This is a genomic window from Hymenobacter ruber, assembly GCF_054783255.1.
On sequence record NZ_BAAGQX010000003.1, the window covers coordinates 575,424 to 806,109 of the forward strand.

Consider the following 230,686-nt stretch of genomic DNA (forward strand, 5'->3'; position numbering starts at 1 on the left):
AACAAAAAGAACGTCATGCTGAGCGGCACCAAGGCATCTTTACCGCAATAGTAAATAAATTACTGCGGGAGGGATGCTTCGGCTTTGCTCAGCATGACGTTTCTTCTTAATTAGCAGCTTACGCCACACTGGCGCAGCTAATGGCCGCCGCCGTAGGCGGGCTTGTCCAGGTCGGGCTTGTCGTGGTTGCGGTTGGGATGGCGCTGGCCGGCGTCGAGCGCATCCTGCTCGAGCTGGTCTTCGGTCTGCTCATCAGCGGAGTTTACGGGCAGGGCGTCGGCTTTGGCCGTGCCTTCCAGATTGCGCTTGTCGGGATGCTCGCCGGTTTTCTGGTCATTATGGTGCGTAGACATAGCGAAAGAAAATTAAGGTGAAAAGAAAAGGCCGGCCAACGGCCGGATTATTATTGGTCGATGGCCGAATCCGACGCGTTGGGGTCGGTGAGCTCGGCGTTGGTATCGGTGCCGGTAATGGGCTGGATGGGGCGGGGCTCCATCTGGCCCATGCCCACACGGGAGTTGGGGTTCAGCATTTCGTCCACGCCGGGGCGGAAGTCGTGCACGTCGAGCTCATCGACGGGGCGGCCGCTGGGCACGATGGTGTCGGTATAGTCATCGAGGGGCGGCATGTCCTGGTTGGCGCGGCCGGCGCGGCCCTCGTCCTGCGAGCGCATGTTGTCGGCGGGCGGGCTCATGTTGTCGGCGGTTTCGTTCACGCCCACGGCCGTTTCGCCGCCCGAAGTATCGGAGCCGAAGCCTTCTTTGCCGTCGCGGTTGCCGAAACCGCCGCGGGCGGCCTCATTCTTGGGCGGGTCGGCGTTGGGAATGTGATGGCCGGCCTCCATTTCTTCGTTGGTCGTGTCGTCGTTGATGACGCGGATAGGGCGGTTGTTGGGGTCGATGGCCATGGGAAAAGAGAAGTGAAGAATTGATGGTGCGAATAGGGAAAGGTGTACTTTGGTTTAAGCATTTGGGTTGTCTATCGCCCGGCTCGCCTCTTCTTTCCCCAATCCTTAAATATAGTAAAAATCATGTGGAGTAACGTCGACAATAGCCTGTGTCGCAGCTTCCAGTTCAGCGACTTCAAAACGGCCTTCGCCTTCCTCACTGAAGTAGCCGCCGAGGCCGAGCGGCTCGACCACCACCCGTGGCTCAGCAACGAGTATAATGTGGTGGAATTCCGTCTCCGCACCCACGACGCGGGCAACACCGTAACCGCCCGCGACCACCGGCTGGCGGCGGCCATTGATGCTGTAGCGGCGCGCTATGAGGTGAGTTGAACGCCTGTCATCCTGAGCGCAGCGAAGGACCTTATCACAGTAGCTCCGATTGAATTACTGCAAATTGGCCAGCCGTGATAAGGTCCTTCGCTGCGCTCAGGATGACAGATGCCCTACTAATCCCACCTTACCTTTGTCGCTATGCCCAACACGGTTCTGTACCTCGTGCCCACGCCTATTGGCAATCTGGAAGATATTACCCTGCGGGCCATCCGCGTGCTGGGGGAAGTGGGCACCGTGCTCTGCGAGGATACCCGCACCAGCGGCCGCCTTATGCAGCATTTGGGTATCAAAAAGCCGCTTCTCTCCTACCACCTGCACAACGAGCACCAGCAAGTGCCCCGCCTGCTGGAACGGCTGGAAAAAGGCGAAACCATGGCCCTGATTTCGGATGCCGGCACGCCGGGAATCTCCGACCCCGGGTTTCTGTTGGTGCGCGAGTGCCTGGCGCGGGGCCTGGGCGTGGAGTGCCTGCCGGGCGCTACCGCCTTCGTGCCGGCGCTGCTCAAGTCGGGTTTTGGGGCCGAGCGGTTCACGTTCGAAGGATTTTTGCCGGTAAAGAAGGGCCGGCAGACGCGTCTGCAGCAACTGGCTTCGGAAACCAGAACCATGATTTTTTACGAGTCGCCGCACCGCATTGTAAAAACCCTGGGCCAGTTGGCCGAGGTGTTGGGGCCAACGCGGCCGGCCTCGGTCAGCCGCGAATTGACCAAGTTATTTGAAGAAACCGTGACCGGCACGCTGGCCAGCCTTGAGGCTGACTTCGCGGCTCGGACTGCCATTAAAGGAGAAATTGTCGTTGTCGTCGAAGGAAACCTTGCCCCGCCCCCCCGCGAGCCCCGCCCCGGCCGCGAAGACCGTTACCGCCGCGCTGCCGACGACGACGATGACACCGACTACGAGGACTAGTCCGCTGCTCCAAAAGCCGCTGGTGCTGGCCGTGCTCGGCGCGTTGCTGCTGAGCGGCGGCTGGGCCCCGTGGCCCACGGCCTGGCTGGCCCCGCTGCTGTTCATCGGCTGGGTGCCCTACCTGCTGATGGAGCGGCAGCTCACGCTGACCGGGGCCCGCAAAGGCCGCGTATTTGCCAGCACTTACCTGCTGCTGGTGCTCTGGAACGCCCTCACTACCTGGTGGGTAAGCTACGCCGACCTGCCCGCCGGTATCGCCGCCGTGGTACTCAATGCGTTGCTCATGTGCCTGCCGCTCATGGCCTTCCGCCAGACTAAGAAGCGACTGGGCAACCGCTGGGGCTATTTGTCGCTGCCCATTTACTGGATTGCGTTTGAGCAGCTGCACCTGCATTGGGACATCACCTGGCCCTGGCTCACGCTGGGCAATGGCTTCGCGGCCGCCCCGCAGTGGGTGCAGTGGTATGAATACACAGGTTTCCTGGGCGGCTCGGTGTGGGTGTGGGCGGTGAACCTGCTGTTTTTTCAGGCGCTGCTGAAGCATTTGCCTGCACTGGCTTTTCGGCTGGCAGCTGATGCACCTGCTGCAATGCCTCGCTCTGAAACGCGGCAAAAGTCTGCGTTTGAATGGCATGCGTCATTCAACACACCTCTTGCCCTCATCCTGCTGCCCATTGCTTTTTCTTATTTGATAAGCGCCACGTACCAGGAAAAAGGCCCCACGGCCGAAGTGGTAGTGGTCCAGCCCAACTTCGACCCCTACGTGGAGAAGTTTGAGGGCGGTCCCAAGTTCATTCCCTACGACGAGCAGCTCACGCGCCTGATGCAGCTTTCCGAGCAGCACCTCACACCCGCCACACGCCTCGTGCTCTGGCCCGAAACCGCACTGGAAGAACCCTATTGGGAAAACACTTTCGAAAGCAACCCCAAAATCCGCCGCGTGCGCGAGTGGCTGGGGCGGCACCCCGGCGTGGCGCTGCTCACGGGCATCACCACCCTCGGCTCTTACCCAAACAAGGAAGCAGCCAGCGAAACCGCCCGCTACCGTGACGACCTCGGCTACTACGATTTCTTCAACACCGGCGCGTTCTTCGCCGATGCCACCGCGCCGGTGGTGTTCTACCACAAATCGCGCCTCGTGCCCGGCGTGGAGAAGATTCCGCCCGTGCTGGCCTCGCTCATCGCGCACATCGACCTGGGCGGCACCGTGGGCAGCGTGGGCAGCCAGCCCGAGCGCACCGTGTACCCGGCCCCGGCCAACGCGCCGGCCCTGCGCGTGGCCCCGGTCATCTGCTACGAATCCATCTACGGCGACTTCATCGGCGAATACGCCCACAACGGAGCCACCCTGCTGGGTCTCGTCACCAACGATGCTTGGTGGCACGACTCGCCCGGCTACCGCCAGCTGCTGAGCTACGGCCAGCTGCGCTGCATCGAAACCCGCCGCGACCTGGCCCGCTCCGCCAACACTGGCTTCACCGGTTTCATCAACCAGAAAGGCGAAATCACCCAGCGTGAAAAAGCCTGGATTCCGACCGCCAGCCGCGCCACAGTGCATCTCAATAACGAGATGACGTTTTACGTGCGTTTTGGGGAGTTGATTGGGCGTGGCGCGCAGGTGCTGGCGGTGCTGTTGCTACTGGTAGCTATTGTGGTGGGGTGGCGCAAGAAGGGGCAGGATTCAGTAGAAGGCACGATGTAGAGACGCAATATTTTGCGTCTCATCGTTGAACAGCCGGAACCGCGCTGTTTAGACAAATAATTAAACAACATCAGCAACGACGAGACGCAAAATATTGCGTCTCTACATCGTTCTATTCCTCATCCATGCCCCTCGATTTCACCCAACTCTCCCACGACCTTGCCGCCCTGTGCCGCACCACGGCCGAATTCATCCGTGAAGAAGCCGCCGTTTTTGACCGCGCCAAAATCGAGCACAAGGGCGTGCACGACCTCGTGAGCTACGTGGACCAGGAAACCGAGCGCCGCCTCGTGGCGGGCCTGCGCCAGCTGCTGCCCGAAGCCGGCTTCATCACCGAAGAAGGTACCGCCGGCCCCGATGCGCACACTGAGGAATTCGTGTGGATAATCGACCCGCTCGATGGCACCACCAATTTCGTGCACGGCCTACCGGTGTACTGCATCAGCGTGGCGCTGGTGCAGCACCGGGAGCTGGTGGTGGGCGTGGTGCACGAGGTGGGCCGCGACGAAAGCTTCCGGGCCGTACGCGGCGGTGGCGCGTTCTGCAACGACCAGCCCATCCACGTCACCGATGTGGCCGAGTTGAACAGTTCGCTCATCGCCACCGGCTTTCCCTACAAGGACTTCGACAAGATGGAGAACTTCCTGCACATCCTCGGTGAGTTCTTTACCCGCAGCCACGGCGTGCGCCGCCTGGGTTCCGCCGCGGCCGACTTGGCTTATGTGGCGGCTGGCCGCTACGAAGGCTATTTCGAGTTCAACCTGAATTCCTACGACGTGGCGGCGGGCATCCTGCTGGTGCGCGAGGCGGGCGGCCACGTCACCCAATTTCTGATAGATGGCGACCCATTATTCGGCCGCGAGATAGTGGCCAGCAACCAGCTTATTCATGCCGAGATGCAGGCCACCATCGGCGAGTTCTGGCGGTAGCGCAAACTATTCTTTTTCCTGCTTAGTTTACCTATCATGCTCCTGCTTGCCATCACCTCCGTCGAAATCCAATACCTGCTGATTGGCGCGCTGTTCATTGCGGCGGCGTTTTACGTGGGTCGCATTTTCTACCGGGCGTTTTTCAGCAAGACGGCGGCCGGCTGCGCCAAGGGCTGCGGCGGGGCCTGCGGGCAGCTTGATGTAGAGAGTCTGCAGCGCACCATCGAGGCGCGGGCGGCGGCTAAATAGTGCGGCCCGCTAAGGCATAGCACTTCCGCATTTTTTCTATGGCTTTGGTATAACCCGCCCCCGCCCCGGCTGCGTATAGCCGGAGCGAGGGCGGTTGGCATTTGAGCCGGCCCGCCCCGCTTCATCCTTACCCAAACACCCCCACCGCCATGCAAGACAAAGAAGAAGAACGGTCCCTTGTCAACGTTGAGAGCAAACTGACCAAGGACGGCTTCACCCAGGATTTCAACGTCGTGGATGGCCGCCTACATACCATCGGCAGCGACTCCAACAAGACCTACGCGCCTGATGAAGTGACCATCGTAGACTTTTACCGTTTCGAAGGCGAGAGCGACCCCGACGATATGTCCGTCCTCTATGCCATTGAGGCCAATGACGGCACGAAAGGCACCATTTCGAATGCCTACGGTACCTACGCCGACACCGACACCGACGACTTCCTCAAGCAAGTTGAGGACCTCGGCAAGAACCTGACAAAGAAGGATAAGTAGGACGCTCAGTCCGAAACCAGGCCGTCATGCTGAGCGGAGCTGAAGCAGCTCTACCGCGCCACTAATCAGAGTTAGTATTGCGGTAGAGCTGCTTCGGCTCCGCTCAGCACGACGTTCTTTTTTGCCCATTTTGCTTTCTCAGCCCCAAACCTTGGTGCCTTCTGAGCAGTTGCGGCACATCTCAATCTGGTCGCGGCCCTTGAGGAGGCTGCCGCGAAACTGTTGATACTTGGGGCCGCGCCAGAGCTGGCGGAAGGTTTCGGTTTTGAGGTCGCCCTGGCGGTATTCGGCATCTTTGTCGAAGCAGCAGGGCACCACCAGGCCATCCCAGGTGATGACACAGGAGTGCCACATTTTCCAGCAGTGGTCGACCAGCTTGTTTTTCAGGCTCCAGGTGTTGTCGCCATTGTTCTGGTAGCGCGAGTAGTAGTCGATGGTGGGGATAAGCGGTGAGCCCTGCGCGTGGTCGTAAATCTGGGCAGTTTTGAACCATACATCATCTACGCCCAGCGCCTCGGCCAGTTGTTTGGCGTCGTCAATCTGGTGCTCATTCGGCCGCACTACAAGGAACTGGAAGATGATGCGCGGCGTGCTCGATTTCAGCTCTTTGCGCCATTTCACCACGTTGCGGGTGCCTTCTAACACTTTTTCCAGCTTGCCGCCCACGCGGTACTGCTGGTACACATCCTGCGTGGTGCCATCGAGGGAGATGATGAGGCGGTCGAGGCCGCTTTCCACCGTTTTGCGGGCGTTCTGGTCGTTGAGGTAGTGGGCGTTAGTGCTGGTGGCGGTATAGATGCCCTTATCGGCCGCGTACTTCACCAGTTCCAAAAATTGCGGGTGCAGGTAGGGCTCGCCCTGGAAGTAGAAAATCAGGTACCACAGCCGGCTGGCTACTTCGTCAATCGTCTTCTTAAATAAGTCACCCTGTAGCATACCCGTGGGACGCGTGAACGAGCGCAGGCCGCTGGGGCACTCCGGGCAGCGCAGGTTGCAGCTGGTGGTGGGTTCGAAGCTCAGCGCCATGGGCAGGCCGCGCAACCGGGCCTTGCCCGTAATCTTGCTCAGAATGTAGGAGCCGATGATTTGTGTCGCGTTCCAGACCCGCAGTGGGGTGGCTTTCGACAAAACATTGAGGCTATCGGTGAGCACGGACATAGGAAGGGGCTAAAAAGCAGTAGCGCGAACTTGGTAGCTCGCGTCCCAGCGCCGGACGGGGTTTCGGTGGCGCGGAGACGCGAACTACAAAGTTCGCGCTACTTCGGTTGCGTTCAGTCGAACGCTTATTTCTTGGTGGCCGGGAAATCGATGGCGCTGGTGTAAGTACTGGCCTTGCCGAACGACTGGTTGATTTCATCCACGGCGGCGCGGCTGCTCAGGCGTTTAGGCTTGGTGTTGAGGAAGGTACCGTCCTCACCCACCAGCATATACGTCGGCACTTCCTGCAAAGCGTACTCTTTTGCCACCATCGAGCGCAGGCCCCCACCGGGGACGCGCACTTGCACGCCGGGCAATTTTTTCACGGTCACCAGCTGCTTCCAAGCCTGCTCGTTCTCATCCAGCGCAATGTTGATGAAGGTGATGTTCTTGCCTTCAAACTTGCGCATCAGCTCCTGGGCATAGGCTAGGTCACGCAAACACAGGCCGTTGGTGCTTTTCCAGAAGTTCAGGTACACCAGCTTGCCGGCGAAGTCGTGCAGGTGTACGGTATCACCGGTGGCGCTGGGCAGCTTGAAATCGGGAGCCGGCGCACCGATGGCGAAGTCCTTGTGCAGGTTGAAATCGGCTTGCAGCGTGGGGTAGAACTGGTTTTTGGGGTCGTAGTTGCGGAAATCGGCCAGCATGGCGGCCGACTGCTTCACGTGCCCGAACCGGAACGATTCCTGCAATACGCGGCCCAGAATGATGGCCCGCGACGGGCCGGTGAGCTTCTTGCTGGCCAGCGCGTAGCAGGCCGGGTAAAAATCCGGGTCGGAGCGCTGGTGGTGGTCCTGGCTCACGGTGAAGTGCACGTAGTTGAGCAGGAATTCGTGGTAAAGCTCGCTCTGCACGGCGTTGGGCTCGTTGAGCAGGCCGGGCTCACGCAGGAAGTTGTAGTAGTCGGGGGCCATTTTCAGGCGGCCTTCGGTGTTCACCACCTGCTCGCGCAGGTCCTGGAAAGTGAGCTTGTCGTTGGCGTAGGCATACACCACTTCGGCGTGGGCGTAGTTGTAAAACTCCTGCGTGAACGACTGCTTAGCCGCGTGGTCTTCCAGAAACTCGTATTCGTGCTTGCGGCGGTACTCCAGAAAGGACAAGAACGGGGCTTCGTAGAGCTGAATATTATCGGGCAGCACCTGGAAACCATCGTTTTCCACGAACTGCGCATCGGCTTCTACTAGGTAGTTGTTGGCGTTGGCGGCTTGCTGGCGGTGGCGCTGCTCCTCAGTCAGGTTCGAGCGGTTACGTAGCTTGGTGGCAAAGCCGGAGGGCACGTCGTTGGGCTTAAAGCGCAGCGTACCCGACATGTCGCTGCCCTTGAAGCGCACATCCATGTCGGTGCCGGGGTCGAGGAACAGGGGAGCCACGTCGTCGCCGTACACGAGGTCGGCCTTGGTAGCACCGCCCACGGGCACTACTATCTTGAAATCGCCCTTGTCGTTGAGCGGCACCCGAAATAGCTTTTCCTTGGGGTCGAGCGGGTTCTCGCGCAGCGAAATCGCAACAGAATCAGTGGTAGGCCCACTCACCCGGCCGGTGAGGGTGGCCATGCCCGCCGAAGTAGCAGCCGCGACCGGGGCCGCTTTGGCGGCGGCACCCACCACCGTAGTCGTGCGGCCCTGGGCATGGCCCAGCAGCGGAGCCAGGAGCAGAGCCGCTCCAGCCAGCCGACGTGCACAAGTGACAAAAGATAATATCATGACAATAAAAACCAGCTCTGAGTAGTTGGTAACAACCCCAGCAGCTAATTGGACAATGGATAGAACTGACCAGATTTACCAGGCCATTCGCGGTAAAACCCTATCAGCAATCCGAAGATAAGGCTTTTTCGTTTATAAAATCCAAATCAAAATTTCGGTCTTTCGCCGCTTTCCCGGCGAGCTGGTATTTCGTTGCCGTAAAGGTTTGTGGGCACCGGCTGATAATCAAGTGGCTTTTCGCTACCCGAATAAACCGTTCAGCACTTCATCGAGCCGGCTCACGGCGTGCACTTTCAAGCCAAACCGGGCTAAGTCCAATCCCTTGCCGTTGAACTGCGACACGTACATCTGCTGAAAACCGAGTTTTTCGGCTTCAGCAAGGCGCTGGTCGAGGCGGCTCACGGCTCGGATTTCGCCGCTTAGTCCTACCTCGGCCGCCAGGCACACGTTGCCAGGGATGGGAAGGTCGTTGAGCGAAGAAACTACGGCGGCGCACACGGCCATGTCCAGCGCGGGGTCGTCGAGGCGCAGGCCGCCGGCGATGTTTAGGAATACGTCGTGCTGGCCCAGGCGCAGGCCGGCCCGTTTTTCGAGCACGGCCAGCAGCATTTGCAGGCGCTTGGCGTCGAAGCCGGTGCTGCTGCGCTGCGGCGTGCCGTAGGACGTAGGTGAAACCAGCGCTTGCACTTCCACCAGCAGCGGGCGGTTGCCTTCCAGCGTAGCCCCGATGGCCATGCCGCTCAGGCTCTCGCCGCGCTGCGAGAGCAGGATTTCGCTGGGGTTGCTCACCTGACGCAGACCGTCGCCCTGCATTTCGTAAATACCTAACTCTGAAGTGCTGCCGAAGCGGTTTTTGGTGGTGCGCAGGATGCGGTAGCTCATGTGCCGGTCGCCCTCGAACTGCAGCACGGTATCGACCATGTGCTCCAGAATTTTGGGTCCGGCAATGCTGCCATCCTTCGTGATGTGGCCGATGAGCAGGACCGGCGTGCTGGTTTCCTTGGCGAATTTCAGGAACTCGGCGGTGCATTCGCGCACCTGGCTCACGCTGCCCGCGCCGCTCTCCACCAACGTGGAATGCATGGTCTGGATGGAGTCGATGACAAGGATATTGGGCTGCACCTGGTCAACCTGCCGGAAGATGTTCTGGGTGTTCGTTTCCGTAAGGATGTAGCAGCCGGAATGCTGGCCGTCGGCCATGCGCTCGGCCCGCATTTTTATCTGAGCTTCGCTTTCTTCGCCGCTCACATACAGCACTTTCATACTCCGGAGGCTGAGGGCAATCTGGAGCATGAGCGTGCTCTTGCCAATGCCGGGCTCGCCACCAATGAGGATGATGGAGCCCGGCACAATGCCGCCGCCCAGCACGCGGTTCAGCTCGCCGTCGGGGGTGATGATGCGGGGCTCGTCTTCGGCCAGGATGCTGTTGAGCGGGACCGACTTGGCGGCTTTGGCCACGTTGCCGCCGGGCACGGTGCTGGCGGGTTTCCACTGGCCGGTGGTGGTGGCCACGGTTTCTTTCTGGACGACTTCCTCAACGTAGGTATTCCACTCGCCGCAGACGGGGCAGCGGCCTATCCATTTCGCCGATTGGGCGCCGCAGGATTGGCAGAAAAAGACGGTTCTGGCTTTGGCCATAGGGGTAGATTTCGGAGACTAATGGGGTGTAATTACAAGGCCAATCTGCCCGAAAAAGTTGCTTTATAAATGGGTTTGCCCGGCTATTTGCCCCCGGCAAAGTGCGCGTTGTATTCCCGCACCAGCTGCGGCATGTTTTTATAGCCGGCATCGGGAGCCTGTTGCCGGACGCGGGCCGCCAGCTCCGGATAATCGGCAAAGGCGGTAGCCATCAGAGTGGCAAAGGCTTTGTCGGAGCGGGGCACTTCCTGAATAATGCCACCGGCGGGCTGCACGTACCAGAAATATTTATCGTGCGAACCCACCGGGATGATTACGGGCACCACCGGCAGTGGAATGGGAATGTACATATTGGCTTTGGTGATGAAGTAGCCGTAGGTTTTGGTGCCGGCGGCGGGCGTCATGTTTTCGGCCAGCATCCCCAGCGGCTTGCCATTTTTGGTGAGGGCATCCAGGGTATGGCCTTCCACTACCATGGTTTTGATGCGCTCGACGGCCATCTCCTTCATGGGCGGAGGCGGCAGCTGGTTGGGCGGCAGCTCGTAGCATTCCACCTTGTCGTGCATGAAAAGGTCGTAGCTGGTCACGTAGCCGCGTACCTGCTTGCCACTGAGCATTGTGAAGACAACAGGAGAATACGTAATAGGCGCGTTGCGGGCCGCGCGGAGCGAGTCGACCCGGGTGGCTACCCGCGCCGGACGCTGGGCGTGCACAGCCGTCACGCTGCCGGCTGTTAGCAATCCGGCCGCGAGCAGCCGGGAGGTTTTTTGCAGAAATTCTTTCATCAGAACAATTACTATTGAACCCGCTTGCGGCACGGCCTCGACTTAACGAATTGGCGAAAATACACCCGGGCCCGCACTGCTCCGCACCAACTTTCCGCCTGCCCCGGGGTTATTCAAACATGGCTATTTCTACTACGCTCACCACCTCCGACCTCTCCACCATTACCGCCTTTGCCGGCCTGCCCGCCGACACGCTGGCCTGGCTGATAGCGCACGGCGAAGGCCGCACCTATGCCGCCGGCGAAACCATCTTTGAGCCCGGGGCGCCCGCCGAATTTATGACGGCGGTGGTGCAGGGCGGCATTCAATTCTACGCCGTGAAGGGCGCTCAGCACGACCCAATATTCCGGATTGATACCGCCCAGGTATCCGGGGTGCTGCCCTATTCGCGCCTCCGCACCATTGCCGGCCAGGGCGTGGCGGCCGGCGAAACGGTGCTCTATCTGCTGCACCGCGACCATTTCCCGGCCCTGGAGCAAACCAGCCCCGAGCTGGTGCAACGCCTCGTGGGCATCATGAACGACCGCAGCCGCGACCAGGTGCGCGGCCAGGAGCGCGACGACAAGCTGCGCGCCCTGGGCAAGCTCTCGGCCGGCCTGGCCCATGAGCTGAATAACCCTGCCGCCGCCATTGCCCGCGCCGCCCAGGCGCTGGCCAACCGCGTGGGAGCCAAGCCAGCGCTGTTTGTGGAACTGGTGAGCCACTGCCCTTCGCCCGAAGCCATGCTGGCCCTCACCGGCCTGGCGGTGCCTAGCGCCGAAGCTCAGCCCCCGCAAAGCGCCCTGGCCCGCGCCGACCGCGAAGACGAGCTGGCCGACTGGCTCGCATCGCACAACGTGCCCAACGGCTACCACCTGGCCCCGGCCCTGCTCGAAGCCGGCGTGACGCCCGCCGCTCTGGCCAACGTGGCCGACTTGCTGCCGCCTGCCGCCCGCCCGGCGGCATTTGCCTGGCTAGAAGGCCAACTCACCACCATGCAGCTGGTGCATGATGTGCAGGAAGCCGGCAGCCGCATCAGCAAGCTGGTGGCCGATGTGAAAACCTACTCGCATATGGACCGCGCCAGTGGTTTCGAGCCCATTGACGTCACTGCTGGCCTGGAAAGTACGCTCAACATCCTGGGCTTCCAGCTACGACAGAAGAACATTCGGGTGGTCCGCGACTTTGCGCCCGGCCTGCCCCCCATTCGCGGGCAGGTGAGCAGCCTCAACCAGGTGTGGACCAACCTGCTCGACAACGCCATCGATGCGCTGCCCGCGCAGGGCGGCGAAATTACCATCCGCACCCAGCGGGAAGGCGGCTTTGTGCGCGTATTTTTGATTGACAACGGCACCGGCATCCCGGCCGATGTGCTGCCGCACATCTTCGAGCCCTTCTTCACCACCAAGCAGGCCGGCGACGGCTCGGGGTTGGGCCTCGATATTGCCCAGCAGATTATCCGGCAGCACGACGGGCGGCTGGAAGTACATTCCGAACCCGGCCGCACCGAATTCTGCGCCTGGCTGCCGGTCGCTAATTAATTCAGCCTCTTCATCATGCCCGACAAAAAACCCATCATCCTCGCCGTTGATGACGACCCGCAGGTGCTGGCCGCCATTGCCCGCGACCTGCGCCAGGAGTTCAGCGAGGACTACCGCATTCTGCGCGTAAACTCCGGCCCCGAGGCGCTCACGACCGTCAAGGAGCTGCACGAAAAGGAGGAACCGCTGGCCCTCATCGTGGCCGACCAGCGCATGCCCGAGCTGGAAGGCGTGGAGCTGCTCACGGCCTCGCGCGAGTTCTTCCCCGACGCCAAGCGCGTGCTGCTCACCGCCTACGCCGACACCGAGGCCGCAGTACGTGCCATCAATTCGGCCCGGCTCGACCATTACCTGATGAAGCCCTGGGACCCGCCCGAAAACCTGCTTTATCCGATTCTGCACGATTTGCTCACGGCCTGGCAAGTCACGCACAAGCCCAAGTTTGGCGGCATCCGACTCATTGGTTTTCAGTGGTCGCCGCTCTCGCACGAGCTCAAGGATTTCCTGAGCGGTTACATGGTGGGCTACCAGTGGCTCGACTACGAAACCAATCCCGAAGCCAAAGAATTGGTGAAAGCTCGCGGCTTCACCTCCACCGACTTACCGCTGATTATCTGTGCCGACGGCAAGGCCGTGGCAAACCCCACCAAAACCGCCTTGGCCGAACATCTGAACATCGCCAACCAGCCCCTGCAGGCTATGTACGATGTGGTGGTGGTGGGCGCCGGGCCTTCCGGGCTGGCTGCTGCCGTGTACGGGGCCAGCGAAGGCCTCAAAACCCTCATCGTGGAGCGCCAAACGCCCGGCGGACAGGCCGGCACCAGCTCCCGCATCGAAAACTACCTGGGCTTCCCCACCGGCCTGAGCGGGGCCGAGCTGGCTTTCCGCGCCTGGACCCAGGCCGTGCGCCTCGGAGCCGAGTTCCTGGCCCCGCAGGAAGTAGCCGACCTCTGCATTCAGGACGGCTACAAAGTACTGACTTTGAGCGACGGCCGCGAAATCAGCACCAAAGCCGTGGTCCTCACCACCGGCGTGAGCTACCGCACCCTCGATGTGCCCGGCATGGAGCGCCTGAGCGGCGCGGGCGTGTATTATGGCGCGGCCCGCACCGAAGCCCGCAGCTGCGACGAGCAGGACGTGTACATCGTGGGCGGCGGCAACTCGGCCGGGCAGGCGGCCATGTACCTGGCCACCTACGCCCGTAAGGTGTTCATTGTCATTCGCGGAGCCGACCTGGCCGCCAGCATGTCGGCGTATCTCATTGAGCAGATTCGCACTACACCCAACATCGAGCTGCTGCCGCATTCCCAAATCAAGGAAGCCTGCGGCCAGGACCACCTCGAAGCCGTGATGGTGGACGTGAACGGCACCGTCGAAAAACGCCCAGCTCGCGCCCTCTTCGTCTTCATCGGCGCCAAACCCAGTACCGAATGGATTTGCGACCAGGTATTATGCGACGGCAAGGGCTTTCTCCTCACCGGCCGCGACCTCGTAACCGACCCACGCTACGCCGAAGTCTGGAAAAAAGACCGGGAGCCTTATTTACTTGAAACCTGCGTGCCCGGCATTTTCGCGGCCGGCGACAGCCGCGCCGGGGCCATGGCCCGCGTGGCCTCCGCCGTGGGCGAGGGCAGCATGGCCATCAAGTTCGTACACCAGTATCTGGACGAATAACGCCTGTCATTGCGAGGCCGCAGGCTGTGGCAATCCATCTTCTCCATGCAGAAAGCCTGATAATGTGACACGCCCTGTTAGACCCCAAAGCCCCGACTCTACTCCAGAGCCGGGGCTTTTCGCATTTCAAGGGCTTTGTACATCGGGAGGACGAATTGCCACGGCCTGCGGCCTCGCAATGACAGATGACACTCCTCCTTACCGGCCCTACCCTTCCATCAGCAGTTGCTCGGGCAGGTTCATTAGGTAGTCGCCGTAGCCGCTTTTGCGCAGCGGGGCGGCAATGGCGCGCAGTTGGTCGGCGTCAATAAAGCCCTGGCGGTAAGCCGCTTCTTCGATAGAACCTACTTTCAGGCCCTGCCGCTGCTCAATCACCTTCACAAACTCGCCGGCCTGCATCAGGCTTTCGAATGTGCCGGTGTCGAGCCAGGCCGTGCCGCGGCCGAGAATGCCCACTTTCAGCGTGCCCCGGCGTAGGTACTCCTTGTTCACGTCCGTGATTTCGTACTCGCCGCGGGGGCTCATTTCGAGGTTCTTAGCAATTTCCACCACGTCGTTGTCGTAGAAATACAGGCCGGGCACGGCGTAGTTGCTTTTGGGCTTGGCCGGCTTTTCTTCAATGCTAAGGGCATTTTTATCGGCGTCGAACTCCACCACGCCGTAGCGCTCGGGGTCGTGCACGTGGTAGGCGAACACCACGCCGCCTTTGGGGTCGTTGTTCGACTTCAGCAGCTCTTCCAGGCCAGCGCCGTAGAAAATATTGTCGCCGAGCACCAGGGCCACGCTATCGGTACCGATAAAATCAGCGCCCAGCACAAAAGCCTGAGCCAGGCCGTTGGGTACCTCCTGCACCACGTACTGAAAATCACAGCCCAGGCTTTTGCCGTCGCCGAGCAGCTTTTTGAACTGCTCCTGGTCGTGGGGCGTGGTGATAATCAGCACTTCCCGAATACCCGCCGACAGCAGAATCGACAACGGATAGTAAACCATCGGCTTGTCGTACACGGGCATGAGTTGCTTCGATACGGCCAGCGTGAGCGGGTGCAGGCGGGTGCCGGAGCCGCCGGCGAGGATAATTCCTTTCATTAGGTGAGAATTGTAGCCTGGACTCTGCGAGTCCGGGCGTTGGAGAATCTGGACTAACGCCCGGACTCGCAGAGTCCAGGCTACAACTTAATTACGTTCGGCAATAAACGCCTGATTGGCCTTAAACCACTCCAGCGTTTTCTTCAACCCCTCACGAATGCGCACCTGCGGCTGGTAGCCCAGCAGCCGGTTGGCCTTCGAGATATCAGCCAAGGAATCGCGGATATCCCCGGCGCGGTTGGGGCCGAATTTCGGCGCCAAATCCGAGCCGGCTTCTTCGCGCAGGATGTCGTACATCTGCACCAGCGAAGTGCGGTCGCCCACGGCAATGTTATACACCTGGCCCAAGGCCTCCGGGTTTTGCACCAGCGCGGCGCGAATATTGGCTTCCACGCAGTTTTCCACGAAGGTGAAGTCGCGGGTCTGGCCGCCGTCGCCGTTCAGCGTGGGCGGCTCGTTGCGCAGAATGGCATCGATGAACAGCGGAATCACGGCTGCATAGGCTCCGCCCGGGTCCTGGCGCGGGCCGAAGATGTTGAAGTAGCGCAGGCCAACGATTTCCATGCCGTAGGTTTTGGCAAATACGTCGGCGTAGAGCTCATTGGCGTACTTCGTCACGGCATAGGGCGAGAGCGGCTTGCCAATACGGTCTTCTACCTTGGGCAGGCCGGGGTGGTCGCCGTAGGTTGAGCTCGAAGCGGCGTACACAAAACGCTTCACGCCCGCATCCTTGGCAGCCGTCAGCATCTGCACGAAGCCGCCCACGTTCACGTCGTTGGTCAGCACCGGGTCTTTGATGGAGCGCGGCACCGAGCCGAGAGCGGCCTCGTGCAGCACCACATCCACGCCCTCGCAGGCGGCGGCGCAGGTAGCCGCGTCGCGGATATCGCCTTCAACAATTTCCAGGCGCGAATCGCCCGAAAACAGCGCCAGGTTCTTGCGGAAACCGTTGGAATAGTTGTCCAGAGTCCGCACTTTCTTCACGCCGTACTTCAGCAGATACTCCACGATGTTGGAGCCGATGAAGCCCGCGCCGCCAGTCACGAGAAAAGTCAGGTTATCGAGCGGCTGCTCGTGGAAGGGGTTTTCGTACATAAGGTCAGTTAACAGTTATCAGTGAGCAGTGAGCAGTGAACAATTATCAAATGACTAGTGAACGACACTGCTCACTGATAACTGAAGCGTAGGGCTACCGTCCTGCGTACTGCTTCGCGTTATAATCTTGATATGCGCCGCTCGTTACGCTATTGAGCCACTCTTCGTTGGCGAGGTACCAGTCTACAGTCTGGGCCAGGCCCTGCTCGAAGGTTACGGAGGGTTTCCAGCCCAGCTCGTTCATGATTTTGCTGGAGTCGATGGCGTAGCGCATGTCGTGGCCGGCGCGGTCGGTCACGAACTTGATGAGCTTGCGCGAGGTGCCCTGTGCCTGGCCGGTTTTCTCGTCCACCACGTCGCAGAGCAGTTCGATGAGCTTCAGGTTCTGCCACTCGTTCACGCCGCCGATGTTGTAGGTATCGCCGTTTTTGCCCTTGTGGAACACCGCGTCGATGGCCGTGGCGTGGTCTTTCACAAAGAGCCAGTCGCGCACGTTTTCGCCTTTGCCGTACACGGGTACCGGCTGGCCGGTGCGCAGGCGGTGAATGGCCAGCGGAATCAGCTTCTCAGGGAAGTGGTTGGGGCCGTAGTTGTTAGAGCAATTGCTCAGCTTGATTGGCATGCCATACGTGTGGTGCCAGGCGCGCACAAAGTGGTCGGAACTGGCTTTCGAGGCCGAATAGGGCGAGCGGGGGTCGTAAGCCGTTTCCTCCGTGAACATCTCGGGGCCGAAGTCCAGCGAGCCGTACACCTCGTCGGTGCTCACGTGGTAGAACACGTGGTCGTCGTAGCCGCCGGGCTGCCACAGGTGGCGGGCCGCGTTCAGCAGATTCACGGTGCCGATGACGTTGGTTTTCACGAAAGCCATCGGGTCGGTGATGCTGCGGTCCACGTGCGACTCGGCCGCGAGGTGAATCACCGCGTCGGGTTCCTCGTTGGCAAACAGCTGGTCGATGAAGTTCTGGTCGGCAATGTCGCCCTTGATGAACTTGTAGTTCGAGGCATTCTCAATGTCGCGCAGGTTCTCCAGGTTGCCAGCGTAGGTCAGCGCGTCAAGGTTGATAATCTGATAGTTCGGGTATTTCGTTACGAAGAGCCGAACTACGTGAGAGCCAATGAAACCGGCGCCGCCAGTGATGAGGATTTTCATGGTGTTGCTTGTTTTTCGGCCGCGCCATGCGCCGCCGAGTTCTATATAATCTGTTTATTTCTTAGCCAATGCCTGCTGCCATTTCCAGGCGCTGGCCAACGAATCCGCCAGAGAAGTTTCGGTTTTGAAGCCCAGCCCTTCTGCTGCCTTTGTGGCATCGGCGTAGATGGCGGGCACATCGCCGGGGCGGCGCGGGCCGATGCGGTAGTTGAGCTTCTGACCGCTCACCCGTTCGAAGGTTTGCACCACTTCCAGCACCGAGTTGCCCTGGCCGGTGCCTACGTTGAAGGTTTCCACCGTTTCGCTGCCTTTGCGGTCGAGCAGGCGTTGCACGGCCACCACGTGTGCTTTGGCCAGGTCCACGACGTGGATGTAGTCGCGAATATTGGTACCGTCCACGGTATCGTAGTCGCCGCCGTTGATGGTCAGTTGCTCGCGGATGCCGGCCGCCGTCTGGGTAATGAACGGCACGAGGTTGTTGGGCACCCCGAGGGGCAGCTCACCAATCTTGGCCGATTCGTGGGCTCCGATGGGGTTGAAATAACGCAGCAGGATGGTGTGCAGCTCGTTGGTCGGGGCGGCCGAGACGTCGCGCACCACGTCTTCGCACATTTGCTTGGTGCGGCCGTAGGGCGACGAAGCCGGCTTGGTGGGCGTATTTTCCGTCACGGGCAGGGCGTCGGGGATGCCGTATACAGTACACGACGACGAGAACACCAGGTTTTGCACCTTAAATTCGGCCATTACGCCCAGCAGCGTCAGCAGCGAGCCCACGTTGTTTTGGAAATACATCAGTGGCTTCGCTACCGATTCGCCCACGGCCTTGTAAGCCGCAAAGTGAATGACGCCCTGAATATCTTTCTCGGCCTCAAACACGCCGCGCAAGGCGGCCGCGTTAGCGCAGTCGATGCGGTACGTTGGCACTTTTACGCCCAGAATTGACTCGATGCCAGCCAGCGCCGACTCTTCCGAATTACTGAAATTATCGACGATAACCGGCTGGTAACCGGCCTGCTGGAGCGCCACTACCGCGTGGGAGCCAATGTAGCCGGCGCCGCCGGTAACGAGTATCTTACTCATATTCTGCGTTATCAATTACTACAGGCTCCAGTATTGCAGTTCCTTCATCTTGCCGCGGTACAGGCCTTTGATGTCGACCAGCACGGCATTGTCGGAGGTGATGGACTGGAAGTAGGCTTCGTCCTTGGTGGCGTAGGGCTGGTGGCTCACGGCCACAATCACGGCGTCGTAGTCATTGCGCACGTCATCGTTGTGGGTCAGACGGAAGCCGTACTCGTGGTGCAGCTCGTTGGAATCGGCGTGCGGGTCCACGATATCCACGTTCACCGAGAAGTTTTTCAGCTCCTGAATCACGTCGGCCACCTTGGAGTTGCGGATGTCTTCCACGTTCTCCTTAAAGGTAGCGCCCATCACCAGCACGCGGCTTTTGGCCACGTCCTTGCCTTTTTTAATCATCATCTGCACCGTTTTCCGGGCGATGTAGGCGCCCATGTTGTCGTTGGTGGTGCGGCCCGAGAGAATCACCTTCGCATCGTAGCCCAGCTCTTTGGCCTTGTAGGTCAGGTAGTAAGGGTCGACACCGATGCAGTGGCCGCCCACCAGACCGGGCGAGAACTTCAGGAAGTTCCACTTGGTGCCGGCGGCTTCCAGCACTTCGTAGGTGTTGATGCTCATGCGGTCGAAAATCATCGACAGCTCGTTCATCAGGGCGATGTTGACGTCGCGCTGGGTGTTTTCGATGATTTTGGCAGCTTCAGCCACGCGGATGCTGCTGGCGCGGTGCACACCGGCCTTCACCACCAGCTCGTAGACCTTGGCGATGGTATCAAGCGACTCTTCGTCGCAACCACTCACCACTTTCACGATGCGCGTGAGGGTGTGCTCCTTGTCGCCGGGGTTGATGCGCTCGGGCGAGTAGCCTACTTTGAAATCGGTTGGAAATTTCAGGCCCGAGAGGCGCTCCATCACCGGAATGCAGTCTTCCTCGGTGCAGCCGGGGTACACGGTGCTTTCAAACACCACATAGTCGCCCTTTTTCAGCACCTTGCCTACCGAGCCGGACGCGCCAAGCAACGGCTTGAGGTCGGGCTGGGCGTGCTCGTCGATGGGCGTGGGAACGGCCACGATGTAGAATTGCGCCTGGCGCAGCACTTCCAACGAATCGGTGAAGGTGATATCGCAGCCTTCGAATGCTTCTTTATCCAGCTCGCCGCTGGGGTCGATGCCTTCTTTCATCTGGGCCACGCGGCCGGCGTTGATGTCGAAGCCAATCACCTTGAGTTGCTTGGCAAACTCAAGGGCGATGGGAAGGCCCACGTAGCCGAGGCCGATGACGGCCAGGGTGGCCTCTTTGCGCAATAGTTGGTCGTACACGAGCGTAATGTTCAGTTGCTAATTTTCACGGTTAGTTGCTGATTTTCGGCAACTTATTGGCAGTACGTCCCAGTGGCCGAACCGTACGGCCGTCGGGACTCAGTTCATACTTTTCGGCGCTTTCGGGGCAGGTGGCATGGCCGTGCTGGTCGAACGTGAGGCGGTGCCCGTAGGCGCTCATCCAGCCCTGCGGGCGGGCGGGCGTGCCGTATACGAGGGCATAGGCCGGAACGTCGTGCGTGACCACGCTGCCCGCGCCCACAAAGGCGTAGCGGCCCAGCCGCGTGCCGCACACGATGGTGGCGTTGGCCCCAATGGTAACGCCTTGTTCCAGATGCGTGGTCTGGTACTGGCCGGGGCCTTTGCGGGGCACGGCGCTGCGCGGGTTTTTCACGTTGGTGAATACCACCGAAGGGCCCAGGAATACGTCGTCTTCGCACACGACGCCGCCGTAGAGGCTCACGTTGTTCTGTACTTTCACGTTGCGGCCCAGGGTCACGCCGTCGGCCACGAATACGTTCTGGCCCAGGTTGCAGTCTTCGCCGATATCGGCCCCGGCGCACACATGGCAAAAGTGCCAGATGCGGCTACCCCGGCCTATCTGGCACCCCTCGTCGAGGATGGCCGTGGGATGGGCGTAATAATCGGGGGTGGCGTGGGGCATTCGGGGCAATCGAGCGGTTCAGCCCGCAAAGGTAAGGACAAGGGCGGGGTTGGCTTCGTACTTTTGGGTAATTCCCTTATTGTGCTTGCATTATGGCTCAGCCCGCCTTCCAAACCGAACCTGCCAGCTACGTTTCGCCCGAAGAATACCTGCGCCTGGAGCGCGAGGCGGAATTTAAACACGAATATTTTCAGGGCGAAATCCGCGCTATGGCTGGGGCCGGCTATGCGCACAACCTGATTTGCGCGAACCTGACCGGCGAACTTTATAGTCGATTACGCGGCCAAGGCTGCTCGGTGGTGGGCAGCGACCAGCGCCTCCAAATTATGAGCGGCAGCGCCTTCGTGTACCCCGACCTGACGGTGGTGTGCGGCAAGCCGGAATTCAACGAAGAAAAAAAGCCCGATACGCTATTGAATCCCACGCTGCTGGTGGAAGTGCTGTCGCCCACTACCAGCCAGTACGACCGTAGCGAGAAATTCATGCTTTACCGTCAGGTGCCCAGCCTGCGCCAATACTTAACGCTGGATGCCCAGGCCATTCACGCGGAACTGCATACGCTGGACGACCTGGGCCGCTGGGTGCTCACCGAAACCCGTGACCTGAACGCCGTGCTGGATTTGAGCAGCATCGGCTGCCAGGTGCCGCTGGCCGAGGTGTATGCGGGCGTTCAGTTCTAAAGCTTCACGCACACATTCTGCGCTTCGGTGAAAAACCGGAGTGCCTCCAGCCCGCCTTCGCGGCCCACGCCGGAGTTTTTCATGCCGCCGAAGGGCGTGCGCAGGTCGCGGTGCAGCCAGGTGTTTATCCAGACGATGCCGCTGTGTAGCTGGTGGGCTATGCGGTGGGCGCGTTGCAGGTCGCGGGTCCAGAGGGTAGCGGAGAGACCATAGTCGGTGCTGTTGGCCATCATCAGGGCTTCCTCGTCGGTTTCGAAGGGCGTGAGGGTGACCACGGGGCCGAATATTTCTTCCTGGTTGGTGCGGCAGTCGAAGGGCAGGTTCTCGAATACCGTGGGTTCAAGAAAATACCCTTCGGCGCAGCGGCCGGGCACGGTGGCGCGGTGGCCACCAGCCAGGAGTGTGCCGCCTTCTTCGTGCGCCAGCTTGATGTAGGTCAGCACTTTATTCAGGTGAGCTTCGCTAACCAGCGCGCCCTGTTTGGTGTCAGCTTCGATTGGGTCGCCGATTTTCTGGTCCTTGAGCTGCTTCAGAAATTCGGTTTTGAAGGCCTCGTAAATCGGGCGCTCGATGAAGATGCGCGAGCCGCACAGGCAAATCTGACCCTGATTAGCAAAGCTGCTGCGGATGCTGGTGGCCACGGCGGCAGTCAGGTCGCAATCGGCGAAAATGATGTTCGGATTCTTACCGCCTAATTCCAGACTCAGCTTTTTGAACATGGGCGCGGCGGTGGCGGCCAGGTGCCGCCCGGTGGCCGTGCCGCCCGTGAAGCTGATGGCCTTGATGCCCGGATGCTCCACGATGGCCTGCCCGCAATTCGGGCCGTTGCCGTGGATGATGTTGAGCACGCCCGCTGGCAGGCCGGCTTCGATGCACAGTTCGCTCAGCAGAAAAGCCGTCGCGGGCGTGATTTCCGAGGGTTTGGCCACCACGCAGCAGCCCACGGCCAGGGCGGGCGCAATTTTCCAGGTAAAAAGGTAGAGCGGCAGGTTCCAGGGCGAAATGCAGCCCACCACTCCCACGGGGTGGCGCACGGTGTAGTTCACGGCCACCCCGTCCTGCACATGGGCTTCGGTGGCGAAGTGGCCGGCGGCAGTGCCGAAGAAGTGGAAATTGGAGGCTGCTCGGGGGATGTCCATCACGCGGGCCAGGGCTAGGGGCTTGCCGTTGTCCTGGCTTTCGGCGCGGGCCAGGCGGTCAAGGTTGGCGTCGATGAGGTCGGCGATTTTTACCAGGAGGCGGCCTCGTTCCTCGGCCGAGAGGGCGCGCCAGGCGGGCAGGGCGGCTTCGGCGGCGGCCACGGCGGCGGCTACGTCTGCAGAGTCGGAGTCGGGAATCTGGCCGTAAACCTGGCCGGTGGCGGGGTCCACGTTGTCGAGGTAACGGCCGGCCAGCGGCGGCACCAACTGGCCGTTGAGGTAATTCTGAATGCGAAGCATAGGACGAACTTACGACCCGCCCGGCCACCGAATTTGCTTAGCTTCGGGGCGCAGCCTCCGCTAAATCCGGCACAGCCACGGCGGGTAGGTTGGTATCGGCAATAAAATAAAGGGGACGCTGCCGCACGTTGGCCGACATGCGGGCCATGTATTCGCCGATGATGCCGATGGCAATGAGCTGCACGCCACCCAAAAACAGGATGCTCACCATCAGCGAAGCCCAGCCCGGCTCGTAATCGTGGCTGATAAACCGGGAGTAAAGTGTGTAGAGCATCACCAGAAAAGCAATGCCCGACACGGTGAAGCCCATGAGCGTGGCGGCTTTCAGGGGCACGTCGGAGAAGGCGGTGATGCCATCCAGCGCCAGCCGAATCATCTTGCGGTAGGTATAGCCGGTTTCGCCCCCGGCGCGCTCGGCGCGGTCGTATTCTACAAAGGTCTGGCGGTAGCCAATCCAGGAAATCTGACCGCGCAGAAACTTGTTCTGCTCGGGCATCCGCCGCAGGCCTTCCACTACTTTGCGGGAAATGATGCGGAAGTCGCCGGTATCGACCGGTATGGAAACGTTGGTGATGCTGGCCAGAATGCGGTAGAACAGACGGGCGGTAAACTTTTTGGCCACGCTTTCGCCCTGCCGCGAGCGGCGCTTGGCGTACACCACTTCGTAGCCAGTGCGCAGCTTGCGGTAGAGCTCAGGGATGAGTTCGGGCGGGTCCTGCAGGTCGGCGTCGATGATGACGACTGCCTCGCCATTGGCGTTATCGAGGCCGGCCGTGACGGCAATCTGGTGGCCGAAATTGCGGCTTAGGTCAATGTAGCGCACCCGGGCGTCACGGGCGGCCAAGTCCAGGAGCATGGGCAACGACTGGTCGCGGGAGCCGTCGTTGATAAAAATCATCTCGTACCCGCCGGCCAGGGCCATGCCTTCCAGCACGGTGCGCACGCGCGGGTACAGCTCACCCAGGGTGCTTTCCTCGTTGTAGATGGGGATGATGACGGATAGCTCCAAGGGGGTAAACACTTCAGCGCGGTAACAATTTGGTCCCAACCACACCGGCCAGACGGACAAATATACTCGGCTCTTCCTGACCGTTGGGGCAGTGGCGGCACCAAGCAGCAGGGCTTACTACCGTGGCCTTTTGATGGTTTCGGAGGGCGCCAAACGGTGATTGCCAGAAATCAGGTCACCACCGCAGCGGTGTTCTGTTGGGATTTACCGCGTCTTTTCGAAAATTACTGACTGAAACGTGGCTCCGCCCGGATTCGATAAATCCATCGGGATAGCGCCTTTCCACAACTGCTTGAAGCGACTGTCCTTTTGTAGGAGCTCCAACGGCAAGTGGCTCTCTACTGGCGAGAACCATCCGTCCCAGTACACATAAGTCCCCACCGGAACGCCATCCAGATAGGGCGCATAATCTTTGGTAAGCGAGGGCTTTGCATCGGTATCGAAGATGTCGACATTCATGGGCACAGCAAAATAGAGGTGCGAGAATGCGATGGGGTGCCACTTGTAGCCCGCGTCGTGCTGCTTCAGCCAAGCGGCAGCCTGGTCAGCCAGCATCATATCGGTGCTTTCCTGAAAATCGCGGCGCCAGTGCAAGGTGCTCCGCCAGCCAACATTGATTCCGCTTTCGGCGTTGTAGCCGTAGTCGCGAGAAAAGAGCAGGACCACAACGGCCGCTACGCCAGTAGCCGCAATCAGGCCGCGCATGCGACCGGAACGCCCCAGCTGGCTTAGCCAGGCCAGCCCACTAAGCGCCGCCACCACGCACAGGGGCGTAAGCACCGCCAGCACCCGCGTCATGCCAAAGGAACCAAACAATCCAAGGGCCCAAAAGGCCGATTGCATAACCAAAAACGCCACAATGCTGCCGTAAATCAGCAATAGCTCGGCCCTAAACAATGGCTGCAACCATTCCTTTACTTTAGTAGCACGCCACAGCATCCGTAGGCCCCCTACTATTGAAAAAAAAGTCAGCGGCCAGCCCAACAGTGTCGGCATACTCTCTACGAAGCGTCCCCACAAGCCATGGCCGTATTGCGAATGCAGGCCATACGGGTTTTTGGTGAAGACCCACGTGAAGTCGCCAAGCACCAAGCCACCGACAAAACTGTACACCGCGTAGCCAAGAAACAGAAAGGGCAGGGCGCGCCAACTACGGTTCCAGACCAGGTAGACCGTCCAGATGCCCAGAAACATGGACCCTTCTGAGCGAACAAACGGCAAAAAGGAGAGCACCGCCGCCGACCAAACGGGCCGGTTGGTAACCGCCAAAGCGACCGCGGCAATCAGTACCAGCCCAAAAGTAGGCTCCGTCAACCCCGAAAACTGAATTCGAAAATAGTCGGGGGCCGCGTAGCAAAACAGAATGGCCAGGGCCGGCCAGGGCAGCCGCAGCTGCCGCGCAGTGACGTAGGCCAGCCGGGCTGACACCGCCACCACCGCGCATTGGAGTAACTTCATTCCCAAAAATCCGCCTTGCGACGGAAGCGCCGCGAGCAGGGTAAAAACGGGTTTGGCCCAGGGGTCAAGCAGGTTTTCGGGATGTTGCGGTACGGCCTTCGCGTACAGAAAATGCAGGATGCTGTCGCCGCTATCATAGGTGTTTTTTGTCAGGAACGCCACCAGTACCGAAACCCCAAACAACGCGACAGACAGCAGCCGTGCGATGAGCTCATTGTTCAGCAGCACCCGCAACCGCATATCATAAGCCGTCGTTTGGCGCGTTCCCTCCCGTGCAACCACCTGGCTGTTCCAATCCGATATTTTTATCATAAAGTAGAAATTGTGTAGTCCAGCGTTTGGGGCGCGCCTTGAGCAGGAAAGGTTAAAAGCGTCCGTGCGAGGTGGGCCGGCAACAGGCTATCAATAATGGCCTTATTATGCTTTTTTTTGGTGCATAAACAGTTCGCTGCAATTTACGACCTCTTGGCCGATTCAGCCGGTGCTACCGGCCGTAAGCGAGCCCCTTGATAGAGGCTCTTTATGAAAAAAATCAAGGTAACATCGACAGCGAGGGTCACCCAAACCCTCCCGGAGGCAACCGAAATTTAGCAGTTCCTGCGTGTACATTTAAGGCTGGCATCCATACCCACCATCTACCCAAAGCCGCAACCATGAAAAGTCTTTTTTACTGGCTGTTGGTCATCCGGCTGGCTTTAGTGGCAGGCACGGCCCACAGTCAGGCTCCCCCTGATACCCTGCGGCACACCAACTGGCGGCTCTACTGGGCCAACGAGTTCAACACCCCCGGCGATAGCAGCGTGGTGGCTGCGCACTGGCAGTTTGCCTACCCCTGGGGACGCAACCTGGGCGGCTCCGAAGGCCAGTACTATACCGGCGAGCAGGTCACAGTCGATGCGGAGGGGCTGCTGCACCTGCGCGCCCGCCGCCGCGAGACGCTGCGGCCCTACCGGGCACGGCAGCTGCGCTACGACTCCGGCATGCTATTCAGCCGGTCGGGCAAGGATTCGCTGGCCTTGGTGGGCTGCGACAATAGCCGGACGGGGTTCACCTACGGCTTGTTTGAGATTCGCTGCCGGCTGCCCCGGGCCGATGCCCCGTCACCCGCTTTCTGGCTTTATGGTGCCCCCGACGAAGTAGACGTTTTTGAAGCGGGTGCGCCCGAGGCAATCTCGAACAATATCATTCTCTGGAACCACGAGTTCTGGCGTCTCGGGCAGCCGGGCATCGCCAACGAGGCTTCGCAAAGCTTCTTTTACTGGACCGGGCCGGGCCGCCTCACGGATGACCTGCACACCTACGCCGTGAGCTGGCAGGCCCAGGAGCTGGTATATTATTTCGATGGCGTGGCCATTCGGCACGAAACCCGACTGCTCCCGCTGGGCTGCCCGCTCGACGTAATTTCCAACCTGGGCATGAGCTCGTGGGCGCAGACCCCGGCGGCCTCGCTCGACATCGACTACATCCGGGTGTATAAGCAGCCGCGGGGCACCGTGGCCCGCCCGCCGGTGGCCCCGGTGGCACCCGCCCCGGGCATCCTGCAATTTCCGCGCACTACGGCCGGGGTACTGGGCGCTACCGCTCCCGGAATGCGCTGGCGCTGGCTGGAGCGCCCCAACCAGCGCCCCCGGCTCGAACTAGCCTACAACCGCAACCCGCACGACTTTGCCTCGTTGCCGCTGCCGGTGAACGGCCGATGGCTGGCCCCCCTCGTGGCCTTCAACGACACGGACTCGCCGCGCCACTGGGTGGCCTCGCCCGACAACGGCCGCTCATCGCTCAGCTGGACGCTTTATGACCTGTGCGGCCAGCCGGTGCGCAGCGGCCAGCAACTGCCCGCTCCCGCCTGGGAGTTGGCCTGGCCTGCACTGCCGCCGGGCGCTTACTCGTTGCGCCTGCGGGCCGGTGCCCGGCAGGTGCGCCAAATTGTGTATCAGCTGGGCCGCCCCGACGACACCGTGTTTACGCCGGAGTGGCTGGCCATGCCGGTCTCTCCCGACCTTACCCCGGTACACTAACGGGCTCCGCAATGGCAACCGGCACCGGCTGCGCTACCTGCATGCGCTGCTGGCGGAAGGCGTCAAAGTATTTTTTCAGGCGCAGAATGGGCTTTTCCACCAGCTCGTAGGAAGCGGCGGCTACCAGCAGCGTGCCCAGCATCACCCACAAAATGAAAAGCGGGGTGTGAAACATGGGGAAGACCCGCACGAAGGCAAAAATCACGAAGCCGTGAAACATGTAGATGCCGTAGGAAATCTTGCCGAAGTAGTGGAAGATGGTGCGCCCCCGCCACTTCACTGCCGAGTCAGGATTGAAAAGAACGTTGCCGATGAAGAAGGCAATGACGCCCAGAAACACGTATTTCTTAAACGAGAGCAGGAAGACGTTGTCCCAGTTGCCGTAGGAGTCGCTGGCAAAAACCAGCAGTGTGGCGCCGTACAGCATCCAGCGCAGGGCCGCTGGCACGCGCGGCAGCTGGTAGCCGTAGAAATAGGCGTAGGCAAACAAGGCCCCAATGGCCAGCGCATCCCACCGGCACAAGGTATTCAGGTACAAGGCCATGTATGAATCCGGCACGAAGTAGAAGTAGTACAGCCGCGTGAGAAAGCTGAGCAGGATGACGGCCCCGAAAACGGTAGTGAGCTTGTGCCGGGGCACGAAGGCGATGAGCAGCGGCCACACCAGGTAAAAATGCTCCTCGATGCAGATGGACCACAGGTGGTTGACGGCCGTGGAGCCCCAGCCGTGCTTCATCAAATCGAAGTTGCCCAGAAACAGCAGGTGAGCCGGCATGTTGGCCGCCGGCTCGCCGGCGAAGTGCGAAAGCACCGGGGCCATGGCCACGCAGAAGTAGTAGAGCGGCCAGATGCGCAGCACCCGGCGCATGTAGAAGCTTTTGATATCGATGCGGGCGTAGCGCTGCTTTTCGGCCAGCAGCAGGTAGGTAATGAGGAACCCGCTCATCAGGAAGAAAATGTCGACCCCGATGTTGAAGCTGCCCACGAACAGCTTGAGCTTGGTGGCCCACCACGCGGGCTGCCCGCCCCAGTCGACCATGGTGGCCGCTACCTGAGGCACATCGGTCCAGTGCTCGTAGCTGTGTGTGATGAGAATAAGCAGCGCCGCCACGAAACGGACAATATCGAGGGGCTGGAAGTAGGGCACGGCCGCCGCCGGCGCTGCAGTGGTAGGAGCAGTATCTGCGGGAGAGGAAATCGACACGGGAGAGGAAAAAATTAAATTGGCCCCTAAAGTACAATCCAACCATTATTCAGCCGGCCCACTCACTCGGCTATCCCACATTCTACCATACCTTTGCAGTGCTACAAAAGCGTTTGTTTTCAATTTTTTTCTATGAAAAAATATACTTTGCTTCTGCTAACAGCAGCTACTCTGGCTGGTTGCGGCGACAAAAACACTACTACTCATCCGGCAAATTATCTAACCGGTAATGATTTCGACCAATTGGACGGCTGGATTGGTGACATTCCCCAGCCCTCCCTGACCAAAGAGAAGGCTCACTCCGCTCCCTACTCTGCACACGTGGGCCCGGGCATTGAGTTTAGCAATGGATTCATCGGCACTTTGGGCAAGCTCAGCCCTACCCGCCTCACCCAGATTAAGGTGAAAGGCTGGGTGTACGTACCCACCGGCCCCGTGACGGCGAGCATCGTAACCCAACTGGTAGACCCCGCCGCTACCGATGGCAAGCCCGCCATGTGGGAGGCCCTACCCCTGGACAAAGCCGTGAAGAAGCGTAACGAGTGGGTTGAGGTTGAAAAAACCCTGACCCTGCCAGCTAACGCGGGCTCCAACTTCAAGCTTTACATGTACCTGTGGAGCGGCGGCTCGCAGAACGTGGCCTACCTCGACGACGTGCAGATTCTGCGCCCCTAATTCTGCTTCCAACGCAACACCGGGTTCTTGGTAATGAGCTGCGGCCGGCGGGCCGCCTCGTTGCCAGGGGCCCGGTGTTGCGTATTTCGCTTTATCTACTTTCGGGGCACCCCTAGGGCGCATCGCGCCGCTGGCCTTGGGTGCTCCGTGCTTTAGCAGCCATGTCTAATGATTAGCTCTCCCCGCTCCACGAGTTCATCCCGAAACGGCATTCAATACCTGGTGTATGCCTTGTTTGCCGCCGAGCTCGTGCTTTTTAACTGGAAGCGCAATTACTTTGGGCCTTATGTCAGTCCGGTCATCCTGTACCTGCTGGCTATCGGAGTAGTGCTGAGCACGCTGGCTTTTGCGCGGGGCCGTCGGTGGGAGCTTGCCCCGCCGCTGCCCAGCTGGCCAATGGCGGCGTGGGCACCAGCCGCGTGGCACCGTCTGCTGGCGGTGGCCGCCGGGGCGCTGGCAGGCGGCTGGTACAACACCAACCTGGTGAAGCGCGAAATATGGAGCTACCGCCCCATCCTCGAATTTGCCGATATTATTCCGGCCCTCCAGGCCTACGCCCGGCGCTGGCTGAATGGTTCCGAGATTTACACGCCCCTGACGTGGGAGCTGGGCTACTTCGAACTGCCCACCTACCTGCCGGCCATGTGGTTTCCCTTCATCCTGGCCGAGTGGCTAGGTTTCGACTACCGCTTTGTGGCCTGGGGCATCTTCCTGCTGGGCGTGCTGCTCTACGAGTACCTTGTGTGGCGCCTGCACCAGCCCTGGCCTCAGACGCTGGCATTAGCCGCGCTGCCATTCGTGGTTTTCTATGCGCTCGTAACCACGCAGTGGGCCTACGTGGGCATCACCGTCGAATACATGATACTGGGTTACTACACGCTGCTGGTGGTGGGCATTCTGCTTCGCTTCTGGCCGTTGCAGGCGCTGGCGCTGCTGCTGTGCGTGCTTTCGCGGTATTCGCTGATTTTTTGGGCACCGCTGTACCTGGGGCTGATGTTTTTCTATGACTCGAAGAAGAATGCGCTGCTGATTGCCGGTACAGTGCTGCTGGGCGTCATCGGCTTATACATTGTGCCGTACCTGTCGCACAACTGGGGCCTGTTTATGGAAGTGCAGCGCTCGTACACCGACGCCGCCGTTTTTGAGTGGAAGCATCTGGGCGATGATGGCCTGCCGATACACCCCTTCAATGGCCTGGGCTTCGCTTCTTTCTTCTATACATATGCGCCCGGGTCACTCTACGAGAAGATTGGCCTGCTCAAAACCATACATGTGGGCCTGCTGCTGACGGTGGTGGCCGTGGCTGCCGTGGCTTACGTGCGGCAGCGGACGCGCCGCATCGACTACCGGGTTTACCTCGTGACCATCCTAAAGCTGTATCTGGCTACGTTTTATGCCTTTCTGCAAGTGCCCTATCCCTACCTGGCCACGTTGGGCCTGTTCATGTCGGTGTTTCTGGTGCTCATGACGGTGGGCCTGCGGCCAGCGGCGGAACCTGAGGCTGAGCTGGTTACTATCAGTGCATAAGCTTAGCCTACTGCGCGTTTCTACTGGCCCAGCAGGCCGTATTTGAGGATGCAGTAGATGGCGCGGAAGCCATCGCGCCAGCCTATTTTCTTGCCCTCGGCGTAGGTGCGGCCGTAGTAGCTGATGCCGACTTCGTAGATGCGGACGTCCTTGACCCTGGCCACTTTGGCGGTCACTTCGGGCTCGAAACCGAAGCGGTTTTCTTCCAACTTCAAGCCCTGAATGATGTCGCGCCGGAACATCTTGTAGCACGTTTCCATGTCGGTCAGGTTCAGGTCGGTCACCATGTTCGAGAACAAGGTGAGCCAGTAGTTGCCGATGCTGTGCCAGAAGAACAGGATGCGGTGCGGGTTGCCACCCATGAAGCGCGAACCGAACACCACGTCCGCAAAGCCTTTGAGGACGGGCTTAATCAGCAGGTTATACTCCTCGGGGTCATATTCCAGGTCGGCATCCTGAATGATGACGTAGTCGCCGGTGGCCTCGCGGATGCCCGTGTGCAGGGCCGCCCCTTTGCCCTGGTTCACGGTGTGCTCCAGCAGGCGCAGGCCCATTTCGGGGTAGCGCGCGGCGTAGGCCCGAATGGTTTCGGCGGAGGCATCGGTAGAGCAGTCGTTGACGAGAATTATTTCCTTGCCGATGTTATTCACCAGCTTCAGCTCACGCAGCAAATCCAGAATTTGATGAATGGTACGGGCCTCGTTGTAGACCGGAATAACGATAGAAAGCGTGTCGAATTTTACCACAGGAAAGAAGTTGGACGCAGCCGGAAAGAAGCAAAGGTAAACGCTTCGCCTAACGAGGGATTAAGAATGAAACCGTGGAAAGGGGAAAGTGCGCGAAATTCCTCATTGGCTGACGCCTTCCTTCGATTCTTAATCCCTCGTTAAAGCCGAAAGCGTTACAGGCTGCCCGTGCGGCCACCGTCTACGGGCACGCTGGTGCCGTTGATGTAGCCGGCGGCGGGCGAGGCCAAGAAGACCACGGCGGCCGCCACCTCTTCGGCGTGGCCGAAGCGGCGGGCCGGAATGGTTTTCAGCATATCGGCCTCGATGGCTTCGGCCGACTGACCGGTTTGGGACACTTTCTTCTCGATGAGGGAGGTGTGGCGCTGGGTGAGCGTGGCCCCGGGCAGCACGTTGTTGACGGTGATGCCGTCCGGCCCCAGCTCGTTGGCCAGGGTTTTGGCCCAGCTGGCTACTGCTCCGCGAATGGTATTGCTCACGCCCAGGCCCGCCAGCGGAATCTTCACCGAGGTGCTGATGATGTTGATGATGCGCCCGAAACCGGCGGCCCGCATGCCTGGCACCACGGCCTGCGCCAGCAGGTGGTTGCACACAATGTGCTGGTTGAAGGCAATGCGCAGGGCCTCGACCGGAGCATCTAGCAATGGGCCACCGGCTGGGCCGCCGGTGTTGTTCACCAGAATGTGGAAGCCTTCGGGGTGCTGCGCCAGGTAGCCCTGCACTACGGTATCGAGCTGGCTGGGGTCGTCGAAATCGGCCACCAGGTAGTTGTGCCGGGCATCGGTGGGCGTGGGCAGGGCGGCGGCTACTTCGCGCAGCCGCTCTTCGTTGCGGGCCAGCAGCGTCACGGCGCAGCCTTGCTCAGCCAGCAGTTGGGCCACGGCCCGGCCAATGCCCTGGGTGGAGCCGCCCACAAGGGCACGGCGGGAAGCAAAAGGAAGACTCATAAATAATTGATTATTCGATGATTAAACAAGAATCGTCGGCGTTTTTCACTTAGCTGGCGGGGCCAGCAGCACGTAGCCACCTACCAGTTGCTCGCGGTAGCCATAGGGCTGAAGCAGCTGGCGCAGGTAGGCGTGGATGGACTGGTCGCGGTAGGCCGGGCTGATGACGAAAGCGGCGGGGTCGTACTTATGGAAAAATGCCCGGAGTTGGCGGGCGGTGGGCGGCGCCGGCTGCACGGTGTCGGGGTTAGTTTGCAGGCGCAGCAGCGGACGCAGCACCGCATCCTGGTCGAGCAGTGCAAATAACGCAGGACTGACGCGGGATAAGTAGCCGACGGGCAGTTTTTTGCGATGCAGGGTTTGGTAGAACATCTCGCCCGCTTCGAGGTGGCCCACCTGCCGGTTGCCATCCAGAATGCCCAGGGGAATGGGGATGAGCGTGGTGCCCGGCAGCTTCGCCACTTCGACATACACGGCCGGAATGCTGGCGGTGGACTGCCGGGGATAGGGCCGGGGCCAGAATTCAGCCAGGATGATGGCGGCCAGCAAAACGGTTAAACCGACCTGGCCAGCCGGGCGCAGCCGCCCCTGCCACGCCGCCTCCAGCGCGCTGAATGACACGATGGGCAGTAGCAGGCCCACCATCATAATCCAGCGGGTGGGGCAGCGGATGTTGTTGAAGAAGGGCACGAAATGCAGCAGAGCAGTGGGCAGGTTCAGCCGCTCGTGGCCCAGAATGCGGAGCGACGGCACCGTCAGGAGCAGAAATATCACCAGCACCCAGGCCAGCGGGCGGCCCTGCGCATCCTGGGCGCGGGCCGAGGCCGGGCGGCGGCGGGTCAGGCGCATTATGCCCAATACTAACGCCAGCAGCGGCAGGGCGTAGCCGATGAAAAGGGTATTTTCGATAGAGCCCGGCAGGTTGAAGATTTTGGGGCTGTGGGCCAGCCGCGCGGCCCAGTCCCAATACATCAGCCGGCTGGTGGGCGGCGGCAACAGGTACGCCACCAAATCGCCACCCCACCAGATGCCATTATCCTTCAGACCAGCCAAATGCAGCATTCGGATGAGCACGTGGCTGGCCACCAATATGCCCACCAGCCAGGCCCAGGCCGGCCACCGCCGCCACTGAATACGCCCCAACCCAAACCAGAACCACGCGGCATAAGCCAACGAAAAGTAGATGAGGCCGAACAGCACGTAGTAGTCGCTCAGCAGCGTGACGATGCCCAACGCCACGCAGCCCGCCACGGCCCGCCAGCTGCGTACCAGCGGCAGAAACTGTCCCTCCCGAAACGTGAAGGCCCGCAAAAACAGCAGGATATAAAATGGCACCGTGGCCGTGAGCACCAGGTTATAATGCTCGGGCAGGCGCTGCAGTTTGTAGGGAGAGTAGGCGAAAACGAAGCCGCCTAGCAACGCCAGCAGCGGGCTCTTCACCCAGCGGCGTGCCAGCAAGTAAGCGCCGGTGCCCGATAGCGCGTAGCTCAACAGCAGGGCCGTATTGATGGCCAGCATCTCGTTACCGAGCAACAGGCTGAGCACACCAATCAGGGGCGTGTAGGCGTGCATCAGCAGGCTTGAACCTTGGGGGTAGAATAGCCAGTTGGTGAAAAACGGGTTGTGGCCGCTAAGCACGGCTTCGCGAAAATGCCAGGCGTTCCAGAAAAACTGGGAAGTATCCGGGCCGGGCACCGCCACGAAGGAGGTGCTGAAATGCGCCCCCAAGGGCCAGGTGAAAACGACAAAAAACGCCCCGTACACCAGCAGCAGCCACGGCCAGAGCAGCCGGTTTTTCACCTCCATAAGCAATTATTGAACCCTTCGATACCGAATGAGTGACAAAGGTAGCGCCGCCGGTTGGCGCACAGCAGCCCGGGAAACAGTCGCCTGGGCCGCCGCAATATTTGGCAACGCGGGCCAATCCGACCGCTGGGCCAAAGGATTGTTGCGTTGTTTTGTACCGTTGAGCCTTGTGGGCTGCCGGTCGCTTATTATCGGCGGCTCCTTCCCACTCCCTTAGCCAACGCATTTTCTGCTGCTCCCCCCTCCCGATGTCGCAAGTTTTACCCGCTCGTACTTCTTCCAAACGCCTGACCATTATCTGGGTACTGGCCGCGTTTGGCGTGGCCTATGGGCTGCTGGCCCTGGTCAACCACTACTTATTCCGCACCTACGCCTTCGACCTGGGCATTTATAACCAGGCGGTGTGGGACTACAGTCACCTGCGGCTGAACGCCAACTCAGTGATGCGCTACAACAACCTGCTCAGCGACCACCTCACGCTGGTGCAGCCGCTCTACGGGCCATTATTCTGGTTGTTTGGCTCTTACACGCTGTTATTGGTGCAAATCGGGCTCATACTGCTGGGCGGCTACGGGGCCTACCGCCTGCACCAGCTGCGCACCAACGGCACGCAGCCGGGCACCTCGCTGGCCCTCATGGTCATGTTTCTGAGCACCTGGGGCATCTACTCGGCGCTGGCCTTTGATTACCACGACAACGTGCTGGCGGCCATGCTGCTGCCCTGGCTGCTATACTGGCTGGAGGCCAACCGGCGCGGCCGGGCCGCCGTGATGGCCCTGCTCATGGCCCTGAGCAAGGAGAACATGGCCCTGTGGCTGGTTTTCATTGCCCTGGGGCTGGCGTGGCTGCATTGGCGCGAGCCCGCGAAACGGCGCTGGGCGCTGGCCATAGCGGCGTGTGCCGCCCTTTACTTTTTGGTAGTCGTCAAGTTCATCATTCCGGCCCTGGGCTCGGGTGATGCCTATGTGTACCAGCAGCAGTATGCGGCGCTGGGCCGCACCACCGGCGAAATGCTGCACACGCTGCTCACCCGGCCATTCTACGTTATCGGCCTGCTGTTTCGCAACAACTTGCCCTCCGCCGATGGTGACTATGCCAAGCTGGAGCTGCACGCCATGGTGCTGCTGTCGGGTGGCCTCGCCCTGGTGCGCCGGCCCGCCTACCTACTCATGCTGGCCCCCATTTATGGCCAAAAGCTGCTTTCGGCCAACGTGGCCCACTGGGGCATCAACTATCAGTATTCCATTGAGTTTGTGCCGGTGTTGCACGCGGCCGTGAGCCAGTGGCTGGCAAATGTGGAGCCGCAACGGGCCCGGCGGTGGGGCATTGGCGCGGCGGTGCTGGCGCTGGTCGCCACGGTGGTGTCCATGCAAGTGCGGGTGTCACCTTACTACGATAAGAGCGCGACGAAATTCTTCAGCGGCAAGCACTACCACGTCGATTTCGATGCCGGCTCCGTGCATCGTGGCCTGGCCGTGATTCCGGCCGACGCGCGGGTGAGCGCCACCACGGCGCTGGTGCCGCACTTGGCGGCGCGGCGCTCCATCTACCAGTTTCCTTACGTGGCCGATGCCGACTACATCGCGGCCCTGCCGCCGGCCTCCATCTACCCCCTGAGCGCACCCGAGCTGGCCGCCCAGCTGCAAGCCTACCAGGCCAGCGGGCGCTGGCGGGTGGTGTCGGCCCCCGGGGCGCTGCTGGTGTTGCAGCGCGTGCGCCCGCTGCCAGTGCCGGCCGTGCAGCCCTTGTTCGAGCGCCGGGGCCAAGGCGGCACCGACACCGCGCGCGGGCCGGGCGCCCGGCAGTAGATTAGCATTCCCAACCAACCCCCTCCGCCCATGATAGCCCGTCCGTTTAATTTCCAGAAGTGGATTGATGAGCACCGCCATTTGCTGAAGCCCCCGGTGGGCAACCAGCAGGTTTTCAAAGACAATAAGGATTTCATTGTGATGGTAGTGGGTGGCCCCAACGCCCGCAAAGACTACCATGTGGACGCCGGCGAGGAGCTGTTCTGGCAAATCGAGGGCACGATGACCGTTAAAATCATCGAGGATGGTAAGCCGGTTGACATCACCATCGGCCCCGGCGAAATGTTTCTGCTGCCGCCCCACGTGCCGCACTCGCCGCGCCGCCCGGCCGGCACCGTGGGCCTAGTGCTGGAGCGCTACCGCACTACTGATGAACTGGATGGCTTCCAGTGGTACTGCGAAAACTGCGGCCACAAGCTGCACGAGGAGTTTGCGCTCATCACTGACATAGTGTCCCAGCTGCCGCCCATCATGAACAAGTTCTGGGCATCGGAAGACCTCCGCACCTGCAAAAACTGCGGCACTGTGATGCAACCGCCCGCGCCCGTTACCGCCTGATTTTCGTCCCCACCCGCCCGCCCCGCCGTGTTGCCCCATCCCCTCAGCATCGACATCCACACCCACATTCTGCCCGAACGCTGGCCCGACCTGCGCGAACGGTACGGCTACGGGGGCTTCATCCGGCTCGACCACCACAAGCCCTGCTGCGCCCGCATGATGCAGGACGACAAGTTCTTCCGCGAAGTGCAGGACAACTGTTGGGACCCCGCCGTGCGCATGCGCGAGTACGACCAGTTTGGCGTGCAGGTGCAGGTGCTGAGCACGGTGCCCGTGATGTTCAGCTATTGGGCGCAGCCACTCGACTGCCTGGACCTCAGCCAGCTGCTGAACGACCACATTGCCGACGTGGTACGGCGCTACCCCACCCGTTTCGTGGGCCTGGGCACCATCCCGATGCAGGCGCCCGACCTGGCCATCCGGGAGCTGGAGCGCTGCATGAAAATCGGCCTAGCCGGCGTGCAGATTGGCTCCCACGTCAATGACTGGAACCTCGACGCGCCGGAGCTTTTCGAGGTTTTCGCTGCCGCTGAGGAGCTGGGAGCCTGCGTGTTCGTGCATCCCTGGGACATGATGGCACAGGGCAAAATGCCCAAATACTGGCTGCCGTGGCTGGTGGGCATGCCCGCCGAAAGCACGCTGGCTCTCTGCTCATTGATATTTGGTGGCGTGCTGGAGCGCCTGCCCAATCTGCGCGTAGCCGTGGCCCACGGCGGGGGCTCGTTTGCCAGCACCATCGGGCGCATTGAGCACGGCTGGCAGGTGCGGCCGGACTTGTGCGCCATCGACAACCCCCACAACCCGCGCAAATACCTGGGCAAGTTCTGGGTCGACTCGCTGGTGCACGACCCGCTGATGTTGGAGTACCTGGTGAAAACCTTGGGGGCCGACAAAATCACGCTCGGCACCGACTACCCGTTTCCGCTGGGCGAGCTGGAGCCGGGCCAGCTCATCAAGTCCATGCCTTTTTCAGATGACATCAAAGCCCGGATGCTGGGCCAGAACGCCTTAGACTGGCTGGGGCTGGCCGCCGAACAGTTCGGCCACACGGCAATGCCAGCTACCGCCCGCCCCCTGCGGAGGCCATAACCTTTTGTTAGTATCGGCGTGGCCTTTGCCCCGACCTTTGCGCTTATGACTCCCCCATTTTTGTCCACCCCCGCCGCCCACCTCGACGCTACCGACCCGCTAGCTGCTTTCCGCCAGGAGTTTCACCTGCCGCCCGGCCCCGATGGCCGGCCCTGCGCTTACTTCTGCGGCAACTCGCTGGGCCTGATGCCCAAAGCGGCCCGCGCCGCCGCCGAGCAGGAATTTGAAACCTGGGAGCGGCTGGGCGTGGAAGGCCATTTCCACGCGCCCTCGTTCTGGATGCACTTCCACGACACCCTCACCGAGGCCACGGCCCGGCTGGTGGGCGCGCTCCCCATTGAGGTGGTGGTGATGAACAACCTGACCGTGAACCTGCACCTGCTGCTGGTTACGTTTTACCGCCCCACGGGCTCGCGCTACAAGATTTTGATGGAAGGCGGCGCGTTCCCATCGGACCAATACGCCATCGAAAGCCAGGCCCGCCTGCACGGCCTCGACCCCGATGAGGCCATCGTGGAACTGGTGCCCCGCCCCGGCGAACACACGTTGCGCACCGAGGATATTCTGGCCAAAATCGCAGAGCTGGGCGATTCGCTCGCCACCGTGCTCATCGGCGGGGTGAACTACTACACCGGGCAGGCTTTCGACATGGCCGCCATTGCCAAAGCCGGCCACGCGGTGGGCGCCTACGTGGGCTTCGACCTGGCCCATGCCGCCGGCAACCTACACTTAGAACTGCACGACTGGGATGTGGACTTTGCCTGCTGGTGCACCTACAAATACCTCAACTCCGGCCCCGGTGGCACCTCGGGCGTATTTGTGCACGAGCGGTTTGCCAACCGCCCCGACCTCGTGCGCCTGGCCGGCTGGTGGGGCCACGATGCCTCGGAGCGCTTCCAGATGAAAAAAGGTTTCCGGCCCATGCCCGGCGCGGCCGGCTGGCAGCTCTCCAATGCCCAGATTTTCCCGATGGCCATCCATCGCGCCAGCCTTGAAATTGTGGACCGGGCCGGCGGCATGGCTGCGCTGCGCCGCAAGAGCGAGCAACTCACCGCCCGCCTCGAAATCCTCATCCGGGGCTTGGGACTGCCGGCGAATAAACTCGAAATCATCACCCCTGTCGACCCTGCTCAGCGCGGCTGCCAGCTTTCGGTGCTGGTGCACGAGCGGGGGCGCGAGCTGTTCGATTTCCTGGCCGCGCAGGGCATCATCGCCGACTGGCGCGAGCCCAATGTTATCCGCCTGGCACCCGTACCGCTCTATAATTCGTTTGAGGACGTGGAGCGGGTGGGCGAAGCGCTGGCACGCTTCTTCAGTTAAGAGTTAGGAGTTGAGAGTTAAAACTGCTTTGCCGCCGGTAGCTGCCAAGCGCCGTTTTCATTCCGCAACTTCAATTTCCAACTCATAACTTTTAACTCATAATTCTTAACTAGAAAAAATGGAAGATTACGCCGCCAAGATGCTGCTCAAGGCCGACGCGGCCCTGCGCGAGTACGTGACCGGCCATGTCCAGTACCGCGAGGCCGCCGTGCTCGCCGCCCTCGATGAGCTGCGCCGCCGGGGCCAGCCCGCCCCCGAAGAAGCCGCCCTACGCCCCAACCTCGAAGCCGGAGCCGCTGCCCAGCGCATCATCGACGAAGCCGCCGAAGCAGAGCGCCGCAAAGACCAGCCGGCTTCGACGCCTGAAGCTATTGAGGCCGACGAAACCGCGCCCGCGCTGTATTCGCCCGTGACCATTGTGCTGTTTTCCATTCCGTTCACGCTGCTGGCGGGCGGGGTGCTACTGGGCCTCAACCTGTGGCGGCTCGGCCGCAAGCGGGCGCTGCTGAGCCTGGCGGTTTTCATCGTGGCTTACCTGCTGGTTGGCATGCTGGCCCTGAGCTGGGCACTGCCCCGCTACGGCCTGAGCCCGTGGTACGGGCCGCTGTTCAACCTGCCCGCTATTCTGGCTTATGTGCTGTGGTTCTGGCCGCGCTACGTGGGGCAGCCGGTGTACCGCAACCGCAGCTGGCTGCCGCCGCTGCTGGTGTGCTTTGCCCTGGCCTACGGGGCTCAGCGCTTTCAGTCCTATATGCTGCAGCAGCAGCCCAAGGAAGTGCAGCAGGAATTTGAGCGCATGATGCCGAAGCAGTAGGCCCGCTTGCCTACCACTGGTGCAGCACCGACAGAGCCGTAATACCGTAGGGTTTCACCGCATATATTTCGCCGCCCAAGGTCTCCGTATAAGGCTCAGCACGGGTGCGATAAGCTCCGAGAAAATACAGCGTTGGGCCGGCCTCTACCCACTGGCCAGGTTGCCATACGTGGAAGCGCGCCCGGATTTCCGGCTTTATGATGGCTAAGTTGTTCTCGATAACGCCGTCATTCTGGGCCATTACATTGAGCTGGGGGGCGGAGTCGTGCGCCGCTATCCACTCCAAGCCCTGCCGGTATGACAGGCCCCAGTAGTCACGCTCGAACAGCTGTTCTGCTTGATGGGGCGCTAGAAAGGAAAAGTAAACCTGTTCCTGCGGATGCGCCTGCACCATGCGGCCAACGGTATAAGCCATCTCCAGGCCGGCCAATGAGGCGGCGCCTATTGCAACCGGTCGCAGCCAGCGCAACAGTTGGCCCTGCTGCCACAACGCCCATGCTCCACGCAGCGCCACCAGCAGCAAGGCCGGATACACGAAGTACAGGTGCCGCCAGCCATCATATATCACTGAATTCAGGGCAATTACCAAGATAATGGGCAGGGCAAACCAGCCCATAAACATGACATCCAACCGCCCCTCAAAGGTGCGCAGATAGGTCATGGGCCGGCGCAGCAGTGCGTAGCCAATAGTCGCCGCCCCCAGCAAAAAGGCCACGATGTAGGCGATGGGCGTGGTAATAATAATCCAGACCGGGGCGTAGTGCCACGGCAGGGCCAGCGCCGATTCGAACGCGCCCATGTACAGGACCAAGCCGCCCCAACGGAAGCGCTTCATATTGTCGAGCGCGGTCAGGAAGTTGTCTATCGGGGCATCCCACAGGTAGGGCCACCCCACCACCACGACCACCATCGCGACCAAGCCAAAAAGGGGTAGCGCTTTGGCGAATTGTCGGCGGCGTGCCCGGTCGGCGGGTTCAAACAGCAACTCCAGTCCGACCATGCCTACGGTGAGGGCAATGAGTAAAACGCCCAGGATGCGCACATCGATGGCCGCCGCCGTGGCCACGCCGTGCGCAGCAGCACGGGCCAGCGACGGCCGTTGCAGCAGGCGCACCAGGGTATAGGCTCCCAAAATGAAAAACGCCATAAAGACAATGTCCTTGCCGTTGTAGAAAGCCTCGGCAAAGAAGCGGGGAGATAGCACCAAAAGGGTGCTCAGCAGCAGCCCCAATCGCCAGCTATTGAAGCGAATACGCCCAATATTATACAGGGCCCAGGCACCCGCCATAAAGACGGCAAACACCGCAAAGTGCCGCATCAGAAAGGACGTCCGCGAGTCGCCGATGCTAATAATCTGGTCGAGTAAAGCCAGTGGCATCTCAAAGAATACCCCGTGGTCATTGTCGAGGTAGCCATGAATATCAGGCGTGTTGGGAAAGTGCCGGTCGGCCCACCCGGGCGCCACAAATCCGGCCACGTATTTAGCACTCACCATGCCGTTGCTGCGGTCAGCCGGTTCATCCCACGATACGCCAAAATCCTTGTAGCAGCACAGGCCCAGCACCAGCAGCAGGCCAAAGTAAATCCGTACGTAAAACGAGTGCCGACGAGCAGCGAGAAAAGTGCGCAGGTTGAAAGGAGGCATGAGCAGATACCCTGATTGTGGAAGGGAATTGTTGGGAAGACACAAGTCAAAAACTCCTCAAATCTACCCTCACCAGCGCGTAGTTAGCCCCAAATCGGCCAGGCATTTCCTATTTTGGCTCTTCGGGCCACAGCTTTCCGCATTTTGCGAAGCCTCGGCTGGGTCTGTACGCCTGGTTGCTTTCCATTTACCATGACTTTAGCCAAACTGCCCCTCCCCCAAGCCGAGCTGTTGTTCGACCCCACTTTTCTTCCGGCGGCCGAGGCGGAGGCACTGCTCGCGCAGCTCACCGCCAAAGTGGCCTGGGAGCAACGGTCCATTCGCCTTTTCGGGCAGGATATTCCGCAGCCGCGCCTCACGGCCTGGTACGGCGATGCCGAGGCCCGCTACACCTACTCGGGTCTGGCCTGGGAGCCACGCCCCTGGCTGCCCATCCTGCAAGCGCTGCGCCAGCGCCTCGAAACGGCCGCCGGGGCCCATTTCAACAGCGTGCTGCTGAACCTGTACCGCGATGGCCGCGACAGCATGGGCTGGCACGCCGACGATGAGCCCGAGCTGGGACCCACGCCGGTAATTGCCTCGCTCAGCTTGGGGGCCACGCGCCGCTTTCGCCTGCGCCCCCGCGCCGGACTGGGCCATGCCCCGTTCGGCCTCGACCTGCCCAGCGGCAGCCTGCTGCTGATGCGCGGCCCCACACAGCAGCACTGGCAGCACGCGTTGCCCAAAACGGCCCGGCCCATCGGCCCGCGGCTGAACCTCACGTTCCGGTGGGTGGCGGGGGCGGCGGACTAGTAGCGAATTTGTGGGTGGCCAAACAACTGCGGACAAAATCCGCTGCCAACCTCATACTCTCCCACCCGAAAAACCTGGGGCAGACTGACTTTTGCCCCGCCAGCCCGCTCAGCAGTGGGAGGCTCGTTTACGACAATTGGCGAATCGGCTACGGCAGCGGGCGCAAGCCGGCGGGAAGTGGCGGAACGGGGCATAAATAGGGCGAATAATAGCGGTGAGAAGCGCTGGTTACCTCAACCGTATTCAGCTACCTGCAGCTGCGGCATCCGGGCTTTTACAAGGAGCGTACCAGCTTGACTACCAAGCGCCACCGTAGCCGTAACTCATCATTCAAGGCCAATGAAAAAAGCCCCAACCAGAACCTAGTTGGGGCTTTACAGCAATAATGTTCTTTTTTACTTGATGTCGAACAGCAGCCCGAAATAGCCGATGCGACCATAGCTGGGCGCGCCGTACACCTGCAGGTTATTCGTATCGAAAAGGTTGGTGACGCCGGCTTGCAGCGTGGTGTGCAGGCCCTTGAGGGTGTAGCCCAACTGGGCATCCACGGTCTGGGCCGTGGGCACGGTACCGGTGGCGAAGGTGGACTCGTAGAGGAAGCTGTCGACCCAGCGGTAGTTCACGTTGTAGCTCAGGGCGCGGTTCAGCAGCTGGCCGTCGAGGCCGAGATTGAACTTGTTCTTCGGCGTGTTGAAAAACGACTGCGTGCCGGCTTTGAAGTCTTTCGTAATGAGGTCGTTGTAGCTGTAGTTGCCGTTCACGGTGAGGCCCGGGGCAAAGGCGTAGCTCAGCGTGATGCCGGCACCCTGGCTCTGCACGCGCTGGTCCACGTTGGCCGCAATTTGAATCACGCGGGTATTGTTGGCCGTGCCATTGGCAAGCACCGGGCTCTGGAAACGGACGCTGCCACCAGAAGCAATCTGGGTGGCCGTGGGCCGGCTGCCGTCCACGTTGCCGATGAAGTTCTGCGTGGCAATGAAATTGTTGTACACGTTGTAGAAGTAGTCGATGTCGACGTACAGCTTCTTCGCCAGCTGGGCACGGTAGCCCACTTCGTAGCTGTTCACTTCTTCAAGTTTGAGCGCCGGGCCGTTGTATTCGTAAGCGGCCAGTTCCGAAGCCCGGGCGGGCGTGAGGATAGTGGGGTCGGTAGTCACGCGGCTGCCCAAAGCGGGCGTGTAGCCCTGGAAGCCGCCGCGCACGTTGCCCAGCAGGAAGGCGCGGCCCACGTCGAGCCGAATGTACTGGTCGTTCTGGGTAGGTGCCCGGAAGGCGCGGCTGAAGCTGGCGCGGAAATTCTGGAGCTTATCGGCCCCCAGCGAGTACACCACCGAAGCCCGGGGCGAGAAAGCAGTACCGAAATTCTGGAACCGGTCGACACGACCAGCAGCGGCCAGCTTGAGGTGGTTATCGAACAGGGTTTTGGTTGCCTGGGCGTAAGCCCCGTACTCGTAGTTCTGAATACGGTCGCCGCCTTTGGTGTCTTCAAACAAGCTGCCGTCCGAACCCAGCAGGTACTGGCGGTAGGCCGCGCCTACAGTCAGGTCGGCAATGTTGTTGTTGAAGGTGTACTGGCCGCTACCTTCGTTGAGGATGGAGCGGATGAACAGCCGCGCCCCCTGGCCTGGCGTCTGGTCATGGATAATCTTGTTGCGGGCATCGTTAAACGCCTGGGTGCCGGGCTGTAGCAACGGCGCATATTTGTCGGCCTCCTGGCGCGCCGTCTGGGCCGCCAGGTCGGCATTTTGCCCATTGGTGGCATAGGCCGTGTTGTAGCGGGTGGCGTAGGTGCTGATGTAGCGGGCACCGTAGCTCACGGGGCGGCCGTTGGCATCGACTTGCAAGATGGGTGCGCCGCTGGCATCGTACCGGGCGTTGCCGTTGGCATCCACCGCAATGGCTTGCTGCGCTTGCAGAAAAGCCCCCAGAAAGCCCAGGTTATAGGAGCCATCCTGTTGCGGGTCGCTCTTGCCCGAGAAATCGTGCGTGGTGAAACCGCGCACAAACCAGTTGCGCCCTTCCAGCTGCACACGGCCCTGGTGCGCCCCGCCGTCCACGAACCGGTAGCGGCTGGCACTCTGGTAAGACGTGGTAGCGTTGGTGTACTTGTAGTCTATCGTAGCTTTTACGCTGTTGGTAAGCAGCACGGCCAGGCTGGGGGCCACTTTGTACGAATGCGTTTTGTTGTCGCCAGCTACCAGGTCGCTTTCGCTGAAGCCGGGCAGAAACACGGTTTTGTTGGCCAGCAGTGGGCCGGCATAAATACCACCGACGGTGGTGGGGCTGCTGGCAAACGTAGTGCCCACGTCGCCGTAGCGGCTCACCGCGTCGTAGCCCAGGTTGGAGCCGGCGGGGTTGTTGGCCGGCTCAATCAGGGCCGAAGTTGCGTCCATATTGGTAGCCAAGAAATCGGTGGCCGTAGTGGCGCCGCCCGATATTTTGAATGCCACCCGCTCGCCGATTTTGGTGGCGTAGCGCAGCTGGCCGTCCAGCAGGTCGCGGTTGCCGCCGCGCAGACGCACCGTCAGGCCGGGGTCTTTGAAGGGGTCTTTTGAGTTAGTGAGCAGCACGCCGTTGAAGGCGTTGGCCCCGTAGAGGGCCGAGGCCGGGCCGTGCACAATCTCCACGCTAGCTACGTCCAGCACCGGCGCGCCCAGCAGGTTGCCGAAGTAGCTGCTCAGGCTGGGCACCTGCGTGTCCATGTAGTCCGAAAGCTGAATCACCCGCTCCGAACGCGACGAATTGAAGCCCCGGGTGCTGAAGCTGGTGGTGAGCATGCTGGAGCTGCTCACATCGATGCCCTTAAAACGGCCCAGGCCGGCCACTAGGTCGGGGGTCGTAATCTGCTCCACCTGGCGCTGGTTGAGCTTTTCCACCGTCACCGGCACCTGGCCAATGCTTTCCTCCACGCGGGAAGCCGCCACCACCACCTGGTCGAGCACGGCGCTGGGCCGGAGCGTTACCACCAGCGCATTGTCGGGCTGAGCGAGGGTGAGTACCTGCGTTTCATAACCCACAAACGAAATAGACAGCACCTGCGGCCCCTTAGAAAAATCCGCTTTTATCTGAAACTGGCCTTCCTCGTTGGTGCTGCCGCCGTTGTAGGTGCCTTTGAAGAAAATAGTGGCCCCGGGCAGGGGCATTCCGGCCTCCGTCTGCACAGTGCCGCTAATGGTTTGGGGAACCTGCGCCCAGCTGTTCAACGCCAGCATCAGGCATAGGATAAGAAAGAAGTATCGTTGTTGCATTATTCGGGAATTTTTAAAAAATAGTATGCAAACCTACTACTTTTTCCCGATACCTTATGCGGCATCCACCTATTTAATTGTCCTAATTGTCGAGTTATTCCAGCTGAATGATAAATAGTTAGTACCTGATATCGGGATGACCGGTCAGTTGCGGGTCGCTTTCTTCGCCCACCAAGTAGCTACCCACCTGCAACATGAGGCCGATGGGTGCCAACGGCGCTACTGGGGGCGGCGTGCGCCGCCACGCCGCCATGCTGGGCGCATACCGGGCATCGGCCGGCAGGGGCAATGGCCGCAACGCAATGCGGGCCCGAACCGCCCGACGACGCCACCGCATATACCCTGCCCGCTTGTACCGAAATCGAAAATGTGTCATAGCCAAAGTTGTTTTAGTTCTAATTCGTCAAAGTTCTGGCAAACGTTGCCTGACCGGCAGATTTTACGACCAATTATAAATTTTAGGCGATGAATACAATTGATAGCTCGTCGGCTTTTTGCGCCTGAATGGCTAAGCGCACGGGCCGTAGTAGCTTCGCCGCTGCTTCCTGCCCCCCCGTATTACAAGCACCACCCTCCTCATGGCCTCCCCTGCCCCATTCTCTCCCACCACCGAACGCCTCACCGTGATGGGCGCCGGGTTGGTGGGCTCCTTGCTGTCGTTGTATCTGGCCCGCCGCGGCCATGCCGTGGAAGTCTTTGAGCGGCGGAACGACCCGCGCCGGGCCGGCTTCCAGGAGGGGCGCTCCATCAACCTGGCGCTGTCGGACCGGGGCTGGAAGGCCCTGGGCGGCGTGGGCGTGGCCGACGACATCCGCCAGGTGGGCATCCCGATGAGCGGCCGCGTGATGCACGACGTGCACGGCAACCTCACCCGCCAGCCCTATGGGCACGACGGGCAGGCCATCTACTCCGTAAACCGGGGCCACCTCAACCGCCGCCTGCTCGACCTGGCCGAGGCCCAGCCCGGCGTGACGCTGCACTTCGGCCAGCAGTGCCTCGGCATCGACCTCAAAGCCAAAGAGCTGCACCTGCGCGACACCGTTACCCAGCAGGAGCACCACGAACCCTACACCCGCCTGTTTGGCACCGACGGGGCCTTTTCGGCCGTGCGCAGCACCTTGCAGCGCACCGACCGCTTCGATTACTCGCAGGACTTTCTCGACTACGGCTACAAGGAACTGACCATTGCCGCCGGACCGGGCGGCGCGTGGCAGCTCGAGAAAAACGCCCTGCACATCTGGCCGCGCGGGCAGTACCTGATGATTGCGCTGCCCAACCTCGACGGCTCCTTCAACGCCACGCTGTTTTTTCCTTTTGAAGGCCCCGAGAGCTTTGCCGCCCTGCAAACCCCGGCCGATGTCACGGCCTTTTTCGACCGCGTGTTTCCCGACGCCGTGCCGCTCATGCCGGCCCTGACGGAGGAGTTTTTTGCGCATCCCACGGGCTCGCTCGTCACCGTGAAGTGCTTTCCGTGGAAATACGGCGACGACGTGCTGCTGCTCGGCGATGCGGCGCATGCCATTGTGCCCTTCTACGGCCAGGGCATGAATGCCGGCTTTGAGGACTGCACCGTGCTCAACGCCTTATTCAACGCGCACGGCGATTCGGCCTGGGACGTCATTTTTGCCGAGTTCCAGGCCCAGCGCAAGCCCAACAACGACGCCATGGCCGACCTGGCCCTCTACAACTTCGTGGAGATGCGCGACCGCGTGGCCGACCCTAACTTCCTGCTGCAAAAGAAAATTGAGGCGAAAATATCGGCCCAGTTTTCCGGCCGGTGGGTGCCGCTATACTCGCAGGTTACGTTCTCCGACACGCCTTATGCCGAGGCTTGGGCCGCTGGGCAGCGCCAGGATGCCATCATGGCCCGCCTTATGCCCCACATCAAGGCCGAGGCCGACTATGACCTGCCGGAAGTGCAGGCGCTGGTGCAACAGGAAATGGCTGCCACGAACCAGCCGGATTCAACACCGGTTGATTAGCGCAGGGCCAGCTCGCTGCTGTCAAGTGGCAGCAGGGTCTCGGTCTGGTGCTGGCACAGCACGGCGTAGGCATCGCGCTGGCTGGGGGCCAATACGCGCCGCACAGCCTGCCGGTATTGCTGTAGAGCTTCGGAGGTGTCGGCGGCGGTCACGGCCAGCGACAGTGCCTGAAATTTGGCGGTGGTATAGGCCTGCACGGCGTGCTGCTGGGCATTGTTGAGCACCAGGGCATCGGCCAGAAAACTGCTGACGCGTCGGGCTTCGTACAGTTGTCCCGAGAAGCTCGGGGTGGCCATTTCATTGCGGGCTTCGGCTTGCGCCGTGGTGAGCGGCTTGGGGTGGTCGGCGGCCCGGGCTCCCGCAGCAGTCATCCATCCCATCAACAACAAGCCAAGCGTACGCGTCCAAATCATAACCAAAAAAGCTGGAGCGGCAGGTCAGATAGCCGCTTTATTTATTGCATTTTATCCTTGTCAAAACTAAACAGTACGTATTTCGGTAGCTTATCCTTACAGGCGATTGGCATGTTTTGCCCCCTGAGTGGTTACTTTATATCGGCGAAGAATTTGACACCTTGCTCCATTAACTGAATCCTGCTCTTTCTTTTTACTATCCTATGATGACTTGCGCCATTATCGACGACGATGAAATCAACCGGCTTACGCTGGAGCATTACGTCGAGCTAACGCCCAACCTGAAGCTGGTGGCCTCGCTGGCCGACGGCATTGCCGGGCTCACGTTTTTCCGCGAAGGCAATAAAGTCGACGTCCTGTTTCTGGATATTGAAATGCCGCACCTCAGCGGCCTGGAGCTGCTGCGCGTGCTATCCGACCCGCCCGAAGTCATTATCACCACCGCCCGGCAGGATTTTGCCGTCGACGCCTTTGAGCTGCGCGTGACCGACTACCTGGTGAAACCGTTTGACTTTGCCCGCTTTACGCAGGCGGTGCAGCGGGTGGCTTCGCGCCGTGCGCCGGCAGCCAGCACCGCCGCTCCCGCCGCCGATAGCCCCACCAGCGCCGACCTGTTTGTGAAGGTAAACAGCCGCATGGTGCGCATCAATTTCGATGATGTGCTGTACGTCGAAGCGTTGTCGGATTACGTCAACATTGTGACGCCCAAGCACAAGTACATTGTGTACACTACGCTCAAGGCGCTGGAAAACCGGCTGGCCTCGTTCCCGAATTTCATGCGGGTACACCGCAGCTACCTGCTCAACACCCAGCACATCGAATCCATTGAGGACAACACGGCCAACCTGAGCGGCGGCCATTTTGTGCCCATTGGCAAGTCGTATCAGGAAGCCTTTTTCAAGGGCTTGCAGCGCATTTAAGCTTCTTCGGGCGCTTCGGGTATTTTGATGGCTGGCACTTGCTTGTACACCGGCAGCTCGTAGAACGGGCGAAGCAGGCGCACTACGTCGAGGGCGTCGGCCAGGGCCTCGTGGGCCACTTCGCGCTCCAGGCCGGCCCGGGCCTTGCAGATGCTCATGCTGGGCAGGCGCGAGTCTTTGCGCCAGTTGAGGTAGAACGCGGCGGGGTCGAGCATGGCGGGCTCGGCGCGCACCAGGGTGCCCCAGCCGGGCAGCTCTTTGAGAAAGCCCAGGTCGAACACGGCAATGTTTTTGCCGGCCATGGTCACGCTCACGCAATCGTGCTTATCAGGCCGGAAGCCGTGGAGCAGCAGGAATTCGCGCAGCTGGGGCAGCAGCTCGGCGGGCGTGCACAGCTCGGGGTTGGGCTCTTTCCGGGCCAATTCCTCAAACAGGCGGGCATTGAGGGCAATGGCCCCGGCAGTGCCCGCGTACTCGGGGTGGCGCACTACGCGCCGGAAGGCTGGCAGCTCGGCTAGCGGCAGCGGGTGGCGGGAGTCTTCCACCACGGCGGCCAGCTCCAGAATCTGGTGACGGGTGGGGTTCGAGCCGGAGGTTTCGAGGTCGAGGGAAACGTAGCGCATAAGGAGCGGGTGTACGGAAGTGGGCAGCTGGCCGACGTGTCGGAGCGGCGATGCCGACCGGGGCCATCTCTGGCTCAGCGCGTGGCTGAGCATTGGCGGTCGTTCGGCCAAGGCATTGCAGGACGGGATTAAAAGGACATTAAAAACAACGAACTGAGTTCAACGGCTAAAAATGCGGTACAGCCCAGCTCGCAATTTTACCGTTTCCCAATTCGTTCTTATTCAGGCAAAACGCAATCGGCGGAATTGGATATCTGCTAATTGGCTTACCGCCAGCGGCCCATAGGCGGCGCAGCCTGCGGGCGCAGGGCGCATTTTCCAAGCTCTCTCACCTGACATTCATTATCTTCGACTCTTAGGTTGATGCCGCAGTCGCTACCCCGATGAGCATTTCAGCCAGTTGCCTTTCCTCCATTGCTTTTTTACGGCATTGCGCACCCTCCTTCAGCTAGCACGGCCGGAGCCATGGCGAGCTATGTTCTTTTGCCTCCTGCGGCCCGGCCCGTAGAGCCACCTCCTCTCTGACCATGAAAACATTCTACATTTCACTGCTGGCACTTCTGTCCATGCTGGGGCGTAGTGCCCCGGCCCTGGGCCAGCAACGGCCGGCATCGGAGCCCCTGGCAGCCGCCGTGGAGGCTGCTACCGCCCGGTACAACAAGTCCTTCGTGGGGTCGCCGCAGCTGTACAACGGCCCGGAATACGTGGACTACTCCCTGCGCTACCACGCCCGCACAGGCCACCAGTTTTTTGCCACGCCGGACAAAATGCCCGGCAGCGTGTACTACAACGACCACTACTTCCCCAACCTGCGGCTGGCTTACGATGTGGTCCTGGAGCAGGTAATAATCACGCAGCCGACCAGCCCGCTGAACTTGCGGCTCATCAACGAGCACGTGCGCAAATTCACCATTGACAACCATCATTTTGTTCGTATTCAGTCAGATAGTAGCACTGGCCGGGTGCTGAACACGGGCTACTACGAACTGCTGGTGGATGACAGCCGCCTGCAGGTACTGGCCAAACGGGCGAAGAACCTGCAGGAGGTACCGGCCCAGGGCTTCCTCAACGCAGAGTTTATAACAGTCGATAGGTTCTACCTAAAAAAGGCGGGGGTTTACTCGCCCATCAATAGCAAGAGCGCCGTTTTGCGCGCGCTTGCCGACCACAAGAAAGAGGTGCAGCAGCACATCCGGGAGAAAAAGCTGCGCTTCGGCAAAGCCGATTTCGGCGCCTCCGTGACGGAGTTGGCGCTATACTACGTGAGCCTGCTGCCGCAGCCGTAACGCGGCAGTTGTGGTCCCGCACCTTATCCAATAGCCTTTCCGTTCCTTTTATCTTCTCGATTCGATGAAGCAAGCTTATACCTTAGTGTTGCTGTTGTTGTTTGGCCTGCTGGCACTGCCCGGCCACGGGCAGCAGCAAGCGCCCAAACTGGTGAGCGGTACGTTCAGCCACATGCCGTTTGGACAGTTTGTGGGCCAAGTGGAGGCTCAGACGGGCCTGAAGTTTTACTTCGACCCGGCGGCTGTCGACAGCCTGTTTGTGACGGTGCAGGCCCAGAGCCAGCCCGTGGCCACGGTGCTGGAACAGGCGCTGCAAAACACGAAATTCCACTTCACCACCGACAACGAGGGCCGCGTATTCGTGTACCAGGGCAAGGCCATTGAGCCGATGGTGATGGCCGACTTTCTCAGCCCGCAGCCGGTGGAAGCTTCGGATGTGGCCGCGCGCCCCGACAATACTGACCTGCCGGCCACGCCCACCGGCCGCTCGCGCTACGTGAGCGCCGCCGAGTACAAGGTGTATGAAATTGGCAGCGGCGGCACGGGGCGGGCCACGCTAGCCGGCCATATCCGCGACCTGAAATCGGGCGAGCCGGTGATTGGCGCGTCCATCTACTCCGAATCGCCCAACGTGGGGGCCAGCACCGACCAGTTCGGGGCCTACTCCCTCACGCTGCCGGTGGGCCGCTACGACCTGAAAGTACGGGGCGTGGGCATCAAGAACACCATGCGCAAGGTGGTGCTGCGCGGCAACGGTAAGCTGGAGATTGAGGTGGAGGAAGACATTGTGACCCTGAAGGAAGTGGTGATTGAGGCCGAGAAGGACAAGAACGTTTCGGGCATGCAGATGGGCCTCGAAAAGATTGACATCAAGACCATGAAGCAGGTGCCCACGGCCTTCGGCGAAACCGACTTGCTGCGGGTGGTGCTCACGCTGCCGGGCGTGAAATCGGTGGGCGAGGGCAGCACCGGCCTGAACGTGCGCGGCGGTGCTACCGACCAGAACCTGATTCTGTTCAACGATGCCACGCTGTATAATCCGTCGCACTTGTTCGGCTTTTTCTCGGCCTTCAACCCCGACATTCTGCAGGGCGTGGAGCTGTATAAAAGCGCCATTCCGGCCAAATACGGCGGGCGGCTGTCGTCGGTGCTGGACATCACCACCCGCGAGGGCAACAAGAAAAAATTTGCCGGCTCGGGCGGGGTTGGGCCGCTCACGAGCCGTCTCACGCTGGAAGGGCCGCTGGTGAAGGACAAAAGTGCCTTCATTGTGAGCGGGCGCGCCAGCTATTCCGACTGGATTTTGAAGCAGCTGAACGACAAGAACTTTGCTAAAAGCTCGGCTGCATTTTATGACCTTACCGCCTACGTCAGCCACGAGTTCAACGACAAAAACTCGATTTATGCCACGGCTTACATGAGCTCGGACCGGTTCCGGCTGGCCAGCGATACCACGTACCGCTACCTCAACCAGACAGCCAGCCTGAAATGGCGGCACACCTTCAACAACAAGCTGTACGGCGTGCTGACCGGGGCCTACAGCCACTATGACTACAACGTGAGCAGCGACGGCAACAAGGTGAATGCTTACGAGTTGAAATACAGCATTGACCAGCCGGCGCTACGGGCCGATTTCAGCTTTTTCCCCAACTCGCGCCACACGGTGGACTTTGGCGTGAGCTCGCAGTTCTACCGCATTGCGCCGGGCAGCTTCACGCCGCTGGGCACCGAGTCGCTGGTAACGCCCAACGTGCTGCCCCGCGAGCAGGGGCTGGAAAGCGCCATCTACGCTTCTGACCGGTTCGACATCACCACGCGCTTTTCGCTGAGCCTAGGGTTGCGCTACTCTCTGTACCAAGCCCTGGGGCCGCGCGATGTGTACCAGTACGCCCCCGGCGAGTCGCGCACCGAAAATACGCTGCTCGACACCCTGCACTATGCTTCGGGCAAAACCGTGGCCACCTACCACGGCCCGGAATACCGCGTGTCGGCGCGCTACTCGCTCAACGACCGGTCGTCGGTGAAGGCGGGCTACACGCGCACCCGCCAGTACATTCACCAGCTCACGAACACGGCCTCCGTGTCGCCCACCGACATCTGGAAGCTGAGCGACGGCAACGTGCGCCCCCAGATTGGCGACCAGTTTTCGGTGGGGTACTACCGCAACTTCAAGTCGAACACCATTGAGGCCTCCATCGAGACCTACTACAAGTCGCTGCGCGATTTTGTGGACTACAAGAGCGGGGCCACGCTGGTCCTCAACCCGCACATCGAAACCGACATCATCAATGCTCAGGGCAAAGCCTACGGTGTGGAAGTATTTGTGAAGAAGCTGACCGGCAAGGTGAACGGCTGGGTGAGCTACACCTATTCGCGCTCGCTGGTGCGGGCCAATGCCGGCACCCCGGCCGATGTGATTAACGGCGGCAACTACTACCCGAGCAATTTCGACAAGCCCCACGATTTTACGATGGTGGGCAACTACCGCTTCAGCCGGCGCTTCAGCTCCTCGCTCAACTTTACGTACAGCACGGGCCGGCCCATCACCCTGCCCCTGGCCGAGTACTACGTGGGCAACTCGCTGCGCGTGTACTACTCGGACCGCAACGCCTACCGCGTGCCCGACTACTACCGCGTGGACCTGGCCCTGAACATCGAGGGCAGCCACAAGGTGAAGAAGCTGGCCCACAGCTCCTGGACGGTGGGCGTGTACAACCTCACCGGCCGCCGCAACCCGTACTCCATCTACTTCAAGGCAACGAACGGGCAGATTAAAGGGTACCAGCTGTCCATCTTCGGCCAGCCCATCCCGACGGTGACATACAACTTCAAATTCTAGCCCGCTATGCGTCCTGCTTTTCCTTTGGTGTGCCGGGGGCTGGCTTGGCTGCTGGTGTTGTTGCTACCGGCCTGCGTCGACCCGTACTCGCCCGAGATTCTGGCCGCCAAGCGCAGCTACTTGGTAGTGGATGGCTTCATCAACAGCCAGGGCGTGACCACCATCAAGCTCTCGCGCACGTTTGCCATCTCCTCGCTGCCCAAGGTGCCTAACGAAACCCGCGCCACGGTGTACATCGAGGACGTGGCCGGGGCCCGCTTTCCCCTGGCCGAGGGCGCAACCGGGACATACACCTCGGCTTACCTGATGCTTACCACAGGCCGCACCTACCGGTTGCGCATTGCCACGGCCGCCGGCGTGCTCTATGCCTCTGATTTCGTGCCGGCCAAAACCACGCCGCCCATCGACGCGGTGGACTGGCGGGCCGAAAGCACCGGCCTGGGCATTTACGTGAGTGCCCACGACGACACCAAAGCCACCCAGTACTACCGCTGGGAATACGAGGAGACCTGGGAGATTATCCCGCCGTTCAGTCCTTCCATTGAATTCGCAAACAATACAATACGGCCCATCCGGGTGCTTTACCCGGCCCAGTGCTGGGGCAATGAGCGGGCCGCCGCCATCCAGCTGGCCAAAACCACGGCCTTGAGCAAGGACATTGTATCCGACCTTTTATTGCGCCGCCTGGCCCGCACCTCCGACCGGCTTTACCGCCGCTACAGCGTGCTGGTGCAGCAGTACGCCCTCACCAAGGAAGAATACACCTATTGGGAGCTGCTGCGCAAAAACACGGAAAGCCTGGGCACGCTCTTCGACCCGCAACCCAGCCAGCTCACCGGCAACGTGCACTGCCTGAGCAACGACACCGAGCTGGCGTTCGGTTTTGTGGGCGCGCACTCGCTGGTCCAAAAACGCATTTTTATTGAACGCGGCCAGCTGCCCTTCGACTGGCCGTTTGTGAATGGCTACGAAGCCTGCGTGCCGCCCGATACGGCCAAAGGGAATTACATCCCGCTGCTGCGCACAGGCTTCGTAGTGCCCGTGAGTGAGGTCAGGGATGGCATCACCGTTTCGTCCCTGGACTGCGTCGACTGCCGGCGACGGGGCTCTTCTAACCGGCCGGCGTTCTGGTGAAGGCGGCCGCACCTGCTACTTCAACGCCCGGCCACGCCTTTGGCAACCTGCCCGCGCCAGCCGAGTGATTTTGCTTCTACTTTCCACTTCAACTTTCCGATGCGTATTATCTCCCCTTACTCCCGACTGCTGGTGTGGCTGCTGGTGCTGCTGCTGCCGGCCTGCGTCGACCCATACTCACCTGATATTCTGGCCGCCAAGCGCAGCTACCTCGTTGTCGATGGCTTCATCAACAGCCAGGGCGTGACCACCATCAAGCTCTCGCGCACGTTTGCCATCTCCTCGCTGCCCAAGGTGCCCACCGAAACCCGCGCCACGGTGTACATCGAGGACATGGTTGGAGCCCGGTACAACCTCACCGAAAGCCTGACCGGCACATACACCTCGGCTTACCTCACGCTTAATCCGGCCCGTACCTACCGGTTGCGCATTGCCACGGCCGCCGGCGTGCTCTATGCCTCTGATTTCGTGCCGGCCAAAACCACGCCGCCCATCGACGCGGTGGACTGGCGGCCCGAAAGCACCAGCATGGGCATCTACGTCAGCGCCCACGATGATGCCCGCGCCACCCAGTACTACCGCTGGGAATACGAGGAGACCTGGGAGATTATTCCTTCCGTTAGGCCTGTACTGGAGTTCTACAACAATGCCATCATTCCCATTCGGGTGCCCTATCCTACGCTGTGCTGGGGCAATGAGCGGGCGGTAGCCATTCAGCTGGCCAAAACCACGGCCCTAAACAAGGATGTCGTGTCGGATTTCCTGCTACGCCGCCTAGCCCGCACTTCCGAGCGGCTGTTTCGCCGCTACAGCATCCTGGTGCAGCAGCACGCCCTCACCAAGGAAGAATACACCTACTGGGAAGCCTTGCAAAAGAATACGGAAAGCCTGGGCACGCTCTTCGACCCGCAGCCCAGCCAGCTCACCGGCAACGTGCACTGCCTGAGCAACGACACCGAGCTGGCGTTCGGTTTTGTGGGCGCGCACTCGCTGGTCCAAAAACGCATTTTTATTGAACGCGGCCAGCTGCCGCTCGACTGGCCGTACAACAACGGCTACGCCGGCTGCTCCCCGCCCGATACGCTGGACCCCAAAGTTCGCCCCATTCCATTTTTTACCGCGGGCTATTCCGTACCGGTTAGTCAGATTCCGGGAACCTACCTCATCTCGTCGCCGGACTGCGTGGACTGCCGCCGCCGGGGCTCGGCTACACGCCCATCGTTCTGGTAATCCATTTGTTTTTGCGACTTTGTTTATGATTAACACTTTCATCGCATCCCGCCAACGGCGCTCTCCGGCTTTTGCCAGCCTGTTTGTGGCGGGCCTGGTCGGCGTGGCTCCGGCCTGGGGCCAGGCCGATACGCTGGCCAGCCTGCCGCGCCAGCTGGCGCGCTATGAAAAGGCCCGGATTCAGGAAAAACTCTTTCTGCACCTGGACCGGCCCGTGTACCTCAGTGGCGAAACCATGTGGTTTAAGGTGTACGCTGTGGACGGCACCTACTCGCGCCCTCTCACGCTGAGCAGCGTGGCTTACGTGGAAGTACTCGATGCCAAAAATCACCCTGTGCTGCAGGGTAAGATTGCGCTGAAGAATGCCGTTGGGCAGGGTTCCTTCGTGGTGCCGGCCTCGGTGGCCTCGGGCAGCTACACTGTGCGGGCCTACACAAGCTGGATGAAAAACTTCGCGCCCGAAGCCTACTTCCACAGCCCGGTAACGGTGCTGAACACCTTTGTGGCGTCGGGGGCGGCAGCCCGCCCGGCCAAGGATTCGGTGGCTTTTGAAGCGCAGTTTTTTCCGGAAGGCGGCAACCTGGTACAGGGCCTGCGCAGCAAAGTGGCCGTGCAGGTAACCGGCCCGGCCGGCCGCGGCGTGGCCGCCACCGGCAAAGTGCTGAACCAGAAAGGGGCCGTGGTGGCTACATTCAGCACCCTGCGGCTGGGCATGGGCAGCTTTCTGTTTACGCCGACTTCGGCCCAGGACACCTACACGGCGGTGCTCACGCTGGGTCCAGGCCAAACCATCAGCCGGCCGCTGCCCCGCGTTTTCGCCCAGGGCTACGTCATGCACCTGGAGCGCAGCGACCCGAACCAGCTCACGCTGACTGTTGATGCCACGCAACGGCCGACCGAAACCCTGTTTCTGCTGGCGCACTCCCGGCAGCAAACGGCGCTGGCCACCCGCATGCAGCTGGTGAACGGCCACGCTATCTATGTTTTCCGCCCCGACCAGCTGCTCGGAGGCGTGTCGCACTTCACCGTGTTCAACGAAGCGCAGCAGCCCGTGGCCGAGCGGCTGTATTTTCAGCGCCCCACGCCGGGCCTGACCCTCACGGCCCAGGCCGACAAGCCCCAGTATGGCCCGCGCGACAAAGTGCAGGTGCAGCTGGCACTGGGCGGGCTGGCCCCCACGGCCAACGCCAGCCTCTCGATGGCCGTGTACCGCCTCGACTCGCTCGCGGCCACGCCGGCCCAGTCCATCGACCGGTATCTGGGCCTGACCTCGGAGCTGAAGGGCACCGTGGAAAACCCGGACTATTATTTCACCGCCAACGACCCCGAAGCCGCCGATAATCTGATGCTGACCCAGGGCTGGAGCCGGTTTCGGTGGGAGGACGTGCTGGCCCAGTCGCTGCCGGCGCCCAAGTTTCTGCCCGAGCCCAACGGCCCCGTGGTGCAGGCCCGGCTCACGCGGGCGGGCACTACCACGCCGCGCCCGGGCGTGATGACCTACTTATCCTCGCCGAGCCGCATCATTCGCCTGACCAATGCTGTGAGCAACGAGGAGGGCCTGGTGCAGTTCGAGATGCACCATTTCGATGGCCCGCAGGACCTGGTGGTGCAAACGGACCCGCAACAGGACAGCACCTGCCAGATTCAGCTGATTGAGCCGTTCTCGACGCGCTACCGCAGTGGGGGGCCGGGTCTGACGTATGGCCTCACGCCCCTCTTCCAGCCCGACTACGAAAAACGCCACCTGCAGGCACAGGTACAGAACCTCTACTTCGGCAAGTACCGCAACCTGTATGCCCGCGAGCGGGTCGACAGTCTGGCATTCTATGGCAAGCCCGACGAAACCTACCTGCTGGATAAGTACACCCGCTTCAAGGTACTGGAAGAAGTGCTGCGCGAGTATGTGCCCGGCGTGGTGGTCCGGATTCGGAAGAACGGCTTCCACTTTCTGGTGGCCGACAAGGTGAATAAAACCCTGCTCGAAGAAAACCCCATGGTACTGCTCGACGGGGTGCCCGTGTTCAACACCAATAAGATGATGGCCATGCCGGCCATCAAGATTCGGAAGCTGGAAGTCGTTGACAGTCGGTATTTTCAGGGACTGGCCGTGTACAACGGCGTGGTTAGCTTCAGCACCTACAAAGGCGACCTGGAAGGCTTCCAGCTCGACCCGCGGGTGCTGGTGGAGCGCTACGAAGGCGTGCAGCGCCAGCGCGAGTTTTACGCCCCGCGCTACGACACGCCCACGGCCGCCCAAAGCCGCCTGCCCGACCTCCGTAACCTCCTCTACTGGAATCCGAATATCACCGCAACCGGCGCTCAGCCCCAGACGCTCAGCTTTTTCACCGGCGACCAGGCCGGCCGCTACCTGGTAGTGATGCAGGGCCTGACTGCTGATGGACAGCCGGCCAGCCAGCAAATGGTGCTGGAAGTGAAGCCGACACTATAGGTTTCCGTTTATCCGCCAAACACCTTCTTCAGCAGCTCAGTGGTGCGGGCCACGGGATTCTGGCGAATGTTGGCCTCCTCCTGCGCAATGAGCGTGAACAGTCCGTCGATGGCCTTGCCGGTGGCGTACTGGTTGAGGTCGGTTTGCACGGGCTGCACCAGCGGCAGTTTGTTGTAGGTGCTGCTCAGACTGGTGTAGTAGCGCGTGGCCCCCACCTTGTCGAGGCTTTGCTGGATGATGGGCTGAAACGCGGTGGTGAGCTGGCCCGTGGTAGTGCGCCTGAGGTACTGCGTGGCCGCGTCTTTCTGGCCGCTCAGAATGTTCCACACATCCGTGAAGGTGAGGCTTTTGATGGCGTTCAAAAAAATGGGCTTGGCGCTTTTGGCCGCGTCTTCGGCGCCCCGGTTCAGGCTTAGCTCGAAGGCATCGACCTGGCTGCCCAGCCCGATGGCCCGCAGCCGGGTGGCCACCTTCTGGGCATCGGGCGGAAACGGGATGCGAATGAGCGAGTTCAGATTGAAGCCGTCCGTCTGCGAGGCCTGGTCGGCCCCCTTGCTGATGCCCTGAATGAGGGCTTCCTTGAGGCCGTTGGCGGCGTCGGTGTTGCTCACGCCACCGGGCGCGGCCGTGGTGCCGACCTTGCCAATGGCCGGTATTTTAACGTTGCCGATTTTGGGCAATGTGAACTGCGCCGAGGCGGAGAGCGAAACGGTTAACAGCGTCAGCAAACTGATAGTGAAAGACTTCATAGTTGACCAGAAATAGCGGGAAGTAGAAATCACCCATTGAGTAGTATCGGCAAACCTAGCCGCTGAGGCCTGGGCTTCGTAACGTTATCGACCATCGGGCCACCTCTCCCGACCGGCGGCCGCCATTCGTCAGCCGGGCCGTGTGGCTCCGCCAAACCCGTTCCGTACCTTCGCCCCTATGTCCGATACCGCTCCCGCCGCCCCCAAGAAGCTCTTCCTGCTCGACGCGTTTGCCCTCATCTACCGCTCGCACTTCGCGTTCAGCAAAAACCCGCGCATCAACTCCAAAGGCATGAACACGGGCGCCGTGCTCGGCTTCACCAACACGCTGGTGGAAGTGCTGCAAAAGGAAAAGCCCACCCACATCGGCGTGTGCTTTGATGGGCCGAAAAAGACCTTCCGGCACGAGCAGTTTGCCGCCTACAAGGCTCAGCGCCAGGCCATGCCCGAAGACATCGGCATCGCGCTGCCCTACATTAAGAAAATCATCCAGGGCTTCCACATTCCCATCCTGATGCTGGACGGCTTTGAGGCCGACGACGTGATTGGCACGCTGGCGCAGAAGGCCGAGAAGGAGGGTTTTGAAGTATTTATGATGACGCCCGACAAGGACTACTGCCAGCTGGTGACGGAGCACATCAAAATCTATCGCCCCGCCTTCATGGGCAACGCGGCCGAAATCCTGGACGTGCCGCACGTGCTGGCCCGCTTCGAGATTGAGCGCGTGGAGCAGGTGATTGACATTCTGGGCCTGCAGGGCGACGCTTCGGATAACATTCCCGGCATCCCCGGCATCGGCGAGAAGACGGCCAAGACCCTGATTCAGAAGTACGGCTCCGTCGAAAACCTGCTGGCCAACGTGGACGAGCTCAAGGGCAAGCAGCAGGAAAACGTGCGCAATTTCGCCGAGCAGGGCCTGCTGAGCAAGGAGTTGGCCACCATCCACGTGAATGTGCCGCTGGAATTCGAGCCTGAAAAGCTGGTGCTCGATGCGCCCGACGAAGCCACCCTGCGCGAGCTGTTCGAGGAGCTGGAATTCCGGCAGCTAGCCGCCCGCATCCTGAGCGGCGGCGGGCCGGAGCGCACGCCGGCCGGCGTGGCCGCGCCCGGCTCCAAGCCCGTGCGGCGGCCCAAGCTGGTGCCCGGCGGCCAGGCCTCGCTCTTTGGCAACCCCGGCGATGAGGCCGTGGCAATTGGCGCGGAGGAAGGCGAAACCGGCCAGTACGGCGCCCCCGCCGGCCCGCGCAAGCGCCTCGAAGACGTGCCCTACAACTACCACCTGATGGACACGCCTGAGTTGCGCAAGTCGCTGCTTTCGTTTCTGTTGCAGCAGGAGGAAGTGAGTTTCGACACCGAAACCACCGGGCTCGATACCATGACGGCGCGGCTGGTGGGTCTGAGCTTCGCCTGGCTGCCGGGCGAGGCGTATTACGTGCCCGTGCCGGCCGACGACCAGGCCGCCACCCAGGCCATTGTGGATGAGTTCTGCCCGTTTTTCGAGTCGAAGACGATTTTGAAAATCGGCCAGAACATTAAGTACGACCTCACCATCCTCAAGCACTACAAGGTCAATATTTCGGGGCCGCTGTTCGACACGATGCTGGCCCACTATCTCATCGAGCCCGACATGCGCCACAACATGGACGTGCTGGCCGAAACCTACCTGCACTACTCGCCGGTGCCCATCACGGACCTCATCGGCCCCAAAGGCAAAAAGCAGATAACCATGGCCGACCTGCCCCCGGCCGCCGTGAAAGACTACGCCTGCGAAGACGCCGACGTGACCCTGCAACTCAAGCACGTCTTCGAGCCTATGCTGAAAGACCTGGGCCTGCTGGGCCTGCTCAACGACGTAGAAAACCCGCTGGTACCTGTGCTGGCCGACATCGAGTACGAGGGCGTGAAGATTGACAGCGTGGCGATGGGCGAATACTCGGCCGAGCTGCAGGGGTACATCGCGGAGCTCGAAACCCAGATTTTCCGCGAGGCCGGGCAGGAGTTCAACATCGGCTCGCCGAAGCAGTTGGGCGAGGTGCTGTTCGATAAAATGGACATCGGCAAGGGCAAAATCAAGAAAACCAAAACCGGCCAGTACGCCACCGGCGAGGAAGTGCTGAGCCTGCTCGCCGCTGAAAACCCCATCGCCGCCCTCATCCTCGAATACCGCCAGCTCACCAAGCTGCGCAGCACCTACGTGGAGGCCCTGCCCCAGCTGGTGAGCGTAGTAGATGGCCGCGTGCACACCAACTTCAACCAGGCCGTGGCCGCCACCGGCCGGCTCAGCAGCACCAACCCCAACCTGCAGAACATCCCCATCCGCACGGAGCGGGGCCGGGAAATCCGCAAAGCCTTTGTGCCGCGCGACGATAAGCACGTGCTGCTGGCGGCCGACTACTCGCAGGTGGAGCTGCGCATTATGGCCGATTTCTCGGGCGATAAAACCATGATTGAGGCCTTCCGCCTGGGCCAAGACGTGCACACCAGCACCGCCAGCAAGGTGTTCCGCGTGCCGCTGGAGGAAGTGGACTCGGAGATGCGTCGCAAGGCCAAAACCGTCAACTTCGGCATCATCTACGGCATTTCGGCCTTCGGGCTGGCCCAGCGCATTGGCATCAGCCGCAAGGAAGCGACGGACATTATCGAAACCTACTTTCAGGAATTCCCGTCGGTGAAGGCGTTTATGGACGACAGCATCAACCGGGCCCGCGAGCTGGAATACGCCGAGACGCTGCTCAAGCGCCGCCGCTACCTGCGCGACATCAATTCGCGCAACGCTACGCTGCGCGGCTACACCGAGCGCAACGCCATCAACGCCCCCATCCAGGGCACGGCCGCCGACATCATCAAAATGGCCATGATTAACATCCACCACTGGCTGCGCGAGGAGAAGCTCGGCACCAAGATGATTCTGCAGGTGCACGACGAACTCGTCTTCGACGCCGTGGCCGAGGAGGTGGAGTACATCACGCCCAAAATCAAGGAGCTGATGACTACGGCCCTGCTCCTGCCCCACGGCGTGCCGCTGGAGGTGGAGGTAGGCTCGGGCAAGAACTGGCTGCAGGCACACTAAACAACAAGCCCCGGGCTTTCTAAAACCCGGGGCCTTTTGCTCTTGATAAATTTCGTATTTACTCTGCTTTAAAAGTAGTGTAGAAGGTGCTCACGGTTGTTCCGTTCACTATCTGGTTGCTCACTTTGAGTGTGTTAGCAGACAGCTCCTCGATTTTAAATGCCCAATAGCCCTGATATCCTGTCAGGTATGAAGCAACGAGGGTTTGGTCTTTCTGGTCGATGTACCACTTGCCGCTACCCGCAGCTGACCCATAATAGGTGCATTGTAGTGCACCTTCATTTCTATCTAGCTGATGATTCGGCAAAAAGGCGATGTAGTCATCGCAATAGCATGAGTTAGGAGTACTGCAACGCGATGGGGAATTGGTAATTACCGGCGTACCGCCTGCAACGACATCCACCCGCTGTTCGGCAGTCACTTTCCAGTGACTAGCTTGTAAGAGTTCTTCTTTTGTGCGCGTGTCTTCCTTCTTGCAGGCGCTTAGCATGCTGACGGCGGCCAGCACAAGGAGTATTGAATTGCGAATCATGGCAGGTAATTGCTGGAAATGGAAAAGAGCAGCCTATAGCGCGCTGAAGGTATATTCGTCCGTAACGCTCACGGGGAAAGAGGACTGACTGTAGTGAGAGCTTATTTTCAGTTTTAGGGTCGAATCAGTCAGGTCCACTAGTTCATATTCCAAAATTGAACCGTAGACATAATTCTGTCCCAACATTGGATACAGACCATCCGTCAGCAGGGTACCCTCGTCTTTTGTCAGGTACCAGTGGTTGTTGAAGCTGGCCGGCTCGGCCGAAGAACAGTGCAAGCTCCCCGTGTTGGAGATGGCCTGATTGTCGTTCTGAAACGTCAAGATATTGTCGCGATAGCAAGCATTGTAACGGGCGTAACTGTCCTCAACAGTAACAAAAGGAGCACCAACAATAACTTCTTGCGCCTCGATATGCTTGTGGGCCGTGGTGCGCCAGGGATGAGCGACCAGCATTTTCGTCTTGTCCGGAGCCGACGCATCCTTTTTGCAGCTGCTCAACGCGCAGGCCATCGTCAATAAACAAAGCAGGGTTGTTTTCATCGTGGTAGAGGCATTCTGGTTTATACGGTGCTCAAGCTACGCTCAAAAAGCCACATTACTTTTTACTGGCAGAAGAGCTTTCGGGCTGCCCCACAGTACGAAAGCCTAATATTCATTATATCAGGCACGTATTCGCACACCTTCTTCTGTGAGGGCATCAGCGTGTGTACCCCAACGGCGCGCCGGCCGTATAGCTTCTGCACTCAACCAGAAAGCCATGCGACAGCACGTTCACACCACTACTCTTCAAAACGTGGCCCGCGGGCTGCTGGGCACTTTTATGGTGGTGGCCGGCACCGGCCACCTCACCTTTGCCCGACAGGATTTTCAGGCCCAGGTGCCCGATTTTGTGCCGCTGGACAAGGACACCGTGGTGCTGCAATCGGGGGTAGTTGAAATTGGCCTGGGACTGGCGCTGCTGTTCTGGAAGCGGCGGCGGGTGGCCATGGGCATCGGGCTGGCGGCATTTTACGCGGCGGTGTTTCCGGGCAATGTGCACCAGTACACCGAGCATATTTCGGCTTTCGGCCTCGACACCGATGCCAAACGGCTGGCCCGGCTGTTCTTCCAGCCCGTGCTGATGGGCGCGGCCCTGTATTCGACCGGGGCTTTGACGGCTTTGCAGCAGCGGAAGACACACCGGAAATAGATTCTGGCCAAGCAATGCGGGCTTCATTCCGTCTGCTTTAGGTTTTCCGCCGACCTTTGAGCCGCGCGCTATTGCGCCGCTTTATCGGTTATGAAATTTCCTTTCCTATTACTGCTGGCGCTACTGGCCGGCACGGTTTCCCGCGCCCAGCCGGCTCCATCAGCGGCCACAATCCGGGCCTTAGTGCACAAGGCCAACGTGCCGGGGATGCAGCTGGTGTACACCCGCGGCGACAAGACGCACGCTTACGCGCTGGGCCAGCGCACCGCCGGCCAGCCCGCCGCCGTAGATGCCACTACCACCTTCGAAGCTGCTTCGCTGGGCAAGGCGGTGCTGGCCTACGTCACGCTGCGCCTGCTCGACCGGGGCGTGCTCAGCCTTGATAAGCCGTTGCTGACGTATGCGCCCTACCCCCGGCTGCAGGGCGCAGCCAATGCCGACAAAATCACGCCCCGCATGGTGCTGGGCCACACCACGGGCCTGCCCAACTGGGCCGCCAACCCGCTCAGCCCAGACTGGTCCACTACGCCGCTGTGCCTGAAATACGCGCCCGACAGCTGCTGGAATTACTCGGGCGAGGGCTACATATGGCTGCAAAAAACCCTGGAGCACCTTGCCGGCAAGCCGTTTGAGACGCTGGCGCAGGAGGAAGTTTTCGGACCGCTGCGCATGATGCACAGCCGCTTTGTGTGGCAGGAGAAAATGGCCGCCAACGCCGCTTCGGGCCACGACGGCCAGGGCCGGCCCACGCCCATCACGCGCTTTCCGGCGGCCTACGGGGCATTTAGCCTCCTCAGCACGGCCGCCGACTACAGCCTTTTTCTACAAGCCCTGATGACGGGCTGGGGCCTGAAACCTGTCACGGCGCAGCTCCTGCTCACGCCTGCCAACGAGGCCCGGCGCTGCGGCCAGCCCACCACGGCCACCGACCCATTTGTGGCCTGGGCCTGCGGCGTGGGGCTGGCCACCACCAGCCACGGCCTGGCCCAGTGGCAGTGGGGCGACAACGGCAACTTCAAAGGCTTCTACATGACGCTGCCCGCCGAAAAGGCCACCCTGGTGTTCCTCACCAACAGCGCCAACGGCCCCAAAATGACCGAGGAGCTGCTGCGGCTATTTTTCGGGCCGGGCGAGTACCGGGCCGCGCAGTGGCTGGCCGAGTAGGCCGGGCCGCGGACAACACTAGCCAAGCAACCGATTTACATCGAAGTTAGTAGAACATTTATGGATAGACCCGACCAAAAAGGCCTGCTGGCCGAACTAACCAGTCTCCTCACGAAGGGCAACGCCCATGCTACCTTGGAGGATGCCTGCGCCGGCCTCACGCCCAAAATCTGGAACCAGCGCGTGCCCGACGTGCCCTATACCATCTGGCAGCTGGTGGAGCACATTCGCATTGCGCAGTGGGACATTGTGGAATTCTGCGTCGAACCTGAGCACAAATCGCCGGAATGGCCCGCTGGTTACTGGCCCACTCCGGACGCCACCGCCGATGAGGAGCAATGGCAGGAAACCCTCGACCATATTCGGCAGGACCGGCAGCGGATGCTCCATCTGCTGCACGCGCCGGGCACCGACCTGCTGGCCCCCATCCCGCACGGCACCGGCCAGACCATCCTGCGCGAGGCCATGCTCATTGCCGACCACAACGCCTACCACACGGGCGAAATCATCTTGGTGCGCCGCCTGCTGAAGGCGTGGAAATAGGCCGTTACGCCTCCACGCCCACCGTGCGCCGAATGCCCAGCTTTTTCATGCGGGCTTCCAGCGTTTTGGGGTTGATGTCGAGCAACAGGGCCGCGCCCTGCGCCCCGCTCACCCGGCCGCCGGTGCGCGTGAGGGCCGCCAAGATGTGGTCGCGCTCCTGTTCCTTCAGCGTTTTGATGGGAGCCGGGGATTGAGTGGTTGGAGCGGCAGCGGCCACCATCAGCGGAGCCCCGGCAAAACCGGCAAACTCCAAAAAAGGCCCCTGGCTCACGATGATGGACTGCTCCAGCACGTGCTCCAGCTCGCGGATATTGCCAGGCCAGCTATAGGCTTGCAGCGCGGCTAAATCAGCGGGGCGCACTTGGCGGATGGGTTTGCCCAGGCGTTTGCTCAGCCGCTGGACGAAGTGGCGCAGCAGCGGCTCAATGTCTTCGCGGCGCTCGCGCAGCGGGGCCAGCTCGATGGGAAAAACGTTGAGGCGGTAGTATAAATCGGCGCGGAAGCGGCCGGCGGCCACTTCGTCGGCCAGCACGCGGTTGGTGGCGGCGATGACGCGGGCATCGGAGTGCAGCACCTTGGTGCCGCCCAGGCGTTCGAACTCCCGTTCCTGCAACACGCGTAGCAGCTTGGCTTGTAAATCAAGCGGCAGCTCGCCGATTTCATCCAGGAAAATACTGCCGCCGTTAGCCAGCTCAAACTTGCCGATGCGGCGCTCTACCGCGCCCGTGAAAGCACCTTTTTCGTGCCCAAACAACTCACTTTCAATAAGCTGTGCCGGCAGCGCGGCACAGTTGAGCTTGATGAGGGCGCGGGCGTGGCGGGGCGAGGCATTGTGCAGCTCGCGGGCCACCAACTCCTTACCAGTGCCGGTTTCTCCCGAAATCAATACCGTGGTATCGGTGGGAGCTACCTGGCTGATGCGGAGCTGCACCCGCTGCAGGGCCGGCCCACTGCCCACAAACGCGCCCGAATCGGCCCCGAAACGGGCGGAGGTGTTAATTTCATCGACCAGATAAGTGCGCTCCTGCTCCACATGGGCCTTGAGCTCCTCAATCTGCTCAAAGGCGAAGAGGTTTTCCAGCGCCAGGGCGATTTGCGGGGCCAACGACACCACCGTGTCCAAGTCTTCGGGGCGGAAAGCCAGTGGGTTAGATGAGGCCAGGATGAGCACGGCCGCGCCATCGGTCCGCTGCCAGATGGGCACGATGAGCATGGCCCGTGTGCCGTATTCCTCGTATATCTGGCGCAGCAACGGGTAGCGCTGGGCCTGGGCCCGAAAATCATCGGCGGTGTACAGGCCGGGGGTTTGCAGCAATTCGTTCAGCTGATGATACATGGCCGAGCGGTCCAGCTGGTTCAGCCCGTTGCTCCGGTTGGGGTCGAGGGCCAGCATCGGGGCCATCAGGTCGCCGGCCGTGCGCGAAAACTCTGCGAAACCCTCGAACGGCTCCTGTCGCCCGGCCCGCTGCACCCGCAGGCCGAAGTAGTCGAACGGCACCACTTTGCTCAGGCCCTCGGCCACGGCCCGGAACAGCGGTTCGCGCTGCTTGATGCTGAGCAGGGCATTGGTGATGCTGAGCTGCAGGGTGCGCTCCTGCTCCCGGCGCGCTACCTCCTCGAATGCCAGCGTGTTAGCCACCGCTACGGCGATGAGGGAGCCGAGTTTGCCCAGCAGTATTTCATCGGCCGCCGTGAGGTTGGGCACCCGCCGCGAAGCCAACGTGAGAAAGCCCGTCAACAGTCCGCCAATGTGCAGCGGCACCGCCGTTATGTGCTTCACGCCCAGCTTATCAAACTTGTTGAACGGCGCGTAGTTCGGGTAGTCGGCCAGGTATTGCTGGGGGGTGAACTGCTGCACGCGCGGCGCGGCCACCAGCTTCTCGATGGGCGAGCCGGCGATGGGCGTGAAGTGGTCGAGGCCGGCGGGTATTACCGGTGCTTCGTCGGTGCCGTAATAGTCGCGCAGAAACAGCCGCTTCATCTGCAACTCCTTATCAAACACGTTGATGCCGATAAAATCGAACGGAAAAATCAGCCGCAGCTTGGTCGTGACTACCTTGAATAGTTGGTCTTTGTCGCGAATGGTCGCAATGGCCTCGTTAAGGTGCAGCAGCAGGTTTTCGTCGTTGGTAGGCACCGGCTTGAAATTAAAATTCCCTTAAATATGAGGAATAAAATTGGGGTAATTCCTGCTATTTGAGGAACAGATAAGATGACGTTTCCCTTTTCAATTTACTTCAGAACTTCACAACTTAATTTTAATTATCTAGTATTCAACGGGTAGATAGGTAAAAACTTTCTCTCATTGGTGCTGGCATGGCTTTCGGTAAGGGCGGTGCACACCCTATGCCACTTGGCCTTATGTTTTCTCATCAACACCTCAAGGGTTTTGCCGGTTTGTCGCTGTTTGGCGGCTTGCTGCTGGCCCAGCCGGCGCTGGCCCAAAACCAGCCCAGCGTGCCGGCCGCCGCTCAGGCCATTGGCCTGGCCAGCGACTCCCTGACCCTCGGCGCGACGCTGCAAGCCGTACTCGACGCCAACCCCAGCATCACCAACCTCACCGAGCTCTCGGCCGCTTCGACCAGCCGCCTGAGCCAGACGCGGGCGGGTTTCCTGCCTCAGGTAACGGGCACGGCCACCTACACCCGCATCGACCCGGTGGTGAAGCTGCCGTTTAATGGCGAAACGCTCCAGTTTGCGCCCAACAACAACTACGACTTTCACCTCACCGCGCAGTACCTGTTGTTCGACTTCGGCAAGAACGACGCGACGGTGAAAGTGGCCGAGTCGCAGGTGCAGACAGCGCAGGACAACATCACCGTGGCCCGCCGCGACCTGGCTTTCAACGCCGCGCAGGTGTACTACAACATCCTGTTCATGCGTGAGAGCATCAAGGTACAGGACCAGCAGATTGCCTCGCTGCAAGCCCACCGCAACGAAATGAACAAGCGCGTGGAGGCCGGCGTGAGCACGAAATTCGACGTGACGACGACTGACGTGCGCATCACCCAGGCCCAGAACACCAAGCTCGACCTGCAAAACCAGCTGCGCAACCAGCAGGTGCAGCTGGCCCGCCTGCTGCACAAGCCCGCCCAGGCCGACATTCCGGTGAAAGGCCGCCTCACCTACGAGCCCCAGGCCGTGAACCTGGAAGCCGAGGTAGCCAAAGCCAGCAACAACCGCCCCGAAGTGAAGCTGGCCCGCGATGCCGAGAACACGGCCGCGCTGCAAGCCCGCCTCATCGAGAAAAGCAACATGCCCAGCCTCGGCGCGGGCGTGCAGGCCGGCGCTAAAAACGGCTACATCCTGCCCGACATCGACCGGTTGCGCTTCAATACGGTAGGCGTGCTGCAGCTGTCGGTGCCGATTTATGACGGCAACAAGAACAAGAAGCAGCGAGTAGAGGCAGCCGCCATCTCCCGCGCCGCCGTGGCCCGCACCGCCGACACGCAGGAGCAAATCCGCGCCGATGTACGGCAGGCCGTCAACAACATGGATTTCAGCCAGGCCCGCCACGAGAATGCCCAGCAGCAAGTGGCGCAAGCCACTGAAGCTCTGAGCAAAGCCCGCGACCGGTATCGCTATGGCGTGGGCCAGAACCTCGACGTGCTGGACGCTGAAACCCAGCTCGCCCAGGCCCGCCTGGCCTTGGTGCAGGCCGAGTACAACTACACGCTGGGCCAGTACCAGCTGCGCCGCGCCACCGGCGAGCAGATTTGGCAATAGGCTGTTAGTGACCACCACAATGAACCTCACCACCATCCTTTGTCCGCTCGATTTCTCGGCCGCGTCGGCTGGGCTGGTGGCCTATGCGGCGGCCCTGGCCGTGGCCACGGGCGCCGAGCTGCGACTGCTGCACGTGTGCGAGCCGCAGGAGGACCCCACCGGCCAGCGGCCCGATGCTACGGTGTTTGCGCCCTGCAAAGGCCGGATGCAGGAGCTACGCAACGCCGCCGAAGCCGCCGGCGTGACGCTGGTGCACACCGGCATGGTGCGCGGCGAAGCCGCCCCGGAAATTGTGGCCGAAGCCGACCGCCAACAGGCTGATTTAATTGTTATTGGGGCACACGGCCAAACGGGCCTCACCCGCTTTCTGATGGGTACCACGGCCGAAATCGTGCTCCGCACCGCCCGGTGTGCCACCCTGCTGGTGCGCGCCCCGCTTCAATCCGAACCCGCAGCGAACCAGGCCTAACGCCGCCGCTGCCCTCCTTTTTTCGTAAAACACCGCCCCCGAATAGTTAACTAAGATGGCCCAGACCGAAACTTCCCCCGCCGTTCAAAACGCCCCTGCTCCTTATCCAAATGCGGCCGCCGAAGGCGAGCACCTGGAGGAGCCCAAAAAGCGTAACCCGCTTGTTCTCATCATCATGCTACTGGTATTGCTGGGCGGCGGCTACTACGGCTTCACGCGCTACCAGTTTGCCAAAGCCCACGAAAGCACCGACGACGCCCAGGTAGAAGGCGACGTGTACCCGGTATTGCCCCGCGTGGGCGGCCCGGTGCTCGAAGTGAAAGTGGACGACAACATGCCCGTGAAAAAGGGCGACGTCCTCGTAACCATCGACCCGGCCGACTACCAGCAGCGCGTGAACGCCGCTGAGGCCGCCCTCTTCGCTGCCCAGGCCCAGGTAACGGCCGCCCGTGCCGGCGTGGCTACCGCCAGCGCCAACGTTCGCACCGCTCAAACCGGCATCGGCGTGAGCCAGGCAAACCAGGAGCGCCTGCAGAAAGACCTCAAGCGCAGCGAGTTGTTGCGCAAGCAGGACATCATCCCGCAGAGTGAGTACGATGCCGTGCAGGCCAACCTGAAAGCCACCGCCGCCCAGCGCGCCACCGCTACCGACCAGGTGAGCGTGGCTCGCCAGCAGGTAGCCGCCGCCTCGCAGCAGATTGCCGTGGCCCAGGCCGTGGTGAAACAGCGCCAGGCCGACCTCGACAACGCCAAGCTGCAGCTCAGCTACACGACCATCACCGCCCCGCAGGATGGCATCATCAGCAAGAAAAATGTGCAGCCCGGCCAGGTGGTAGGGCCCGGCCAGCAGCTGTTCGGCATTGTGGGCAGCGCCCGCACCTGGGTAGTGGCCAACTTCAAGGAAACTCAGCTGGAAGACATGAAAGTGGGCCAGCCCGTGAAACTGGAAGTGGATGCCTACCCCAAAGAGGAGTTCCAGGGCCACATCGAGAGCCTTTCGGCCGCTACCGGCGCCCGCTTCGCCCTGCTGCCCCCCGACAACGCCAGCGGCAACTTCGTGAAAGTGACCCAGCGGATTCCGGTGCGCATCGCTCTGGATAAGGTAGACCCCCAGCACCCGCTCCGCGCCGGCATGAGCGTGAATGCGGTGGTGCAGGTGAAATAGGTAAAAAGGCAGTGGCCAATAAGGCCGTCATGCAGAGCGTAGCGAAGCATCTTGCCCGCAGTAAGTAATCCAATTTATTAGGATTAGTTGAGCAGTAAAGATGCTTCGCTGCGCTCTGCATGACGGCCTTTTTTAACACTTAAACAGCTAGTTAATGGAAACCGGATTTACCAAGTGGATTATCGTTGTGACGGTGGTCCTCTGCGTCTTGCTCGAGCTGATTGATACCAGCATCGTGAACGTGGCCCTGACCCAGATGATGGGCAACCTTTCGGCCACGCAGCAGGAAGTGACCTGGGTGGTGGCCGCCTACGGCATCGCCAACGTGATTGTGATTCCGATGACCGGCTTTCTGGCCGAGCAGTTCGGGCGCAAAAACTACTTTTTCTTCTCCGTAGTGCTCTTTACGCTGGCCTCCATGGCCTGCGGCCAGAGCACCAACCTGTGGGAGCTGGTGGCCTTCCGCTTCGTGCAGGGCATCGGCGGCGGCGCTTTGATGGCCACTTCGCAGGCTATTCTGATTGATACCTTCCCGCCCAAGCAGCTGCCGCTGGGCCAGGCCCTGTTTGGCATGGGCGTGATTATCGGCCCCACCATCGGCCCCACGCTGGGCGGCTACATCGTGGATAACTACGACTGGCCCTGGATTTTCTACGTGAACGTGCCGGTGGGCATCCTGGCCGCCATCTTCACCCTCGCCTTCATCCGCGACCCCGAGCGCATCAAAAACGCCATTCCCCGGCCACTGCGCGAGATTGACTGGGCCGGCATTTTCCTGCTGATTTTGGGTGTGGGCTCGCTGCAGCTGGTACTGGAGCAAGGCGAAACCGAGGACTGGTTCGAAAGCGCCTACATCAACAGCTTCGCGCTGCTGGCGGCCATTGGCCTGCTGGGCTTTATCTGGCGCGAGCTGACGGCGAAGGCCCCGATTGTGGACCTGCGCGTGCTGGGCAAGAGCCGCAACCTGGCCGTGGGCTCGGTGCTGTCGTTTGTGCTGGGCTTTGGCATGTTTGCTTCGGTATTCATTCTGCCCATTTTCACGCAGCGCATTCTGGGCTTCACGGCCGCCCAAACGGGCTACATGCTACTGCCTGGCGCGTTGGCTTCCGGCTTTATGATGCCCGTGATTGGCAAAATGCTGCAGGCCGGCATCCCGCAAAAGGTGATGATTCCGACGGGCTTCCTCATCTTCTTCGGCTTCACATTCTGGATGGCCAACGTCATTTCGCCCACCGCCGGCGAGTCCGACTTCTTCTGGCCCCTGATGGTGCGCGGCCTGGGCATGGGCCTAATTTTCCTGCCTATCACCACCATGAGTCTGGCCGGTCTGAAAGGCAAAGACGCTGGCCAGGCGGCCGGCCTCACCGGCATGATTCGCCAGCTCGGCGGCTCGTTCGGGGTGGCCATTGTGGGCACGTACCTGGAGCGCAGCATTGCCCAGAACCGCATCAGCCCGCTGGCCCACATCTCGCTCTACGACAACGCCACGGTGCAGCGCATCCAGGCCTTCACGCAGAACTTCATGGCCCACGGCTTCACGATGGAACAGGCCCAGAAACAGGCTTATGCCGCGTTGGAAGGCATCCTTATGAAGCAGGTTTCCATCATCACCTATTCGCAGGTGTTTGCCATGATTGGCCTGTTCTTCGTGTGCTGCCTGCCACTGGTGCTGCTCATCAAGCGCGCCAAGAGCACCGAGAAAATCGACCTGAACGCCGCGCACTAAACCGACAAACCACTATGCTATGTGGCTTGATTAGGTGACGATTGAATTATATTTATAAATAACTAAAAAGGGCTTCCTGCATTTAGCAGGAAGCCCTTTTTAGTTGGTCTGGTTTACAACTACTGGTACTGGATGTACAGCGGCTTGGGGTTAAGCTGGCTCAGCACTTCCACGGGGGTCATGATGTGGTGGGGAGCGGGCCGGGCATCGTACTCGTAGAACAGCTTGAAGCCGGTGTATTGCACGGGCTCGGTCTGAATGTAGTCGTGGTACGAATCCTTTTTCAGGGTGGGCTCGCCGTGGCCGTCCATGTGCATCACCACCTGCACGCGGGGGTCGAGCTTGATGTTTTTGTAATTGGTCAGCATCTTCCGGGTGAAGCGGTGCACGGTGAGCACCTTGGGCGGCAGGTGGTTTTCGCTCACGATGCGGGCCAGGAAGTTGATGGTGAAGTTCACGTCCTTGGCGTCGAGGGTGCCGATTTTCTGATTCGGGCGCACGCCGGGCATGGTGGCCAGCGAAAACTCGGGGTCGATGCCGAGGTGGATATCGGGCTGCTTCAAGTATTCCTCCAGCTTGGGCAGTTCGGTCTGCAGGGTGCTGTGGCCGGGCTGCACATCCAGAAACAGGATGCATTTGTGTTCCCGGGCCCAGGAAATCACCTCCTCAATGGTGGCTTTGGAATTCATCAGACGCCATTTGCCGTCTTTGCCGGGGGAGCCCTGGGCCGTGATGGTCACGTTGTGCAGCGCGGCTTGCACCGGAATGCTGGGGTCGGCGGCCTGCCACTCCTTCAGCACGCCGGCAAACTTGCGGAACATCTGTTCTTTGGGCTCGCGGCCCAGAATACCCATGCCCTTCGAGCGAATATTGCCATAGAAAGCCACGATGCGGTGGCCCGGCAGGATGGCGCCCGGCAGCTGGCCGGTTTTTTTGGCAATGCTGTCGGCCTTGAGCGAGTCGCGGCGCATGGCCTGCATCTTCAGCTTGATGGTGTCGACGGGGGCGGGCTGGGCGGCGGCTTCGCCATCAGCAGCAGCGGTGCTGGCAGCACCTTTTTCGCCCTCGGCGGGGCGGGTGGAACAGGCGGGCAGGGCCAGGGCCGCCATCAGGCCCAGAGTAGCGACGAATGCGCTAGAGGTTGCGTTTAAAGACACTGATAATGGGGAACAAAGCGAGCAATAGTTACCTCAAAGGTAAGCGTTTCCGTTGGGCTGTTTCTGGCCTAGCAATTAAAACCAGCTTAAATCCTGCGTCTCGGTTTAGGAGCTAGCGCGAAACCGGCGTCAGCGTCACCTCAAACCAAGTGGCGGGGTCGGCAAGCGGGTCGGGCACCTGCGCGGGCAGCGGCGTGGGCGAATAGAGCGCGCACAGCGAGTTCTCGACTTGCACCAGCTGGCCGGTGGCCGTGGCGGGCAGCCCGTCGAGCAGGCCAGCCAGCACTTCCCAGCGCGGCTCGCCGGGCTGGCGGCTGGCATCGTGCCACACCACGGTAGTGTTGGGGCCTACCAAGTGCTCAAATACCCGCTTCGTGTCGATGCGCACGGCCTCGTAGCGGTGGTCGCCATCGATGAAAATCACGTCGAACGGCCCGCCCAAACTAGCGAAATCGTAGGTGGCCGAGTTGCCGTGCAGGTGGCGCACATTGGGCAATGGTTTCGAGAAAAAACCGTGCAGCTCGATGTAGCGCTCGGGCAGACCGAGGGCGCGGATTTCCGCATCCGACAGGTTCAGAGTGAAAACTTCGGCGGCGACTTCGGCCACGTTGGCGGCGCTTTCGCCGCGCCAGGTGCCAATTTCGAAATAGGCACCGCCCGGCACGCGGCGGGCCAGGGCGCGCAGCAGCAGCAAATCAGTAGGCAGGGAACCGCCCTCGCGGAAGGCAAACGGGCGCACCGTGGTATCGGTCGGGCTCAGGAACGTGGCCAGCGGCACCATGGGCAGGCCTTTGGCCGTGAGTTGGCGACGCCCAGCGTGGGCAAGCGCCCGGCGCTGCCATTCGCCCACATCGCCGGCGATGACGTGGTTGAGCAGCGAGGGAGTGCGGGCCAGGCTGCGCAAAGCCTGAAGGGCAACGGAGAAACGGGACATAGCGGGTGGTCGGGTACTGGTTGTCAGTTGGGCGGCCTTCGACGGTGCGAGCAAAACCCGGCAACTGACAACAAACCCCTAATAACTAAAAAGCAGCCCTAACAGCCACTTCCGGCCCTAAAGTTACTTCGGTGGCTGCGCTTGGCTTTCTCCCAGAGCCTTCAACGCAGAAAGGCCCCGGCGCAGGCTGGAGCTTTTCGAGCGGTTTCTCTCGATTTTTATTGATGCCGGAATATGTCTCCGCTAGCAGCCGGCGCCAGAAGATGGTATTTCCCACCCTCGCCAGTCAAGCCGCATGGCCCCAGAAAAGCCTACCGAATTTTTCCAGGCAAAGCGAACGGGCACGGTGAAGCTCACGGCCACGGGTTTCTTGGGGCCGGTTTCGGCCGGCACACGCTGCATGCCGGGCGTGAAACGGGGCAATTGCAGCACGGCCTGCACCACGGCGGTGTTATAAGGCGCAGACAGACTCTTCACCAAATTCACCGTTTCAGGCTGAACAATGCCCTTTTCGTTCACAATGAACTGCACGAATACGGTGCCATCAACCCGCTCGGCGGCGGACAGATTGGTGGGATATTTCAGGTGGCTCTGAATGAATTCGACAATGGCCCGGTTGCCCCCTCCGCCGACCAATTCGGGCATTTGCTCCACGTAGGTGTATACAACGGGTGGCGGTGGCGGCGGGGTATCCGAGCCGGCATTTGATACCAACTTCGGGGGCGGGGGCGGAGCCACCTGGGCATCGGCCGGCGCGCTGGATAAGGCCGGCTCGGCGGGCGGGGCGGCTTTCTCGCAGGCTACGGCAACGACTAACATGCCTGCCAGCGGCAGGACAAGCCACTGTTTCCAGCGGCGTATAGGATTGGTTTTCTGAATCATGGCAATGCGACTGAGGGTTTGGGAATGGGAGAAGGAGTGCGCAAGCGGAACCGAGAAACCGAGGCGGCTGGCCACTTGCCGGGCCAGCAGTTGGGAGTAGGAAGTGGAAAGGGAAGGAGCAGGCGAGGAGTCATCGTGCAGGGCCGCCTCATCGGCCAGGTACTCGTGGGTGAGGGCCAGGGCCCGCCCGCAGAAGTGCACGAAGGGGTTGAACCACAGCGCCGCACGCAGCATCTCCAGCAGCAGCCGGTCGTAGGTGTGGCCTTGGCGCACGTGGGCCAGCTCGTGGCGTAGCACCTGGCGGGCCTCGGCCGGGCTCAGGGCCAGGGTTTCATCCCAAAACACGACCCGGCCGAAGGAGCTAGTGGGCAGCTGGCCGTGGGTTTCGGCCAGGGTGTAGCCCGCGTGGGCCGTGCGGGGCAGGCGGCGGGCAGTGCGCCACAACCGGCCCAGCCCGTAGGCCAGGCGGGCCAGCATCAGGGTTGCACCAGCCAGGTAAGTCATTAATAGCCAGAAACCCCAATCTGAACCAGTAGCCACGGCAGCCGCGCCGGGCGCACCCACCTCCACAGCTGGCAGCAGCACGGCGGCTACCCCGGCCAAGCCTGCCGGGCCGGTGCCCCACCAGCCGGCCGGCCAGGCCAGCGGCAGCAGTGGCAGGCCGGCGGCCAGCACCGGCCCCAGCACCAAAAAGGCCCGGTTGTAGGCAAAGCTGCGCTCCGGGCGCAGGGCCAGGCGGTAGCACCCCCACCACGCGCCAAGTAGGGCGGTGCTGAGCAGCATCCAGTTAAGCAGGCTGAGTTGGTTCATGGTCGGCGGGGTTTTGGGGGTGGGCGGCGTGGCGGAGTAGTTCGTCGAGCTGGGCGGCGTCGAGGTTTTCTTCCTTGGCAAAAAACGAAACGAGGCGGCTGAACGAGTTGCCGAAGTGCCCGCCCAGCAGTTTGCGCAGCGAGAAGCGGCGGTAGTCGTCCTGGGCCACCAGCACGAAGTAGCGGTGCGTGCGCCCAAAAGCTTCGTGGTCGACAAACCCCTTGGTTTCGAGGATGCGGATGATGGTGGAAACCGTGTTGTAGGCCGGCTGGGGGGCGGGCAGCTCGGCCAGCACGTCCTTCACGAAGGCGGGGCCGAGGCGCCAGAGCACCTGCATCACTTGTTCTTCGGCGCGGGTGAGTTCGGGGAATGCGGAGGGGTCCATGGAGCGGGGTTGGGTCAGGGTAATGCAAACGTATAACTAATATTTTAGTTTACAAACTATTCATTTAGTTTATGCTGCACCCAGAATGTTATTGCATGAAAATAAAGGAATTGAGTAGCTTGCAGCAGCCAGCCCACCTCAGCAGAAAAAAGCTGCACGAAGTGGCGGCAGGCGCTGCGAAGCCAAAGCCGCTACCCACCGTAAACCCACCCTGAACCCGACCCTGATACACTGCCGGGCAGCTTCGCCCTATTCTTTCTTCGCTCTTCGCTCATGCTGAAACCTCTATTCTGCTCGCTACTCGGCCTGCTGGCCGCCCAACCCGTCTGGGCTCAGACCGAAACCGCCGCCACGCCATTAGTAGCTGCGAAGCCCACCGCAGTGCCGCTTTCGCCCCGGCAGCTGTTTCCCGGGCTGTTTGAGGATGTGCAGCTGGGCCGCATTTTCCCCGACAACAAGACCTTCGTGGATGCCGCGCCGAAGCAGCGGCCGGCCACCATTCTGGCGGCGTGGCGACGCGAGAAAGACCGGCCGGGCTTCGACCTGAAAGCCTTTGTGGAAAGCCATTTTACGATGCCGACCAGCACGGCAGTCCCCTTCACGAGCGACCTGAAAGCCGGCCTGCGCCACCACCTCGACACGCTGTGGACGGTGCTGGCCCGCCCCGCCGCTCCGGCCGCCGATGCTCAGGATTCACTGGCCCAGTTCCGCTCGCTGGTGCCGCTGCCCAAGTCCTACATCGTGCCGGGTGGGCGGTTTAGGGAGGTGTATTACTGGGATTCCTACTTCACGATGCTGGGGCTGGCCGAGGCCGGCAAAACGCAGCTGATGAAGGATATTACCGACAATTTTGCCTACCTACTGGGCCGGTTCGGCTTCATTCCCAACGGCAACCGGACGTACTACCTCACCCGCTCCCAGCCGCCTTTCTTCGCCGATATTGTGAAACTGCTGGCCCAGGACCTGGGCAACGGTGAGCTGCTGCGCTACCGCCCCGCCCTCGAAACGGAGTACCGCTACTGGATGCTGGGGGCCGAAACCGTGAAGCCCGGCACCGCCGCCCACCGCGTGGTGCGCCTGCCCAACGGCGACTTGCTGAACCGCTACTGGGACGAGAGCGACCAGCCCCGCGAAGAATCCTATGCCGAGGACGTGGCCGCCGCCAAAAAGAGCAAGCAGCCGGCCGCGCAGTTCTACCACCACATGCGGGCGGGCGCGGCCTCGGGCTGGGATTTCAGCAGCCGCTGGTTCAAGCCCGGCGGGGGCTTGGAGACCATTCAGACCACCGATTTGGTGCCGGTTGATTTGAATTGCCTGCTGTATAACCTGGAAATGACGCTGGCCGAAGCGGCCCGCGTGGCCGGCCAACCCGCGCAGGCCCGCCTGTACGAGGGCAAGGCCGCCGAGCGCAAAACCGCCCTGCTGGCCCTGAGCTGGGACCCCAAAGCCGGCTGGTTCCAGGACTACAATTGGCGCCTGAAGCAGCGCTCCACGGTGCGCAGCCTGGCGGGCACGTACCCGCTGGCATACGGGCTGGCCACGCCGGAGCAGGCCAAGCGCGTAGCCACCGGGCTGCAAACCAACTTCCTGAAACCCGGCGGCCTCGTGACCACGCTATCGGCCACCAAGCAGCAGTGGGACGCGCCCAACGCCTGGGCCCCGCTGCAGCATCTGGCCATTGAGGGCCTGGCGCGCTACGACCAAAAAGCCCTCTCCGACACCGTGGCCCACCGCTGGGTGCGCCTCAATACCCGCGTGTACGGCCAGACCGGCAAGCTGCTGGAGAAGTACGATGTGGAGAATGTGAACCGCCCCGCCGGCGGCGGCGAGTACCCGTTGCAGGACGGTTTCGGGTGGACGAACGGGGTACTGCTGCGGCTGCTGAACCGGGAGCAGCCGCGGTAGGGGCAGTTAAGCGGGGATGGCGCGGGCCTGCGGCCCGTGCCGGCTATTCGCGGGCCTCTGGCCCGCTACGTTAGAACGACGCGATTGCGATGCCATTCGAAAGATTGCAGGCCGGAGGCTTGCGAACAGTCGGCACGGGCCACAGGCCCGCGCCATCGGTCCTGGCAAAAAAAACTTTCGTCCTCCGCAGCAGCCTTTTCGGGCGGTAACTTGTCTGCCGGGCAGCACCCGGCCGGGCTGCGCCGCTTTCCTGACTAAATGCCCCTTTCTACGGAACTGGACGCGCTTCTTGCCGCCTGCCGTCGCCGCGAGCCGGCGGCGCAGCGGGCGCTCTATGCCCGCTATGCCGGACGGATGCTGGGCGTGGCGCGCCGCTACGTGCGCTCGGTGACGGAGGCCGAGGACATTTTGCAGGACGCTTTCGTGAAGGTGTTTACACATTTGGGCGAGTTCCGGGCCGAGGGCTCTTTGGAGGGCTGGGTGCGGCGTATTGTGGTGACCACGGCCCTTAACCACTGGCAAAGCGGGCAGCACCGCCGCCAGCAATTGCTGCTCGACGACGTGCCCGAGCCCTTCGCGCCCGATGCCGATGCCTTCGACCGCCTGGGCGTGGCCGAAGTGCTGGCCCTGATGGAACAGCTGCCCGATGGCTGCCGCATGGTCCTCAACCTCTACGCCGTGGACGGCTACACGCACGGCGAAATCGCGGAGCTGCTGGGCATTCAGGAGAGCACCTCCAAGGCCCAGCTCAGCAAGGCCCGCAAACAACTCACCCTGCTGCACCAGCGGCAGGCCAACTACTTACGACTATGATGCCCGAACCGGAAGAAAACCGCCTTGACGAGTCTTTGCGCAGCAAATTCGAAGACTTCGAGCTCACGCCGGGTGCGCCGGTGTGGGCCGGCATTGAGCAGCGCCTGCCCCCGCCGCCCCGGCTACGCAAGCGTCGCCGGCCGGTGCTGGTGCCGCTGCTTTTCGTGCTCACGGGCCTGCTGGCCGGGCTGGGCGGCTGGCTGCTGCCGCATGGGCCGGCTACTTTGGTGGGGGCAAACCCAACGAACAGTATTGCCTCGAATAATGCGCAGGCGAAGCTCCAGAGCTCCGGAACGACCATTTCCGAGCAGCAAAGCCCGCTCTGGAACTCCGGAGTGACCAATTATGAGCAGCAAAGTTCCCTCCGGACCTCCGGAACAACCATTTTTGAACAGCGAAGCCTGCTCCGGAACTCCGGAGGCACCATTTCCGGACGACAAAGCCCCCTCCGGAGCTCCGGAGTCGTTAAATCGACGCGAACCATCCGGGCCGCACCTTTGCCGGATGATAGCGCCGCTACTATCGCCCCAACAGCAACGGTAGCGGCCCAGGTTTCGCCAAGCATTTCGGCAGGTACTCCTACCCTTCCGCTCGCCGCCGAAGCCCTGCCCCCTGCCCTGCGTCCCCTCGCCGCCTTGGAACGCCGGACGCTGGAGCAGCTGCCCAGCATCGGCACCCTCGCGCCTGGCACACTGCCGGCCGATGGCCGCGCCGCGCTCCTAACCAACCTGCGCACCGAGCGGGCCGAGCTATTCCGCCTCCAGCGCCGCACCGACAGCCTGCTGCTGGCCCTTGGCGACCTGCCCGGCGCGGCTCCGGTTGCTCCCAGCGTGACCGCCTCCGCGCCCGATACTGCCCGGCCGCGCCCACTGGTCCACCGCTGGAGCGTTGTGCTTTCGGCCACGCCCGAGCAAAACACCCTCGCTCTGCAAGGCCCCGAAAACGACTCGCTCACGGCCCTGCGCCGCAACCACGAAACCGGCCGCGCCGGCCTCAGCGCCGCCCTCACGGCCGAGTACAAGCTCACGCCGCGCCTGAGCGTGGGCGGCGGCGTGGGCTACACCGCCTTCGGGGCCGACCTGCGCATCACCAACAAAACCACCGACGTGCTGGTGAGCTACAACACCACGACCACGACCAGCACCAACGTCTTTACCTCCAGCTACCAGACGCATTCCATCCGCGTCATCCAGGTGCCGCAGCTCTCGCCCATCTTCAATGGCAGCGGCCAGGTCATTCGCTACGATACCGTGTATGTGCCGCGCCAGGACACGGTGTTCAGCACCACCGTGCAGCACGACACCACCCATACTACCCGCAGCGTCACCACGCCCACCATCACCAAAAAGGAAACCCTCACCACCAAGCTGTTGCAGCCCAACTACCGCTTCTTCACGGTGCCCGTGCTGCTGCGCTACCGCCTGGCCGCGCCCGGCACCAGCCGCCTCTGGACCGACGTAGCCGTGGGCGCGCAGCTCCAGTTTTTCCTGGGCGGCACGCAGGTGGTGACGAACGATGGCGAGAACTTCCGCACCGAGAAAATAACCGCCGGCACCGGCCCCTTCCGGGCCCTCAATGTGGCCCTGGCCGGCTCGCTGGCCCTCAACTACGCCCTCACGCCCCGCCTGAGCCTGAGCGTGGCCCCGAGCATGCGCTGGCAGGCCCTATCCCTATACAAGCCCGAGACGGGTCTGCGCCAGCAGGCCACCTCCACGGGGCTGATGTTCGGGGTGCGGTTCGGGCTGTGAGTAGCAAACCTGTCCTCCTGAGTGCAGCGAAGACCCTTCTCACGGCTGAGTCATTCAGGATTCTGCGGCCAGCTCAAGTATGAAAAGGGCCTTCGCTGCACTCAGGAGGACAATTACCAAAAGAATTTCTTTCGTATCGGCAGCCTTTTCGGGGGGCGGCTGGTCTGGGCTTTTGAAACGCGGTGCCGCGCTCCGGCCGGGGCGGCACCGACAGGCGTTTCGCGGCGCGAGGCCCCGCTTCCGGCTTTTCACTTTCCATTTTTTGCAGCTGATGAAAATATTACGCCATTGCTACCTGCTGGTGCTTTTTCTGTTCGTGGCCGGCCTGGGGTCAGGGCGGGCACAGTCGTTTGGCTGGGCCCATCTAGTTCGGGGCGCCAATGATACCACTGCCGTCCGGCCACAAGCCAGTGCCACCGATGCGGCCGGCAATACCTACCTGGCCGTGAGCTATAAAGACAGCCTGCGGGCCGGCGGCAGCCTGTTCACCGGCTTCGCCTCGCAGGTTATGCTCAAATACGACGCGACGGGCACCCTGGTGTGGGCAAAGGGCCTCCATTTTATCCAAATAACCAAGATGGCTGCCGACAATAGCACGGGCGGGGTGTTTCTGACAGGCACTGTTTACGCCAACGGCGTGGCCAATTGGGGCGGCGTCAACGTACCCATTACCCCAGGCTCGACCTTTTATGCCAAATGCTCGGCCGTAGGCACGCTGCAGTGGAGCAACCCGTTGCCCACAAATTCTATTTTTGGCAATAGAGCCACATCTGTGGTGGCCGACAACGCCGGCAATGCTTATTTCAGCGGCACGGTGGGTGCCAATAGTACCCTGGGCACTACCCCGGTGAGCTACCCCGATAACTACGTGTTTGCCACCAACGGCGCGGGCACCATGCAATGGGTCCGTGTGCTGCACACCACCTCTATTTTCCCGCTCTACCTGACCCTGGGGCCCAAGCCGGGCGGCGGCTGCCTCCTGAGTGGCACCATCACCAACACGCCGCTTTACCTGGGCGCGGGTACGGGCACGGCCCTGCTCCCGGGCCGCCTGCTGACCGACGGCTTCGTGACCAGTTTCGATGCGACCGGCACCCACCAATGGACGCAACTGCTCGGCACGGCGGGCTCTACCGTGCAGGGCTTTGTCAATCCGTATGCGCAAGCGGCCGATGCCGCCGGCAACTGCTACGTGACCGGCACCAGCTCTGGCTCGGTGCAAATGGGCGGCAACACCTTGGTCAGCGGCATTTTTCTGGCAAAATATAATGCGGCGGGCACGCTGCAATGGGTGCGGGGCGGGCAAACGACTACCAGCTCGGCGGGCTACTATCTGGCAGTAGGCACTACGGGCCCCACGGTGGTTATCAATGCCGCGCCGCCATTAAACGTGGGCGCCCTCACGCTGCAAGCGACATACAACTTCGTTCATTTCAACGACCAGGGCGTGGCGCAGTGGACTTCGGCCGATGCCTGGCCGGTGGCCACGGCCTACAACTTCTCGCCTACCGGGCTGGGCATCGACACCCAAGACAACCTGTACCCCGTTGGCCTGCCCAGCAGCCCGTTCAATAACTTCTCCGTCATCCTGCTCGGGGCCCAAACCACGGTGGGCAAAGGCACCATCCTGAGCCGCCTCAACGCCTACGCCAACACGCTGCGCGGGCAGGTGTACTTCGACCAGAACGGCAACGGCCAGCAGGATGCCACCGAGGGCCTGTTTCCGCGCCAGCTCACGGCCGTGCTTACCCAGGGCAGCACCACCGCCTACACGCCCGTAGACAGCTACGGCGGCGTGCAGGCCTATGCCAACCCCGGCACCTATTCCCTGAGCCTGGCGGCCATCCCCGCGCACTATACCCTCACGCAGCCCACCAGCGGAACGTATGCGGGCACGTTCAGCGGCAATAATCAGCTGATAGCCGGGCAGCATTTTGGCATTGCCCCGGTGGCCAACCAGACTGATTTGCGGGTAGTCCTCACGCCTTACAACACGGCCCGGCCCGGCTTCACTACCCGCTATCACCTCGCGGTGGAAAACGTGGGTACCACTACCGTACCGGCTGGCACGGTCACCCTCGTCCTCGACAGCCACATGACCTACGTCAGCAGCACGCCCAGCGCCAGCCGCACGGGCCAGACCCTGACGTGGAGCTATGGCAGCCTGGCCCAGTTTGGCCGGCAGGATTACGACATCCTGTTCAGCCTGCCCACCAATGTGGTAATTGGCACCGCGCTGGCATCCACGGCTGCCGCCCCCCTCACCGGCGATGTAGCGCCCGCCGACAACACCGCCACCCTGGCCCAAACCGTGGTGGCCTCCTACGACCCCAATAGTATTGAGGTGAACTACGAGCGCCTCACGCCGGCCCAGGTGGCGGCCCGGCAGCCGCTCGACTACATCATTCATTTCCAGAATCTGGGCACGGCGGCCGCGTCCACGGTTATTCTGAGCGACACGCTGGATTCGCAGAAGCTCAACCTGAGCAGCCTGGACTTGATAGCGCAGTCGCACAGCTGCATCTGGAGCCTCACCAGCACCGGGGCCAATACCGGCCTGCTCACGGTGCGCTTCCTGAACATCAACCTGCCCGAGCGCAACGTCGATGTCATTCGCTCGCAGGGCTTCGTGCGGTTCCGGGTGCAGCCGCGCCCCACGCTCACGGTGGGCGAAATCATCCCCAACCACGCCGGCATCGTGTTCGACTACAACGCGCCGGTCATCACCAACACGGCCACCACCACCGTGTTCCTGGCCACCGCCGCCCTGGCCCGCCATGACGACGCGGCCTGGACTGCCTACCCCAACCCCGCCACCGAAGCCATCAGTCTGGATGCCGACCTGGCCACCGCCGGCCCGGTCGCCATCGAGCTGCTCGACGTGCTGGGCCGCCCCCTGCGCCGGCAGACGCTCACGGCCCCCGCCGGCCCGCTGCACCAGCTGGTGAACCTGCACGGCCTGGCGGCCGGCGTGTACCTGCTGCGCCTCACGCCGCCCACCGGCCCGGCCACCAGCCGCCGCGTGGTGCTCCGCTAGCTTCTTCTTCCTTTTTCCACTTTCCACTTTTTCCAGCCCCTAAGCCGGGCCGCTCATTTGGGCGGTCCGGCTTTCTGCGTTTTGAGCAGGGCCGGGATTGGTCGATTTCGTGCGGCTATTAATCCGGGAATTATCGGAGTTGGTCAGCTAAGCCGAAAAAAGGGGCCGGGGCGGCGAGCCTCTGAGCAGCGGTTTGGCACGGTTTTGCAATGTATCCCTGCATCGGCCCAATAGCCGGGCCGGGAGTCCGGCCCCGAACGGCCGGTTTCTTTCACTCGTTTCAACCCTTGCTGGTTATGAAAATTTCACGCCTTTCGGGCGGCCTGGCCGCGGCTTGCCTATTGATTTCGGCCACCTTCACCACCGCCTCGGCCCAAGGTGCCCGCGATGCCTACGGCAACCCCAAAGCCGCGCCCTCGCCCCGCCCCATGGGTTCGTCATCGACGCGCCGCGCCCCTAGCTACTCCAAACCCACCTATTCGACTTCCAATAGCACTTCCACCTCCGGCGTGCGCTTCGGCTTCCGGGCCGGCCTGAACGTGGCCGACCTCCAGGGCGATGCCGTGAACAGCTTCACCAACCTGACCGGCTACCTGCCCGATGGCGCCATCACGAAGCAAATGCGCCCCGGCTTCTACGCCGGCCTGTACGCCACGCTGCCCATCGGCCCCGGCTTTGCAATCGAGCCCGGCATTACTTACGCTGAAAAAGGTGCGGTGCTGAAAGGTACGCTGCCCTTCCCGGCCCTCGATTTCCTGAATGCCGGCGTGACCGGCACGGCCCGCCTGGCCTATGTGGATGTGCCGGTGCTGGCCAAGGTGTATATCACGCCGGGCTTCTACCTCTACGCCGGCCCTCAGGCCTCGTTCCTCGTCAGCGGCAAGGCCCGGGTGGATGCCAGCGTGCTCGGTTTCTCGGCCTACAAGCAGGATTTCGACGTCTCGGACCAGTTGCGCAAGGTTGATTTCGCCGCGGTGGCCGGCCTGGGCTACCAGTTCGACAACGGCTTCGGCCTGAGCGCCGGCTACGACTACGGCCTCACCTCGCTCGACGCCAACAACCGCTTCAGCGCCTACAACCGCGTGGCCAAAGTCGGCCTCAACTACTCCTTCTAAATTCTACGGCTGATTATCGGCCATCTTATTCCTCGATTTTTAGCTTCCAATTTATTCGTCATTATCCGAGATATATTAATAAAAAAGGCCCTTCCGCTGCAACGGAGGGGCCTTTCTGGTTTTGAACAGTAGCAGGATGACAGGGTGAGTCCGCCGCAATTATTCCCGAATTACCTCCAGCCAGCCCTTGTAGCTGGTGTTGGTAGCGGCCTGTCGCAACAGGTAGTAGTACTGGCCGGCGGCGGCATCCTTCCCCCAGTCGTGGTGGTAGGCGTTGGTGTGGTACACCTGGCGGCCCCAGCGGTTGTAGAGCGTCAGGGCCCAGTCGCCGCTGGTGAGGTTCTGAATCACGAACAGGTCGTTTTGCCGGTCGTTGTTGGGTGTAATAACGTTGGGGACCACCAAGCAGCTGGTGTAGGCCACGCGCCGCCGCAGCGTGAGGCTGTCGCAGGGCGTGCGGATTTGCAGGGTGTAGGTGCCGGCCTCGCGCACGGCCAGCGTGGGGCCACGGCTGCCATCGGACCAGCGAAACGACACGCTGGGGCCGGCCACCGCCGGAGCCCGCAGCAGCAGCGGCTGCTCCAGGCACAGCGTGGTATCGGCCCCGAGCGTGAGCGCCGGGATGGCGGGCACCGCCAGTACCTGCAGCGAGTCGCGGCTGGTGCAGCCGCCGGTGTAGCTGAGCACCACGCCGTAGGTGCCGGGCTGCGTCACTACGATGGTGGGCGTGGTGGCCCCCGTGTTCCAGCGGTAGGCAATAGCATCGGGGTTGAGGGCCGTGAGCGTGAAATTGGCCCCCGGGCACAGCAGCGTATCGCCGCTCACGGAGGCCACACTGGCCACGGGCGGGCCCACGGTGTGGGTGGCCGTGCGCTGGCAGCCATCGGCAAAGGTGGCCGTGACCTGGAACGTGCCGGCCTGCCCTACCAGCAGCGTGGGCGTGGTGGCACCCGTGTTCCAGCGGTAGCCCACCACGGCCGCGCCGGTAGCCGCTGCCGTCAGGGTGGTGCTCTGGCCCGGGCACAGCTGCAGGCGGCCATTGATATGCAGCTCGTTGCCCACTACCACCGCCTGCGCCGTAGCGGTACAACCCGAGCTGAAAGTGACCGTCACCAGGTAAGTACCGGGCTGCGTGACGGTGATGCCGGGGGTGATAGCACCCGTGCTCCAGCGCCAGCCCACGGCCCCCGCTGCCACGGCCGTGAGCGGAAGCGGCGTACCGGGGCAGAGGAAGCCTGCATTGCCCGTAATTACGGCGGTAGGCGGCGCAATGCTCCGCACCCGAAATGTCTCCGACAGGCTGTAGCCGTTGGCAAAAGTGGCCGTGGCGGTATAGGTGCCGGGCTGCGTGACGGCGATGCTGGCCGTGGTAGCGCCGGTATTCCAGCGCCAGCTAATGCCCGCACCGAGAGTGCTGGCCGTGAGCCGGGCGGTGCCGCCGCCGCACAGCATGGAGTCGCCGACGATACGCAGCCGGTTGGGTTGCATGCGGGCTACGTGGGTGGAGCCCGCAAATATCGCCTCACCGGGCACGGTAATGGCCCCAAAGCTGAGGGAGGAACTGAAATGCTCGCCCACGGTATAGGGAGTTGCAAAAGGCCCCAGGGCTAGGCTGGTACTCCAATCGTCCTGCTGGCCCCCGGCGGGCACCGCCCACAGCCAGTTGCCAGTGGTATTGAGCTTAGCTACGTAGATATCGTGTGTGTTCAGGCCAGTATTTTGTGAAACCAACGAAGTCCCCCCGAACTGAGTAGCCCCCCGAAACTTTCCGCTGATATAGACCCCACTGCGGTCATCAACCACGATGCCGGTGCAGTACGCTCCCCATGGCCCCCCGGCCGTGCTGGCCCACTGCCAAGTACCAGCAGCATCAAGCTTGGCCACGAATACATCATCGAGGGAAACTGTGGTGCCCATACTGCTGATGGTATAGCCTCCAAAAGTGAGGCTACCGAGGTAGCTGCCGGCGAGGTAACACGCGCCGGCGGCATCAACGGCCAGCCGGGTGATAGATAGCCCACTGGTAAAAACGGTAGCAACACTGGGGGCAATAGGGGTGACCCTCTGGTAGGCTCCGGTCCCGGCATCGAGCTGCGCCACAAACATTGCCTTGGGCAAGGGATACGAACCCAACTGCCCGTCGGCCGTCAGCAGCCCCGTTACGTAGGCATGTCCACCGGCATCCAGGCCCACGTCGGTGGCCACATCATAGGTGCTACTGCCACCGCGCACGGCCCAGCGCCAGGTACTGTTGGCATCCAGGCGGGCCACGAATAAGTCCTCCATTCCTGCACTGGGCAGAGCCGTAGCGCCAAAGGTAGCCGTACCGGTAAATTGGCCGCTGAGGTAGGCGTTGCCACTGCCATCTAGGGCCATACCGGCTAGTCTTTCGCTGCCTGTTCCGCCGGCCCGCACCGCCGACAGCCAGTTGCCATTCGCATCCAGTTTGCCCACAAACAGGTCGCTGCCACCCGCATTGGTGAGCGTGGTATTACCCAGCGTGAGCGTAGCGCCACTAAAACTACCCGCCACATACACATTGCCGCCAGCATCAACGGCCAGGCTGGTTTGATTGTCACCCGTCAGCCCAGCCCCTCCAATATCGGCGTAGGTATCAAGGGTCACAATCCACCGGTAGCTGCCGGTTGCATCTATTTTAGCAACATAGGTACTGCCCCTGTTCACCGATGAGAGGACAACATTATTGAAGCGGGCAGTCCCTGCAAATTGGCCGCTGATGTAGCTGTTGCCTGCGGCATCAACCACCACATCGTGGGAAGTGGGCCGGCTGTTGGTCCCCGGGGCCAGCACGCGCACGGCCATATCGAAGGTGGGCGGCGTTTGAGCGCGGGATAATTGAGGCAGCAGGCAGCTCAGTACGAGCAGCCAGCCAGCGGGCAAAAGCCAGCTGGTGGGTAGAAATTTCAACAAGGCGTAGAAGGGTAAAATGGAAAGGGGACACAGGTGAGGCGGCCTCACCCGGAATCATCAACGCAAAGAAACGCCGGGTATTTTATGGGAATTTCGTTTCCATAAAATACCCGGCGTTTGGGTGTGAATGCTTTCGACCGGCTCGGGGCCCGTGCGGACGGACTCGCAGCGTCCGCGCTAGCTCATCGCACGCCCACGCTGCCGCTGCCGCTCAGGCCGCTGGCCAGCCGCACCAGCCGCACGAACTCGGCGCGGTAGCCGTCGGCGTCTTTGCCGCGGGCCCCGTCGGCCAGCTGCTCGGTGGCGGCCCAGGTGGCGGTGCCGCGCTGCTCGCTCTGGCGCAGCAGCATGCCAAACTGCGCCACGGCGGCGGCAAAGCGGAAATCGGGCGAGGCATTGGCGATGGCGACCGGGGCACCTACCAGCGGCTGGGCTAAGAGCTTGCTGTTGCTGCCCTGCGGCTCTTTGTAGCGCAGCTTCACGGTCAGCACTTCGTTTTGAGTGGCAGCGTGAGGGAGCGACTGGGTGTTATTGGGCTGGTATTTCAGGTTGTCGATGAGGGGCTGGGTGCTGCCCACGGGCACTATTTCGTAGAGGGCCGTGACGGTGTGGCCTGCCCCGAGCTCGCCGGCGTCCTTGCGGTCGTTGTTGAAATCCTCGGCTTCGAGCAGCCGGTTTTCGTAGCCCACCAGGCGGTAGTTGGCCACGCGGGCGGGGTTGAATTCGATTTGCAGCTTCACGTCCTTGGCCACGGTGAAGAGCGTGCCGCCGAACTGCGCCACCAGCACCCGGCCGGCCTCGTCGAGGTTGTCGAGGTAGGCGTAGTTGCCATTTCCCTTGTCGGCCAGGGTTTCCATGCGGCTGTCGCGCAGGTTGCCGCGACCGCAGCCCAGCACCGTCAGAAACACACCGCTTTCGCGCTGGTCCACAATCAATTGCTCCATGGCCGCATCGGAGCTTTCGCCCACGTTGAAATCGCCGTCGGTGGCCAGAATCACGCGGTTGTTGCCCTCTTTCTGAAAGCTTTGCTTGGCCGTGGAATAGGCTAGCCGCAGCCCCGCGCCGCCCGCCGTGGAGCCGCCGGCCCGCAGCCGCTCAATGGCGTCGAGGATGACCTGTGGCTGATTGCCGGGCGTGGGCGGTAGTACCAAGCCGGCCGCACCGGCGTAGGCTACCAGCGCCACGTGGTCCTGAGGCCGCAATTGCTTCACCAGCAGCTTCAGGCCGGCCTGCACCAGGGGCAGCTTGTCGGCCTCGTCCATCGAGCCCGATACATCGACGAGGAATACCAGGTTAGCGGGCGGCAGCTTGGCCGTTTCAATGCGTTTGGCCTGAATGCCGATGCGGGCCAGCTGGTGGGCCGGGTTCCAGGGGCAGGCGGCCAGCTCGGTGCTGATGTGCACGGGGTCGGGCGAGGCGGTGGGCGGCGCGGCGTAGTCGTAGCGGAAGTAGTTCAGCATTTCCTCCACTCGCACGGCATCGCGCGGAGGCAGCTGACCTTCGTTCAGGAAACGGCGCACGTTGGAGTAGGAGGCGTTGTCCACATCGAGCGCGAAGGTGCTGAGCGGGTCTTTCTTCGCCTCGAAAAAGGCATTTTCCTTGATGTGGGCGTAGGTATCGCCGGCGCCGGCTTCCTGTTGGGCGGGGTAAGGTACCCCAACAGGCGCTGACGCGTAGGGGCTGTTGGAATTAACTGCTAAGCCTGCCACGCGCCCTTGCAGGGCCCGGGCTGCTGATTTAGATTTTTTATCAGCCCTCGATTCCGTCATCGTCACGGTCGAAACCGAGCCAGCTATGTCACGATGTGTCGTGGTTCCGTAGCCCGTCACCACCACTTCCTCCAATTGGCGGGTATCTGTTTTCAAACTCACATCCAGGGTATGATGCACCCCTATCCGTTGCTCTACAGGCAAATAGCCAATGTAATTAAAAAGCAGCACGGCCCGCGCCGCGCCCGGCACCATGAGCGAGTAGCGGCCCTGCGCATCGGTGCTGGTACCCAGATTGGTGCCTTTGACGAGGACCGTAACGCCGGGCAGCGGCTGTTGATTGACTTGGTCGGTGACCACGCCGGACACGACCCAGTTTTTGGTGGTGTTCTTCGAGGCTGGATGAGCAACTTTGTGGGGCGTCGATTGAGCGGCGGCGGGCGGCGGGGCCAGCAGCACGGCTAGGAGCGGCAGCAGCAACAGGTTTCTCATGGCATCGGCGTTAGGGGGTGAAGTATGCCCCGTTGATGCCCGTGTTTGGTTGATTGCACAACGGAGCCCAAAAAATAGTTGTAGCCCTATCCCCGGCCGTCGGTCGCCTTCAATGCCGGCGGCGGGCGCTAACTTCCCGGCCCGATGTTCTTCCGCCGCTCCTCGTCGCCCGCTGCCGCTGCGCCACTCTCCGACCAGGAGCTGCTGGCCCGCTACCGCGCGCACGGCAACGTGGCCGACCTCGGCCAGCTCTACGACCGGTACCTGCCCGAGGCCTTTGCCGTGTGCCGCCGCTACCTGGCCCCGCCCGACGAAGATGCCCAGGATGCGGCCATGCAGCTGTTTGAGCATCTGGTGAAAGTGCTGCGCACCCACGCCCCCGAAAATTTCCCGGCCTGGCTGCACACCACCGCCCGCAACCACTGCCTCATGCAGCTGCGCGCCCGCAAGCGGGCCGGCCCCAGCGCCGGGCCGCTCGTGCTTAGTTTTCCGGATGCGGCCGATGTGGAATTGGCCGCCGCCCGGCATCTGCCAGACGAACAGGCCGCCGCCGAGGACGCCGAAACCGCCGAACTACGCCTGCAAAGCATCGAAGCGGCCCTGGCGGAGCTGCCCCCGGCCCAGCGCCGCTGCCTCGAATTATTTTACCTCGAAAAGAAAAGCTACCGCGAAATCGCCACCGAAACCGGCCTCGAACTAAACCTGGTGCGCAGCCATTTGCAAAACGGCAAACGCATGCTGCGCCGCCAACTGGAGCCGCCCACGCCCGCCAAAATCGCCATTCCCCGCCCCTCACCACCCGCCCCCGACGCCAACAACCCCCGCCATGCTGCCCGCTGATTCGCCTTTTGCCCGCTTGCCCGCCCCCGGCCCCCACCCGGCCCCAGCGGAGCTGCGCGCCTACGCGGCCGGCACCCTGCAGCCCGCCGAGGAGCACCGCATTGAGGCCCACACGCTGGACTGCGAACGCTGCGCCGACCTGCTGACGGGCTTTTCGATGAGCGACCCGGCCACCACCGACCAGGCCGTGGCCGAGTTGCGCGCCCGCCTGCAAACCCGCGTCGGGACCGAAGAGCCGGCGCCCGTAGCCGGCGGCTGGGCCTGGCCGCGCATTGCGGCCGCGGCGGCCGTACTGGGCGTAGTAGCCGGCGGCATCTGGACCTGGGAGCAGCACGAAACCGCTCCGCCAGCCGCCACGGCCCGGCTCGAAACCACCGCAACGCCCCCACCGGCCGCACCCGCTGCACGCCCGGCCCCGGTGCCAGAGCCAGCAGAAATGGAAGCTGCCAGTGCGCCAGAAACCGCAGTAGCCGTAGCGCCAGCACCGCCAAAAGCTGCCGCAAAAGCTGCTGATTATGCAGCCGTCAGGCCGGCTCGTTCGCGGCGGGCGGCACCGCTTGGCCGGCCAGGTGGGCAGGCTATGGAGGCCGCCAGCACCGATGCAATGGCAATGGCCGATGCCGCTCCGGCCCCGGAAGCCCAAAAGGAATCCAGAGTTGCCGCCGCTGCCTCGACTATAGCCGCTGTGACCACCGCCACCAGCGCGGTCGATTCTGTGCCCTCCAAACCCTCCGCTCTTACCGAGATGGCCGCACCCGACACGCTGGCCAATGCCAAAGCTGCCCGGGCCAGCCGGTCGTTCGCCTCCAAAGCCAAAACCCCTTCCTCCGGTCAGCTAACCGACAACACTGCCAGTGTGCGCGTGGCCAACACGCCCATGCCGGCCACTCCGGCCATCAATCCCGCCCCGGTGGGCGGCACGCCAGCCTTCCGCAACTACCTGCATCGCGAAGCCGACGCGTTCGAGCCGGGCGAGGGTCAGCTTCACCTTCACGGCACGGTGCGCCTCCGGTTTATGGTGGGAGCCGATGGCAAAATAAGCAGCCTGAAAGTGCTGCGCAGCCTGCGCAAAGACTATGATGACGAGGCCCTGCGCATGGTGTGCGAAGGCCCGGGCTGGCAGCCGGGCATTGCCGGCGGCGGCCGTACCGACCTGCCCATCGAGCTGACTGTGACGTTTTAACGTAGCGCGGGCTTTAAGTCTGCGAGTAGCACACATAACTCGCGGACTAAAAGGCCCTCCGGGTACGACCGCGCTACAGCGCCGCGCCGGGCTGCACGGTGCCGGCATCCACCGCTTTCAGGAACTTGATGAGGCCGGTGAAATAGGTTTGCTGGTCGTCGTACATGCTCATGTGGCTGCCTTGGGGGCAGATGAGAGAGTTACCTTTCTGCACCTTGGTGGCAATCATGCGCATGTGCTCGGGGTCCATGGTGTCGTACTTGCCGCCGATGCTGAGCACGGGCACCGCGAGTTTGGGCAGGTCGGCCACCCGGTCCCAGGTGGTGAGTTTGCCGGAGATACCAAACTCGCTGGGGCCCTGCATGGTGACGTAGAGCGACTGATTAATCTTGCCCATTGAGCGCGTCACGGGCTCGGGGTTGGGCACGATGCGGCACAGGTGCTCGGCGTAGAAATTGGGTTCGAGCAGGCCCATGTAGCGCGGGTTATCGAAGTCTTTTTTGGCTTCGAGCTGCCGGATTTCGGCCAGCACTTCGGGCTTCATCTGCTTGGCCAGCACGTCCTGGGCGTAGCGGCCGTAGTCGGGGCAGCTCATCATCATGTTGGAAATGATGAGGCCCTTGAGGTTTTGCTGGTACTTGAAGGCGTACTCGGCGGCCAGGATGCCGCCCCAGGAGTGGCCCAGCAGGTAGAAATTGGTGTTGTCGAGCTTCAGGGCCTGGCGCACCTGCTCCACTTCCTCCACGTAGCGCGGCAGGCTCCACATGGAGGTGTCTTTGGGGTTGTCGGAATTGCCGCAGCCCAGCTGGTCGTAGTAAATGAATTCGATGCCTTCCTTCGGCAGGAAATTCTCGAAGCACTCGAAATATTCGTGCGTAGCCCCCGGCCCGCCATTCAGCAGCAGCACCTTGATTTTGGGGTTGTTGCCAAAGCGCTTGGTCCAGACTTTAAATTGGCCCTTGGGCGTGCTGATGGGAATAACCTGCACGTTGCCGGTTTGCACGCCGGTATCCGAATCGGCAAAGTAGCTGGTCAGCGTGGCGGCCGGCGCGGCGCTGGTTTCGGGCGCTTTGGGTTGGTTGCAACCCATAAAACCGGCCGTACCAAACAGCAGCGCCACCGCGAGGCGCAAGGGAGTCGAAAGCTTCATTTTACGCAAGGCAAGAGGCACAGAAGTATGCCGACGAAAGATAGGCGCTGCTTAACCTGTTTGGTAATCCCCAAACGTTTGTCATCCTGAGCGCAGCGAAGGACCTTATCGCGCCTGAACGAATTGCTCAAACATGAGAGGGTCCTTCGCTGCGCTCAGGATGACAAACGCTTGCCGTTTTAGTGAAGCTTGTTAAGCCCTACCCGCTGTAGCCGCCGCCGCTGCCGGGTTCGGTGGCGCTGCCGTTTTCGGGTTCGGCGGGGGTGGGCAGGTCGGGCTGGGTGTGCAGGTTGAGGTGGCTGTAGTCGGGCGCGCCGTTGCCGCCCGACACGGGGGCTTCGTCGTAGGTGCGCTCCAGCTCCGAGAGGTCGAATTCCTCCGTGGGCGTGCCGAAGCTCACCTTGGCCGTGATGCGGTACTCCACAATGCGGTTGGCCTGCACTTTGCAGCTCTGGTCTTTGATGTAGATGGAATTGATGTTTGGCACCGAGCTGCTGAGCTGGGCCACGGCGCGTTGCAGGGCGTCTTCAAAGCTTTTTTCGGACGAGGCCAGGATTTCGATGACTTGTTTGATGGAGGACATGCGGGTTGGGGAATTATGGGATTGGTGGGCTGGTGGAGTGGCGCGGCAGGCTTCACCAGCGCCTTTTTGCTGTACGCAGGAAGCCTTTGGGCGGCTATTTCTGTTCGGGTAAAAGCCGCGCTACGGCGGCAACGTACTTTTGCATTCGGGCACGGCGGCGGCAACGCTCCGCCCACCCACTACTCCACTAAATCCACCAACCCACCACCTAATGGCTTTCCGCACCGAAAAGGACACCATGGGCACCGTTCAGGTGCCTGCTACCGCGTACTGGGGCGCTCAGACCCAGCGCAGCATCGAGAATTTCCCCATCGCCCAGGACATCAACCGGATGCCCAAGGAAATCATCGCCGCCTTCGCCTACCTCAAGAAAGCCGCCGCCCTCACCAACCGCGACGCGGGCATCCTCTCGGCCGAGAAAGCTGACCTGATTGGCAAAGTGGCCGACGAGATTCTGGCCGGCAAGCTGGCCGATTCGTTCCCGCTGGTGGTGTGGCAAACCGGCTCGGGCACGCAGAGCAACATGAACGTGAACGAGGTGATTGCCTACCGCGGCCACGTGCTGAACGGCGGCCAGCTCACCGACGAAAAGAAGGCCCTGGCCCCCAACGACGACGTGAACAAGAGCCAGAGCTCGAACGACACGTTCCCGACGGCCATGCACATCGCGGCCTATAAAATTCTGGTCGAGACGACTATTCCCGGCATCGAGAAGCTGCGCGACGCGCTGAAAGCCAAGTCGAAAGACTTCATGCACATCGTCAAAATCGGCCGCACCCACTTCATGGACGCCACGCCGCTCACGCTGGGCCAGGAGTTTTCGGGCTACGTGAGCCAGCTCGACCACGGCCTGAAGGCCATTAAAAACACGCTGGCGCACCTGAGCGAGCTGGCCCTCGGCGGCACGGCCGTGGGCACGGGCATCAACACGCCCAAGGGCTACTCGGTGAACGTAGCCAAGCATATTGCCGAGCTCACCGGCCTACCCTTCATCACGGCCGAAAACAAGTTTGAGGCCCTGGCCGCGCACGACGCCATCGTGGAAGCCCACGGCGCCCTCAAAACCGTGGCCGTGAGTTTGATGAAAATTGCCAACGACATTCGCATGCTCAGCTCCGGCCCCCGCGCCGGCATCGGCGAAATCGACATTCCGGACAACGAGCCCGGCTCCAGCATCATGCCCGGCAAGGTGAACCCCACCCAGTGCGAGGCCATGACGATGGTGGCGGCTCAGGTGATGGGCAACGACGTGGCCATCACCGTGGGCGGCTCCATGGGCCACTTCGAGCTGAACGTGTTCAAGCCGGTGATGATTTACAACTTCCTGCACTCGGCCCGCCTCATCGGCGACGTGTGCGTGAGCTTCACCGACAAGTGCGCCGTCGGCATCGAGCCCATCAAGAAAAACATCCAGAAGCACGTCGATTCGTCGCTGATGCTCGTGACGGCCCTCAACCCGCACATCGGCTACTACAAAGCGGCCGAAATTGCCCAGACGGCCCACAAAAACGGCTCGACGCTGAAGGAAACCGCCATCAAGCTCGGCTACGTGACTGCCGCCGAGTTCGACGAGTGGATGAAGCCGGAGGAAATGGTGGGCGAGATTAAATAATACCGTCTGTCATCCTGAACGCAGTGAAGGACCTTATCACGTTGCCCGGCTCGTTCGGACGTGATAAGGTCCTTCACTGCGTTCAGGATGACAGCGGCTTTTCTTTTTTCCCGGCATCTTTGCAGCCCTATGGATTTTTCCGCCCAAGTAGTCCTTGAAAACAACCGCGTCCGGCTGCGCCCGCTCGAGCTCACCGACTTTGAAGCCCTCAAAGCCGTGGCTTTTGATGCCGATATCTGGAAATACACCCTCACGCGGGGCGACGATGCCGTGAGCCTGGCCGCCTACCTGCGCCAGGCCGTGGAAGCCCGCGAGCAGGGCCTGCGCTACCCCTTCGCTATCGTCGACCGCGAAACCGGCGAGCTGGCCGGCAGCACCAGCTACTACAACGTGGCCGAGGCCGACCAGCGCCTGAGCATCGGCTACACCTGGGTGGGCAGCAAGTTCCAGCGCTCGGGCCTGAACCGGGCCTGCAAGCACCTGCTGCTCTGCCACGCTTTCGGGCAACTCAACTGCGAGCGGGTGGAGCTAGAAACCGACTCGCGCAACCACAAGTCGCGCACGGCCATGGCCCGCATGGGGGCCACCGAAGAAGGCACCCTGCGCAGCCACCGCCTCACGCAGGGCGGTGTGCGGCGCGACACGGTCATTTTCAGCATCATCCGGCCCGAGTGGCCGGCCTTGCGCAATTCCACGTTCAAAGAATTTGAAACCCGTGGCTGAGCCCACCTCACCCGCCCCCGACCGGCTGCGCCCACCCGACGGCCTGTGGCGACGGCGCGTGGCCAGCTTTGGCCACGCCGGACGCGGCGTGTGGTCGGCGCTGCGCTCCGAGGTGCATTTGCGCTTTCACGCCTTGGCTACCGTGGTGGTCATTGGGCTGGGGCTCTACTGCCGCATCACGCGCCTGGAATGGGCGCTGGTGGCTATTGCGGTGGCTTGCGTATGGTCGGCAGAACTGGTGAATACCGCCATCGAAGCCCTTACCGATTTGGCTTCGCCGGCCTGGCACCCGCTGGCCGGCAAGGCCAAAGACGTTGCCGCCGGGGCCGTGCTGCTGGCGGCGCTGGGCGCGCTGGTGGTGGGGGCGCTGGTGTTCGGGCCCTACTTTTTTAACGCCTGATTGCGGCCTTCCCTCAACTATTGGCCGCGCCGGGCGTACCCATAAGCAGCCCCCGCTCGTGGGCGCGCCTTGCTTCTCCCCCATTCCTATGCGTTTGTTCTCTTTCGCTGCTGCTTTGCTCCTCACCACGGCCTGTGCCCACCAACAGGTGAGCGTGACCACGCCTACCTCGCCGCCGCCCAGCGGCCAGGTGAGCGCCACCGACGCGGCCCCCACCAGCGCCAACACCGTGGACCCCGTGTACGCCCGCATTCCCGAATCGGACACCACGGCGCGCCCGCAATGGCTGAAAGCCCGCATCGCGGCCGTGCTGGCCGAGCGCAAGCGCAACCCCATCACCCGCATTCTGCGCTACCAATACGAGGGCCAAACCGTGTACTATCAGTCGGCCCCGTGCTGCGACCAGTTTTCGCAGGTCTTCGATACCCAAGGCCGGCTGATTTGCAACCCCGACGGCGGCATCACGGGCAAGGGCGATGGCAAGTGCCCGGACTTTGAAAAAAACAAAACCAACGAGAAGCTGGTCTGGCAAGACCCCAGGTAGAGTTAAGAGTTAGCAGTTAAAAGTTAGGGGTTGAAAATGGCAGCTTGCCGGCTCAGCATCCGATTCTTCAACTCCTAACTCCTAGCTCTTAATTTTTAACTCCCTATGATTAACACAATTGCCAAGCTCGGCGCTTTCAACGTTTGGGCCAACGAGACTCTGCTGCGCCGCCTCGATTCGTCGGTAGCGGCCGGCCAGGAAATTCCGCAGCCGGTGCTGCGCTTGTTCAGCCACGCCATCAACGCGCAATGCATCTGGATTGCCCGCATCACCGGCACCCAAAGCCCCGTAAAGGTGTGGCAGGAGCACGATTTGGCCGGCATCCACCATTGGCACGAGCAGTCGTCGGAACGCCTGCGCGAACTCTGTGAAATCACCGACGAAGCCGAACTGGGCCGCCACATTCAGTACACCAACTCGCAGGGCGATGCCTACGATTCGCTGGTGAGCGACATCCTGACCCACGCCGTGACGCACGCCACCTACCACCGGGCCCAGACAGCCACCAAAATGCGCGAAGGCGGCCTGGAGCCCGTCAACTCCGACTTCATCACCTACTGCCGCGAAATGAGCGGGCAGGCGCAGCCGCAGCTGTAAGGCAGGTTTCGAACGAACGCAACAGGCAGTCTGGCAATTTGGTCCAGGCTGCCTGTTCTGCGTTTAGCTTGCACCCGTATAGCCGCGCATAACCTTCTGCCTTATGAAAATTCTGCTGGTTGAGGATGAGCCCCCGCTGGCTTCATTCGTCAAAAAAGGCTTTGAGCACGAAGGCTACGACCTGACCGTGGCCTACGACGGCCGCACCGGCTGGTCGCTCTACGAGCAGCAGCCCTACGACCTGGTTATTCTCGATGTTAACCTGCCTTATGTCAACGGGGTGGAGTTGTGCCAGCGCATTCGGGCCAACAGCCGCCTGGTGCCCATCCTGCTGCTCACCGCCCTCGACAGTCTCGACGACAAAGAAGCCGGCTTCGCGGCCGGGGCCGATGATTACCTCGTCAAGCCATTCGAATTCAGGGAATTATTGATGCGCGCCCGTGCGCTCACCCAGCGCTACGCTGCCGCGGCCGGCCAGCGCCAGGAGTTGCGCATGGCCGACCTCGTGCTCGACCTCGACGCCAAAACCGTGACCCGCGCCGGCCAGCGCATCGACCTCACCACCCGCGAGTATTCGCTGCTGGAGCACCTGCTGCGCAACCGCGGCCGGGTCGTTTCGCGGGTCGACATTGCCGAGCGGGTCTGGGATTTGGATTTCGACACTACCACCAATGTTATTGACGTGTACGTGAGTTATTTGCGTAAGAAGCTGGACCGGGGGTTTTCGCCCAAGCTCATCCATACCGTGGTGGGTATGGGCTATGTGATGCGGGAGGAGTAATTTCTTTTAGCGCTTGAGGTTATCTGTCATCCTGAGCGCAGCGAAGGACCTTCTCACGTTGAGAAAGCTAGCAGTAAAAAGTTGCTGTAAACCGTTCAGGCGTGAGAAGGTCCTTCGCTGCGCTCAGGATGACAGACGACACTAAGCACCAAAAATATGCTGATTCGCAATAAGCTGATGCTGCGGTTTACGCTGCTGGTGCTGGGCATCCAGCTCGGCTTTTCGGTGTTTATCTATTACTTCAACGCCAACACGCGGTTTCAGCGCTTTGCGCATCGGCTCGAAACCAGCGCCACGCTGGCGGGCCGGCTGCTAGTGCGCAGCCACAAGCTCGAAGTGGGCACGATGGGCAGCCTGCGGCGGGGCGACCTGCTCACCCTCAGCGGCGAGCAAATCAGCATTTACGGGCCGGATAACGCCCTGCGCTACAGCAGCGCCGACAACATCGACCAGGCCGTGAACCGGGCGCGGCTGGCGGGCTTGCAGCCGGGGCAGCGCATCAGCTACCCGGCCGTGGGCCAGCGCGAAACGGTAGGCATGGCTTTCGAGCACGAGCACGAGGGCCAACGGAGGGTGTACCGCATTTTCGTTTCGGCCGAGGACCGGGTGGGCTGGGCGTGGCTGCAGCAGGTGCGCCTGTTGCTGGCGCTGGGCAACGTGGGAGCCCTGGGTCTCACCATTTTGGCGGGCTGGTATTTTGCGGGCGCGGCCCTGCGGCCGGTGGCGCGCATCAGCCGGCAGGCGGGCCGAATTTCGGCCACCAGCCTGGGCCGGCGGCTGTCGGAAGGCAACGGGCGCGACGAGCTGGCCCAGCTCGCGCACGTCTTCAACACCATGCTGGCCGGGCTGGAGCAGGCTTTTGATGCCCAGAAAAGCTTCCTGGCCCACGCCTCGCACGAGCTGCGCACGCCCCTCACCACCCTCACCGGCACTCTGGAAACGGCCCTGGCCTATGATGCCTCCCTGCCCGAGGCGCGGCAGAGCCTGGCGCAGGCGCTGGAAGCCTCCCGGCATCTGACAGCCCTGACCAGCAGCTTATTGTCATTGGCAAAGGTCGACGGTGCACTGCCGGAATTTGAGCCGGTGCGGCTGGATGAATGCCTGAACCAGGCGCTGAGTTTTGCCCGCGCCAAGTACGCGGGGCGGGAATTTCGGCTGGCGTTCGGCGAATTGCCGGCCGAAGCCGAAACCGACGTTTTCATGGTGCCCGGCAATGCCGAGCTCCTGACCACCGCGCTGCTGAACCTGCTGGACAACGCCGGCAAATATTCGGCCGGTCCGGTACAGGCGGAACTGGCTTACGAAGGGCCAACGACCTTGCGCGTCCGCATTGCCGACGTGGGGCCCGGCCTCACCCCCGAGGAGTTGAGTCGCATCTACGAGCCGCTGTACCGGGCGGCGGGCGCGGTGGGCCGGCCCGGCTACGGCCTGGGGCTGCCGCTCACGCAGCGCATTGTGCAGCGCCACGGCGGCCGGCTGGAGTTGTCCTCGGTGCCTGGGCAAGGCACTACGGCCACGGTGTGGCTGCCAGCCGCCTAGCTTGTGGCGGGCCCGGCGCACGCCCGTTAAGCTCAGCATTTCGTAAAGAAAGGCCGGCAACTGTAGCCACCGCCGGAAGCCTCTAATTGGGCTTTATTTTCAACGTATTACCTTTTTTTTTAAATCAATCAGGCAGGTATGAGTTTCATCGTCATGGGGGTTTCGGGCTGCGGCAAAACAACGGTGGGCGAGTTGCTCGCCCAAAAAATCAACCTGCCATTCTACGACGCCGACGACTTCCACTCACAGGCCAACATCGACAAAATGGCCCACGGCACGCCCCTCACCGACGAGGACCGGAGCGGCTGGCTAGCCACGCTGGCCACCAAGCTGGGCGAATGGGAAAAAGCCGGCGGCGCCGTATTGGCCTGCTCGGCCCTGAAAGAGAAATACCGCGACACCCTGCAAAGCCAGTCGACGGAGCCGCTGCACTGGGTTTTCCTGGACGGCCCCAAGGAGCTGCTGCTGGAGCGTATAGGTGGGCGCAAAGGCCACTACATGCACTCCAATATGCTCGATTCGCAGCTGGCGACACTGGAGCGGCCGGCTTATGCCCTGCGCCTTTCCATCACAAGCACGCCGGAGGAACTGGTGAACCAGACTGTGGACGCGTTGAAAGCGGACGCGGCGGTAGGCACGAAGCGGTAGAGACGCCTAATTGCGTCTCGTCGTTAAACGATGTCGCCCAGACGGCTCGAATAACGAGACGCAATGGTGCGCCTATCCAGCGGCCACGTGCCGTTTTCATGTATTCTAATACGGTTCTCATACCGTTTTAATGTCGGGTTGGGTGCTTTGCGGGCAGTTGCCACCACCGCAAACGACAATGTCCACCCAACTCCGGCCCCTTAATTTTCTGGTTCTGCTCCTGGCCGGGGCCTTGGCGTTGTCGCTGGGGCTCAATGGCTTCCTGCTATACAAAACACCCGCGCCAGCGGGTGACTGCGAAGACCTGCAGGAAACCGAAGCCGACCTGCGCCTAACGCAGCGGCTGCTGGCGCGCTGCCAGGCCGCCCATCAGCAGCAGGACAGCCTGCTGGCCCTCCGCCCCACCATTTCTAATGCTTTGCCTACGGCTACTGCCACGGCCCGCTAGCGGGCGCGTGGCTTTTCCCGTCTATTTCCCCTTCCCATGAGCCCCTTTTTGCGTCGCACTTTCTTTCCCTCTTTTGCGCTGGCGGCGGCAGTTGGCCTATTGGCCGGTGGCCTCAGCGGCTGCTCGGCCAAGGCCGAAAAAGAATCCGTCGAGGTACTGGTCGAAGTGCCGGTGGTCACCCTGAAAACGTCCAGCCAAGCCCTGCACCGCGACTACGTAACCGACATCCAAGCGGTGCGCAATGTGGAAGTGCGGGCCCAGGTGGCGGGCTTCCTCGAACACATTTACGTGGACGAAGGCAAGCCCGTGAAGAAAGGCCAGCCACTGTTCCGCATCAACGCCAGCGCCTACCGCAACAAGCTGAGCCAGGCCCAGGCGGCGGTGGCCAGCGCCCAGGCCCAGGCCGCCGCCGTGCGCGTGGAAAGCGACCGGGTGAAGCTGCTGGTCGATAAAAACGTCATCGCCAAAACCGAATTAAAGCTCACCAACAGCAAGATACGCGAGGCCGACGCCCGCGTAGCCGATGCCCGCGCTGGTGAGGCTGCCGCCCGCCTCAGCCTGAGCTACACGTTGGTACGTGCTCCCTTCGATGGCGTGATTGACCGTATTCCACTCAAAATGGGCAGTGTGGTGGAGGAAGGCACGCTGCTCACCACGGTGTCGGATTTGAGTTCGGTATTTGCCTATTTCGACGTGGCCGAGGGCAGCTACATGAACTACACCAAGGCCCGCCGCGAGCACCCCGAGCTGCACTCCGATTCGGTGCACCTCACGCTGGCCAACGGCGAAGTCTACCCGCTCACGGGCCACATCGAAACGGCCGAGAGCGAGTTCAACCCCAATACCGGCTCCATTGCCTTGCGCGCCCGCTTCCCCAACCCCGACCGGCTGCTGAAGCACGGTGCTTCGGGCAAGGTGCGCCTGACTGACCAGCTGCCTACGGCGCTGCTACTGCCTCAGAAAGCAGTGTTCGAGATTCAGGACCAGAACTTTGTGTACGTGGTGGACCAAGCCGGCGTGACGCACACCCGCAGCTTCAAGCCGCAAACGCGGCTGGGCGATTTCTACGTGGTGAAGGAGGGCCTGAAACCCGGCGAGCGGGTGGTGTACGAAGGTGCGCCCGAGCTGCACGACAAGCAGAAAATCAGCCCCAAAGCCGTGCTGCTGGATACGGCCGCGGTAGCGGCGCAGTAGGGGAGTAGCGCGGACTTTGTAGTCCGCGTTTGCCGCCGCAATCATCAATCGACCCAGTATTATTCCGCCCGGACGCGGACTACAAAGTCCGCGCTACTGTTCTGCTTATGTTCGACATCTTCATCCGCCGGCCGATTCTCTCGCTGGTGATTTCCGTTTTTCTGGTGCTGCTGGGGGCGCTGGCGCTGTTCACGCTGCCCATCACGCAGTTTCCCGACATCGTGCCGCCGTCCGTGACCGTGACGGCCAAGTACACCGGGGCCAACGCCGAGGTGTGCGCCAAGGCCGTGGCCACGCCGCTGGAACGCGCCATCAACGGTGTGCCGGGCATGACCTACATGAACTCGGTGAGCTCGAACAACGGCGTCACGCTCATCACGGTGTTCTTCGAAGTGGGCACCGACCCCGACCTGGCCGCCGTGGGCGTACAGAACCGCGTGACGACGGTGATTGACGAGCTACCGGAGGAAGTTATCAAGGCGGGGGTGACGACGGAAAAGGAGGTAAACTCCATGCTGCTCTACCTCAACATTACGAGTGACGACAAGACGGCGGGGGAGCAATTCATCTACAACTTCGCCGATATCAACGTGTTGCAAGAGCTCAAGCGCATCAACGGCGTGGGCTTTGCCGAGATTATGGGCTCGCGGGAATACTCGATGCGGGTGTGGCTGAAGCCCGACCGCATGGCCGCTTACGAAGTGGGCACCGACGAAATCGTGGACGCCATCCGGGCCCAGAACGTGGAAGCGGCCCCCGGCAAATCGGGCGAAAGCTCGGGCGGCAAGGCCCAGCAATTGCAGTACGTGCTGCGCTACACGGGCAAGTTTTTCGAGCCCGAACAGTACCGCAACATCGTCATTCGCTCGAACCCCGACGGCTCGGTGCTGCGCCTGAAAGCGGTGGCCGACGTGGAATTTGGTACGCTCACCTACGGCATGTCATCGAAGAACGACGGGCAGCCCTCGGCGGCCATCATGCTGAAGCAGCGACCCGGCTCAAATGCCAGCGAGGTTATCGAAAACGTGAAAAACCGCATGGCCGAGCTGCAAAAAACCAGCTTCCCGCCCGGCATGAAATACAGCATTGCTTATGACGTGTCGCGGTTTCTGGACGCCAGTATTCACGAGGTGTTGCGGACGCTGGTGGAAGCTTTCGTACTGGTTTTCATTATTGTGTACTTGCTCTTGCAGGACTGGCGCTCGACCTTGATTCCGGCGCTGGCGGTGCCGGTGGCCCTCATCGGCACGCTGGCCTTCATGCAGATGCTGGGCTTTTCGATTAACCTGCTCACGCTCTTCGCCTTGGTGCTCGCCATCGGTATTGTGGTCGATAACGCCATTGTGGTGGTGGAAGCCGTGCACGCTAAGATGGAGGAGAAGCACATGGACGCCCGCAGCGCCACCTTCGAGGCCATGCACGAAATCAGCAGCTCGCTGATTGCCATTACCTTGGTGATGTCGGCGGTGTTTATTCCGGTGTCGTTTATGGACGGGCCGGTGGGCGTTTTTTACCGGCAGTTTTCGCTCACGCTGGCCATTGCCATCGTCATTTCGGGCGTGAATGCCGTGACGCTCACGCCGGCCTTGTGCGCGCTCATGCTCAAGACGCACGAGGGCGAGCGCACGGGCCTGCTAGGCCGGTTTTTCAAGGGCTTCAACAACAAGTATGAAAAGCTGGCCGGCGGCTACCAGGGCCTGCTGGGCGGCATTGCTGGCCGCCGCGTGGTGACTATCGGGGTGCTGCTGCTGTTTTTCGGAGCCACTTGGGGCATCAGCAAGGTGCTGCCCTCGGGTTTTATCCCGACCGAGGACCAGGGCATGGTGTACATCAACGTGACCACGCCCGCCGGGGCCACCGTGGAGCGCACCGAGGCCGTGCTGGCCCAAGTGCAGCGCATCGCCCAAAAGCTTAAGCCAGTAGAATCGATTTCGACCCTGGCCGGCTACAGCCTCGTGAACGAGGTGGCGGGCTCCAGCTACGGCATGGGCATGATTAACCTCAAGGCCTGGGACGAGCGGGAGCAGTCGGTGGCCGAGTTCATCAAGGAGCTGGAAGACAAGACCAAGGGCATTGCCGATGCCGAGATTCAGTTTCTGCCGCCGCCCACGGTGCCCGGCTTCGGCAACAGCAGCGGCTTTGAGTTCCGCCTGCTGGACAAGACGGGCAGCGGCGACTTGCAGAAGACGGCCCAGGCCTCCAAAACCTTCCTGGCGGCGCTGCAAAAGGAGCCGGCCATCAACGGCGCGTTCACCGGCTTCGACCCCAACTTTCCGCAGTACCTCATCCACGTTGACCAGGACATGGCCGCCAAAAAAGGCGTGACCGTGGACCAGGCCATGAGCACGCTGCAAACGCTGCTGGGCAGCTACTACGCCTCTAACTTCATCCGTTTCGGCCAGATGTACAAGGTGATGGTGCAGGCCGGCCCCGAGTACCGCGGCCGCCCCGACGACCTGCTGGCCCTGCACGTGAAAAACAACCGCGGCGAGATGGTGCCCTTCTCCACCTTCGTGAAGCTGGAGCGCGTGTTCGGCCCCGACCAGCTCACGCGCTATAACATGTACACCTCGGCCATGATTAACGGCGACGCCGCCGCCGGCCACAGCTCCGGCGACGCCATCGCGGCCATCGAAAAAGTGGCGGCCAAGGTGCTGCCCAAAGGCTTTTCCTACGAGTGGAGCGGCATGACCCGCGAGCAAATCCTGAGCGGCGACCAGGCCCTCTACGTCTTCGGCATCGTGCTGATTTTCGTGTATTTGCTCCTCGCCGCGCAGTACGAAAGCCTGCTGCTGCCGCTGCCGGTGCTGCTGAGCTTGCCCACCGGCATATTCGGCGCCTTCGTCAGCCTCAAGCTGTTGGGCCTCGAAAACAACATCTACGCCCAGGTGGCATTGGTAATGCTCATCGGTCTGCTGGGCAAAAACGCCATCCTCGTCATCGAATTTGCGGAGCAGCGCCGCCGCGCCGGGGCCACCGTGCTCGAAGCCGCCGTGCAAGGCGCCGTATCCCGCCTGCGCCCCATCCTGATGACCTCCTTCGCCTTCATCGCCGGCCTGATTCCGCTGGTAGTAGCCAGCGGCGCGGGGGCCCTCGGCAACCGTTCTATCGGTACGGCGGCAGCGGGCGGCATGCTCATCGGCACCGTCTTCGGCATGGTGCTGATTCCGGGTCTGTACGTGCTGTTCGCCAGCTTCGAGAAACCAAAGAATCTGGAAGCAGATGCAGCGGTGGTGGAGGAAAAGGGGTTAGTGGCGCATTAAGTGCGACCAGCCGAATTGTAGCGCGGACTTTTAGTCCGCGAGTTGCCCGAATAGATAATCCACGCGCGGACTAAAAGTCCGCGCTACATCGCCCACGCCACGGCTCACTTCTCCGAAGAAGGGAGTCGCGGGTAATGCGAACCGCCAGAACGACCTATCTCATGCGCTTTCTAACCGCTGCACTTGTCTTACTCCTAGCCGCCGGCTGCCGCGTAGCCGCTCCCAACGGCCCGGCCGCCAGCCCCACCACACCCAAAGCATTCAACCAAACCAGGTCCGCCACCGATACCATCAGCGTGGGCAGCACGCCGTGGCGGCAGTTTTTTCAGGACCCCGCGCTAGCCGGTCTTATCGATACGGCCTTGCAGCAAAACCTGGATTTGAAGGTGGCCGTGCAGCGCGTGGAGGTGTTTCAGGCGCAGTACCTGGCCCGGCGCGGGGCGCTGTTTCCCACGGTTTCGGCCACGGGTACGGGCGCGCTGGACCGCTACGGCAAGTACACCATGACGGGCGTGGGCAACTACGACACCAACCTCTCGCAGAATATTGTCGACAACCAGCGCGTGCCCACCAACCTCACACCCGACCTGTTCGTGGGCCTGCGCAGCTCCTGGGAAATCGACCTCTGGGGCAAGCTACGGAGCCGCCGCAAGGCCGCCTACCTGCGCGTGCTGGCCTCGGAGCAGGGCCGCAACCTGGTGGTGACCAACCTGGTGGCCGACGTGGCCCGCGCGTACTACGAGCTGCTGACGCTGGATAATCAACTAGCTATTCTGCAACGCAACACTCGCTTCCAGCAGGAGGGCCTGCGCCTTATCAAGGTGCAGAAAGAGGCTGGGCGCGTGACGCAGCTGGCCGTGCAGCAGTTTGCCGCCCAGGCCCTGCGCACTGAGAGCCTGGCCTACGAAACCCGCCAGCGCATCACCGAAACCGAAACCCAGCTCAACCAGCTGCTGGGGCGCTACCCGCAGCCCATCCGGCGCGGGCCGGCGCTGCCCAACCAGTCGGGCCTGCCCACCAAGCTCTCGGCCGGCCTGCCCGCCACCGCCCTGCTCCGCCGCCCCGACGTGCGCCAGGCCGAGTTGCAGCTGCAAGCCGGCCGTGCCGAGGTGGATGCCGCCCGCGCTGCCTTTCTGCCCAGTCTCACCCTCACGCCCTACGTGGGTCTCAACGCTTTCCGCGCCGACCTGCTACTCAATCCTAGCTCTATCGTGTACGGGGCTGTAGCGGGCCTCACCGGCCCCATCCTCAACCGCGCCCAGTACCGGGCCGATTTCCGCGAGGCCGTGGCCAACAACTACGAGGGCTACTACCGCTACCAGCAGGCGCTGCAAACTGGCTTCCGCGAAGTGGTGGTGGGCCTGCAAGGGCTCGAAAACTTCCAGTCGGTAGCTAACCTGCGTGCTCGCGAAGTTGAGCAGCTCACCAGCGCCGTCGCCACCTCCAACGACCTGTTCGTGGCCGGCTACGCGTCTTATCTGGAAGTTATCACCGCCCAGCGCAGCGTGCTCGAAGCCGAATTGAGCCTCGCGGAGTCGCGCCAGGCACTGCTGCTGCAGAGCGTGAACCTGTACCGTGCGTTAGGGGGCGGCTGGCAGTAATACGAGCCATTTAGCCCGTCATGCCTTGGCTCGGCGTGACGGTCTGCGATTAAAACACCCCTATTTCTGCACCCCATCCACCGAGCGGGTGCCGGCGTAGTAGTAGAGTTCGGCCCGCGACTTCTCGTAGCTGGCGCGTAGGCTTTCCTGCTTGATGCGCAGGTCGATGAGCTTGGTTTCGCGGGCATTGATGAGAAAGATGGTGCTTTCGCCCAACTCGAACTTTTGCAGCTCGGCCTGAAGCAAAAGTCGCTGGTTGGCAATAGTTTGGGCTTGCAGGGCGAGCTGGCGCTCGTAGGCGCGCAGGGTGTTGTACACGGAGTTCACCCGCGTCACAATCGTGCGCTGGCTTTGCTGGCGTTCCAGGGTGGTTTCTTTTACCTGAATGCGGGTGTATTGCAGCTTGCCGCGCTCGGCCCGCAGGAACAGCGGAAAGGAAAAATCGACGCCCACCTTATAGTTATCCATCCCAAAATTGTAGTATGAGGGCACTTCCGAGCGGTAAAAATCGCCCTGGCTGAGGAGCACGCCGCTCACGTTGAGCTTGGGTTTGAGCATCTCGCGGCGGTACCGTTCCTCAATGCCGAGCTGGCTGATTTTGGCTTCCAGCTTGCGCAGCGTGGGGTGCTGAGCGGCGGCAAAATCGGTGAGGCGCTGCAGCTCCGCGCGGCTGACGGTATCGAGCGCCGGCGATTGGGGCACGGCGTAGACGGGCAGCTCGGCGGGCTGGCCATCCTTGGTCCAGAGGTGGTTGGAGAGCACAAGGCGGGCGTTGAGCAGGTCCACGTCCAATTGCGCGGCCTGCACCTGGCGGTCCTGCACCGTGATTTGCGCCTCTACCGAGTCGATAGGGGCCTGGTCCCCAATCTGGGCGCGGCGGGCAGTGCCCTGGAAGCGGCGGTCGGCCAGCGCCACGCCTTCCTGAATGAGGGCCGCCTGCTGCACCGAATAGTACCAGGTCCAGTAGTCCTTCACGGCTTGCAGCCACACTTCGTTTATCTGCTTCACGCGGTCGGCCTCGGCGGCGCTTTGCATGACTTTGGCCTGGCGCAGGGTGCTGCGGCGGGCGTCAATCAGCAGCCCCGCGCCTATGGGTACCGACAGGCCCACGCCCGCCAGCCCGCCAACCGGCGTGCGGCTTTCCGGGTTCACATAGGTGCCCACGTTGCGGTCATAAACGGCTTTCAAATCGATGCCGCCCAGCCAGATGGGGACTTTCAGCTCGTTGCCCCAGTTGTTGTAATAGTCGGTGCCGCCGAACTGCTTGCGGTAAAAATCGGAGCCGATTTTGGGGTCGAAACCGCCGCGGGCCTGCAGCACCTGGCTGCGGGCCTCGTCGCTGAGCAGGTCGGCCTGCTTCACAATTGGGTGATTGGCAAATAGTATATCGGCCAGGTTTTGCAGCGAGAATATCCTGGCCGTATCACCGGGCTTCACAATGCCCAACTGCGTGGTTTGGAGCGGGGCTTTTTCGAGGCCGGAGCGGCGGGTGGGCAGGTGGTGGTCCTGGGCCAGGGCCGGGTGTGCGAAGGCAGCAAGTAGCAGCAAGAGCAGCAGCCAGCGGCTACGGCATTGGGATTGAAAAAACTTGTTGAATAGGATGGATAACATCTTGCTTGATAGAAGTTGTATTGACGGAACGACGTAGGGGCGGGGCCCCCGCCCACCGTGCGCGCCGTTCGGGGCGTTGTGCAACGATGGGCGGGGACAAGCCCTACCGGGTACGACCCCGCCCCTACGTCGTTCTTACTTTCCCTTCACCGGTGCTTCTTCAGGCTCGGCGGCAAGGGTGGGTGGGAAACCGTTGAGCTGCCGCCAGATTTCGTACCACACCGGCACCGAATCCAGAATGACCCAGCCCTGCACGCCCGAGCCCAGGCGGAGCTGCCGGGGCCAGGGCTGGTCGCCGGCCTGCGGCTGCGCGGGGCGCACCAGCAGGCGGTACTTGCCACCGCCGCTGCTCACCACGTCAATCACCGACACGAAGCCGCCGAACGTGCCCACAGCCGCCGAGGGCCAGCCCGAAAACTGAATGGCCGGCCAGCCATCAAATTGCAGCCGCACCTGCCGCCCGCGCTGAATGAGCGGCACGTCCATGGCCCGCACGTAGATTTCGGCCGCCAGCAACGGCGATTCGGGTTGCAGCATGGCAATGGATTCGCCTTCTTTGATGGTTTCGCCGATGCCGGCCTTGAGGGCCCGCACCACGTAGCCCGTTTGGGGCGCGCGCACCACGTAGAGGCCGCGCCGCACTGCCACGTTGCTGATTTTGTTGCGCGTGGCGGCCACTTCCCCCTGCGAGCTGGCACGGCTCGATACCGCCGTGCTGCGGTCCGATTGTGCCTTTGCCAAGTCCTGGGCGTACTTGGCGCGCAGGTTGCTCAGTTCGATGCGGGCGTTGGCCAGCGCCTGCTCGCTGCTGGCTACTTTGTTGCGGGCCGAGGTTACCTTGGCCAGGTCTTCCTGTAGCTTGAGGCGGCGGGTTTCGATGTCGGTGAGCGAGAACAGGCCGTTTTTGTAGCCTTCCTCGTAGCGCGCCAGCCGGGCGCGGGTCGTTTCGTAGAAGTTGGTGACGGCCACCTGGTCGGCGCGGTCAATGTTGAGGTAGTTGGCGGCCTGCTCTACTTTGTTGCGCGCGGCTTCGAGCTGCACTTGCAGCGTGGTGCCGAGGGCGGCTATCTGGTGGTCGGTGGCTTCGATTTTGGCCCCGTAGGCATCTACGTTGGCGCGTTTGGCGGCCAGTTGCTCGCTCAGGCGCTCGGGCAGGTTGGGGTCGAAGTATTCGTCCTTGATTTCGGAAATGGTCAGCAGCGTGTCGCCCTTGCGCACGAGCTGGCCCTCGCGCACGTTCCAGTGCTCGATGCGGCCCGCAATCTGGTTCTGCACGGTCTGGGGCCGGTCCTGCGGGGTGAGGGCGGTGAGGCTGCCGGTGCCGGAAATCGTCTGTCGCCAGGGCAAAAACAGCGCAATCAAAAACAGCACGCCCACCACCAGCAGGATGCGGCTCAGCCGCCGGCTGGCCTGGATGCGCAGGAGTTGGGGCCGCGAGAGGCGAGGCACTTTCTGCCACACCTCCTCGGCCACGTGTTGGTTCGAGAGGTTAAGCATGAGTGGGGGCGGTGTGGTGAGTGACGAGGGGTAAATCGGTGACGGCGGCCATTTTCTCCACGCCCGTCAGCACGTCGAAAATGGTGCTCACGCCGGTCATCAGCTTCTCAATCGAACCGCTGATTTGCACGATGAGCACCTCCGCGGCCACGAACTGGCCCAACGTCATCTGGCGCGACACCACGAACAGCGTACCCGCAATCAACAGGCTGGCCGTGAGCAGCGTGCGCAGGGCCGTAGCGTAGCTGTAGTAGCTTTTCAGTACCCGAAAGTGGCCGTTGCGGGCGTTCAGGTAGGCGGCGGTTAGCTCGTCGGTGCGGGTCAGGGCCTCGTCTTTCCGGGCCTCGCTGCCGCGCACTTCGGGCAGGCGGTCGGCCACCTGCTCCAGCCAGTCCACCAGCTCGTACTTGTAGGCCGACTCGTCGATGCTGGTGCGCAGCGCCCGGCGGTAGTTCAGCACGAAGATGAGCACCAGGGCCAGGATGGTGAACAGCCCAAGGGCAATGAAAATGGGATGATAAAACGCCAGCACCAGCGCCCCGAAGATGATTTGCATTCCCGCAAACATCAAGTCAATCAGCAGCTTGGTGAGGCCTTTCTGCACCGTGAGCACATCGAAGAAGCGGTTCACCAGCTCCTGCGGGTTCTGGCCTTCCAGCGCCTCGGGCTTGATGCGCGGCAGGCGGTAGGCAAACTCGATGGCGGCCTTGGCGAAAATACGCTGCTCAATGGCCTCCACCAGCGTGAGCTGCCCAATGAGCAGGACGCTGCCCAGCAGCACCCCGCCCACCACCACGGCAATGAGCAGGTAGGTAGAGCCGAACACGGCCCCCGTTGAAACCAGGTTGAAAACGGCCTGCGTGCCCAGCGGCAGCGACAGGCTCACCACCCCCGCCACGGCGGCGTACCAGATGATGTGGCGAATGGTATTGCGCTCGGTGTCGAGCATCCGCGTGAGGCGTTGCCAGGGCGCGGGCGGCGGCAAAGCAGCAGCGTGTGAAGCCATTTAAACAGGGTTAAAAAAGGGTTAATGCATCCGGCCAGCCCAGCATCTGGGCGACCTATTTCAGCACATAAATGGCCTTTTCCCGCCCTTTGTTGCAGCATTTTTTCGAATTAATCCGCTTTTAACTAGCTGTTAATCCGCTTTTAATTTTTAGAATGAGCAGCTTTTTACTATGCATTGAACGGCTGCGCTGCGTCTGTCGAAGCATGCCATATGGCTCCCGTTCAGCAGTTGCTGCGGGCCTGCTTACCGGCAACAAAAAAGCCCAACCGTAATAGGTTGGGGCTTTTTACTAAGTGAGGCGCTAGCCGTCTAGTTCAGGGAGGTGGTACCCAGCTCTTTCACTTGGTCGCTGACGATGGTGATGCCCGTTAGTACCTTGTTCTGATAGGCCGGCAGGCCGGTTGGGGCCGTAGTCGTCGGGAAGAACTCCACTCGGTAGGAACCCGCCGCCAAACCGCTTATCCGGAACTCGCCCGAGGCATCGGCGGCCGTGCTCACCGTATCGGGCGCCAGCAGGCCCGAGGTGCGGATGGCCAGAATCTGGGGACGGGACGCGGCCGGGCTCACCGTGCCGTGCAGGCCCGCGCGCAGGTCCTGCGCCACCACCCGAATAACCGGCTTCAGCAGATACCGCTCCTTTTTGTCGTTGCCCGGCTTCCAGTTGCCGCGCTCCACAATGGACTTGGCTACGTCGAAATCAAGCAGCAGCTGGTAGGTTTCGCGCAGCTTCAGGGTGGCTTTTTCCAGCTTCAGCTTCACGCCGGAGGTTTGGCCGCTGGGCGTTTTCAGGTCGTACTGCTGGCCGTCGCGACCAATCACGTAGCTGTTCGGTCCCAGGATGAGGCGGATTTCCTTGAGGTCGCCGGGGGCAAAATCGTCGTTCACCAGCAGGGCCGAATTCCCGTTCACGTACTCCAGCATGTTGATGGTGCGCGGACTGAAATTCAACGTTTTCCAGCCATCCGGGTCGCCCTCTTCCTTGAGGTGTACTTCCACTTGGCGCACATCGAGCAGCACGCTGCGGAAGTCGCCGGGCGCATCCATCAGCCGCACTTCGAGCTTGGACGTGTTGGCGTTTTCGTCGGAGCTTTTGGAGCAGCCCGCCACGCCCAGCAGGGCAATGGCAGCGAGGGGAAGCAGGCGTTTGAACATCATAGCGTTGGCGTTAGACAATTATTGAATTAATACAAAGTCCCGACTATCAATCAGATAGTCGGGGCTTCTACTCCAACAATTCGGCCAAAGTTGCTTTCCGCCCAGCTTACGGCTTGGTGGTATCGGCCGGCTCCACGGCCTTGGGTTTGGGTTTCGGCTTGTTGAAGAGGCTGTTGAAACCCTTGGCCAGCTGCTCCTTGGCCTTGTTGGCGGCGTCAATGCGCTGCTGCTTTTTGTCGAGCTCGGCCTGGGCAGCGGCTTCTTCGGCCGTCTGGCCGGCGCGGCGCACGCTGTCTTCCTTGCTCACGGCGCGGGGCTTCACGCCCAGCAGGTCGAGGGCTTTTTGCTTGGCCACGTTTTGCACCAGCACTTTGCCCTGGTCCTTCATGCTGCCGCTGGTGAGCTTCACCACCGGGGCCTTCACCGTGCCGCCGATGTTCAGGCCCAGCGTCACGCGGTCGGTGCCCTGGATGTTGCTCACGCCCGTGAGGCGGGTGAGCTGGCTGCTCATGGCCGTGCCCAGCCGGCCGGTGGGCACGTTCAGGGCCGTGACGTAGGACAGCACCCCAGCCAAGCTGTTCGAGCCGCCGATGTTCATCTTCACATCGCCAATGGTCAGGTCAAACGGCTGCACGACCAGATTGCCGTTCACAATGTTGGCCTGAATTTTCTTATCCACCACCACCAGCGTTTTCAGTTCGGGCAAGGTGGTCAGGCTGGCAATCTTGGTCATCACCTCCGATTGGTTGATGGCCGCTTTCACCACATCAAAAATGCCCTTGCCGCTCAGCGTGGCCAGGTTCGGAAACATATCCGGCCCCATCTCGCCGCTCACATTGAAGTTGGTGCCAAACACGCCCTCCACCTGACTGGCCAGCGGCACCAGCGTCTTAATGGTGTTGAAAGCCGAGAAGGCTTTCTGGAAGCTCAGGTTATTGATGTTCAGCCCAAAGTTGAACTTGGGATGCGATAAATCCTTGCTGCTGTAGCTGCCCGTGGTGCCAAAGTTGCCGCCCAGCGTATTAAACGTCAGGTTTTTGAGCGTGGCCGTCTGGTCGTTCACCGTCACCACGCCCTTGGCGTCGGTCAGCTTCAGGTTGTCATAGGTCACGTTGTCAACGTGGCTGTTCAGCACAAGGTCAAAGTATTTCGGAATCTGCAGCACGCCTTCCGCTTTGGCCGGGGCCTTACCGCCCGTAGCCGCCACCGTGGGCTTGGCCGATACCTCGTCCACCATCCACTCGTTAACGTTGAAATTGCGCGAGTTAACGGTCAGGTTACCCTTCAGCGACTGCCCCGGCGTGAACAAATACCCCAGGTAGTTGCTGATGGTGCCCGATGCCGCAAAATCGGAGCTGCCAGCCACACCGTTCACGTTCTGCAGCGCAATCTGGTTGTTGTTGAAAGTCGCCGTGCCGCTGTTGATGCGTACCCCCTGCGGCAGGTCTTTGCTTTTGTAAGTCACGTTGGTAGCCTTCACGGTGCCGCTGGCCACCACGTTCTGGTAGCGGCCGGCTTCCACGTCGGCCATGTTGCCCTTGGCAGCAATGTCGCCGGCCACGCGGCCCGTCACGGTCATGCCCTGCAACGGGAAAATCTTCGTGATTTTGGTCAAGTCCACCGTCCCGCGCACGTTGGTGTCGAACACCGGCTTGTCGATGTTGTGGGCCGTGAGGCGGCCTTCCAGCGGCTCGCCCTCCAGCACCATTCGGAATTGCGGCAGGTTAATCTGCGTGTCATTCACCTGACCCGTAGTATTTACCACCGTACCGCTCAGGTTAATATTCTCAATCGGAGCCGGGAATTTGGCCGATTTCACAAAGCCATTGCTCAGGCGAATGGCTGCATTCACCACCGGCATCTGCGTTTTCGAGTAAGTCCCTTTCGCCGTGCCGTCCACGAAAAACTGCCCGCGCATAGCCAAATCCTTCACCGGGTACACCTTCAGGGCTTCCTCCAGGTTCACGTTGGCTTTCACGCGGCCGTCCACCTTCATCGGGTTCAGCCCGTCGATGGCAATGTTGCCGTCCACCGGGTCGGGGCCAAGGTCGAGGTGAAACTGCGGGATGTTGACTTTCACATCGTTCGTCACGCCCGTGGGGTTGCTCACCTGCATTTTCAGGTTGATGTTTTTGGCCGCCCGGGGCAGCTCGGGGTATTTGAACTGGCCGTTGGTCACGGTCAGGTTCACACCGTAGCCGGGCAACTGCGTGGCGGTTTGGGTGCCTTTCGCAAAGCCATCAAACGCCACCTTGCCGCTGGTTTCGATGTTCTTAAACTTATCAGTATAAGCGCCCGGCACCAGACTGAGAAGCGTTTTGAAGTCCGTTTCCAGCGCCTTAAACGTGATGTCGTAGGTGATGTCCGTCGCATTCGGCAGGCCAATAGCTCCGGCGAAGCTGAACGGAAAATCATTGAGCTTGAATTTATTATCCTTGAACGTGTACAGGTTCTTGTTCAGGTCCATGTTCAGCGTCACGTCGGCGTCGAGCTTCTTATCCGTCACGTAGGCCACGTTGTTATAAGTCATGTCCAGGTCGGCGGCCGTGGTCTGCGACTTCATGTCGAACACGTTGCTGGCAAAATCGCCGCTGCCGGTGTGGTTCACGCCGCGCGCCTCCATGCGGAAGGGGAGGGTCAAATCCTCGTAGCGCAGATGCGCGTCCGTCAGCTTCCAGCCCTTGATGGCCAAACGCACTTGGCTGGTATCCTGCCCCTTAGCCGCAGCGGCCGAATCCGAAATCACCACGTCCCAGTTGGCCAGGCCGCTTTTCAGGCGGCGCAGGCTCAGGTCGGGCCGCTCCAACTCCACGTTGTTAATCTTGATTTCCTGGCCCTTAATCACGGTCATCACATCCAGGCCCACGCGCAGGCTGGGCAGGTAGGCCAGCGTGTCGCGGCTGAATGAGTCGAGCCCAATCACCCGCAAGTTTTTGATATCCAGCGTCAAATCCGGGAAGGAGTGAAACACACTCACGTCGATATCGGCCGGATTATAGAGCACCTTGGCTCGCACGCGCTGGGCAATCTGCTTATCGGCCAAGGCACGCAACCTGTCTTTAAACAGAAACGGTGCCGCCACCGCCGCCACTACCAGCACGATAACCACGGCCAGCAAACCCAACAAAATCTTTCGCATAGCAAGTCCTCTTAAATTGATTAATCTCAACAAAGGTAAAACGCTGACTGTACCACAATTTGCGGCCAAATCGACGGGCAACCCATTTTAATCGAGCAGTAACAACGAATATAAGCTCAGAAGTTAGCCTCAGTGCCGCCCAAACCACCGCCAAGCCAAGCGTGGCATTTAGCTTCAACCAAGACAATACTATTAGAAAAGTCAAATTAGGTGATTAGATTAATTACAAATAATTATCTAATTATTCTAAACGATTTTTTGCACTATCTTTGGCCTGACATGGACGTTGTAGGTTTTATCTGGCAATTAATATTTGTTTAAGCCACTGAAAAAAAGTTGGCTAAACGCATATAATAGCTAACGAGACATATAGTATCCATTTAAAAATCAAAAAGATGTCTTTTCTGGGCTTCGCCCATTCATTTCTGCAATACAAGCATGAAGCATTTTTTACCGGCTATTCCGCTGGTTATGCTGGGTTGGCTGGTAGGAACGGCCCAGCCCGTGAAGGCCCAAAACCCGGTCATGAGCCTGGTAGGCAGCGTGCAATCCGATTCGCAGGCCCCGTTGCCGGGGGCAGCCATCACGGTCATTCACTTGCCGTCCGGGGTGCGCCACGCGGCTGCTACCGATGCGGCCGGCCGCTTCACGGTTGCTAATCTGATGGTGGGCGGCCCCTACCTGATACGAGTGGGCGAAGGCGGCTACCGCCCGCAAACGGTGGAGAATGTTTTTCTCGAAACGGGCAAAACCGCCAATTTTACCGTCACGCTCAACAAGCTTGGCGATGCGCCGGCCAAAGCCAGCAGTAGCCGCAACAGCCCCGCCAGTTCCCCCACGCTGGCTCTGGCCAACGAAGCAGTGGTGGGTGGCCCCGTGCTGATGACGGCCCTCAGTACTCCCGCGCACACCGCGCGCCCCGTAGCCAATGGCAAGCCAACGGCCGCGCACGTAGCAAGCACGCCAGCCACCCCGGTTGCTGCTCCAGAGGTTTCGGTCGCCCCACCTCCGGCGGCGCCCGTGGCACCTCCCAATGCTTCGGCAGGGGCATCACGGTATGCGCGCTACAACAACAGCCGCTACCCGGCCCACCGCCCCGCCACCCGCGTGGCCGACCCCATTGTGCCGGGCCACTTCGATGCTAAAACCGGCAACTATTTTTACGAAACCGGCCAGCCTACCACTCTAAAACTGCCCAGCGGCGGCGCCATCACGAACGTGGGAGTCAACTCGACCGAGAGCTACCTGTTCCGCTTTCTGAGCGACCCACAGGTGCAAGTCGACACCGTGGACCTGACCCAGGGCTGGTATAATTTCGACCGGGTCTATTTTGAAGCCGGCAAGGCCACGCTCACGCCGGAGTCCGTCAGCCAGTTGCGCAACATCGCCACGCTGCTACGCGCCTACCCCAAAGCCCGCCTCAAGCTCGGTGGCTACACCGACGACACCGGTACCTACAAGGTAAACAAGGCGTTGAGCGAAGCCCGCGCCCGCACGGCCTGGGCCAGCTTGGTCGAAATGGGCGTGAGCCCCAGCCGCCTCGACGCCCGCGGCTACGGCCCCAACTACTCCATCGCCTCCAATGCCACCGAGGAAGGCCGCGCTCAGAATCGCCGCCTGAGCGTGAAAGTGCTGCAAAAATGAGCCCTGGCCGCTCCCGGCTTCGGTAGGTCGGGCCGTATCTTCGCCAGACCGGCGCACTATTTCGCGTCGGCTTGGCGTTATGCCGGTCCGTATGCCAGTGTCTTCCTCCTCGTTGTTTAGCAAGCTGATACGCCCTGCCTCGCTGGCCGGGCTGCTGGCGGCGGGCACCACCGTTGGCGTACGGGCTCAGGATGTCTTTTTTTCCCAGCCCTTCGCCACCCGGCTGCACACCAACCCGGCTTTCACGGGCCTGGTCGATGACTACAGCGTCACGCTGAGCTACCGCAACCAGTTTCCCAGCCTGGCGGGCTCATTCGTCAGCACCCAGCTCGGGGCCGACCTGCGCCTCAACACGCCGGGCCAGCACCACGCCCTCGGCCTGCTCATCAACCAGGACCGCACCGGCTCCGTGGGCTACACCCGTCTCGAAATCGGCGGCCTCTACGCCTACCACACCCGCCTCACCGAAAAACTAGCGCTGAGCGGCGGCCTACGCACCAGCTACGGCCGGCAGCGCGTAGGATATGACAATTTTGTGTTCGGCGACCAGATTCGGGAAGATGGCAGCGTGGGCGGCCCCTCGGCCGAGGCCCTGGATTTTGTGCCCGTCAACTACTTCAGCGTGGGCACCGGCGTGGTGGTGTACTCCGAGCAGGGTTGGCTTAGCCTGGCCGGCCAGCACCTCAACCAGCCCGACCTGGGCTTTCGTCAGCAAAGCCAGCTCCCGCTTTCGCTCAGCGTCTCCGGCGGTTATAAGTTCTTCGTTATCAAACCCGGACCAGGCATTGCCACCCGCGAAGTCAGCTACACGCCAGTGGCGGCCTATACCCGCCAGGGCGGTTCGCAGCGCATCGAAACCGGGGTGTACCTCACGGCTTCGCCCGTTACGCTTGGCGCGGTGTATCGCAATATTTCGGTACCTGGCAGCGTTAGCCCCCAACACGTACTCGCTGCGGTGGCGGGCATTCAGGCCGGGGGCCTGCGCCTGGGCTACAGCTACGACGTGGGCCTGAGCCGCCTAAGTGCCGATTTGGGCGGTGCCCATGAGGTTACGCTGGCACTACGGGCATTTGACCGACTGGAAAATGCTCATCGTCGCCTAAAAAGGCGCGTTTATCCGGCATCCCCTTGCCCGGTATTTTAATATTTTGTATTATTGCGTCCTAATTGCGCTAGCTAACCCCTCCTCACCCATACTGGTTTTAACTTTGTTATGAAATTAAATAATTATCTACGCCTAGTCTTGGTGGGCGCAGTAGCCCTCACCAGCTGTGGCAAAAAGGGTCCGGCTACGGCTTCGAACCCTGGTAAATATTCCTCTACGACGGGTATCGAATACAATACCGAGAAGGGCATGGCAGTAGCCAACTTCAAGAAAATTCCCGAAGGCCCCGGCCTCGTGTTTATTGAAGGTGGCCGCACAGTATTGGGTTCGCAGGAGGAAGACGTGACCATGACGCACGACAACATCGAGCGCACGGTAACCATCGCCTCGTTCTACATGGACGAAGCCGAGGTGGCCAACATTCACTGGCTGGAATACCTGCACTTCATCCGCACCGACTCGGCCGAAGAGTTTTACCGCTCGGCCCTGCCCGACACCACGGTGTGGGCGCGCGACCTGTCGTTCAACGACCCCTATGTGACTTACTACCTGCGTTACCCCGGTTTCCGCTTCTTCCCCGTGGTGGGCGTGAGCTGGCTGCAGGCCGATGACTATTGCACCTGGCGTACTGCTAAGGTGAATGAGCGCCTCGCCGCCGGTGGCGACAGCAAATCGGGCAAAGGCGGCCTGTTTGGCAAAAAGAAAGACAAAGGCGCTGCTGCCGGTGCCGAGGGCACGGCTGGTGCCGCTGGTGCTCTGGCTACTGGCAAAAACAGCACTTCCATCGAAAACGGCAACACGCTGCCCAACTACCGCCTCCCCACTGAGGCTGAGTGGGAGTATGCGGCTCAGGCCCTTGTAGGCACGCAGGAAGTAGGCAACGAAAACCAGGAGGAGAAGCGCATTTACCCTTGGGATGGCAAATCGACCCGCAACGCCTACGGCCGCAAGCAGGGCCAGTTCTTGGCTAACTTCAAGCGGGGCCGTGGTGACTACGCCGGCATCGCCGGTAGCCTGAACGATGGTGCTATGATTACGGAGCAGGTGTACGCCTACCCGCCCAACGACTACGGCCTCTACAACATGGCCGGCAACGTAAACGAGTGGGTGCAGGACGTGTATCGCCCCCTGTCGTTCCAGGACGTGGAAGACTTGAACCCCTTCCGTCGCAACGGTGTGGGTGACCCCGCTGAGAAGTACGACAAGAAAGGCTACCAGTCGCTGATTGACGACCACGTGCGCGTGTACAAAGGCGGTTCGTGGCGCGATGTGGCCTACTGGCTCTCGCCCGGTACGCGCCGCTTCATGGCCGAGGATTCGGCCACGGCAACCATCGGTTTCCGTTGCGCAATGATTAACGCTGGCTCGAACAAGTAAGACCACGGATTCGCTCGGATTTTTCGGATTCCACGGATTTTGTAGTCGATTTGAATAATGAAAAAGGCTTGCCAGTTGGCAAGCCTTTTTCATTTGTAGTCATGCCTGAAATCGACTACAAAATCCGTGGAATCCGAAAAATCCGAGCGAATCCGTGGTCTTAGCGGTCCGCACACGCAATGGCCGCGATGCTGACCTCGGATGCGCCGGCCGCCAGTAGCACCGCGCCGCAGGCTTCGAGGGTAGCGCCGGTAGTGAGCACATCGTCGACAACGAGGATGCGACGACCGATAATCGACGCGGGGTTTTCTACTTCAAAGACGGTAGCTACGTTTTCCCAGCGCTGGGCGCGGTTCTTTTTGGTTTGGGTTTTGGTGTTGGTGGTGCGGCGCAGGGCAGTGTTAGCAGCCGGGATTTTTAAGCCATCGGCGAGGCCGGTGGCGAAGGCAGCAGCCTGGTTATAGCCGCGCTTGGCCAGCTTGCGCGGATGCAGCGGCACGGGGATGATAAGGTCGAAATCGGTAGCTAGGCCCGCCGCGTGCAGTTCGGCCCCGTAGAGCTGGCCAAGAGCAGTGCCCACGTCGCGCTGACCCTGGTACTTGAGTTCGTGGAGCAGGTGCTGCACCCGGCCGTGACGCACAAACCGCAGGTAGCTCAGGGCGTGGCGGATGGGCAGCTTGCCCCAGAAACGGCGGCCCAGCGGGTTCTGGTCAGGCGGCAGCCGGTGGAAGTCGGTATAGGGCAATTCGGCCCGGCAGCCGGTGCAGAGGTGGTTTTCGCCCGTCACGAGGGGCTCGCGGCAGGCCAGGCACAGGCGGGGGTAGATGAGGCCGAGGAAATCCTGCCACAGGGTGCGAAGCATGACGGTAGAGTGGGGGAAGGGTTTGGGAGTAATTTTGGAGAAGCAATGTAGCTGGAATTCGCCTGTCATGCAGAGCGCAGTGAAGCATCTTTACCGCTTCGTTGTTACGACTTGAGTTAGTACCTCAGTAAAGATGCTTCGCTGCGCTCTGCATGACAGGCTTCCCATTTCCCCTTCTCTGAAAATGTCCCAAGTAACCGAATTCAACGAGTACCGCCAGCGGATGAATGCCACCATCATGGCGGCTGATAACAAGGTCATCAAGCGGTTTTTCAACCTCGACACCAACACCTACGCGGCCGGCGCGCTCGACGTAAAAACCAAGGAAATGCTGGGCTTGGCCTGCTCCATGGTGCTGCGCTGCGATGATTGCATCAAGTACCACGTAGGCAAATGCTTCGACGAAAAGCTGACCGACGAGGAGATTTACGAGGTATTTGCCATTGCCAACATTATCGGCGGAAGCATCGTGATTCCGCACTTCCGCCGCGCGGTGGAATACTGGGAAATCCTGAAATCGGAAGCCGGCGCTACGGCCCACGATGGTGCCGCCCTGGCCGCCCACAAAGCCGAACACGACGGCCAGCCCCACGCATGAGCGAGGACCTGAACCACGCCGCCCCGGCTGAACACCCCGAGGCCGAAGCCGACTTCGACGCCCGCTGGGAAACCCTGATGGTGGAGATGGAGGAGCGTTTCGGCAAACGCCCCGACCTGAATGCGCTGCTGCTCCTCATCGGTATTCAGGAGCTGAACCAGGGCCTCACCACCTTCACCAAGGAGGAAAAGCAGGACCTGATGCACATTGCCACCTGCCGCCTCTTCAGCCTCAGCGGCCACTACGAGAAGACACACGTGGACGCCGACGGCTGGCCGCACTACAAACTGTTGCGCCCCGTGCCCTTCGCCAACCTGAAGGAGCAGGAGCGCATGCTGAAGTGGCACGTGCTGGAGTATTTCGCGCTGGACCCAGGAGATGAACTGTAAAGTAGCTTGGACTCTGTGAGTCCGAGCGTGAGCAAAGCGAGCATCAGGACCCGTGCACCGAATGCCCGCTACAACTCGCGCCCGGACTCGCAGAGTCCAGTTTACAAAAAAACCACCATGAAAATCGTTTCTTACAACGTGAACGGCCTGCGCTCGGCCCTGAGCAAGGGCCTGCTGAACTGGGTAGCCGAAGCCGCACCCGACGTACTGTGCCTCCAGGAAATCAAAGCCAGCCGCGAACCGATGGACGTGTCGGGCTTCGAAAAGCTGGGCTACCACACCTACCTGCACCCGGCCCGGAAACCGGGCTACAGCGGCGTAGCCATTTTCTCGAAAGTGGAGCCCAAAGCCGTGGTGCACGGCTGCGGCCAAAGTTGCTACGACGACGAAGGCCGCGTGCTGCGGCTGGATTTTGAAAATGTGTCGGTGCTGAACACCTACATGCCCTCGGGCACGAGCGGGCCGGAGCGGCAGGCATTTAAGATTGAGTGGCTGCATTTTTTCCGCGACTACGTGGCCAAGCTGCGGGCCGACGGGAAAACCCCGCCGCTGCTCATCGGCGGCGATTTCAACTGCTGCCAGACGGCCATCGACCTGCATAACCCCAAAGCCAACCAGAACAGCCCCGGCTACACGCCCGAGGAGCGCCAGTGGTTTGCCGATTTTCTGGGCGATGGGCTGGTAGACACTTTCCGCCACCATCACGGTGAGGCCACGGGGCACTACTCGTGGTGGAGCTACCGGGCCGGGTCACGCGGCCGCAACGTGGGCTGGCGCCTCGACCACTGGCTGGCCGACGCGGCGCTGCAACCGCGCCTGACCGGAGCGGGTCTGTTGCCTGATGTGGTGCATTCGGACCACTGCCCGGCCTGGGTGGAGGTGATGTAGCGTGGACTCTGCGAGTCCGCGCATGGGCGAACGACGTTTTCTACTATGCGCGGACTCGCAGAGCCCACGCTACAAACGAACCAAGCAGCCTGCTCCTGATGTATCTTTCCCGACTAAGACCTGATTTATGGCGATGCTGATGGAGCGCGGCGCTGCGGCGGCCGAGTACCCCGCCCTGGCGCGGGTACGAACGGAACTGGAGGCCTTCAAGCGCAAGTTTTACCTGAACCTGCTGGTGCGTGGATTGCTGGTGGCCGGCGGGCTGCTGCTCACGTTTTTTGTGGCCTTCAACGGGCTCGAATACTTCCTCTACCTGCCCACGGTGGTGCGGGCCGGGCTGCTGTTCGGCTTCATCGGCCTCACGATTTACAGTTTTGCACACTGGATTTGGACCCCGCTGGCGGCCCTTACTAACCTGCGCCGGCTGCTGAGCGACGAGCAGGCCGCCCGCCGCGTGGGCGAGATTTTCCCGGAAGTGCAGGACCGCCTGCTGAACGCCCTGCAGCTACAGGGCCAGGCCCGCGACAATGCCCTGATTGCGGCCAGTCTGGAGCAGCGCGCCGCGCAGTTTGGCCAGTATTCGTTTGCCGAAGGCATCAATATTCAGCAGCAGAGCAAGCCGCTGTGGAAGTACGCCGCCATTCCGGCGGCCGTGCTGCTGGCGTTGCTGGCGTTTTACCCTAGCTTTCTGGTGCAGGGCACCGAGCGCATCTGGCACTACAAGCGGGCGTATTCGCCGCCGGCACCGTTTCAGTTTTTGATTAAGAACCCAAAGCTGACGGCATTTCGGGGCGAGGATTTTACGCTGGACGTGGGCGTGGCGGGCGCGGCGTTGCCGGCCGATGTCAGCATTGTTTTCAACGAAGGCGAGCGGCGCTTGAGCAAGGTGGCTGGGCATGGCGACGAGTTCCGCTACACGTTTGAGCAGCCGCAGAGCGACGTCACGTTTCAGTTGAAAGGAGCGGGGTTTGCTTCGCCCGAATACCAGCTCACGGTGCTAGAACGGCCTAATCTGCGTGACTTTAAAGTCTATATTACCTATCCGCCCTACACCGGTAAAGCGACCGAAACCATCGAGAACGGCGGCAACCTGACGGTGCCCGAGGGCAGCACGGTGCGCTGGGAGTTCGCCACGGCTGCCACCGATGAGCTGGCGCTGGTATTTCAAAACCCTGATGAGACGTTGGCCGCTACCGGCGACGATGGCACCTTCACCGCCGAGCGGCGCATCATGCGCTCGCAGCCCTACCTGCTGCGTCTGAAAAATCCGGCCAGCCTCAACCGTGACCCGATTTCCTACCAGCTCACCGCCGTACCCGACTTGCCGCCCACGCTCACGCTGGAGGCATTCTCCGATACGGTGACGCGGCGTTTTCTGGCGCTGGGCGGTACCGTGCGCGACGACTACGGCCTGACGCGGCTGGAGCTGCACTACGCGCTGCGCCGCGCCGGGCAGGGCCCGAGTTCGGCTCCCAGCCGCGCGGGCGCTACGCCGCTGGGTCTGCCCCGCGAAAGCGCCGGCACTTACGCCTACACCTGGAACCTGGGCGCGCTGAATATGCAGCCCGGCGACCGCCTCGAATATTATGTGGAGGCTTGGGACAACGACGGCGTGCACGGCCCTAAAGCCACCCGCACGCGGCCGGCCGAATTCCGCCTGCCCAGCCGCCGCGAATTGCGGCAGGAGATGAATGCCCAGGCACAATCGGTGGCCAGTCAGATGAGCCAGGCCGCCAAGCAGAGCGAGAAGCTGGAGCGCGAATTGGCGAAGTCTCAGGACAAGCTAAAGACCAAGCGTGACCTGAGCTTCCAGGACCGCAAGCAGCTGGAAAACATGCTGGACGAGAAAAACCAGCTCAACCAGCAGATGGAGCAGATGCAGAAGATGTTCGAGCAGCTACAGCAGAAGCAGGACCAGCTCAGCCCCAAAAGCGAGGAGCTGGCTAAGAAGGCCGAGGAGCTGAAAAAGCTGATGGCTGACCTACTCGACCCCGAAACCAAGAAGCTCTACGAGAAGCTGCGCAAGCTGCTGGAGGAGCAGAAAATGCCCGACGCCGAGATGCAAAAGCTGCTGCAGCAGCTTGAGAACAAGGAAGACACCTTGCAGAAGGAGCTCGACCGCGCCCTCGAAATGTTCAAGCAGATGCAGCTGGAGCAGAAGGCCGAGGAAACTGCCAACAAGCTCGATGAGCTGGCCAAGCAGGAAGACAAGCTGGCCGAAAAAACGGCCCAGAACGACAAGGAAAACCCTGATAATAAGTTGTCGAACCAAGAGCAGAAAGCCAAGCAGGAAGAGCTCAAAAAAGAGCAGGCTGAGAACCAAAAGGAGTTCGAAGACCTGAAAAAGGAACTGCAGGACCTGAAGCAGATGGACAAGGAGCTCGGCGACCAGAACGGCATGGACGAGCAGAAGCCTGACCAGGAGCAGACCGACCAGGACATGCAGGAAAGCCAGCAGAGCCTGAGCAAAAACCAGAACAAAAAGGCCGCCGGCCAGCAGAAAAGTGCCGCCTCCCGCATGAAGAAAATGGCGCAGAAAATGCGCGACCAGATGAGCGAGGAGGAGAGCGACCAAGCCCAGCAGAACATCGACGACCTGCGCGACATCCTGGACAACCTCCTGACGTTGAGCTTCGACCAGGAGCAGCTGATGAAGGATTTCCGCAAAGTAGACCAGTCCGACCCGCGCTTCGTGCAGCTGGGCCAGACCCAGCGCAAGCTGCGCGACGATGCCAAAATCATTCAGGACTCGCTCTATGCGCTGGCCAAGAAAGAGCCCAAAATTCAGAGCTTCGTAACCCGCGAGGTAGGCGAGATGAACGGCCGAATGGACGAGTCGCTCACCCACATTCAGCAGCGCGACCTCGGCCGGGCCACGGCCACCGAGCAGCAGGCCATGACTAGCATGAACAACCTGGCCCTAATGCTGCAAAGCTCCCTCGACCAGATGCAACAGGAGGCGCAGTCGGGCAAAGGCCAGCCCAAGGACGGCCAGGGTAAGCCCGGCAAGAAAAAAGGCAAGGGCAAAGGGCAGGGCCAGGGCAGCAAGCCCGGCCCCGGCAACATGGGCAAGATGCAGCAGCAGCTCAACGAGCAGATTCAGCAGCTCTCGAAGTCGGGCAAATCGGGCCGCGAAATGTCGCAGGAGTTGGCCAAGCTGGCCGGCCAGCAGCAGATGCTACGCCAGGCCATGCAGCAGCTCGACAAATTGCAGCAGGGCGGCAAGCCCGGCGGCTCGCAGGGCCAGGGCGGCGGCCAGCCCGGCCAGGGGCAAAGCAAGGACGGAAAAGACGGCAAGGAAGGCAGCCAGAACGGCAAGGATGGCAAAGGCGACCAGGGCGGCGGCGGCACCGGCGACATCAAGAAAATGATGGAGCAGACCGAAACCGACCTCGTGAACAAGCGCCTCACCGAGGAAACGATGATGCGCCAGCAGCAAATCCTCACCCGCCTGCTGGAGGTAGAGAAATCGGCCCGCGAACGCGACCAGGACACCAAGCGCGAAGCCCAAGCCGCTCAGTACAAACCCCCGGTCTTTCCGCCGGCCTTCGACAAATACAAGGTTAGCAAGGAACGCCAGACCGAATTATTACGTAGTACACCCCCGAACCTGACCCCGTATTACCAACGCGAAGTGGGCGAGTACTTCCAGAAAATAAAATAATCCGAACGACTTCCCATCCATGCGGGCCGTCGTTTCGTTAACCAATTAGTGTACTGTTAGAACCAAGCATTTGAGGATAGCAGAAATTGTTGCGGCGCTTTGCCGTTAAAAGACTATTTTTGCCGCCCCAAACTCGCTGCCGTCCTTCCCATCAAACCACCTTATGAAGCAGGTAAAAATTCAGATTCCGTCGCTCGTTGAGAATATCCGCGTCGTTGAGAGCTTCATCGATAATTCGAAGGATACCTTTCAGATTGAGGACGATATCTACGGCAATATCATGGTGGCCGTGACCGAAGCGGTGAATAACGCCATTCGCCACGGCAACAAGTTCGACAAAGACAAGAACGTCTACCTGTCGCTCTACGTGGAGCCCCAGCAGCTTAAGTTTGAGATTGAGGACGAAGGCACGGGCTTTAACTACGACAACTTGGACGACCCCACGGCGCCCGAAAACCTGGAGAATCCGGGTGGTCGCGGCATTTTCCTCATCCGCCACCTGGCCGATGAAGTGGAGTTCAGCAAGGAGGGCCGCTGCCTGCTGCTGACCTTCCAGCTAGCCCCCACGCCCGCCGACGAAGCCACCACCGCCGACCACCTCGCCGCCTAAAGCTGCCTGATTCCGCATGAACAGCACCCCGCCGATGGGCCCGCCCCATCACGAAAACTTCCCTCCCGGCGAGCTGCACCACGAGGCCCCCGGCATCGAGTTCATGGTGGAAGACGCGCCCGATTTTGAGCTTTCCGACGCCGAAGAGCTGTTGGGGTGGATTGAGCGCGTGGCCAAGGTGCACGAGCACCGCATCGTGCAGCTCACGTACATTTTCTGCTCCGACGACTACCTGCACCGCCTCAACGTCGAGTACCTCGACCACGACACGCTGACGGACGTCATCACCTTCGACAACTCTGACGACGCCGACATTCTCGAAGGCGACATCTTCATCAGCGTTGAGCGCGTGCGCGACAATGCCAAGGACCTCGGCATCCCGTTCCGCGACGAGCTGCACCGCGTGATGATTCATGGCGTGCTGCACCTGCTCGGCTACCACGACAAAGACCTGCTGAGCCAGACGGCCATGCGCGCCAAGGAAGATTATTGCCTGGCGATGCGCGAATTCTAAGCCGGCATTTTTCCTCCATAAAATTATCCAGCGCCCGCTTCATGCGGGCGTTGGCATTTGTGAACCGGGCCGGCCCCAGCAGCCGCGCCACCGTTGCCCGCCCCGCGATATGGCCGCCTCTTCTTCTGCCGATTTCCCCATCATTCGGGGCGATGCCCTGGATTTTTACCTCGCGCAAGGCTACTACCGGATGCAGCAGGACCTGTTCACCTGCCAGTTCGTGCCCTTTGATGGCAGCCTCTATACTGCGCACTGGCTGCGCATCGACTTGGCGCGCGTGGAGTGGGGCTCCGAGCAGCGCCGGTTGCTGCGCCGCAATGCCCGTTTCAAGGCCAGTATCCGGACCTTCTGCCTCACCGACGAGTACGAGGAACTGTATGCCCGCTACCGCGCCGCCATCACCTTTGATGCCGCGCCCACCATTGCGGCTGTGCTTCTCGGCGAGTCCACGCACAACGTTTTTAACACCCAAATCATCGAGCTGCGCGACGAGGGCCGTCTTATCGCCGCTGGCATTCTCGATTACGGCGAGCGCACCCTGGCCGGCATCCTCAATTTTTACGACCCCACTTACCACCGCCACAGCCTCGGCAAGTACCTGCTGCTGCTGAAAACCGACTACGCCCGCCGCCAGCGCCTCGACTATTATTACCCCGGTTACCTGGTGCACAATTACCCCAAGTTCGATTATAAGCTCTTTGCCTGCGCTGCTGCTACGGAGGTATTCGACAGCATCAGCGGGCAGTGGCTGCCGTTTTCCTGGGAGGCGGTGCAGGCTAATTCGGCCGAGCTTTTTGCGGAGTGGCTGCCGGAAGATTTGCAGGGCAACATTTAGCCTCAAATTCTGAAAGCGGCAAGCGGTTTCACGTGAAACTGGCGGCTGGGGCCGAATTGCGTAATTTTGTAGGAACGCATCGCGGCGCGTTCGTCGTTACCCGATTTATTATTATCCGTTTTGCCAGCGCGGCACCTCCCGCGCACCCTGGCGTGTTCCTACGATTATGTTTCAAACTTCCGAATACGACGTCATTGTAGTGGGCGCGGGCCACGCCGGCTGCGAAGCCGCCGCCGCCGCCGCCAACCTCGGCTCGAAAGTGCTGCTGGTGACGATGAACATGAACACCATCGCCCAGATGTCGTGCAACCCCGCTATGGGCGGCGTGGCCAAGGGCCAGATTGTGCGCGAAATCGACGCGCTAGGCGGCCAGTCGGGCATCATCACCGACCAGACCATGATTCAGTTTCGAATGCTGAACCGCTCGAAAGGCCCCGCCATGTGGAGCCCGCGCGCGCAGAGCGACCGCATGCGCTTCGCCGAAGCCTGGCGCCTGACCCTGGAAGGCATAGCAAACGTGGATTTCTGGCAGGAAGCCGTGACCGGCATCGTGGTGGAAAACGACACGGTGGTGGGCGTGAAAACAGCCCTCGGCATCGAGTTTCGGGGCAAGTCGGTGGTGCTGACGAATGGTACCTTCCTGAACGGCCTCATCCACATCGGCGAGAAGAATTTTGGCGGCGGCCGGGCAGCCGAGAAAGGTAGCCGCGGCATTACGGAGCAGCTAGTGGAGTTGGGCTTTGAAGCCGGCCGCATGAAAACAGGCACCCCGCCCCGCGTGGATGGCCGCAGCCTCGACTACTCCAAAATGGAAGCCCAGGGCGGCGACGAGGTGCCGAGTAAGTTCTCCTACCTCGACACGCCGCGCCTGACGCAGCAGCGGCCGTGCTACATCACCTACACCAACGAGCGGGTGCACGACATCCTGCGCGAGGGCTTCGAGAAGTCGCCCATGTTCCAAGGCCGCATCAAGGGCCTGGGACCGCGCTACTGCCCCTCGGTGGAGGACAAAATCAACCGCTTCGCCGATAAGGACCGCCACCAGATTTTTGTGGAACCCGAAGGTTGGAGCACCGTGGAATGCTACATCAACGGCTTCAGCAGCTCGCTGCCGGAGGATGTGCAGTACCGTGCCCTGCGCGAAATCGCGGGTTTCGAGAATGCCAAGATGTTCCGTCCCGGCTACGCCATTGAGTACGACTTTTTCCCGCCCACCCAGCTGGCGCTCACGCTCGAAACCAAGCTGATTGCCGGGCTGTATTTCGCGGGCCAGATTAATGGCACCACCGGCTATGAGGAGGCCGCCTGCCAGGGCCTGATGGCCGGCATCAACGCGCACAACAAAGTGCACGGCAAGGCGCCGTTCGTACTCAAAAGGAGCGAGGCTTACATCGGCGTGCTCATCGACGACTTGGTGAACAAAGGGACGGATGAGCCCTACCGCATGTTCACTAGCCGCGCCGAGCACCGCATTCTACTGCGCCAGGATAACGCTGATTTGCGCCTCACGCCGCTGGGCCACGAGTTGGGCCTTGCTTCTGATGAGCGCCTGGAGCGCGTGCGGATGAAGGAAGCGCAGACGGCCGAAATTGGCACGCTATTCCAGAAATTCGCCATCGAACCGGCCGAAATCAATCCGCTCATGGTGGAGTTGGGCTCGGCTGAAATCCACGAAAAAACCCGCGCCGTAAACTTATTGCGCCGTCCCAACGTGGAGCTGGCCGACCTGCGCCGCGCCCTGCCCGCGCTGGATGAGGCTCTGGCGGCATTTGATGTTGAAGCGTTGGAGCAGGCCATCATCAACATCAAGTACGAAACCTATCTGCAGAAGGAGCAGCAGCAGGCCGAGCGCATGCAGGAGCTGGAAAACTTCGTGATTCAGGGCCGGCTCGACTACCGCGCCATGCCCGCCCTCTCGCACGAGGCCCGCGAAAAGCTGCTCAAGATTCAGCCCGAAACCATTGGGCAGGCCTCGCGCATCAGCGGCATCTCGCCGGCCGATGTATCGGTGCTGATGGTGTATTTGGGGCGGTAGGAAGTAGCGCGGACTTTGTAGTCCGCGAGTGGCCCAATTGCTCTCGTGGACTACAAAGTCCGCGCTACGTAAAATTTGCGAACTTTGCCCAGCAACGAAATGAACCGTGCCGCACCTGTGCCGGCCGGTTTTTGCCTTTACAAGTATCCGTGTCCTACGAACGAATTGATAATTGCCCGGTTTGCGGCAAAACCGACTTTAAGAACAAGCTGGTGGTGGAAGACCGGACGGTGAGCCACGAAAGCTTCGCCATCGTGCAATGCGCGGCGTGCAGCTTTCAGTTCACCAACCCGCGGCCGAACGAGGCCGAAATTGGCAAGTATTACGAGTCCGACGCCTACGTGTCGCACAACAGCGCCGCCCAGGGCTTCGTGAACCAGGCCTACAAAGTGGCGCGTTTTTTCACCATGCGCCGCAAGGTGAGTTTGCTGAATAAGCTAGCGCCGCGCCGGGGCAAACTGCTGGATTACGGCTGTGGCACGGGTCATTTCCTGGCGGCAGCCAAGTCGGCCGGCTGGCAGGTAGCTGGTCTCGAGCCCAACGCCCGCGCCCGCGATGAAGCCAGTCAGCGCCTCGGCCAGCCGATAGGGCAGGAGAGCTTGGCCCAGTTTCAGCCCGGCACGTTCGATGCCATTACGCTCTGGCACGTTTTGGAGCATGTGCATACCCTCAACGAAACGCTGGCCCAGCTGGTGGCGCTGCTGAAGCCCGACGGCGTGCTGCTCATTGCTGTGCCCAATGTGGAAAGCCTCGACGCCCAGCACTACCGCGAGCTGTGGGCCGCCTACGACGTGCCCCGCCACCTCTACCATTTCGCGCCCAAAACCATGGCCCAGCTGCTCAAAAAGCACAAGCTGACCGTCCGCCAGACGCTGCCCATGCCGCTCGATGCCTACTACGTGAGCATGCTCAGCGAGAAGCACCGCAACGAGCGCGCCGGCGGCTTGCTGACGGTGCTAAAGGCCGGTTACAAGTCGAATGCTTACGCGGAGGAGCACGACGGGCAATATTCCAGCCTGCTGTACGTGGCCGGGCGGCGCACTCCGGCCGGGGCCTGATGCGGCCGGCGGCACTGTGGCGGCTACTCGTAGCGGCGGGCCTGCTGGCCACCGCCGCCCGTGCCCAAACCGTGCCCACGCCGCTGCCCGATTCCATCAAAAAGCCACCGCCGACCTTTGTGGCCGATACCGCCCGGCGCGTCGTGGTCGTTAGCACCACCGAGCCGACCACTGAGGTGACGCGCCGCACGGGGCTGCGCATCGGGGCGGCCATTGTTGTTCTTACGCTCACCACGCTGCTGTTGTATAATGTCCGTTCGCGCTGAATTGCTGGCTTTGCTGGCGCTGGTTGCCTTGCTTGAAAGCTGCGCCGCCGTGGCCCCGCCCCTGGGCGGCCCGCGCGACCGCATCCCGCCGCGCCGCATCAGCAGCTCGCCCGACAGCGCGGCCCGCAACGTGAAGCAGCAATTCGTGCGGCTCAATTTCTCGGAGCCCGTCGTGACCAAGGAACTGAGCAAAAACCTGCTCATCACGCCCCAGCTGCCCGAAGACAACCCTTATAAGCTGCGCGAAGACCGCAACTCCATCACCCTGCTCTTCGATAAGCCGCTCGACCCGAACACCACCTACAGCTTCAATTTCCGTGATGCTGTGGTGGACATCACCGAAGCCCTGCCGGCCAAAAATGCCTACCTCACCTTCAGCACCGGGGCCGTGCTCGATTCGGGCAAGGTGCGCGGCACCCTCACCGATATACTCACGGGCAAAACCGTGGAGGGCTCCAGCATCGGCCTGTACCGCGAAGGCGACACGCTGGGCGTGCGCAAAGGCCGCCCGTACTACACCGTGCTCACCGACAAAGCCGGGAAATTCAGCCTGAATTTTCTCAAAGCCGGCACCTACAAACTCTACGCCGTGGCCGACAAAAACAACAACGGCCACTACGACGAAGGCGAGAAAATTGCCTACCTGCCCACGTCCATTACCATTGAGGGCAGCACCGGCAAAGACATCGCCCTCGTGCTCACCCAGCCCGATAAACGCCCCCCGCTGATTACTTCGCGCACCCCCAGCCCCACGCAGCTGCGCCTCAGCCTGAGCGAAGGCGTGCGCACGGCCACGCTGGTAGCGCTGGATAGCAAAGCTGCTCCGGCCGTCGTAGCCGAAGCCGTGCAGCTGGCCGACCGGGGCCGCTCCGTAGTGCTGTACAAAACCCCGGAAGTAGGCGATGGCCGCTACGTCCTCACTGCCACCGACAGCACCGGCAACGTGGGCCACGACACCCTGCAAGTCAAATTCCCGGTGCCGGCCGCCGCCAAAAAAGCCCCCGCGCCGTCGCTCTACACCGTGGAAGGCGGTGCCCGCAACGTGTTTCCCGAGGGCCAGGTAAAATTTCAGTTTTCGGTGCCCGTGCGCATTGCCAAAGACCGGCCGTTTGGCACCCTGGTGGAAGATTCGGTGAAGCGCCGCCCCTTGCGCCTGCCCGCCGACGGCGTGCTCAGCGCCGACCGCACCGAGCTGGCCGTACGCTTCAATTCCAAAGCCAAAAAAAGGCTCGAAATCCTGCTCGACAGCACGGCCATCACCGCCATCACCGCCCAAAACCTGCGCCTGAAGCCCCTGCGCCTCGGTATCAGCGAGCAGGACGTTTCGACCAGCCTCTCGGGCACCATCACCACCAAGGAGAAGAGCTTCGAGCTTCAATTACTCAACGAGAAGTTTGAAGTGGTGGCCAGCCTGCTTTCGCCCAAGGGCAGCTACCTATTCTCGGACATGGCCCCCGGCACCTACCGCCTGCGTGTGCTCATCGACACCGACGGCGACGGCCGCTGGCGCGGCGGCGACTCCAACCTGCTGCTGGTGCCCGAGCCCGTGTACCTCGACCCCAAGCCCCAGCAGGTCCGCGCCGGCTTCGACATCGTGGAACCGCTGAAATTTTAGTCGTTCTCACATCTTTTCCTTTTGCGGCGCAGCTGCCAGCCCGGCGGCTGCGCTTTTTTTCGTTCCTTGTCTTGCTTCAGCTGCTGGCTGAGAAGGTGGAGGGGCTACCCATTACTGCCCCAAGCGAGGGTTACGGCCGGTTTAGCCTGGCTCCGGACTTCGCTACGACTTCCGTTTCCTACTGCCTGAAAACATCCGAAACACCCCTGCTTGTCCACATTAGTGGATAACTAAACGCTTTTTCCAGTTACTGAGCGCATTTTTTAGGCACAATCCACCGGTTTTCCACCGGTTTTTCCACATTGATTCCGCAACGGGGATGATTTCGGGGATAACCTGGGGGAAACGCTGCGGCAGCACGGGGATAAGTGGAGTAGAAGTTTTTTTGGCTGGTAGGCTGCCCGCACAGGGCGAATCGAGCGGGGATAACCGTGGATAACTTTCCACGGGGAAAACGCCTTCCCACACCGTCATTTTTCAGGGGATAATAAAAATGTGGAAACGCAGTGGATATGTTGAAAATCCGCGCAACACGTTTATAATCAATACTATATTTTCCACAATGCCGGTGTATAGCCCGTGGATAAAACCAGTATTACCCCCACGTTATCCCCAGCGTGGATAACCTCGCCGGCTTTTCCACTTATCAACCGACCTAATGAGTGGAAACAAAAAAAGTTTTTTAGAAAAAAATTTAATCAAAATTTAAAAGTGGGGAAAAGTCTGGGGGAAAGGTTTGACCTTTTGAAAAGGCCAGGCTAAAAAATTGGGAACCCAATCGCCGGACTTTTTGAAAAGCGGCTTTCCGGTTTTTGCGCGAGTCCGTATGGGTTATGCACATTGTTCAAACACCTACCAAACCTTTGATTCAGGTTTCCCATGCCGTTCGATTACACCCTCGATTTCCACTCCGTCGATTTCCGCCAGCACCCCGAGCTGTACCGCGTGGGCCGGGGCGAGCAGGGCGTGCTGCTGGTGCAGCCCTACAAGGCCGAAATCCTGCCCCACTGGCGCTTCAAAGACGCGGCGGCAGCCCGGGAGTCATCCGAAACGATTTACGGCCTGTTTGAGGCTTATTTGAAGGCCCACGATTTTGTGGGGGCCGACATGGCCCGCAAATTCATCCAGATGGGCTTCACCCGCGCCCGGCGCTACGCCAACCACGTCGGCGGCAAAAAATACGCCGGCCCCGTGCCCGATGACAAAAAAGGCCAGAGCGGCGCGCACGGCCGGCTCGAATTGCCCCGCAATCCCCACCCCGATGTGGATAAGGTGGAAGCCGCCGCCATTTTCAAGCGCAAGTGGGACGAGGCCAAAGCCAACCCGGAATACCTGCGGCAGAAGGAAGCGTTTATTGAGAAATACGGAAAATGAGTTTTTAGTGATTAGTGGTTAACGGTTAATGATTAATGGCACGCCAAGACTGTGCCTGTCACCGAAATTCAGCGGCAGCAACAAAAAATCACTAACCGTTAACCACTAATCACTAACCACTAAAACCTACCTTTGCTTACTACCCTTCACCCCAACCGCATGAGCACTCCCCAACCCTCCAGCATCGAGGAAAACGAAATTATTCTGGGCACCGGCATGGGCCCGCTGCGCTTCGGCGCCACCATGGACGAAGTCCGCACCCTCGTGGGCGAGCCCGAGGAAATTGAAGAGTCGGACGACGACGACGACTTCGAGCACCAGGCTTGGAACTACCACGAGGAAGACTACCTGCTCTCGCTCTACTTCGACCGCGAGGACGATTTCCGCCTGAGCTGCATCGAAACCGACAACCCCAACATGCGCCTCTACGGCGAGGCCATCTACGGCCTGAGCGTGGACCAGGTGAAGGCCCTCATGGAGCGCCACGGCCAGGCCACGCCCGAGCTGGAAACCATGGAAGAAGGCGCTATTCGCCTGTCCTACGAAAAGTCGATGATTGACTTATACTTTGAAGAAGGCGAGCTGCAGTTCGTCAATTTCGGGGTGTTCATCAACGACGACATGGAGGTGCAGTGGCCGAAATAATTCGGTCTTATCCACATTTGACAGCATTTAGCCTGTGGATAAGTGGATAAGTTGGTAAAAACAACTGCTTTATCGGCCGATTTTGGGGTTTCACCGAAAACACCAGCAGCCTGGACAGTTAAAACACAAAAAAGGCGACCCTGAATTTTCAGGGTCGCCTTTTTTGTGTTTTAACTGGTTGATGCTTATTATCCCAACACGGCCCGGAACAGCAGGAAGAGCAGGCCCGATAGCACCATCGTAACCGGCAGGGTGAGCACCCAAGCCAGGGCAATGTTGCGCACCATACCGGGGTTGATATTCTTCACGCCGCGGCTGGCCACCATGCTGCCCGCGATGGACGAGGTGAGGACGTGCGTGGTGGATGAGGGCAGGTTGAGCCAGGTGCTGGCCCCAATCATGGCGGCGGCCACCAGCTCCGAGCTCGCGCCCTGCGCGTAGCTGAGGTGTTCCTTGCCGATGCGCTCGCCGATGGTTTTCACGATGCGCTGCCAGCCTATCATGGTGCCGCAGGCCAGCGAGAGGCTCACCATCAGCAGCACCCACCAGGGGGCGTAGTCGGTGAATTTTTTCATCTCCGTGGAGGCTTCGTCGTAGCTCTTGCGGTCGGCCGTGCTCAAGCTCACTTTCTCGGAGCCAAGGAGCTTTTTGGCGCGGTTGGTAAGCAGCAGCACATCGCGGCGGATTTCAAAGCGTGTTTGCTGGGGCAGTTGCTTGATGTCGGTTTTGCCGGCGAAAATGCGGTCAAGGTCGGCCGTTTTCTCCTGGATTTCAGTCAGGCTCTTCTGGTCGTTGGGGCTGAGGTCGGCGCGGTTTACGCGGCTGATGACGTACTCCACTTTGCCCAGCGACTCGCGCAGGTCGAGCGGATTTTTGCTTTCATCGAGGGCGAAGCGGAAGGGCACGATGCCAATCAGAATCAGCATGACCAGGCCCACGCCTTTCTGGCCGTCATTCGAGCCGTGGAAAAAGCTCACCAGCGTGCAGGTGGTGATGAGCAGCAGCCGAATCCAGAGGGGTGGGGGCTTGCGCTTGTGCGGCTCCTTGAAGATGGCCTTGCTGGGCGAAAAACGCTTAAACAGGAACATCATGCCGATGGTGAGCGCAAAGCCCAGCAGCGGGCCTACCAGCAGGGCAATGCCCGTTTCGCCGGCTTTGGACCAGTTCACGGCCGTGCCGCGCGACTCGGGCAGCATGGAGTAGGCAATGCCAACCCCCAGAATCGACCCAATCAGGGCGTGCGAGCTCGAAGCCGGAATGCCGTAGTACCAGGTGCCGATGTTCCAGATGATGGCGGCCAGAATGAGCGCGCCCACCATGGCAATGCCGTGGTACACGTTGGCGTCCACGAGGCTTTCGACGGGCAGCAGGTACACAATGCCCATGGCCACGCCAATGCCGCCGGCAAACACGCCGATGAAGTTCCAGAAAGCTGACCACACCACGGCCACCCAGGGCCGCAGCGCGTTGGTGTAAATAACGGTGGCCACGGCGTTGGCCGTGTCGTGGAAGCCATTCACGAACTCGAACGCGCAGGCGGCCAGCAGGCACACGCCGAGGAGCAGAAGCACGTGAGGTTCTAAACCAAACATAAAGAGGGGGTTGGTGGGTATTTAGGTTGAATCATGCGTCAAAGGTAGGGAGGTAGCTTACAGACGCTATGTTACCGAATTGTGACGCCAGGGCGATTCCGTGAAGCAGGAGTGAATTTCGCGCCTTCTACGCAGAAGTTTCAGCTTGCGCCGTACCGGCCTACTTTTGTGGGTATGAACCCAGCAATCGAAACCACCCAGCTTAAGGATATCGTGGCCCACGCCAAGGAATACGGCTTCGTATTTCAGTCATCGGAAATCTACGACGGCCTGGCCGCCGTGTACGACTACGGCCCCAACGGCGTGGAATTGAAGAATAACCTCAAGCGCCTGTGGTGGGACGCCATGACCCAGCTGCACGGCAACGTGGTGGGCATCGACGCGGCCATTTTCATGGACCCGCGCACCTGGGAGGCCAGCGGCCACATTGCCGGCTTCAACGACCCGCTCATTGACAACCTCGACAGCAAAAAGCGCTACCGCGCCGACGTGCTGCTCGAAGAAAAAGCTGCCGAGTACGAAAACGCCGGCAACCCCGAACGCGGTGCTGCCCTCACCGCCGAAATGGGCCGCCTGCTCACGGCCAATGACCTGGCCGGCGTGCGCCAGCTCATCATCGACGAGAAAATTAAGTGCCCCATCTCGGGCACCGGCAACTGGACCGAGGTGCGCCAGTTCAACCTGATGTTCTCCACCCAGGGCTCGGCCGTGGACTCGGAAGCGCCGCCCGTGTACCTGCGCCCCGAAACGGCCCAGGGCATTTTCGTGAACTTCCTGAACGTGCAGAAATCGGCCCGAATGAAGATTCCCTTCGGCATTGCGCAAATCGGCAAGGCCTTCCGGAACGAGATTGTGGCCCGGCAGTTCATCTTCCGCATGCGGGAGTTTGAGCAGATGGAGATGCAATTCTTCGTACGCCCCGGCACCGAAGGCGAGTGGTACGACACTTGGAAAGCCTCGCGCCGCAAGTTCCACGAGGCGCTGGGCCTGCCGGCCGAAAAGCTGCGCTACCACGACCACGACAAGCTGGCCCACTACGCCAAAGCCGCCGTGGACATCGAGTACGAATTCCCTTTCGGCTTCAAGGAAATGGAGGGCATCCACTCGCGCGGCGACTTCGACCTGACCCAGCACCAGAACCTGAGCCGCAAAAAGCAGCAGTATTTCGACGCCGACATTGACCCCGCCACCGGCAAGGCCTACGGCAACTACGTGCCCTTCGTGGTAGAAACCTCAGTGGGCGCTGACCGCCTGTTCCTAGCCACGCTCTGCAACGCCTACCAAGAGGAAACCATTACGGAAGGGGAGGGCGAAGCCCAGCAGACCAAGACCCGCACGTTCCTGAAGCTGCACCCCGCCGTGGCCCCGGTGAAAGCCGCCATCTTCCCGCTGGTGCGCAAAGACGGCATGCCCGAGAAGGCCCAGGAAATCTTCGACGCGCTGAAGTTCGACTTCCGCCTCGTGCTGGAGGAGCGTGATGCCATCGGCAAGCGCTATACTCGTCAGGACCTTATCGGCACGCCCTTCTGCATTGTGGTCGATGGCCAGACGCTGGAAGACGAAACCGTGACTGTGCGCCACCGCGACTCGCGCGAGCAAACTCGCATGCCGATTTCGGAGCTGCGCGCCTACATCGGCGAGGCAGTGAGCTTCCGCCGCATTTTCGAGCAGCTGTAGTAGTTCACCCGTCATTGCGAGTGGAGCGAAACGCGGCAATCCGTCCTCTCAAAGCCAAGCACTTTCTAATGTGACAAAGCCCCGGTACTGCGCAGTGCCGGGGCCTTTTGTTTGGCTTCATCACGTCTCAAAGCTGGTCACATTCAGAGGACGGATTGCCGCGCTTCACTGCGTTCCGCTCGCAATGACAAACGCGCGCCCGGCCTTGGCGTAACTTTGCCTCTTTACAAGGATTTTATGTGGGAAAAATTAGCCGTCTTCATCATCCGATTCCGCTTGTCGCTGGTAGCGGTGCTGGCCGTTATCACCGTCTTCATGGCTTACAAAGCCAAGGACGTGGAAATGACATACGACTTTGCCCAGGTGGTAAGCGAAAAGGACCCGGATATGCTCTATTTCAAGCAGTTCAAGCGGACGTTTGGGGAAGACGGCAATGTGTTGGTTATCGGCCTGCAGGACAGCTCCATCTACAAGCTGGGCAATTTTAACGAGTTCCGGCAGCTGACCGACACGCTGGCTAAAGTGCAGGGCGTGAACGGCGTGTTGAGCGTGAGCAAGCTGCTCAACATCAGCAAGGACACGACGAATAACAGTTTCAAAGCCGCGCCCATTTTTAAAGCGCCGCCGCGCTCGCAGAAGGAACTGGATAGCCTGATGCGCGTGGTCAACAGCGTGGAGTTCTACAAAGGCCAGCTCATCAGCCCGAACACCGGGGCCACGCTGCTGGCCCTCACCATGGACCCGAAATACCTGAACTCCTCGAAGCGGCAGGCGGTGATGAACAACATTCTGGGCTTTGCGGCGCAGTTTGAGAAGAAAACTAGCATCAAGCTGCACTACGCGGGCCTGCCTTACGTGCGCTCCACGATGACGAGCAAAGTAGCCGGGGAGATGAAGTTCTTCACTATCCTGGCCATGATTGTGACCGGCATTACGCTGCTGGTGTTCTTCCGCACATGGTCGGCGGTGCTGTTTCCGCTCATCGTGGTGGGCGTCACCGTCATCTGGTGCATTGGCTCGATTGTGCTGTTGGGCTTCAAAATCAACCTGCTCACGGGCCTGATTCCCAGTATTATCATCGTTATCGGCATCCCGAACTGCACCTACCTGCTCTCGCGCTACCACTACGACTACCGAAAATCGGGTAACCAGATGCTGGCCATGACGCGGGTAATCCGCAAAATCGGCCTCGTCACGCTGATGAATAACACGACCACCGCCGTGGGCTTCATCGTGTTTGCCTTCACCGACATTGCCATTCTCTACCAGTTTGGCCTGGTGGCCACCATCAACATTTTCGCGGCCTTCATCATCAGCTTCATCCTGATTCCGGCTGCCTTCACCTACCTGCCGCCGCCCACGCCCAAGCAGCTGGAGCACCTCGATGCCGCGCCGCTTACCAAGCTGCTGGAGTTCTTCGACCACCTCGTGCTCGACCGCCGGCCGACCGTCTACATCGCCGCGCTGGTGCTGGTGGCCGGCGCTGCCATCGGCATCTCGCGCATCGAAGCCGTGTCGTACATGGTGGATGACTTGCCCAAGAAAAGCTCCGTCAACTCCGATTTGGCCTTTTTCGAAAGCCACTTCAACGGCGTGATGCCGCTGGAATTTGAGGTCGATACCCACAAGAAAAAAGGACTCTTCAAGCTGAAGAATCTGGAGAAAATCGACCAGTTCGAGAAGTACCTGCGGACCCAGCCGGAACTGTCGCCGCCCGTGAGCTTGGTTACCTTCCTCAAGGCCAGCACTCAGGCATTCTACAACGGCAACCCGTCGTTCTACCGCCTGCCCGACAACTCGGAAAAGAACTTCATTTTGAGTGCTTTGGCCAACTCCGGCGGCTCCGCTGGTGGGGCGGGCATGAATAGCAAGCTGCTGCATTCCTTCATGGACAGCACCAGCCAGAAGGCCCGTATTAGCCTGAAAATCGCGGACATAGGTTCCCAGAACCTGGACACGCTGATGAACACGAAAATCATCCCGGAGATGAATCGCATCTTCAAAGGGACGGGCATGGACATTCGCCCCACGGGCACGACCATCATCTTCACCAAGGGCAACGAGTACGTCATTCACACCCTGCGCGACAGCCTGTTCATGGCCTTCGGGCTGGTGGGCTTGGTCGTGCTCATCCTCTTCCGCTCATTCAAAACGGTGCTATTTGCCCTTATCCCCAATGCCGTCACGCTTATCCTCACGGCTGGCATTATGGGCTATTTCAACATCGCGCTCAAGCCCAGCACGGCCCTGATTTTCGTGATTGCGCTGGGAATTGATGGGGATAACTCTATCCATTTGCTGGCCAAATTCCGCCAGGAAATGGCGTTGAACGGCGGCCGGGTGCGCGAAGCCGTATCGGTGACGCTGAGCGAGGCGGGCACCAGCATGATATACACGAGCATCGTGTTGTTCGTGGGTTTCAGCATCTTCGCCTTCAGCGAATTTGGCGGTACCAAGGCGCTGGGAATGCTAATGTCGGCGTCGCTGTTGATAACCAACTTCTCCAACCTGATACTGCTGCCCTCGCTGCTCGTGACGTTTGAGCACGGCAAGGGCGACACGGATACCAACGCCCTCATTCGCCACTACGACGAGTCGTACCACGAGGAGGACGATGATGCCGACCTAAACCTGAAAGAAATGCACAAAGCCTCCGATTACGAAGGCGATTACTCGATTTAACCCCACCCCCGGCCCCTCCCCGGTGGGGAGGGGTGCGTTCAACGACTCTTTATTATTTCAACGACTCTGCGTCTGGCACCCCTCCCCACCGGGGAGGGGCCGGGGGTGGGGTTGAACAGCGAACAATGAAATACCCCGAATACAAGCAGCCGCTCAACTACGGCCAGCTCGGCGAAGACATCCTCGCCTGGTGGAAGGAGCACGGCATCTTTGAAAAGAGCGTGAGCAGCCGCGAAGGCCAGCCCACGTTCGTGTTTTACGAAGGCCCCCCGTCGGCCAACGGCGCGCCCGGCATCCACCACGTGATGGCGCGCACGGTGAAGGACATCTTCGGCCGCTACCAGACGCTGCTGGGCAAACAAGTGCCCCGCAAAGGCGGCTGGGACACCCACGGCCTGCCCATCGAACTACAGGTGGAGAAGGAGCTGGGCATCACGAAGGAGGACATCGGCAAGAAAATCAGCGTGGAGGACTACAACCAGCGCTGCAAGGAAACCGTCATGCGCTTCAAGGCGCAGTGGGACGACCTGACCGAGAAAATGGGCTACTGGGTCGACCTCAACGACCCCTACGTGACCTTCGAGCCGGAGTACATCGAAAGCTGCTGGGCGCTGCTCAAGAAGCTCTACGACAAAGGCTTGCTCTACAAGGGCTACACCATTCAGCCGTATTCGCCGGCCGCCGGCACCGGCCTGTCGTCGCACGAGCTGAACCAGCCTGGCACCTACAAGGACGTGAAGGACACGACCGTGGTGGCGCAGTTCAAGGTTCAGAGAAATTCTGGAAAACCGGAAACGCAAAGCAGAATTTTTCCGGAGTCAAATACTGAAACGTTCATCTTGGCATGGACGACGACACCGTGGACGTTGCCAGCCAATACAGGCTTAGCTGTTGGCAAAAACATCCGTTACCTGCTTGTTCAGACTTACAATCAGTACACGTTTGAGAAAGTCAATGTCATCCTAGCTGCGCAACTCTTCACCAAGTATTTTGCTAAAAGTGAGGAATATGCAGGACCTCCCAATCCAGGAAGCTATACCGATATTGACGGTTTAACTTCAACCGTAATTGATGGAATGGGATATAAGCTTCTGCCTGACTCTCTAGATGAGAAGCAGCAAAAGCAACTGATTCAAAAAGGTAAAATCAGCTACTGGAGTGTCTTAAGTGACTTCTCTGGCGCTGACCTCATCGACATCAAGTACGAGCGGCTGTTCGATTTCACGCCGTTTGAAGGCGAGGAGCGGGCTTTTCGCGTCATCAATGGCGACTTCGTGACCACGGAGGACGGCACGGGCATCGTGCACATCTCGCCCACGTTTGGCGCCGATGACTTCCGGGCCGCGCAGCTGGCCGACATCCCGGCGCTGATGGTGCCGGATGCCGAAGGCACGCTCGGCCCCATCGTGGACCGGACGGGCCGCTACGTGCCCCAAATGGGCGAGTTTGCGGGCCGCTGGGTGAAAAACTACGACGGCCACGACGAAACCGGCGCCGACTATAAAACGCTGGACGAGAGCATCGTTATCAAAATGAAGGGCGACGGCACGGCCTTCAAAGTAGAGAAGTACGAGCACACCTACCCGCACTGCTGGCGCACCGACAAGCCCGTGCTCTACTACCCGCTCGATTCCTGGTTCATCAAGACCACGGCGGTGAAGGACCGACTCATCGAGCTCAACAAAACCATCAACTGGAAGCCCGAAAGCACCGGCACCGGCCGTTTCGGCAACTGGCTGGAAAACCTGGTAGACTGGAACTTAAGCCGCTCGCGCTACTGGGGCACGCCGCTGCCCATCTGGCGCACCCAGGACCGGACGGAGGAAATCTGCATCGGCAGCATCGCCGAGCTGAAGGCGGAGATTGACAAGGCTGTGGCGGCCGAAATCATGACCCACAACCCCTACGCCAACGGCGAAAAAGTGGACCTGCACCGGCCCTACGTGGACGATATTTTCCTCGTCTCGCCCACCGGCCAGCCCATGTACCGCGAGCCCGACCTCATCGACGTGTGGTTCGACAGCGGCGCCATGCCCTACGCGCAGTGGCACTACCCGCTCGAAAACGAGGGCCAGTTCCAGAAGAATTTCCCCGCCGATTTCATTGCCGAAGGCGTGGACCAAACGCGCGGCTGGTTCTTCACGCTGCACGCCCTGGGCGTGATGCTGGAAGATTCCGTGGCCTTCAAGAATGTGATTGCCAACGGCTTGGTGCTCGATAAGAACGGCAACAAAATGAGCAAGCGCCTCGGCAACGCCGTCGACCCGTTTGCCACCATCAAGCAGTTTGGCCCCGATGCCACCCGCTGGTACATGATTGCCAACGCGCCACCGTGGGACAACCTCAAGTTCGACCCCGCCGGCGTGACCGAGGTGCAGCGCCGTTTCTTCGGCACGCTCTTCAATACGTACTCGTTCTATGCACTTTACGCGAACCTGGACGAGTTTCAGACCAGCGAATTCGACCGCGTGCCGCACGCCGAATTGAGCGAGCTGGACCGCTGGGTGCTGAGCAAGCTGCAGTCGCTGATTGTGGAAGCGCGCGGGCACCTCGACAACTACGACCCCACGAAGGCCGCCCGCGCCATCCAGGATTTCGTGACCGACCAGCTCTCGAACTGGTACGTGCGCCTCTCGCGCCGCCGTTTCTGGAAAGGCGAACTGACTCAGGATAAGCGTGCTGCCTTCGAAACCCTGCAGGAATGCCTGGTGGTGGTAGCGCAGCTGATGTCGCCCATCGCGCCCTTCTTCGGCGAGTGGCTGTACAAGAACATGACCGACGGCATGCGCGCCGAGGCCGTGGCCAAAAACACACCCCTGGCCCCGGAATCGGTGCATCTGACGCTGCTGGTGGAAGCCGACACGGCCCGCATCGACCCGAAGCTGGAGGAGCGCATGGAATTGGCCCAGCGCATCAGTTCGCTGGCCCACTCGCTGCGCAAAAAGTCGGTGCTGAAGGTGCGGCAGCCCCTGCAGCGCATCCTGGTGCCGGTGCTGAACGACTCGACCAAGGAGCAAGTTGGCCTCGTGGAGGACCTGATTTGCGCCGAAATCAACGTGAAGCACATCGAATTCCTCGACGACGAGAGCGAAAGCGGCGTGCTGGTGAAGTCGGTAAAGCCCAATTTCAAGCGCCTTGGCCAGCAATATGGCCCGCGCCTGAAGGCCGTGGGTGCCCGCATTCAGCAGATGACGGCGGCCGAAATCTCGAAGCTGGAGAAGGAGGGAAGCCTCGCCGTAGAGGTCGATGGCCAGCCCATCACCCTGGCCCCCGACGATGTGGAAATCCGCACCGACGACCTGCCCGGCTGGCTCGTGGCCACCGACGGCCCCCTCACCGTGGCCCTCGACGTGACCCTGACCGACGAGCTGCGCCAGGAAGGCCTCGCCCGCGAGCTGGTGAACCGCCTGCAGAACCTGCGCAAAGACTCGGGCCTGGAAGTGCAGGATAAAATCCGCGTCACGTTGGCAGACCAGCAGCCCGAGCTTACGGCCGCCGTGGCCGCGTTCGGCGACTACATCCGCACCGAAACGCAGGCCCTCGCCCTCACCTTCGCGGCCGATGTGAACGGCGGCTCAGTGCTCGAATTTGATGACTACTCCGTGCCGGTCTTTTTGGAGGTCGCAACTGCCTGATGCTGAACGACTCGCCGGGAGGTGAAATCCCCGGCGAGTCCTCGTCCGCACAAACAGTCAATAAGCTCGTCTTTGGTCGCACAAAACCTCAGACAATCAGTTGTAAAAGGTACAAAAGGACGGTAATAAAACAGGCCGTCGCTCCCGCCACTTTTGGCCCCGTCTGAATGCATCCAACGCTCACCACTCGCCAGCAAAACGCGGCTAAATTCTTCCTGCTGGCGCTGTTCGTCATTGCCATCGACCAGCTCTCGAAGTGGGCCGTGCATACCTACATGCAGCCCGGCATGGCGGGCGAAATCCCGCTCATCGGCCACTGGGCCAAGCTGCACTACACGCTGAACCCCGGCATGGCCTTCGGCGCCGAGCTGCCCGCGCCGTATGGCAAGCTGGTGCTCAGTGGGTTCCGCCTGCTAGCCGTATTTGGCCTGAGCTACTACATTATCCGCCTCTGCAAGCAGCGCGCCGCCGGTGGCTACATCGCCTGCATGGCCCTCATCCTCGGCGGCGCCGTCGGCAACCTGATTGACTCGATTTTCTACGGCGTCATCTACGACAACGCGCCGTTTGGCTCGCCCACGCGCTGGTTCTACGGTCAGGTTATCGACATGCTCTACGTGGACATCTACGAAGGCTTTCTGCCCCAAAACTGGCCGCTGATAGGAGGGAAGTACGTCTCGCTCTGGCCCATCTTCAACATCGCCGATTCCTCCATTTTCATCGGTGTTGCCTTGATTCTGCTCAATCAGAGCCGTTTTTTCAAACAGGAAGAGCCCGTGGCTGTGACTGAGAAACAGAGCGAGCCGCTGATAGCTCCTGACTCGGAGAATCTGGGGTAACGGCGCATCCTTGAACGAAAAGGAACGTCATGCAGAGCGCAGCGAAGCATCTCGCGTGTGGTAGTAACTCAATCGAATGGATTACTTCGGCACGCGAGATGCTTCGCTACGCTCTGCATGACGTTCTTTTGTGTTCTCTTTTGCCCGCCAATTCCGCCCCCGGGCACCCTTCGAAATGCACCCAACGCCCACTACCCGCCAGCATTCTGCGGCTAAATTCTTCCTACTGGCCCTGTTTATCATTGCCATCGACCAGCTCTCGAAGTATTTGGTGCACACCTACATGCAGCTCGGTTCGGCCGGCGAAATCCCGGTTTTCGGCCAATGGGCCAAGCTCACTTACACGCTGAACCCCGGCATGGCCTTCGGCGCCGAACTGCCGGCGCCCTACGGCAAGCTGGTACTCACCGGCTTCCGCATGCTGGCCGTGGGCGGGCTGATTTACTACATCATTCGCCTCTGCCGGCAGCGCGTGGCGGCCGGCTACATCGCCTGCATGGCCCTCATCCTCGGCGGTGCGGTCGGCAACCTGATTGACTCGATTTTCTACGGAATTATCTACAATAACGCCCCTGTAGGCTCGCCCACGCGCTGGTTCTACGGCCAGGTCATCGACATGATTTTCGTGCCGCTGTACGTGGGTTATTTCCCCAAATCCTGGCCTCTCATCGGCGGCTCGTATAGCAACGGCTTCCCCATCTTCAACATCGCCGATTCATCCATCTTCATCGGCGTCGCCCTGATTCTGCTCAACCAGAGCCGCTTTTTCAACGAATCGCAGCCCGTCACTCCCAACGAGCCCCAGCCCCTAGTCGCTGCCGACGCGGAGAAGCTGGCGTAGTAGGGGAGGGGCCGGGCCGTAGAACGGTAACCGTAGAACGGTCATGCTGAGCGCAGTCGAAGCATCTTTACCGCTTCGCTGGAATAAGTAATATGAAACGCAGGGGAAGATTCCGCACTTTCAATCACATTAGGTAGAAAGGTATATGAATGCATTTTTCTGTATGGCCTTTCTAGGGGCATCATACTATGTTCTGATAATTCTTCCTAAAAGAATTGATAGAAGAAAACTCGTTTTTGCCCTGCTGTTATCGTTTCTGACTTTTATAGTTGTGTCAAACGTAATGCCATCGCATAGCCTACATGATTATCCGTTACTGCGCTCTTTTCTGGCTTCGTTCCAAATACTAATCGTGCTTTCAATCGCAAATCAGATGTCGTATGTGATGGTAGATGCACAGAAGAAATATCACATAAAGCATAACAGTAATAACTTAGACAGATTTCCTATCAGACTGATAATGGAATACCATGAGCAAATTAAAAAAGCCTTCACCTGGTTTTGGTTTGCTAGCTCGATTATAATTCTTGGTGGAATATGGTTTAGCGTCAAATAATGAAATCCAACGAAGCGGTAGAGATGCTTCGGCTACGCTCAGCATGACGTTCTTGTGTATTGACGTTCTTGCGTACCTGAACCGCCCAAAACGGCCTACAACCGCTTAAAACCACCCTAAACTGCCACCCATAATTCCCTCCGTGCCCAACCCGCTGCTCACCGTTTCCAACCTCACCATTGACTTCTCCAGCCACCGCGGCGACGTGCGGGCCGTAGACAACGTGTCGTTTGAGCTGCACCGGGGCGAAACGCTGGCCATTGTGGGCGAATCCGGCTCGGGCAAATCCGTGACGTCGTTGGCGCTGCTGGGGCTGATTCCAATGCCGCCCGGCCGCATTGCCAGCGGCCAGGCCATCTTCCAGTCCGAAAAGCTGGGCCAAACCGACCTGCTGAAACTCTCCGAAACCGACCTGCGCCAGGTGCGCGGCAACGACATCGGCATGATTTTCCAGGAGCCGATGACTTCGCTGAACCCCGTGTACACCTGCGGCAGCCAGGTGGTGGAAGCCCTGCGCCTCCATACCGACCTCAGCGAAGCCGCCGCCAAGGCCCGCACCATCGAGCTGTTCACCGAGGCGCAGCTGCCGCGCCCCGAAGCCATTTTCGGCAGCTACCCGCACGAAATCTCGGGCGGCCAGAAGCAGCGCGTCATGATTGCCATGGCCATGGCCTGCCGCCCGGCCCTGCTCATCGCCGACGAGCCCACCACGGCCCTCGACGTGACCGTGCAGGCCCGCATGCTGCGCCTCATCGACGACCTGCGCCGCCAGCACAACACGGCCGTCCTCTTCATCACCCACGACCTCGGCGTGGTGGCCGAAATCGCCGACCGCATTCTGGTGATGTACCGGGGCAAGGTCGTGGAACAGGGGAGGGTGCTGGATATTTTTTCAAATCCGCAACATCCGTACACAAAAGGCCTTTTGGCGTGTCGTCCGCGCCTCTCGGTGGGCAAAAAACGCCTCCCCGTGGTGGCCGATTTCATGCGGGAAGACGCCAGCGGGCAACTTTTGGCCCAGCCCGAGCCGGTTGTTTCGCTTCCAGATGAGGCACTTGCAGAATCTTCGCCCCAAGTCGAGGCCCAGCAGTTACACGATAAAATTGAAACCGCCAAAACGTTCCCCGTGGAACATGGCGTTTTGGGGGATGTTCCACGCCCTGCCGAGCTTACTTCGGCGCCCGTTGCCGCAGGTGTCGTGGCCGCCGCTCCCAACGGTTCTGAACCGCTTCTACAGGTTCAAAACCTCCAGGTCTACTTCCCGCTCCGCAAGGGCTTCTTCCGCCGGGCCACCGATTACGTGCGGGCCGTGGACGATGTCAGCTTCACGCTCTACCCCGGCGAAACCATCGGCCTCGTGGGCGAGTCGGGCTGCGGCAAGACCACACTGGGCCGGGCCCTGCTCCGCCTCACGGAACCAACGGCGGGCAGCATCATGTTTGAAGGGACCGATTTGGCGAAGCTGTCGAGCGGGGACTTGCGCCGCCGTCGGCGCGATTTGCAGTTGGTGTTTCAGGACCCCTACGCGGCCCTCAACCCGATGCTGACCGTGGGCGAGGCCATCTGGGAGCCAATGCGCGTACACAACGTGGGCGGCACCCGCCAGCAGCAAAAGGCGCGGGTGCTGGAGCTGCTGCGCACCGTGGGGCTGCGCGACGAGCATTTCCAGCGCTACCCGCACGAGTTCAGCGGCGGGCAGCGGCAGCGCATCTGCATTGCCCGGGCGCTGGCCTTGCAGCCCAAATTGATTGTCTGCGACGAGTCGGTTTCGGCCCTCGACGTCTCGGTGCAGGCGCAGGTTCTGAACCTGCTCAACGACCTCAAACGCGAGTTCGGCATCACCTATCTGTTCATCACGCACGACCTGTCCGTGGCCCGGTTTATGAGCGACCGGCTGCTGGTCATGCACCAGGGCCGCATCGTGGAAAGCGGCCCGGCGGCGGCCATCTACGCCGCTCCCCAACACGAGTACACCCAAGGCCTGCTAGCCGCCATCCCGAAGGACAGCCTGGCCGACATCGAAGCCGCCGTAGCCAGCCGGGCGTAAGCTTGTAGCGCGGACTTTTAGTCCGCGCCGAAACGACACTTCGCGCTCCCAGGCTCGGGGTTATTTTCTGGAATCCTGTGTTCCTGTATTACTAACTCGCGGACTAAAAGTCCGCGCTACTCCGCGCTTGCCTCAATACCTTGCGCCGCCAGATGCTACTTAAGCAGCGCTGACGAAGCTCCAGATTCTGGCGGCTACTGCGTCAATCCCAACCACGCGCGGACTCGCAGAGCCCGCGCTACAACCTCCCGGCCCGGCCCGCGTTTCACTAAGCGGCGCGGCCCAGCCAGCCACTCATTTTTCCGCTCTCGCCGCCTGCGACCAAACCACTTTTCGGCGGCCACTTTTTACCCAAATGAATACCCCCGAAAACTCCCGGGCTCCCCGCGCCAAGCGCGAAAAGCCCGAACCCGCGGCCATCACCCAAGACCAAGTCCTGCGCGTCTTCGCCGACAACCCCACCAAAGTCCTCGCCTACCGCCAGCTCTCGCGCCGCCTCGGCGTCACGACCAAGGGCCAGCGCGAGGAGATTTTTGCCCACATCAAGGTGCTGCGCAAAAACGGCCTCATTACGCTGCTTCAAAACGATGAATACCGCCTCGCCGATACCGACGCCGTGGCGGCGGCCCTGATGCCGTCCAGCGCCCGAAAATCGGGCAAAAAAGAACCTTCGCCCATCGCCCCGCCCCGCAACCGTTCGGTGCAGGCCGAGTTCGGCCAGGACCCCATTGTACACCGCCGCCGCTCGGCCGGCTTCGACTACGTGGATGGCGATGACCGCCCCGAGCGCGCCCCGTCGAACACCGTCATCGGCACCGTCGATTTGGCCACGCCCAACTTCGCCTTCGTGGTGCCGGAGGGCACGGGCGAGTCGGACGACATCCGGGTGTTCACCGACCAGCTCAAGTTTGCTCTGCAAGGCGACGTGGTGCGGGTGCGGGTGCGCAGCGGCTCGCGCGACGGCCGGCCCATGGGCGACGTGGTGGAAGTCCTCAAGCGGGTGCGCCCCGAAATCGTGGGCCGCATCCAGATTCAGGGCACGCTCGGCTTCGTGAAGCCCGACAACCGCAAGGTATATTTCGACGTGTTCGTGCCGCCGCATTTGCTGCACGAGTCGCGCAACGGCGACAAGGTGCTGGTCCGCATCAACGAGTTTCCGGAGGACAGCAGCCGGCAGCCGGTGGGCGAGGTCATCCGCAACTTCGGCGCGGCCGGCGGCAACGAAGCCGAGATAAACGCCATCATGGCCGAGTTCGGCTTGCCCTTCGAATTCCCCTCCGAAGTGGAGGAGGAATCGGAAGGCATCAGCGAGGTAATTGCGGAGGATGAAATTGCCCGCCGCCGCGACTTCCGCCCCATCACCACCTTCACCATCGACCCGGCCGACGCCAAAGATTTCGACGATGCCCTGAGCATCCGGCAGCTGGAAAACGGCCACTGGGAAATCGGCGTGCACATCGCCGACGTCACCCACTACGTGCGCCCCGGCACCGAGCTGGAACGCGAGGGCAAGCACCGCGCCACCTCGGTTTACCTGGTCGACCGCGTGATTCCGATGCTGCCCGAGCGCCTCTCCAACGGCCTCTGTTCGCTGCGCCCGCACGAGGACAAGCTGACCTTTTCGGCCGTGTTCGAGCTCGATGAAAACGGCAAGCTCTACGAGTCGTGGTTCGGCAAAACCATCATTCACTCCGACCGCCGCTTCAGCTACGAGGAGGCCCAGGAGCGCATCGAAAGCAAGGAGGGCGACTACGCCGAGGAGATAAACCTGATGAACGGCATCGCGCATAAGCTGTGTGCGCTGCGCTTCAAGCAGGGCGCCATCACCTTCGAAACCCAGGAGGTGAAGTTCCGGCTCGACGAGAACGGCAAGCCCCTCGGCGTGTATGTGAAGGAGCGCAAGGACGCCCACAAGATGATTGAGGAGTTCATGCTGCTGGCCAACCGCAAAGTGGCCGAGTTCGTGTTCAACCTCAAAAAGACCAAGCCGCGCTTCACCATGGTGTACCGCACCCACGACGCGCCCGAGCCCGAACGCCTGCAGACGTTCGCCCTCTTCGCCCAGAAATTCGGCTACAAGCTCAAGCTCGAAAACCCGAAAAAAATCAGCACCGAGCTCAACAACCTCAGCTCCGAGGTGATGGGCAAGCCCGAGCAAAACGTGCTGCAGGGCCTAGCCATTCGCACCATGAGCAAGGCCATCTACACCACCGAGCCGCTCGGCCACTTCGGCCTGGCCTTCGACCACTACTCGCACTTCACCTCGCCCATCCGCCGCTATCCGGATATGATGGCCCACCGCCTGCTGGAGCACTACCTGCTCGGCGGCAAGAACGTGCCCGTCGAGCCCGTGGAAGAAGAGTGCAAGCACTCCTCGGCCCGCGAGAAACTAGCGGCCAACGCCGAGCGCGCCAGCATCAAATTCAAGCAGGTCGAGTTCATGGCCGACGAAATCGGCAACACCTTCAAGGGCGTGGTGTCGGGCCTCACCGAGCGCGGCATGTACATCGAAATCGAGGAGAACAAGTGCGAAGGCATGGTCCGCATCAGCGACATTCCCGGCGACGAGTACGAGCTCGACAAAGACAACTACCGCATCGTGGGCCGCCGCAACAAGCGCATCATCCAGTTCGGCGACGAGATGATGGTAGTCGTAAAATCCGCCAACCTGCTCGACCGCACCATCGACTTCGAACTGGTCGATGACCGCCCCGACGCCGTGAAGCGCCGCGAAGCCGACGAGCGCAAACAGCGCAGCAGCGAGCCCCGCGGCTACCGCGACCACAGCACCGGCAAGGGCCACAGCAAGGGCGGGCACAAGGGCGGCAAGCGGCGATAACCGTCGCCTGTCATTGCGAGGGGAGCGCAGCGGACCGCGGTAATCCTTCCTCCCAATGCGACTAACCCCGAGATGTGACAAGCTCACTTTTCAGCCGAACATAAGCCCCGACTCAACTCAGAGTCGGGGCTTTTTCGTCTAGCTTTATCCCGAATCTATTCCTCTTTCAAGTATGCCATCCCAGGAAGAAAAGCAGCGCCGCAAGGCTATCCAAAATGAGTTGCGGCAAAAAGCCGACGCGGAGAAACTCGCGGTGCTGCCGATGCCGAAGGAGAAGCTGCAAGCCTTTTTCGACTACCTCGACCGGCAACTGGAGGAACACGATTGCGACGACACGCTTCGCTTCACCCAAGAATTTGCTGCCAGCAACAACCTCGCTTTCGAATCCATCAAGCAATGGCTTGGCGACTTTGGCGGCTATTGTGACTGCGAAGCTTTGGCGAATGTTGAGGAGAAGTACGAGGGCTTACTGCGATAACTTAGGCTCGTCTGTTTGGGTTGTCGCAGTTCAGGGCTGGTCGCATTGAGAGGACGGATTGCCGCGTTCCGCTACGCTTCTCTTGCAATGACAGATGCCCCCGTTCTTTGCACCACCTATGACCCCAGCCGACTTCCCCGCTAACATCACCGCCGCCTTGGCGCAGCTCAGCTACGGCGAGCAGCCCGATACCCTCTACGCCCCCATCCGCTACATCATGGGTTTGGGCGGCAAACGCATCCGGCCGCTGCTCACGCTGCTCGGTGCCCACCTCTTCACCGACGAGCTCAGCGGCATCATCAAGCCCGCCCTGGCCACCGAAGTCTTCCACAACTTCACGCTCCTCCACGACGACCTGATGGACCAGGCGCCCCTGCGCCGCGGCCAGGCCACCGTACACGAAAAGTGGAACCCCAACGTCGCCATCCTCTCCGGCGACGTGATGCTGGTGCGCGCTTATGAGCTATTCCTGGACGTGCAGCCGGAGCTACTCCCGCGCATCCTCGCCCGCTTCAGCCAGACGGCCGCTGAGGTGTGCGAAGGCCAGCAGTGGGACATGAATTTCGAGACCGAGCCCCAGGTCAGCATCGCCCAATACCTGGACATGATTCGCCTGAAAACGGCCGTCCTCCTCGGCTTCTGTCTGGAACTGGGCGCCCGCCTGGCCGGCGCTTCCGAAGAAGATGCCGAGCACCTCCGCCAGTTCGGCACCGACATTGGCCTGGCCTTCCAGCTGCGCGACGACCTGCTCGACGTGTACGGCGACGCCGCCACCTTCGGCAAGCGCGTGGGCGGGGACATCATTTCTGACAAGAAAACCTTCCTGCTGCTCTCCGCTCAGGCCCAAGCCAACCCCGCCCAACAAGCAACCCTAGCCCGCCACATCGGCCAACCCGTAGCCGATGCCGACGTCAAAGTAGCGGCCGTCCGCGCCATCTACGACGAGCTCGAAATTCGCCTCCAGACCGAAGCTCTCATCAACTCCTACTTCCAGGATGCGCTGCAGCATTTGGAACGCGTAGCCGCGCCAAATGAGCGCAAGCAACCCATCCATCAATTGGCGCTCCAACTAATGGACCGCGAAAGCTAGGGGCTATGCCCTCTTGCAGCACAAGCTTTCGCCTGTGCCCGTCCCCACCGTGCACAGGCGAAAGCATGTGCTGCATTTCCATCCCTTGTGTTCAATCCCATTCTAATTCTCGTCGGCCTCACGGTCCTCGTTTCCGCTTACGCTTGGTCCAACCACGACCTCATGGAGTCTTGGATACTGCGGCCCTACCGCATGGCCCGCGACAACAGCCAGTGGTACCGCTTCCTCACCTCCGGTTTCTTGCACGCCGACTGGGGCCACCTGCTCTTCAACATGATTGCTTTCTACTCCTTCGGGCAACTGGTGCTAGTGGTGCTGGCCAATGGCACTGGCGCCCCCGGTATGGATGGCTTTGGAGCAATGGGTGGTATCTGGCGCTTCCTGCTACTCTACCTGGGCGGCATCGTGGTGTCCGACATTCCCACCTACTTCCGCCACCGCGACGACCGCAACTACGGTAGCCTCGGGGCTTCGGGCGGTGTAGCCTCCGTGCTCTTCGCCGGCGTCATCTACTCACCCCTGAATAAAATCTACATGATGTTTATCCCCGTGGGCATTCCCGGCTTCATCTTCGGCTTCCTCTACCTGGCCTATTCTTACTACCAGGGCCGCCGCCGGGGCGATAACATCAACCACGATGCCCACTTCTATGGGGCCATCTACGGCGTAGTGCTCACGCTGCTATTCATGCCCGCCGCTGGTAGTGAGTTTATTCGCCAAATCAGCCGCTTTATTGGTTTAAATGCTTGATTATCAATTAATTGATATTAATAATATCGAATTCTCATATCTTATTTGAAACCCATTGCGTAAGGGAAACTCAAACACATTCTTTCACCTTGTTTCCCCTGTCATGCGTACCCTTCGTCATTACACGTCCCGCCTGCCGCTCGCGGCCCTTCTCCTACCGCTGATGTTACTGGCCACCTCGTGCAGCCGCTTCAACAACGATGGCAGCCTGGCCACCTGGGGCTACGTTCTGCTCGCCCTCGACATTATAGCCATGCTCGACGTATTCCGTCAGCCCTGGACTATCGGCAAGAAGCTGCTATGGGCCGTCATTATTTTCATCTTCCCCTTGGGCGGCCTCATCATCTACTACCTCTTCGCCGGCCGTGGTAAGTCTAACACCGGCATCGTGTAACCGCTGCTAGTGCTTTAGAAACGAAAATGCCCCGGCCATCTGGTCGGGGCATTTTCGTTTCTAAAGCATTCTTGAATGCTCTTGTTAGCCTAATTCAGCAGCCGCTTTTTCTCCAATCGTGCCACGCCGCGTAGCAGTTCACCACTGTTCGTAATCTGCGTCATTTGCCAATGGTCGCCCTGGCGGCGCATCTTCACTTCCACTACCATTGTGGTGTCGTATTTGGGCTGCGTCACCTCCAGGCCCACGAACGCATTATCGCCCTCCTCCCGGGTGTATTTGATGCCTTTAAACTCGCTGTCCGGGCTCACAACCTTATTGGCCAGCCCCGTGAGCGAAATGTTAACCATGCGCTTCGGGGCTGCTGCTGCCGCTGCTTCCAGCGAGCCCGTTTCTACATAGCGCTGCACTTCCTGGTGCGCCGCTTTGGCCAGCGCGGGCTTTAGCAACCGCATGGCTCCTCCCATCATCAGGCTGCCGCCGGGCAGCAGCGAGGTTAAGATTGAGCTCTGCTGGGCCACGTCATCCACGAGGTGGGTAGTCACGCTATTAACATCGACGTACTTCTCAAACATCGCCATGTCGTGCGTCTGCACCGCTGCGGCGGCCGAAACCAATGCCCCACTCGGGCCCTGCTTCAGGCTTCGGTAGTAATAGTACCCGCCGGCTGCGAGAGCTAGCAACACAACAAGTAGCAGTAGTTTTTTCATGAAATCATAAACGGTTAGGATGAGCTGCAAAATTACCCCAAACCGCGTAGCGAACACCGCGCTTCGTTAGCGACCCCTTTAGTCCATTGCTACTTCGCGCACTTTACCTATCTCTCACTTAATACCTAATTCATGCCTGCTTCTTCTCAAACCCCACTTCCAGAGCTCCACGGACATCGCGGCTGCCGGGGCCTGCGTCCTGAGAATACCTTGCCTGCCTTTCTGCACGCCCTTACCCTCGGCGTCGATGTGCTCGAGATGGACGTGGTTATTTCTGCCGACCATCAGGTTGTCGTTTCACATGAGGCATGGCTCAATCCGGCTATTTGCCTCGACCCTGAAGGCAAAATCATCGAAAACAGCACCTCTCCGCGCTTCAACCTCTACCAGATGCTCTACACCACCATTCGGCGGTGCGACTGCGGCCTGCGGCATCATCCGGCCTTTCCTGAGCAAGTTTCTGAGCCGGCTTACAAGCCGCTATTGCGGGAAGTATTGGCCGCCATTGAAGCAGTAGGTCGCCCTTCCGGCCGCCCACCAATTCGCTACGCCATCGAAATTAAAAGCAGCCCGGCCGAGGACAACGTGTTCCATCCCACTCCCGAATCTTTCCTGCCCTTGGTCCTGGCTGAAATCAACAAGGCGCAAGTTTCAGCCCGTACCACTGTGCTCAGCTTCGACCCACGGGTTCTTCGCCTCTTCCATCATCAACAGCCCGACCTCGCCACCTGCCTGCTCCTCGAAGCCGACCAATCCTGGTTTGCCAGCATCCAGGAACTGGGCTATGTACCCACCACGTTGGGCCCCGATTTTACTACTGTTACAGCTGCAGCAGTGCATCAGTTGCGGAGTCGCTACCCAGGCCTTCGGCTTGTACCATGGACCGTAAACCAACAGTCCGATATGATAAACCTAATCGCACTCGGCGTAGACGGCATCACAACCGATTACCCAAACCGATTTCTGGATTTGGTTAAGCTACGGCCTTTGTAAGGGTTGTTTTTGTGCTAGGCCGTCTGCAGCTAATTAAAGTTTTAGTGTATCAACTAGTAAGCGCTTTGTGTTACAGTAATGATTTGTAAAGTGTAAACGTGTTTAGTATTATACATAATTTGTAACAATGAAACAATGTTGTCCGAGTTGCTTGGCATTGTTACAAGTGTAATTAATGTTCAATTGTGTTTGTTTAATCGAGATACATTAAACATATTTGCATCAGCGTTACGCAACACCATTTCTATGCCACATCAAGGCGAAATCCTTCAAGAAGCCATCAAAAACAGTGGTATTTCCATTACGCGCATCGTCGATGAGCTGGGTATTACACGTCCAACCATCTACCGTAAATTCAAAGACGAGACAGTTGATTACAGTTTTGTAAAAAGAATCGGTGAAATAATTAATCACGATTTCTCCGATGAAATTACAAGCGTGCAACAATCTGTATTGCCGTTTGTAACACCTGTTCAGAAAACTTCAGTTGTAAATCAAGTTACATCGCGTGTAACACAAACACTTAATACTGACGCTGACCTGTCTAAACAGCTATTGGCACTCCAGACTAAGTACATAGCCCTTCTCGAATCATACAATGAACTCCTGTTAAGGGTGTATGGGCCGAAGTGACAAAAACGTTCCACGTGAAACATTTTTGTTCTGTTAATGGGTGCAGTGTTCGAGCTAGGGCCGATTCTGGGAGCGTAAAGCAGGGGAGGGTAATCACCAATAAGGCTCAACCATCGACCCTATCCTTTGGTCACGAGGGAACTTACAACAACCGATACTTGACTTGCCAATAACAGCAAAAAAGACATCGATTTTCGCCAGGTATTGAATTGGGGTATCGCCAAAAATTTAGGTACCCACCAGATTCGATACGGCTATAGGAAGATGACTTCCGTTACCACCGTATCTCCAACTTCTGCATTGATGAGCTCGGCCACACGGGTCTTTGCCATGAGTAACTCATGCTTGAGCGGAGCGGAACTGAGACGCACGAAGAGCCGGCCCTTATTGACGTAAACCTCCTGGGTTTTCAAGGCGACTGCTTTGCCCATTACCCGCTCCCAGCTCGATACCACCGTCACCTCGTTGAGCTTGCCCTGAAGGCGGTAAGCCCGAACAAGTGCTTCGAGGCCTTCCTTGAGCGGAATGATATCGCCGGAGCGGGAAGGAGCAGAGGGTTTTTTCACGGAGCTAATGAGCAAATTCACCCAGCGAAAGGCAGCCCGGTGAGAGGCCGCAAAGGTACTGCCGCTCGGTGTCTAAACGGGTGCCACAGTGCCATTCTGTACCCGAAATCGGAGGATGGATACTGTTACCCGAGCAAGTGCTTGGTCGGTGCGCTCCAGATTGGTATCGGTCAGGAAAACCTGGCCGAAGGTTTCATCGGCTACCAACTCCAGCAGGCGGGCAATGCGCTTATCGTCGAGACGGTCGAAAATATCATCGAGGAGGAGCAAGGGCTTTTTCTGCTGTTTGGCTGCGAGCAGCTCGAACTGGGCCAACTTAAGTGCAATGGCAAACGACTTCTGCTGGCCCTGGGAGGCATGACTCTTCACGGGCTGGTCATTCATTAGAAAGACAAAGTCGTCGCGGTGAGAACCCACGGTACTACGTTGTAGCACGAAATCCTTACGCTCGTTGAGGCGAAGCAATTGAGCAAAATTGGCCCCGACTAATTGGCTCTTGTAAGTGAGCATGACTTGCTCCCGGCCGTCGGCCAGCTGCTCGTAGTGCCGCTGAAAAATGGGCAGGTAGTCGACGAGAAAAGCCTCACGTAGTGCCGTGAGTTGCTGGCCTAATGGCGCAAGCTGCTCATCAATGGCCAGCAGGTAGTCGCGGTCGAAGCCATGGGTATTGCTGTGCCCGCCCTGCTTGAGCACGGCGTTGCGCTGACGCAACAAGGAGTTGTAGGAGATAAGCTGCTCCAGAAACTCATGGTCGAGCTGCGCCATGAGGCTGTCGAAATACTTGCGACGCTCCTCGCTGCCCTGGCGAATTAAGTCCGTATCGTATGGAGAAATGAGGACGGCGGGGTAGCGGCCAATGTGGTCGGCCATGCGCTCATAGGCCTGCTTATCGTGCGTAACGGTCTTTTTCTGGCCTTGGCGAAGGCTTACCTGAATAGTTTCTTTCTCAGAAGTGTTATTTGAAGAAAAAACGCCCTTAACTACAAAGAAATCAGCGCCTTGCTTAATGCAAAGGGCGTCTGAAGCAGTAATGGCGCTTTTGGTCAGGGACAGGTAGTGAATCGCATCCAGTAAGTTGGTTTTGCCGCTCCCATTATCACCGATGAAGCAATTGAGGCCGGGCGATAAACGAAGCGCGGCGTCGTCATAATTTTTAAAAAAAAGAAGCTGGAGGGAGTCAAGAGTCATAAGGTGCGGATTTGCCAGCAGTTTTACGTAATTTCGCCCTCCCAACGCGAATTATTCTTTCCTTAACAGTGCTATGGCGGATACGAAAGTAAAAGCTGCTTCTAAAAAACCGACGGCCCCGAAGGCTACCAATGGTTCAGCCGCTAAAGCTGCCAAAGGAAAGAGCAACGGTGTGACCACCGTGGCCCAGCCCGACCCCGTTATGCCTGGAACCGATAAGCCCACAGCGGCGGCGTCAGGTTCTGCTACGACGATGCCCGCCTCCACGGCTACGTTCCCAAAGGAAACGTACCTGCAGTGGTACGAGCAGATGCAGCTCATGCGCAAGTTTGAGGACAAAGCCGGGCAGCTCTACGGTCAGCAGAAAATCAAAGGTTTTTGCCACCTCTACATCGGCCAGGAGGCTTGTGTAGCCGGTCAGGTGTCGGCGCTGGAAAAAGGCGACAAATACATCACCGCATATCGCGACCACGCCCATCCGCTGGCCCTGGGCACTTCGCCCAATGCCGTGATGGCCGAGTTATTTGCCAAAGCCACCGGCTGCTCAAAAGGCAAAGGCGGCTCGATGCACATCTTCGATAAGGAAGTAGGTTTCATGGGCGGCCACGGCATCGTGGGCGGCCAGGTGCCGATGGGTGCAGGCATCGCCTTCGCCGAGAAGTACAACAAGACGGGCAAGCTTTGCATCTGCTCGATGGGCGACGGCGCGGTGCGTCAGGGTGCCCTGCACGAGGCCTTCAACATGGCCATGCTGTGGAAGCTACCGGTCATCTTCGTGATTGAGAACAACGGCTACGCCATGGGCACGTCGGTGGCTCGCACCTCGAACGTGACGGACCTCTACAAGATTGGTCTGAGCTACGACATGCCTTCCGAGCCCGTGAACGGCATGCGCGTAGAGGATGTGCACGAGGCCGTGGCCCGCGCCGCCGAGCGCGCCCGCGCCGGCGAAGGCCCCACGCTGCTTGAGTTCAAGACCTACCGCTACAAGGGCCACTCGATGAGCGACCCGGCCAAGTACCGCACCAAAGAGGAGTTGGAAGACTACCGCCACCGCGATGCAATCGAGGGCGTGCGGCACACCATCCTGACGAATAATTTCGCCACCGAAGCTGACCTCGAAGCCATTGACGAGCGCATCAAAGCGGCTGTTCAGGCTTCGGTTGAGTTTGCCGAAAACTCGCCTTACCCCACGCCCGACGAACTGTACAAGGACGTGTACGTGCAGGCCGATTATCCCTACATCCACGACTAATTAACCGGGCCCCGGGCCCCCGGCCTGCTTGCGGGCCGCCGTAGCAATACCCATTGTAATGTCGAAGATTCCGTACACTGGCAAGAGCCAGCAGGCCCGCCAGGGGCAAGCCAACCAGCAGACCAACGTGCCCGCCGACCCGCTGGCCCCGGCTGAAGAATTTGTACCGTCTGAAAATCCGTTGCTGGAAGACCCGGACGCCCTGGCTGCTCGCCTGGCCGAGTCCGAGGATTTCGTGCGCAACAACCGCAGCCTGCTGCTGGGTATTCTGGCTGTGGTAGTGCTGGCCGTGGTAGGTGGCTTCGGCTACTACACCTGGCGCAACCAGCAGGACTCGAAGGCCCAGGCCAGCATGTTCCGCGCTGTGAACAACTGGGAAGCCGACTCGCTCAACAAAGCCATCAAAGGCGACGGCAAGGCTCCCGGCCTGACCACCGTAGCCAATGAATACAGCAATACCAAGGCCGGCAACCTCGCCAACTTCTACGCCGGCGTAGCTTCGCTGAAGAAAGGCGACTACAAAGCCGCCCTCGATTACTTGGAGGACTTTAGCTCCGACGACTACCTGGTACAGAGCCGTGCTTACTCGCTGATGGGCGACGCGCAGCTGGAACTGAACAAGCCGAAGGAAGCTGCCGACCTCTACGCCAAAGCCGCCGAGCACAACGCCAACGAGTTCTTCTCGCCCGGCTACTTGCTGAAGGAAGGCACAGCCCGCGAGCTGGCCAAGGACGACGAAGGTGCCATCAAAGCCTACGACCGCATCATCACCGATTACCCCACGGCCCAGGAAGTAGCGGAAGCTCGCCAGTACAAAGCCAAGCTGGAGAAATAAGTCATGTGAGCGGTCCAGTTAGGCCCGCATCACAAGTTTTAATTGCGCTTCCTCATCTTTGAGGGAGCGCAATTTTTTTACTTTAAACAAAGGGAAAGCAAACCATCGGAGCCGTTGCTGCTTATTGGCCCGGCCGAGAAATGCCGCTGAATAAACCCATCCTCCGAACACCAACCGCGATATGGCAACTTCATTGCAAAACCTGAGCGAATACGACGCTTCTACTTTTATTGACATCAGCAACAAGCGCTTTGGCCTGGTGGTAGCCGACTGGAACCGCGAGATAACCGATGTGCTCAGCGCCGGGGCCTATGATACCCTGATAAAGCACGGAGCCGTGGCCGATAACATCTACCGCAACAGCGTACCCGGCAGTTTCGAACTGACACTGGGAGCACAGTTTCTAGCCCAGCACGAAGAGATTGATGCGGTTATCTGCTTGGGCGTGGTTATTCAGGGCGAAACCAAGCACGACGACTACATCTGCCACGCCGTGGCGCAGGGCATCACCCAGGTGGGTTTGAAGTTCAACAAGCCCGTTATTTTTGGGTTGGTGACAACGAATACGCTGGAGCAGGCCTGGGACCGGGCCGGTGGAAAGCATGGTAATAAGGGCGTAGAAGCGGCTGTGGCAGCCATCCAAATGCTGGGCTTTTAGCATTCGGAGGAAAAGCGCGCCGAAACACGTAACTTTGCACCCGCAAAATCAAGCCCGCAAGGTGCTGGAGAGGTGGTGGTAATAGCTTTTTCAGCTTGCCAAACCATTTAGCAGGCCCGGGCGTTGCATGGTAATTGCCTTTGATAAATACTTAACACTCCTCAGCAGTCCTTTTTTCTCAATTCAATGAACGACGACAACATTCGCTATTCGCGGGAGGACTTGAATGAGTTCGACCAGATTATCCAGGAAAAACTGACAGCGGCCCGCAAGGAACTGTCTTTCATCAAGGAAACCCTGAACCGCAGCAACGACTCGGGCACCGACACCACGGCCTCGTCGGCCAAAGTATTGGAGGACGGCGCTGAAACTGCCGAGAAAGAAAGCATGAACCAGTTGGCCTCGCGCCAGATGAAGTTCATTCAGCAGCTCGAAAACGCCCAGGTTCGCATCAAAAACGGCACGTATGGCGTGTGCATCGGCACGGGCAAGCTCATCCCCAAGGAGCGCCTGCGCGCCGTACCGCACACCCAGCATTCGATTGAAGCCAAAATGGCCCGGCGCGACTAATTCGCCGCTTTTTTGGTAGTCGGCATTAAGTAGCCGGTAGTCAGAATTTTATTTGGGTTGATGTTGTTGACCCGCTTCTGACCGCCGGCTACTTGATGCCGACCTTTTTTTAACCTGTACCGTAGCGATACGGCACGCAACTTTTCTCCCCATGGGCAAGAAACATTTTTCAGAAGATAAGGCGGACCGTCGCGGCGGCCGCAATGCCGGTGGTCCCGGTGGCTTTGGTGGCAATAGTGCCGGCCGCAACGAACGGCCGGGCAGCAGCCGCGGCGGCGAGCGTGGCAACGACCGCGGCGGTTTTGGCGGCAATGGCCGTCCGGCCTCGAACGGCGCGTTTGGTCGCCCCGCTACCAATGGTGCCTTTGGCCGTCCGTCGGGCGGAGCCTTTGGCGGAGGAAAGAAATTTGACGGCGGCGAGAAGCGCCCCTATGGCAGCAGCTACGGCGGTGGCCAGCGCGAAGGCGGCAGTGGCTTCGGCGGCGGCAAGAGCTTTGGTGGCGGCAAAAGCTTCGGCAACGACCGTCCCTTCGAGCGCCGCGACGAGCGGCCCCGTATGGGCAAGGAGCAGCGCACCGGCACCAGCTACGGCCGTACCGTCGAGCCCCGTCCCGAGCGCAGCAGCTTCGGCGGCGACCGTGACCGCAACGACCGCGGCGCCAACACCGATGCCCGGCCCATCCGCCCGTATCAGCCCAAGGAGAACTGGAATGGCCAGCCCTACCGCCGCGATGGCGAAAAGGCCGTGCCGCGCGGCGAACCCGGCGAGCGCAACCGCAAATTTCAGAAGACTAACCCCTACGCCACGGATGCTGATAGCAGCCCGCGCGGCGGTAGCAGCTTCGGCCGCAGCACGCCCCGCGAGCCCGAGAACTTCGACCGCAGCGAAAGCCGCAGCGATGAGCGCGGCCCGAACCGGCCAATCCGGTCGGCTCGGCCGTTTGAGGCCAATCCGCCGCAGCCCCGCGAGGAGCGTGGCGAACGCAACGAGCGCCGCGATGCCAACATTGAGCGCGACAATGCCAGTAACGCCGACTACCGCGCCGACCAGGCTGCGTTTGGGCGCAAGTTCACGCCCGGTGCCTTTGGCCGCCGCGATGGTGCGCCCGGCAGCAGCCGCAGCACCGGCGAGCGCCCCGGTGGCTACGAAAAGCGGAGTTCGAAAGAGAAATGGACGCCGGCTCCCGGCAGCTTTGCCGAGCGCCGCGAGGCCCTGAAAGCGCAGGAGCGCAGCGTGCGCCGCTCGGGTACCGGCTACGGTGCCAGCGTGGACAAGCCCCGTGCTGCCCGACCCGTGGTGCAGGAAAACCGCGCCGACAAGCCCCGCTTCGGCGAGCGCCCCGGCGAGGCGCCCGACTACAAAAACCTGAAGCACTACGAGCAGGACAAAACCCGTGGCAACAAGCGTCGCCGCGAGGAAGACGATTTTGGTGTGGATGAGACGCGCCTGAACCGCTACATTGCCAACGCCGGTATTTGCTCGCGCCGCGAAGCCGATGCGCTGATTGCGGCCGGCGAAATCCGGGTAAACGGCGAAGTGGTGACCGAAATGGGCTACAAAGTGCAGCCCGAAGACACCGTGCAGTACGGCAAAACCAATCTCAACCGCGAGAAGTCGGTGTACGTGCTGCTGAACAAGCCCAAGGATTTCATCACCACCACGGAAGACCCGGAGGGCCGCCGCACGGTGATGGACCTGGTGGCCAGCGCCTCGAAGGAGCGCATCTTTCCGGTGGGCCGCCTCGACCGCAACACCACCGGCCTGCTGCTCTTCACCAACGATGGCGAAGTGGCCCAGAAGCTCTCGCACCCCTCGCACAAGAACAAAAAAATCTACCAGGTTGAGCTCAGCCGCCCGCTGGCCGAGGACGACCTTCGCAAGATTTCGGAAGGCCTAGAGCTGGAAGACGGCAAAGCCGTTGTCGACGATGTGGCCGTGGTGGCAGGCAACGCGCACTTTGTGGGTATTGAAATCCACATTGGCCGTAACCGCATCGTGCGCCGCATTTTTGAGCACCTCGGCTACGAAGTGGTGGCCCTAGACCGCGTGCAGTACGCGGGCCTCACCAAGAAGGACCTGCCGCGCGGCAAATGGCGCTTCCTGAGCGAGCAGGAGGTGATTCGTCTGAAATACTTCCTGTAAGAAAAAATGAGGAGTGAAGAATGAGGAATGAAGAATTGTCCGTCTGGGCAGCCTTCAATTCCTCATTTTTCATTCCTCATTGTTCATTTTAAAGAATGCGGACCCTGGTTCTGGATATTGGCAATACGGCCGTGAAGGCGGGCTGCTTCGATGGCCCGCTGCTGCGCGAAATGGCGGCCGGCCTCACGCCGGCCTCGGTGCGGGAACTGGTGCAGCGCTGGCAGCCCTTGCACGTCATTGTGGCCTCGGTGGCGGAGGCGGCGGTGCTGGCCGTAGAAGAACTGCAGGATTTGGTGCCGGGCCAGGTGCTGGGTTTTAGCCCCGGCACTACACCCGTGCCGTTGCGCAATGCCTATGCCACGCCCCACACGCTGGGAGCCGACCGGCTGGCTGCCGCCGTGGGCGCGGCCGGCCTGCGCCCGGGCCAGGATACCCTCATCATCGATGCGGGCACGGCGCTGAAGTTTGACCTCGTGACGGCCGATGGTACCTATCACGGCGGCAGCATAGCGCCGGGCTTGGCCATGCGGCTGCGGGCGCTGCACACCTTCACGGGGCGGCTGCCGCTGCTGGAATTGCCCGCCGCGGATGCAACGATTCCGCTGGTGGGTGACTCCACTACCGGGAGCCTGCTGAGCGGCGTAGTGAACGGCACGGTAGCCGAAATCAACGGCTTAGTAGCTCAATATCAACAGCGATACCCCGGCATTGGGGTGTTGCTGACCGGGGGGGATGCCGCGTTTCTGGCGGCCCGGCTCCCGCCTCGTATCTTTGTAGTTCCCGAGCTGGTGCTGCTTGGTCTTAATCGGATTCTAGTTTATCATGTTGACAAATAAAGAGATGAAGCGTTTGGTGCTGGCAAGCCTGGCGGTAGCAGCGGCCGGCGGCGCACAGGCGCAGGGCCTCGGCAACTCGCCGTACTCACGCATCGGCCTGGGCGAATACAACGCCAACACCGGCGGCGTGCGCCAGATGGGCATGGGCGGCGTGGGCCTGGCCGCACCCAATTCTATCAATGTGAACGAGTTGAATCCGGCCATGCTCTACTACACGGGCCGGACCACGTTTGAGGCCGGCTACAGCGGGCAATACAAAACGGTAAAAAACGCCAGCGCCTCCAGCCGCACCGGCAACGGCACGCTGGGCTATTTTGCCATGTCGGTACCGCTGAGCTCGAGATGGGGCGCGGCCGTGGGCCTGAAACCGCTCAGCGCGGTTGACTACGAGTCGAACATCGTGAAAGACGTAACCAATACGCCTACCGGGCAGCCGGCGCAGTCGCTCACGCAGCTGAAAGGCACGGGCGGGGTTTCGGAAGCCTATTTTGGACAGGGTGTGCGTATCACCAAGGCCTTCACGCTGGGCTTCACGGCCTCGTATGTGTTTGGCGTAGTGGATGAAACCACGGGCACGACCGTAGTGGTGACCAACGGCACCAATACGCTGGAAAAGGCCGTGGACCGCCAGCACACCCGCTATTCGGACTTTGCTTTCCGGGCCGGCGCGCACTACCGCCAGAAGCTCGGCAAGAACCTCAATATGAACCTGGGCGGCGTTTACAGCTTCGCTCATAATCTCAAAGGGCAACAAACCAACACCCAGGAGCGCGAAGACACCAACGGCACTTTGGTGGGCACGTCCACGGTGGTGACCGACGGCCGGGGCAGCACGTTTGTGCCGGCGCTGGCGCAGGTTGGCATCAGCTTCGACAACGACAAGAACTATAGCCTGAACCTGGATGTGGCGCAGCAGCAATGGTCGCAGTTCCGGAGCTTCAACTCCACCGGACCGGCGCTGAGCAACACCATGCGTTTCGGCCTCGGAGGAGAAATTACCCCGGACCCGGGTTCGGTGGAGCATTACTTTCAGCGGGTAGCCTACCGGGCCGGCATTTCGCTGGCGCAATTGCCGTACCAGCCGGGTGGCAAAATGCTGTATGACCGGTCGGTGAGCTGGGGCTTTGGCTTCCCGCTGCCCACGGCCACGCCGCTTGAGGCTACTACCATCAGCCTAGCCTTCACCTACGGCGTGCGCGGCAATACGGAGCTGGTGGGCGCTACCACGGGCAGCAGCAACGTGCAGGAAAACTACATCCGCGGCCAGCTGGGCATCACGCTCAACAACCGCTGGTTTATCAAGCGCCGCCTGCAATAAGGCCGGAATTACTTAATCGATATCTAAGTGAAAGCATCGTGGCGCGTGGCAGGAGTGAGGGCAATGCTGGCCGCACTGGCCCTGGCTGGCTGCGAAAAAAAAGCCGCCACCGGCCCCCTGGAGGTCTACACCGGCCCGCTGATGGAAACCACCAACGTGTTGACGCTGGTGAGTGACTCGGCCAAGCTGAAGTTTCAGCTGACGGCTCCGCTGGAGCAGCAGTTCGAGAATGGCGACATCGTTTACCCCAAGGGCATGCTGGTTACGTTCTACTCGGCCGATGGCAAGAAGAACGTTATCAACACGCTGAAAGCGAATTACGGCAAGTCGGATAAGGCCAAAAACCTTTACATCATGCGCGGCAAGGTGCACGTCATGAATGTGCCCGAGCAGCAGAACATGGACACCGAGGAACTGTTCTTTGACAAGACCAAACAGCTGATTTACACCGATTCGGCCATGTTTGTGAAGGTAAGTACGCCCACCGAGTACCTCACGGGCTACGGCCTGAAAGCCAATCAGAATTTCTCGCGGTACAAGATTACCCGACCCACCGGCGTGTTTGCCGCGCCGCAGGCCGTGGCATCGCCACCGCCGGCCCGTTAAAACACAATCCCATGAAATTTGACAAAGACTTGCTGCGCACCGTGCTCTTCGCCGTGGGCGTGGTGGCCATGGTTATTGGCATTTACCAGACGCTGTTGTTCAACGACCTGATGCGCAACTACTGGATTTTCATGGTAGCCATGGCCTGCTGGATGCCGCTGCTCTACTGGCGGCAGCAGGAGCGGCTGGAAGCAAAAATTGCCGAGCAAAAAGCCAAGCTGGCCCAGCAGGCCCGCGCCAAAACCCCGGCCAAATCGACCAAAAAACGCCGATAGGCCAGTATTGGAACTAAATGTAGCCTTGCCAATGAGGGCAATGCAATCGGTTGGGGCGGGCTGGGTGAGGACTTTAAAAACGGTAAAACTTTGATTGCCGGTCAAATTCTGGTTATTTTGCGCCTCTTTTGACCAACACAGACTTCGATTCTTTTGACAAGTAAATGGCTTTAATTAACACGATTCGGGAAAAATCTGGCTGGGCGGTGGGTACCGTAGCCGTCGGGATGCTGCTCTTCATTGTGGGCGGCGACCTGGTGGGCGGCAAAAACCGGCTCTTCAACCGCAACGACCAGACCGTGGGCGAAGTGGCGGGCGAGAAAGTAGAGCTGGCCGATTACAACAATGCTCTGGAGCAGGCCAAGCAGGCTTTTGTGGCCCAGCAGCAGCGCCAACCCGACGAGCAAGCCCTCGGCTACCTGCGCGACCAAGCCTGGAACCAGACCATTTACCGCATGGCTTTCAAGCCGGAGTGGGACAAGCTGGGTTTGGCCGTGAGCGACGACGAGTTAGTGGACATGGTGCAGGGCGACAACATCAGCCCCGGCATCAAGCAGGCTTTCACCGACCAGAAAACGGGTCAGTTCGACAAAGCCCGCTTGGTGGAGTACCTAAAAAACCTCGACAAGCTGCCCCCCGAAAACCAGGCCGCCTGGCACAATTTCGAAGCCAACCTGCCCGCTGAGCGCCTTGCCAACAAGTACAACGCGCTGCTGAAAAACTCGGTGTATGTGACTACGGCCGAAGCCAAGCGCTTCGACGCCGCTCAGAACACCAAGGAAACGCTGAAGTACCTGTTCGTGCCCTACGGCAGCATCTCCGACTCGGCCGTGAAAGTGACCGACGAGCAGCTGCAGGCCTACCTCGACAAGAACAAAGGCAAGTACAAGGTGGAAGACGGCCGCTCGGTGGAATACATCACCGTGCCGGTAGTGGCTTCGAAAGAGGACAGCGCCGCCGTGAAAACCTCGATGGCCGAGCTGACCACGCAGTTTGCCTCGGCTCCGGTCGACTCGCTGTTTGTGATGCAGAACTCGGAACAGCCCTACAACAAGGCTTTCCGCAGCCCCGCCGATTTGCCTGAGCAGCTTCGTAAGCAGCTGCCGCTGGAGCAGGGTAAAATCTACGGCCCTTACGCTGAGAACGGCACGTATTCGCTGTACAAAGTGACGGGTACGGGCGTGGGCAAAGAGCCCGCTGCCCGCGCCAGCCACATCCTCATCAAGGCCGAAGGCACCACGCCCGAAGCCAAAGTCGCCGCGAAAGCCAAGGCGCAGGATATCCTGAACAAAATCAAGGGCGGTGCCGATTTCGCGGCCATGGCCCGCCAGTTCGGCACCGACGGTACCAAGGAGCAGGGCGGCGACCTCGGCTGGTTCGGCAAAGGCCGGATGGTACCGGAGTTCGAGAAAGCCATTTTCGGCGCTACGGCCCCCGGCCTGCTGCCCAACGTGGTAGAGACTTCGTTCGGCTACCACATCATCAAAATCACCGCTGCGCCCACCAAGCAAACCTACCAGGTGGCTGAGGTGAAGAAAACCATCGCGCCAAGCGATGCCACCCGCGAAGCTGCCTACGCCAAGGCCCAGGAGCTGAAAGGCCAGGCTACGGACCTCGCCAGCTTCCGCGCCCTGACCACTAAAGACAAGACCCTGCAGAAGCAGGAAGCCAAAAACCTGGACCGCGGTGCCCGCAGCGTGAACAACCTGCAGAACGCCCGCGAGCTGGTGCGCTGGGCCTTCGGCTTCAACCCGAACGGTACCGAAACCAAGGTGGGTGATATTTCGGAAGTGTACGAAATGGGTGACCAGTACGTCATTGCTGCCCTCACCGACGAGCGCGCTAAAGGCACCGCTACCGTGGCCAACCTGAAGCCCGAGCTGTCGGCCATGGTGCGCAACGAGGAGAAGGCCAAGCAAATCATCGCCAAGCTGCCCAAGACCGGCAGCCTGGAAGAAATGGCTACCAAATACGGCCCCACCGCTCAGGTAGGCACCGCTGAGAACGTGATTCTGGGCCAGGGCAACATTGCCAACATCGGCTTCGAGCCGCTGGCCGTGGGCAAAGCCTACGCGCTGAAGCCCGGCCAGAAATCGGCTCCGATTCAGGGCGAGCAAGGTGTGCTGGTGATTGAGCCCGTGAGCGTAGCCACGCCGCAGGTGGCCAATACCAACCTGAAAGCTGTGCAGCAGCAGCTGGCCCAGCAGCGCGCCCAGCAGCAGGATGGCAAGATTTACGAGGCCGTGAAGGCCCATGCCAACGTGAAAGACAACCGCACCAAGTTTTTCTAGGACGTCAATCCGCAAGTTTGAAAAGGGCCGTACCTTCGGGGGCGGCCCTTTTTCGTTTGTTGGAAGTGGGGTTTCGGTACCGGGCCAGCATTCTGGCATTGAACGATGCGCCCGAAGTTCTGCGTTTTGAGGCGGGCAACCGGTGGTGCTTTGCGCCCGACTATTGCTTTGTGAATCGACTATTGAAATCTATGCGTTCGCCTTCCTTCATCGTTGCCGCTGCATTACTCTTGAGCCTGCCTGCGCACGCGCAGCCCTCCAAAGGCTGGGCACCCGTGAGCAATACGGCGCTGGCGCAGGACTACGCCAGCCGGGGCGAGCACGAGAAAGTGGTTTTTCTGTTTGAAAAGCTGCCCTTAGAAGAGCAGACCAGCCTGGTGACCTTTCCGGTCTACATCGCGTCGTTGCAGGCGCTGAAGCGCTATAAGGACGCCGAAAAACTGACCAAAAAGGCTATTAAGCTGCGTCCCGAAGATGCCACGCTGGGCGTGACGCTGGGGGGGGCCTATCAGGCGGCCGGGGACAAAGCGGCGGCCGAGAAGCAGTGGCAGAAGGTGCTGGCCCAGCTCACGCCCGCGCAAGTGCAGCCGGTAGCAGCCGAGTTCAGCCGGCGGGAACTGCCCGAATGGAGCGAGCGCACCTACCTCCGCGGCCGCGCCATTGCCAAAAACGATACGGAGTACGCCCCGCAGCTCATCCAGCTCTATACCCAAGCCCAGGACCAGCCCAAGGTGCTGGCCGAAACCCTGCGCCTGATAGCCCAGGACGACAAGCAGTTGCCCTACGTGCGCAACATGCTGCAAAATGCCCTGCACGAAGAAAAAGACTTCGACGCGCTGGAAAAGCAGTTGATAACTGCCATTCAGGAGCACCCCGACCAGTCGGCCTACAGCGAGCTGCTACTGTGGCTGCAGGTGCAGCGGCGCGATTTTGGCGGGGCGTTGGTGCAGGCCCGCGCCCTGGACCGCCGCAGCCGCAGCGAGGGTGTGCGGGTGATGGAGCTGGCATCCATCGCGCAGCAGAACAAAGACTACGAAACGGCCATCGAAGGCTTTAGCTACGTAGCCAAGGAGTACCGCAACGGCCCGTACTACAACGGGGCCCGCCAGCGCCTGCTACAAGCCCGCGAGGCCCAAGTGCGCGAAACATACCCGGTGGACGTGACCAAAGTGCGCGCCCTAGTGACGGAATACGACCAGCTGCTGGCCGAGCTGGGCCGCACGCCCGATACCGCGCCCGTTATCCGCAACTTGGCCAACCTCTACGCTTTTCAGTTGAATGACCGGGCCAAGGCCATGACCTTGCTCCAGGAAGTTATCGACATGCCCCGCGCCAGCGACGAGGTGGTGGACGAGGCCAAGGTTACGCAGGGCGACTTGTACATTCTGAAAGGGGAGCCCTGGGAGGCCACGCTGCTGTATTCGCAGGTCGAGAAATCGCACAAAGACTCACCGCTGGGCTACGAGGCCAAGCTGCGCAATGCCCGGCTGAGCTACTACGCCGGCGATTTCAAGCTGGCCCAAAGCCACCTCGACATTCTCAAAGAAGCCACCACGCGCGAAATCGCCAACGATGCCATGCAGCTTTCGCTGCTGATTCAGGACAACACCGTGGAGGATACGCTGGGCCTGGGGCTTAAAGCCTACGCCGCCGTGGAGCAGCTGGTGTTTCAGAATAAAATTCCCGAAGCCATTAAAGGCTTGGATGCGCTATTGGAGCGCTTCCCCGGCCACTCGCTGGCCGATGACACGTACTACCTGAAAGCGCAGCTCCAGCGCCGCACCGGCGACTTTCCCGGGGCCATTGCTACGCTGGAGCGCATCACCGCCAACCCGAAAACCGACGTGCTGAGCGACGATGCGCTGTTCCTGCTGGCCCGTATTCAGGAGGAGGATGTGAAGGACAAGGGAAAAGCGCAGGAGCTCTACAACCAGGTAATAACCAAGTTTCCTGGCAGCATTTACGTGGCCGAAGCCCGCAAGCGCTTCCGCAAGCTGCGGGGCGATGGCGTGCAGTAGGGGCGATGCTTGTCCCCGCCCGGACGGTCGCACCGTTGCAGCGATTCCGTTCAACGACGGGTGGGGACAAGCCCCGCACCCTACCGAAAAAACACGAACATCAGCGCCAGTACCAGGATGAACACGCCGTACATCAGCACATCGGTGCCGATGTACTGGCGGTATTGACGGTAGAAATCTCGGAGCTTTTTCATGGCGCGCGGGGCTGGCAAAACGTGGGGCAAAGGTAGAGCCGTCGGCGTGGGGGAGGGGTTTGGTCGTACTTTTGGACCCATTTTGACGAAGTATCCGATGTCCGTATCCGCTGGTAAGCGCTGGAATTATATCCCCGAACCCGACCCTGCCCAGGTCCATAGCCTTACCCAGGCCCTCTTCATTGCCCCTGAGATAGCCGCCCTGCTGGTGCAGCGTGGCATTGCCACGCCCGAAGCCGCCGCCGCCTTCTTCCACCCCGACCTGCGCCAGCTGCCCAACCCGCTGCTGATGCGCGACATGGACCGCGCCGTGGCCCGCCTGGCTCACGCCCTGCAGGCCGGCGAGAAAGTGCTGGTGCTGGGCGATTACGACGTGGACGGCATCACCTCGGTGGCCACGGTAATCAGCTACCTCACGCCGTTGTTCGGGGCCGAGCGCCTGCGCGACTACATCCCCGACCGCTACACCGAGGGCTACGGCATCTCTCAAAAAGCCATTGACACGGCTGCCGACCAGGGTTTTGCCCTCATCATCGCGCTCGATTGCGGTATCAAGGCCGTGGAGCAGGTAGCCTACGCCAGCAGCCGGGGCGTCGATTTCATCATTTGCGACCACCACCTGCCTGGCGATGAACTGCCGGCCGCCGTGGCCGTGCTCGACCCCAAGCGGGCCGATTGTGAGTATCCTTACAAAGAGCTTTCGGGCTGCGGCGTGGGCTTCAAGCTGATGCAGGCTCTGGGCGAACACCTCGGCTTGCCCAAGGAGCCGCTGCACGACTTGCTGGATTTGGTGACGGTGAGCATTGCCGCCGACATCGTGCCCATCACCGGCGAAAACCGCATTCTGGCCTCCTACGGCCTGCGACGTTTCAACGAAGATGCCCATTTGCTGCGCCCCGGCCTGGCCGCCCTGCGCGAGCTGGCCACGCTGCGCGAAGGTCCATTGGGCATCAGCAGCCTGATATTTGGCTTTGCGCCGCGCATCAACGCGGCCGGGCGCATGGGCGACGCCCGCCGTGCCGTGGCCATGCTGCTGGCCCCCGACCAGCAGGAAGCCCGCTACACCGCCGAAGTGGTGGACCAGATGAATCAGCAGCGGCGCGGTTCGGACCAGCACACCACTCAGGAAGCGCTGGACATGATTGCCGGCGACCCCGTGCTGCAAAACGCCCGTGCCACTGTGCTCTACAAGGCCGACTGGCACCAGGGCGTGCTCGGCATCGTCGCCTCGCGCTGCCTCGACCAATACTACCGTCCCACCGTCATCCTCACGCAGCGCGACGGCAAGGCCACGGGCTCGGCCCGCTCCGTGGCCGGGTTCGATGTGCACGAGGCGCTGGAAGCCTGCTCCTCATTGCTCGACCAGTTTGGCGGGCACCGCGCCGCCGCCGGCCTCACCCTGAAGGTGGAAAACGTGCCCGCTTTTCAGCGTCGATTCGAGGAAGTGGTGGCCGGTACGCTCACCACCGAGCACCTGGTGCGGCCTGTGGAAATAGCCGCCGTGCTGCCCCTAAGCCGCATCACCGAAGAGTTTTTTGGCGAATTGCGGCGCATGGAGCCTTTCGGTCCCGGCAACCCCAACCCCGTCTTCGCTTCGCAGCGGCTGATTGCCGTGCCGCACAGCGCCCGGGTGGTGGGGCAGGGCCACCTCAAGCTCCGCCTAGCCTCGGCCGATGCTCAGGGGCCAGCTGTGGACGCCATTGGCTTCGGCCTGGCCGACTACCTGCCCGAGATTGAGCAAGGCCGTCCCTTCAGCGCCTGCTACACCGTGGAGCTGAATGAGTACCGCGGCCAGCGCAGCGTGCAGCTGCGTTTGCTGGACGTACGCTGGGAGTAAGGGGCCCGTTTGTCATCCTGAGCGCCGCGAAGGACCTTATCACGTCAAACTTATTTGAGCGTGATAAGGTCCTTCGCGGCGCTCAGGATGACAAACGGGCCTCAACCCTTCATCACCTTCCACACCCACCACATCAGCGGCAATTGCAGCGGCAGCCGGCCCCAGGCTACCCAGCCGGAAATATGCAGTTGCTCATGAATCAGGGCCATGTACACGTTGGCTGGGAACACGGCTACCAGCAGCGCCAGCAGGCCCCAGCCGGCCAACCGCCGCGTGCGGGCCAGCAGCAGCCCCAGCCCGCCCAGTATTTCGAAAATGCCACTCACATATATCAGCGCCAGGGGGGCTGGTAATTGGGGCGGTATGATAGCCAGGTAAGTAGCCGGATGAACAAAATGCCAGATGCCGGCCAGCACAAATAGCAAAGACAGCGCGTAGCGACTGAGGAGGCGAAGAGTCATATCCGGGTAAAAGTCGGGCAAAACTTCGGGCCGCTCAAGGCAGTTGTTTGGTGCCAAAAGCCAGAATCTTTTATTGGCTAACGGCTGTTAGGGGCGCTGGGTACTTACCGTTCACCTTGCCCGTCGTGCCCTGAGGCCGTACTTTTGCGCCATTAAATCAATTATTCCCACCCCGCCCATGCAAACCGCCACATCCTCCAATATTTACCAACTCAGCGAAGAGCAACTGGCCGTGCGCGACGCTGCCCGCGACTTCGCCCAGAGCGAGCTGTGGGCTGGTGTCATCGAGCGCGACGAGCACCAGAAATTTCCCGCCGAGCAAATCAAAAAGATGGCCGAGCTCGGCTTCATGGGCATGATGGTGAGCCCCGAGTACGGCGGCTCCGGCCTCGATACCGTGAGCTACGTGCTGGCCATGGAGGAAATCAGCAAAGTTGATGCTTCGTGCTCGGTGGTGATGAGCGTGAACAACTCGCTGGTGTGCTGGGGCCTGGAAAAGTACGGCACCGAAGAGCAGAAGCAGAAATACCTGCCCCGCCTGTGCTCGGGCGAAATCATCGGCGCCTTCGCCCTAAGCGAGCCCGAAGCCGGCTCCGACGCCACCAGCCAGCGCACCACCGCCGAAGACAAAGGCGACCACTACCTGCTGAACGGCACCAAAAACTGGATTACCAACGGCACCACGGCCTCGGTTTACCTGGTTATCGCCCAAACCCACCCCGAGCTGAAGTCGCGCGGCATCAACGTCCTCATTGTTGACAAGGACATGCCCGGCTTTATTCAGGGCCCCAAAGAGAACAAGCTCGGCATCCGCGGCTCCGACACCTGCTCGCTGATGTTCACCGACGTGAAGGTGCCCAAGGAAAACCGCATCGGCGAAGACGGTTTCGGCTTCAAGTTCGCCATGCAGGTGCTGGCTGGCGGCCGTATCGGCATAGCCTCGCAGGCCTTGGGCATTGCCTCCGGCTCGCTGGAGCTCAGCCTGAAATATGCCAAGGAGCGCAAGGCCTTTGGGGTGCCCATTGCGCAGCACCAGGCCATCCAGTTCAAACTGGCCGATATGGCTACCAACATCGACGCCGCCCGCCTGCTCTGCCTGCAAGCCGCCGCCGACAAGGACAACCACGCCGACTACGGCAAGTCGGGCGCGATGGCCAAGCTCTTCGCCTCCAAAGTTGCCATGGACTCGGCTGTAGAAGCCGTGCAGATTCATGGCGGCTACGGCTTTGTGAAAGAGTACCACGTCGAGCGCTTCATGCGCGACGCCAAGATTACCCAGATTTACGAAGGCACTTCGGAAATTCAGAAAATTGTGATTTCGCGGGATATCCTCAAGTAAGCCGGGAATTGCCTAAAATTCAGATTCATTGCACAAAACCCAGCCACTATTTGGCTGGGTTTTTAGTTTTTGTGAATTTCAAGCTGTTATATTGCATTGCGGTAGCCACCCAGTTACCTCCTCCGCACCCCTCAACGGTCTTTCAGGCCACCTGAATTATGGAAGATTACAATAAAGTCATCGAGTCGTTGGGCGTCCGCTACATCAAGGCCAAAAACCTGGTGCTGCACCAGCCCTTCACCGTGCGCAACTCCTACGATGTAGGCAACAACCTGATTCTGCTTCACAAGGGCCACATCACGTTTGGCGAAGAGGCCATGGTGGTGGAAGAAGGCGAAATGCTCTTCATCCCCGGCGGCCGGCCCACCCGCGTGAGCTACGGCGAAGACACCAAAAACCGCGTCATCACCAACGACGACCTTATCTCGAACAAGGATAAGTTCTTCCATTCCAACGACAACCTCGACCTCATCGGCGATGCCGACGAGAGCCACAGCTTCGTGAGCTTCGAGGCCAAGGTGTTCGATTCGGTGAACTTCTTCGCCTCGCTCGACGTGCCGGCCTTCCTCATTTCGGGGCAGCCCAAGCTCGCCAATCTGGTGATTAAGGTGGTGGAAGAGAGCATGCAGGACCTGCCCGGCCGCGAGCGCCTCATCAACATCTACACCGAGAACATCGTGGTGGAAGTGGTGCGCTACGTGCTGCGCAACAACATGTTTGTGGAGCAGCTGGCCACCAACAGCACCTACTTCAAAGACCCCCGCCTGATTGACCTGTTCAACTACATCAAGGAGAACTTGGGCGGCGACCTGTCGAACAAAGTCCTCTCGGGCGTAGCCAACGTGAGCGAGGACTACGTGGGCCAGTATTTCAAGATGCTGACCAACATCAATCCGCAGGATTACATCGAATACCAGCGCATGGAGCGCGCCGTGTTCCTGCTGCGCACCACCAAGAAAAGCATCCGCGACATCGGCAAGGAGGTGGGCTACAAAGACACCGCCTATTTCTGCCGCCGCTTCAAGATGATGTTCGGCATCCCGGCCGGCAAGATGCGGCGCCGCGAGTCGGCCATGAATATCTGATAGCAGGCTGTAAGTTTCTCTTAAGAGGGCCGCAACTTGATGAAAATCCGCCGTGCCCGCTTGCTGATTTATTCAGGAAGCGGGCACGTTGTTTTTGGACAACGCGGCTGTTAATGATTACGATTAAGCGGAAAAGCGCTTAGCTTTGGGCAGGCATTTCCACGGTTTTCTGTTTTCTATTTGAACCTTGGAAAAGACTGTCGACAATCGTTTCTACCCCTTTTCACCCTCGATGAAATTCTACCGTTTGTTTCGCAACGTCCTCGTTGCAGGCTTTGGCGTGGCCTTAGCCACCGCTTGCACTAAGCAAGAGCCTGGCCTGCTGCCGGCCCCGGCCAATACGCTTTCTGTCTCAGCGGCGCGTAGCTGGTATGAGGCCAGTCATCCACTAGTAAATCCAAAGGGTGCGGCTTCCGCCCAAGCCGACACGTCCATTTCCCGCCATTGGGCGTTAAACTGGGCGCGGGCCATTCCATTGCCTGGTCCAAAGCCACTGGTGCTGGTGCCATTGCAAGGCGATGCACAACGGTTTACTGGTCGGCTGGTGCAGGGCACTCGCTATCTGGTAGTAGCCCGCGATACGAATTCGCTGAAGCCTACTGGCCTTATTGTTGAGCTGCTGCTAAACCACTCGATAACCCCCGTGGACACGGCCGCACTGCTGGTTAGCTTTTACCGCAGCTATCAGGCGGCCGGTACTCCAACTGCGCCAGCGCAGGGCACTGGCTTGGTGCTATTCTATACGGATGTCTACCGGTACCGCACCGGCCGGCGCTTTGAGAACGGCATCGTGCAGCCCGGCGTGGTGCATCTGGGTTTCCGTACCCGCAAAGACCCCACGGCCGTTGGCCGTGGGAGCAAACCTGCAGGGCCGACCGGTAATTACGATTCCGTGGTCTGCACCGATTGGTATTACGTTAACGAAGATGGAAGCCGGGGCGATTACATCACCACTACCGGTGACTGCTCCGGCCCTCCCGGTAGTGGCGGTACGGGCACTGGACCCTATGGCGGCTACGGTGACGGCGGCTGGGGCGGTGAGCCTGGTGGGGGAGGCTCAAGTGACCCAAGCAGTGGTGACCCTGGCAGTGACCCTGGCCTTACTACTGGGTGCCGTGCGTGTCCTAATGGAACGACACCTACTCCTGCCTCATTCCCCACTTCAGTCATCATCAGTTCATCTGTTTCTAATGACCCAAAAGCAAAATGTGTACTAACAAAGCTTCAGGATAATAGCCAGTTTAAGGAGTTGATGACAAATTTTCAAAATTCATCTCGATATAATGTATCATTCAATATGGGCACAATAGCTAGTGGTAGTACCGGCAACTGCACATGGAATTACGCTACGTCGACTGCCACTATTCTGATTAATAAATCGGCTTTCGACTTACAGCACGCTATTTGGGGTGCTACCACGTTTTTCCACGAAACTTACCATGCCCAATTACAGCAATATGCTATAGCGACGTTTGGCACTACCGTCATCAGCAACTGGCCCAAGCCTATCAATGATATGACATTTCAGGAGTTGATAGGTTATGTAGATGCAACAGCCGGAGCAAATGCACAGTGGACAACTGCCACACACAATTACATGGCTTATAACAACAGCATAATGGCCGAGGGGCTGCGGAATTTTGTGCAGACTAACTATCCACAGACATATGCTCAGATTGGCAGTGATATCGCTAAGTACAACTATTTATCCTTGATGGGACTGGAAAACACTACGCGGTTTCGCGATGAAGTTACTAGCCAAGGTAAGGACGCGGATTACCGCCAGGCCATATCCGATTTTATTACAAGTGAGTTACCCGATTGCCTATAATATCGTCGATTGAGTTTTGCGCGAAAATTTGCATAACTAACTGGCAGACCCCTGTTTCATTCAATTTCGGTATTTATGAAATTTCTAATTAAGTTAGGTGCTTTGCTGATTTTCTTACTCGTTGCAGGCTGCGCATATGCTCGACAAGCCGGTAAAGAAGGGATTATATTTATTAGGGAGTACCGTGAGTATGGATGGAAAAAGTATGGTATAGACGGAGTAAAGCTTGTCCGGCCCATCCAAACTCTAGTGGATTTTTATTTGGTCGAATATCGACTGGATGCCACTCGCTTGACCATTACCAAATTATCATCCTCTCGCCCACCCATGCGTACGGAACTGTTCAACACCTCGCTGAGCCGTACGCAGCGGCAGACGAAAGAGAGGATACTAAGTACGGCTAATCCCAACGTCATACAGCAGCAGTGCAGTAGCAACACCGCCACAGTGGACGATGGGTTTCACCTCGATGTTACCATTACTAAGCCAAACATTAGCAAGAGCTTTAGGTGGAATGGGAACTACGTAAATGAATTGGCAGCGCTTCTGGACGTAATAAATGAAGTTTCTCCTGAGAAATACAAGTTCTACGAATCCAGTCAGAAAGAAGCGTTTAAACAATCCTTATTGCGGAATACTGACACTCCGTAGGTCTACTGACGCTTTCCGGCCGTCCGAACCAATGTGGAATTCTAGCCACAGCGGATTTTTTGTTCTTAGTTATCAGACTAAGATTTAAGCAAAAAGCCCCGCTTCGATAAGGAGCGGGGCTTTTTGCTTAGAAAACCAAAAGGCTATTCGATGCTACGAAAACCGTCGTCTTTCGAGTGGGAACGATGTTCGGAAGCCTGCGCACCGTGGTCGGTGAATGCCGAGGCGCTGGGGCTGCTCTCGCTGCGGCCGCTGCCCGAATGGATGCCAGTGTTACCGGTTGATTTGGAAGCGTTGGCATCACTGCCGTAGCTACCGCTGCTGCCGTAGCGGCTGCCGCTGTTGGCGTAGGGAGCACCGCTGTCGGAGCGGCCCAAGGTGCCAGCGGCCGGGCGGCGGCTGGTCGAAGCATCGGGGGCCTGGTAGCCGTAGCTACGGCGGCCGTAGCTGCCAGCGTCGCGCTGACGGCCGTAGTTATACGGGCTGCTCTCGCTGCTGCCGGACTTGCCCTTACGGGTAGCCAGCCAGGCAATGCCACCGGCCAGAATAGCGCCGCCCACTACCTTCTGGGTAGTGCTGAGGCCATTCACACGGTCGAGGGCGCGGTTGCCGAGGTCTTTGAGCGACTGGGGCAGCTGGTTCACGCTGTCGAGCATGCCCGAATCTTCAATCCATTTTTTGCCGCTGTTTAGGGCCGTATCGAGCAGGGTACCTTCCTGGTCGTTGGTTTGCTGGCCTTCGCCCTGGCGGCTGTCGCCGGCGTTGGCTGTGGTCTGGTTCTGGGCGTCGGGAGTAGGGGAGGAGCTTTGAGCGCTGGGCGTGGGGGCCGATTTGCGCGAAGCGGCGGAAGCGCCGCTGGAAGTGCTGGAAGTACCCGGCGTAGTGGGGTTCTGGCCGGTGCGGCCGGTATTGCCGGTATTAGCTTGGTTCGGAGTCCCGAACTGGTCTTGCTGGTTATCCATGATTATGAGCGGGAATTGGGTGGTGGAAAGAATAAGAAAATCGCCGGGCGCTGAAGCGCCGGAGGCGTGTGGGTTATTCGTAATCAGCTGCCGGTTAGTTGCAATTCGCCGGTTTTATTTTGGCTAATGCCGGCTTGGCTAGGTGATTTCAGGGCCGGGCTGGGCATGGCGGGGCAGGGGACGCAGCACATGCTTGGGGTCGGCGAGCACCACACGACGGGCTTCATCGCGGGCTTCCACTTCATACTTGTTGAGGTAGTAGCCCACGCGGGCCGATTCAATGAGGTATTTCCAGAGGAAGGGGAGCAGGCCGTGCTCTTTGTATTGGCGCAGGTGCACGGCCTCGTGGGCCACCCACTCGGCATCGGCCAGAAATTCCTCGCGGGAAGCCCCGCTCAGGTGTACCGTTTGGCCCACCACCATGGCCACGCGCTGGGCCTTGAGCACGCGCCGGGCAATGAGGGCAAGGGGGGAGTTGGTCCAGGTCCGAAGCTTTTCCATAAAAGGGGGGATATAGGAATATTTTGGTCGCGCAGATACGAAGCAAAGATGAGCTTGGTTGCAAGGTGTTCGGTTAATATTTATTGATAAAATTATCTTTTACAAAGTATTTTTGCTTTTTTTTAAGAAAAAGTGCCGGACTTACGAAAAGTTTGCCCTAGCTTTACCCTGCGACCTATTCTACGAACAATAGAAATTATCGGGTACGACTTCTTTTCACCACCTCTTCACTCGGCTACATTCAGCCTTGCCTATCGCCTAAGAAAGCTACTACTCCGGCTCTTCCGCCCTCACTTTGGAACCCGGTTTTTTGCCCCCAACCCTAACGACGGACAATGAAAAACAGCCTCCTGTATTGCCTCGCCGCTACCTCGCTGGCCCTCTCCTTCTTCTTTGAACGCGCCCCCGAAGCTTCTGCTACGGCCCGTGCCATCTCGGCACCGGTCGTGGCCGAAGCTTCGCTGCTTCCGGCCCTGACGAACGAGAGTGCTCCCGAAAGCGACCCCAGCAACCCACCGGCCACCAAACCCACCGCCGCCGAACTGGCCGCTTCCCGCGACTCGCTCACTTACCACTACTACGCTCAGACCCTGGGCCTGCACTTGGCTTTCAACGAAAACAAGGACTTGCTGCGCACGGTAACAGACTGGATTGGTGCTCCTTATAGCTACGGCAGCAACTCGCGCCGCGGCACCGATTGCTCGGGCTTTGTGACGCGGGTGTTCCACGAAGTGTACGGCATCAACCTGATTCACTCGTCGCGGGCCATGTTCAGCAACACCAAGCGCGTGGCCAAAGCCGAAATGCAGACCGGTGACCTGGTGTTCTTCCGCCGGGGCAAAGGGCCGATTTACCACGTTGGTATCTATTTGAAGGACGGTAAGTTTGCTCATTCGGCCTGCAACGGCGGCGTGATGGTGAGCTCGCTGAACCAGCCGTACTACCACCGCAATTTCTACGCTGCCGGCCGCGTGCGCGCCGCTGCTGCCGCCGATGAAGCTGCTACCGAAGCCGCCACTGAGTCAGCAATAGCCTCCGTTCAATAGCCTTCGACTCTAAACCAGAAGTTCGAAAAACGCCCGGCCTCACAGCCGGGCGTTTTTTTTGTGCCCTTCGCTGGGATATTGGCTCCATTGGCTGAGAGTTCAGTGATTACTCAGTAAGAAACAGGATACTTGTATTAAACTCATCAGGCTTTGACGAGTCTACGCTAAACCGTTGGCCCAGAAGAGGAAGAATGCCGGGCCAAGAGTCGTTTCATTGTTGCTTTTGATTACATCATTACGCCCTGCTTATGAACCGCAGACATTTCCTCCAACGAAACGCGGCTGTCTTGAATGCCCCAGCAGCGGCCGTGGCCGAGCGGCCCACCGCTGCGCAGGCCCAGCAGGACCCGCCCGAAACCGTGAGCCGCTACGCCAACAAGGCGCTGCCCACCGGCCTGGCCCGCACCACCAGCACCCTCACGCCCTACGCCGGCACCTGGGGCTATGCGCAGGCCGCGCACCTGCTGCGCCGCTGCCTGTTTGGCCCCACGCGCACGGAGATTATGACGGCGGCGGCTTCCAACCTCACGGCGGTACTCAACGGACTGCTCACGGCCCCGGCCACCGCCCCCGACCCGCCCGTAAACGTATCGGCTACCGATACCAGCGTGCCCATCGGCCAGACCTGGACGGCGCAGGTGTTCGACCAGAATTTCGAGGGCGTGCGGCGGGCTTCGCTGCGCGACTGGTGGCTGGGCCAGCTGCTGGGCCAAGGCACCACGCTGGTGGAGAAAATGACGCTGTTCTGGCACAATCACTTCGTGGTGGAGCTGGGCGACATCAATGACGCGCGCATGGGCTACGAATACTGCCGCCTGCTGCGCCAGCACGCGCTGGGCAATTTCAAGCAGCTGGCCAAGGACGTGACCGTGACGCCCGCCATGCTACGCTACCTCAATGGCAACCAGAGCATAACCGGTGCACCCAATGAGAACTACGGCCGCGAACTGCTGGAGCTGTTCACGGTGGGCAAGGGGCCGCTGATTGGCACCGGCAATTACACCAACTACACCGAGGCCGACGTGCAGGCCGCCGCCAAGGTCCTCACTGGCTGGCGTGACCTGGCCACCGTTCCTGTGGGCAGCTACTTCACCGCCAGCCGCCACGACACCACTACCAAGGTGTTTTCCTCGGCCTTCGGCAATGCCAGCATCGCCAACAGCGGCGCAACGGAATACCAGGCGCTTATCAACCTGATTTTTCAGCAGGTGGAGACGGCGCGCTTTATCGTGCGCAAGCTATACCGCTGGTTCGTGTACTACCTGATTGATACGCAGGTGGAAACGGATATCATCCGGCCGCTGGCTACCATTCTCATTAATAACAGCTTCGATATCGTGCCGGTGCTGCGGGCACTGTTCAGCTCCGAGCATTTCTTCGATACCCTGAACGTGGGCTGCCTCATCAAAAGTCCGCTTGATTTCACGGTAGGCCTGTGCCGGCAAATGGAGATGGTGTTTCCGCCGGCTACCAACGTGGCCGTGCAATACACCATGTGGGACTACCTCAATAGCCTCACCTTTGTGCAGCAGCAAACCTTGGGCGACCCGCCCAACGTGGCCGGCTGGGCCGCCTACTACCAAACGCCGCAGTACCACGAACTCTGGATAAACGCCGTGACGCTGCCGCGTCGTAACCAGGTCACGGACCTGTTCATCGGCTCAGGCTACACGCGCAGCGGGGTCAAAATTGTGATTGACGTGCTGGCGCTCACGCAGTCGTTCCCGGCCAGTACGGCAGCCGACTGTAACCTGCTGATTGCCGAGTATGTGAAGCTGATGGTGCCCATTGACCTCACTGCCAATCAAATTGCCTTTCTGAAAACTGCGCTGCTGCCGGGCTTGCCCGATTTTGAGTGGACTATAGAATGGCAGCAGTACCTGGCCGCACCCACCAACACGGCAAAAAAGGCCGCTGTCACCACCAAGCTGCAAGCCATGCTCCGCGCCCTGATGGGCCTGGCCGAATATCATTTGTCCTAACGCCAACCGATTCCCATGAAACGTCGCGAATTTCTACAGACTACGGCTGCGGCTTCGGTTGGTACTGCTTTTTTGAGCGGGCTGCCCATTGGTGCCTATGGGTATTCGGCCCAGCTGGCGGCCCTTACCAATGCCACCACAGTTACGGATAAGGTGCTGGTCATCATTCAGCTGCAAGGCGGCAATGATGGGCTGAATATGATTATCCCGCTCGACCAGTACCCGGCCCTGCTGGCGGCGCGCAGCAACATTGCCCTGCCCCAGGCGCAGGTGCTGCCGCTCACCACGGCCACCGGCATTCACCCGGCCATGGCTTCGCTCCAGAACCTGTACCAGAACGGCAAGCTGGGCGTGGTGCAGAGCGTGGGCTACCCCAACCCCAATTTCTCGCACTTCCGGGCCACCGATATCTGGACCTCGGGCTCCGACTCGAACGTAACCTGGACCACGGGCTGGGCTGGCCGCTACCTCGACGGCGAGTTTCCGGGCTTCCCCACCGGCTACCCCAGCACTACAAACCCCGACCCGCTGGCCATCAGCATTGGCTCGGTAGTGAGCAACTGCGTGCAGGGACCGACGGTGAACATGGGCATGGCCATTGCCAGTACGTCGTCTTTCTATCAATTACTTAGCGGCGGGGTCGATGCCGCGCCCAATACGCCGGCCGGGCACGAGCTGACCTTCATCCGGCAAGTGGTGAGCCAGACCCAGGTGTACACCACGGCTATTCAGGCAGCGGCCGGGCGGGCCCAGAACATCTCGCCGCTGTATCCCACGGCGGGCCAGAATTCGCTGGCTGACCAACTCAAAATAGTGGCCCAGCTGGTGGCCGGCGGCCTGAGCACGCGCATCTACGTGTGCCAGCTCGGCGGCTTCGATACGCACACGCTGCAAGTGCCCGCTACGGGCAGCACCACCGTGGGCACCCATGCCACGCTGCTGGGCAAGATTGCGGAGGCCGTGAACGCCTTCCAGGACGACCTGCGGCGGCTGGCCATCCAGGACCGGGTGGTGGGCATGACGTTCTCGGAATTCGGGCGGCGCATCCGGTCCAATTCGGGCTTCGGCACCGACCACGGGGCGGCGGCTCCGCTGCTGGTGTTCGGCACCAAGGTGAACCCCATCGTGCACGGGGCCAACCCCACGCTGCCCACCAGCGCCGGCGTCAACGACAACATTCCCATGCAGTTCGACTTCCGTAGCATCTACACCAGCATCCTGAAAGACTGGTTTCAGGTGACGCCGGCCACGCTGACGCAGCTCTTCGGGCAGTCGTTTACCTACGTGCCGGTGCTACGGCCCGGGGCCATCACGGCCACGAATTCAGCGGCTGAGGTGGCCGATTTTACGGTCTATCCCAACCCCGTGGCGCGTGACGGCCGTACTACCGTGGCCTACGAAAGCGCCGGCGGCCACGTCCAGATTGTGGTGCTCGATGCGCTGGGCCGCGAAGTGCGCCGCGCCGTGGACCAGGTACTGCCCCGCGGCCCGCAGCAGCTGCCCGTGGACCTGAACGGGCTGGCCCCCGGAGCCTACTACTGCCAGGTGCGCGAAGACCGGCGCACCGGCTCGCGCATTGTCGTGGTGGAGTAAGATTGAGAAATGTTAACAATGTCTGTCAATAAATATTGTTGACAATGAGTTGCTTAACTGCTGTTATTGTGAACTGATTCGGTTGGAAAACGTAAAAAAGGCAGCCCTGCTCCTGCCTTTTCCGTACAGCGAATCCGGGGCGGTAATTGCCCTCTTTCACCTCTCCCTTCTCAATACCAGCTTTATGGAAGCGCAAATCGAAAAACAACTCGAAGACATCCTGCCCGAAGACCTTGCCCGTACTTTCGAGAGTGCCTACCACGTATTTCAGGGCAAGACCGAGCACGTAGATGACCTGCTGAAAAACGGCGGCGTGCTGCTGCGCAAAGCCGCCCAGCGCTTCACCCCCACGCAAATGGTGCTCGGCATTGCCGCCATCGCGGCCGTGACGGTAGTGCTCATCAACCGCGCCAACCACGACTAAATGCTTGCCAGCTTTCTGCTGTAAAACAGTGGATTGCCAACGCAACACAGAAAAGGCGGCCTTCTACGGAGGGCCGCCTTTTCTGTATGCTTAAGATGCTGACTCTCGAAGAAAAAGCTGATTAGCGAATATCAATCAAGACCGGTATGGCGAGGCGGACGGCCACCGGCTGGCCGTTGTGGCGGCCGGGCTCGAAGCGCGGCAGGCGCAGGGCCGCCGCCAGCACGGCCTCATCCATCACACTGTTGATAGGCTTGAGCATGACCGGACGCGTAACGCGGCCATCGGGCTCCACCACGAAGCTGACCTCACCCTCGCCGCTGCTGGCGCGCTCGGGGTATTCAATCAACTCCTGTAGGGCAGCTTGCAGGCCGTCGGGGCCGCTGCGGCCGGGCAGCGCGGGCATTTGCTCGACCTGGCTGTAAATCTGGTTTTCGGGCACCGGTGCGGCCTGGCCAGTGGGAGGCGCGGGCGGGCTAAACCAGATGTTGACTATTTGGTACATGGCCACGGGCTGGTCGTCGTAGCCCAGGGCAGGCTGCCAGCGCGGGAAGCCGCGCACAAGGCGCAGAGCTTCGTCGTCACAGCTGGAGCAGAGAGAGTTGATGATTTCGCTAGCGCCCACGCGGCCGTCGGGCTTCAGCACAAAGCGCACCACGACGCGGCCTTTGAGGTCGCGCTGCTTCACTTCGGCGGGCGTGGCTTTGTTCTTTTGCAGGTACTGCTCCAGAGCCGCATCGCCGCCGGGAAACTGGGCCAGCCGGGCCACTTCCGTACTGGCAAACACGTGGCGCGGCGACAGAAACATGACCGGCACCGTGAGCAGCACCGCCACTGGCTGGCCCTGGTAGCGGCCCGGCAGTAAGCGCGGCATGCGCTTCACGGCGGCTAGGGCCGCGGCATCGCAGGCGGGGCTGAGGGATTGGACCACGGCCGCCTGCCGGGCCACGCCGCTCACCCCCACTACCACGCGCACGAACACGCGGCCTTCGGTGTGGCCCTCGCGCACTTCCACTGGAATTTGCAGGTGTTTCTGAACGGCCTTCACCAGCGCCAAATTGCCGCCTCCGCCGGGCAGGGTCGGCATCTGGTCTACGTAGTTGAATATCTGGGTGGTATCGGTGGCGTACTGACCGTAGTATTGAGCGGCGGCGGGGTGGGTGGCTGCGAGTAGTAGCGCGAGCAGCCACAGCGTCCAAAGCCACTTCGGATGCTGGCTATCAGAGTCAATTGATTGGAAGGCGCGGGAATTCATACCGCAAATTTATTGGCGGGTGCGAACTGCGGAAAATCATTGGGAACGAACTGAGTGCCCGAACTCAAGCGGAATTTTAACTGACCGCAGCTTACTTCGCTTGCAGCGTCCAAGCCGTAGCCACCCGCGCGTTCGGCTCCTGCGCACTACGCAGAAACACCAGCTCATCGAGCTGGCCCACGCGCCAGGTTTCCAGTAGGTTGCTGTAGAAGGGCGAGCCGGGGTTGCCGCTCTGGCCGCCGGGGTACACGCCATAGGCGCGCACCTGCGGGCCCAGCGCGACTACCATGCGCCAGCTGGGGCCGTTGCGCTCATTGGTGGCGTTCACGATGCCGGAGCCGCCGCCGCAGTCCACGTCCATCTGCCCGAAGCCGGGGAGTTTGAGCAAGTGCAGGATGTCGGTGCTTTTCTGGCTGGCCCAACGCCATTTGGGGCCTTGCGCGCCGTACTTGCGGGTGAGGCTGTCCACGGCCCAGCGCAGGCTTTGGCGGGCCAGCAGGGGTAGGGTTTCGCGGGCGCGGGTGCGTCGGTCGTCAATCCAACGGCTGCTGTACTCCTTCAGAATCAGGTTGTTGGTGCGGTCGCGGGCGGGGTAGCGGTAGGCCGGGCCTTTCGGGTCGGTGGGGAAATCATCGTCCCAGAGGCGCTTCACCAGATTGTCGTACCACAGCTCAAACAGGCTGGGGCCGACGGCATCAGCCGTGTACTGGTAGTTCCAGGCGCGCAGGGTGCTTAGGGCCTGGCCCTCGGGCGTGGCGGCGGGTTGCGCGCCGGCCAGCGCCAGCATGCGCGGCAGCATCAGCTGGGCATTCAGGCCGAGCACGTCATTCTGGAGCAGGCGCAGGCTATCGGCCGTCACCATCGGCATCTGGCCGAGACGCTGGTTGATGCGCCGACCGCGCTCCGACGAGCCATAATCCCAGTTCATATAATAAGGATAGTCCTGCGGCCGCACCGATGATTGGTTGGCCGACGACACAAAGCCCCGGGCCGGGTTCTTCGCGTGCGGGTTCTGGGCGGCCGGAATCCAGCCCTGCCAGTCCTGAGCCGGGTCGCGGCCATCAAGCAGGTACTTGCCCTGCTCGTGCCATTTGAGCGGCAGGTGGCCGTTGGGCCAGATGGCAATGTCCTGGCCGGCATCGGCAAACACGAAGTTCTGAGCCGGCGCACCGTAGCTAGCCAGCGCGGCCGTGTAGTCGGCGTAGGTGCGGGCGCGGTTGAGCTGGTAAAACGTCCTGAACTCGTTGGCCGCGTCGTGGGCCGTCCAGCGGGCCGCGTAGCCGATAGGAGTCTGCGGCAGGAAGGGTTTCTCAGCGCGGTCGTACACCACCGGGCCGTGGTGGGTGTATAATACGGTATCGAGGCGGTCGGCCTGCCCGCGCACTTTGATGTGCTCCACCACGCGGCGCACCGGCTTCCAGCGGCCGGCGTGCCAGTATTCCAGCTTGCGGGCGTCCCGAAACTGCACCTGGTACCAGTCCAGCACGTCGGCGTATGTATTGGTCACGCCCCAGGCCACCTGCTCATTAAAGCCGATGATGGCTAGCGGAGCACCCGGAATGCTCACGCCGTACACGTTCACGCCCGGCGCGGTCATTTGAACCTGGTACCAGATGCTGGGCAGGTTGAGCTGCAGGTGCGGGTCGTTGGCCAGCATTGGGAAGCCGGTGGCCGAGCGCGCCCCGCTTACTGCGAAGTTGTTGGAACCCAGGTCGCGCGAGGGCTCCTGGGTGGGCGCATACGGCGCTTCAGCCGCCACAAAAGCTGGCGGCACGGGCGGCGTGGCCAGCGGCTTAAAATCCAGTGGCGTGCCAGCTGGAATCACCGGGTCTTCGCGGGTCGGGTAGTCCGGGAACAGGTCGCGCATTACCGCCGGACCGTACTCGCGCAAGGCGTTGCTCATGCGCAAATCGTCGGAACGGCCGGTGAGGTCGAAGGCCATGTATTTGAGGATGAGGGCACTTTTCAACGGCTCCCATGGCTCGGGCGCGTAGTCGAGTAGCTTGTATTCAAATGGATAGGTGGCAGGCGTGAGGCTGTTGATGTAGGCGTTGATTCCATCGGAATAGGCCTGCGCCACCATGCGGGTCACCGGGTCGGCCAGTACGACAGCTACTGATTTCTGCGCCCCGAAGCCCAGGCCCATACGCCGGAAAAACCGGTCCGTCTCCAGTCGCTCCGGCCCCACGATTTCGGCCAGCCGCCCGGCCGCTACGTGCGCCACGAAATCCATCTGCCAGAGCCGGTCGCGGGCCGTGAGGTAGCCCTGGGCCAGGTACAGGTCGTGGTCGTTTTGGGCGAAGATGTGGGGCACGCGGCGGTCGTCGTAGCGCACCGTCACGGGTTGTTGCAGGCCCGCGATGGCCAGCTTCTGCTGGGCCGGGAAGTCTTCGGGCCGCTCGCCGTTTAGCCAGAAGCCCCGATACGGGCTCAGCAGCTTGCCGAATGGCGGCACGTTGCCCTGCTTGGTATTCAGCACCCAAACGAGGGTGAGGCACGCGGCCAGAGCCAGTATGGCTTTTATCATGGCAGATAATGAGTTGGATTTCCGGGCGCAAGCTACTGCCCGCAGCCGCAGCGCGGCGGCATATCGGTAGCAATCAGGGAAGATGAAATAGCAAAAACCCCGGCGGGGCGACACTCGTCAGACGAATGTCGCCCCGCCGGGGCTTTGAAATGATTGGAATCGGTACTACTACCGATACGTCGCCATGCTACGGCTGCTCTATCCTTATCGAAGTGCGACTTCGCGCACCAACCCGCCAATGCCCCAAACCAGCAATTGCTGGCGCACGGCCTCCGCCTCGGGGCGCTCGCCAAACTGACCCACGAGCACGCGGCTGCGCTGGCGGCCATCGAGCAAATCCTGGGAAATGGTCACGTTGAGCTCAGGCATCAGCGACTTGATGCGAGCCTGCACCGTCTGGGCATTGGCGGCATCGATGAAAGAGCCCGCCTGGATGAGGAAACCCGCCGGACAGTTCACCGATTCGGTAGAACTGATAACCTCGGCTTTGGTGCTGGTCGAAGCGGCGATAAGTGTGGCCGTAGCGGCGACCCGGGCTGCCGAATCAGCGGGGCTGATGAGAGCATCCGGGGCTACCGTGTAGGTCGTGAACGCGGCTTCGGGGTTGGGGTCGGCGGCGAAGAGGGCGGCCAGGTTTTCGGGGGTAGAGGCGGGGCCGAGGGGCGTTTCGGGGGCTACTACTTCGGCTACCACGGTCGCGGCGCCGCAATCAACCACGCCCAGGGGCTTGGCGGCGGCTTCCGATAAATCGAGGATGCGCTGGTGGCGGAACGGGCCACGGTCGGTAACGCGCACAATGACCGATTTGCCGTTCTTCACATTCGTAACCCGCAGGCGGGTGCCGAAGGGCAGGGTTTTGTGGGCGCAGGTGTATTTAAAGCGGTTGTAACGCTCGCCGCTGGTGGTGCGCCGGCCTTGGAAGTAACTGCCATACCAGGAGGCCCGGCCGCGCAACACCGTGGTGGCGGTGCTAGTGGCGGGAACTGCTTTGGTGGTACCGGGAGCGGTGCGCGCCGAAGCGCCCAGCAAAGTCAGCAGAAAAAAGAAGCAACTGGAGAGGACGAGTACTTGTAGGCGGCGAAATAAAATCATGCGATTTGCAGATGGTGAGCAGGACAAACATAGACCCATCCATTTGAGCAATGCTAAAAATCCGCTGACCTCTACTAACCGAATTAGGCTAAAAATTGTCCTTTATCCAGAAAACTTGCATTTAATTAATCTTCATGTTGGCCGGAAAAGTAGCCGTGAGGTTGCCTCAAAGTATATTTTGCCGAATGAGGCCTGTGCCATTGCACAGACACCAAAATTAGATTATGCGACGGGTATAAAATTTGGGCATCGGCGCTGCGACTACCTTTGAAACCGGGTTGCAAAAGTCCGGTTTTTGTCGTAAGAGCAGTAGCCCGCCACCGGCCCCAAACCCTACCTTTGCCCCATGGATTTTGGCCGCCTGCCCGACCTTCGCTACGTTAATTTCAGCCTGCCGCCCGACCACCCCGAAACGGCCCGGGTACTGGCCCGTGCCCGGCCTACGCAGCCCGCGTCGGCCCGCATTTATGTCGGCTGCCCCATCTGGACGAATAAGGAATGGCTTGGTACGTACTTTCCCGCCGGTATCAAGGAGCCCGACTACCTGCGCTACTACGCGCAGCAGTTCAACAGCATTGAGCTGAATACCACCCACTACCGCATCCCCGACGCCACCACCGTGCGGCGTTGGCGCGAGGCCGTGGGGCCGGATTCGGGCTTTAAGTTCTGCCCCAAGCTGCCGCGCAGTATCAGCCACGAGCGGGAATTATTTCAGGCCGATGACCTAGTGGTGACCACGGCGCGGGCCTTTGAAGGGCTGGGGGACAACCTAGGCTGGGCCTTTTTGCAGTTGCCGCCGCACTTCGGCCCCGAGCATTTGCCGCGCCTGGAGCGCTTCCTGCTCGACTTCCCCGAAACCGTGCCGCTGGCCGTGGAACTGCGCCACCCGCGCTGGTTTGCCGATAAGGTTTTGGCCGATGCGGTGTTTGCCACGCTCGAAGCCCTCAACAAAACGCTGGTGATAACCGACGTGGCCGGCCGACGCGACGTGCTGCCCCTGCGCCTGACCACGCCCACGGCCTTCATCCGCTTCAACGGCCACGGCCTGCACAGCACCGACTACCACCGCGCCGACGCCTGGGCCGAACGAATAGCAGCCTGGGTGGCGCAGGGCGTGCACGAAGTCTACTTCTTCATTCACCAGAAGGATGTGCGGCACGCGCCGGTGCTCACCCAATACTTATTGGAGAAAATCCGCACCCTGACGGGCATAGTGGTGCCGCCGCCGCACATCATTCCGCAGCCGGTGCAGGGAAATCTGTTTGGATAGTAGCGCGGACTTTGTAGTCCGCGTCCTCGCGCCGATAGCCACCGTTGAGACGCGGACTACAAAGTCCGCGCTACTGAGCAACCGGCTGCTGCAGCAGTGGCCCGAGCACCTGCCACACGTTCTCGGCCAGAATCTTCTGGCCGGCTGCGTTGGGGTGGACGCCATCGGCCAGGTTCAGCTCGCGGCGGCCCAGCACGCCTTGTAAGAGGAAGGGCACGAAGGGCAGCGAGTTTTTATCGGCCAGGGTGCGAAACAGGGCTTTGAATTCGGTGGCGTAATGGGCCAGGCGGTGGCCGCCGAGTGGGCCGAGGTCGAAGGGAAACTCCAGGCCGGCCAGCACGATTTGCGCTTCGGGATACTGCCGCCGCACGGCGTCGATGATGAACTGCAGGTTCTGGGTGGTTTCGCGCACGGGAATGCCCCGGATGCCGTCGTTGGCCCCGAGGGCCAGTACGAATACATCGATGGGGTGGCGGGCCAGCACGGCGGCCAGGCGCTGGCGTCCGCCGGCGCTGGTTTCGCCGCTCACGCCGTAGTTGTAGGCTTTATAAGGAAGCGGCTGGGCATCGAGCCGCTGCTGGAGAAGGCTGGGAAAACTGTTGGCGGCCGGCAGGCCGTGACCGGCGGTGAGGCTGTCGCCGAAGAAAATGATGTTTTTCATATAGTGCTGTTTTAACAGCACAGTAGGCTTTTTCGTGCCCAACTGGTAGGCAGCGGATTATAGATGAGAGGGTAAAAAAAGAACGTCATGCTTCGGCTACGCTCGGCATGGCGTTCTCGATAAAGGCAGTGGAAGGCTTTACTCCACCACTTCCAGCACCGTCCGGAACGAGACGTACTTGCCGGCGAAGTGTTTTTCCATGTCGGCGCGTAGGGAGGGAGCGCAGATGGCCTGGTATTCTTCCAGCTGCTCCAGGCTGAGGCAGTAGTATTGGGCGGCGTAGGTAATGCCGCCTTCTTCCTCGTTGAGCAGGCGGCAGAGCTGGCTCTTGATGAAAAAGCCGGTTTCCATCACCTCGGGTATGTGGGTGGAGCGCATGTAGTCCAGCCAATCCTCGGCGGCGCTGGGCTCGATGCTGCTGGTGACGTTGTAGAGAATCATGGGTGAATTGGTGAATGGTTGGATGGGTGGATTGCTGAATTGAATGACGAAAGCTGAGCATGAATAATCAGGCGGGACTTAGCCGGTAGTTTATCCGTTCAGCAATTCATCCATCCAACCATTCACCCATCAAAATCAGACGCGCATGGTGTCGAACTGAAAATCGGTAATACGAGCCTGAATGTCTTTTGGCGAAAGGTTGGAGGTGACGGCGGCCTGAGCCAGGGCGGGCAGCTCAGCATCGCCGGCCAGGCGCAGGCTCAGAATTTGGCTGAGGCTGAGCTGCTTCTCGAGCGGTGCGAAGCGCTGGCCGCTCACCTCAAAATAGCGCTGGCGCACTTCGAGCCGGCAGATGCGGTCCTGCAATTGCAGCGCGTAGTGCTGGCGCAGCATCACGAGCACGCCCAGGCCGATGACAGCCAGCGCGGCCACCGTTAACCACAGCCGGGCCGTCTGGTCGTCGTCGCCGGCTACTTTGGTGTAGCGCAAAATGGCGTAGCCAGCCATAATGAATGCCAGCGGCAGCAGCACGAAATGGTGCCAGGGGTAGTATTGGGTGGTGTTTTTGGTAGGCGTAGCCATGCGGGATATTGGGAAATGGAAACGAAAGTAGGGGAGGGGGCTGGCAAGCGGGCAATAAAAAACTCCGGCCGAAGCCGGAGTTTCTTGCTGAATACGACGGATTGGCCGCTTCGTTATTTCATTTCCTTGGCCCGTTTCTTTTCGGCGCGGGCCATGTCGCGGGCGTCGCGCTCCTGCTTCTTGGCTTCGGCGGCGGCGTGGCGCTGCTCTTTCAACTGGGATTTCTGGGCTTTTTCCTGGTTGCGCTGCTCGCGGAGCTGCTTTTTCAGGTCGGATTGCTGACTGGCGTTTTGCTGGAGCTGGTTTTTGCTATCTCGAACTGCTTGGTCGCTGGTGTTGCTTTGCTGCTTTTGCGCCTCGTAGGTGGCTTTGGTATCGGCGGCGCGTTGCTGCTGCTGCTCAATGGTGAGCGGGACTGGCTGTTGGGCGTCGGGGGTGCTGGGGGTTTGGGCGTGGGCCGATAAGGCCGAGGCCACGATAATGGCCAGAAGGCCGAGGAGTTTTTTCATGAAGAGGGCGACAAAGCCCGTTAGGTATAGCCTGTGTACGCCACGCCTGATGCAAGGTTTTCAGAATCAGGGGAAATCGACCGCCACGCTGAGATTGTCGAAGCCGCTCTGACACAGTAGTAATCCTAATGGTTGGATTGCGTTTTGCGGTAGAGATGCTTCGGCTGCGCTCAGCATGACGTTCTGGCCACTCAGCCTCATGTGCTGATTGTGCCTTATTCCTCCACGTAGTCGAGGTCTTTGCCATAGCTCTCGGGCAGGGTGCTTACGGCCCAGAACGCCACTAGCAGCGACACACCGCCCAACACGGCCGCGCCCGGCACGAAGCCCAGCGCCCCGCTCAGGTACTTGAAGGCGGGGACCAGGCCCACCACCGCGCCGCGCGCAAAGTTGGGCGCGGTAGTAGCCACCGTGGCCCGCAGGTTGGTGCCGAACTGCTCGGCGGCCACCGTCACGAACAAAGCCCAGAAGCCCACCGATACGCCCAGCACGAAGCATACGGCGTAGAACGTGGCCGGCGACGCGCCCTTGATTCCAAATAAATACACGGCCACCAGCGTAGCGCAAAACACCAGAAATACCTGCAGCGCCTTGTTGCGCGAGTGCCACACCTGGCTCAGCGCCCCGCTCATGAAATCGCCGAATACCAGTCCGAAGTAGCACCAGAACACCGCCAGCCCGGCCGTGACCTCGCCCGTGAGGCCCAGCGCCCGCCCAAACTCGGGGGCTAGCGTGACCAGGATGCCCACCACGAACCACAGCGGCACCCCAATCAGCAGCACGCGCAGGTACTTGCCCAGGCGGGCGGGGTGCGTAAACAAGCTCAGGAAATTGCCGCGCGATACTTCGGCCTGGGCCTGCACCTGCTGGAACATGCCCGACTCGAACACGCTCACGCGGAGCAGCAGCAGCGCCAGGCCCAGCCCGCCGCCCACAAAATAGGCGTTGCGCCAGCCCAGCTTTTCGCCCACCCAGTAGCCCAGCATGGCCCCGCTCACGCCCACGGTAGCCACTATCATGGTGCCATAGCCGCGCTTTTCTTTGGGCAGGCTTTCGCTCACAAGGGTGATGCCCGCGCCCAGCTCGCCGGCCAGGCCGATGCCGGCTATCAGGCGCAGCCAGGCGTATTGGTCGATGGTTTGGACGAAGCCGTTGGCAATGTTAGCCAGCGAATAGAGCAGGATGGAGCCGAACAGCACCGACAGCCGGCCCTTTTTATCGCCCAGAATGCCCCACAGAATGCCCCCGAGCAGCATGCCGCCCATCTGCATGTTTATCAGAAACAGGCCACGGTCGGTGACGGCAGCTTTGTCGATAATGCCCAGGTCGTTAAGGCTTTTGACCCGCACGATGCTGAACAGAATCAGGTCGTAGATGTCGACGAAATAGCCCAGCGCGGCCACAATGACGGCAGCGGTGAGGACGGGGGATTTAGTAGGGTGGGAAACTTGCATGGCGAAATGTAGCACCAACTTGTGGTGGCACAAGCCGGAAGCCGGTTCGCCAGGGCATTAGTGGGCGTGTGCTGCCGCCGGTTCGGCCGGTGCGGCCAGCTCGCAGTGGCTGTGGCAGCCGCCGGGCAGGGGGCCATCCTCCACCTGCACGGTGCTGTGGCGGATGTTAAATTCAGTTTCGAGGCCGTGGGTGAGGGTGCCCAGCCAGGCGGCATCGGCCCCGCCGGGGCGCACGAGGTGGGCCATGAGGGCAGCGTCGTGGCCGGCGCTGCTGAGGCTCCAGATGTGGAGGTCGTGGACGGATTCGACCTGGGGCTGCTTCAGTAAGTAGGCGCGCACGGCCTCAGGGTCGATGCCGTCGGGCACGGCTTGCAGGCCCAGGCGCAGGCTGTCGCGCAGCAGGCCCCACGAGCTGTAGGCAATGATACCCAAGATGATAAAGCTGATGACCGGGTCGAGCCAGGTCCAGCCGGTGAGCAGCACGAGGCCGCCGCCGGCCACTACGCCCACGCTCACCAGGGCATCGGTCATCATGTGCAGGTAGGCGCCGCGCACGTTCACGTCGCCCTTTTGGCCGCTGCGGAACAGCAGAGCGGTGATGCCGTTGACGAGGATGCCGACGCCGGCCAGCAGCATCACCCAGCGGCCATTCACCGGTTGGGGGTGGCGCAGGTGGTCGATGGTTTCCCACAAAATGAAGCCCAGCGCGGCGTAGAGCAGGGCCGTATTGAGCAGCGCGGCCTGAATGGTGGCGCCCCGGTAGCCAAAGGTGTAACGTTGCGTGGCCGGGCGGCCCGCCAGCCAGGCCGCGCCCCAGGCCAGGGCCAGGCTGAGCACGTCGCTCAGGTTGTGGCCGGCGTCGGAGAGCAAAGCGCTGGAATTGGCCCAGAAGCCGCCAATGGTTTCGGCAACCACAAAGGCCAGATTGAGGCCGATGCCGATGGCGAAGGCCGCGCTGAACGCGCCGCCGGGCGGCGGCGCGGCGTGCTGGTGGCCGGCGTGCGAATGGCCGGGGGCGCTGTGGTCGTGGTCGTGGGGCATGGGGCGCAGTGAAACCGTGGGGGCTGCGCTCTAAAACGCAGGCGGGCGGTTTTGGGTGCGCCAAGCTACGGCTGACGCGTCAGCACTTCGTCAATCAGGCCGTATTCTTTGGCTTCATTGGCGCGCAGCCAGTAGTCGCGGTCCGAATCGGCGTGGATTTGCTGGTAGGTTTTGCCGGTGCGCTCGGCGTAGATGCCGTAGAGTTCCTCACGGATTTTGATGACTTCGCGGGCCGTGATTTCGATGTCGGCCGACGGTCCCTGCACGCCGCCCGAGGGCTGGTGAATCATGACACGGGCGTGGGGCAGGGCCGAGCGTTTGCCAATGGCCCCGCCGCACAGCAGAAACGCGCCCATGCTGGCCGCCAGCCCCGTGCAGATGGTGGCCACGTCGGGCGTGACGTACTGCATGGTGTCGTACATGCCAAACCCGGCATACACCGAGCCGCCCGGCGAGTTGATGTAGAGCAAAATGTCCTTGCGGGCATCGGCCGATTCCAAAAACAGCAGCTGCGCGTTGATAATGTTGGCAATGTTATCGTCCACGGCCTGGCCCAGAAAGATGATGCGGTCCATGATGAGGCGCGAAAACACGTCGATTTCGCGGAAGTTCTGGGGCCGCTCCTCGATGACCGAGCGGGTCATATTGGTGATGTAGGGCCGGGTTTGTCCCTCGATGTGGGAGATGTACTGGTCAACGCGCAGGCCGTTGAGGCCCTGGCCGTGCACAGCAAATTTTCGGAATTCGGTTTGATTAAGCATGATGAGTATAAGGGCGGAAAAAGCATGGCGATTCCGGCCCAGCTGAAAAGCAGGGAGGAAAAGCCCGTGATGAAGGTTGGATTATCTATCCCGGCCAGAGACGGCGGAGCCAGGCAAACCGGCTCGTGTGCAGCCGTGCATGAATCTGGCGCAGCTCCTGCCGCAGCTGCTGGCGACCGGCCAGGCGCAGGCCGTGGTAGAGCTGCTGTTGCGCTTCCGCATCAGCGGCCAGCTCGCCGTCAATCAGCAGGCACACGGTCCAGTCCTCGGCCGGGAGGGCGGCAGGGCCGTTGAGGAGCTGCTGTTCAATCAGCTGCAGGCGTTCGAGTTCGGGGCGCATGGCTTAGCGGTAAAGGGCTTCGGAATGAAGGGCAGCGCGCACCGAATTCCGCAGTCGCTCCAGGCACTTGAATTTCTGCACCGTGGCCGAGCGCACCGAGCGGTAGCCGTTGGTTTCGGCAATCTGCGTGAGGGGTTGCTGGAAATAATAGAAGGCCAGCAGCACGTTGCGGCACTTCTCGCCCAGGCGCGCCACGTAGTCCAGTACGGCAAAAGCCGGCTCGGCAGCATCGTCGGCTTCTTCGGCGGCTAAGGCCGCCAGCGGTTCCGCGTCATCGGGCAAGGCCTCGTGCGGCAGGCGGGCGCGGCGGCGCTGCTCGTGGTGCCACAGATTGCGGGCGATGCCCACCAGGTAGGTGCTAGCCGAGGCAGTGAGCACGAGCGTATCGCCCACGGCCTGCTCATAAAGAACCACCAGCGCATCCTGAAACACGTCCTGCGCATCCTGGGGCGTGCCGCCGTGGCGGCCCACGTAGCGCCGCACCAGCGGGAAGGCCCGGCGGTAGAGCCGCGTCAGAGCCTGCTCACGGTCGGCGAGCAGGGCGTTGCGCAGGGCGGTGGCGGCGGGCGCGGGCATTGGGAGTGGGAGAGAAGCAGTCATCGGAGCAGGCATGTACTAATTAATCCATTTCCGGCCTAACTATCACCCGACTGAACCGAAAAAAAGCCGTTTGCTTCCCCAGACGGGAGGCAAACGGCTTTTCTGGGCCGCTTATTAAAAGATAAACATTACTTGAACGCCAGCGGCACCACCACCCGCACGCTCACGTTCCGCCCTTGGTTGAACACGCCGTAGCGCCCGTTCGAGACGTTGAAGTCGGCGTATTTCAAACGGCTCAGGTGGCTTTGGTAGCCCACGTCGAACAGGTTATTGGCAGTGATGAACAGCGAAAACAGCGTGCGGCCCTTAGCATCGGCCAAATCGGTGCCGATGCCGGCGTTGATGAGCGAGTAGCCGGGCGTGGCCGTCTCGGTGTCGAAGGCCGAGAAGTAGCGATTCTGGGCGAAGGTGTGCTCCAGCTGCACGCGGGCGTAGGGGTTGGTGATGCGCTTGCCCTGGCGGCGGAAATTGGCCCGCAGCTCCGATTGCAGCCGGTCGCCGGGGATGAAGGGCAGGTATTTCTCGGCATCGGGCACATTCAGCTGTTCGGCCCGCACCATCGAAAACGAGTTTTCGAAGTGCAGCCAGTCGAGCGGGTGGGGGTGGAAATCGAGGCTGACCTCGCCGCCCACCAGACGGGCCTGGCCCTGGTCGTACTTATAGGCCCGGGTGTCGTCGCGCAAGGAGTCGCCGCCGCTGGCCGTGAGCAGCCGCCGCGTGAAAATGTAGTTGCTGATGCTGTTCTCAAACGCATCGACGCTGAACCGGACGTGGTCCGTGACGTAGCTCACGCCCGCGTCCACCTGCAGACTGGTTTCGGGGGCGAGGTTGTCGTTGCCGATTTCGTAGCGAATCGTGCCCTCGTGCTTGCCGTTCGAGCCCAGCTCGGCGATGTTCGGAGCCCGGAAGCCACGCGAGAGGTTGGCCTTCACCGTCAGCTTTTCATTCAGATTATATGCCGCCCCCAGGCTGCCGCTGTAATTGCGGAAGGTGCTCAGGAAGCCCGGAAACTTGGTTTCGGCCGCGGGGGCGGTGCTTGGCCGCTCGTTGCTGTCGAGTAGCAGCTTATCAGCCGAAATCTGGCGCACATCATACCGCAGCCCGCCACTGATATCGAGCGCGCCCAGGGTTTTCTTGGCCACGCCAAACACGCCGCCCTCGTTCACGCGATAGGCCGGAATCAGAAATTCCTGCCCCAGGTTCTGGTTTTGCTGGTGCAGGCCGCTGGTACCCACGGTCAGGTTCCAGCCATTTTTTTCGGGCAGAAAGTAGCGCAGCGAGTAGTCCACGGTGCGCAGCTGGAAGTAAAGCGAGGTTTCGGCGGGGTCGAGCACGTTGCCGTACTCGCGGCGCAGGTTCTGCTGGTAGCTCACCTGCAAGCCGATGCGGCCCCCATTCGAGCCAAGGATAAAGCTGTTATCGGTACCAATGCGGAGGTGGTTAATCTGCTGCTGGGGCACGGCCAGGCCGTAGCCGCGCAGGTCGCCGTCGGTTACGGGCACGCTCAGGGTCGAGTCACCGCTGGGCACGTCTTTCACGAAGCGGCCGGTTTGCGGGTCGCGCGCACCTTCCGTCAGCCCCAGTCGCTGGTTGAATGTGCTGAACGTGAGGTGCGAGTAGCCCCAGCTTTTGTTCACGCCCACGTAGCCGTTGGCATCCCACTCATTGAAGCCCGAGTTGTACACCCGGCCGTCGTAGCGGTTTTGGTAGTCGCCGGCCACCTTGCGGGTGCCCCGCGCCAGCCAGTTGAAGCCGTTCAGGTTGCCCGCATTCTGGAAGGAGTAGGCTTGCAGATTATTGTTGGTCTGGTAGTTGGCCGTGGCCGTACCGGTGATGTGGCCTTCGGCAATGGGGTCGGGCGCCACGAAGTTGATAACCCCAGCCATGGCATCAGACCCGTACAACAGCGAGCCCGGCCCTTTGATAATCTCGGCCCGGTCCACGCTAAACTCGTCAATCTCAATGCCGTGCTCGTCGCCCCACTGCTGGCCTTCCTGCTTGGCCCCGTTGTTCAGGGTGATGACGCGGTTGTAGCCCAGCCCGCGCACCACGGGCTTGCTGATGGCCGCGCCGGTCGTAATCTGGCTCACGCCCGGCGTGTGCGCAATGGCATCCACCAGGTTCGAGCCGGCCGTCTGGTTCAGCCGCGTGTGGTCCACCACCGAGGTTGGGATGGGCGAGCGGCGCAGCTGCGTGGCCTGGCTCACGCCCGTCACCACCACCTGCCCAATCTCGGTGGCGGCCACCGTCAGCTTGAAATCGAGCGGCTGCCCGCTGCCCGTGTCCACGGTCTGCGTCACGGTGTTGTAGCCCAGCGAGCGCACCTGCACCGTGAAGCGCCCCCGCGGCAGGCTGCTGAAACTGAACGAGCCATCCGGCCCGGCGGCCGTGCCCTGCTTCAGGTCGTCGAAAATAATGTTGGCCCCGGGCAGGCCCTCGCCGGTGGCAGCATCGGTAATGCGGCCGGTGAGGGGGGGGGCAGTCGTGCGTGCTCGCGCCGCCACCGGCGCGGCGTTCTGAGCAAAAAGAGCCGTTGGCACCACGGCCAGGACCATCAATAAAGAAAAGCGGGGAATTAGGAATGACATAAATAAAGCCAAAGCAGCCCAGCCCGCCAACCGCACAAAAGCACGGCTGCGGGCGAGGCAGGGTATTACCAGAGAAAAAAAGGAATGCGCCGGAGGTTAGGCGCGGGCGGGCGGGCCGCGCAACGACCGCGCAAAGAGCACCTCGCCGGCCGCCGGCCGCACGGGCGGCAAAGCAAGCGCAGCCACGTAGCGCATCGCCACGCGGGGCTGGGGCGCAGCCACCGGTACCGCCGCCTGAAACGCCACGTTATAGAACTGCTCTACATCGCAGTGCTGGTGCTTGGCGCTGACGAGCGCCTTGCCCTTCTGGCGAAACGCCGGGGCTTGGGCCGGCTCCTCAGTGGTGTGGGCGTGGGGGTGCAGGGCCAGAATCCACGCCTCGGGCAGCAGCGTCCGCACGAGGCAGAGCAACAGCAGCAGGGCTAAATGGGAGCGGATGGCTTGCACAATACAAAGATGGAGGTAATGACCGGAAGTTGCTCCGTGAATAAATTTTACGCGACCTAACTATTCATAAATCCGCCGCGCTGTGTTTCTCGTAATGGTGCCGTAACTTGCTGCCCGAGCGGCCTTTTAGCGCCTTTTTCTGTGATAATTAGCAATATTCCTGACTTTTCTTTGCAATACGACGAACAGCTGAGTCTGTTGCGTATCGAATGGGCCTCAGGAGCCGACACCCGTACCCTGCGCCAAAGCGCCGAGCAGCTCCTGACCCTGGACCGGGAGTTGGGCGTCCGTCACCTGCTGCTCAACATGAACACCTTCCCCGATATCTCGGTCTATGACCAGGTGTGGCTGGGCGTGAGCTGGATGCCCGGCATCGTGAAGCTGCCGCTGGAGCGCGTGGTGCTCGTCAACCACCGCCACCGCGTGCATAATCAGCTGGCCATCGACTCGTTGCTGGCCATGTTTCGGAGCATCATCAAGTTCGATATTCAGTATTTCCCCCAGCCCGAGCCCGGGCTGCAATGGCTGACCGACTATTCGACCCGCTTGCCCGAGTTGCAAGCCGAATGGGATGCTGTGTACGGTGCCGGCCCGGTTGTGGCTGGTAGCCTCGACGTACCGCCCCGGCACCAGTCCGAACGGTTGTAATCCGTCGCCGCTGTCAATCTGACAGCCGATTATCCCTTGGAACGTCCTTTGAAAGCCACGGCAACCGTGGCTGGTGCCTCTGCGCCCGGCCATTCCGTCTGTCTTCAACCGTTTCCAACTTATATCATGCAAGAAACCGGCTCCATCTCCATCCACACCGAGAACATCTTCCCGATTATCAAGAAGTTCTTGTATTCCGACCACGAGATTTTCCTGCGGGAACTGGTCAGCAACGCCGTCGATGCCACCCAAAAGCTGAAAAGCCTGGCCCAGCTGGGCGAGTACAAAGGCGAGCTGGGCGAGCTGAAAGTGCGCGTGACCGTGGACAAGGAAGCCCGCAAAATCACGATTTCCGACCACGGCCTGGGCATGACCGGCGAGGAAATCAAGAAGTACATCAACCAGATTGCCTTCTCCGGCGCCACCGAGTTTGTGGAGCAGTACAAGGAGAAGGACGCCGCCACCAAAGACCAGATTATCGGGCAGTTCGGCCTGGGTTTCTACTCCGCGTTCATGGTAGCCAGCGAGGTCGAAATCTTCTCGCAGAACTACAAGGAAGGCACCGAAGCCGCCCACTGGACCTGCGACGGCAGCACCTCGTTCACCCTGGAAACCACCGAAAAAGCCGAGCGCGGCACCGACGTGGTGCTGCACGTAGCCGACGATTCGGACGAGTTTCTGGAGGAAGCCCGCCTGCGCGGCATCCTCACCAAGTACTGCAAGTTCCTGCCCATTCCGATTGAGTTTGAAGGCGAGCTCATCAACGACACCAACCCCATCTGGACCAAGCAGCCCTCGGAGCTGACCGACGAGGACTACAAGAAATTCTACCAGGAGCTGTATCCGATGAGCATGGACGAGCCCCTGTTCTGGATTCACCTGAATGTGGACTACCCGTTCAACCTCACGGGCATTCTATACTTCCCGAAAGTGAAGGACGAGCTGCAGTTCTCGCGCAACAAGATTCAGCTTTACTCGCGCCAGGTGTTCATCACCGACGAGGTGAAGGACGTGGTACCCGAGTTCCTGATGCTGCTGCACGGCGTGATTGACTCGCCCGATATCCCGCTCAACGTGAGCCGCAGCTTCCTGCAGGCTGATGCAGCGGTGCGCAAAATCAACACCTACATCACCAAAAAGGTGGCCGACAAGCTGAGCAGCCTCTTTAAGCAGGACCGCGCCGGCTACGAGGAGAAGTGGGGCGACATCGGCATGTTCGTGAAGTACGGCATGCTGAGCGACGAGAAGTTCTACGAGAAAGGCAAGGACTTCGTGCTGCTGAAGAACGTGGACGGCAAGCTGTTCACCATCAACGAATACACCGAACACATCCAGGCCAACCAACAGGACAAGAACGGCAACACCGTGGTGCTCTACACCAACGACGCCGAGCACCAGCACGGCTTCGTGGCCGCCGCCCAGGAGCGCGGCTACGACGTGCTGAACTTCGACCAGGTGCTCGACCCGCACTTCGTGGGCCAGCTGGAACAGAAGCTGGAAAAAACCAGCTTCAAGCGCGTCGATGCCGACACGCTGAGCAAGCTCATCGAGAAGGACGATGCCACCGAAAGCGTGCTGAGCGAGGACGACACCAAAAAGCTGGAGGAAACCTTCACCACGGCCATTGCCAACCCGGCCATGCACGTGAAAGTGGCCGCCCTCAGCCCGCAGGATGCCCCGGTGGTCATCACCCAAAACGAGTTCATGCGCCGCATGAAGGACATGCAGCGCACCGGTGGCGGAGGCGGCATGCAGATGTTCGGCGCCTTCCCCGAGTCGTACGACGTGACCGTGAACGCCAACCACCCGCTGGTGAGCAAAGTGCTGGCCGATGGCGGCTCTACCCTCGCCAAGCAGGCCTTCGACCTCGCGCTGCTGGCTCAGGGCATGCTGAAAGGCGAGGCGTTAACCGCGTTTGTGAAGCGTAGCACGGAACTGCTCTAGCAGTAGCGTGGACTTTTAGTCCGCGACCGAACGAAAAAACGCCTGAGGCTTTAAAGCTTCAGGCGTTTTTTGCTTCAAGGTGCTATTTCAATATCAGGTTCGCGGACTAAAAGTCCGCGCTACTTCACGTTCCGCGCCACCACAAACATGCGGTCGCCGAACCGGCCGGTCAGCTTGTTGAGGTAGTACGTGGGGTACTGGCCGGCCAGCTTACTCAGCTTCTCCACCACGCTGCCACCGAGGCGAATATTCTTCGGTGGCTTCACCGGGTTCAGCAATTCAACCACTTCGAAGCCCTGCTTTTTCAGCATTTTGGTGATGGTGGCGGGGGTGAATTCGAACAAGTGGTAGGGCGGAATGTCCATCTTGCGCTCCTTGCCCAGCGCGCCATAGGCGGCGAATCCCAGGCGCACGGTGGGCAGGTTGAGCGTGGCGGGCAGGGCCAGCACCAGCAGCCCGCCCGGCTCCAGAATGCGGTGGAACTTGGCCAGCGTGGCGCTGGGCGAGAGCAGGTGCTCCAGCACGTCGCCCATGTAGGCGAGGTCGAACTGATTTTCGTGGAAGTCCTCAGTGGTTTCGATGTTGCCCGTCACCACGGGCAGGTGCAGCTCGCGGCGGGCAAAGTCGGCGGCGTGCTCCGATATTTCCAGGCCGTGGGCTTCCCAGCCCAGCGCCTCCAGGCTTTTGAGGGTGTAGCCGGGGCCGCAGCCCACGTCGAGGTAGCGGAACCGGCGGCCGGGATACTTCGCCAGAATGTAGTTGGTGAACTTGTCGGGCCGAACCTGGTTTAAAGCAGCCTGCTTCTGGCCTTCTTCGATGAACACGACCTCCTGCTGCGTCCGGTCGTAGTTGGGGCGCTCGGTGAAATAGTCTTTCCCGTAGAGACGTTCCAGCTGCGCAGGCGTGGGCTGGGGGTCGAGAAACATCAGGGCGCAGCTGCGGCACTGGGTGCCTTGCAGCCGCTGGCCTTCAAATTCGTAGTAAAAGGGCAGCTTTTTAAAATCGGTGCTGCCGCACAAGTCGCAGGTACGCATGGCACAAAGGTAGGGGCGGGGTCGTACCCGTTAGGGCTTGACCCCGCCCGGGCGTTTGCACCAATTGCATCGTTAATCAACGCTTATCGTTCAACAAAGGGCGGGGGCAAGCCCCGCCCCTACATATATGCTCGACGTTCTCATCATCGGAGCCGGCCCCGTGGGCCTGGCCTGCGCCCTCGAAACCCAGCGCAAAGGCCTCAAGGTCGCCATCATCGAAAAGGGTGCGCTTGTTAATTCGCTGGTGGGCTACCCCACCAACATGGAGTTTTTCTCCACGCCCGAGCTGCTCGAAATCGGCGGCTACCCCTTTCCCACGGCGCACTACAAGCCCCTGCGCGAAGACGCCCTCGACTACTACCAACGCGTGGCCAAGGCTGAAAAGCTCGACATTCGCCTGCACGAGAAGGTACTGAAACTCGATGGTGAGCAGGGCAACTTCACCGTCACCACCAGCAAGGGCGAAATTCCGACCCGCAACGTCATCGTAGCCACCGGCTTCTACGACTTGCCCAACCCGCTCAACGTGCCCGGCGAGGATTTGCCCCACGTCAGCCATTACTACAAAGAGCCCTACCAGCACGTGATGCAGCACGTCGTGGTTATCGGGGCCAAAAACTCTTCGGCCAAAGCTGCCCTGCAAATGACCCGCGCCGGCGCCAAAGTCACGCTCATCGTGCGCGGCCCCGAAATCAGCAACTCCGTGAAATACTGGATTCGCCCCGACCTCGTCAACCGCATTGCCGAGGGCCGCATCACGGCGCATTTCAACACCACCGTCACCGCCATCACGCCCGAGGCCATCGAAGTCCTCACGCCCAATGGCCCACTCGCCATCCCCACCGATTTCGTGTACGCCCTCACCGGCTACCATCCCGACGAGGCCCTGCTCGGCCGTCTCGGCGTGCAGCCCGACCCGGCCGACGAAGCCTGCGCCCCGCTCTTCGACCCCGCCACGCACCAGACCACCCGGCCCGGCCTGTTCGTGGCCGGCACCGTGTGCGGCGGCCGCGCCACCAGCCGCTGGTTCATCGAAAACGGCCGGCACCACGCCCAGCTTATCGCAGCGTACCTGGCCAGCCACATTTAGGTCGGGCCAGCCAAAAAAAGAGAGGCCGCTTCATCGAAGCGGCCTCTCTTTTTTTGGCTGTAAGCCAACGCTGGGCCTACTGAGCCGCCATCGTCAACTCGGCCGTTTTGCCGGAACCCAGGAAATCGGGCTCCGATAGCACGAGGCTGGTGCTGGTCAGCGTGGTGATGTTGGCCTCGGTGACATCGCCGTCAGGGTCGGTCAGTTTCAGCTTGGTTTCGTTCGTGGTGAAATCCCAGCTGCCTTTGGCCGTTTGCGGGTCGCTCGACACACATCTCTGCGTTCCCTGGTCGTAGGTCGACGTTTTGTCAGTGTTGAACTTTACCAAATCGTCCTTTTCGCAAGCATCAATAAGCGGCGTGTTGTACACGCTGATGCCATCAATCTTGACGTCGGTAATTTTCCAGTTTTTAGCGGTTAGCAGGCTGGTTTTTGAGGGGGCACTTTCGCTGTCTTTTTTGCAGCTGCTCAGGGCGGATAGACCCATAACGGCAGTGAGGAGGTAAATGGAAAGGTTTTTCATGAACAAGTTTGTGAAAAGGAGAGAAATTAAAAAAAGCACCGTACTTATTTAGCAGGCAAAGCTAAACGGCTGGGGTTAGACTTATCGTATTTCGGAATAAATAATTTGTTGATTTTCGCGCTTTTATCCCCATTTCGGACCGGTGCCATAAAGCAAAAAGCGCCTTCTCGCTAGCGAGAAGGCGCTTTTTGCTTTATGAAGGCTTTGTGAAGCAGTACTGCTTACGGGAACAGCACGCCGCGGTAGTCGTTCGGGGCTACGCTCGGTACTTTCGAGCCGTAGTACGAGTTGATAACGCGGATGAACTCGTTGGCCACCACGGCGTAGCCGCGCGGCGTGGGGTGCACGCCGTCCAGGCTGAACAGGTTGCCGGAGGCAAACGTGGCCGTGTTGTTCACTGCATTGGTCACGATGCCCTGCTGGGCAATGCCGGTGAAGAAGGCATTCATGTCGGCCAGGGCCACCTTGTTCTGGCGGGCCGTTTTGGCGATGATGGCGTTCAGCTGGTTGGTGCGGGTTACCACGGCTGCCGCTTCGGTCGCGTCGAGCACGTAGTTGTTGGGCAGCGGGCTGGTGGGCAGGCTGCCGGGGGCCGTACCGCCGGCCGCTACCACGGCGGCAATATAGGCTTGGGCAGTCAGCGTCAGCAGGTCGGCCGAGGTAGCCAGGCGCACCACTGGCGCGGCAGCAGTACCCGTGGTGATGAAGACGCCCGGTGAAGCCGCATTAGCTGCCTTAAACGAAGCAGCGACGGCTGCCACGGTTACGGTAGTGAAGTACGGAATCGTCGTCACGTTCGGGATGTTGGCCGCAACGCCGGCTACCGTCCCGTTTTTCGAGATGGTCGACAGGATGTTGCGGTAGCCCCGGCCGAAGCTGGTGGTATCCGTCATGCCGCTCAACGGATTGGTCGTAAGGTCGGCCACACCACCATTGGTCGCGTAGGTCAGCACGTCGTTGTTCCCCATCCAGCAAGTGAAGAACGTGGGGGTTTTCTGCCCGATATACGTCACATAATCCTTGCTCGAGCGTTCGGCCGTGGTGAGGAGGCGCTGGTAGAAGTTATTGAAATTGCCATAGGTCGCAGCAATGCCGCGGGTAGCGGCGTCAAGTGCGGCACTGCCGGTCGAAGCAGCCGTTTTATCAGCACTCAACACCGAAATACCGGGTACGCCAAGGTTGTCGGGCTGGGTGCCGGTATAAGCTTCCAGCTCTTGAGCTCCCGAGCCTACTGGTGGCAGCGGCAGGCGGCCACCGGTGTACGCCACCTGTTCATTCAGGAAGCTGTTGGCTGCCGAAGGCTGCACCGGCGTGGCCGCGCCGTTCACAAGCTGAAGCTTCACGTAGCCGGAGCCATCTTTCTTGGCTGCCGAAAATGCCGGCTGCACGAAGGCAGCAGGGCCCTTGGCCGTTTTGGCAAACTGCTGGGCCAGAATGGCGGGGTACGACGTGGCCTGGGCCTCGTTGTACAGGCCACCGTCGGAGTAGCCCGAGGTGAGGGAGTTGCCCACTGCCACATAACTGCTGAAGTTCAGCGAGCCGGCATCGGCGGCGGGGCGGGTGTCCTCCAGCGTGGGCTGGCAGCTGCCCAGCGTCAGCCCTAACAGGGCCAGAGCAGACAGCGAGTAGTTAAAAGTGCGTTTCATGGTTGTGCGTCGGAATGCGGGGGTGGGAATTAAAATTTAACGTACAGCCCCACGCCGGGAATGGCAATGGTCGTTTTGTAGGTACCGGCCACGCGGTCGGTGGTACCGTTGTTCACCAGGTCGCTCTGGCTCTGGCTGCGCTTCATGAAATCCTCAAACAGGAACGAAGCATCAACACCAAAGCGCTTGGCAAACTCGTAGGAAATACCGGCCGACAAGCCAATGCGGTCCGCATCCGGGGTTTCGGGGCTCACGTAGCCATCTTTCACGGCTGCTTGGTCGAAGAAGCCACCGGCGCGCACCGTCAGGGCATCCGATACCTTATACTGGCCACCGAGGCGGAAGCACAGCGCATCCTGATAGTAGCGCTTGGCCGAAGAAGTGGTGGAACCACCCACCAAGCCGGGCGTGCCCACCACGGCGGGCGTGGTACCAACGGCCGGGCGGTCGCCGTAGCCATTGTTGCCGCTGAAGGTGAAGTCGAGCGTACGGTACACGTTCCAGAACACCAGGTTGGCGTCCAGCGCAACCGTCAGTTTTTCGGTCGGCATCACGGCTACGCCAATGCTGGCGGTCGCAGGCAGGGGCAGGGTTGCGGCGAAGTTGGTGGCCGTAAAGTTGCCGCCGGTCGAATAGATGACATCGCGCAGGCGCACGTCACCGCTTTCAATCTTGGCATCTACCTGCGAGCGGTAGCTGACACCCACGTTCAGCTTGTCGCTAGGCTTAAAGAATAAGCCCACGTTGTAGCCAAACTGCCGCTTGGCCTTGCCCGTGAGGGTGACGTGAGGCGTAGGGGCACCGTTCTGGGCCGTCAGCGGAACATCTTTTTGCAGGTCCACGTCGCCGAAGGCCAGCATCACCAGGCCCGCGCCGACACTCAGCTGGGGCGTGATGGCGTAGGAACCCGTAACCTGGGCGAAGATGGAGCGCAGGTTGATGTCGGTGAGGGCGTAGCGGCCTTCCCAGTTGCTGGCGTAGTGCAGTTCGCTGCCGAAGGGCGTGTAGGCGCCGATGCCGATTTTCCACTTGCCTTCCTTCGGGCCGAAGCCGGCGTAGAAGTTGAAGGGCGTCACCAGCTTGTTGTTGAGCTGGCTCTGGCCGCCGCCGCTTTCCGGACGGTAAGCACTCCGGGCCATGGCCGCGTTGAAGCCAACCTGCACACCGTTTTCGCGCACCATGGCCAGCGCACCGGGGTTGTAAAACATGGCGGCTTGGTCAAGCGTCAACGCCACGCCGACACCGCCCATGCCGATGTTTTTCTGGCCGCCCAGGTTCACCTGAAAGCCACTGGCAGACGCGGCCGACGCGCTGACCAGCAGCGTGCCCCCCGCAAGGAGTAGTGTTTTTACCGTCATAAAAAAAAAGAAAAATTAGGTGGGTTAGGTTGTGGGCTTAAAAGTAACGGAAAATTTCACGCCATTTGTTAGGCAAGCCGAATATTTCACCCCTTCCAATCGTTTGGCGCGGCATTCGCCCGCCTTCCGCCCAGCCCGTACCTTTGCCTGCATGATTCTTCGCGCCGACCACCTCGTTAAAAAATACAAAGCCCGCACCGTCGTCAACGACATGTCGGTGACCGTTGAGCAGGGCGAAATCGTAGGCCTGCTCGGGCCCAACGGGGCCGGCAAAACCACTTGCTTCTACATGATGGTGGGCATGGTGAAGCCCAACGCTGGCCGCATCTTTCTGGATAACACAGAGATAACCACCATGCCCATCTACCAGCGGGCGCGCCTCGGGGTGGGCTACCTGGCCCAGGAAGCCAGCGTGTTCCGCGACCTGAGCGTGGAGGAAAACATCATGGCCGTGCTCGAGATGACCAGCATGAAAAAAGACGCCCGCCACGCCAAGGTGGAGGAAATGCTCGAAGAGTTCAGCCTGACCCACGTGCGCAAAAATCTGGGGAAAGTATTGAGCGGCGGCGAGCGCCGCCGCACCGAAATCGCCCGTGCCCTGGCCGTGGACCCCAAATTTGTGCTCCTCGACGAACCCTTTGCGGGCGTTGACCCCATCGCCACCGAAGAAATTCAGGGCATCGTGGCCAAGCTCAAGCACCGTGGTATCGGCGTGCTCATCACCGACCACGACGTGAACTCCACCCTCAGCATCGTAGACCGCGCCTACCTGCTCTTCGAGGGCAAGCTCCTCAAAGCCGGCACCGCCGAAGAGCTGGCCAGCGACGAAACCGTGCGCCGCGTGTACCTGGGCAAGAACTTCGAGCTGAAGCGCAACGTGTAGGAGCGGCCGGAATGATAATTGGCCGTCATGCAGAGCGCCGCGAAGCATCTTTACCACCGCAGTAATTCCAATCGTTCAACGAAAAGGATTAGGTTGCGCGGTGAAGATGCTTCGCGGCGCTTTGCATGACATGCCCCCTCTTCGTTAGTTCAAATAAATGCTCGACCAGCTACTCGCTCACGCCGTTCAACTGAGCAGCCTGCCGCGGCTGGCTCGCATCCGGCAGCAGCCGCTGGAGGTGCAAGTGCGGCTGTTGCGGGGGCTGCTGCGCCGGGCGCAGAGCACGGAGTGGGGCCGGCGCTACGGCTTCGGCGAGCACATGACGCCCGCCGACTTTGCCCGGCGCGTGCCCGTGAGCACCTACGAGCAGCTATACCCAGAGCTGGAAAAAGTGCTGCGCGGCCAGCCCGACGTGCTGTGGCCCGGCCGTCCGCAGTGGTTTGCCAAGAGCAGCGGCACCACCAACGCCCGCAGTAAGTTTATCCCCGTCACGGCCGAGGCCCTGCACGACTGCCACTACCGCGCCGGCCGCGACATGCTGGCCCTGAGCACGCACTTGTACCCGCGCGAGCGGCTGCTGGCCGGCAAAACTCTCTCGCTGGGCGGCGCGCACGCCCCCAATCCGTTCCGGCCCCACGAGCCGGCTTCACGGGTGGGCGACGTGTCGGCCGTCATCATGGCGCAGCTGCCGGCCTGGGCCGAAATATTGCGCACCCCGCCCCTCAAATTGGCCCTGCTGGAGGAGTGGGAGGAGAAGATTGAGCGCATTGCCCGCCACGTGCTGCGGCAGGACGTGCGGGTGCTGGCCGGCGTGCCCACCTGGATGGTGGTGCTGCTGCGCCGCGTAGTAGCCCTGGCCGGAGCCGACAACATCACCCAGGTGTGGCCGCAGCTACGGCTATTTCTGCACGGCGCGGTGGCATTTGGGCCGTACCGCGAGCTGTTTCGGCAGCTCATTCCGGATGCGCAGATGCGCTACCTCGAAATCTACAACGCTTCGGAAGGATACTTTGCCTTGCAGGATGAGCCCGGGAGCGAAGACTTGCTGCTGCTGCTCGACCACGGCATTTACTACGAATTCCTGCCCGCCGACCAGTGGGCAGCCCCCGACCCGCGCCCCGTGTCTCTGGCCGAAGTGGAGCTGCACCGTTCTTATGCCTTAGTCATCAGCACCAACGCGGGCCTGTGGCGCTACCTCGTGGGCGACACCGTGCGCTTCACCTCGCTGGCCCCGTACCGGGTGCGCATTACCGGCCGGACCAAGCACTTTCTCAATGCTTTCGGCGAAGAAGTGGTGATTGAGACGGCCGAGGCGGCCGTGGCCGCTGCCAGCCAGGCCACCGGCCTGTTGGTGCATGATTTCACAGCGGCCCCGGTCTGGTTCGTGGCCGACAGCGCCACCTCGCGGGGCGGGCACGAGTGGGCAGTTGAGTTTACCACTGCCCCGGCCGCGCCCGATGTAGCCCGGTTCGAGGCCGTGCTCGATGCCACGCTCTGCGCTCTCAACTCTGATTATGCCGCCAAGCGCCACCGCAGCCTGGCGCTGGCCCCGCCCAAAGTGCGGGCCGTGCCCAGCGGAACGTTTGAGGCGTGGCTGGCCCACCAGGGCAAGCTGGGCGGCCAGCATAAAGTGCCGCGCCTCCTCAACTCGCGCGAGGTGTTGGAGGCCGTGCTCCGCGCCGCCCACCTGGTGGCAGGGCCGGCGTAACAGTCAATTCTGGAAGATTTCTGTACCCGTTTAAGGGGTTAGCTATGCGTTTGGCATAGTAAACTTGGACTTTAGTCGAATTGAACCTGTATATATTGAGTTAGAAGTGGTAATATTACCGTCATATTCCCACACAATGTCCTATACCTCCGAATTGTCAACTGTCCAGAAATCGGCTTATAAACGTCCATATAAGTCGCGGCAACAGCGCCGCGAGGCCGACCGCCGCAAGCACGACGAATCCAGCGATGTCAAATTTCTGGTGCGTATAGCCGTGGGCGTGGCCCTTGTGCTGGTTGTGGCCCTGGCATTTGTGCTCAAGGGTGCCATGAGCTCTTCCGAGCCCGCCGCTACCGAAGCGCTGCAGTAATAACCCCTATTCGTCGAGCATCCCGCCGAGGAGGCCGCCTAGCACCCCACCGCTTTCTTTCTGCGCATTGCCGCCGCCCGGTGCCAGTGTCCGAATAAGTTTTTTGACGGGCATCGATTGCAGCCACACGCGGCCACTGCCGCGCAGCGTAGCCAGCAACAGCCCCTCGCCCCCGAATATCATCGACTTGAGGCCGCCCGCCCGGGCCACGCTGAAATCGATGCCCGGCTCAAAGGCCACCACGCAACCGGTATCCACGCGCAGCAGCTCGTTGTGCAGTCGCTTTTCGATGATGGTGCCGCCCGCGTGCACGAAGGCTTTGCCGTCGCCGGTTAGCTTTTGGAGGATAAAACCCTCGCCGCCAAACAGGCCGGCCCCGAATTTCTGGTTGAAGTGCAGGCTGATTTTGGTGCCCCGCGCGGCGGCCAGGAAGCCGTCTTTCTGCACGATGAGGCCGGCGGGCATCTCCCGCAAATCGATGGGAATGATGGTGCCCGGGTAGGGAGCCGAGAACGCCACCTTGCTCTTGCCAAAGCTGCCCCGGTGCGTGAAGTGCGTGAGAAACAACGACTCGCCGGTGATGAGGCGCGTGCCCGCCGAGAACAGCTTGCCCATCAGGCCCTGGTCGGGCTCGGAGCCGTCGCCCATCTTGGTTTCAAAAGCAATGGCTTCTTCCATGTACACCATGGCCCCGGCCTCGGCAATGACCGTCTCGTTGGGGTCGAGCTCAATTTCGAGCACCTGAATATCGGAGCCGAGGATGCGGTAGTCAACGTCGTGGGAAGTCATGGCGGGGCGAATGATTGGTGCGGCCAAAGATATAGGCGAAGGGCAATTGGCAGCCGGGGAATAGGGGCCAGCACAATATTTTTTCACGGATGCGTTGGAAGAACTTCTGTTAACTAACTTTATAGTTAACACCTTCGCTTTCCGCCGATGATGTCCTTCCGATTCTTTTTGCTGTTTGTATTCAGCTCCTTGCTGAGCGGCTGCGCCGGCTCACGCTTTGCAGTGGCACCGCCCGCGTGGGCCTTCTGGCTGCCCAACCGCTTCGACCGGCACGGCCTCGAAACCGGGCGCTGGCGCACTTACTACGACGATGGCCGCCACCGGCCCTACACCGCCGGGCGCTACCGCCACGGCCAGCCCGTGCGAACCTTCTACTACTACGACCCGACGGGCAAGCTCGACCGCACCGAAAATTACCAGCAGGAAGGCCGCTGCGAGGTGAGCTACTGGCACCCCGGCGGGCAATTGGCCCGGCGCGGCCCCGCCCAGTGGGTCACCGGCAAGGGCCAGGCCCCGCGCTTCTACTGGTACGGCACCTGGACCAGCTACGAGCCCGATGGGCAGATTTCGGCCGTACAGACTTATGACGATGGCAACATCACCCGCGCCGAAACCTACGAAAACGGTCAACTCACGCAGGTCGAAACCTTTGAAAAAGACAAGCGAACCCGCGTCGAAACCTACGCCAACGGCCAGCTTATCAAAGTAGAATCCTTTGATAAGGGCCTGCGCACGGGCACAACCAATACGCTGTAGTCAGCTCGGGCTTACTCTTCCAGGGGGAGCTCGCCGCGGGTTTCGGCGGCTTCTTTGTCGGGGTCGCCCACGGTTTTCTTGCGTTTGGCCTCGCGGCTGGTGCGCTTGATGAAGTCTTCGTCTGATTCTTCGGGCTCGGTGTGGCCGTCCTCGATGGGGAAATTTTCGTCCTCGGCGTCATCATCGCCGGGCTTTTCGCCGAACTGGCCGGCACGGTCCACCAGCTTCTTATCGCGCACGTGGCGGCCGAGAAACTGGTTTATCTGCTCGATGGAGTAGTTGGACGTGATTTCACCCAGCGGGTTCACCCCAATCTCAAAGCCCTCCAGTTCTTTGTGAACGCGGGCTTTTTTGGCGGGGTCGGTGGCAGCTTTTTTGGGTTTGACGGGTTTCTTGGCCATGACGAGGTGCAGAGACGGAGAAATACTCCGCTGCTGTACGCGAAATCACAGGTTTGGGTGATGGCAAGCCGGCTTCAAAGGCAAAAAAGAGGTGGCGCCGGCTCCCGCAAGGTGGGCATGGTGCGGCACTTTTGGCCCGGCACTTTAGCTGCGCCGGTTGCGAGCCAGCAACTCGGATTTGGAATTGATTTGCAGCTTATCATACACCGTGCGGATGTGGGCGCGCACCGTGTTCAGGCTGATGCAGAGGCGGTCGGCTACCAACTTGTAGCTCAGGCCCTGCTCCAGCGCTTCCACAATCTGCTGCTCGCGTGGGGTGAGGGCAGTGCCGGGCGCAGCGGGCCGGAAGTAGCGCATTACGTGCCGCGCAATGGCCGGCGACATGGGCGAGCCGCCCGCCAGCACATCCAGCAGGGCCTGCTTGATGGCCGGCAGTGGCGTACTCTTCACCAGATAGCCCACCGCCCCGGCGCACAGGGCCTGAAAAGTGCGCTCGGCGTCCTGATACACGGTGATGAGCACCACCTCAGCCTGCGGGGCCAGCTCTCGAATCAGCCCCACCCCCTCAATGCCCGTAGCGCCGGGCAGGCCGATATCGGACAGCACCAGGCGCGGCGCGGCGGTGCCGTTGGCCAGCAGGCTCAGCAACTCTTCGACTGAGCCCGCCACGGCCACGCACTCAAACTCCGGCTGCGCACACAGGTACGTATGCAGCGCTTCGCGGATAGCAGGCTGGTCTTCCACAATGGCCAGGCGAATTTTCATAGAGCAAAGGTCCGGCAGATTTGCAAGCGGCGCTATCGCATGTTGATGCGATGCCCGGTAGGGTAGCGCGGCGCGGCAAAGTGCTTATACGTTCTTTTTCAGGCCAAAGGCGCGGCGCGGGCTGGCCAGCGGCACGGCTATCTGCACCCGGAAGCCGCCGCCAGTTACGGGGCCGGCGGTGGCCGCCCCGCCCATGGCTTCGGCCCGCGTGGTCATGTTGCGCAGGCCGTGGCCCGAGCGGCGGCCAGTGTCAGTTTTGGCCGGGTCGGCGCTTGGGGCGTTGTCTTGCACTTCCAGCACCAATTGAGGCAGACTGCTGGTCACGTAGCGCAGGCGCACGGCCACGGCGGTGGCGGCGGTGGCGTGCTTCAGCACATTGTGCAGGCTCTCTTTGTAGATGAGGTAGAAGTTGCGGCGCAGGAGCACCGACAGCCGCTGGTCGGGGAGGTCGGCCGCGAAATCAAATGTTACCGCGATTCCCGCCAGGCCCAGCACCTCGTAGGCATAGTCGCGCATGCGGTCGAGCAAGTCGGGCAGGTGGTCGTTGTGCGCGTCGATGCTCCACACCACGTCGTTGAGCTGGCGCACGGCCGCGCGGCTGGCTTCGGTGATTTCGCCCAGCTGCTGGCGCTGGCCGGCCGCGTCGGCCAGGCCTTCCTGCAGCAGGCCGCTTTGCAGGGCAATCTGGCTTAGCAGGGTGCCCACGTCATCGTGCAGGTCGGCGGCCAGGGTGTTGCGCAGGGCCGTTTCGCGGCGGCGCTGGCGCTGGCGGTAGCGCCACAGCAGGGCGGCCCCGCCCATGGTGGCCAGCAGCACCAGCAGCAGCAGGCCGGCGGCCAGGCGTTGCCGGCGCAGGCGGGCCAGTTCCTCCTGCTGGCCCAGTAGCTGAAGCTCGGCGCGGTGCTGGGCGGCGGCGTGGTTGAAGCGCAGGGCAGCGGTGCGGCGGCTCACGTCGGCCCCGTGCAGGCTGTCGTTGTAGGTGTCGAAGCTGCGCTGGTCCCGGTAGGCAGCGGCCCAGCGTCCCTGGGCAGCGTCGGCTTGGGCCAGCACTTCGTAGGCCGAGTGCAGGCCTTCGAGGGAATGCGCCTGGGCGCTGGCCTGGCGGCTGCGGGTGGCGTAGGCCAGTGCGCTATCGGGGCGGCCCTGATGCAGCCAAGTGCGGCCCAGCAGCGCCAGCAACTGTGGCACCAGCAGCACGTCGTGGGCTTCGGCGGCCTCGTGCAGGGCGGTGCGGGCCAGGAGCAGGGCCGCGGCGTGGTCGCCCAGGCGCTCCGTCACATCGGCTAGGTGGAAGCGCATGGTGCGTACCGTGGCCTGGTCGGCCACGGCAATGCGGTGGCTCACGGCAATGCTCAGGTTGTAGAAGCGGCGGGCTTCGGCCCAATTGCCCTGGGCGCGGTTGAGCTCGCCCAGCTCCGCCATAATCAGGTTGAGGCGGTCGGGGTAATCGTAGTGGCGGGCAATGGCCAGGGCTTCCTGCAAGTATTGCCGGGCCGGGCCAAACTCGCCCAGCCGGGTGTAGAGGCTGGCCGCATGGATTTTTAGGCTGGTATGAAAACGTCGCTCATTGCCAGTCGAGCTAATGGCCATGCCGCGCAGGCAGTAGTCCAGCGCCTCCGCCAGGCGGCCCTGCTGGTCGGCAATGCGGGCCAGCCGGCCCAGGCCGCGCATTTGCCCACCCAGGTCGTGCAGGCGGGCAAACTCGCGGCGGGACGCTTCCAGCGGCGGACCGGCCGAGTCGTACTGGGCCATAGCGATGTGGTAGTCGGCCAGGGCCAGCAGGGCCTCGGCCAGAAAATCGCGGTAGTGCAGGCGGCGCGCCAACCAGAGCGTCTCGCGGCGAATTGCGCCCACGGCACTCGCGTCAACCTCCATTAGCTCATCGCTCAGGTCGAACAGCAGTTCTATCCGCACGGTGTCGGGCTGTGGATGTGCCTGCAGCAAAGCCCGCAGGCTATCGATGCGATGAGGGTTGGCCTGTGCCTGTGCCGCTTGGCTGGGCAACACGAGGACTGCGCCCAGTAGCCAGCAACATATAAAAATGCGAAAAGAGAGCAGACAGCGCCCGTAAGCAGCCACGGAGATAAAAAAAACGACTTCCAAAAGCCCCGCATTTAGCAGCGCAAGAGCCTGGAACGTACCACCTGAATGATAACCAAATACCAGTCAAAGGTATGCTGTCTTGGGGAATAGCGCAGGTGGTGGCAACTATAAGTTTATGGCTAGCTGTATGGCAGCTGCTGAATAGCTGAGCTTTTGGTAAGCCCATAAAAAAGCCCGGCCGCCTGATATCAGGCAGCCGGGCTGTAAGCAGCTATCTAAACCGAAACTACGCCGCTACGGGAATGGTAGCCACAGCCGTGCGTAGGCGCTCGGCCACTTCGGACACGCCCAGAATCACGAGCGTTTCGAACAAATCGGGGCCGGCGGCGGCTCCGGTCACGGCCACGCGCAGGGCTTGCAGCACCTGGCCGGGCTTGAGGCCCTGGGCCGCCATGGTGTCGTTGAACAGGGTTTTCAGGCCTTCGGCCGAAACTTCGGGGGCAGTTGGCAGGGCCTCGGCATAGGCCGTGAGGGCGGCGGCCACGGGGGCGTTCCACTTCTTGCTCACCACGGTTTCGTCGTAGGTATCGGGGGCTTGGAAGAAGTATTTGGCCTCCTGCCAGAAATCGTTCGGGAAGCTCACGCGCTCCTTCATCACGCCCACAATCTGTTCGGCTTTTTCCTGACTGCACACGATGGCGTGCTCGTGCAAGGCATCCAGCAGGTAGGGGGCCAGCTCGGCGTTGGGCTTGGCGCGCAGGTAATGCTCGTTGAACCACTTCACCTTGTTCTGGTCGAACTTGGCCGGCGACTTGCTCACGCGCTCAATCGAGAAGGCCTGAATCAGCTCGTCCATCGAGAAAATTTCCTGCTGGGTGCCGGGGTTCCAGCCCAGGAAAGCCAGGAAGTTCACCAGCGCCTCGGGCAGGTAACCGTCTTCGCGGTAGCCGCGGCTGACGGTAGCTTCGCCGGTTTCGCCGTCGGTGCCGTGCCATTCCAGCGGGAAAACGGGGAAGCCGAGGCGGTCACCGTCGCGCTTGCTCAGCTTGCCGGTGCCGTCGGGTTTCAGCAGCAGGGGCAGGTGGGCAAACTGCGGCATGGTTTTCTCCCAGCCCAGGTAGCGGTAGAGCAGCACGTGCAGCGGCGCACTTGGCAGCCATTCTTCGCCCCGGATTACGTGGGAGATTTCCATCAGATGGTCGTCCACGATGTTGGCCAGGTGGTAGGTCGGCATGCCGTCCGACTTCATCAACACCTTGTCATCCACCGCCGAAGAATGCACCACCACCCAGCCGCGAATCAAATCCTGGAAGCGGATTTCCTCCTTACGGGGCACTTTCAGGCGAATCACGTACTGGGCACCGCCGTCCAACAAGGCTTTCACCTCGTCCTCGGGCAGGGTGAGGGAGTTGCGCATCTGGGCGCGGGTGATGGAGTTGTACTGCGGGTTGGGCACCTTGGCGGCCTGCAGGCGGGCGCGCATGGCGTCCAGCTCCTCGGGGGTGTCGAAGGCGTAGTAAGCGTGGCCGTCGGCGATGAGCTGGTCGGCGTACTGCTTGTACATGGGCTTGCGCTCGCTCTGCTTGTAGGGGCCGTGGGGGCCGCCCACGCCCTGGCCTTCGTCAATCTGGATGCCGCACCAGGCCAGTGCTTCCAGAATGTACTCCTCGGCGCCGGGCACGAAGCGGTTTTGGTCCGTGTCTTCAATGCGGAGCAGCATTTTGCCGCCCAGCTTGCGGGCCAGCAGATAGTTATACAGGGCGGTGCGCACGCCGCCAATGTGCAGCGGCCCGGTGGGCGAAGGTGCGAAACGCACCCGAACTTCTCTCTCGGTCATAACAGAAAAAAAGCGCGCCCCGGGGTTCGGAACGCGCTGCAAAGGTAAGACGGTTGGCCGGTCGGTACGAAGCCCGGATTCGGCGCTTCTCAGGGGCTTTGCTATTCACTCGCCCCAGGGGTAGAGGTCGGGCGGCCCGTTTTCTTCGGCGTGAATTGCCAACGGGTGCAAGGGCTTGGTGTGGTCCAGAAAGGCAAAGGCGTCGTAGCGCTCAGGAATGAGCGAGGGCACGTAGTTGCCGAACTGCTCGAGCTGCGGCCGGTACACCACCCCGATGGCCCGGTGCCCCACGGCCCGCTCCAGCCGCGCATCACCGCGTATTTCCGAAGAAAACAGCAGCGCATTTTCACCGCCCAGCTGCGCGTGCAGCATGGCCTCCCACGAATCACGCGGGGCGGCGGGCACGGGCATTTTCTCCAGCGGCGCGCCCCATTCCCGGCCCGCTACTACGCCGCCCTGGTACGAGCCAAACCCCACGCTGAATACCTGCGCGCGGCCCAATTGCTCCCGCGCCAACTGCCCGATATTCACCATGTCTTCGCGCCGCATGTCGGTGTAGCGGGCATCGCCCACGTGCGTATTGTGCGCCCAGACTATGGCCTTGCTGCCCGGCCCGTGCAAGCTTAGCAAGCGGTTGAGGGTTTCCATCATGTGCTCGTCGCGCACGTTCCAGGATGCCCCGCCCCCACGCAGCATGGCCTTGTAGTAGCGCTCGGCGTTCACGGCCACTAGGGCATTCTGCTCGGCAGCGAAGGCCTGCTCGCGCTCGGGCAGGGTGGCGTAGGTGCGGGTGGCGGCCTGCCGCCGCAGGGCGCGGAGCACGGCTGCCACTTCGTCCTGGCAGTCTTCCGAAATGAAGGCCACGGCGCGGGCGTATTCCTGCGGGTCGTGGCCGTAGGGCTCGAAGCAGCGGAAAGCCTGGCGGGCGGCGTTTATCGCGCCGTCGCCCTGTTGCTCGGCGTACTGGAGCACGGCTTGGAGTGATTCCCAAAGACTGTACACGTCGAGGCCGTAGAAGCCCACGCGGCTTCCGGCTGGCCGATGCTGGTTCTGGCCGTGTAGCCATTGTACCAGAGCCGCAATTTCCCAGTTGCCCCACATCCAGGTGGGCCAGCGGTTGAAGGTGCTCAGCAGGCGGGCCGCCGTGCCGTAGGTCACCGCGTCCTGTTTAATGGCCGCATTCACCTCGAAGCAGTCGGGCCAGTCGCCCTCCACGGCAATGAAAGCGAAGCCTTTCTCCGCAATCAGCCGCTTGCTCAGGGCCGTGCGCCAAGTGTAATACTCGTGGGTGCCGTGCGAGGCTTCGCCCAGCAGCACCACTCGGGCCTCGCCGATAGCAGCCAGCACAGGGCCCAGGTCGGCTGCCGTGCGAAGCGGGTGGGTAGGGAAGGGCGTTGCCATGGTCGGCAGGTACAGGCGCGGGCTGGGTTGCCCGGCCGTGTTGTCCTGTCTACGTGTTTGACCATTTGTGAGTTAACGACGAGCTTGTCAGTCGTTGACTGCAATCTTAATCCTATCCACGGTCCTTAAACCCCAACCAGAGCACCAGCCCCAGCAGCGTGATACCGCCCCGGATACCCCACGCCACAGCAGAACCCCACTGGTCAATCCATGTCAGAAAAACATAGTGGATATTGGGGTTGATAAACGGCAGCGCCAGCGAAATAAGCCCAATAATGAGCAGGCCGAGTCCAGGTTCTTTCATGCTATGTGGGCGTTAGGTTAAAAACAATTTTCCAACCCAACGCCCACATTGCCGGGATATTATGCCCCTACAGCAATGCAGGAAATTTCCACTTCCACGTCACGGGGCAAGCGGCTTACTTCCACTGTCTCCCGGGCCGGGGCTGTGGCATCGTCGAAGTACGAACCATACACCTGGTTGATGGTGGCGAAGTTGCCGAGGTCTTTCACAAAAATGCTGCACTTCACCACGTCGGTCAGGGCGAGGCCGGCGGCGGCCAGCACGGCGGTCAGGTTCTTCAGTACTTGGTGGGTCTGGGCAGCCACGTCGCCGGCCACCAATTGCCCACCTGCATCCAGCGGTATCTGGCCCGAGACGTACACGGTATTGCCCGCCTTCACGGCTTGCGAGTAGGGGCCAATGGGGGCCGGAGCCTGGTCGGTAAGAATAATCTGGTGAGCCATGCGGTGATTTGGTGGGTTTGTGAGGTGATAAATTAGTGGATTATGGAGCGCAAATAACGCGAGAAGCCGCTCCTGTTTCCAGAAGCGGCTTCTCTGGGGCACGTTTAAGAAACCTGCCAATTTGATAATTAGCTGCTATTCTACCGTTACCGACTTCGCCAGGTTGCGGGGCTGGTCGACGTTGCAGCCGCGCAGCACGGCAATGTGGTAGGAGAGGAGCTGCAACGGCACCACCGACACCAGCGGCATCAGCACTTCCGAGGTATGAGGTACCTCAATGGTGTACTCGGCCATGGCCGGAATCACGGTGTCGCCCTCGCTCACGATGGCGATGATGCGACCCTTGCGGGCTTTCACTTCCTGAATGTTGCTCACCACCTTCTCATACGAACTGTCGCGGGTGGCAATTACCACCATCGGCATGTTCTCGTCAATCAGGGCAATGGGGCCGTGCTTCATCTCGGCAGCAGGGTAGCCCTCGGCGTGGATGTAGCTGATTTCCTTGAGTTTCAAGGCGCCTTCCAGAGCAACCGGGAAGTTATAGCCCCGGCCCAGATACAGGAAGTTGGTGGCGTCTTTGAACTCCTCGGCAATTTCCAGAATCTGGGCATCCAGCTCCAGGGCCTTGGTCACTTTGGCCGGAATCGTCTCCAGCTCCACCATCAGCTCGCGCAGCTTGGTGTCGGTGATGGTGCCGCGTTTCTGGCCCATAATCATGGCCAGTAGCGTGAGCACAGTCACCTGAGCCGTAAAGGCTTTGGTCGAAGCCACCCCGATTTCGGGGCCGGCGTGGGTGTAAGCACCCGCATCGGTAGCCCGGGCAATGCTGCTGCCCACTACGTTGCAAATGCCGAAGATGGTAGCCCCCTTGCTCTTAGCTAGCTCAATGGCGGCCAGCGTATCGGCCGTCTCGCCGCTCTGCGAAATGGCAATTACGATGTCGCGCTCCGTGATAATCGGGTTGCGGTAGCGGAATTCTGAGGCGTACTCCACTTCTACCGGAATACGGGCCAGGTCTTCAATCAGGTACTCGGCCACCAGGCCGGCGTGCCAGCTGGTGCCGCAAGCCACGATGATGATGCGCTGGGCATTGATAAACTTCTGCTCGTAGGCCCGAATGCCGCCCATGTTCAGGTGGCCGGCTTCGAGTTCCAGGCGGCCGCGCATGGAGTCGAGGATGGAGCGGGGCTGCTCGAAAATCTCCTTCAGCATGAAGTGCGGGTAGCCGCCCTTCTCAATGGAATCCAACTCCATTTCCAGCTTTTGGATATAAGGCGTCTGGCTCACGTCCTCACGGCTGCGGATTTCCAGCTGGCCGTCGCGAATTACCGCGATTTCGTAATCGTTCACATACACCACTTCGTTGGTGTACTCGATGATGGGCGTAGCGTCGGAGGCAATGAAAAACTCGCCTTCGCCGATGCCAATTACCATCGGCGAGCCTTTGCGGGCGGCGATGAGCTGGTTGGGGGCGTCCTTGCTGAGCACCACGATGGCGTAGGCGCCTACTACCTCGTGCAAGGCCAGGCGCACGGCCTCCTCCAGCGAGCAGTTGTTTTCCTTCTGGATTTCCTCAATCAGGTTCACGAAAACTTCCGTGTCCGTATCAGAATGAAAAACGTGTCCTTGCTGCTGCAAATGCGTTTTCAGCGCCGCATAGTTCTCAATGATGCCGTTGTGGATGATGGCGATGCGCTCCGAGGTGGAGTAGTGCGGGTGGGCATTCTCGTCGTTGGGTTCGCCATGGGTAGCCCAACGCGTATGGCCCATGCCCACGTTGGCATGCGTGTTCTTTTCGGCGATAAACGCTTCAAGGTCACTTACTTTGCCTTTCTTTTTGTAAACGGTCAGGTCGCCATTAAGCAATGCCACGCCTGCCGAGTCGTACCCGCGGTATTCGAGCCGATGCAAGCCTTTAAGGATGATGGGGCAGGCCTCACGATGGCCCAAATAAGCAACAATGCCGCACATGGCAAACGGGTTTAAGTTCTTGAAAATAGAGATTGGTTGAAGCACCAGCTGACGGCGCTTCCGCCCGGCGCTAACGCTGGGAGTAATATACCCGCAAAGTTATTTTTGCGGCATCAATAGCGGCCCGGTCCAGGCTCAGGGGATTTAGGCTTAGGTTGCCGTAGGAGCGGAGGCTAGGAGCTAGCACCAGAGCGTCGGGGGCACTATCAAGTTTGTTGGTCAGGTAAGCCTGCAGGTAGGTCGTAACGGGGATGCTGTAGTACGGTTGGGTTGAGGTTCCGTCAAACAGCACGCTGTACGCCGGATTGCCGGCTCCTATCTGGGGCGTACCATCGGCCTGCACTACCCGGTCAACGGTCGTATAGTTCACTATCCGTTGCAGCACCTCGTTTGCCGTGTTCACTTCCAGGGCATAGAGCCGGGCCGGATTCGTGAATAGCGCATTGGAAAAAGGCTTCACCGGCACCCGCAACTCCGCGCGGTTTATGGTTAATCCCGGCTTAGCAGCCAGCGCCGCTAGGCCCGTGAACGTAATGCGCGTACCCAGGCCGGTGCCTTCTTGGGCGTAGCTGGTATTGTTCAGGTCGCCGGAGGCCACGAAGCCGGGGCGGGTAGCCAGCGCTTGCAGTGCGGGTGGCAATGTATTGGTAATCTGCGTGTAGTACCGTGGGTCGCTGGCGGTAGAGGTGCCACTAGCCAGATAGGACGACACAGGCCCGAAGTAAATTCCATAGAAGTGCTTGAGCACATTGTTGGTCGCACCCGTCGAATGGAAATACACGATGATGCGCGGCAAGCCATTTTGGCCAAAGCTCAGGATATTGCCGTTGTAGCCAGCGCTGGGGGTAATGGCAATGCCTTTCAGCAAGGCATCAAACTGGGCCTGCGTGAAGCCGGGTTGCTGCAACTTCTGGAAAAAGTTAGTGAAAAAAGCCGACGGTACTGCCGGCTGACCGGCGCTGGCCGTGGTGCGTTGCAATATCAGGCGCACGGTTGGGTCGGGCGCGATGGTCGTCACTGCCGGCACAGCGGGATTGGCAGTGGTAGCGGCCACGGCAGCCGTCACGATTTGCACCTGCGTGCGGTCGAGGCGGCTGGTCAGGTTCTGGCCCAGCAGGGAGCCCAGCGGGGTTGTCGTGCTTGCATCATACACCTGCCGGTCGTCCAGCGAGTTAGGGAGCTGATACACATCGTATTGCACCGGAGTGGTGGCGCCGTTCACTTTGTCAAAGCCCAGCACCATTACTACTGAATCCATCACCGGAGTGGTGAATTTAGACGGCAGCGAGTCTGCCACAGCGCCATTGAACAAGTTGAAGTACGCCCGGGCTTCGGTCGTGCCCGCCACGTTGTCGTTGAGGCGGCCGATGAGGAAACGGTCCGTTTTCAAGCTTTGCACGGGCGCCAGGCGCACGGTGCCGCTTGTCACGGGCAAATCCAGGTATTGGGTGCTGATGCTCGTGGTATCGGGCAGGTCCACGTTGAGGGCGGTGCCCGTGTCGCAGCCCGTTAGGGCCAGGGCAGCAAACGCGACCAGCGGAGCACAGCGGCTAGTTAGCCAATTCATTGTAGAGCGCTAGGTAAGAAGAGTGCAGGTTTTCGTCGGTAGCCACCTGGCTGAGCTTGTTGTGCAGGGCGTATTCGTGGAACATGCCGTTCATGTTGTCCGAGAAATCTTCGTCGGACCGCACCACGGTGTCGGCATACTCCATGCCCATTTTGATGAAGCCGCTGAAATCAGCGGTTTTCAACGACGCCAGCATGGCATCGTCAATGTCGAGCATCTTGGCCTTCTCGAGGATGTTGCCCTCGAATTTGTCGTTGAACTCGTTGTTGTAAATCGAGAACACCGACTTGGCATCCTTGAAGACCGGGTCTTTTTTGTAAGTGGTTTTCAGGTACAACGGAATCAGACCGGTCATCCAGTCGGAGCAGTGCACGATGTTGGGCGACCAGCCCAGCTTCTTCACCGTCTCAAGCACGCCTTTGCAGAAAAAGATGGCGCGCTCGTCATTGTCGGCGTAGAATTTGTCGTTTTTATCGACCAAAGCCGACTTGCGGTGGAAATAATCTTCGTTATCGATAAAATAAACCTGCAACTTTGCCGTCGGAATCGAAGCAACTTTGATAACCAAAGGCTTTTCGTCGTCGCCAACCGCGATGTTGATGCCGGACAGGCGCACTACTTCGTGCAAACGGTTCTTGCGCTCGTTGATGATGCCAAAACGTGGCACGAAAATCCGGATTTCGCAGCCCATCTCCTGCATGCTGGCGGGCAGGCGCCGCAGCATTTCAGCCACCTTGGTGGTCTGGAGAAACGGGTCAATTTCGGTGGCCGCGTATAGGATTCGTAGCTTCGACATAAAGGAATTATTGAAGAGAATGGAACAAGGCCATGCTATGGGTGCACAAAATTAAACAATTTTGAGCGGAAATTCAACATAAGCTACTTTGGGGGCTGTTCCAATTGCCTTCCTCTCCTATGCAGATACTAACTACCGCCGCCGGGTTGCAAGCCTACACCGAACAGGCGCGCCAGGCCGGCAAACGGGTGGGCCTGGTGCCCACCATGGGCGCCTTGCACGCGGGCCACATTCAGCTGGTGCAGGCCGCCCGCGTCGAATGCAACGAGGTAATAGCCACCATCTTCGTTAACCCCACGCAGTTCAATAATGCCGATGATTTCCGGCTCTACCCAAGGGTGCCGGAGGCCGATGCGGCCCTGCTGGAACCGGCCGGCTGCACGGCTTTATTCGTGCCATCGGTGGAGGAAATGTACCCCCGGCCCACGGTGTTGCGGTTCGATTTCGGAGCGCTGGAACAAGTGATGGAAGGAGCGCACCGGCCCGGTCACTTCAACGGTGTGGCCACGGTGGTAAGCAAATTGTTCCATCTGGCCCGCCCGCACCGGGCGTATTTCGGGCAGAAAGACTGGCAGCAGGTGGCTGTGGTGAAGCAGCTGGTGGCCGACCTGTCATTCGACCTGGAAATTGTGGCTTGCCCCACCATTCGGGAAGCCGATGGGCTGGCCATGTCGTCGCGCAACCGGCGGCTCGACGCGGCGGCGCGGGCCGTGGCCCCGCTGCTCTACCAGGTGCTGAGCGCCGCTGCGGCCCAGGTGCGGCAGGGCGTGCGGCCGGCCCAGGTGCAGGCCGAGGCCCTGGCCACGCTGGCCCAAGAGCCCTCCATCACCCCCGAATACGTGGAAATAGCCGATGCCCAGACCCTGCAGCCGCTGGCCGAATACGTGCCCGGCCGCGCCGTGGTGCTGTGCCTGGCCGCCCACCTGGGCGGCGTGCGGTTGATTGACAACGTGGTGGTGGATGGTTGAGCCCCGCCCAGGCGGGGCGGGGGCGGAGTTATCTTTGTGGCCCTAATCAACGCCCTCGGGCCAAGCTAGCTATGCACATTGAAGTAATGAAGTCCAAAATCCACCATGCAACGGTCACGCAGGCCGAATTGCACTACGTGGGCAGCGTGACGATTGACGAAGACCTGCTGGACGCCGCCAATTTCGTCGAAAACGAAAAGGTGACCGTGGTGAATGTGAACAACGGCGAGCGTTTCGAAACCTACACCATTCGCGGGGAGCGGGGCTCGGGCACCATTTGCCTGAACGGCCCGGCGGCGCGCAAAGTGGCGGTGGGTGATGTGGTTATCATTTTCTCCTACGCGCTGGTAGATTTTGCCGAAGCCCGGCAGCATAAGCCCACGGTTATTTTCCCCAACGGTCAGAACCGGCTGGCTTAAATCAATGAGTGACTGAGGGAATGGCTGAGTGAGTGGCTGCGAAAATCATTTGCCCATCTCACTTCGCGCCTCCCTGCCTCAGTCGTTCATTCACTCATTGTATTGATGAAACACCTGCTGACGATTGTTAAATACGTACTGTTGCTGAGCATCTCGGTGGCGCTGATGTGGTACGCAGTGCGCGGGCAGGACCTGTCGCGCATTGGCCACTACATCGCCACGGCCAATTATTTCTGGCTCACGCTCACGCTCACGTTATCGGCGCTGGGCTATTTCAGCCGCGCCTACCGTTGGCAGATGCAGCTCAGCGCTTCCCAAACGCCGGCCCCGTACTGGGCCGTGTACCACGCCATGATGGTGGGCTACCTGGCCAATCTGGTGCTGCCGCGCATGGGCGAAGTCATTCGTTGCTCGGTGCTGCGGCGCACGAGCGGCGTGCCCGTACAGGTGGCGCTGGGCACGGTGGTAACTGAGCGCGTGATTGACGTGCTGGTGCTGCTGGGTCTGATTACGAGTCTGTTGCTGCTGGATTTTAATACTTTCTGGAATTTCGTGACGGTGCAGGTGTTGGGCGGGCGCTACGAGGCACTGGCCCGCAACCGCACGCCGCTGCTCATCGCGGCCGTCATTGCGGGCGTGCTGCTGCTCACGGTGGGCTACGCGCTATTCCGCAACCTGGAGCGGCTGCGGCAGAATGCCTTTTTCAACAAGGGTGTGCTATTTGTGAAGGGCTTGCTGGCGGGCGTATTCAGTATTCTAAAGATGGAGAATAAGGGCGTGTTTCTATTGCACACGCTGTTTACCTGGGCCGTGTATTACCTCATGGATTACCTGGCCTTCTTCTGCTTTCCCGAAACCTATAACTTGGATATGAAGGCCGGCCTGGCCGTGCTCACCTTCGGAGCGTTTGGCATGGCTGCGCCGGTGGCGGGCGGTATCGGGCCGTTTCACGTGATGGTGCAGGGCATTTTGCTGGTGTATGGCGTGAGCAAAGAGGCCGGCATTGCCTACGCACTGGTGGTGCACGGGGCCCAAACGCTGCTGGTGGTGCTCATGGGCGGCATCAGCTTCGTGGCCGTGGCCGCCGCCGACAAGCGCAGCCTGCTCACCGAAGCCGAAGCCCTGGCCGAAGAGCCGCTTACAACCGAGTGACCGAGTGAGGGAGTGGCTGAGTGATTTCAATTGCGAAAGCACTCAGCCACTCCCTCATTCAGTCACTCAATCAGTCAGTTAATCAGTGTGTTTATGTGGACGAAAGATAAAATCTTGACCCGTGAGCAGATGCCGGCCACGCTGGCCGGCTGGCGCGCGCAGGGCCGCAAAGTGGTGTTTACCAACGGCTGCTTCGATTTGCTGCACCTCGGCCACGTCGACTACCTGGAGCAGGCCCGGCACCTGGGCGATGCGCTGGTGGTGGGCCTGAATACCGATGCCTCGGTGCGCTGCCTCAAACCCGGCCGGCCCATTCAGGACGAGGAGGCGCGGGCCCGCATTCTGGCCGCGTTGGCGTTTGTGGATGCCGTGGTGCTCTTTGGCGAGCCCACGCCCCTGGCCCTCATCGAGCTGGTGCAGCCTGATATATTGGTGAAGGGCGACGACTACGCCGTGGAGCGCATCGTGGGCCACGAGTTGGTGCTGGCCCGGGGCGGGCAGGTGCTCACGGTGCCGCTGGTGGCGGGCTACAGCACCTCGCGCATCGTGGAGCACATCATTGCCACGCAGTAGCCACTTTGGCAGGGCCGAAAGACTGCATCTTTTTTGCAGAGCAGGTGTTTTGATAGCAGTGCCGGGTGACGGCCGCAATTAATCCCTTCATCTCACTTTCTCCCCCATGTCTTCTTCCTATTTGCTCATCATCGTACTGATGGCCGCCAGCTGGGCCATTCAATGGCGGCTGCGCAGCAAGTTCAAACAGTACGCCCAAGTCGGCCTGAGCTCGGGCCTGAGCGGGGCCGAAATCGCTACCAAGATGCTGGCCGACCACGGCATCTACGATGTCCGCATCATCAGCACCGCCGGCCAGCTTACTGACCACTACAACCCCACCGATAAAACCGTGAACCTGAGCGAAGGCGTGTACGCCGAGCGCAGTGCGGCCGCGGCAGCCATCGCGGCCCACGAGTGTGGCCACGCCGTGCAACACGCCACGGCGTACTCCATGCTGCAGTTTCGGTCGGCGCTGGTGCCCACGCTTAGCGCCGTGTCGCGCTACATGCCTTGGATTTTGATGGGGGGCATTCTGATGCTGCGTACCAGCATCATTCCGCTGGGCGTGGGTATCGGCTTATTTGCCCTTACTACGCTATTCTCTTTCATTACCCTGCCGGTCGAGTTCGATGCCTCGCGCCGGGCCTTGGCCTGGATGGATAAGCGCGGCGTCGTGACTACGCAGGAGCACGCCATGGCCAAAGACGCGCTATGGTGGGCTGCCATGACCTACGTGGTAGCAGCCTTGGCCTCGCTGGCTACGCTGCTTTATTACGTGGGTATTTTCATGCGCCGCCGGTAAATTACTGCTAGGAGTTTGTGGAAAAGAGCCACCCTTCTGCTTGCAGAAGGGCGGCTTTTCTTATGACCGGCAGGCCAATAAAACAGGGCAAATGCGGCGTACAGACTGGTTTGTATAAGACTTAATTATTTAAATAATAAATATTAAGGTTTATCGAAGTTAAAATGCTACTTTGGCCGTTCCTTCCGCCTGTTGCCTGCGCCGATGCTTTGCCTCCGAGAGCTTATTGGTCAGCGGGTTCACCGCATTGTGTCTGCCAATATCATGATTTCCTCTACCCCCACAGCCTTGGTGGCCGCCGCCCCAACGCTGTTCCGGCAAGGTCTGGTAGCTACGCTGAAGGAGCAGTGGCCCCAGCTTCAGTTCACCCTCACCGCCGATGCCACGCAAGCCGTGGAGCTGGCCATCCACTACGCTTTTAGCCTGCTGGTGCTGGATGAGCAGCTGCCGGGCCGCCATCACCTGCCCGAGCTGCTGAGCCGGCTGCACCGCGCCCGGCCCGGCCTGCGCCTGGTGGTGCTCACGGACCATCAGGTGCCCGCTTCCTCGTCGGCCGCCCTCGGCAAGCTCCTGCAACTGTCGCGCCATGTGCTGCCCCACGCCTTGATTGGGGCACTGGCGCAGTGGCTCGATGCGCCAAACTGCCCTGCTGATGCCAGCCGCTCCCTGCGGGCCAGCGCCGTGCCCGACCCCTTCAGCCGCCGCGAGCTGGAGGTGCTGCGCCTGGTGGTGGCCGACCATTGCAACGAGGAAATTGCCGACCAGCTCTGCCTGAGCGTACGCACCGTGGAAAGCCACCGCCGCATGCTGCTCCAGAAATCTGGCACCCGCACGCTGGTGGGCCTGGCCGCCCGCGCTGTGCGCGAGGGCTGGGTGGCCTAAGTTAAAGTGCAGTGCTGGTGCCAAGCCGTTCGTGCTGTGCTGCTGTAAACAAAAAGCCCGGGTTGCTAGAATCCTCCAGCAACCCGGGCTTTTTGTTTTGGGGGAAATCAATCCTTAATTACCCCAGCTTCTTATACCGCACGCGTTTCGGCTCCACGTCGCCCAGGCGCTTGCGTTTGGCCTCTTCGTAATCGGAGAAGTTGCCCTCGAACCACACCACTTCCGAGTCGCCCTCGAAGGCCAGGATGTGCGTGGCCAGCCGGTCCAGGAACCACCGGTCGTGGCTGATGATAACGGCACAGCCGGCAAAGTTCTCCAGCGCGTCTTCTAGCGCCCGGATGGCGTTTACGTCCAAATCGTTGGTGGGCTCATCAAGCAGCAGCAGGTTCGCGCCCTGTTTCAAGGTCATGGCCAGGTGCACCCGGTTTTTCTCGCCGCCCGAGAGCGTGCCTACCTTCTTCTCCTGGT

194 protein-coding genes (1 of these 194 running past the window's edge) are annotated in these 230,686 nt (G+C 60.8%); 115 read left to right on the top strand and 79 right to left on the bottom strand.

Features of this window, described 5'->3' with window-relative positions; all coding sequences use genetic code 11:
- Positions 1 to 137: 137 nt before the first annotated feature.
- Together ACYVM5_RS09380 and ACYVM5_RS09385 are read right to left on the bottom strand one after the other, a co-directional pair.
- Positions 138 to 353 (bottom strand): hypothetical protein, encoded by a 216-nt coding sequence (locus tag ACYVM5_RS09380; protein ID WP_460617861.1) that lies wholly within the window; start codon positions 351 to 353, stop codon positions 138 to 140.
- A 50-nt stretch (positions 354 to 403) separates the two neighbouring features.
- The gene (locus ACYVM5_RS09385) at positions 404 to 907 is read right to left on the bottom strand and encodes a hypothetical protein (protein WP_460611302.1); all 504 of its coding nucleotides are present in this window, start codon (positions 905 to 907) and stop codon (positions 404 to 406) included.
- Between the two features lie 123 nt (positions 908 to 1,030).
- Between ACYVM5_RS09385 and ACYVM5_RS09390 the strand changes: the two genes are divergently transcribed.
- The 6 genes from ACYVM5_RS09390 (at position 1,031) to ACYVM5_RS09415 (ending at position 5,559) form a co-directional block, all read left to right on the top strand.
- Positions 1,031 to 1,279, top strand: coding sequence for a 4a-hydroxytetrahydrobiopterin dehydratase (locus ACYVM5_RS09390; protein ID WP_460617862.1), 249 nt, complete (start codon positions 1,031 to 1,033; stop codon positions 1,277 to 1,279).
- A 141-nt stretch (positions 1,280 to 1,420) separates the two neighbouring features.
- Positions 1,421 to 2,188, top strand: coding sequence for a 16S rRNA (cytidine(1402)-2'-O)-methyltransferase (gene rsmI, locus ACYVM5_RS09395; protein ID WP_460617863.1), 768 nt, complete (start codon positions 1,421 to 1,423; stop codon positions 2,186 to 2,188).
- Positions 2,166 to 3,890 carry an apolipoprotein N-acyltransferase gene (lnt, locus tag ACYVM5_RS09400; protein ID WP_460617864.1) on the top strand — a complete coding sequence of 575 codons (1,725 nt, stop codon included), beginning with the start codon at positions 2,166 to 2,168 and terminating at the stop codon, positions 3,888 to 3,890. Before rsmI ends, lnt begins: the two co-directional genes overlap by 23 nt.
- Positions 3,891 to 4,015: 125 nt before the next feature.
- Complete coding sequence (locus tag ACYVM5_RS09405) at positions 4,016 to 4,819, top strand: inositol monophosphatase family protein (RefSeq protein WP_460617865.1); 804 nt, start codon at positions 4,016 to 4,018, stop codon at positions 4,817 to 4,819.
- Positions 4,820 to 4,855: 36 nt separating this feature from the next.
- Positions 4,856 to 5,068, top strand: coding sequence for a hypothetical protein (locus ACYVM5_RS09410; protein WP_342301240.1), 213 nt, complete (start codon positions 4,856 to 4,858; stop codon positions 5,066 to 5,068).
- Positions 5,069 to 5,217: 149 nt separating this feature from the next.
- On the top strand, positions 5,218 to 5,559 hold the full coding sequence (locus ACYVM5_RS09415) for a hypothetical protein (RefSeq protein WP_460617866.1): 342 nt from the start codon (positions 5,218 to 5,220) through the stop codon (positions 5,557 to 5,559).
- Between the two features lie 138 nt (positions 5,560 to 5,697).
- On the opposite strand, the gene ACYVM5_RS09420 is transcribed toward ACYVM5_RS09415, so the two are convergent.
- The 4 genes from ACYVM5_RS09420 to ACYVM5_RS09435 all read right to left on the bottom strand — a co-directional run bounded on the left by ACYVM5_RS09420 (position 5,698) and on the right by ACYVM5_RS09435 (position 10,882).
- Positions 5,698 to 6,717, bottom strand: coding sequence for an SPASM domain-containing protein (locus tag ACYVM5_RS09420; RefSeq protein ID WP_460611295.1), 1,020 nt, complete (start codon positions 6,715 to 6,717; stop codon positions 5,698 to 5,700).
- Positions 6,718 to 6,842: 125 nt separating this feature from the next.
- On the bottom strand, positions 6,843 to 8,459 hold the full coding sequence (locus ACYVM5_RS09425) for a TlpA family protein disulfide reductase (RefSeq protein WP_460617867.1): 1,617 nt from the start codon (positions 8,457 to 8,459) through the stop codon (positions 6,843 to 6,845).
- Between the two features lie 240 nt (positions 8,460 to 8,699).
- Positions 8,700 to 10,097, bottom strand: coding sequence for a DNA repair protein RadA (gene radA / locus ACYVM5_RS09430; protein WP_460617868.1), 1,398 nt, complete (start codon positions 10,095 to 10,097; stop codon positions 8,700 to 8,702).
- Between the two features lie 83 nt (positions 10,098 to 10,180).
- On the bottom strand, positions 10,181 to 10,882 hold the full coding sequence (locus ACYVM5_RS09435; protein WP_460617869.1) for a hypothetical protein: 702 nt from the start codon (positions 10,880 to 10,882) through the stop codon (positions 10,181 to 10,183).
- A gap of 119 nt (positions 10,883 to 11,001) precedes the next feature.
- On the opposite strand from ACYVM5_RS09435, the gene ACYVM5_RS09440 reads away from it, so the two are divergent.
- Together ACYVM5_RS09440 and ACYVM5_RS09445 are read left to right on the top strand one after the other, a co-directional pair.
- Positions 11,002 to 12,402 carry an ATP-binding protein gene (locus ACYVM5_RS09440; protein ID WP_460617870.1) on the top strand — a complete coding sequence of 467 codons (1,401 nt, stop codon included), beginning with the start codon at positions 11,002 to 11,004 and terminating at the stop codon, positions 12,400 to 12,402.
- A 15-nt stretch (positions 12,403 to 12,417) separates the two neighbouring features.
- Complete coding sequence (locus ACYVM5_RS09445) at positions 12,418 to 14,076, top strand: NAD(P)/FAD-dependent oxidoreductase (protein ID WP_460617871.1); 1,659 nt, start codon at positions 12,418 to 12,420, stop codon at positions 14,074 to 14,076.
- 207 nt (positions 14,077 to 14,283) lie between these two features.
- Here the strand turns inward: ACYVM5_RS09445 and rfbA are convergent, their stop codons facing one another.
- The 6 genes from rfbA to ACYVM5_RS09475 form a co-directional block, all read right to left on the bottom strand.
- Positions 14,284 to 15,162: a sugar nucleotidyltransferase gene (gene rfbA, locus ACYVM5_RS09450; protein ID WP_460617872.1), complete on the bottom strand. Its 879-nt coding sequence runs from the start codon at positions 15,160 to 15,162 to the stop codon at positions 14,284 to 14,286.
- 87 nt (positions 15,163 to 15,249) lie between these two features.
- Positions 15,250 to 16,257, bottom strand: coding sequence for an SDR family oxidoreductase (locus ACYVM5_RS09455; protein WP_460617873.1), 1,008 nt, complete (start codon positions 16,255 to 16,257; stop codon positions 15,250 to 15,252).
- A 94-nt stretch (positions 16,258 to 16,351) separates the two neighbouring features.
- Positions 16,352 to 17,407: a dTDP-glucose 4,6-dehydratase gene (gene rfbB, locus ACYVM5_RS09460; RefSeq protein ID WP_460617874.1), complete on the bottom strand. Its 1,056-nt coding sequence runs from the start codon at positions 17,405 to 17,407 to the stop codon at positions 16,352 to 16,354.
- A gap of 54 nt (positions 17,408 to 17,461) precedes the next feature.
- A complete protein-coding gene (gene galE / locus ACYVM5_RS09465; RefSeq protein ID WP_460617875.1) occupies positions 17,462 to 18,487 on the bottom strand; it encodes an NAD-dependent epimerase/dehydratase family protein in 1,026 nt (341 codons plus the stop codon).
- A gap of 18 nt (positions 18,488 to 18,505) precedes the next feature.
- On the bottom strand, positions 18,506 to 19,801 hold the full coding sequence (locus ACYVM5_RS09470; RefSeq protein WP_460617876.1) for a nucleotide sugar dehydrogenase: 1,296 nt from the start codon (positions 19,799 to 19,801) through the stop codon (positions 18,506 to 18,508).
- 31 nt (positions 19,802 to 19,832) lie between these two features.
- On the bottom strand, positions 19,833 to 20,465 hold the full coding sequence (locus tag ACYVM5_RS09475) for an acyltransferase (RefSeq protein ID WP_460617877.1): 633 nt from the start codon (positions 20,463 to 20,465) through the stop codon (positions 19,833 to 19,835).
- A 92-nt stretch (positions 20,466 to 20,557) separates the two neighbouring features.
- On the opposite strand from ACYVM5_RS09475, the gene ACYVM5_RS09480 reads away from it, so the two are divergent.
- Positions 20,558 to 21,145 carry a Uma2 family endonuclease gene (locus tag ACYVM5_RS09480; RefSeq protein WP_460617878.1) on the top strand — a complete coding sequence of 196 codons (588 nt, stop codon included), beginning with the start codon at positions 20,558 to 20,560 and terminating at the stop codon, positions 21,143 to 21,145.
- On the opposite strand, the gene ACYVM5_RS09485 is transcribed toward ACYVM5_RS09480, so the two are convergent.
- The 3 genes from ACYVM5_RS09485 to ACYVM5_RS09495 all read right to left on the bottom strand — a co-directional run bounded on the left by ACYVM5_RS09485 (position 21,142) and on the right by ACYVM5_RS09495 (position 25,363).
- Positions 21,142 to 22,584, bottom strand: a complete 1,443-nt coding sequence (locus ACYVM5_RS09485) for an aldehyde dehydrogenase (protein ID WP_460617879.1) — start codon at positions 22,582 to 22,584, stop codon at positions 21,142 to 21,144. The genes ACYVM5_RS09480 and ACYVM5_RS09485 overlap by 4 nt on opposite strands.
- A 37-nt stretch (positions 22,585 to 22,621) precedes the next feature.
- On the bottom strand, positions 22,622 to 23,605 hold the full coding sequence (locus tag ACYVM5_RS09490; protein ID WP_460617880.1) for a glycosyltransferase family 2 protein: 984 nt from the start codon (positions 23,603 to 23,605) through the stop codon (positions 22,622 to 22,624).
- Between the two features lie 192 nt (positions 23,606 to 23,797).
- Positions 23,798 to 25,363 (bottom strand): hypothetical protein, encoded by a 1,566-nt coding sequence (locus tag ACYVM5_RS09495; RefSeq protein ID WP_460617881.1) that lies wholly within the window; start codon positions 25,361 to 25,363, stop codon positions 23,798 to 23,800.
- A gap of 341 nt (positions 25,364 to 25,704) precedes the next feature.
- On the opposite strand from ACYVM5_RS09495, the gene ACYVM5_RS09500 reads away from it, so the two are divergent.
- Complete coding sequence (locus tag ACYVM5_RS09500) at positions 25,705 to 27,069, top strand: glycoside hydrolase family 16 protein (protein ID WP_460617882.1); 1,365 nt, start codon at positions 25,705 to 25,707, stop codon at positions 27,067 to 27,069.
- Here the strand turns inward: ACYVM5_RS09500 and ACYVM5_RS09505 are convergent.
- Positions 27,053 to 28,273 (bottom strand): acyltransferase family protein, encoded by a 1,221-nt coding sequence (locus ACYVM5_RS09505; RefSeq protein ID WP_460617883.1) that lies wholly within the window; start codon positions 28,271 to 28,273, stop codon positions 27,053 to 27,055. The two genes, ACYVM5_RS09500 and ACYVM5_RS09505, sit on opposite strands and share 17 nt — an antisense overlap.
- Before the next feature lie 132 nt (positions 28,274 to 28,405).
- Here ACYVM5_RS09505 and ACYVM5_RS09510 point away from each other — a divergent pair, with 132 nt between their 5' ends.
- Both ACYVM5_RS09510 and ACYVM5_RS09515 read left to right on the top strand, forming a co-directional pair.
- Positions 28,406 to 28,948, top strand: a complete 543-nt coding sequence (locus ACYVM5_RS09510) for a hypothetical protein (protein ID WP_460617884.1) — start codon at positions 28,406 to 28,408, stop codon at positions 28,946 to 28,948.
- Positions 28,949 to 29,116: 168 nt separating this feature from the next.
- A complete protein-coding gene (locus ACYVM5_RS09515; RefSeq protein ID WP_460617885.1) occupies positions 29,117 to 30,475 on the top strand; it encodes a hypothetical protein in 1,359 nt (452 codons plus the stop codon).
- A 20-nt stretch (positions 30,476 to 30,495) separates the two neighbouring features.
- Here ACYVM5_RS09515 and ACYVM5_RS09520 read toward each other — a convergent pair whose 3' ends face one another.
- From ACYVM5_RS09520 to ACYVM5_RS09530, 3 genes are all read right to left on the bottom strand, one after another.
- Positions 30,496 to 31,221 carry a glycosyltransferase family 2 protein gene (locus tag ACYVM5_RS09520; protein WP_460617886.1) on the bottom strand — a complete coding sequence of 242 codons (726 nt, stop codon included), beginning with the start codon at positions 31,219 to 31,221 and terminating at the stop codon, positions 30,496 to 30,498.
- 155 nt (positions 31,222 to 31,376) lie between these two features.
- Entirely contained in the window at positions 31,377 to 32,168 is a 792-nt protein-coding gene (locus ACYVM5_RS09525; protein WP_460617887.1) for a Rossmann-fold NAD(P)-binding domain-containing protein, read from the bottom strand.
- 45 nt (positions 32,169 to 32,213) lie between these two features.
- Positions 32,214 to 33,974 (bottom strand): hypothetical protein, encoded by a 1,761-nt coding sequence (locus tag ACYVM5_RS09530; RefSeq protein WP_460617888.1) that lies wholly within the window; start codon positions 33,972 to 33,974, stop codon positions 32,214 to 32,216.
- Positions 33,975 to 34,222: 248 nt separating this feature from the next.
- On the opposite strand from ACYVM5_RS09530, the gene ACYVM5_RS09535 reads away from it, so the two are divergent.
- From ACYVM5_RS09535 to ACYVM5_RS09555, 5 genes are all read left to right on the top strand, one after another.
- On the top strand, positions 34,223 to 35,782 hold the full coding sequence (locus tag ACYVM5_RS09535; RefSeq protein WP_460617889.1) for a DUF2079 domain-containing protein: 1,560 nt from the start codon (positions 34,223 to 34,225) through the stop codon (positions 35,780 to 35,782).
- A 30-nt stretch (positions 35,783 to 35,812) separates the two neighbouring features.
- Entirely contained in the window at positions 35,813 to 36,340 is a 528-nt protein-coding gene (locus ACYVM5_RS09540; RefSeq protein WP_460617890.1) for a 3-hydroxyanthranilate 3,4-dioxygenase, read from the top strand.
- Between the two features lie 27 nt (positions 36,341 to 36,367).
- Positions 36,368 to 37,429: an amidohydrolase family protein gene (locus ACYVM5_RS09545; RefSeq protein ID WP_460617891.1), complete on the top strand. Its 1,062-nt coding sequence runs from the start codon at positions 36,368 to 36,370 to the stop codon at positions 37,427 to 37,429.
- A gap of 45 nt (positions 37,430 to 37,474) precedes the next feature.
- Entirely contained in the window at positions 37,475 to 38,749 is a 1,275-nt protein-coding gene (kynU, locus tag ACYVM5_RS09550) for a kynureninase (RefSeq protein WP_460617892.1), read from the top strand.
- A gap of 118 nt (positions 38,750 to 38,867) precedes the next feature.
- Positions 38,868 to 39,563: a hypothetical protein gene (locus ACYVM5_RS09555; protein ID WP_460617893.1), complete on the top strand. Its 696-nt coding sequence runs from the start codon at positions 38,868 to 38,870 to the stop codon at positions 39,561 to 39,563.
- Between the two features lie 10 nt (positions 39,564 to 39,573).
- On the opposite strand, the gene ACYVM5_RS09560 is transcribed toward ACYVM5_RS09555, so the two are convergent.
- Positions 39,574 to 41,208: a glycosyltransferase family 39 protein gene (locus ACYVM5_RS09560; RefSeq protein WP_460617894.1), complete on the bottom strand. Its 1,635-nt coding sequence runs from the start codon at positions 41,206 to 41,208 to the stop codon at positions 39,574 to 39,576.
- 192 nt (positions 41,209 to 41,400) lie between these two features.
- Here ACYVM5_RS09560 and ACYVM5_RS09565 point away from each other — a divergent pair, with 192 nt between their 5' ends.
- A complete protein-coding gene (locus tag ACYVM5_RS09565; RefSeq protein ID WP_460617895.1) occupies positions 41,401 to 42,000 on the top strand; it encodes an alpha-ketoglutarate-dependent dioxygenase AlkB family protein in 600 nt (199 codons plus the stop codon).
- A 395-nt stretch (positions 42,001 to 42,395) separates the two neighbouring features.
- Here the strand turns inward: ACYVM5_RS09565 and ACYVM5_RS09570 are convergent, their stop codons facing one another.
- Positions 42,396 to 45,248: a TonB-dependent receptor gene (locus ACYVM5_RS09570; protein ID WP_460617896.1), complete on the bottom strand. Its 2,853-nt coding sequence runs from the start codon at positions 45,246 to 45,248 to the stop codon at positions 42,396 to 42,398.
- 118 nt (positions 45,249 to 45,366) lie between these two features.
- Entirely contained in the window at positions 45,367 to 45,624 is a 258-nt protein-coding gene (locus tag ACYVM5_RS09575; protein WP_460617897.1) for a hypothetical protein, read from the bottom strand.
- A 202-nt stretch (positions 45,625 to 45,826) separates the two neighbouring features.
- Here ACYVM5_RS09575 and ACYVM5_RS09580 point away from each other — a divergent pair, with 202 nt between their 5' ends.
- Entirely contained in the window at positions 45,827 to 47,230 is a 1,404-nt protein-coding gene (locus tag ACYVM5_RS09580; RefSeq protein ID WP_460617898.1) for an FAD-dependent oxidoreductase, read from the top strand.
- On the opposite strand, the gene ACYVM5_RS09585 is transcribed toward ACYVM5_RS09580, so the two are convergent.
- Positions 47,227 to 47,643, bottom strand: a complete 417-nt coding sequence (locus ACYVM5_RS09585; protein WP_460617899.1) for a hypothetical protein — start codon at positions 47,641 to 47,643, stop codon at positions 47,227 to 47,229. The two genes, ACYVM5_RS09580 and ACYVM5_RS09585, sit on opposite strands and share 4 nt — an antisense overlap.
- Before the next feature lie 203 nt (positions 47,644 to 47,846).
- On the opposite strand from ACYVM5_RS09585, the gene ACYVM5_RS09590 reads away from it, so the two are divergent.
- Complete coding sequence (locus ACYVM5_RS09590) at positions 47,847 to 48,563, top strand: LytR/AlgR family response regulator transcription factor (RefSeq protein WP_460617900.1); 717 nt, start codon at positions 47,847 to 47,849, stop codon at positions 48,561 to 48,563.
- Here ACYVM5_RS09590 and ACYVM5_RS09595 read toward each other — a convergent pair.
- Positions 48,560 to 49,186 (bottom strand): 3'-5' exonuclease, encoded by a 627-nt coding sequence (locus tag ACYVM5_RS09595; RefSeq protein WP_460617901.1) that lies wholly within the window; start codon positions 49,184 to 49,186, stop codon positions 48,560 to 48,562. The two genes, ACYVM5_RS09590 and ACYVM5_RS09595, sit on opposite strands and share 4 nt — an antisense overlap.
- Before the next feature lie 527 nt (positions 49,187 to 49,713).
- Between ACYVM5_RS09595 and ACYVM5_RS09600 the strand changes: the two genes are divergently transcribed.
- The 5 genes from ACYVM5_RS09600 to ACYVM5_RS09620 all read left to right on the top strand — a co-directional run bounded on the left by ACYVM5_RS09600 (position 49,714) and on the right by ACYVM5_RS09620 (position 58,124).
- Complete coding sequence (locus ACYVM5_RS09600) at positions 49,714 to 50,472, top strand: hypothetical protein (protein ID WP_460617902.1); 759 nt, start codon at positions 49,714 to 49,716, stop codon at positions 50,470 to 50,472.
- Between the two features lie 64 nt (positions 50,473 to 50,536).
- Positions 50,537 to 53,311, top strand: coding sequence for a TonB-dependent receptor (locus ACYVM5_RS09605; protein WP_460617903.1), 2,775 nt, complete (start codon positions 50,537 to 50,539; stop codon positions 53,309 to 53,311).
- Positions 53,312 to 53,317: 6 nt separating this feature from the next.
- Positions 53,318 to 54,445: a DUF4249 domain-containing protein gene (locus ACYVM5_RS09610; RefSeq protein WP_460617904.1), complete on the top strand. Its 1,128-nt coding sequence runs from the start codon at positions 53,318 to 53,320 to the stop codon at positions 54,443 to 54,445.
- A gap of 99 nt (positions 54,446 to 54,544) precedes the next feature.
- Positions 54,545 to 55,675 (top strand): DUF4249 domain-containing protein, encoded by a 1,131-nt coding sequence (locus tag ACYVM5_RS09615; RefSeq protein WP_460617905.1) that lies wholly within the window; start codon positions 54,545 to 54,547, stop codon positions 55,673 to 55,675.
- 25 nt (positions 55,676 to 55,700) lie between these two features.
- The gene (locus ACYVM5_RS09620) at positions 55,701 to 58,124 is read left to right on the top strand and encodes an MG2 domain-containing protein (protein WP_460617906.1); all 2,424 of its coding nucleotides are present in this window, start codon (positions 55,701 to 55,703) and stop codon (positions 58,122 to 58,124) included.
- A gap of 8 nt (positions 58,125 to 58,132) precedes the next feature.
- On the opposite strand, the gene ACYVM5_RS09625 is transcribed toward ACYVM5_RS09620, so the two are convergent.
- Entirely contained in the window at positions 58,133 to 58,873 is a 741-nt protein-coding gene (locus ACYVM5_RS09625) for a DUF4197 domain-containing protein (protein ID WP_460617907.1), read from the bottom strand.
- 178 nt (positions 58,874 to 59,051) lie between these two features.
- On the opposite strand from ACYVM5_RS09625, the gene polA reads away from it, so the two are divergent.
- Entirely contained in the window at positions 59,052 to 61,943 is a 2,892-nt protein-coding gene (gene polA / locus ACYVM5_RS09630; RefSeq protein WP_460617908.1) for a DNA polymerase I, read from the top strand.
- Positions 61,944 to 62,001: 58 nt separating this feature from the next.
- Here the strand turns inward: polA and ACYVM5_RS09635 are convergent, their stop codons facing one another.
- Positions 62,002 to 62,475, bottom strand: coding sequence for a hypothetical protein (locus ACYVM5_RS09635; RefSeq protein WP_460617909.1), 474 nt, complete (start codon positions 62,473 to 62,475; stop codon positions 62,002 to 62,004).
- A gap of 33 nt (positions 62,476 to 62,508) precedes the next feature.
- A complete protein-coding gene (locus ACYVM5_RS09640) occupies positions 62,509 to 63,018 on the bottom strand; it encodes a hypothetical protein (RefSeq protein ID WP_460617910.1) in 510 nt (169 codons plus the stop codon).
- 217 nt (positions 63,019 to 63,235) lie between these two features.
- On the opposite strand from ACYVM5_RS09640, the gene ACYVM5_RS09645 reads away from it, so the two are divergent.
- The 3 genes from ACYVM5_RS09645 (at position 63,236) to ACYVM5_RS09655 (ending at position 65,374) form a co-directional block, all read left to right on the top strand.
- Positions 63,236 to 63,667, top strand: coding sequence for a DoxX family protein (locus ACYVM5_RS09645; RefSeq protein ID WP_460617911.1), 432 nt, complete (start codon positions 63,236 to 63,238; stop codon positions 63,665 to 63,667).
- A 90-nt stretch (positions 63,668 to 63,757) separates the two neighbouring features.
- On the top strand, positions 63,758 to 64,831 hold the full coding sequence (locus tag ACYVM5_RS09650) for a serine hydrolase domain-containing protein (RefSeq protein ID WP_460617912.1): 1,074 nt from the start codon (positions 63,758 to 63,760) through the stop codon (positions 64,829 to 64,831).
- Between the two features lie 60 nt (positions 64,832 to 64,891).
- Entirely contained in the window at positions 64,892 to 65,374 is a 483-nt protein-coding gene (locus tag ACYVM5_RS09655; protein WP_460617913.1) for a DinB family protein, read from the top strand.
- 4 nt (positions 65,375 to 65,378) lie between these two features.
- Here the strand turns inward: ACYVM5_RS09655 and ACYVM5_RS09660 are convergent, their stop codons facing one another.
- Entirely contained in the window at positions 65,379 to 67,511 is a 2,133-nt protein-coding gene (locus tag ACYVM5_RS09660; RefSeq protein ID WP_460617914.1) for a sigma-54-dependent Fis family transcriptional regulator, read from the bottom strand.
- 224 nt (positions 67,512 to 67,735) lie between these two features.
- On the opposite strand from ACYVM5_RS09660, the gene ACYVM5_RS09665 reads away from it, so the two are divergent.
- The 4 genes from ACYVM5_RS09665 (at position 67,736) to ACYVM5_RS09680 (ending at position 72,460) form a co-directional block, all read left to right on the top strand.
- The gene (locus ACYVM5_RS09665) at positions 67,736 to 69,100 is read left to right on the top strand and encodes a TolC family protein (RefSeq protein ID WP_460617915.1); all 1,365 of its coding nucleotides are present in this window, start codon (positions 67,736 to 67,738) and stop codon (positions 69,098 to 69,100) included.
- 19 nt (positions 69,101 to 69,119) lie between these two features.
- Positions 69,120 to 69,569 carry a universal stress protein gene (locus ACYVM5_RS09670; RefSeq protein ID WP_460617916.1) on the top strand — a complete coding sequence of 150 codons (450 nt, stop codon included), beginning with the start codon at positions 69,120 to 69,122 and terminating at the stop codon, positions 69,567 to 69,569.
- Between the two features lie 55 nt (positions 69,570 to 69,624).
- On the top strand, positions 69,625 to 70,734 hold the full coding sequence (locus ACYVM5_RS09675) for an HlyD family secretion protein (protein WP_460617917.1): 1,110 nt from the start codon (positions 69,625 to 69,627) through the stop codon (positions 70,732 to 70,734).
- Positions 70,735 to 70,888: 154 nt separating this feature from the next.
- Entirely contained in the window at positions 70,889 to 72,460 is a 1,572-nt protein-coding gene (locus ACYVM5_RS09680; protein WP_460617918.1) for an efflux MFS transporter permease, read from the top strand.
- Between the two features lie 119 nt (positions 72,461 to 72,579).
- Here the strand turns inward: ACYVM5_RS09680 and ACYVM5_RS09685 are convergent, their stop codons facing one another.
- The 4 genes from ACYVM5_RS09685 to ACYVM5_RS09700 all read right to left on the bottom strand — a co-directional run bounded on the left by ACYVM5_RS09685 (position 72,580) and on the right by ACYVM5_RS09700 (position 76,628).
- Positions 72,580 to 73,617: a hypothetical protein gene (locus ACYVM5_RS09685; protein WP_460617919.1), complete on the bottom strand. Its 1,038-nt coding sequence runs from the start codon at positions 73,615 to 73,617 to the stop codon at positions 72,580 to 72,582.
- Between the two features lie 112 nt (positions 73,618 to 73,729).
- The gene (locus ACYVM5_RS09690; protein WP_460617920.1) at positions 73,730 to 74,551 is read right to left on the bottom strand and encodes a class I SAM-dependent methyltransferase; all 822 of its coding nucleotides are present in this window, start codon (positions 74,549 to 74,551) and stop codon (positions 73,730 to 73,732) included.
- A gap of 243 nt (positions 74,552 to 74,794) precedes the next feature.
- A complete protein-coding gene (locus tag ACYVM5_RS09695; RefSeq protein WP_460617921.1) occupies positions 74,795 to 76,243 on the bottom strand; it encodes a M56 family metallopeptidase in 1,449 nt (482 codons plus the stop codon).
- On the bottom strand, positions 76,221 to 76,628 hold the full coding sequence (locus ACYVM5_RS09700; RefSeq protein ID WP_460617922.1) for a BlaI/MecI/CopY family transcriptional regulator: 408 nt from the start codon (positions 76,626 to 76,628) through the stop codon (positions 76,221 to 76,223). The genes ACYVM5_RS09695 and ACYVM5_RS09700 overlap by 23 nt, the downstream gene beginning before the upstream one ends.
- Positions 76,629 to 76,901: 273 nt before the next feature.
- Between ACYVM5_RS09700 and treF the strand changes: the two genes are divergently transcribed.
- The 5 genes from treF to ACYVM5_RS09725 all read left to right on the top strand — a co-directional run bounded on the left by treF (position 76,902) and on the right by ACYVM5_RS09725 (position 85,246).
- A complete protein-coding gene (gene treF, locus ACYVM5_RS09705; protein WP_460617923.1) occupies positions 76,902 to 78,533 on the top strand; it encodes an alpha,alpha-trehalase TreF in 1,632 nt (543 codons plus the stop codon).
- Between the two features lie 258 nt (positions 78,534 to 78,791).
- Positions 78,792 to 79,346 (top strand): RNA polymerase sigma factor, encoded by a 555-nt coding sequence (locus ACYVM5_RS09710; protein ID WP_460617924.1) that lies wholly within the window; start codon positions 78,792 to 78,794, stop codon positions 79,344 to 79,346.
- Complete coding sequence (locus ACYVM5_RS09715; protein WP_460617925.1) at positions 79,343 to 81,094, top strand: hypothetical protein; 1,752 nt, start codon at positions 79,343 to 79,345, stop codon at positions 81,092 to 81,094. Before ACYVM5_RS09710 ends, ACYVM5_RS09715 begins: the two co-directional genes overlap by 4 nt.
- A 271-nt stretch (positions 81,095 to 81,365) precedes the next feature.
- A complete protein-coding gene (locus ACYVM5_RS09720) occupies positions 81,366 to 84,131 on the top strand; it encodes a DUF7619 domain-containing protein (protein WP_460617926.1) in 2,766 nt (921 codons plus the stop codon).
- Positions 84,132 to 84,427: 296 nt separating this feature from the next.
- Positions 84,428 to 85,246, top strand: coding sequence for a porin family protein (locus ACYVM5_RS09725; RefSeq protein WP_460617927.1), 819 nt, complete (start codon positions 84,428 to 84,430; stop codon positions 85,244 to 85,246).
- A 159-nt stretch (positions 85,247 to 85,405) separates the two neighbouring features.
- Here ACYVM5_RS09725 and ACYVM5_RS09730 read toward each other — a convergent pair whose 3' ends face one another.
- Positions 85,406 to 88,177: a T9SS type B sorting domain-containing protein gene (locus ACYVM5_RS09730; protein ID WP_460617928.1), complete on the bottom strand. Its 2,772-nt coding sequence runs from the start codon at positions 88,175 to 88,177 to the stop codon at positions 85,406 to 85,408.
- A 182-nt stretch (positions 88,178 to 88,359) separates the two neighbouring features.
- Positions 88,360 to 90,378: a vWA domain-containing protein gene (locus ACYVM5_RS09735; RefSeq protein ID WP_460617929.1), complete on the bottom strand. Its 2,019-nt coding sequence runs from the start codon at positions 90,376 to 90,378 to the stop codon at positions 88,360 to 88,362.
- A gap of 144 nt (positions 90,379 to 90,522) precedes the next feature.
- On the opposite strand from ACYVM5_RS09735, the gene ACYVM5_RS09740 reads away from it, so the two are divergent.
- The gene (locus ACYVM5_RS09740) at positions 90,523 to 91,218 is read left to right on the top strand and encodes an RNA polymerase sigma factor (protein ID WP_460617930.1); all 696 of its coding nucleotides are present in this window, start codon (positions 90,523 to 90,525) and stop codon (positions 91,216 to 91,218) included.
- Entirely contained in the window at positions 91,205 to 92,401 is a 1,197-nt protein-coding gene (locus tag ACYVM5_RS09745; RefSeq protein ID WP_460617931.1) for an energy transducer TonB, read from the top strand. The genes ACYVM5_RS09740 and ACYVM5_RS09745 overlap by 14 nt, the downstream gene beginning before the upstream one ends.
- A 73-nt stretch (positions 92,402 to 92,474) precedes the next feature.
- Here ACYVM5_RS09745 and ACYVM5_RS09750 read toward each other — a convergent pair whose 3' ends face one another.
- Both ACYVM5_RS09750 and ACYVM5_RS09755 read right to left on the bottom strand, forming a co-directional pair.
- Positions 92,475 to 93,551 carry an alpha/beta hydrolase family protein gene (locus tag ACYVM5_RS09750; RefSeq protein ID WP_460617932.1) on the bottom strand — a complete coding sequence of 359 codons (1,077 nt, stop codon included), beginning with the start codon at positions 93,549 to 93,551 and terminating at the stop codon, positions 92,475 to 92,477.
- Positions 93,552 to 93,750: 199 nt separating this feature from the next.
- A complete protein-coding gene (locus ACYVM5_RS09755) occupies positions 93,751 to 94,134 on the bottom strand; it encodes a dodecin family protein (protein ID WP_460617933.1) in 384 nt (127 codons plus the stop codon).
- 211 nt (positions 94,135 to 94,345) lie between these two features.
- On the opposite strand from ACYVM5_RS09755, the gene fumC reads away from it, so the two are divergent.
- The 12 genes from fumC to ACYVM5_RS09815 all read left to right on the top strand — a co-directional run bounded on the left by fumC (position 94,346) and on the right by ACYVM5_RS09815 (position 107,484).
- Complete coding sequence (gene fumC / locus ACYVM5_RS09760; RefSeq protein WP_460617934.1) at positions 94,346 to 95,746, top strand: class II fumarate hydratase; 1,401 nt, start codon at positions 94,346 to 94,348, stop codon at positions 95,744 to 95,746.
- 129 nt (positions 95,747 to 95,875) lie between these two features.
- A complete protein-coding gene (locus tag ACYVM5_RS09765) occupies positions 95,876 to 96,469 on the top strand; it encodes a GNAT family N-acetyltransferase (protein ID WP_460617935.1) in 594 nt (197 codons plus the stop codon).
- Positions 96,462 to 96,869 (top strand): diacylglycerol kinase family protein, encoded by a 408-nt coding sequence (locus tag ACYVM5_RS09770; RefSeq protein ID WP_460617936.1) that lies wholly within the window; start codon positions 96,462 to 96,464, stop codon positions 96,867 to 96,869. The genes ACYVM5_RS09765 and ACYVM5_RS09770 overlap by 8 nt, the downstream gene beginning before the upstream one ends.
- Positions 96,870 to 96,957: 88 nt before the next feature.
- Entirely contained in the window at positions 96,958 to 97,413 is a 456-nt protein-coding gene (locus ACYVM5_RS09775) for a DUF6970 domain-containing protein (protein ID WP_460617937.1), read from the top strand.
- Between the two features lie 105 nt (positions 97,414 to 97,518).
- On the top strand, positions 97,519 to 98,010 hold the full coding sequence (locus ACYVM5_RS09780; RefSeq protein WP_460617938.1) for a DinB family protein: 492 nt from the start codon (positions 97,519 to 97,521) through the stop codon (positions 98,008 to 98,010).
- Positions 98,011 to 98,113: 103 nt separating this feature from the next.
- Positions 98,114 to 98,791 (top strand): response regulator transcription factor, encoded by a 678-nt coding sequence (locus ACYVM5_RS09785; RefSeq protein ID WP_460617939.1) that lies wholly within the window; start codon positions 98,114 to 98,116, stop codon positions 98,789 to 98,791.
- Positions 98,792 to 98,947: 156 nt separating this feature from the next.
- Positions 98,948 to 100,330, top strand: a complete 1,383-nt coding sequence (locus tag ACYVM5_RS09790; protein ID WP_460617940.1) for a sensor histidine kinase — start codon at positions 98,948 to 98,950, stop codon at positions 100,328 to 100,330.
- Between the two features lie 138 nt (positions 100,331 to 100,468).
- Positions 100,469 to 100,978, top strand: coding sequence for a gluconokinase (locus tag ACYVM5_RS09795; RefSeq protein WP_460617941.1), 510 nt, complete (start codon positions 100,469 to 100,471; stop codon positions 100,976 to 100,978).
- Positions 100,979 to 101,156: 178 nt separating this feature from the next.
- Positions 101,157 to 101,426 carry a hypothetical protein gene (locus tag ACYVM5_RS09800; protein WP_460617942.1) on the top strand — a complete coding sequence of 90 codons (270 nt, stop codon included), beginning with the start codon at positions 101,157 to 101,159 and terminating at the stop codon, positions 101,424 to 101,426.
- A gap of 36 nt (positions 101,427 to 101,462) precedes the next feature.
- The gene (locus ACYVM5_RS09805; RefSeq protein ID WP_460617943.1) at positions 101,463 to 102,620 is read left to right on the top strand and encodes an efflux RND transporter periplasmic adaptor subunit; all 1,158 of its coding nucleotides are present in this window, start codon (positions 101,463 to 101,465) and stop codon (positions 102,618 to 102,620) included.
- A gap of 107 nt (positions 102,621 to 102,727) precedes the next feature.
- Positions 102,728 to 105,883: an efflux RND transporter permease subunit gene (locus tag ACYVM5_RS09810; protein ID WP_460617944.1), complete on the top strand. Its 3,156-nt coding sequence runs from the start codon at positions 102,728 to 102,730 to the stop codon at positions 105,881 to 105,883.
- A 161-nt stretch (positions 105,884 to 106,044) separates the two neighbouring features.
- Positions 106,045 to 107,484, top strand: coding sequence for an outer membrane factor lipoprotein domain-containing protein (locus tag ACYVM5_RS09815; protein ID WP_460617945.1), 1,440 nt, complete (start codon positions 106,045 to 106,047; stop codon positions 107,482 to 107,484).
- A gap of 60 nt (positions 107,485 to 107,544) precedes the next feature.
- Here the strand turns inward: ACYVM5_RS09815 and ACYVM5_RS09820 are convergent, their stop codons facing one another.
- The 5 genes from ACYVM5_RS09820 to ACYVM5_RS09840 form a co-directional block, all read right to left on the bottom strand.
- Complete coding sequence (locus tag ACYVM5_RS09820; protein WP_460617946.1) at positions 107,545 to 109,032, bottom strand: TolC family protein; 1,488 nt, start codon at positions 109,030 to 109,032, stop codon at positions 107,545 to 107,547.
- A 198-nt stretch (positions 109,033 to 109,230) separates the two neighbouring features.
- Positions 109,231 to 110,592 carry an HlyD family secretion protein gene (locus tag ACYVM5_RS09825; protein ID WP_460617947.1) on the bottom strand — a complete coding sequence of 454 codons (1,362 nt, stop codon included), beginning with the start codon at positions 110,590 to 110,592 and terminating at the stop codon, positions 109,231 to 109,233.
- Positions 110,585 to 111,598: an ABC transporter transmembrane domain-containing protein gene (locus ACYVM5_RS09830; RefSeq protein ID WP_460617948.1), complete on the bottom strand. Its 1,014-nt coding sequence runs from the start codon at positions 111,596 to 111,598 to the stop codon at positions 110,585 to 110,587. Before ACYVM5_RS09830 ends, ACYVM5_RS09825 begins: the two co-directional genes overlap by 8 nt.
- Positions 111,599 to 111,910: 312 nt before the next feature.
- Positions 111,911 to 112,756 carry a DUF4382 domain-containing protein gene (locus ACYVM5_RS09835; RefSeq protein WP_460617949.1) on the bottom strand — a complete coding sequence of 282 codons (846 nt, stop codon included), beginning with the start codon at positions 112,754 to 112,756 and terminating at the stop codon, positions 111,911 to 111,913.
- A 106-nt stretch (positions 112,757 to 112,862) separates the two neighbouring features.
- On the bottom strand, positions 112,863 to 115,895 hold the full coding sequence (locus ACYVM5_RS09840; RefSeq protein WP_460617950.1) for an AsmA family protein: 3,033 nt from the start codon (positions 115,893 to 115,895) through the stop codon (positions 112,863 to 112,865).
- A 438-nt stretch (positions 115,896 to 116,333) separates the two neighbouring features.
- On the opposite strand from ACYVM5_RS09840, the gene ACYVM5_RS09845 reads away from it, so the two are divergent.
- The 3 genes from ACYVM5_RS09845 (at position 116,334) to ACYVM5_RS09855 (ending at position 120,021) form a co-directional block, all read left to right on the top strand.
- Entirely contained in the window at positions 116,334 to 117,539 is a 1,206-nt protein-coding gene (locus ACYVM5_RS09845; protein WP_460617951.1) for an OmpA family protein, read from the top strand.
- A 91-nt stretch (positions 117,540 to 117,630) separates the two neighbouring features.
- Positions 117,631 to 118,683, top strand: coding sequence for a PorP/SprF family type IX secretion system membrane protein (locus tag ACYVM5_RS09850; RefSeq protein ID WP_460617952.1), 1,053 nt, complete (start codon positions 117,631 to 117,633; stop codon positions 118,681 to 118,683).
- Between the two features lie 69 nt (positions 118,684 to 118,752).
- Entirely contained in the window at positions 118,753 to 120,021 is a 1,269-nt protein-coding gene (locus tag ACYVM5_RS09855; protein WP_460617953.1) for an SUMF1/EgtB/PvdO family nonheme iron enzyme, read from the top strand.
- 160 nt (positions 120,022 to 120,181) lie between these two features.
- On the opposite strand, the gene ACYVM5_RS09860 is transcribed toward ACYVM5_RS09855, so the two are convergent.
- Entirely contained in the window at positions 120,182 to 120,883 is a 702-nt protein-coding gene (locus ACYVM5_RS09860) for a ComF family protein (RefSeq protein ID WP_460617954.1), read from the bottom strand.
- A 184-nt stretch (positions 120,884 to 121,067) separates the two neighbouring features.
- Here ACYVM5_RS09860 and ACYVM5_RS09865 point away from each other — a divergent pair, with 184 nt between their 5' ends.
- From ACYVM5_RS09865 to ACYVM5_RS09925, 13 genes are all read left to right on the top strand, one after another.
- Positions 121,068 to 121,481, top strand: coding sequence for a carboxymuconolactone decarboxylase family protein (locus ACYVM5_RS09865; RefSeq protein WP_460617955.1), 414 nt, complete (start codon positions 121,068 to 121,070; stop codon positions 121,479 to 121,481).
- Positions 121,478 to 121,870 (top strand): hypothetical protein, encoded by a 393-nt coding sequence (locus tag ACYVM5_RS09870; protein WP_460617956.1) that lies wholly within the window; start codon positions 121,478 to 121,480, stop codon positions 121,868 to 121,870. The genes ACYVM5_RS09865 and ACYVM5_RS09870 overlap by 4 nt, the downstream gene beginning before the upstream one ends.
- Positions 121,871 to 121,987: 117 nt before the next feature.
- Positions 121,988 to 122,758, top strand: coding sequence for an exodeoxyribonuclease III (locus ACYVM5_RS09875; RefSeq protein ID WP_460617957.1), 771 nt, complete (start codon positions 121,988 to 121,990; stop codon positions 122,756 to 122,758).
- Positions 122,759 to 122,885: 127 nt separating this feature from the next.
- Positions 122,886 to 126,422: a DUF4175 family protein gene (locus ACYVM5_RS09880; RefSeq protein WP_460617958.1), complete on the top strand. Its 3,537-nt coding sequence runs from the start codon at positions 122,886 to 122,888 to the stop codon at positions 126,420 to 126,422.
- A gap of 163 nt (positions 126,423 to 126,585) precedes the next feature.
- Positions 126,586 to 127,032, top strand: a complete 447-nt coding sequence (locus ACYVM5_RS09885; RefSeq protein WP_460617959.1) for an ATP-binding protein — start codon at positions 126,586 to 126,588, stop codon at positions 127,030 to 127,032.
- 16 nt (positions 127,033 to 127,048) lie between these two features.
- Positions 127,049 to 127,546: an rRNA maturation RNAse YbeY gene (gene ybeY / locus ACYVM5_RS09890; RefSeq protein WP_460617960.1), complete on the top strand. Its 498-nt coding sequence runs from the start codon at positions 127,049 to 127,051 to the stop codon at positions 127,544 to 127,546.
- Between the two features lie 109 nt (positions 127,547 to 127,655).
- Positions 127,656 to 128,381 (top strand): GNAT family N-acetyltransferase, encoded by a 726-nt coding sequence (locus ACYVM5_RS09895; protein ID WP_460617961.1) that lies wholly within the window; start codon positions 127,656 to 127,658, stop codon positions 128,379 to 128,381.
- 166 nt (positions 128,382 to 128,547) lie between these two features.
- On the top strand, positions 128,548 to 130,416 hold the full coding sequence (gene mnmG / locus ACYVM5_RS09900) for a tRNA uridine-5-carboxymethylaminomethyl modification enzyme MnmG/GidA (protein WP_460617962.1): 1,869 nt from the start codon (positions 128,548 to 128,550) through the stop codon (positions 130,414 to 130,416).
- Between the two features lie 149 nt (positions 130,417 to 130,565).
- Positions 130,566 to 131,474 carry a class I SAM-dependent methyltransferase gene (locus ACYVM5_RS09905; protein WP_460617963.1) on the top strand — a complete coding sequence of 303 codons (909 nt, stop codon included), beginning with the start codon at positions 130,566 to 130,568 and terminating at the stop codon, positions 131,472 to 131,474.
- Positions 131,474 to 131,740, top strand: coding sequence for a hypothetical protein (locus ACYVM5_RS09910; protein ID WP_460617964.1), 267 nt, complete (start codon positions 131,474 to 131,476; stop codon positions 131,738 to 131,740). The genes ACYVM5_RS09905 and ACYVM5_RS09910 overlap by 1 nt, the downstream gene beginning before the upstream one ends.
- On the top strand, positions 131,724 to 133,355 hold the full coding sequence (locus tag ACYVM5_RS09915) for an Ig-like domain-containing protein (protein ID WP_460617965.1): 1,632 nt from the start codon (positions 131,724 to 131,726) through the stop codon (positions 133,353 to 133,355). Before ACYVM5_RS09910 ends, ACYVM5_RS09915 begins: the two co-directional genes overlap by 17 nt.
- Positions 133,356 to 134,234: 879 nt before the next feature.
- A complete protein-coding gene (locus ACYVM5_RS09920) occupies positions 134,235 to 134,729 on the top strand; it encodes a DUF4385 domain-containing protein (protein ID WP_460617966.1) in 495 nt (164 codons plus the stop codon).
- A 159-nt stretch (positions 134,730 to 134,888) separates the two neighbouring features.
- Positions 134,889 to 135,374, top strand: a complete 486-nt coding sequence (locus tag ACYVM5_RS09925) for a hypothetical protein (RefSeq protein ID WP_342296067.1) — start codon at positions 134,889 to 134,891, stop codon at positions 135,372 to 135,374.
- A 188-nt stretch (positions 135,375 to 135,562) separates the two neighbouring features.
- Here the strand turns inward: ACYVM5_RS09925 and ACYVM5_RS09930 are convergent, their stop codons facing one another.
- Positions 135,563 to 136,966, bottom strand: coding sequence for an inorganic phosphate transporter (locus tag ACYVM5_RS09930; protein ID WP_460617967.1), 1,404 nt, complete (start codon positions 136,964 to 136,966; stop codon positions 135,563 to 135,565).
- Positions 136,967 to 137,140: 174 nt separating this feature from the next.
- Between ACYVM5_RS09930 and ACYVM5_RS09935 the strand changes: the two genes are divergently transcribed.
- The 11 genes from ACYVM5_RS09935 (at position 137,141) to ACYVM5_RS09985 (ending at position 154,794) form a co-directional block, all read left to right on the top strand.
- A complete protein-coding gene (locus ACYVM5_RS09935) occupies positions 137,141 to 138,643 on the top strand; it encodes a glycine--tRNA ligase (protein WP_460617968.1) in 1,503 nt (500 codons plus the stop codon).
- A 237-nt stretch (positions 138,644 to 138,880) separates the two neighbouring features.
- A complete protein-coding gene (locus ACYVM5_RS09940) occupies positions 138,881 to 141,325 on the top strand; it encodes an efflux RND transporter permease subunit (RefSeq protein ID WP_460617969.1) in 2,445 nt (814 codons plus the stop codon).
- A gap of 125 nt (positions 141,326 to 141,450) precedes the next feature.
- Complete coding sequence (gene ileS / locus ACYVM5_RS09945; protein WP_460617970.1) at positions 141,451 to 144,960, top strand: isoleucine--tRNA ligase; 3,510 nt, start codon at positions 141,451 to 141,453, stop codon at positions 144,958 to 144,960.
- Positions 144,961 to 145,127: 167 nt separating this feature from the next.
- Complete coding sequence (locus ACYVM5_RS09950; RefSeq protein ID WP_460617971.1) at positions 145,128 to 145,799, top strand: lipoprotein signal peptidase; 672 nt, start codon at positions 145,128 to 145,130, stop codon at positions 145,797 to 145,799.
- 175 nt (positions 145,800 to 145,974) lie between these two features.
- Positions 145,975 to 146,640 (top strand): lipoprotein signal peptidase, encoded by a 666-nt coding sequence (locus ACYVM5_RS09955; RefSeq protein WP_460617972.1) that lies wholly within the window; start codon positions 145,975 to 145,977, stop codon positions 146,638 to 146,640.
- A gap of 698 nt (positions 146,641 to 147,338) precedes the next feature.
- A complete protein-coding gene (locus ACYVM5_RS09960; protein WP_460617974.1) occupies positions 147,339 to 149,243 on the top strand; it encodes an ABC transporter ATP-binding protein in 1,905 nt (634 codons plus the stop codon).
- A 355-nt stretch (positions 149,244 to 149,598) separates the two neighbouring features.
- The gene (gene rnr, locus ACYVM5_RS09965) at positions 149,599 to 152,082 is read left to right on the top strand and encodes a ribonuclease R family protein (RefSeq protein WP_460617976.1); all 2,484 of its coding nucleotides are present in this window, start codon (positions 149,599 to 149,601) and stop codon (positions 152,080 to 152,082) included.
- A 172-nt stretch (positions 152,083 to 152,254) separates the two neighbouring features.
- Positions 152,255 to 152,560, top strand: coding sequence for a DUF2695 domain-containing protein (locus ACYVM5_RS09970; RefSeq protein WP_460617978.1), 306 nt, complete (start codon positions 152,255 to 152,257; stop codon positions 152,558 to 152,560).
- A gap of 118 nt (positions 152,561 to 152,678) precedes the next feature.
- A complete protein-coding gene (locus tag ACYVM5_RS09975; protein ID WP_460617979.1) occupies positions 152,679 to 153,650 on the top strand; it encodes a polyprenyl synthetase family protein in 972 nt (323 codons plus the stop codon).
- An 87-nt stretch (positions 153,651 to 153,737) separates the two neighbouring features.
- Positions 153,738 to 154,400: a rhomboid family intramembrane serine protease gene (locus tag ACYVM5_RS09980; protein ID WP_460617980.1), complete on the top strand. Its 663-nt coding sequence runs from the start codon at positions 153,738 to 153,740 to the stop codon at positions 154,398 to 154,400.
- A 103-nt stretch (positions 154,401 to 154,503) separates the two neighbouring features.
- Positions 154,504 to 154,794, top strand: a complete 291-nt coding sequence (locus tag ACYVM5_RS09985; RefSeq protein WP_460617982.1) for a PLD nuclease N-terminal domain-containing protein — start codon at positions 154,504 to 154,506, stop codon at positions 154,792 to 154,794.
- 89 nt (positions 154,795 to 154,883) lie between these two features.
- Here ACYVM5_RS09985 and ACYVM5_RS09990 read toward each other — a convergent pair whose 3' ends face one another.
- Positions 154,884 to 155,480 carry a hypothetical protein gene (locus tag ACYVM5_RS09990; RefSeq protein WP_460617983.1) on the bottom strand — a complete coding sequence of 199 codons (597 nt, stop codon included), beginning with the start codon at positions 155,478 to 155,480 and terminating at the stop codon, positions 154,884 to 154,886.
- Positions 155,481 to 155,636: 156 nt separating this feature from the next.
- On the opposite strand from ACYVM5_RS09990, the gene ACYVM5_RS09995 reads away from it, so the two are divergent.
- Together ACYVM5_RS09995 and ACYVM5_RS10000 are read left to right on the top strand one after the other, a co-directional pair.
- Positions 155,637 to 156,497 carry a glycerophosphodiester phosphodiesterase family protein gene (locus tag ACYVM5_RS09995; RefSeq protein WP_460617984.1) on the top strand — a complete coding sequence of 287 codons (861 nt, stop codon included), beginning with the start codon at positions 155,637 to 155,639 and terminating at the stop codon, positions 156,495 to 156,497.
- A 135-nt stretch (positions 156,498 to 156,632) separates the two neighbouring features.
- Entirely contained in the window at positions 156,633 to 157,130 is a 498-nt protein-coding gene (locus tag ACYVM5_RS10000; protein WP_460617985.1) for a helix-turn-helix domain-containing protein, read from the top strand.
- 254 nt (positions 157,131 to 157,384) lie between these two features.
- Here ACYVM5_RS10000 and ACYVM5_RS10005 read toward each other — a convergent pair whose 3' ends face one another.
- Together ACYVM5_RS10005 and recF are read right to left on the bottom strand one after the other, a co-directional pair.
- Positions 157,385 to 157,696, bottom strand: coding sequence for a DciA family protein (locus tag ACYVM5_RS10005; RefSeq protein ID WP_460617986.1), 312 nt, complete (start codon positions 157,694 to 157,696; stop codon positions 157,385 to 157,387).
- Between the two features lie 72 nt (positions 157,697 to 157,768).
- On the bottom strand, positions 157,769 to 158,884 hold the full coding sequence (gene recF / locus ACYVM5_RS10010) for a DNA replication/repair protein RecF (RefSeq protein WP_460617987.1): 1,116 nt from the start codon (positions 158,882 to 158,884) through the stop codon (positions 157,769 to 157,771).
- Between the two features lie 253 nt (positions 158,885 to 159,137).
- Here recF and pdhA point away from each other — a divergent pair, with 253 nt between their 5' ends.
- The 12 genes from pdhA (at position 159,138) to recJ (ending at position 173,720) form a co-directional block, all read left to right on the top strand.
- Positions 159,138 to 160,139: a pyruvate dehydrogenase (acetyl-transferring) E1 component subunit alpha gene (pdhA, locus tag ACYVM5_RS10015; RefSeq protein WP_198069710.1), complete on the top strand. Its 1,002-nt coding sequence runs from the start codon at positions 159,138 to 159,140 to the stop codon at positions 160,137 to 160,139.
- Between the two features lie 58 nt (positions 160,140 to 160,197).
- Entirely contained in the window at positions 160,198 to 160,974 is a 777-nt protein-coding gene (locus tag ACYVM5_RS10020; RefSeq protein WP_460617988.1) for a tetratricopeptide repeat protein, read from the top strand.
- Between the two features lie 181 nt (positions 160,975 to 161,155).
- The gene (gene ribH, locus ACYVM5_RS10025; protein ID WP_460617989.1) at positions 161,156 to 161,632 is read left to right on the top strand and encodes a 6,7-dimethyl-8-ribityllumazine synthase; all 477 of its coding nucleotides are present in this window, start codon (positions 161,156 to 161,158) and stop codon (positions 161,630 to 161,632) included.
- Between the two features lie 186 nt (positions 161,633 to 161,818).
- Positions 161,819 to 162,202 (top strand): TraR/DksA family transcriptional regulator, encoded by a 384-nt coding sequence (locus ACYVM5_RS10030; protein WP_198069582.1) that lies wholly within the window; start codon positions 161,819 to 161,821, stop codon positions 162,200 to 162,202.
- Positions 162,203 to 162,353: 151 nt separating this feature from the next.
- Positions 162,354 to 164,345 (top strand): pseudouridine synthase, encoded by a 1,992-nt coding sequence (locus ACYVM5_RS10035; RefSeq protein WP_460617990.1) that lies wholly within the window; start codon positions 162,354 to 162,356, stop codon positions 164,343 to 164,345.
- Between the two features lie 95 nt (positions 164,346 to 164,440).
- Complete coding sequence (locus ACYVM5_RS10040) at positions 164,441 to 165,181, top strand: type III pantothenate kinase (RefSeq protein ID WP_460617991.1); 741 nt, start codon at positions 164,441 to 164,443, stop codon at positions 165,179 to 165,181.
- Positions 165,168 to 166,499, top strand: a complete 1,332-nt coding sequence (locus ACYVM5_RS10045) for a hypothetical protein (protein WP_460617992.1) — start codon at positions 165,168 to 165,170, stop codon at positions 166,497 to 166,499. Before ACYVM5_RS10040 ends, ACYVM5_RS10045 begins: the two co-directional genes overlap by 14 nt.
- 27 nt (positions 166,500 to 166,526) lie before the next feature.
- On the top strand, positions 166,527 to 167,105 hold the full coding sequence (gene lptC, locus ACYVM5_RS10050; RefSeq protein WP_460617993.1) for an LPS export ABC transporter periplasmic protein LptC: 579 nt from the start codon (positions 166,527 to 166,529) through the stop codon (positions 167,103 to 167,105).
- Positions 167,106 to 167,116: 11 nt separating this feature from the next.
- Positions 167,117 to 167,380: a hypothetical protein gene (locus ACYVM5_RS10055; RefSeq protein WP_342296033.1), complete on the top strand. Its 264-nt coding sequence runs from the start codon at positions 167,117 to 167,119 to the stop codon at positions 167,378 to 167,380.
- A 164-nt stretch (positions 167,381 to 167,544) separates the two neighbouring features.
- On the top strand, positions 167,545 to 169,671 hold the full coding sequence (locus ACYVM5_RS10060) for a peptidylprolyl isomerase (protein ID WP_460617994.1): 2,127 nt from the start codon (positions 167,545 to 167,547) through the stop codon (positions 169,669 to 169,671).
- Positions 169,672 to 169,862: 191 nt separating this feature from the next.
- A complete protein-coding gene (locus tag ACYVM5_RS10065; RefSeq protein ID WP_460617995.1) occupies positions 169,863 to 171,689 on the top strand; it encodes a tetratricopeptide repeat protein in 1,827 nt (608 codons plus the stop codon).
- A gap of 291 nt (positions 171,690 to 171,980) precedes the next feature.
- Positions 171,981 to 173,720 carry a single-stranded-DNA-specific exonuclease RecJ gene (recJ, locus tag ACYVM5_RS10070; RefSeq protein ID WP_460617996.1) on the top strand — a complete coding sequence of 580 codons (1,740 nt, stop codon included), beginning with the start codon at positions 171,981 to 171,983 and terminating at the stop codon, positions 173,718 to 173,720.
- 101 nt (positions 173,721 to 173,821) lie between these two features.
- Here recJ and ACYVM5_RS10075 read toward each other — a convergent pair whose 3' ends face one another.
- Positions 173,822 to 174,181, bottom strand: coding sequence for a DoxX family protein (locus ACYVM5_RS10075; RefSeq protein WP_460617997.1), 360 nt, complete (start codon positions 174,179 to 174,181; stop codon positions 173,822 to 173,824).
- 178 nt (positions 174,182 to 174,359) lie between these two features.
- Between ACYVM5_RS10075 and ACYVM5_RS10080 the strand changes: the two genes are divergently transcribed.
- The 4 genes from ACYVM5_RS10080 to ACYVM5_RS10095 all read left to right on the top strand — a co-directional run bounded on the left by ACYVM5_RS10080 (position 174,360) and on the right by ACYVM5_RS10095 (position 179,087).
- Positions 174,360 to 175,520, top strand: a complete 1,161-nt coding sequence (locus ACYVM5_RS10080) for an acyl-CoA dehydrogenase (RefSeq protein ID WP_460617998.1) — start codon at positions 174,360 to 174,362, stop codon at positions 175,518 to 175,520.
- 158 nt (positions 175,521 to 175,678) lie between these two features.
- A complete protein-coding gene (locus ACYVM5_RS10085) occupies positions 175,679 to 176,605 on the top strand; it encodes a helix-turn-helix domain-containing protein (RefSeq protein WP_198069593.1) in 927 nt (308 codons plus the stop codon).
- A 187-nt stretch (positions 176,606 to 176,792) separates the two neighbouring features.
- Complete coding sequence (locus ACYVM5_RS10090; RefSeq protein ID WP_460617999.1) at positions 176,793 to 178,436, top strand: hypothetical protein; 1,644 nt, start codon at positions 176,793 to 176,795, stop codon at positions 178,434 to 178,436.
- A 75-nt stretch (positions 178,437 to 178,511) separates the two neighbouring features.
- A complete protein-coding gene (locus tag ACYVM5_RS10095) occupies positions 178,512 to 179,087 on the top strand; it encodes a hypothetical protein (RefSeq protein WP_460618001.1) in 576 nt (191 codons plus the stop codon).
- A gap of 143 nt (positions 179,088 to 179,230) precedes the next feature.
- Here the strand turns inward: ACYVM5_RS10095 and ACYVM5_RS10100 are convergent, their stop codons facing one another.
- Together ACYVM5_RS10100 and ACYVM5_RS10105 are read right to left on the bottom strand one after the other, a co-directional pair.
- Positions 179,231 to 180,049, bottom strand: coding sequence for a hypothetical protein (locus ACYVM5_RS10100; RefSeq protein WP_460618002.1), 819 nt, complete (start codon positions 180,047 to 180,049; stop codon positions 179,231 to 179,233).
- A 138-nt stretch (positions 180,050 to 180,187) separates the two neighbouring features.
- On the bottom strand, positions 180,188 to 180,550 hold the full coding sequence (locus ACYVM5_RS10105) for a hypothetical protein (protein ID WP_460618003.1): 363 nt from the start codon (positions 180,548 to 180,550) through the stop codon (positions 180,188 to 180,190).
- 335 nt (positions 180,551 to 180,885) lie between these two features.
- On the opposite strand from ACYVM5_RS10105, the gene ACYVM5_RS10110 reads away from it, so the two are divergent.
- The 4 genes from ACYVM5_RS10110 (at position 180,886) to ACYVM5_RS10125 (ending at position 185,595) form a co-directional block, all read left to right on the top strand.
- The gene (locus ACYVM5_RS10110; protein WP_460618004.1) at positions 180,886 to 181,596 is read left to right on the top strand and encodes a C40 family peptidase; all 711 of its coding nucleotides are present in this window, start codon (positions 180,886 to 180,888) and stop codon (positions 181,594 to 181,596) included.
- A 248-nt stretch (positions 181,597 to 181,844) separates the two neighbouring features.
- Complete coding sequence (locus tag ACYVM5_RS10115) at positions 181,845 to 183,578, top strand: DUF1800 domain-containing protein (RefSeq protein WP_460618005.1); 1,734 nt, start codon at positions 181,845 to 181,847, stop codon at positions 183,576 to 183,578.
- 15 nt (positions 183,579 to 183,593) lie between these two features.
- A complete protein-coding gene (locus ACYVM5_RS10120; protein WP_460618006.1) occupies positions 183,594 to 185,171 on the top strand; it encodes a DUF1501 domain-containing protein in 1,578 nt (525 codons plus the stop codon).
- 184 nt (positions 185,172 to 185,355) lie between these two features.
- Entirely contained in the window at positions 185,356 to 185,595 is a 240-nt protein-coding gene (locus ACYVM5_RS10125; protein WP_198069599.1) for a hypothetical protein, read from the top strand.
- Between the two features lie 121 nt (positions 185,596 to 185,716).
- Here ACYVM5_RS10125 and ACYVM5_RS10130 read toward each other — a convergent pair whose 3' ends face one another.
- From ACYVM5_RS10130 to ACYVM5_RS10140, 3 genes are all read right to left on the bottom strand, one after another.
- Positions 185,717 to 186,850, bottom strand: coding sequence for a TonB C-terminal domain-containing protein (locus ACYVM5_RS10130; protein ID WP_460618007.1), 1,134 nt, complete (start codon positions 186,848 to 186,850; stop codon positions 185,717 to 185,719).
- A gap of 91 nt (positions 186,851 to 186,941) precedes the next feature.
- Positions 186,942 to 189,377, bottom strand: coding sequence for a penicillin acylase family protein (locus ACYVM5_RS10135; protein ID WP_460618008.1), 2,436 nt, complete (start codon positions 189,375 to 189,377; stop codon positions 186,942 to 186,944).
- A gap of 204 nt (positions 189,378 to 189,581) precedes the next feature.
- Positions 189,582 to 190,469: a septal ring lytic transglycosylase RlpA family protein gene (locus tag ACYVM5_RS10140; RefSeq protein ID WP_460618009.1), complete on the bottom strand. Its 888-nt coding sequence runs from the start codon at positions 190,467 to 190,469 to the stop codon at positions 189,582 to 189,584.
- Between the two features lie 346 nt (positions 190,470 to 190,815).
- Between ACYVM5_RS10140 and ACYVM5_RS10145 the strand changes: the two genes are divergently transcribed.
- Complete coding sequence (locus ACYVM5_RS10145; protein ID WP_460618010.1) at positions 190,816 to 191,739, top strand: DUF72 domain-containing protein; 924 nt, start codon at positions 190,816 to 190,818, stop codon at positions 191,737 to 191,739.
- Positions 191,740 to 191,809: 70 nt separating this feature from the next.
- Here ACYVM5_RS10145 and ACYVM5_RS10150 read toward each other — a convergent pair whose 3' ends face one another.
- The 11 genes from ACYVM5_RS10150 to ACYVM5_RS10200 form a co-directional block, all read right to left on the bottom strand.
- Positions 191,810 to 192,400: an arylesterase gene (locus ACYVM5_RS10150; protein WP_460618011.1), complete on the bottom strand. Its 591-nt coding sequence runs from the start codon at positions 192,398 to 192,400 to the stop codon at positions 191,810 to 191,812.
- A gap of 138 nt (positions 192,401 to 192,538) precedes the next feature.
- Positions 192,539 to 192,841: a DUF4286 family protein gene (locus tag ACYVM5_RS10155; RefSeq protein ID WP_198069606.1), complete on the bottom strand. Its 303-nt coding sequence runs from the start codon at positions 192,839 to 192,841 to the stop codon at positions 192,539 to 192,541.
- A 135-nt stretch (positions 192,842 to 192,976) separates the two neighbouring features.
- Entirely contained in the window at positions 192,977 to 193,423 is a 447-nt protein-coding gene (locus ACYVM5_RS10160) for a DUF6526 family protein (protein ID WP_460618012.1), read from the bottom strand.
- A 113-nt stretch (positions 193,424 to 193,536) separates the two neighbouring features.
- Entirely contained in the window at positions 193,537 to 193,932 is a 396-nt protein-coding gene (locus ACYVM5_RS10165; protein ID WP_460618013.1) for a hypothetical protein, read from the bottom strand.
- A gap of 215 nt (positions 193,933 to 194,147) precedes the next feature.
- A complete protein-coding gene (locus tag ACYVM5_RS10170) occupies positions 194,148 to 195,386 on the bottom strand; it encodes an MFS transporter (RefSeq protein ID WP_460618014.1) in 1,239 nt (412 codons plus the stop codon).
- A 57-nt stretch (positions 195,387 to 195,443) separates the two neighbouring features.
- Positions 195,444 to 196,427 carry a cation diffusion facilitator family transporter gene (locus tag ACYVM5_RS10175; protein WP_460618015.1) on the bottom strand — a complete coding sequence of 328 codons (984 nt, stop codon included), beginning with the start codon at positions 196,425 to 196,427 and terminating at the stop codon, positions 195,444 to 195,446.
- A 65-nt stretch (positions 196,428 to 196,492) separates the two neighbouring features.
- Positions 196,493 to 197,188, bottom strand: a complete 696-nt coding sequence (locus tag ACYVM5_RS10180; protein ID WP_460618016.1) for a ClpP family protease — start codon at positions 197,186 to 197,188, stop codon at positions 196,493 to 196,495.
- Positions 197,189 to 197,273: 85 nt separating this feature from the next.
- Positions 197,274 to 197,528, bottom strand: a complete 255-nt coding sequence (locus tag ACYVM5_RS10185; protein ID WP_460618017.1) for a hypothetical protein — start codon at positions 197,526 to 197,528, stop codon at positions 197,274 to 197,276.
- 3 nt (positions 197,529 to 197,531) lie between these two features.
- Entirely contained in the window at positions 197,532 to 198,128 is a 597-nt protein-coding gene (locus tag ACYVM5_RS10190; RefSeq protein ID WP_460618018.1) for an RNA polymerase sigma factor, read from the bottom strand.
- Positions 198,129 to 198,256: 128 nt separating this feature from the next.
- On the bottom strand, positions 198,257 to 200,683 hold the full coding sequence (locus ACYVM5_RS10195) for a TonB-dependent receptor (RefSeq protein WP_460618019.1): 2,427 nt from the start codon (positions 200,681 to 200,683) through the stop codon (positions 198,257 to 198,259).
- 129 nt (positions 200,684 to 200,812) lie between these two features.
- On the bottom strand, positions 200,813 to 201,163 hold the full coding sequence (locus ACYVM5_RS10200; RefSeq protein ID WP_460618020.1) for a hypothetical protein: 351 nt from the start codon (positions 201,161 to 201,163) through the stop codon (positions 200,813 to 200,815).
- Between the two features lie 171 nt (positions 201,164 to 201,334).
- Here ACYVM5_RS10200 and ACYVM5_RS10205 point away from each other — a divergent pair, with 171 nt between their 5' ends.
- Positions 201,335 to 201,811 carry a hypothetical protein gene (locus tag ACYVM5_RS10205; RefSeq protein WP_460618021.1) on the top strand — a complete coding sequence of 159 codons (477 nt, stop codon included), beginning with the start codon at positions 201,335 to 201,337 and terminating at the stop codon, positions 201,809 to 201,811.
- A 126-nt stretch (positions 201,812 to 201,937) separates the two neighbouring features.
- Complete coding sequence (gene htpG / locus ACYVM5_RS10210; protein WP_460618022.1) at positions 201,938 to 203,755, top strand: heat shock protein Hsp90 family protein; 1,818 nt, start codon at positions 201,938 to 201,940, stop codon at positions 203,753 to 203,755.
- A 119-nt stretch (positions 203,756 to 203,874) separates the two neighbouring features.
- On the opposite strand, the gene ACYVM5_RS10215 is transcribed toward htpG, so the two are convergent.
- Positions 203,875 to 204,789 carry a class I SAM-dependent methyltransferase gene (locus tag ACYVM5_RS10215; protein WP_460618023.1) on the bottom strand — a complete coding sequence of 305 codons (915 nt, stop codon included), beginning with the start codon at positions 204,787 to 204,789 and terminating at the stop codon, positions 203,875 to 203,877.
- A 127-nt stretch (positions 204,790 to 204,916) separates the two neighbouring features.
- Here ACYVM5_RS10215 and ACYVM5_RS10220 point away from each other — a divergent pair, with 127 nt between their 5' ends.
- Positions 204,917 to 205,879 carry a YpdA family putative bacillithiol disulfide reductase gene (locus ACYVM5_RS10220; protein WP_460618024.1) on the top strand — a complete coding sequence of 321 codons (963 nt, stop codon included), beginning with the start codon at positions 204,917 to 204,919 and terminating at the stop codon, positions 205,877 to 205,879.
- 76 nt (positions 205,880 to 205,955) lie between these two features.
- Here the strand turns inward: ACYVM5_RS10220 and ACYVM5_RS10225 are convergent, their stop codons facing one another.
- From ACYVM5_RS10225 to ACYVM5_RS10235, 3 genes are all read right to left on the bottom strand, one after another.
- A complete protein-coding gene (locus tag ACYVM5_RS10225) occupies positions 205,956 to 206,402 on the bottom strand; it encodes a lipocalin-like domain-containing protein (protein WP_460618026.1) in 447 nt (148 codons plus the stop codon).
- Between the two features lie 221 nt (positions 206,403 to 206,623).
- Positions 206,624 to 208,048 carry an SGNH/GDSL hydrolase family protein gene (locus ACYVM5_RS10230; protein WP_460618027.1) on the bottom strand — a complete coding sequence of 475 codons (1,425 nt, stop codon included), beginning with the start codon at positions 208,046 to 208,048 and terminating at the stop codon, positions 206,624 to 206,626.
- A 29-nt stretch (positions 208,049 to 208,077) separates the two neighbouring features.
- A complete protein-coding gene (locus tag ACYVM5_RS10235) occupies positions 208,078 to 209,406 on the bottom strand; it encodes an OmpP1/FadL family transporter (protein WP_460618028.1) in 1,329 nt (442 codons plus the stop codon).
- Positions 209,407 to 209,557: 151 nt separating this feature from the next.
- On the opposite strand from ACYVM5_RS10235, the gene lptB reads away from it, so the two are divergent.
- From lptB to ACYVM5_RS10250, 3 genes are all read left to right on the top strand, one after another.
- The gene (lptB, locus tag ACYVM5_RS10240) at positions 209,558 to 210,289 is read left to right on the top strand and encodes an LPS export ABC transporter ATP-binding protein (protein WP_460618029.1); all 732 of its coding nucleotides are present in this window, start codon (positions 209,558 to 209,560) and stop codon (positions 210,287 to 210,289) included.
- Between the two features lie 157 nt (positions 210,290 to 210,446).
- Positions 210,447 to 211,997 (top strand): GH3 auxin-responsive promoter family protein, encoded by a 1,551-nt coding sequence (locus ACYVM5_RS10245; RefSeq protein WP_460618030.1) that lies wholly within the window; start codon positions 210,447 to 210,449, stop codon positions 211,995 to 211,997.
- Between the two features lie 136 nt (positions 211,998 to 212,133).
- On the top strand, positions 212,134 to 212,367 hold the full coding sequence (locus ACYVM5_RS10250; RefSeq protein ID WP_460618031.1) for a hypothetical protein: 234 nt from the start codon (positions 212,134 to 212,136) through the stop codon (positions 212,365 to 212,367).
- A gap of 6 nt (positions 212,368 to 212,373) precedes the next feature.
- Here ACYVM5_RS10250 and ACYVM5_RS10255 read toward each other — a convergent pair whose 3' ends face one another.
- The gene (locus ACYVM5_RS10255; RefSeq protein WP_460618033.1) at positions 212,374 to 213,156 is read right to left on the bottom strand and encodes an AIM24 family protein; all 783 of its coding nucleotides are present in this window, start codon (positions 213,154 to 213,156) and stop codon (positions 212,374 to 212,376) included.
- A 147-nt stretch (positions 213,157 to 213,303) separates the two neighbouring features.
- Between ACYVM5_RS10255 and ACYVM5_RS10260 the strand changes: the two genes are divergently transcribed.
- Positions 213,304 to 213,912, top strand: coding sequence for a toxin-antitoxin system YwqK family antitoxin (locus ACYVM5_RS10260; RefSeq protein ID WP_460618034.1), 609 nt, complete (start codon positions 213,304 to 213,306; stop codon positions 213,910 to 213,912).
- Between the two features lie 11 nt (positions 213,913 to 213,923).
- Here ACYVM5_RS10260 and ACYVM5_RS10265 read toward each other — a convergent pair whose 3' ends face one another.
- The 10 genes from ACYVM5_RS10265 to ACYVM5_RS10310 form a co-directional block, all read right to left on the bottom strand.
- The gene (locus ACYVM5_RS10265; RefSeq protein ID WP_198069629.1) at positions 213,924 to 214,313 is read right to left on the bottom strand and encodes a hypothetical protein; all 390 of its coding nucleotides are present in this window, start codon (positions 214,311 to 214,313) and stop codon (positions 213,924 to 213,926) included.
- 144 nt (positions 214,314 to 214,457) lie between these two features.
- Positions 214,458 to 215,078, bottom strand: coding sequence for a response regulator transcription factor (locus ACYVM5_RS10270; protein WP_460618035.1), 621 nt, complete (start codon positions 215,076 to 215,078; stop codon positions 214,458 to 214,460).
- Between the two features lie 84 nt (positions 215,079 to 215,162).
- On the bottom strand, positions 215,163 to 217,085 hold the full coding sequence (locus ACYVM5_RS10275) for a sensor histidine kinase (protein WP_460618036.1): 1,923 nt from the start codon (positions 217,083 to 217,085) through the stop codon (positions 215,163 to 215,165).
- A 322-nt stretch (positions 217,086 to 217,407) separates the two neighbouring features.
- Complete coding sequence (gltX, locus tag ACYVM5_RS10280) at positions 217,408 to 218,958, bottom strand: glutamate--tRNA ligase (protein ID WP_460618037.1); 1,551 nt, start codon at positions 218,956 to 218,958, stop codon at positions 217,408 to 217,410.
- Positions 218,959 to 219,063: 105 nt separating this feature from the next.
- Positions 219,064 to 220,359: an erythromycin esterase family protein gene (locus tag ACYVM5_RS10285; protein ID WP_460618038.1), complete on the bottom strand. Its 1,296-nt coding sequence runs from the start codon at positions 220,357 to 220,359 to the stop codon at positions 219,064 to 219,066.
- 112 nt (positions 220,360 to 220,471) lie between these two features.
- Entirely contained in the window at positions 220,472 to 220,663 is a 192-nt protein-coding gene (locus tag ACYVM5_RS10290; protein ID WP_460618039.1) for a hypothetical protein, read from the bottom strand.
- 59 nt (positions 220,664 to 220,722) lie between these two features.
- Complete coding sequence (locus ACYVM5_RS10295) at positions 220,723 to 221,106, bottom strand: RidA family protein (RefSeq protein ID WP_460618040.1); 384 nt, start codon at positions 221,104 to 221,106, stop codon at positions 220,723 to 220,725.
- Between the two features lie 135 nt (positions 221,107 to 221,241).
- On the bottom strand, positions 221,242 to 223,077 hold the full coding sequence (gene glmS, locus ACYVM5_RS10300) for a glutamine--fructose-6-phosphate aminotransferase (protein WP_460618041.1): 1,836 nt from the start codon (positions 223,075 to 223,077) through the stop codon (positions 221,242 to 221,244).
- A 70-nt stretch (positions 223,078 to 223,147) separates the two neighbouring features.
- A complete protein-coding gene (locus ACYVM5_RS10305) occupies positions 223,148 to 224,644 on the bottom strand; it encodes a DUF4270 family protein (RefSeq protein WP_460618042.1) in 1,497 nt (498 codons plus the stop codon).
- Positions 224,628 to 225,440 (bottom strand): glycogen/starch synthase, encoded by an 813-nt coding sequence (locus tag ACYVM5_RS10310; protein ID WP_198069637.1) that lies wholly within the window; start codon positions 225,438 to 225,440, stop codon positions 224,628 to 224,630. The genes ACYVM5_RS10305 and ACYVM5_RS10310 overlap by 17 nt, the downstream gene beginning before the upstream one ends.
- 119 nt (positions 225,441 to 225,559) lie before the next feature.
- Here ACYVM5_RS10310 and panC point away from each other — a divergent pair, with 119 nt between their 5' ends.
- The 6 genes from panC to ACYVM5_RS10340 all read left to right on the top strand — a co-directional run bounded on the left by panC (position 225,560) and on the right by ACYVM5_RS10340 (position 230,218).
- A complete protein-coding gene (gene panC, locus ACYVM5_RS10315; protein WP_460618043.1) occupies positions 225,560 to 226,408 on the top strand; it encodes a 4-phosphopantoate--beta-alanine ligase in 849 nt (282 codons plus the stop codon).
- Between the two features lie 71 nt (positions 226,409 to 226,479).
- The gene (panD, locus tag ACYVM5_RS10320; RefSeq protein ID WP_460618044.1) at positions 226,480 to 226,827 is read left to right on the top strand and encodes an aspartate 1-decarboxylase; all 348 of its coding nucleotides are present in this window, start codon (positions 226,480 to 226,482) and stop codon (positions 226,825 to 226,827) included.
- 105 nt (positions 226,828 to 226,932) lie between these two features.
- Positions 226,933 to 227,979, top strand: coding sequence for a lysylphosphatidylglycerol synthase transmembrane domain-containing protein (locus tag ACYVM5_RS10325; protein WP_460618045.1), 1,047 nt, complete (start codon positions 226,933 to 226,935; stop codon positions 227,977 to 227,979).
- Between the two features lie 93 nt (positions 227,980 to 228,072).
- On the top strand, positions 228,073 to 228,552 hold the full coding sequence (gene rfaE2 / locus ACYVM5_RS10330) for a nucleotidyl transferase family protein (protein WP_460618046.1): 480 nt from the start codon (positions 228,073 to 228,075) through the stop codon (positions 228,550 to 228,552).
- A 106-nt stretch (positions 228,553 to 228,658) separates the two neighbouring features.
- Positions 228,659 to 229,336, top strand: a complete 678-nt coding sequence (locus ACYVM5_RS10335) for a zinc metallopeptidase (protein WP_460618047.1) — start codon at positions 228,659 to 228,661, stop codon at positions 229,334 to 229,336.
- A 264-nt stretch (positions 229,337 to 229,600) separates the two neighbouring features.
- Complete coding sequence (locus ACYVM5_RS10340; RefSeq protein WP_460618048.1) at positions 229,601 to 230,218, top strand: LuxR C-terminal-related transcriptional regulator; 618 nt, start codon at positions 229,601 to 229,603, stop codon at positions 230,216 to 230,218.
- Positions 230,219 to 230,336: 118 nt separating this feature from the next.
- On the opposite strand, the gene ettA is transcribed toward ACYVM5_RS10340, so the two are convergent.
- Positions 230,337 to 230,686 carry the final stretch of an ABC transporter ATP-binding protein gene (gene ettA, locus ACYVM5_RS10345; RefSeq protein WP_460618049.1) on the bottom strand. The gene runs 1,315 nt beyond the window's last position, so 350 of the gene's 1,665 nt are visible here — the last part of the coding sequence; its start codon lies beyond the right edge, outside the window; the stop codon is at positions 230,337 to 230,339.

Bases quoted from the DNA above. Each gene is read 5' to 3' on its own strand.
- ACYVM5_RS09380 (WP_460617861.1), bottom strand. From the start codon at position 353: ATGTCTACGCACCATAATGACCAGAAAACCGGCGAGCATCCCGACAAG.
- ACYVM5_RS09385 (WP_460611302.1), bottom strand. From the start codon at position 907: ATGGCCATCGACCCCAACAACCGCCCTATCCGCGTCATCAACGACGAC.
- ACYVM5_RS09390 (WP_460617862.1), top strand. From the start codon at position 1,031: ATGTGGAGTAACGTCGACAATAGCCTGTGTCGCAGCTTCCAGTTCAGC.
- rsmI (WP_460617863.1), top strand. From the start codon at position 1,421: ATGCCCAACACGGTTCTGTACCTCGTGCCCACGCCTATTGGCAATCTG.
- lnt (WP_460617864.1), top strand. From the start codon at position 2,166: ATGACACCGACTACGAGGACTAGTCCGCTGCTCCAAAAGCCGCTGGTG.
- ACYVM5_RS09405 (WP_460617865.1), top strand. From the start codon at position 4,016: ATGCCCCTCGATTTCACCCAACTCTCCCACGACCTTGCCGCCCTGTGC.
- ACYVM5_RS09410 (WP_342301240.1), top strand. From the start codon at position 4,856: ATGCTCCTGCTTGCCATCACCTCCGTCGAAATCCAATACCTGCTGATT.
- ACYVM5_RS09415 (WP_460617866.1), top strand. From the start codon at position 5,218: ATGCAAGACAAAGAAGAAGAACGGTCCCTTGTCAACGTTGAGAGCAAA.
- ACYVM5_RS09420 (WP_460611295.1), bottom strand. From the start codon at position 6,717: ATGTCCGTGCTCACCGATAGCCTCAATGTTTTGTCGAAAGCCACCCCA.
- ACYVM5_RS09425 (WP_460617867.1), bottom strand. From the start codon at position 8,459: ATGATATTATCTTTTGTCACTTGTGCACGTCGGCTGGCTGGAGCGGCT.
- radA (WP_460617868.1), bottom strand. From the start codon at position 10,097: ATGGCCAAAGCCAGAACCGTCTTTTTCTGCCAATCCTGCGGCGCCCAA.
- ACYVM5_RS09435 (WP_460617869.1), bottom strand. From the start codon at position 10,882: ATGAAAGAATTTCTGCAAAAAACCTCCCGGCTGCTCGCGGCCGGATTG.
- ACYVM5_RS09440 (WP_460617870.1), top strand. From the start codon at position 11,002: ATGGCTATTTCTACTACGCTCACCACCTCCGACCTCTCCACCATTACC.
- ACYVM5_RS09445 (WP_460617871.1), top strand. From the start codon at position 12,418: ATGCCCGACAAAAAACCCATCATCCTCGCCGTTGATGACGACCCGCAG.
- rfbA (WP_460617872.1), bottom strand. From the start codon at position 15,162: ATGAAAGGAATTATCCTCGCCGGCGGCTCCGGCACCCGCCTGCACCCG.
- ACYVM5_RS09455 (WP_460617873.1), bottom strand. From the start codon at position 16,257: ATGTACGAAAACCCCTTCCACGAGCAGCCGCTCGATAACCTGACTTTT.
- rfbB (WP_460617874.1), bottom strand. From the start codon at position 17,407: ATGAAAATCCTCATCACTGGCGGCGCCGGTTTCATTGGCTCTCACGTA.
- galE (WP_460617875.1), bottom strand. From the start codon at position 18,487: ATGAGTAAGATACTCGTTACCGGCGGCGCCGGCTACATTGGCTCCCAC.
- ACYVM5_RS09475 (WP_460617877.1), bottom strand. From the start codon at position 20,465: ATGCCCCACGCCACCCCCGATTATTACGCCCATCCCACGGCCATCCTC.
- ACYVM5_RS09480 (WP_460617878.1), top strand. From the start codon at position 20,558: ATGGCTCAGCCCGCCTTCCAAACCGAACCTGCCAGCTACGTTTCGCCC.
- ACYVM5_RS09485 (WP_460617879.1), bottom strand. From the start codon at position 22,584: ATGCTTCGCATTCAGAATTACCTCAACGGCCAGTTGGTGCCGCCGCTG.
- ACYVM5_RS09495 (WP_460617881.1), bottom strand. From the start codon at position 25,363: ATGATAAAAATATCGGATTGGAACAGCCAGGTGGTTGCACGGGAGGGA.
- ACYVM5_RS09500 (WP_460617882.1), top strand. From the start codon at position 25,705: ATGAAAAGTCTTTTTTACTGGCTGTTGGTCATCCGGCTGGCTTTAGTG.
- ACYVM5_RS09510 (WP_460617884.1), top strand. From the start codon at position 28,406: ATGAAAAAATATACTTTGCTTCTGCTAACAGCAGCTACTCTGGCTGGT.
- ACYVM5_RS09515 (WP_460617885.1), top strand. From the start codon at position 29,117: ATGATTAGCTCTCCCCGCTCCACGAGTTCATCCCGAAACGGCATTCAA.
- ACYVM5_RS09525 (WP_460617887.1), bottom strand. From the start codon at position 32,168: ATGAGTCTTCCTTTTGCTTCCCGCCGTGCCCTTGTGGGCGGCTCCACC.
- ACYVM5_RS09530 (WP_460617888.1), bottom strand. From the start codon at position 33,974: ATGGAGGTGAAAAACCGGCTGCTCTGGCCGTGGCTGCTGCTGGTGTAC.
- ACYVM5_RS09535 (WP_460617889.1), top strand. From the start codon at position 34,223: ATGTCGCAAGTTTTACCCGCTCGTACTTCTTCCAAACGCCTGACCATT.
- ACYVM5_RS09540 (WP_460617890.1), top strand. From the start codon at position 35,813: ATGATAGCCCGTCCGTTTAATTTCCAGAAGTGGATTGATGAGCACCGC.
- kynU (WP_460617892.1), top strand. From the start codon at position 37,475: ATGACTCCCCCATTTTTGTCCACCCCCGCCGCCCACCTCGACGCTACC.
- ACYVM5_RS09555 (WP_460617893.1), top strand. From the start codon at position 38,868: ATGGAAGATTACGCCGCCAAGATGCTGCTCAAGGCCGACGCGGCCCTG.
- ACYVM5_RS09560 (WP_460617894.1), bottom strand. From the start codon at position 41,208: ATGCCTCCTTTCAACCTGCGCACTTTTCTCGCTGCTCGTCGGCACTCG.
- ACYVM5_RS09565 (WP_460617895.1), top strand. From the start codon at position 41,401: ATGACTTTAGCCAAACTGCCCCTCCCCCAAGCCGAGCTGTTGTTCGAC.
- ACYVM5_RS09570 (WP_460617896.1), bottom strand. From the start codon at position 45,248: ATGCAACAACGATACTTCTTTCTTATCCTATGCCTGATGCTGGCGTTG.
- ACYVM5_RS09575 (WP_460617897.1), bottom strand. From the start codon at position 45,624: ATGACACATTTTCGATTTCGGTACAAGCGGGCAGGGTATATGCGGTGG.
- ACYVM5_RS09580 (WP_460617898.1), top strand. From the start codon at position 45,827: ATGGCCTCCCCTGCCCCATTCTCTCCCACCACCGAACGCCTCACCGTG.
- ACYVM5_RS09585 (WP_460617899.1), bottom strand. From the start codon at position 47,643: ATGATTTGGACGCGTACGCTTGGCTTGTTGTTGATGGGATGGATGACT.
- ACYVM5_RS09590 (WP_460617900.1), top strand. From the start codon at position 47,847: ATGATGACTTGCGCCATTATCGACGACGATGAAATCAACCGGCTTACG.
- ACYVM5_RS09595 (WP_460617901.1), bottom strand. From the start codon at position 49,186: ATGCGCTACGTTTCCCTCGACCTCGAAACCTCCGGCTCGAACCCCACC.
- ACYVM5_RS09600 (WP_460617902.1), top strand. From the start codon at position 49,714: ATGAAAACATTCTACATTTCACTGCTGGCACTTCTGTCCATGCTGGGG.
- ACYVM5_RS09605 (WP_460617903.1), top strand. From the start codon at position 50,537: ATGAAGCAAGCTTATACCTTAGTGTTGCTGTTGTTGTTTGGCCTGCTG.
- ACYVM5_RS09610 (WP_460617904.1), top strand. From the start codon at position 53,318: ATGCGTCCTGCTTTTCCTTTGGTGTGCCGGGGGCTGGCTTGGCTGCTG.
- ACYVM5_RS09615 (WP_460617905.1), top strand. From the start codon at position 54,545: ATGCGTATTATCTCCCCTTACTCCCGACTGCTGGTGTGGCTGCTGGTG.
- ACYVM5_RS09620 (WP_460617906.1), top strand. From the start codon at position 55,701: ATGATTAACACTTTCATCGCATCCCGCCAACGGCGCTCTCCGGCTTTT.
- ACYVM5_RS09625 (WP_460617907.1), bottom strand. From the start codon at position 58,873: ATGAAGTCTTTCACTATCAGTTTGCTGACGCTGTTAACCGTTTCGCTC.
- polA (WP_460617908.1), top strand. From the start codon at position 59,052: ATGTCCGATACCGCTCCCGCCGCCCCCAAGAAGCTCTTCCTGCTCGAC.
- ACYVM5_RS09635 (WP_460617909.1), bottom strand. From the start codon at position 62,475: ATGATTCGCAATTCAATACTCCTTGTGCTGGCCGCCGTCAGCATGCTA.
- ACYVM5_RS09640 (WP_460617910.1), bottom strand. From the start codon at position 63,018: ATGAAAACAACCCTGCTTTGTTTATTGACGATGGCCTGCGCGTTGAGC.
- ACYVM5_RS09645 (WP_460617911.1), top strand. From the start codon at position 63,236: ATGCGACAGCACGTTCACACCACTACTCTTCAAAACGTGGCCCGCGGG.
- ACYVM5_RS09650 (WP_460617912.1), top strand. From the start codon at position 63,758: ATGAAATTTCCTTTCCTATTACTGCTGGCGCTACTGGCCGGCACGGTT.
- ACYVM5_RS09655 (WP_460617913.1), top strand. From the start codon at position 64,892: ATGGATAGACCCGACCAAAAAGGCCTGCTGGCCGAACTAACCAGTCTC.
- ACYVM5_RS09665 (WP_460617915.1), top strand. From the start codon at position 67,736: ATGTTTTCTCATCAACACCTCAAGGGTTTTGCCGGTTTGTCGCTGTTT.
- ACYVM5_RS09670 (WP_460617916.1), top strand. From the start codon at position 69,120: ATGAACCTCACCACCATCCTTTGTCCGCTCGATTTCTCGGCCGCGTCG.
- ACYVM5_RS09675 (WP_460617917.1), top strand. From the start codon at position 69,625: ATGGCCCAGACCGAAACTTCCCCCGCCGTTCAAAACGCCCCTGCTCCT.
- ACYVM5_RS09680 (WP_460617918.1), top strand. From the start codon at position 70,889: ATGGAAACCGGATTTACCAAGTGGATTATCGTTGTGACGGTGGTCCTC.
- ACYVM5_RS09690 (WP_460617920.1), bottom strand. From the start codon at position 74,551: ATGTCCCGTTTCTCCGTTGCCCTTCAGGCTTTGCGCAGCCTGGCCCGC.
- ACYVM5_RS09695 (WP_460617921.1), bottom strand. From the start codon at position 76,243: ATGAACCAACTCAGCCTGCTTAACTGGATGCTGCTCAGCACCGCCCTA.
- ACYVM5_RS09700 (WP_460617922.1), bottom strand. From the start codon at position 76,628: ATGGACCCCTCCGCATTCCCCGAACTCACCCGCGCCGAAGAACAAGTG.
- treF (WP_460617923.1), top strand. From the start codon at position 76,902: ATGCTGAAACCTCTATTCTGCTCGCTACTCGGCCTGCTGGCCGCCCAA.
- ACYVM5_RS09710 (WP_460617924.1), top strand. From the start codon at position 78,792: ATGCCCCTTTCTACGGAACTGGACGCGCTTCTTGCCGCCTGCCGTCGC.
- ACYVM5_RS09715 (WP_460617925.1), top strand. From the start codon at position 79,343: ATGATGCCCGAACCGGAAGAAAACCGCCTTGACGAGTCTTTGCGCAGC.
- ACYVM5_RS09720 (WP_460617926.1), top strand. From the start codon at position 81,366: ATGAAAATATTACGCCATTGCTACCTGCTGGTGCTTTTTCTGTTCGTG.
- ACYVM5_RS09725 (WP_460617927.1), top strand. From the start codon at position 84,428: ATGAAAATTTCACGCCTTTCGGGCGGCCTGGCCGCGGCTTGCCTATTG.
- ACYVM5_RS09735 (WP_460617929.1), bottom strand. From the start codon at position 90,378: ATGAGAAACCTGTTGCTGCTGCCGCTCCTAGCCGTGCTGCTGGCCCCG.
- ACYVM5_RS09740 (WP_460617930.1), top strand. From the start codon at position 90,523: ATGTTCTTCCGCCGCTCCTCGTCGCCCGCTGCCGCTGCGCCACTCTCC.
- ACYVM5_RS09745 (WP_460617931.1), top strand. From the start codon at position 91,205: ATGCTGCCCGCTGATTCGCCTTTTGCCCGCTTGCCCGCCCCCGGCCCC.
- ACYVM5_RS09750 (WP_460617932.1), bottom strand. From the start codon at position 93,551: ATGAAGCTTTCGACTCCCTTGCGCCTCGCGGTGGCGCTGCTGTTTGGT.
- ACYVM5_RS09755 (WP_460617933.1), bottom strand. From the start codon at position 94,134: ATGTCCTCCATCAAACAAGTCATCGAAATCCTGGCCTCGTCCGAAAAA.
- fumC (WP_460617934.1), top strand. From the start codon at position 94,346: ATGGCTTTCCGCACCGAAAAGGACACCATGGGCACCGTTCAGGTGCCT.
- ACYVM5_RS09765 (WP_460617935.1), top strand. From the start codon at position 95,876: ATGGATTTTTCCGCCCAAGTAGTCCTTGAAAACAACCGCGTCCGGCTG.
- ACYVM5_RS09775 (WP_460617937.1), top strand. From the start codon at position 96,958: ATGCGTTTGTTCTCTTTCGCTGCTGCTTTGCTCCTCACCACGGCCTGT.
- ACYVM5_RS09780 (WP_460617938.1), top strand. From the start codon at position 97,519: ATGATTAACACAATTGCCAAGCTCGGCGCTTTCAACGTTTGGGCCAAC.
- ACYVM5_RS09785 (WP_460617939.1), top strand. From the start codon at position 98,114: ATGAAAATTCTGCTGGTTGAGGATGAGCCCCCGCTGGCTTCATTCGTC.
- ACYVM5_RS09790 (WP_460617940.1), top strand. From the start codon at position 98,948: ATGCTGATTCGCAATAAGCTGATGCTGCGGTTTACGCTGCTGGTGCTG.
- ACYVM5_RS09795 (WP_460617941.1), top strand. From the start codon at position 100,469: ATGAGTTTCATCGTCATGGGGGTTTCGGGCTGCGGCAAAACAACGGTG.
- ACYVM5_RS09800 (WP_460617942.1), top strand. From the start codon at position 101,157: ATGTCCACCCAACTCCGGCCCCTTAATTTTCTGGTTCTGCTCCTGGCC.
- ACYVM5_RS09805 (WP_460617943.1), top strand. From the start codon at position 101,463: ATGAGCCCCTTTTTGCGTCGCACTTTCTTTCCCTCTTTTGCGCTGGCG.
- ACYVM5_RS09810 (WP_460617944.1), top strand. From the start codon at position 102,728: ATGTTCGACATCTTCATCCGCCGGCCGATTCTCTCGCTGGTGATTTCC.
- ACYVM5_RS09815 (WP_460617945.1), top strand. From the start codon at position 106,045: ATGCGCTTTCTAACCGCTGCACTTGTCTTACTCCTAGCCGCCGGCTGC.
- ACYVM5_RS09825 (WP_460617947.1), bottom strand. From the start codon at position 110,592: ATGCTTAACCTCTCGAACCAACACGTGGCCGAGGAGGTGTGGCAGAAA.
- ACYVM5_RS09830 (WP_460617948.1), bottom strand. From the start codon at position 111,598: ATGGCTTCACACGCTGCTGCTTTGCCGCCGCCCGCGCCCTGGCAACGC.
- ACYVM5_RS09835 (WP_460617949.1), bottom strand. From the start codon at position 112,756: ATGATGTTCAAACGCCTGCTTCCCCTCGCTGCCATTGCCCTGCTGGGC.
- ACYVM5_RS09840 (WP_460617950.1), bottom strand. From the start codon at position 115,895: ATGCGAAAGATTTTGTTGGGTTTGCTGGCCGTGGTTATCGTGCTGGTA.
- ACYVM5_RS09845 (WP_460617951.1), top strand. From the start codon at position 116,334: ATGAAGCATTTTTTACCGGCTATTCCGCTGGTTATGCTGGGTTGGCTG.
- ACYVM5_RS09850 (WP_460617952.1), top strand. From the start codon at position 117,631: ATGCCAGTGTCTTCCTCCTCGTTGTTTAGCAAGCTGATACGCCCTGCC.
- ACYVM5_RS09855 (WP_460617953.1), top strand. From the start codon at position 118,753: ATGAAATTAAATAATTATCTACGCCTAGTCTTGGTGGGCGCAGTAGCC.
- ACYVM5_RS09860 (WP_460617954.1), bottom strand. From the start codon at position 120,883: ATGCTTCGCACCCTGTGGCAGGATTTCCTCGGCCTCATCTACCCCCGC.
- ACYVM5_RS09865 (WP_460617955.1), top strand. From the start codon at position 121,068: ATGTCCCAAGTAACCGAATTCAACGAGTACCGCCAGCGGATGAATGCC.
- ACYVM5_RS09870 (WP_460617956.1), top strand. From the start codon at position 121,478: ATGAGCGAGGACCTGAACCACGCCGCCCCGGCTGAACACCCCGAGGCC.
- ACYVM5_RS09875 (WP_460617957.1), top strand. From the start codon at position 121,988: ATGAAAATCGTTTCTTACAACGTGAACGGCCTGCGCTCGGCCCTGAGC.
- ACYVM5_RS09880 (WP_460617958.1), top strand. From the start codon at position 122,886: ATGGCGATGCTGATGGAGCGCGGCGCTGCGGCGGCCGAGTACCCCGCC.
- ACYVM5_RS09885 (WP_460617959.1), top strand. From the start codon at position 126,586: ATGAAGCAGGTAAAAATTCAGATTCCGTCGCTCGTTGAGAATATCCGC.
- ybeY (WP_460617960.1), top strand. From the start codon at position 127,049: ATGAACAGCACCCCGCCGATGGGCCCGCCCCATCACGAAAACTTCCCT.
- ACYVM5_RS09895 (WP_460617961.1), top strand. From the start codon at position 127,656: ATGGCCGCCTCTTCTTCTGCCGATTTCCCCATCATTCGGGGCGATGCC.
- mnmG (WP_460617962.1), top strand. From the start codon at position 128,548: ATGTTTCAAACTTCCGAATACGACGTCATTGTAGTGGGCGCGGGCCAC.
- ACYVM5_RS09910 (WP_460617964.1), top strand. From the start codon at position 131,474: ATGCGGCCGGCGGCACTGTGGCGGCTACTCGTAGCGGCGGGCCTGCTG.
- ACYVM5_RS09915 (WP_460617965.1), top strand. From the start codon at position 131,724: ATGTCCGTTCGCGCTGAATTGCTGGCTTTGCTGGCGCTGGTTGCCTTG.
- ACYVM5_RS09920 (WP_460617966.1), top strand. From the start codon at position 134,235: ATGCCGTTCGATTACACCCTCGATTTCCACTCCGTCGATTTCCGCCAG.
- ACYVM5_RS09925 (WP_342296067.1), top strand. From the start codon at position 134,889: ATGAGCACTCCCCAACCCTCCAGCATCGAGGAAAACGAAATTATTCTG.
- ACYVM5_RS09930 (WP_460617967.1), bottom strand. From the start codon at position 136,966: ATGTTTGGTTTAGAACCTCACGTGCTTCTGCTCCTCGGCGTGTGCCTG.
- ACYVM5_RS09935 (WP_460617968.1), top strand. From the start codon at position 137,141: ATGAACCCAGCAATCGAAACCACCCAGCTTAAGGATATCGTGGCCCAC.
- ACYVM5_RS09940 (WP_460617969.1), top strand. From the start codon at position 138,881: ATGTGGGAAAAATTAGCCGTCTTCATCATCCGATTCCGCTTGTCGCTG.
- ileS (WP_460617970.1), top strand. From the start codon at position 141,451: ATGAAATACCCCGAATACAAGCAGCCGCTCAACTACGGCCAGCTCGGC.
- ACYVM5_RS09950 (WP_460617971.1), top strand. From the start codon at position 145,128: ATGCATCCAACGCTCACCACTCGCCAGCAAAACGCGGCTAAATTCTTC.
- ACYVM5_RS09955 (WP_460617972.1), top strand. From the start codon at position 145,975: ATGCACCCAACGCCCACTACCCGCCAGCATTCTGCGGCTAAATTCTTC.
- rnr (WP_460617976.1), top strand. From the start codon at position 149,599: ATGAATACCCCCGAAAACTCCCGGGCTCCCCGCGCCAAGCGCGAAAAG.
- ACYVM5_RS09970 (WP_460617978.1), top strand. From the start codon at position 152,255: ATGCCATCCCAGGAAGAAAAGCAGCGCCGCAAGGCTATCCAAAATGAG.
- ACYVM5_RS09975 (WP_460617979.1), top strand. From the start codon at position 152,679: ATGACCCCAGCCGACTTCCCCGCTAACATCACCGCCGCCTTGGCGCAG.
- ACYVM5_RS09985 (WP_460617982.1), top strand. From the start codon at position 154,504: ATGCGTACCCTTCGTCATTACACGTCCCGCCTGCCGCTCGCGGCCCTT.
- ACYVM5_RS09995 (WP_460617984.1), top strand. From the start codon at position 155,637: ATGCCTGCTTCTTCTCAAACCCCACTTCCAGAGCTCCACGGACATCGC.
- ACYVM5_RS10000 (WP_460617985.1), top strand. From the start codon at position 156,633: ATGTTGTCCGAGTTGCTTGGCATTGTTACAAGTGTAATTAATGTTCAA.
- recF (WP_460617987.1), bottom strand. From the start codon at position 158,884: ATGACTCTTGACTCCCTCCAGCTTCTTTTTTTTAAAAATTATGACGAC.
- pdhA (WP_198069710.1), top strand. From the start codon at position 159,138: ATGCCCGCCTCCACGGCTACGTTCCCAAAGGAAACGTACCTGCAGTGG.
- ACYVM5_RS10020 (WP_460617988.1), top strand. From the start codon at position 160,198: ATGTCGAAGATTCCGTACACTGGCAAGAGCCAGCAGGCCCGCCAGGGG.
- ribH (WP_460617989.1), top strand. From the start codon at position 161,156: ATGGCAACTTCATTGCAAAACCTGAGCGAATACGACGCTTCTACTTTT.
- ACYVM5_RS10030 (WP_198069582.1), top strand. From the start codon at position 161,819: ATGAACGACGACAACATTCGCTATTCGCGGGAGGACTTGAATGAGTTC.
- ACYVM5_RS10035 (WP_460617990.1), top strand. From the start codon at position 162,354: ATGGGCAAGAAACATTTTTCAGAAGATAAGGCGGACCGTCGCGGCGGC.
- ACYVM5_RS10040 (WP_460617991.1), top strand. From the start codon at position 164,441: ATGCGGACCCTGGTTCTGGATATTGGCAATACGGCCGTGAAGGCGGGC.
- ACYVM5_RS10045 (WP_460617992.1), top strand. From the start codon at position 165,168: ATGTTGACAAATAAAGAGATGAAGCGTTTGGTGCTGGCAAGCCTGGCG.
- ACYVM5_RS10055 (WP_342296033.1), top strand. From the start codon at position 167,117: ATGAAATTTGACAAAGACTTGCTGCGCACCGTGCTCTTCGCCGTGGGC.
- ACYVM5_RS10060 (WP_460617994.1), top strand. From the start codon at position 167,545: ATGGCTTTAATTAACACGATTCGGGAAAAATCTGGCTGGGCGGTGGGT.
- ACYVM5_RS10065 (WP_460617995.1), top strand. From the start codon at position 169,863: ATGCGTTCGCCTTCCTTCATCGTTGCCGCTGCATTACTCTTGAGCCTG.
- recJ (WP_460617996.1), top strand. From the start codon at position 171,981: ATGTCCGTATCCGCTGGTAAGCGCTGGAATTATATCCCCGAACCCGAC.
- ACYVM5_RS10075 (WP_460617997.1), bottom strand. From the start codon at position 174,181: ATGACTCTTCGCCTCCTCAGTCGCTACGCGCTGTCTTTGCTATTTGTG.
- ACYVM5_RS10080 (WP_460617998.1), top strand. From the start codon at position 174,360: ATGCAAACCGCCACATCCTCCAATATTTACCAACTCAGCGAAGAGCAA.
- ACYVM5_RS10085 (WP_198069593.1), top strand. From the start codon at position 175,679: ATGGAAGATTACAATAAAGTCATCGAGTCGTTGGGCGTCCGCTACATC.
- ACYVM5_RS10095 (WP_460618001.1), top strand. From the start codon at position 178,512: ATGAAATTTCTAATTAAGTTAGGTGCTTTGCTGATTTTCTTACTCGTT.
- ACYVM5_RS10100 (WP_460618002.1), bottom strand. From the start codon at position 180,049: ATGGATAACCAGCAAGACCAGTTCGGGACTCCGAACCAAGCTAATACC.
- ACYVM5_RS10105 (WP_460618003.1), bottom strand. From the start codon at position 180,550: ATGGAAAAGCTTCGGACCTGGACCAACTCCCCCCTTGCCCTCATTGCC.
- ACYVM5_RS10110 (WP_460618004.1), top strand. From the start codon at position 180,886: ATGAAAAACAGCCTCCTGTATTGCCTCGCCGCTACCTCGCTGGCCCTC.
- ACYVM5_RS10115 (WP_460618005.1), top strand. From the start codon at position 181,845: ATGAACCGCAGACATTTCCTCCAACGAAACGCGGCTGTCTTGAATGCC.
- ACYVM5_RS10120 (WP_460618006.1), top strand. From the start codon at position 183,594: ATGAAACGTCGCGAATTTCTACAGACTACGGCTGCGGCTTCGGTTGGT.
- ACYVM5_RS10125 (WP_198069599.1), top strand. From the start codon at position 185,356: ATGGAAGCGCAAATCGAAAAACAACTCGAAGACATCCTGCCCGAAGAC.
- ACYVM5_RS10130 (WP_460618007.1), bottom strand. From the start codon at position 186,850: ATGAATTCCCGCGCCTTCCAATCAATTGACTCTGATAGCCAGCATCCG.
- ACYVM5_RS10135 (WP_460618008.1), bottom strand. From the start codon at position 189,377: ATGATAAAAGCCATACTGGCTCTGGCCGCGTGCCTCACCCTCGTTTGG.
- ACYVM5_RS10140 (WP_460618009.1), bottom strand. From the start codon at position 190,469: ATGATTTTATTTCGCCGCCTACAAGTACTCGTCCTCTCCAGTTGCTTC.
- ACYVM5_RS10145 (WP_460618010.1), top strand. From the start codon at position 190,816: ATGGATTTTGGCCGCCTGCCCGACCTTCGCTACGTTAATTTCAGCCTG.
- ACYVM5_RS10150 (WP_460618011.1), bottom strand. From the start codon at position 192,400: ATGAAAAACATCATTTTCTTCGGCGACAGCCTCACCGCCGGTCACGGC.
- ACYVM5_RS10155 (WP_198069606.1), bottom strand. From the start codon at position 192,841: ATGATTCTCTACAACGTCACCAGCAGCATCGAGCCCAGCGCCGCCGAG.
- ACYVM5_RS10160 (WP_460618012.1), bottom strand. From the start codon at position 193,423: ATGGCTACGCCTACCAAAAACACCACCCAATACTACCCCTGGCACCAT.
- ACYVM5_RS10165 (WP_460618013.1), bottom strand. From the start codon at position 193,932: ATGAAAAAACTCCTCGGCCTTCTGGCCATTATCGTGGCCTCGGCCTTA.
- ACYVM5_RS10170 (WP_460618014.1), bottom strand. From the start codon at position 195,386: ATGCAAGTTTCCCACCCTACTAAATCCCCCGTCCTCACCGCTGCCGTC.
- ACYVM5_RS10175 (WP_460618015.1), bottom strand. From the start codon at position 196,427: ATGCCCCACGACCACGACCACAGCGCCCCCGGCCATTCGCACGCCGGC.
- ACYVM5_RS10180 (WP_460618016.1), bottom strand. From the start codon at position 197,188: ATGCTTAATCAAACCGAATTCCGAAAATTTGCTGTGCACGGCCAGGGC.
- ACYVM5_RS10185 (WP_460618017.1), bottom strand. From the start codon at position 197,528: ATGCGCCCCGAACTCGAACGCCTGCAGCTGATTGAACAGCAGCTCCTC.
- ACYVM5_RS10190 (WP_460618018.1), bottom strand. From the start codon at position 198,128: ATGACTGCTTCTCTCCCACTCCCAATGCCCGCGCCCGCCGCCACCGCC.
- ACYVM5_RS10195 (WP_460618019.1), bottom strand. From the start codon at position 200,683: ATGGTCCTGGCCGTGGTGCCAACGGCTCTTTTTGCTCAGAACGCCGCG.
- htpG (WP_460618022.1), top strand. From the start codon at position 201,938: ATGCAAGAAACCGGCTCCATCTCCATCCACACCGAGAACATCTTCCCG.
- ACYVM5_RS10215 (WP_460618023.1), bottom strand. From the start codon at position 204,789: ATGCGTACCTGCGACTTGTGCGGCAGCACCGATTTTAAAAAGCTGCCC.
- ACYVM5_RS10220 (WP_460618024.1), top strand. From the start codon at position 204,917: ATGCTCGACGTTCTCATCATCGGAGCCGGCCCCGTGGGCCTGGCCTGC.
- ACYVM5_RS10225 (WP_460618026.1), bottom strand. From the start codon at position 206,402: ATGAAAAACCTTTCCATTTACCTCCTCACTGCCGTTATGGGTCTATCC.
- ACYVM5_RS10230 (WP_460618027.1), bottom strand. From the start codon at position 208,048: ATGAAACGCACTTTTAACTACTCGCTGTCTGCTCTGGCCCTGTTAGGG.
- ACYVM5_RS10235 (WP_460618028.1), bottom strand. From the start codon at position 209,406: ATGACGGTAAAAACACTACTCCTTGCGGGGGGCACGCTGCTGGTCAGC.
- lptB (WP_460618029.1), top strand. From the start codon at position 209,558: ATGATTCTTCGCGCCGACCACCTCGTTAAAAAATACAAAGCCCGCACC.
- ACYVM5_RS10245 (WP_460618030.1), top strand. From the start codon at position 210,447: ATGCTCGACCAGCTACTCGCTCACGCCGTTCAACTGAGCAGCCTGCCG.
- ACYVM5_RS10250 (WP_460618031.1), top strand. From the start codon at position 212,134: ATGTCCTATACCTCCGAATTGTCAACTGTCCAGAAATCGGCTTATAAA.
- ACYVM5_RS10255 (WP_460618033.1), bottom strand. From the start codon at position 213,156: ATGACTTCCCACGACGTTGACTACCGCATCCTCGGCTCCGATATTCAG.
- ACYVM5_RS10260 (WP_460618034.1), top strand. From the start codon at position 213,304: ATGATGTCCTTCCGATTCTTTTTGCTGTTTGTATTCAGCTCCTTGCTG.
- ACYVM5_RS10265 (WP_198069629.1), bottom strand. From the start codon at position 214,313: ATGGCCAAGAAACCCGTCAAACCCAAAAAAGCTGCCACCGACCCCGCC.
- ACYVM5_RS10270 (WP_460618035.1), bottom strand. From the start codon at position 215,078: ATGAAAATTCGCCTGGCCATTGTGGAAGACCAGCCTGCTATCCGCGAA.
- gltX (WP_460618037.1), bottom strand. From the start codon at position 218,958: ATGACCGAGAGAGAAGTTCGGGTGCGTTTCGCACCTTCGCCCACCGGG.
- ACYVM5_RS10285 (WP_460618038.1), bottom strand. From the start codon at position 220,359: ATGGCAACGCCCTTCCCTACCCACCCGCTTCGCACGGCAGCCGACCTG.
- ACYVM5_RS10290 (WP_460618039.1), bottom strand. From the start codon at position 220,663: ATGAAAGAACCTGGACTCGGCCTGCTCATTATTGGGCTTATTTCGCTG.
- ACYVM5_RS10295 (WP_460618040.1), bottom strand. From the start codon at position 221,106: ATGGCTCACCAGATTATTCTTACCGACCAGGCTCCGGCCCCCATTGGC.
- glmS (WP_460618041.1), bottom strand. From the start codon at position 223,077: ATGTGCGGCATTGTTGCTTATTTGGGCCATCGTGAGGCCTGCCCCATC.
- ACYVM5_RS10305 (WP_460618042.1), bottom strand. From the start codon at position 224,644: ATGAATTGGCTAACTAGCCGCTGTGCTCCGCTGGTCGCGTTTGCTGCC.
- ACYVM5_RS10310 (WP_198069637.1), bottom strand. From the start codon at position 225,440: ATGTCGAAGCTACGAATCCTATACGCGGCCACCGAAATTGACCCGTTT.
- panC (WP_460618043.1), top strand. From the start codon at position 225,560: ATGCAGATACTAACTACCGCCGCCGGGTTGCAAGCCTACACCGAACAG.
- panD (WP_460618044.1), top strand. From the start codon at position 226,480: ATGCACATTGAAGTAATGAAGTCCAAAATCCACCATGCAACGGTCACG.
- ACYVM5_RS10325 (WP_460618045.1), top strand. From the start codon at position 226,933: ATGAAACACCTGCTGACGATTGTTAAATACGTACTGTTGCTGAGCATC.
- rfaE2 (WP_460618046.1), top strand. From the start codon at position 228,073: ATGTGGACGAAAGATAAAATCTTGACCCGTGAGCAGATGCCGGCCACG.
- ACYVM5_RS10335 (WP_460618047.1), top strand. From the start codon at position 228,659: ATGTCTTCTTCCTATTTGCTCATCATCGTACTGATGGCCGCCAGCTGG.
- ACYVM5_RS10340 (WP_460618048.1), top strand. From the start codon at position 229,601: ATGATTTCCTCTACCCCCACAGCCTTGGTGGCCGCCGCCCCAACGCTG.